This is a genomic window from Paenibacillus curdlanolyticus YK9, from assembly GCF_000179615.1.
GTDB classification, from domain to species: domain Bacteria; phylum Bacillota; class Bacilli; order Paenibacillales; family Paenibacillaceae; genus Paenibacillus_T; species Paenibacillus_T curdlanolyticus.
Map to the genome: position 1 here is coordinate 1 of NZ_AEDD01000004.1, position 202,013 is coordinate 202,013.

The window sequence follows — 202,013 nt, forward strand, 5'->3', positions numbered from 1 at the left end:
CGCGGGGCCCCGGCGGCGGGGCGGCGGGCGCATGGCCGCTGGCGCGCGGCGGGCTGCCGTTTATAGGCAAGCCCGTCGCCATTTGATGCGCAAAAAGCAGGCCATTTGCCATTGCCCCGCTGGCATCAGAGGGCTCCGCGCTCAATCCGCTAACGGACTCAGGAGCCGCTATTCGCGGGTTTTAGCCGTTTTTTCAAAGCTAACGGACTCAGATGCCGTTATTCGCTGAATTTGATGCCAATTCAATGCGATTTCTGCACAATAACGGCGCTGAGGTCCGTTACAGCTCAAACAAAGGCGTTTTCGGACCAATAACGTCTCCTGAGTCCGTTAGAAACCAGGCCCACCCGGAGCACCAGCAGCAAACGCTACTAGAATGCGACAGACCTCATTCCATAACCAACCAAAACAAAAGGCTGCACAGCATTCAACGCTGTGCAGCCTTTTTGCTCATGCCGATCTTTCAGCGTACGGCGCGGTACTCCGCCAACATTAGTTCCGGTTAGCAAGACCGCTCCGCTCTGCTCCGATACGATCAGGTATGGACATCGCCGGATATGTAATTGTAGGAACCGCCATCCGGGCGGTAATCGTCCTCATCCGGAGCATCGTCATCCCAATTGGAGAGCCCGTCCGGCTGATCCTCGTAGGCGCTGTTCCCGGCTGCATAAGCTTCGGTCCAATCTTCGTTAACGGTATGCGCCGGTATCGCAATCCCATCGATGCCATATGCCGAGCCCGTCAAGTTCGTGGAATCCATCGGCTGCTCCTCCACTAGCTCCCCGCCGTGCGAGAGCGCGATCTCCAATGCCGACGTAAGGTCGCTGCCTTCCAAATGAATATGCAGCCGCCCGCCCTCATGCGCGACCGGATCGTAGCCGAACTCTTGCAAGGTATCGCTCGCCGCAGCCGCGCTAGCGCTATCAGCAAACTGGAACAGCAAGGCGGAGTTATCTGTGCTGCTCATGCCTCATCCTCCTTCCGCGTGGACATCTGATTCGAATTTAGAATCCTTTACCAGATTACAATGCCCAGACGGAGCCGTTCCTAGTCACCATCGCTCGTCCTACTCAGCCCGCTGCTGCTTCTGGCGACGAATTTCACTTGCAAATAAAAGAAGCGGCACCAATACGATAGCTAGCCATACATAGCCGAATCCGATGCCAAGCACGGCGCCTGCGACGCCTGTCATTTTCCAGCCTGCCAGCCCGCCCAGCCAGAGTGCGAGCGGAACCAACAGGTACAGCAGCGCTTTTTCCATGCCTGCGCGAACCGCCCCGGCATCCCATGCGAAGCCTTTAATAAACGGCTCGTCCATCCACCCTTCAAACCGATCCCTCGCCCACACCGTTCCGATAATCGGGAGCACGAGCGCGCAAATTCCGGCGATCCAACCCGGAGCTATGAGTAAGGCGATTGTCGAGATCACGTAAAATAGGAGCAGCAGCCGCACATACTCCATTTTGCGCAGCAGCGATTTCATGAAGGAATCGGCAATAAGAGCCTGCTGTCCATTGCCGCGAATCAATCGACCTGAACCGCTGAACAGTACCGGCCTTGTGCGAGTCGGACGCGGGCGCTTCACAGGAGCTACCTGCCTTAATATTAAGGATGACAGCGTCAGACGCGATGCCCGTTCACTCTCAATATCGGCTTGCAGCGTGCCATAGAAGCGTAGTCGGAGCCAAAATCCCGCTATCGCTGCAACTACAGCAACGGCAGCCGCTGCCCCCAACCCAGCTGGATGAGCCTGCTCGCTTCCTGCTGCACTACCGTTGCCGCCCAGCATTTTGACCATTAGCCATGTGTACCCGATCGTTAGCAAGCTTGTTATCGCCAGCAGCAAAATCGTTCGCCGCCATCCTTGCAGATTCGCTTCTACGATGCTGCGCAGCGAGATCGCGCTTATAGCAATAGCTGCCGTTAATTCATACCACAACGCAATCTCTCCAACCGACAACAGCTTCACCTGCGTAGACCAAACAAGTGTCACCGCTATAGGCACAGCTGCGAACAACAGTCGCCAGACCACACTATAGATCGCGCCCCGAAGGCGCAGTCCGCCGAGCCACTTGGGCCTCTGCAGCAGCATGATTGCATCAGGCTCTTCTATAAAGGTACGCAGCCGACCCATGCTGAACAGCATAACGGCGAAGACCGCCGCTATTGTGCCTGTCCCCAGGTTGCTCATCCATTCAGGGGGAGTCTTCCACCAATGGCGATAGATGCTCCCGCCGTACAGCGCCGCCGGGATGAATACGTACACCCACACCGTCCAATCGATCACCGTCCGCCATACCATCCACTGCCAGCGCACATGCTGGCCAACGCGCCTTCTAAACAACGCCGCCGGCGTACGAATTGGTCGCGCAGCGGGTACCGGCTCCTTCCCAACAGCTGCTTCCTCTTGGCTTCCGCTCGTTAGCTCTGCCATCTAAGTCAACCTGCTGAAGCATGCGAATAAGGTATCCTCAGGACCGCCGCCCGATTGCATGCGAATGTCGGCCAAGGTGCCGCTTGCGACTACCGTGCCATTGTCGATAAGCACGAATCGCTCGCCGATTCTCTCTGCGGTATCGAGAACGTGAGTCGACATCAATATGCCTGCACCGCGCTGCCGCTCGGATTCCAGCAGCTCAAGAAACTCCATCGTCGCGCGAGGGTCCAGGCCTACAAAAGGCTCGTCCACAATGTATACGTCTGGCTGCAGCATAAAGCCGATGATGAGCATCGTCTTCTGCTGCATTCCTTTGGAGAAGGACGACGGCAGATTATGGCGCACCCCCGACATGCGAAACCGTTCCAGCAGCCGCTCTGCCCGCTCCTCAAACTCCGCCTCCGCCAAATGAAACACGGACGCTGCCAATCGTAGATGTTCCCACAGCGTCATGTAGTCGTACAGTACCGGCTGCTCAGGAACGTACGCATATCGCCCTTCGCCATTGCCGATTTTCACTTTGCCGGACATATGCCGCAGCATGCCGATTACGCCCTTTACGGTCGTGCTCTTCCCCGCGCCGTTAGGCCCGATTAATGCTACGAGCTCCCCTTGACGAACGTCGAACGCTACATCATGCACAATCGGCTTGCCTTCCTCATAACCTGCGTGTTGAATTTGCACGTTCAGCGCGATGTTACCTTCTGCGCGCTCTGCCCCCATTGTTTCCATACGAAACTCACCATTCCTAACAAAATAAATTAACTGATGTCAGGTTTTATGACATCATTTGTGCTACAATTCATTTACATGTATTTCAATCGGTTAATTCTAACATAACCTTGTGCAAAAGAGGTGCCAGCAGATGTACGATGTTTTCACGTTCTGTCCCGATCCCATCTTCATTGCGGATGCTTCCTCGGATCCCATTAGAATCATTGATATGAACGATGCCTTCAGCGAATGGAGCGGTTATCGCAAACACGAGCTGCTAGGCACCCGTCCGAATTCTCTATTTCCCGATGACGGAGCCGACCTGTTCCATCGATTAGCAGAGCTAGCCGATACGAAAGCAGCCTCCGCCAACTGCTCCTTTCGTTCCGTTCGAGGCATGACGCTGGACGTGCAGATCGAAGTTTATCGGATCGGCGCGAACGAACAGCCTCATTTGTACGCTATTGTACTCCATGATGTATCCGAGCAGCGGTGGATTGAATCCGTCATCCGCGAAGAACGCGCGATGGGTTCCATTATTCTTGATCCAGACCATACCATTCGCGCTATGATGAGTTACATTACACCTGTTCGCTATGATTCTGCACAATTCCTTCATCAGCCTGCGCTTCAATTCATTCATGAAAACGATTTGCGCATGGTGAAGCGTGCCATGGATTATGCCTCGGCAAACCAGACAGCGCAGCCGTGCACCTTCAGCATCGTGCTGGACAATCAGTCTTATGTAGCCCGCGCTGTCATCCTGACGTTCCACCATTGGCACGGCGCGCTCAAAAGCATTGCTGTTGTGCTCCAAAGCTTGGAGAGGCAGCAAGAGGAGGTCGATTCCTCCTTCAAGCTCCGCGTGCTCATGACCGCCAAGAACGTCTCTGTCACGGAGCTGGCGCGCTCAACGCATATTTCGTTAACGACGATCTCAAAAATCCGCAACGGCAAAATCAAAAAGCCGAAGCGGCTCACTGCCGAGCTAATCGCTGGCGAGCTTGGCGTTGTTCCCGAGGAGATATGGGGCAGCTACAGCTACAGTTACGGCGTGTGATAAACCTTATATTAGCTTAGCCATACGTGAACAAAGCCCGTTCCTTCCGACCTTAATGGGGTCTGGAAGGAACGGGCTTTTTGTTCTAGCGTACGTTACAAAAATTGCGCGTTACGAATCAGCATATCCGCAATTACTTCCGATAGGCCGCCAGCGCATCGTTCAAGCCTTTGGTCTGCGCGTACACTTGCTGATAAATGCGGAACAAGCCTGCGTATGTTTCAACCGCTTCGGCGTTCGGCGTGTAGGAAGCGCCTCGCTTCACGAACTGGTCGGCGCAAGCGTCCAAGCTCGCGAACCAGCCGCTGCCGTATGCGGCAAGCATCGCGGCGCCAAGCCCCGGACCTTGCTCGTTCTCCAGCGCAACGACCGTAGCGTTGAAGATGTCGGCTTGCATTTGGAGCCAGACCGGATTTTGCGCGCCGCCGCCGATGGAGATGATCGTCTCGACCTTCTTGCCTGCTTTGCGGAATAAATCCACGGACTCGTTCAACGAGAACGTGATGCCTTCCATCACTGCACGAGCGAAGTCAATCCGGCGATGAGAGCCGTCTACGCCGATGAAGCTTGCGCGAATGTTCGCATCCGCATGAGGCGTACGCTCGCCTACGAGATAAGGCGTGAATAGCAGGCCGCCAGCGCCCGGCTTCACTTCGCCGACGCCTTCAAGCAGCTGGTCGAACGATTCGCCTGCGGCAAAGGTGTTCTTAAACCAGCTAAGGCTATAGCCCGCTGCGAGCGTAACGCCCATCGCGTAGAACGCATTTTCTTTGCCATGGTTGAAGAAGTGAACTTTGCCTGCAAAATCGGCTTCCTTGTCGTTCTCGTAATTAAGAATGACGCCGGAGGTGCCGATGCTCGACAGCGTGAGACCTTCCTCTAAAATGCCAGAGCCGATCGCTCCGCATGCGTTGTCTGCGCCGCCGGCAAATACCTTCACCGTCACAGGCAAACCAGAGCGTTGAGCTACAGCCGGTAGAAGCGTGCCGACCAGCTCATGCGAGTTGACGAGCGCCGGGCAGAACGAGGCCGGCAATTCGAACGCTTGCAGCACCTCGGCGCTCCATTGATTGTTCGCTACATCAAGCAGCAGCGTGCCTGCGGCATCGGAATAATCCATATGCAGCTCGCCCGTTAACCGGTAACGCACATAATCCTTGGGCAGCAGGAACAGCTTCGACTGCTCGAATGCTTGCGGCTCGTATTGGCGAACCCACAAAATCTTCGGCAGCGTGAAGCCCTCAAGCGCCGGGTTGCGCGTAATGCCCAGCAGCTTGTCGCCAAGCGTACGCTCGATCTCGCGGCATTGCGCCGTCGTGCGCGTATCGTTCCACAGAATCGCTTTGCGGACAGGATTTCCCTCGCTGTTCAGCAATACGAGTCCATGCATTTGGCCCGAGAAGCTGATACCTTCAATCTCAGCGGAATTGATGCCTGCCGCTTCCGACAATTCCTTCAACGCTTCAATCGTCGCCTCTACCCAATCATCCGGCTTTTGCTCGCTCCAGCCCGTATGCTCGTGGAAAAGCGGATACGCACGCGACGCCTCGCCGCGAACTGCGCCCTCCCGATCGACGAGCAGCGCCTTCACCGCGCTAGTGCCTAAGTCAATGCCAATTACGTAACTCATCGTCCGCCAATTCTCCCCTGTATAGGTCAAAAAGCCAGCTTTGCAGCCGACTTTTTGAGCTTTATTTTATATGCATGCACTTGAATCTATGGTTTAAACGCTGAAAATAACTTCGCTAAGCAGCAGCTTGATACGCTCTTGGCGGCCCGACTTGTTCACGATCGGGTTGTTTTGCAGCGCGTATTGCTCCAGGGACGCAAGCGTCGCTTTGCCGGACACGATGTCGGCGCCGATGCCGCTCTTGAAGCTGCTGTAACGCTCTTCCACGACGCTGTCGAAGACGCGGTTTTCGATCAGCTTAGCCGCGGCTTTGAGGCCCCAAGCGAAGCTGTCCATGCCTGCGATGTGCGCAAGGAACAAATCCTCGTTCTCGAACGAAGCGCGGCGAACTTTCGCATCGAAGTTCACGCCGCCGCGGCCCAGGCCGCCAGCTTTGAGCACTTCGTACATCGTGAGCGTCGTCGAGTACAAGTCAGTCGGGAATTCATCCGTATCCCAGCCGAGGAGCAAGTCGCCTTGGTTCGCGTCGAGCGAGCCCAGCATGCCGTTGATAGCCGCTACGCGAATCTCGTGCTCGAACGTATGGCCAGCGAGCGTCGCATGGTTCGCTTCAAGATTCAGCTTGAAGTGGTCCTTCAGGCCGTAGCTTTGCAGGAACGAAATCGTCGTCGCGGCATCGAAATCGTATTGGTGTTTGGTCGGCTCTTTCGGCTTAGGCTCAATCAGGAATTGCGCGTCGAAGCCGATTTCTTTCGCATAAGCAATCGCCATGTGATACAGGCGAGCAAGGTTGTCGAGCTCAAGCTTCATATCCGTGTTCAGAAGCGTTTCGTAGCCTTCGCGGCCGCCCCAGAACACATAGTTTTCAGCGCCGAGCTCTTTGCCTGTTTCCAAGCCCTTCTTCAGCTGTGCCGCAGCATAGGCGTAAACGTCAGCGTTGCTCGTCGTACCTGCGCCGTGTACAAAGCGCGGGTTCGTGAACATGTTCGCCGTGTTCCACAGCAGCTTTTTGCCGGAAGCTTTCATGTTGTCTTTGAGCATAGCAACGATAACGTCGAGGTTTTTGTTCGTTTCTTGAAGCGTGCTGCCTTCTGGCGCGATATCGCGGTCATGGAAGCAATAGTAAGGAATATTCAGCTTCTCCATGAACTCGAAGTTTGCTTCGACGCGCGCTTTCGCTTTGTCGAGTCCGCTTAATTTATCCCAGTCGCGTACTGCCGTACCTGCGCCGAATGGATCTGTGCCGTCTGCTGTGTACGTATGCCAGTAAGCGACTGCATAACGGAGATGCTCCTCCATCGTTTTGCCAAGCACGACTTGGTTCGGATCATAATGTTTGAATGCCAGCGGATTGTCGGAGCCTTTGCCCTCGAATTTGATTGTGGGAATGTTAGCGAAGTATGCCATATTGCGAAATCCTCCTTTGGATTAACGAACGTTTTAGGCGAATATTGAAAGCGCTGTATCGATTGCTATACCGACAGCATACCATCAATAAACTTAGTTTGTCTATTAAACAAACAAAGTTTTTTCATCCAATTTTTTATTGCTCGCCTTTTCGTTCGCCTCTCGCCCCCACACTTCGTTTAATGACCAAACAAACCTTGACGAATGTGCTACAATAGAACGATCAAGCGACTACATGTCCAACAGAGGATGGCTCAACGATGGCAAAAGCAAAGCCTACTGGCGATCAAACGATGATCAAAAAAATAAATACGGCGATCGTGCTCGACGCGATTCTTAAAGGCGGCCTCATATCGCGCGCGCAAATATCCGAGCAAACCGGACTCAATAAAGCGACGGTATCTAGCCTCGTGTTGGATCTGATCGACTCTCGCCTCGTCGATGAAATCGGCCAAGGCGAGTCGAACGGCGGGCGTAAGCCTGTCATGCTCCTGTTCAATGCCAAAGCCGGCTATGCGGTGGGCATCGATCTCGGCGTCAACTACATTCGCGGCGTGTTGACCGACCTGCTCGGCAACGTAGTTGAAGACCGCGAATGGTCGATGAAGCGCCCCGACATGGCTTCCGGCTTGAAGCAGCTCTTCTCCTGTATGGAGGAGCTCATTGCACGCGCTCCGGAGAGCCCTTATGGCATCGTCGGCATCGGGATTGGCGTGCCGGGTATCGTGGATGACACGGGGACGATTCTGTTCGCCCCGAATCTGGCATGGGAGCGCGTTGAGCTGCAGCGACTCGTCGAGGAGCAGTTCGGCGTGCCGGTAACGATCGATAACGAAGCGAATGCGGGAGCACAAGGCGAGCAGAAATACGGCGCTGGCCGCGGCATTCCGCATCAAATTTACGTCAGCGTCGGCATCGGCATCGGGACGGGCATCATTTTGAACAAGGAGCTGTACAAGGGCGCCTCCGGCTTCTCCGGCGAGCTCGGCCATCTGTCGATCGAATATCAGGGCAAGCCCTGCCGCTGCGGCAATCGCGGATGCTGGGAACTGTACGCTTCGGAAAATGCACTGCTCGAGCGCGCGGCCGAGCTCGGCCTGCCGGACGAGCTTGACGGCGTGATCGCTTCAGCCGAAGCTGGCGACGCGCGCGCAATCGAGCTGTTTCGCTCCATCGGCGACTACCTTGGCGCAGGAATTGCGAACATCGTCAACGTGTTTAACCCGAACGTTGTCATTATTGGCAATCGCGTCAGCCGCGCCAGCCGCTGGCTGGAGGCAGCCGTGCAGGAAGCGGTCGACAGGCGGACGCTTCCTTATCATCGCGAGCGCATGCGCATTCTGTTCGCGGAGCTTCAGGATCGCTCGGCGGTGCGCGGCGCGGCGTATTACGCGATTGATGCATTTTTAGGCAAGGTTCGGAACGTGGGATAGGCTTAAAGAGTGGCTGGGGGGAGAGCGCAATTGCTCTCGCCCTTTTTCTGTCATTCTAGCGCTGCTCATTGCATTTCATACAATCCCCATTCCCCCTTGGAGCTCAAGCTGATGGTGCCATTGCAGTTGGTACAATGATGACTATGCTAAACCGGCCTCCTCGCCCCTTTATCTCCTTCGATGTGTTTTCTCATTGTACAGTTTGCAACGGCAATCAACTTCCCGCCTAATCACGATCATTCCCATTGCACAAACTGCACCGAACAATAGCATCCCCCCTGCATGCCCCCATGCCGCCAACGAACAAAAAAGCGATCAGCTACATAGGCCGACCGCTTCTGCAATCCATATCCAATTTTTCGCAACCCTTTACCTTCTCGCTGCCCATTCCACTGCCGCAATAAGCAGCTTCTGAACGGCTGGATGCTGCAGCGACTCCACCGTATGGCCAGGCATTACATTAATAACTCTACCTTGCCCGTATGTCTGGGTCCAAACTGCCGGATACAGCTCTCCTTCGTATTCGTAATCCAGCAGAACAGTGCGGTCGCCATTGGGCGCATCCGCAAATGCATATTGATAAGGCTCCTCTGCCAGAACGAACGGCTCAAGCGATGCTGCCAGCGACTGATCAACAGGCTGAACATCGCGGCCATCCGCATGGCTAGCACCCCCGACTCCCGCCGCCACCGAAAACGACAACGGCTGAAACTCGGGATGACCGACGAATTTAGCGCCAAATAACGGCAGCAGGCGCTCATGGTTTGCTAGCGAAATGCCGCAGTGCAGCGACACGAGCCCCCCGCCGCCTTGCACAAAAGCAAGCATGCCGTCCACTTGTCCTTCCGTCAGCGTGCTTGTCCACCGATCCGCGTACGAGATCAAGACATCCACTTGATTCGATAAGCCTGCAATTAATACAACCGAATCCTCGCAGGGATCGACGCGATAGGCATCGCCAAGCAGGTTGATCACTTCTTTATCCATGCCTTGAAGCGGATGATAGGGTGCCGACGTGTAGTCCCCGAATAAAATGACCCGTCGCGAACTAGCTGTATTCGATCGTTCTTTGTTCTCCCGACTCATTGCATTCCCCTCCTAATCAGTCGGACTTCAGCTCGCTTACCAAGGCAATCGCTGCCCATATTCCGTATCGATGTACGGCGGCTTGCCGTCCGCGTCCGGCCAATCCGATTCCTTCATGATGGCGCCAATTACGTTGTCCGCGGACTGCTCAATGGTTAGACGGGCGGATGTGTTCAGATCGCCGTGCATATAGCTTTGCACCCAGCCCGGATGCAGCACAAGCACGCGGCCGCCAAGCGGCTTCAGTTGGTTATGAACGAGAGCCGATTGCATGTTCAGCGCAGCCTTGGACATGCAGTAACCGTACCAGCCATCGCGATCGCAAATGCCGACGCTGCCTGCCTCCGACGATATATTGGCTACAATCGGTCGCTGCGAGCGAAGCAGCAGCTTGCCGAAGGCTTGGGTTACCCGCAGCGGGCCAAGCGTATTCACATTCATCACATGCAGCATTTCATCAAAATCGAGCTCATCCGGCAGCTGCTTATCAATATCGCCAAGCACGCCTGCGTTGTTCACGATGAGATCCAGCTGCTCCGTCCAGCTGCTCGCAGCGGCCGCAGCCGCCCTCACGCTATCAGTGTCGCCAATGTCGATGGTCACACATAGCAGCCGGTCGCCGGCCTGCTGTCCCAATTCCGCAAGCGCAGGCGTCGCTCCTCCGTGCGTAGCCGCGATTACGCGCCAGCCTTGCTCCAAAAGCTTTTGCACCAAACCAAATCCAAGTCCTCTGCCCGCCCCTGTTACGATTGCCGTTCGTCTCGTCTCCGCCACTCGAATCGCTCCTTATGTGTTCGTACATTACGATCTTCATGTTGTGTAATACGCCTACATACCCACATTGTAGCATACGCCTAACGAGAGCACCGTGGACAAACTTGATCAATAACAGCACGAAAAAGCTGTCCCGCATGCCATTATGCGGAACAGCCTGATCGTTCTTTAGACAATAGCGGGCGTTAATAGTTGCCTATTCTAGTAACTTTTTTAGAATAAGCGCATCTTGCTAGAAGAAGCAACCGCTGCGGGCGCAAACAAAAAGCTGCAGCACCGGATTATCCCGACACTGCAGCTTTCATGATCCTGCCATTACTAATCGTTGAACAGCTCGGCTCCCGCCTGCCGCTCCAGCTCAATGCACGTTTCCTCTAGCTTCGCCAAATCCTTCTTGTACTGCTTCGTGATGCTCCGCCGCTCATGCTCGGGCAGCAGCTGGTGATCCTTATAATCGTATTTGACGTCATCGCCCGTCTTAAGCAATTCAACGGTCTCATAGCGGAACGCTGCTTCGCCATCCAGCTTCCATGCCGCCTGCAGCCTTACACACGGGTGGTTCCCCATATTCAAGCCGAACCGCTGCAAATTCCACGCCGCATCGAGATTAATCGACGAGCCGATGAACGATCTGTTCGTTGTTACGTGGACGATCCGGTAGACGCCCATTTCCCGCTTCCGATCCTGGTATTGCTCGACGAGCGCTTTGCGCTGCTCTGTATTTTTCATGTTCCATTCACCAATCCTTTCTATCCTTTCACCCAATACGCACTGCCGTCATCCTTGCGGTCAAGAAATCCATATTCGATCAAATAACGCCGCAGCATTACATAATCATCCTCGCTGAACGTCTTCAGCCGCTCATTGACTTCCTTCTCGGTATACGTCTGGTTTCGTTCAAAATAACCCGCCATATGGCGCAGCAGCGCAAGCCGGCGCTTCTCCTTAACCGGGAACGATTCAAGCGGTCCCTCCGGGCCATCCGGCAAATAGCGCGCGATAAGCTGGCCATACTCCTCTTGCGTCACGGCATACCGTTCATCGACCTGCGTCGCGGTGCGATGAATCGGCACGAACTTCGGGCCGCTCGCGCCCTGCTCCTCCAGCAGCTCCATGATGGTCAGGAACAGCTTCGCTTGCTTCGCTTTTTCCTTCAGGGCAAACCGATGGTTCCGGATCGTTGATGTGCTGCCCCCGCCGGTGCGCTTCACGATCTCCGCATCCTGCAGCCCTTCAGCGAACATGCCGATCAATTCTTTCTGCAAATCGGTCAGCCCCGTCGTCTTCTTATCCAGCTTGAGCAAATAATCCAGCATCGAATCATGTGCCGCAGCGCCATGAATCGCTACCGCCTTACGCGCCTCATACAACCGACTATCAAACGAATAAATGGCGCCGTCCTCGAACGACTCCCCGCACATTAAGCATACATAAGCGCCTGCTGCTTCGTTCCATGTAAATCCGCGCTTCAGATCGGACAGGCTCGCCGACCAAAATTGCTCTGTCAACTCATGCATCCCAAACAACCCTCCACTTCGTCAGTTATTATATAGACATTATATGATTTTGTTTGGTTTTTATCAAGGGCAAGACGGCAAAAAAGCTGCCTCCCATCATCTTCCGATAATGGCGTGCAGCTTTATTGGAACCATTAGTAAGGTAAAACGAAGTTTGCAGATGAAACTGGCTTCCCATCGACGACGACAAATTGCGTACTCAAAACACGAACCTGTGAAGTATTTTCATAAGTCACCGTATACGTGCCGTCTGGCAGGCAAAAAAAGAGACCTCCACCAAGGGAGTTCTCTCGGTGAATAAACTTCTAAGTTTGCCCTTCTCCGGCCGAAGGCAATATGGACGAACCATTCACAGCAGCAGCAGTCCCAGATGCTCGCCCCGAACGCTCCTTCGCCGTCAGCCCTTGAACCAACGCATTCACATCTAACCCCGTCACACTCTTCAGCATCTCGGGTGCTGTTGCCATCAGCGAAGTCACATAGTTGCTCAGGCGAGCCGCCCCTTCGCCGTGGCCTGTGTCGACAACGGTGAGCTTGTCGATGCTGCCGATCGGAGACGCGACGTTCGCTGCAAGCTCCGGCAGCATGCGAACAATAATATCGAGCACGGCTGCCTCGCCGAACTTCTCGAACGCTTGCGCCAGCTTATCCTTCGCCTCGGCTTCCGCCAGACCGCGCAATCGGATAACCTCCGCCTCTGCCGTTCCTTTGGCTCGTTCGGCATCTGCGATGGCCAAGCCCTCCAGCCGCTTTTGCTCGGCATTTGCTTTCGCTTCTGCTTCAATCCGGTATTTCACCGCATCGGCTTCTCGAAGCCGCTTCGCCTTGTCCGCCTCGGCTGCCTGCTCAACCGCATACCGATCTGCATCGGCTTTCTTCTTCACTTCCGCGTCGTATTGCTTCTCGCGGCGCAAAATCTCCTTGCCCTCAAGGTCGATCTCTCGTTCCTTCCGAACAAGCTCGACCTTCATTTGCTCCTCGACAACGCTCTGCTTGGTCCGAGCCTCTTGAATCGAGTACGCCTGATCCGCCTCCGCCTTCGCCGTATCCTGATCGCGCTTGAAGGATGCGACTTTCATTTCCTTATCCTTCTCCGCTTCCGCAATATTGGTGTCTCTCAGCAGCTCCGCCTTCTGCCCTGCCTCCGCCGCCAGCGCCTTCTGAATTCTTGCATCCCGAACCGCTTCGGCTTCGGCGATCTCCGCATCCCGCTTCACTGCTGCGATGCGCGGCTTGCCTAGCGCATCCAAATACCCGTGCTTGTCGCGCAGGTCCTTGATCGTGAACGACACGATTTGCAGCCCCATTTTCTTCAAATCCTTAGCCGCAACTCCTTGCACCTCTTGCGCGAATTTATCTCGATTCTTATATACCTCTTCAACCGTCATCGTACCGAGAATTGCGCGCAGATGGCCTTCCAGCACCTCTTGCGCTTCGCTCTTCAACGCTTCCGTCGGCTTGCCGAGGAATTGCTCTGCAGCGGTTGCAACGTCCTCGACTGAGCCGCCGATTTTGATAATAGCAACGCCGTCAGCCATAACCGGAACGCCCTGTTCGGTATATACCTCCGGCGTGGATACATCCAGCTTGTGCGAGAGAAGGGATAGAAACTCCGCTTTTTGAAAAATAGGAAGGATAAATGCGCCGCCTCCGCGGATGATTTTGACCTTCCGGCCGGACTCATCGACCAGCGTGTTGCGCCCACCGAGAAAAGAGCCCGTTACAAGCATCGCTTCATCAGGGCTGACGGTTTTATACCGGGCCCAGAAAGCCAACCCAAGCACGATCAGTACGCCGACTACGACAACAGGAATAAGAAGATAATCTTGCAAAATTTACATTCCCCTTTCTGTTTCGTCACTTAGCAATGGTAAATCCACCTCAGAGACAAGCACCGCATCATTCGTCGCTTCAACGATCACGACACGCGCGCCTCCCGCAATGGGCCGGCCATCGTAGCTAGCCGCGATCTGATTCGTGAAGCCCGCACCGACCTTGACCAGCACTTCACCGCAGCCCACGGCTGGAATCGGCACCAGCACCTCTGCCACCTTGCCCACCAACGCTTTCATCGAGAAAGCCGTTGAATTCTCGCTCTGCTCCATCGGTCGAACGTACAAGAAGAACATTGCGATTGCCATAACGATAGCGATTAACAAGGCCACGATCAAAATCGAAACTGCACTTAGCATGGAATACCGCTTCAGCAGCAGCCCCGCGCCGCCGAACACCGTAATGCCGCCGACAATAGCCGTTGAGTGCAGCCACGGATGTCCGTCCGCTGACAGAAAGTCGAGCGCTCCATCCAGCACTTGGCCAAGCCAGTCTCCGATCAGGACGCTAACGATCGCATACAAAACGCCGCCAATGAGGCAGGCCAGAAACAACGTCTCCATCGCTTCCCCCCTTCATGGAAACTAACTGCTTATGAAAGGTATATGATGCAATTCGGTGAAACAGCCTATTTTCCAGTTAATCAATGTTTATAACAAAATTGGGTGAAGCAACAAAAAAAAGACCTCCAGCAACGGAGGTCTATCTCATGTATAATCGTACAAGCTCGCTTAAGCTTTCGTCGTTTGAGCGACGTTGTCTGCGCTTTGTCCTGTCTTCGGTTGATCGTGTTTAATTCTACGAACCATGAAGCTAAGCGGAAGCGCTACGGCTGCGATAATCGTCGCGATGAAATACACGTTGTTCACGCTCATCGTGAACGCCATCATGCCAATATGCAATTTATCCGTATCGCCCGCTGCCGCAAGATCCGCAGCATGGGAGGTCGTGAAGGAAGCAAGCAGCGTTGTGAAGATCGCGATCGCGAACGAGCCGAATACGTTCCGTGTCCAGTTCATAATCGACGAAGCATGGCCCGACAGCTGCGGCGGCACGGTCTCCATGCCCGCGTTGCTGGCCGGCATCATAATAAACGCGATACCGAGGTTACGTACGATCATCCATAACAGGATGTACGTATGCGACACGTCAATGCTGAGCCAGCTTTGCGTCAACGTACCTACGCATAGCAATACGATGCCGACAGCCATCAGAATGCCGGGACCAACTTTCGAATAAAGCTTGCCGACGATAGGCATCGTGAAGGCCATCACTAGCGATGCAGGCAGCAGAATCAATCCTGTGTCCATCGCCGAAACGTTCTGAATGCGCTGCAGGAATACAGGTGTCAGGAACGTGCCGGAGTATAAACTAATCGTGAGGATATTCGTAATAATCAAGTTGATCGTATAGCGGCCGTTCCGGAATACGCGAAGGTTCAGCAGCGGCGTCTCCGTCGTAAGCTCGCGCCAGACGAACGCGATGAGCGCGATCACGCCAACGATTAGAAGCCCGATGACTTTAGTTGATCCCCATCCCCAGTTATGCCCTTGGCCGAGTGCAACCAGCAGCGATGCGCTGCTCACAATAACGGTAACAAAGCCGATGCTGTCGAACCGTTTCGGCACGCTAAGCCGGTAGTAAGGAATATAAGCAACAACGAACAGAATGGCGATCAAGCCGATTGGAATGTTCATAATGAACAGCCATTCCCAAGCGAAGTTTTCGAGCATCCAGCCGCTCAGGGTTGGGCCGAACGCTGGAGCCAGCATCGAAGCAAGGCCCCACAGCGCGATTGCCATTGCTTGCTTTTCTTTTGGGAACACTTGATAAATAATAGACATTGTAGCTGGAATGATAAGTCCGCTGAAAGCGCCTTGCAATACGCGGAAGGCGATGAGTGAATATTCGTCCCATGCCATCGCGCACAGGCACGAAGCTAACGTAAATCCGATAAGCGAGAACAGATACAGTCGTTTGTAGCTGAACTTCTCGCCCAAATAGCCGACCAGCGGCGCCGTCGTTCCCATTGCCAGCATAAAGCCGGTTAGCGTCCACTGGATCGTGCTAAGGCTCGTATGGAAGTGGTCCTGCAAAATCGGCAGCGCAATATTAATGGTCGTCGACGCCAGTACGCACAAGAATGAGCCGATAAAAATAGCAACCAATACCGGCAACTCGCGTATTGGTTTCATAGTTTCCTTACTCAAGGTTGAATCCTCCTCTATGATCTCATACAATATGTCTATATTTACATATAAGTTGAAATAGACAAATTCGATCATACTATGGGAGCTCTCATATGTCAAAGTTTACTTATGGAAGGCGTGGCAATATTGAATACACTAGCCTACGGGCTGCTCAGCTTACTAACGAATGAAACCTATAGCGGCTACGATCTGACACAGCGCATCCAGCCATTCTGGCCAGCGAAGCATAGTCAAATCTATCCCCTGCTGTCTTGCTTGGAGCAGGAGGGCTACGTCCGTTATGAGTTGATCAAACAGAACGACAAACCCGACAAAAAAATGTACGCCATCACCGATGCCGGGAAAGAGAAGCTGCGGGAATGGCTCGCCGTCCCGCCTGCCGAGCCCGCGCTTCGCGATGAGCTCTTATTTAAAGCCTTCTGCCTTGGCTCCATCGTCAGTCCTCAGGAGGGACGGCAGCTATTCGAGGATCGTGCCGCCTATTGCCGAAGCAAGCTGGATTACTTGGACCAAAAGAAAAAAGCCATTCAGCAATCTGCAGAATGGCCCAGCACAACGCCCGTACTCAACTCGCCCATGTTCGGCATCTACATTCTGCTCGACAAAGGCTATCGCCGGTTTGAAGCCGAGCTTGAATGGTGCGAAGACGTGTTGGCGATGTTGGAGGGCTAGCGGCGCGGTAGCAGCGGACACTGATTGAGCCCGATACGAAACAGGGAGTGTCTCCAGCCATCATTGATGGCATCGGAGGCACTCCCTGTTTATCGTTATTTGGCGATCAGATACACGCCAACGAGAATCACCGCGCATCCGACGAGCTTCGTCGCGGATAGCGATTCATCGAAGATGAACCATGCGGCAAGCAATCCGAGCACATAGGCGGTGCTCTGCATCGGATAGGCTACGCTCAGCGGAAGCCGCGTCAGCACGGCGAACCAAAGCAATGTCGCCAGCCCGTATAACGTCAGGCCCGACCAAATCGACGGCGATAAGGCGATGCGCGCCCATTGCAGTCCGCCTGCTTTTTGCAAGCCCCATTTGAACAAAATCTGCCCCGCTACGAGCAGCAGGACGTTGCTGAACAGCAATAAATAGCTAATGGTCTTACTCAAGCTCGCTCTCCCTCTCCATCCGTTCGCTTCCCTTTCATAATCGCGAGCTCCTGCGTCAACCTCAGCACTTGGCTAGTCAGCTTGGACACAACGATCGTCAAGTGAAGGATGAAAGCAAAGCAGAACAGGAGGCCGAACAGGAAGAGCAGCGCAGGCGCATATTTGACATCGAGCCACTCGGCGACCCGCTCCAGGAATCGCACATTAATCGATACGACCAGCAGCAGCACGCCGAATAAGATCCAGAGCAAGGAATACTGCTCCTTCAGCCGTTGGCGCCGAACAAGCTCAAATATGATAACGAGAAACATAATCGAAAAGGCAATCGATAATACGTAAATGCTCATCCGCTCGTTTTCACCCCGCGCATGCGCGACGCGCTCATGAGAACCGACAGCGTAACCTTCACCATATAATAAATCGATCGAATCGGCGTAATCGAGGAACGGCCAGCCTCGCGGCTTCTCATCTCTGCGGGCACTTCGGCAATGCGGCAGCCTCTGCGCTTCAAATAAACGATCGACTCCACCTCTGGATAGTCGGCCGGATAATAACTCGCATACAGCGCAATAACCTTGCGGTTCGCCGCGCGGAACCCGCTGGTCGTATCCGTGAACCGTTGGCCGGTCACCATGCTGACGAGCCCGGAGAAGAACAGCATGCCGATTCGGCGCGATGCTGACGAACGATATGCTGTTTGCTCCACGTAACGCGAGCCGATGACAAGATCGCTCGACTTCGCTTGCTCCAGCAGCCTAGGCAAATCCTCCGCGCGATGCTGCCCGTCTGCATCCATTTGCACGGCAACATCATATTGATTGTGGAACGCATAGAGATAGCCCGTCTGCATCCCTCCGCCAATCCCGACATTGAACGGCATCGTAATGACATCCGCACCCGCTGCCCGCGCAACCTCTTCGGTACGATCCTTGGAGCCGTCGTTCACCACGACGACGTCCACATGCGGCGCATGCTCCCGGATATTCCGAATGACCTGCGCGATGCTGCCTTCTTCATTATAGGCTGGAATAATAATAAGCGTCTTCATGAGGCTGCCCCCTCTCTCTCATGCGTGCGCGTGGCGCCTTGTTTGCGATCGATTACGAACGAATAGCCCCGCTCGATTAGGAATGCAGCGAAGAACGTCAGCAGCACGACATTCGGGTAACCATAACGCGAGAATGCTACGAACGGCAAGTAAATGGCGGTAAAATACAGCAGCGTTAGCAGGACAGGCAGCTGCCGCGCCAATGGACGGCGAATCATTGCCCAAACGAGGCCGGCGATGCTCGCATAGACAATCAGCTGCTGCAAATACTTCATCGTTTCCCGACCAATCGGCCATACCGGACGCCAGTAGTACGGGTTGAGATACAGCTCAGCCATTTTGCCAAGCGTAAACCAGTAGCTGTACTTGAACGGCTGATGCGTAAAACCATATTTGATCACGTCCAGCCCTTTTTGAATCGCGGTGCTATCCGAGCCCTTAAAGAGCGTTGCGCCGGTGTATTCCGGATGCTGCGCGAAGAATCCTGGCGGCGGCAGCTGGCCCAGAATGCGCGTTCCGAGCAGGAACGGGCTGCCCGCCGAGTTCGTGAACAGCACGAACCGGTCGAATGTAATCATATTGCGAATCCACCATGGAAGCAGCAGCACAACGTAAGCAGCAGCAATTGCGAGCCCGAATTGAACCATTTGCTTAAACGAGTATTTGTTCTTCCACCAGAGGATGAAGAAAACCGCGGGATACAAGGAAGCATGCGGCTTGAAATAGGCTGCTGCGGCAACAAGCGCGCCAACTGCGGCGTACCAGCCCCAGCGCTTGCGCTGAACCGCCGTGATCGTAGCCGCAACCAGCAGGAGCAGAATTGTCTTAAAGCTGGTCTCCGTCAATATTTCGCCTGAAGAGAAGTAATCCGGCCAATAGAGCGCGCTTAGGAAGCACGCAATAATCGCTGCCCGCTGATTAAACATGTAGCGAACGATGAAAAACACAAGGTAAATCGACATCGCCTGCTGGAGGCACTGGAATAACCGGAACGCAATGACGCCGCCATCATGACCGAAAATCCACATGAATCCTGACAGAATGAGCACAATGCCAGGCATGATGAACAGCGTCGGATTCGTCCCGCTGTTGTAAGAAAGCGTCGATTGCTCAAGAAGCACTTTGGCGCTGCGTATGTACTTCACGTCATCGTTGTTTGGCTTTGCGATATCTCCCAATAAAAAATAATTGCCATACGCAAGAACGATAATGGCCGACACGAGCAGCACAACGGCGGCAATAATATGGACGGTACGCCGCATTGGAACGCTAACATCGGATAAAGTAAACAATTTCCCCCACTCCAATCTCTTTCTATCTACTACTAGCTACTATTGCCATTAACAATGTAACTCAGCCGCTTCACGGCATTTCAACATTATACCAGATGTTAGACGCTTCAAAACTGGGAATTGTTCCGATTTTCGTATAAAAATTTCGTAAGTCGGCAATCGTTAGGCGCAGCAAAACCCCTCTGCGAGGGGCAGAGGGGTTTTGTTAGGTGTGACCTAATTAAAATAGGATGGCACTTTTGTGCGCAGTCTATCTGGCTATGATCGGTCTATTGCCGCAAGCTCGAACCGTTCACCCGTCACATCGATATCGAACGTTTGGCCAAATCCGACTACATAACGCCCTTCCAGAGGTATCAGCTCAAATAAAGAAAAATCCAGCTCGCGCAGCATGCCGATCATTGGCTCGCCGAACGATTGCTCTAACAATGCAAATATCGGCTCGCAGCCTTCATTCCCAACATTAATAGCCGTACATGCAAATCGTGCCCGCTGCCGCGCGAACAGATTCGCCGAGCGCGACTCGTCCTCGATAAGCATCACGTCTGCCGAAGGGTTTGCTTCCAGATGACGATAGTGTTGCGCGATACGGCTTATATAGATGTACAGCTTGCCTTGATGCAGCGCGAACGGGGCGTAGGACAGGAACGGCTTGCCTTCCTCGTTGATCGTGCCGAGTGTCAGCGACTTCATGCTGCTAATAAAGCTGGAAAATTGCTGCTGCATCTTCGCGAGATCGGGCGATTTCATCGACGTTTGGCTCCCCTCCTTTTAGTGAACTGGGGAATAGGGCAGATATTTCTCCCCTATTCCATCGGTTTGCGCGTGCGCGTGACAATAGGGCAGATATTTCTCCCCTATTCCATCGGTTTGCGCGTGCGCGTGACAATAGGGCAGATATTTCTCCCCTATTCCATCGATTCGCGCGTGCGCGTGACAATAGGGCAGATATTTATTCCCTATTCCATCCGTTTGCGCGTGCGCGTGACAATAGGGCAGATATTTTATTCCCTATTCCATCCGTTTGCGCGTGCGCGTGACAATAGGACAGATATTTCTCCCCTATTCCATTGGTTTGCGCGTGCGCCCACAGCAACTATAGCTAAAGCTGCAGCTGCTTCAAATGATAAAACTCGCCTTTGCTCGCCATCAGCTCATCGAATGTGCCGACCTCTACGATACGCCCCTGCTTCATGACCGCGATGCGATCAGCATCACGGATCGTAGACAGCCGATGCGCAACGATAAACGTGGTGCGCCCCTTGATCAGCTCCTGCATCGCCTTCTGCACATGATGCTCGGACTGGTTGTCGAGCGCCGAGGTTGCTTCGTCGAGAATTATGACGCGCGGATCGCGAATCAGCGCGCGAGCGATCGCGATGCGTTGGCGCTGGCCGCCGGACAGCTTGCCGCCATGCTCGCCGACCATCGTATCAAGCCCCTGCGGCAGCCGTTCGATCATCTCGCTCAGGTTTGCCATTTCCACAACCCGGCGAACCTGCTCTTCGGTAATATTTTTGAGACCATACGTAATGTTGTCCCGAATCGAGCCCGAGAACAGAATCGTCGTCTGCGGCACCACGGACAGATGCTTCCGATAGCGCGACAAATCGACGTCAGCCAAATCGACGCCATCGACCAGCACTTGCCCCGCCGTCGGCATCAGGAAGCCAGTAACCAAATTCAACACAGTCGACTTCCCGGCGCCCGACTCGCCCACGAACGCTATGCATTCGCCTGCCCGAACATCCAGCGTAACGCCGTCGAGCACATGATGCTCATTGCCCGGATAAACGAGCTTAACATCCCGGAACGAAAATTCGCCGCTCACTTCCGTCAGCTTCAGCTTGCCCGTATTGTCCTCGATCTCTTGCGACCGAAGCACCTCGCGGATCGAATGAATCGATTCAAAGCCCTTAGCAATGTTCGGGTACACATTCAACAGGGAGGTGATCGAGCCGAGAATCATGCCGAAAAAGCCTTGGTACATCACGACATCCCCGACCGGAATTTTACCATGGTACGCCAAGTAAATCGTAAACAAAAGGCAGCATATCTGGAACAGCTGGAACAGCACCCAGTTAGACGAGCCGAAGAACGCTTCCGTTATATCCAGCCTATAGCCCTTGCCCTGCAAAGAGCGAAGCGTGTTGTCCATCCGGGCAATCTCGACCTTCTCAAGGCCATGCGCCCGCGTCACCGGAATCATCTCGACCATCTCCGATACGCGAGACGACATCTGCTCAATTTCCTTGCGGAATTCCTTATTCGTACGGCGGATGTTCCGGCGGAACAAGTATATGACCAGCACCGATGCCGGAATCGTCATCAGGAAGAACATCGAAACCGTTAGGCTATTGCGTGCCGTTAAAATACACGCGATGACGATATTAATAATAGAAGGGAGAAAAGACATCATCAGCTGCTTCGACAAGCCTTCGATGGACTCCGCATCGCGCAGCACCTTGGATTGCAGCATGCCCGCCTGCAGCTCGCGGTGATAGTTGATCGACAGCTGCTGCAGCTTTCGGACCAGCGCGCTGCGCAAACCCGCTTCAACGTGGCGAACCGCGCGGCTCATAAACGATACGTGAAAATGCTGCGTCGGAATATTTTGAATGATAGAGACGCCTAACACAATAAAATTAATCCATAATTCCCGGGTCGTATGCGCTGACGGATTGGTCGCGATGTTAATCATATTCGCCGTTACGATCGGGAGAATGAAAATCGGCGAGTGCTTGATCATAAAGAAAATAAGCGAGATAACGAGATTCATCCGATTGCCCTGATAAAGCGTAAACAAAAACCGGAGAGGACTTTGCGTTTTGTCCATCGCTGCGGCCTCAAACGTACGCTCGTAATCGACGACGGATGCCGCTGCAGCAGCTGTTTTGCTCATGATGCACCTACCCCTTCTTCTCTATACAATAGATGGTTAATCCGATTCAAACTGAACTAATCGTATGGGAAACCGCCCATGGTGTAAATGGTTCCAATTCGCCGTAAATCATCGTATTCCAGCATAAGCGCTTCCATTCGCTGATTTCCCGAGTATGGCCCTGTCTTTTGGCTGAAATGCTCTGCCGTTAAGCGAAATGCTTATCGGATCAAAAAAGTGCAGGGCGCTTTATCCACCAATCTCATTTATCTAGGTACAAAAAAGAAGCTCCGCAACTAAGCGGAGCCTCTTGATTATCTAGCGCTCCGCTCACGCGGCAGCAAGAAAGCGAGCAAGCCGAGCAGAGGCAGGAAGCTCGCGATGAACATCATATCCGCGCGGCCAAAGCTGTCCGAGATGTTGCCCAGCACGACTGCGCCGACGGCGCCCATGCCGAAGGCTAGCCCCGTCACGAGGCCCGATGCCATCCCGACGCTGCCCGGAAGCAGCTGCTGCGCATATACAACGCTAACCGAGAAGCCGGACTGCAGGATCAGGCCGATGATGAACATGACCGGATACACCCAAGGCAGCGAAACATGCGGCAGCAGCAGAGCGAACGGAGCAGCACCGGCGATGGAGAGCACGATCATTTTCTTGAGGCCGATGCGATCCGCCAGTACGCCTCCGAAGAATGTCCCGATGACGCCTGCCGTCATGTAGAGGAAAACAGGCACTTGCGCAGCTTTCTTGGACAAGCCGTATTGATCCTCTGCGAAAAACTGATAGAACGTCGAAATTCCGGCAAAATACCAAGAACGCGCGAACACGATGAGCACGAGCAGCGACAGCGCGAAGATGACCATCCGTTTGTTGCTGCGCGCCTCGGCCTCAGCGGCGGCAGTCGGGACGGCAGCTGAAACCCGTTTCTTAGGCGGCGTGCCATTAGCGAGCAGCTGCGCCTTATACCAAGGCGCGACGCGCAGCAGCAGCAGAATCGCAGTCGCAGCGATCAAAGTTCCCCACACCGCGCCGTGCTGGCCGAGCGGAAGAAAAATAAAGATAGCCATGAGCGGCGCCAATGCTTGGCCGAAGTTGCCGCCCACCTGATATATCGATTGCGACATCCCTTTGCGTCCGCCAGCAGCGAAATGGACGACGCGCGAGCCTTCGGGATGAAAGACGGCTGAACCGAGTCCGATCAGAATAACGCCGCCAAGCAACGTCCATAACGTAGGTGCGAAGGCAAGGATAACCATCCCCACCAAGCTTAACGCCATGCCGATGGGCAGCATGAACGGCATCGGCCTTTTATCCGAATACAGGCCAACGAGCGGCTGCATGACCGAAGACGTCATGTTCAGCGTAAACACGATCCAGCCCAGCTGGGTATTACTGAGCTCGAGCGAATCTTCGAGAACGGGGAAAAGTGCGGTAACGACGGACTGCATCGCATCATTGAGCAGATGAGACGCGCTGATTGCGAACAAAATCGAATAAATCGTAGCCGTACGAACAGTTGCCTGCATACGGCTATCTCCTGTGGTTGCAGCTGACATATGAGGTGCAGCATCTCCTTCCGATCGTAAGCTGACTATAGGTCGTGCTTAATTGATAAGGAACATACCATACGAGAGGGACGGCTAGCAACCATTTTGGCCTCGAAATCTCGTGTACACCGATCGCTATATAAGGGTATAATAATTGTAAAAAAACCGAGGTGAATCGACGTTGTCCATTACGTTATCCACGCCATTCGAGCTTAACGGACTGCAGCTGCGCAATCGCATCGTAATGCCGCCTATGTGCCAGTACTCAGCAGAAAATAATAACGGACAACCGACGGATTGGCATGATGTCCATTATGTATCCCGCGCTGTTGGCGGAGCCGGCTTGATCGTCATTGAAATGACGGATATCGAGCCGGATGGCCGCATTTCGGAGCAATGCCTTGGCCTCTGGTCAGACGTGCAAATCCCTGCGTTCGCGCGCATGATCGAGCGAATGAAACGGCATGGCGCCAAGGTCGGCATCCAGATCGCCCACGCAGGACGCAAGTCGAATTGCGCCCAAGTGCCTGTCAGCTCGTCGGATGTCGCATTCAGCCCGGCCTATAAGCAGCCCCGCGCCCTATCTACCGATGAGACGAAGCGAATGGTTGAGCTGTTCCGTGACGCCGTCGCCCGCGCGGTGCAAGCTGGCGTCGATACGGTGCAGCTGCATGGCGCGCATGGCTACCTCATTCATCAATTCCACTCGCCGAGCATTAACAAGCGCACGGATGAATACGGCTCGGATGATCCTACCCGCTTCGGCGTCGAAATCATTCAAGCAGCCAGAAGCGTCCTGCCCAGTCATATTCCGCTGCAAATGCGCGTATCCGCCGTCGATTACGGCGAAGGCGGATACGATCTTGCTTACGGCATCGAGCTATGCCGGAAGTATCAGTCTGCTGGCGTTGAGCTGCTGGACATCTCCACCGGCGGCGGCGTAGCGACAAGCCCCGTCATGCTGGACGTTTACCCGGGCTATCAGCTGCCGATGGCGCGCGCGGTCAAGGAAGCGACCGGCTTGCCGGTCATTGCCGTCGGGCTGCTCGACGAGCCTAAGCTCGCCCTTGCAGCAGTAGCGAACGGCGACTGCGACCTTGTCGCTGTCGGCCGCGGCATGCTGCGCGACCCGTATTGGGCGCTCCATGCCGAGCAAGCGACAGGCAGTGAGGCGAAGCCGCCAAAGCCATACCTGCGAGGCTACTAGAAGCGAAAAGCCCGTCCACGGATTCCGATGGACGGGCTTTTGCTTCGCCAGCCGTCGAGGAAAATGGACGAGCATGGCGAATCATTTGATTAGCAACATTTTACAGACGCACATATTTATATAGTACAGCATACAGATTCGACGTGAAGACGTGTCGTGACAGTAGCGCTGCTTAGGGAGAGTGAATTGGCAGACAGGAGTGAGGCTCAATGAAAGCGGATGCAGTATTCGAGGGCGGCGGCGTGCGAGGCATTGCGCTTGCGGGTGCAATACAGGTGTTCGAGGATGCAGGGTACACGTGGGAACGGGTGGCTGGCACTTCCGCTGGCGCGATCATTGCCGCATTGCTCGCCAGTGGTTTTACTGCTGCTGAATTAAAATCAATCATCGAATCGCTGCAATATCGGGAGCTGCTCGGCAGAGGCGTCCTCAATCGTATTCCACTCTTCGGCGGCGGGCTGTCTCTCTTGTTCAAGCTGGGCCTATACAGCAACGAGAAGCTGGAGCAATGGATGAGCGGGCTGCTGCTGCAGAAAAACATCCGCACGTTCAGCGATTTGCCGCCCGGCAAACTCACCATCATCGCGTCCGACATCTCCAATGGCAAAATGCTCGTGCTGCCCGACGACCTCCACGAATACGGCATCTCACCCGAGCAGTTTCCGATTGCGACCGCCGTTCGCATGAGCACCTCTATCCCGTTCTTCTTCCAGCCCTATCGCTGGCGCTCCCCGATTAGCGTTCGCCCGACTTTTGTCGTAGACGGCGGCATACTAAGCAACTATCCGATTTGGCTGTTCGATACAGCAGGCGAGCCGCGATGGCCGACCTTCGGCTTCAAGCTGTCCGAACGCCATACGGTTACGGACCCCGTCCGGATCAAAGGCCCCTTATCCATGTCTCGCGCTTTGTTCAAAACGATGCTGCAGGCTCATGATCAGCGGCATGTCGACGAGCATGGCAAGAGCCGGACTATTTTTATCCCGACGGGAGAGATTACGAGCACCCAGTTCTCGCTCGGGCCGGATGCCGTCGCTTTCCTTCGGTATTCGGGGGCAATGGCCGCGGAGAGCTTTTTGTCCAGTTGGGACTTCGCCGTGTATAAGAGCAAGTTCCGTTCATCTTAAATCATGAATATTCAATGCGATCAAGCACGTTCCTTAGATTAAAAAAGAAAGTCGCTTTTCCTCCGTCATTCAGTTGATAGACCAGAATATACACCCCGGACCCTACATCCTGAAATGGTCTCTCTACTTTATTGATGACTTCCTCATACGTCATGCCAGGCTTGATATCCTCAAAATACACCTTAGGTAACTGGCTGTCTTCTTGAGTGAAATACAAGATACCGCCAATCACGATAACAGCCAAGAAAAGTGGAATTTTGCTGCGCAAATCATATCACCTCACCATGTTGTCCTTAATCCGTTTTATAACAATCCGTTTCATTCCAAAACCAAAACCATCAACGATTTTTTTGCAAAAACCACATATAAAAAAGACGCGCCCGTCACGCTGGCACGCCTTTGTCGTCCTGCTTATCTCATTACTTAAAACTTATCATGGTCGCTGCCGCTGCGCTTCATCAGCAGGACGAGCAATCCGCCCAAAATCACGAAGCATGCCGTCAGCCCCTGCAAGCTGTTGAACGATGCGATAGCGCCAAGCGAGAGCAGGGAGAAGAAGATGATCGCGCAGCTGCCAAGCACGAACACGGGCAGCAACAGCCAGAAGAGGCGGAAGCCGAACAGGTAGAATTCTAGCAGCCCGAACGCGACGGCAAGCAAGAATCCCGGCCACATGGTTCCCCATGCATCGAACAGCATCGCAACTTGGCAGGTCAGGCCGGATACAACCAGTATGCCGCCAGGAATGAGCAGGCCTGCTGCCGCTCTCGACCGTTTGTACAGATACGCTACGTGGAAGAACACGCCAATCGGAAGCACGAACAGCATCGGCCAAAAATAAGCGAAAATGTTGCCCGGTTCTGTATAGGAACGTCCATCCGTTGACTGCGCTTGAATGAGCAGCCAGATCAGCCCTGCCACGATGGCAATTACACCATAATTACGCCGCATAGTCATTGGTTAACTCCTTTTTTCATCGTATCGTTATTGGTCATCTGAACCTTGATGCAGCTAGCGTACCACCATGTTTGGCCGATGTAAATGTCTCGGACGCAAAACCCGTCCCGGGGCGGAGAACGTATCAGCCTCTCGGTCAAATGCAATGGAACCGCCGCCCGAGGCGAGCGTTTTATACTGGCGCGACTGCGCCCAATAGGGCATATTTACATGCCCTATTCGCTCTCGCGGGCGCGGCTGCGGATGATGTAAAGTTGTTTGTGTACCAACATTTGGAGCCTTAACAGGCAGCAAAAAAGTAGGGTATTCTCGGGGTTACCACACGCACCAAGAAGGAGCCCTACTCGATGACTAATATACCCGAAAATTCTTTCAACAATCTACTTGAAAATGCTGTAACTAAACTGGTGCAGGAAAAGCTAGAACTGCTGCTTCGTGAAGAAATTAAACATTACATTAGCACGGAGCATCAAGGCCCTCGTACCAGCCTTAACGGGAACTACACGCGCACTTACCAAACACGCTATGGAACCATTAATGACTTGCAAGTGCCCAGAGATCGGAAAGGTTACTTCAAGACCCGTCTGTTCCAGCCGTATCAGCGCCGCGAGGGATGGTTAGAAGAGGCCATCATCCACATGTACAAAGGCGGCATGAGCACGTGAGAAGTCGCAAAATTCATCGAGAGTATGTTTGGTTCCCAGTACTCGCCAACGACGATCAGCAACATTACGCAAACCGTTATGGAAGACATTGAACAGTGGCAACAACGTCCGCTCGAGAAGCGTTACTCGGTGATCTACCTAGATGGTTTGTATGTGAAGCTAAAGCGTAACACCGTTAGCAGTGAGGCTGTTTATTTGGCTATGGGGATTGACGAAAAAGGCATCCGCCAAATCCTTGGCTTCTACGTAGGCGGGCATGAGAGCGCAAATGGCTGGAGAAAGGTCCTCAAAGACCTGAAAAATCGCGGAGCAACAGACGTGTTGCTTGGCGTCTTCGATGGCCTTCCAGGACTAGAAGAAGCCTTTAGAGAAATCTATCCAAAGGCCGATGTGCAACACTGCATCGTCCACAAAGTCCGTAGCACGTTTCCTAAAATCCGCGTATCCGACAAGACCGCGTTTCTCGACGATCTAAAGCTCGTTTATACTGCGGTGGATGGGGATGTCGCTTTAGCTGTATTTGATGGTTTCAAGGCCAAGTGGAGCAAACAATACCCGAAAGAAGTAAAGTCGTGGGAAGCACAGCTCCCCACCTTACTCGCTTTTTATAAGTTTCCTGTACTCACGTGGCCAGCCATCTACACCTCTAACCCGATCGAACGGATGAACAAAGAGCTTCGCAAACGACTTAAGCCAATGAATAGCTTGACCAATATTGAAGCTGCTGAAAAGATTATTTATTTGCAAGCACTCGACTACAACGAAAAATGGTGCGGTAGAGCGATACGGGGATTTGTCGACGTTGGTACGAAGGCGAAGCTTGAACAAATGTATCTGGAACGATACGCCGCGAATCACCCCAACCTAGAGCTTACACAAACTTCTTGACGCTACCCGGCTGCGCCCAATAGGGCATATTTACATGCCCTATTCGCTCTTGCGGGCGCGACTGCGCCCAATAGGGCATGTTTCCATGCCCTATTCGCTCTCGCGGGCGCGGCTGCGCCCAATAGGGCATATTTCCATGCCCTATTCGCTCTCGCGGGCGCGGCTGCGCCCAATAGGGCATATCTCCATGCCCTATTCGCTCTCGCTGGCGCGGCTGCGCCCAATAGGGCATACTTACATGCCCTATTCGCTCTCGCGGGCGCGGCTGCGCCCAACGCCCGCCCCCAAACATAAAAAAGCGGTGCAGGAATACGCTCCTGCACCGCTTGCCCTACCTATTTATGCTTGCGCCGGGTAAAATTTCACCAGCTCACTCACGATCGCAGCCGTTTCGCCGTCGACGATCGTCTGGCGCTGCGGCTTATCGAACAAGCTCGAAATCTGAGCCGGGAACTCTTGCTTGATGCCCGTTAACTGCACAGCCTCGTCGAACTTCGCCGGATGCGCCGTCGCTAGCGAGATCATAACGCTGCCCGATTGGCCGCGCTGCTCAGCTGCTTCTACTCCGCACGCGGAGTGCGGATCAAGCAGGTAGCCTGTCGAAGCCTCGTAACGCTTGATCGTCTCGAGGCACGCTTCGTTGTCGACGCCGTATGCGCCGAACTCGGCACGAACCTTCTCCAGTACGTCAGCGGAGACGGACAAGCTGCCGTTCGCACGGAACCCGTTCATCAGCGATTCGATCGCCTCAGCGTTCTCGCCAAGGACATAGTACAAATAACGCTCAAAGTTGCTCGCTACTTGAATATCCATCGACGGGCTGTACGTCATCCGGAAGTTGTCCGGCTTGTACTCGCCTGTTTCCACGAAACGCTCAAGAATGTTGTTCGCGTTCGTCGCGATGACGAGGCGATCAACCGGCAGCCCCATGCGCTTCGCCAGATAACCTGCGAAAATATCGCCGAAGTTGCCCGATGGCACGCTAAAGCTTACTTGGCTTGCTCCGCTCGCTTCTTGCACGCGGAAGTACGCGTAGAAGTAATAGACCGTCTGGGCGATAATCCGAACGATGTTGATCGAGTTAATCGCGCACAGATTATGCTTCGCTTTGAAATCAAGATCGGCAAACAGATCCTTAATCATCCGTTGGCAATCGTCGAAGTTGCCGTGCACGGACAAATTCAACACGTTGCTGTCCGTCACCGTCGTCATTTGCAGCTCCTGCACCTTGCTGACTTTGCCGTGCGGATGGAGAATGCAAATGTTGATGCCTTCTTTGCCGCGAACACCTTCAATGGAAGATGCTCCCGTATCGCCGGATGTCGCTCCCAAAATATTGATCGGCAGGTTCCGTTCACGCGCCACGTAGGTGTAAAGCTGCCCCATGAATTGAAGCGCGATATCCTTGAACGCAAAGGTCGGGCCGTGGAACAGCTCAAGCAGATACAGCTCGTCCTTCAGCTTCGTTACCGGCGTCACCTCCGGATGGCGGAACGTCGCGTAGCTGTCATTGACCATGCGTTTCAAATCATCTGCCGGAATTTCGTCATTCGTATATAAATCGAGGATCGCGAGCGTCAGCTCTTGATAAGACAGCTTCGACCAAGCGTTCAACGTCTCAGCCGATACGGTTGGAATTTGCTCGGGAACGAGCAATCCTCCATCATTGGCCAATCCCATCAAAAATGCATCAATAAACCCGATACCGCTAACCTTGCCCCTGGTGCTCTTGTACTGCATCCCTATTCCCTCCTACTATTGTCGGCATCCTGCCGATACAGCGCCGTCCTGCGCTATCCTATTAGCGTAATTATACGTGTCTCAAGCGCTTTTCTGCAAACAAAACCGCAAGAAAAGTTCCACCAATCGACACGCGAGCTAACGATAGCGGATCGTAAGCGTATAGGCACGGCCGGAGTAGGTGTACGAATAGCCGGACAAAACGCTGCTTGTTCCTAGCGCTGCCTTCATATCTGCGATTTCATCGCCTTCATAAGTCGCTTTGAAGCTGATTTCCGTCTCGCGCGCTGCGAGTGCCTTGGCAATGCGATCCTTCAGCTCCTTAGCGCTGTGCACCGCCCAGCCCTTATACTCAAAGTATTCATACGCAGTCGCAGTAGCAGCCGGCCACTTATGATCACTCGCCAGTACCGCATCCGTTACATTAAAATAGCTGTAAACCAGACGTCCCTGCTTATCCGGCACAGGATCATCCCACGTTACGTCTAAGTTGTAATATTCGCCATCGATTTTGACCTTATTCCAAGCATGCCCCACGCCGTTCGCTGTACCAAGGGAATAGCAGTTGACGGATTAGCGATTTTTTCCAAATAAAAAAAGACGGCGCTATGCGCGCCGCCCTCATCCTTGCTTCCAGGTAACCTAGTCTTCGAACTCTGCGTATCCTTTGTCCACCAGATAGTCCATCTCTGCGTCGAGAATCGTCTCCAGCGTAAGCTCGTCCAGCTTCACGTCACGCTGCTTCAAAATGTAATCGACCAGCTCATCGCTGTCGATGTCTACTTCCCCGCGCGCGTTAGGCTTCGCGTTGTCGATAAACTTTTGCTCATATTGAAGGACGAGACGCACCGTATTCGCAGGCACCTTCGTCTGTGCAGCCAAGTGCTCCACTAGCTCGTTCTCATCATATTCCAATTGTTCGTTGCTCATTATGCTGCCAACCCCTCTTGAATTAATATCGCCATTGTACCATTAAATCAACTGGATGAGCGAGAGCGCAATGCCGACGATGAAGCCGCAGATGGCGCCATTAACGCGAATCCACTGCAAATCTTGCCCCACTTTGTCCTCCAGCATGCTCACCAGCGCCGCATCGTCCATTTGGTCCAAATTGTCCTTCACCAACTGGCCGATCCGATAATGATTCGTTTCCACGAGATGAATCGCATAGGCCAGCAGCTTGTCCTCCCAGCGCGCGATCCGCTCCGAATCCCGATTCAGGCTGCGGACGATCGATGCATAGATCGCAAACAATGCAGGAGCGCCAGTCTCCCGCTGCTCCTCCAGCTTCTCAAGCGCGAGCGCACGCAGCTCTTCGAGCCGAGCCAGCATAAATAATGCGCCCTTATCGCTTGCAATCGCATCCAGCGCCCGCTGATGCAGCTTCCCGATCCGCTCGTCATCCTCAGCAAGCTGGAACAGCCTGACGCGAAGCTCGCGCATAATCGTATCGCGATAAGCGCTGTCGCGATCCTGAAGATTGCGAATGCCGGACACGAGCATGCCCTGCAGCATGCCGCCAATTTTTTCCTCGTCCATAAAGCCTGCGAATGCCTGTACGGCAAAGCCCATCAACCCGCCCATCTTCACTTCGGACAGCTTGTCGTTGGCCAGCTTGCCCAGCATCGCGCGCGTCGCAGGACGCTGCGACCATTGCAGCGCTTCACCCAGCGCATAGTCGAGCACTTTCTCGTCATAGCCCGCTTCCATTGTCTTGGTCAGCAGCTGATCCGCATGCAACTTGAAATCCATCCGCTCGACGACGGCGCCAACGCCAGACTGGGCAATCGCGGCGGCACGCTCCAGCGGCAGCTGCTGGATGATCGGAATCAGCTCTTCGATGACGCCTACCCGCACCTTGCGCCTTGCCGCGAGCTTGGTCAGCATGCTGCCGCCTAGCTGAAGCAGCTTCAGCTTGCGAATCCGATTCTCGATGCTCGTTTTGTTCAGCAGCTCATCCTCCAAAGCGGAAATGAGCGCCCGGACAATTTTGTCCCGATTGCGAAGCAGCAAGGACGTGTGGGGAATCGGTATGCCAAGCGGATGGCGGAACAACGCCGTCACCGCAAACCAGTCGGCAATGCCGCCGACAAGCCCTGCTTCGAAGCCGCTTTGCAGGATGAAAACCCACGTCGTCTCCTCTAGAAACAACGTAATAATAAAGCCCAATGCCATGACGGCAAGCGACATGACCGCCAAATAGCGAGAATTCATAAGGAGCCTCCTGATTGGAAAGAGTTACGTACAAATCATACCCTTGCCAGAACCCGCTGTAAACATGAATGCAAAACAAGAAAAGGCATTTGGGGACCATTTTCCCCAAAATGCCTTTTGCTCATGCAGATGCCGCCTCAATTCATGGTGTGGATACGGCCTTAGCCGCCTCCTTAATATCGAAGGCACGCTTCGCAGTTATGTGGTAATCCTGTTTACTAGCCTCTTGTCCGGTAAAGAAGTCCGCCCAGCCCGTAACTTCATAGTGCCCTACAGGAAATCCATTCTTCCACAGGTCCTTGATAAAGGCAACATAGTCCGTGTCATCCTTCTCCGAATACCCTCCGCCGCCTTTATACTGTTCACGCAGCGGCACACCCTTCTTGAGCTTCGTCGTAATTGCCGGCTCATTCATCATATAGCCGATGTCATAGCCTCGCGTCGTTTCTTTTAGGAAGAAAAAGAACGGGGATGCTGCATGATGAATATCGATCTCGTCCTTATCGCCGACATATTCCAGCTCGCCATACAGCTTCACATCACGCTTGGAAGCAGCGTCAGCCGGCTCAATGATCAAGCGATAGATAAAATCATCTTGTTTCGTTTCAGCGATCGTGCTCGTACCGAGCTGCTCCGTCCCCTGCTTCTCCGAGCTTGCATCCGAGCCGCAGCCTGCGAGCGCTGCGAGCCATATGACGGACAGCAGCCAAACGGCTATGCGCGACGCCTTCGATCGTTTCATTTGCCCTCACCTCACTAGCACAGACGAGGCACTTGACCGATAGGTTGCGCTCCCCTGCGGTACGAGCAGGTCAAGATTTCCTGCAATAAAAAGCCAACCCGATCAATGAATTGACCGGGCTGGCTGGGTCGGCGTTTAGCCGCTCTTCGTATTATTGCGCTACTTCGATTTTGTCGAAGTATTTCTCTTGCATCGTTTTAGCAGCTGCGTCGAGCATTGTTTTTGGATCGATGCCTTTCTTCGAGAATACTTGCTGGATAACGTTCGTCATCTCAGCATAGTACTCTTGCGTGTTGTATTGCGCTTCTGGTTGGCCATCAAGCAATGCGTTCGATTCTGCAGCGTATTTGTATACGTTGTCGTATTTGTCGAAGATCGCTTGCGCTTTTTTGCCATACTCGGAATCCGCGCTGAAGTAGTTCATTTGTGGCGGGATGTAGTATTTGTTTTCCGCTTTGCGCGCTTGGATGTCCTTCTCAATCGACGTCAGCCAATCGTTGGAGAAGTAGTCAAACGTGATGTAGCGGAACGCCATTTCTTGCTCTTCTTTCGTTGCGTTCGGGTTGATTACCAGATAGTCGCCGCCAAGGACGCCATAATGTTTGCCGCCTGCTTCCATAGCTGGCATCGGGAACGTCAAGACATTCTCCGGTTTCATGCCGCCTTGGTTCATTGCTTGATCAAGCGGACCTTCTGCGCCAGCGATAACCATCGCCGTGCGTCCTTGTGCGAATGCGCCTGTCGCATCGCCCCAGCCGAGTGCCCAGTCTTTCGGAATTGCGTTCGCTTCCCAACGCAGTTTGTCATACAGTTGAAGCGCTTTAACGCCAGCATCCGAGTTGAACGCAGCCGTTACTTTGCCGCCTTCTGTGTTAATGATTTGGCCGCCTGCTTCGAACAAGAAGTTCGTCCAGTTCCAGCCTGCTTCGTTGCCTTTGCCCATTGGCGCGATACCAGCGATACCTTTAGCCGGCTCCGCTACTGCCTTAGCCGTATTCACCATGTCATCCCAAGTCCAGTCGTAGGATGGGATAGCTACGCCTTTATCGTCCAGCATTTTTTTGTTGACCATTACGCTAGTCGAGTAGCCTTTTTGCACGACGCCGAACACTTTGCCGTCAACGATAAATTGGCTTTGAAGCGTTGGGTTGATTTGATCCTTGAATTCGTATTTGTTCCACAAATCCGTAATGTCGGCTGCCCAGCCGCGCTGGATCAGGAATTTCGCTTCCGTTGCGAACGTATTGAAGAACGTTGGCGCTTCGTTCGACGCCATTTTGATGCCGATTTCATTTACGTTATAATGCCAGTCGCTTTTTTCTACCGTTACGTTCGGGTACTTTTCAGTAAAGCGACGAATTTTGTCATCCTCAAGCTTACGGTCTTCCACTTTATCCTTAGAAGGATAGTAGATGCTGATCGTAATCTTTTTGCTTAACAAATCATCCTCTGGGCTCTTAGCTGTAGTACCTTGGTCGGTCGTCGGCTCTTTGGTCGGTTCTGTCGTTTTCTTGTCTGTGTCGCTGCCACACGCTGATAGCAATGCTCCAGTCAAAGTAAGGCAAGCAATGGTCGTTAACAACTTCCGCATGTATACTCCCCTTTTCTAAAATTAATCATTTTTGCTTACAGGCTAATCATATCTCGCTTGAGTCTTTCGTACGATGTGTGTCCCTATTGCGATTGTGTGTAGTTTTACGCTTATCCCTTAACGCCGCCCATCGTCAATCCGCCCATAATGTAACGTTGGAAAGCCAAGAATACGGCGATCGGCGGCAGCATAACCATGAACAGGATCGCGAAGCGGATGTTCACATCCAAACGAGTCGCTTGGAGCACGTATTTGTAAATTGCCGTCGCAAGCGGATAGGTGTCGTCGCCATGCATAACCATGGAAGGCCAGAACCAGTCATTCCAAGCCGTTGAGAAGACGAAGATCCCCAGCGTCGAAATAATCGGGAGCGACAATGGCACCGCGATTTGTGCAAAGCAGCGCAGCTCCGAAGCGCCGTCGATGCGTGCTGCTTCAAACATTTCATGATGAAGACCGTCGAAGAAATTTTTCAGCAGCAGCAGGTTGAATGCGCTCGCGCCCGCTGGCAGCCAGAATGCCGCATAGGAATTAAGCAGCCCCAGATCCTTCAGATTCAGGAAGTTCGGAATCAGGTACGTCGTCGGCGGAATGAACAACGTAATCAGGAAGAAGAGCGAGATTGCATTCGCCTTTGGTACGTTGAGCTTGGACAAGCTGAAGGCCGCAAGTCCTAGCACAATAACGGTTACGACCATATTGCCGGCAAAGATCAACATCGTATTGCGCAGGAACAATGGTAATTCGAGATACTCCCAGCCCGTCTTGAAGTTTTCCCAATGCCATCCATCCGACGGGAAAAATCGTGGCGGGAATGAGTTGACCTCTACATTCGTTTTTAACGAGTTGAAAAAAGAAACAAGTATCGGATAAATCATGGAGCACGCCATGAGAATGATCAAGATTACCATCAAGATATATGTGAATCGATTGCCTGGCTTCCTTAAATCATAACGGGAAAGGATGCCGCGTTCTGGAATTTTCATCGTTTAGTTCTCCCCCTTGCTTTGGAGACGGAATTGAATGATGGCTAACACGCTCATCACGAGGAACATAAGAACGCCCATCGCGGATGCAACGCCCATATCCAACCTTGCTGTTGCATATTTGACCACAAGCAGCGCGTAGGTCAAGGTCGCATTATTCGGACCGCCGTCTAGCATTGCCATCTGGGATTGGTAACCTTGCGAAGTACCGATTACCTGCAGCATGAGCATCAGTCCGATCAAACCTTTAATAGAAGGAAGCGTAATGTAACGCAGGCGAGCCCATACGCCCGCACCGTCAATCTCAGCCGCTTCGTACCAGTCGCGCGGAATGCTTATGACTGCTGCCAGATATAGAAGCATCGCGGAGCCGAATTGCTGCCATGTTTCCATGAAAACGAGCGAGATCATCGACCAGGCTGTATCCGTCATGAAGGCAATGCCCTCGCCGCCTGCCGTTGTCGTAATCGCAGCATTAATCGGACCAACCGGATCATAGAACCAACGCCACAGCCCGTACAATACGACAACCGGGATAACGTTCGGCAAGTAAGCCGCAATCCGTACAATGCCTTGGAATTTGCGCAGCTCCGAGATCATCACGGCGAACACGATCGGAACCCAGAAGCCTATTACCAACGCAAGTCCCATGTAATAGAGCGTATTTTTGATCGAAGTTCCTACATCAGGATCATGGAAAACGGTTTTGTAATTGTCCCAGCCAACAAACTCGTCGCCTTTAACGAAGTCGACATGAAAGAAGCTGTAATAGAAGCCTTTGACGATCGGTAACCATAAAAACATCGTAAAAATAAGAAAGGCGGGCAGCAAGAACAGATATCCCCAACGGTTCTTCTTGAGGATCTGCATGATACCCGTCTTTCTTGTTCCAGTCGATTCTTGTTGCTGAATCGGGAGAGCTGTTTGGCTCATCGAGTATCCCTCATTCCATATATGCGTTAGTTACCCTTTCATTTTAGGAAAAGGAGCCCCTTATGCACATGTGCGAATCTATTGGGATGATAGGCATTATTACTTCTTAAGCTCACTAGGGCTTACGCCATAGTATTTTTTGAATATCTTGCTAAAATGTTCCGGCGACTCATAGCCTACCCGCTCTGCTATCTCGTACCGGCGCATATCCGTTTCCAACAGCAATCGACGGCTTTCTTCCATCCGCAGCTTCATGACATACTCCCAAAGGTTCATGCCGATCGTCTTCTTGAACAAGTAGCTCAAATAGTTCGGGCTCACGTGGTTATGCTGGGCCACCTCATGAAGCGTAAGCCCCTTCTGGGCGAAATGCTCGTCAATATAAGCCTTCGAGCGCTCGGCAATCCGGTTATGCTGGGCGCGGAGCTCATCCTCGGACGGCTCCTCCTTCGTATAGAGGTCCTCATGGAAATCGCCGTAGTAAAACACATCATGATCGGGATGGCGCTCGCTCCAGCGCAATGCTTGAACGGCCTGCCCATTCAGCAAGGGAAGCTGCTCCAGGCCTTGAACGATTTGGCTGATGCCAACGATGGAAGCGAGCCCTAAGTATCGCTTCACGCTGCGATGCAGGCTGCGGCCGAACATATCAAGCCGATTCAGCTTGCTCTCCGCTGCCGGAGCGTTCTCATAAGCTTCCTCGTCCCACTGCATAATAATGCTCAGCTCGGCGTCGCCAGAATAAAACACAATCGAGCCTTGGTCTGATTCCAGCAGCTCCGCTGCAATGTTAAGCGCACCATAACGGAGCAGGCGGCTATCCCGATCGGTAATCGGCCGATCCGGGCTTTGCAGCTGCAGGCGAAGCTTAAGCACGGCAAAGTAAGGGCCTGCAAGCTGTACGCCAAGCTTATCCAGCTGTGCAGCCACCCCTGCACTGGCGTCATACGACTCCGCCAGCAATCGGTTCAGCAATTCCGTTCCATGGTCCGACGGCTCGGACATGCGGAACCGCTCATGCAGCGTTTCCATTCCCTCTTCCTGCGTCTTCAATCGCTTCTCCAGCTTCAGCAGCACATTGCGAACCGAATCGAGCAGCTGCGCGCCATCCAGCGGCTTGATCAAATAATCTTTGGCGCCGAGCCGCATCGCCAGCTGCGCATATTGGAACGTCTCATGCGCCGAAATGACAATCGTTTGAATCCACGGCCTCACGAGCTTCGCCTGATGCATCAGCTCAATGCCGCTCATGGCGCCCATTTGAATATCCGTAATTAACAGGTCGATCTCTTCCATGCGAATATAATCCAGCGCCTCATAACCATTATGCGCGACATAAAGCGCTTCAATCCCAATGCCCGAGGACGCGAGCAAGCTGCTGAGCCCTTGACCGATCAACGGCTCATCATCGACGATTAAAATGCGATGCATAGCGGCACCCTCCTTGATTTCCTTTACATCCTAATCCAATTCCTGCTCGGCTTCTCTCGGCGGAACGGTAACCATCGGCAGCGTAATGATAGCCACGGTTCCCCCGCCTTCTCGCGGACGGTAGCCGAGCCCGTATCTAGGCCCAAAATGAAGCTGGATCCGCTGCTGGATATTGCGAATGCCGTATCCAGACTGCTCATCGCTGGCCGTTCCGCTTAGTATGCGTTCAATTGCTTCGCAATCGGTCTCTTTATACCCATTGTCTTCGACCCGAATCGTTATCTTCTCCGCCTCGATATGAACGCGGATTGCGATTTCTCCGTCCTCGCCCATATGCTTGATGCCATGGATGATGCCGTTCTCGATGAGCGGCTGAAGCGTAATTTTGGGAATGAGGTACACCAGCGCATCCTCCGGCACTTCCCATACAACCGTGAACGAGAATGCGTAACGGTGCTGCTGCAGCTTAATATACGCAGAAGCATGCTCCAGCTCTTCGCCGATCGTAATCAGCTCGCGCCCGCGGCTAAGGCTGATCCGCATAAGCTTGGACAGATCCTTGATCATTTCCGCTGATTCCGAGCGCCCTTCGATCGTGCTTTTCCAATAAATGCTCTCCAACGTATTGTATAGCAAATGCGGATTGATCTGCTGATACAGCATTTGCAGCTGTGTTTCCTTTTGTTTGATTTCCATCTGATACTTGTCATGGATCAGCATGTTGAGCCGTCTAGCCATATCGTAGAGAGATGTCATAAGTATACCAACCTCATCCCGTCTGTCCTTTCCAGGCGTGCCAGGCACTAGCTTGCCCGGCTCGTATGTGCGGGAGAAGGACGCCATTTTTTGCAGCGGCTTCATCAACGAACGCCAGAAGTACGTCATCACGATACAACATAGCAGCAAATACGCAATCGACAATACCGAAATCACCCGTTTGATTTCGGTCTGCTGCTGCATGAGCGACTTTGTTGGAATTTGATAGACGAGCTTCTGTCCGACTCCGTTATTCGTCGCTACATAGATTACATCGCCGGCAATAACATGCGATACCTTGCCTGAACCATATTGCTTGGCTACATCCTGCGGCATTTCAAGCAACGTGCCCATTCTCGACATTTCACTCGATGCCAGTATGACGCCCGTAGCGTCTGTAAAGAAAAGGTTCCCGCCTTCCGGCAGGTCAACCGATTTCAACGAAGCGCCTATCTTTTCCTCCATGTTCGTTGCGACCAGCACGCCGATAACGCCCGTGCCCGCGCTCGTATCTCGCACCGCGCGAATATACGCAAGCGTTTTCTTGCCTGCCGACGTTTCGACCATGCTGTTCATCACCTTCATATAGCCATTGCCCTTGCGCGCAACCGCCTCGTCGTACCAGATCGGCTTGCTGTCCTTATCGAAGAAATAAACCCCCGTCGATGACATTTGGCGCTTGGGTGCAAACGCATACACATCATTCGGGTCGTAGACGTAAAACGCATACGAGATCGGGTCCGTGCCATCCGCTTCGGTCGAGTAATTAGACAGCAGCTTATCGACTGCCGTAAACCTGCGAACGCGCTCAATCACTTCGCTCGATGCAGCGTCCGCATCCGTGCGAAGCTGCTGCGTGATCGGGTTACCGATGACGGTGGACGTGATTTTGCTAACGGTGTCCGTATCCCTGCTTATTAAGGATAAATTCTGTTTGTTCAATTCTGCGTATGCGCTCGTCACGTTTCGTTTCATAATATCCTCTGCCTTCGCGCTGCCAAACACCTGCAGCACAAGGATCGGAATCACCATGACGAGCAGCAACAGCAAAAGCTGTCGGTTGACGCTCAAGCGCGTCAGCGGATTAAAGCCATATCTGCCCACTGTATTCTCTCCCTCCGCCGTTACTTGTACTATAACAAAAATCCTTTTTCCCGGAATGCCTATTGCTATTATAAAAAGGTGAATAATTACGCAAATCGTAGCAATCCCTATGATTGTTCGCTAAAACTGCGTGAGCTCCTCTTTTATCCGTTCACGCCATGCATCCGCTTGAACGCGTCCGGGCTCATGCCTGTCTGCTTGCGGAATACGGCGCAAAAATAACTCGCATTGTCGAAGCCGACCATGCGGGCGATTTCATACATTTTTTTGGCGGGCTCGTTAACCATAAGATGTTTTCCCCTATTAATGCGCTGCTGGTTCACGTAGACGGTAGGGCGAACATGCAGCACCTGCTGAAATAAGCGGCATACGTATTGCGGCGAAACGTTCGCAACCTCAGCCAGCTCGCTCAAAGGCAGCGGGCGATGCAGCTGCTCGTCGATATGCCGCAAAATCGGCTTCAGCCGCTCCCGCTCCTGTGCTTGGCTTGCCGGGGCGAGCAGCACCCGCTTCAAATCCAGCAGCAGCGCAAACAGCAGCTTCGCGCGTTCGTTGCTCGCCTCCAGCCCATCGTCTACCGCCAGCGTAATCATTTGCTCCAGCGGTTGAAGCAGGCCTCCTTCCCGCATGCGGACAGGACCCGATTCGACGATGCCTGCATACTGCAGCATCTGCCTCGCTTCCCGCCCGTCGAAGGAGACCCATGCAACTTCCCACGGCTCTGTGAGCGGCACATAGGCATGCGAAATGTCCGGGTACAGGAAAAAAACTTCGCCCGGCCCCACGATATGGCGCTCGCCAGCAATCGTAAGCTCGCCTTTGCCTGCGAGCACTTGGTGCATCTGATAGTCCGGAAAGCCGTCAGGACGAACCATCTCGCCTTGGTGCGCCCAATAGCCGACCGTCGTAACGTATACGGGCAATCGCCGCGCATCGTCCTCGGGGCAGAAAATATAGCTGCATTCCATACGTTATCCTCGTTTCATATTACGATATAAATAAGTAATATTGTTTTATTTTATTAGTATATCTCCACTTCTATAATATGAATATAACAATAACTATCAAGTACGAGGAGAGGTTACGGTGCGTGACAAATGGACCTATCAACCGCCCGCCAACGGCTACCCGGAATGGAACAATAACCCGGAAATTTTTCAATTAAATCGGTTGGATGCGCATGCCTCGCTCATGCCGTTCCCGTCGGTCCAGGACGCGCTGCGCGGCGAGCATGCCGCTTCGCCTTTTTATTATTCCCTGAATGGCATCTGGAAGTTCGCATTCGCCGAAACGCCGGACAAGCGGATTCGAGATTTTTACGAAACCGGCTTTGACAGCAGCGGCTGGGCGGATATGCCCGTCCCTTCCCACTGGCAATTCCAAGGCTACGATTATCCGCATTATACGAATGTCCGGTACCCTTGGGCGGAATCCGAGCCGGAGCTGCAGCCGCCTTTTGCCCCGACCCGATACAATCCTGTCGGCTCTTACGTTCGCACGTTCAACGTGCCGGACGCATGGCAAGGCCAGCCTGTATATATTAGCTTTCAGGGCGTTGAGTCCGCATTCTATGTGTGGCTTAACGGAGAGCTGGTCGGCTACAGCGAGGATACGTTCACGCCTGCGGAATTTGATCTGACGCCGTATTTGATTGCGGGCGATAACAAACTAGCTGTCGAAGTGTATCGCTGGTGCGATGCAAGCTGGCTGGAGGATCAGGACTTCTGGCGGCTGAGCGGCATTTTCCGTGACGTGTATCTGTACGCGACGCCCCCGCTGCATATCGCCGATTTCTTCGTACGTACGGTATTGGACGAGGCATACTGCGATGCCGAGCTGCAGCTGGATTTGAAGGTAGAAAACTACGTCAATCATGCCGGAGCGACATGCCGTGTCGAAGCTCAGCTTTATGATGGGCAAGGGAAGCCGGTTTGGAAAGAGGCGCTCGGAGACGATGTTTCTTTCCGGCATGGGGAACTCGCGCAGCTGTCATTCGCGGCAGCCGTTCGCAGCCCGCGACTATGGAGCGCCGAATCGCCGAATCTGTATACGCTCGTTCTCTCGCTCAAAGATGCATCAGGCGCCCTGCTGGAGACGGCTAGCTGCCGCGTCGGCTTCCGCAGCTTCGAGCTAAAGGACGGATTGATGCGAATCAACGGCAAACGTATCGTGTTCAAAGGCGTCAATCGCCATGAATTCAGCTGCGAGACCGGCCGTGCGCTCGGCAAAGAAGACATGATCCGCGACATCGTGCTCATGAAGCGCCATAACATCAATGCGGTACGCACCTCCCATTATCCGAATCAATCGATCTGGTACGAGCTGTGCGATGAATACGGCCTGTACGTCATTGACGAGACGAATCTGGAAACGCACGGCTCTTGGTCCTATGGGCAAAAGGATCTGCTTGCGCGAACGGTGCCGGCGAGCCATCCCGAATGGCGGGCGAACGTGCTGGATCGCTGCAACTCTATGTTCCAGCGCGACAAGAACCATCCGTCCATCGTAATTTGGTCGCTGGGCAACGAATCGTTCGGCGGCGACAATTTCCTTGCGATGTATGATTTCTTGAAAGCATGCGATCCGACCCGGCTCGTCCATTATGAGGGTATCTTCCACTATCGGCCGTCCGAGGCAGCCTCCGATATCGAGTCTACGATGTATATCAAACCGCATGAAGTTGAGGCCTATGCCTTGAGCGAACCGGCGAAGCCCTACATCCTCTGCGAATATGCGCATGCGATGGGCAATTCCTGCGGCGGGCTGCACAAGTATACCGAGTTGTTCGACAAGTATGATCGTTTGCAAGGCGGCTTTATATGGGATTGGGTCGACCAAGCGATTCGCACGACGACGGCAGATGGGGTAACGTACCTTGCCTATGGCGGCGATTTCGGCGAATCTCCGCATGACGGCAACTTCAGCGGCAACGGGCTGCTGTTCGGCGATCGCACGGTTACGCCCAAGCTGCATGAGGTCAACAAATGTTACCAGAGCATCGCAATAGAGGCCGTCAATCTGGCCGAAAAGCAAGTACGCGTTTCGAATAAGCTGCTGTTTACGGATCTAAGCACCTATGTGCTGCACTGGGAAGTCTTGCAAGACGGAGAAGTCGTCGAGCAGGGCATTAGGCAGCTGTCTCTCCCGGCAGGCGAACAGGACGTGGTTGAGCTCCCTTATCAGACTGCTTACGCTCCTGCCCATGAATATGTGCTGACCGTATCGTTCAAGCTGCGCTCGGACACCGCGTGGGCAGCAGCCGGGCACGAGATCGCTTGGGAGCAGTTTGTGCTTTCTCCGCGGCTTGTGCAAGCGGCCGCCGCTGCCGGGGCAACGAAAGCTCCGCTGCGCATTACCGAGCAGGGCGACCTGTTCACTGTTGCCGGCAATAAGCTGACCGTATCGTTCAGTCGTCGTTCGGGCGATCTCGTGTCCTACAAGGATGGCGGGCTTGAGCGCCTGCTTGAGCCCGTTCGCCCGAACTTCTGGCGCGCCGTAACCGATAACGATCTCGGCAATAAGCTGCAAGAGCGCTGCGGCGTATGGAAGGACGCAGGCGCGTATCGCAAGCTTGCCAGCTTCCGCTGGCAGATGGAGGGCGAACGATGCGTCGTCCAAGCCGCTTACATTTTGCCGACTGTCCCCGTATCCTCGGCCGTGACAGTTCGGTATGACATTACCGCTGACGGCAGAATGACTGTCCAGCAGGAGCTCATCCCGGGCAGCGACAGGCTGCCGGACATCCCGGAAATCGGCATGCTGTTCGTGCTGGATGGACAGCTCGATACGATCGAATGGTACGGACGAGGGCCGCATGAGAGTTACTGGGACCGGAAGTCCGGCGCTCGTCTGGGGCGTTATGTCGGCACCGTGCAGGGCCAATTCGTCCCTTATCTGCGCCCTCAGGAGTGTGGCAATAAGACGGACGTCCGATTCGCTAGCGTTTCCAATGGCATAGATGGCGCAGGCATGCGCTTTGAAAGCACAACGGCGATGGAGATTAACGCGCTGCCGTGGACGCCAAGCGAGCTGGAAGCATGCGACCACGCTTATAAGCTGCCGATTACGAATCGCACGGTCGTGCGCATCAACGATAAGCAAATGGGCGTCGGAGGCGACGACAGCTGGGGCGCGCGGACGCATCCCGAATATACGCTGCCTGCCAATCGGCCGTACAGCTTTCGCTTTACGATCACGCTCGTTTAAACCAGCAAAGCCCATTCCCCCCACTATCGCGGGTAGGAATGGGCTTTTCGGATTGTTGTTGCTTCAATGGCGATCTGACAGCATGCCCTCGATTTGCCCTGGGCGGAACATGCGATCCTCTTTCGGCGCGTTTTCCTTGGCGGTCATCGAATCGACCGTTAGCTTGAACACAATCGTTCGGCTGCCAAGCGAGGAGCGATATTTGTCCACATGCTGCGCGGCAAGCGGATGCCGATAGAAGCCTGGCACATATTTGTCCAGCAGCTTCTGCATGACTGCGGTTGCTTCATCCAGCTGCTCGACAACAGCGAGGCTGCCGAACAGCATCACGCTCATATAAGCCGTGTCCGTATGGGCAGGCACAGGATCGGTTATCGTGCCGTAGGATTCGCTTACCGTGAAGCAAGCTAGCGCATTCTGCCGCATATCGTCTACTTTCCGACCAGCCTCCGCCCCATGGAAGTAGACTGCGCCGTCCATCCAAACATAATTGAGCGGCACGACATACGGCCGGTTCTCGTTCGACAGTCCGAGAAACCCCGTCTCGGCGCGTTCCAGAAACGCGTGAATTTTCGTCTCGTCCGTGCAAGCGCGCAGCTGCAAACGAACTTGGGCAGCAAATGCATACATCGTTGATCGATCCCCTCTCTGCTTGCTTGAAAACTTACGTCTATCTTATCTGAAATTTGACCTTATCCAAATAGACAGTTATATTCAATTTAATAAGGTCAGACAAGAACGGAATGGAGTTGGGCAATCAAATGGAATTCACGCCCATATTGGATCGAAACAGCGAGCAGCCGCTATACTTACAGCTGTATCGTTATATCCGAACGCAAATGGAGGAGGGACGCATCGATGCCGGCTCACGCCTGCCGTCTATTCGGCAGCTGAGCGCCCATTTGCAGGTGAGCAAAGTAACGATCGAGACCGCCTATCAGCAGCTTATCGCCGAAGGCTATATCGAGAGCCGAGAGCGAAGCGGCCTGCGGGCGCTCCCTGTAGAGAAGGCGCCTGCCGCGATACGCCACGAGAGCGTCAGCAGGAACAGCAGCAGCGGCGATGCCGCCGCCGAAAGCACATCGCTTCACGCGAATCACAGCAAGCCAGACCGCCGCGAGGGTCGCGGTGATCTGGCTCTGTATGATTTTCAATATGGCGATATTGACGTGGAACGGTTCCCTATGAAAGCTTGGCGCGCTTGCCTGCATCAAGCGCTCGATTATGACCTGCGCGGGGTGCTCAATTACGGTCATCCGCAAGGCGATGCTGAGCTTCGCGCAGCGCTTGCCCGTTATTTGGGAGAGTCGCGGGGCGTCCATTGCACGGCGGAACAGATTGTGCTATCAGCAGGCACGCAGCAGTCGATGGCTCTGCTGTGCAGGCTCCTTCCGCTTGCCGGACAAGCCGTCGCGATAGAAGAGCCGGGGTATCATGGCGTACGAAGCGTTCTCGCCGACCATGACTGCGCGCTGCTTCCGATTCCGATCGAGCATGACGGCCTTTCGATTACCGCACTTAAGGCAAGCCATGCGGCAGCGGTCTATGTGACCCCTTCGCATCAGTTTCCGATTGGCAGCGTGCTGTCCGCCCAGAAGCGGCATCAGCTCATCCACTGGGCAAGCGAGCGCGGCGCATTCATCCTTGAGGATGATTACGATAGCGAATTCCGCTATCAGGGCCAGCCCATTCATGCGCTGCAAGCGCTTGATCAAGACGGGCGCGTCATCTATCTCGGTACGATGTCCAAGTCGTTCCTCCCATCGATCCGCATGAGCTATCTGGTGCTGCCGCCGCCGGTTGCCGCTGCCTCGCAAGCTCGTCTCGCCTCGTATAACACGGCGGTATCGCCGCTCCTGCAGCGCGCAGTTATGCTGTTTATGCGCGAAGGCCATATGGAGCGGCATGTTCGCCGCATGCGAAGGCTGTACCAAGCGAAGCATCGCCGTCTCATCCATGCGCTGCAGGCGCATATGCAGGATCGGATCTCGATCATCGGGCAAAAAGCAGGCCTGCACCTGCTAATAGACGTCCATGGCAGACAGCGCGATGAGCTGATTGCGCTTGCCGAGGCTGCCGGCGTGCGCGTCTACTCGCCAGCCCCGCAATGGAGCGCCCCCGCGCAATGCCCGCCGTCGCTCATCATGCTCGGCTTCGGCGGCGTTCCCGAGGAAGCGATCGAAGAAGGCATTCGCCGGCTTGCAGCCGCGTGGTTTAACTGAAGAATCAGGGAGCTGCGTCGTTCACGTGCGTGTTGGCGCTCTCCCTCCTACTCATTCCGGAATATCATTCAGGAAGCTTTTCGAAATAATCCCGTTGCTTTGAATCTTTGCTTTCACCGCGACCTTCACTTCCGCTTGGGCAAACTGCTGATCCCAATCGTTCTTGACTTTATTGAACATCCGATAATGGGTTCTCATCAACCGCTCGCCAAACCCGAAAATATCGACTCCGTACTCTTTCTGCACTTTCTGGATTGTGCCTTCCACGCTCTGCTTAATCATCCGTTCCGCGATGGCATCGGCTTTATTAAACCCGTTCATCTTATCCAGCCGAATCGACTGGCATTGATTTTCGGTGACATCTCCTTCTACGAATATCCGGATACGAACGATCGGGCGATGATTCGCATAATTCACGTTCACATCGCTAGTCGAATGTTTAATTTGAACCTGCATATATTGATCCGATTCACACGGAACGGTCAACGAAGTTAGCTTCAGCTTATTTTGCGCCCATAATAAATCGCGCGTCTCCTCCACCGACAGAAACCCGAGCAGCTTTGCCCGTTTCATGACCGCCGTGCCATCCACTAAAATCTGCGTCGGCTGTACGGTACTTTTAAGTACATCGGTATTGTACGCTTTCGGCGAGGGATGCTCAATCGTCACCGAAGAAAGCATTGGCTGTTTGCCTTCACTCGTAATATCGCGAATAAATTCTCTCAAATGCACGTTCGGCGTTCCACCCCAGTTTTTTTGAACGGAATCGAGCTCATATCTAATTTTTCCAGCGGAAACCGTCACGGACGGAGATACAATTTTGTTCAGATCAGATGCAGGGATTCGATGTGCCACAACCATTTGGATATCATTGCGAATATCCGCCATGCTTTCGAGAAAGTCAAAGAACAGCAGCCCTTTTTCATCCGAGAGCAGCTTTTCATCCAGCATGAGCAGCATCGTATGGCTTAATTCCAGCTTGCGGCCCGCTTTCTGCTCAATTTGAAAAAAAGCCTCATTCATCGTATTCCCTTCGCCGTCCAACACGTACGTCGTCGCGTCCCCCCTCCTCTTGCCGGCAACGAACTCCATCGTGTTTATGATCTGCAAGTAGACATGATAGTTTGATTTCTCGCCATTCATAACGGCTGCGCTGCTAACGATGACGTATTGGTTGGCCGTCCGTATATCCCAGCAGCCAGTTAGAGCGACACTTATCATACAGCCCAATATAGCGACGCGCATCAATCGGCTGATCATGGAGCATCCTCGTTTTTAAGCGGCGCACGAAAGACCATATCTTGATGTGCCCTTGGCCGCATTGGCGCAACAGGCGTAAGGTAGGGCACGCCAAATGACTGTAAGCTGACCAGATGAATAACCAACAGGGCAATGCCAATGAAAATGCCGTAGACGCCTAGTACCGCGCCGAGAAAAAGCAGCCCAAAACGGATTAAGCGAACGGTACTGCTAAAATCATAGTGGGGAACGACTAGCCCGCAGAGCTCGGTAGCCGCCACGACGATCAATAAAATACTCGATACAATGCCGGCTTCGACGGCTGCCTGTCCGAGCACGATTGCGCCTGCGATCGGAACGGCTTGTCCAAGCACGCTAGGGACGCGAGTGCCCGCTTCGCGCAGCAGCTCGAATAAAAGCGTCATCACCAGCAGCGCAACGCCGGTCGTAAACGGCGAGCCTTGCTCCTGCCCGCTGATGGAATAAAGAAGCAGCGTTGGCACCATTTCTGAATGGTAATAAATAACCGATATATAGAGCGCCGGCAAAAACAAGGACAGGATGAGACTCGCATGCCGCAATAGCCGCATAAATACGGCGAGGACAGGCATGACGTAATAATCGCCCGCCGATTGAAAGAAATTGCCGTACACGGCAGGACCGATGAGCACGAACGGGCTGCCATCGACAATGACCGCGCATTTTCCCTCAACGAGCTCGGAGGCTGCAGTATCCGGCCGTTCTGAACTAAGCAACGTAGGAAAAAACCAGGAACGGTTTTGGCTGATGATCTCCTCCACATTAGCCGAATCATAGATGGCCTTCACTCGCATTTTCGTTAGTCGCGAACGAAATTCGTTCACTATCGACTCGTCCGCAGCGTTAGCCAAATAAGCCAGGGAGATGCACGTCTTCGTCTCTTCCCCTGCCGTAAAGGATTCAAATCGAAGCAGCGGATTACGGATTCGCCGCCGGATTAACGAAATATTCGTATCCAACGACTCCGTGAACGATTCCTGCGTTCCTCGAATGACCTTTTGGTTTTTGGGCGCTTCAATCGATCGGCTTGGTATGCCTCCGATCCTCACGCACAGCACCTGCTCCACGCCGTCCATGATAAGAAGCGCGTCTCCGTTAAGAAGCTGATCCGTCGCCTCCTGGACATTCTTCGCATAGGCAAAGATAAGCAGGCCAAGCTTTTCCTGACGAAACTGCTCAAGCTGCTGCAAGGTGCCGACGGACAAAGCGGATGCGGCGCTGCCCGCCGTAAGCGGCTCAAGCAATTTCTCCACTAACGTTTGGGCTTCGGCCATCGTCGTTAATGCGCATAGAAACCCATGCGAAACGCCAATTTGAATCGGCGATGAATGAAAATCGGAGCTATTTCCAAAAAGCTCGCACAGCTGCTGCAGCGTATGGCTCGCATCCTTTTGCAGAGGCATGGTCATGCTGCTCTCCTGTTTTTTGACTTTCCAACTCACATTCATTTCGCTTCTCCTTCCTTGCCCTCCTTGGCGGCTTTGACCATTACAGCCAGCAGCATGAGGAATGGAATGACAAATTGCATAGGGATGTGAATATAGAGCGGCACGATCTTCAAACCCTCCGCCGCATGTTCGGCGAAGGAATCCGCGACATAGATGGAAAGCAGCGCGATGATACAAGAGATCGGAAACGCTCCTGTACGGTACGGAATCCGAAATAGATGCTCGATCCCTTTTAACGCGCCGAACAAATAAGCGGACACCTTAATGAGGATCGTCACAAACATCATAAAAATGACCAGCATCTCCAGCCGTTCAAACAAATAAGCAAAAGAAATATCTCGAACGGTAACCAGGAAAGGAAATAACGATCTTAGTTTAGGCTTCACATCAAGCGTTACCGTTTCCAGAATCGTTGTACAAGTGAGGATCAAGCCCGCTGTGCCGATCGCCCAGCTTGATACGGTCCCAACTTTACCGCCTGCTGACGTAAACTTCAGGAACATAACCAACACGATTAATTCTCCGAAGGGAAACGTGATAAGCGCAGGAAACACGGCGGACAGGACTGGCTTCACGCCATCTCCTAGCACAGGCTGCAAATAAGCGAAATGATACTCATGATCCCAAATCATAAGCACGATCAGCAAGAGAAACACGATGAGAATCATTAAAAAAAACAGCTCAGCCGTTCGAATAAACGCGCCAGCTCCATGCCAGAGCATATAGGCGATAACTGTGGTAAACGTAAACACAATGACCTCGATTGGCGTAGTCGCAAGCACGGCAGTCGAAATGATTTCAATAAAGTCCCGAAGCACTCGCGCGCCGAGGTACAAAAAATAAAGAATATATAAAAAGATGACACCGCTGCCTGCAATCGGCCCGAATGCATAACGAGCAATCTCAAACAGGTCAAAGCCAGGCCGTCGCGACTGCAGATATCGATAAAACGTAAAGATCCCGATGCCTATGACCGTTGCCGCCAAAATCGCAATCCACGAGTCGCGCTTAGCCTCTTGTCCAATATTCATGACGATCGCGCTTCCCAGCTCGAATAGGACGATCAGGGAGAATAACTGCCAATTCGAAATGGCAAGCTTATTATCGTTCATCTTCGCCTCCGCCTGTCGACCGTTTTTGTTTCTTTCGCATCTGCCTGTCGGCAATCAAGCTATAGATGAAGCCGCATGCAGCGATGCCCAGCTGAAGAGGGTATCCGGTGACTACTACTCCGCCCAGCCCTTTTACGCCAAAGCTCAAAGCATCAATGATATAAATACAAGCGAACGCAGCGCAGCCTACGCCTAGAAACACAGCCGTTACCATCGCAATAGCCCAACCTTTTTCCTATTCGTTTTTTCACTTATGGTTTACTGTTCCATAAATAATCCAAATTTATGTATTGAGCGCGCCGCTGCTGGCGATTAGAATAGATCGATAACGAAACGCAGCAACCGGAAGGAAGTGGAATGCTATGTACAACATTTTGGTCATTGAGGACGACGAGAAAATCGCGGATATGCTAAGCGCTGCGATTGCCAAATATGATTTTGCGGTGCAGGTGGTCGAGGACTTTAGGCTCGTGCTGGAGTGTTTTCTAGCGGTTAAGCCAGATCTGGTGCTGCTGGACGTCAACCTGCCCAAGTTCGACGGCTTCTATTGGTGCAGACAAATCCGTGCCCAATCGACTTGCCCCATCATCTTCATCTCGGCGCGCGACAGCCAAATGGATCAAGTTATGGCCCTAGAGAACGGTGCGGATGATTATATTACGAAGCCCTTCGATATCGAGATTGTCATTGCCAAAATCCGCAGCCAGCTCCGCCGGGCGTACGGCGCTTACGCCGCTGGCCAAGAGCAGGAGCGAACGGTGACGAGCGCAGGCATCGTTTTATACCCGGAGCGCTTCGTCGTATCCTGCCAAGGGAATTCGATCGAGCTTACGCAGAAGGAAGCGGCGCTGCTGGAGGTGCTCATGCTCAAGGAAGGGCGCGTCGTCAGCCGCGAGCGGCTGCTGGACCTGATGTGGGAGGACCAGCATTTTATCGATGACAATACGCTTAACGTATACATAACCCGCGTTCGCAGGAAGCTAAAGGATATCGGCATTGGCGATCGGATTGAAACCGTCAGGGGTGCAGGCTATCGCCTGATTCCTGAGCTTGAGGAGCTGCCATGAGGCTGTTCTGGCGCGCGCAGCTGCCGCTCATGCTGATGTTTATGATTCAGCTCGTCCTCGTTCCGCTGCTCTATGCGGTAACTGGCGAAGGACGCGCCGTCTCCGTCATGCTGTATGGCATGCTCATCAGCGCTTTCGTGCTGCTCGTCTATCTCGTCTACCACTATGTGATGAATCGGGACATGTACACGGAGCTGTCGCGATCGACGGATTCGGCGGACAACCCGACTGAGTCCCTTATGATCCCTCCCCTTGGCACCTCTCCGCTCCCCGAGGCGATTCATGAACGGATGACTTATTATGAATTTCAATACAGCGATCAGCTGCAGCGGCAGCAAAATGCCATGGAGCAGCATATCACCTTCATTAATCGGTGGGTCCACCAGATGAAAACGCCGCTATCCGTCATTCAGCTCACGCTTCCGGAGCTGGAGGATGCGCCTGCCGACCATATCCGCGATGAGCTGGATCGGCTTCGCAAAGGGCTCGAAATGGTGCTGTATACGGCACGGCTAGAGCGATTTGAGCAGGATTTTGCCGTCGAGGCGCTCAGCCTGCGCGATGAAGTGAACAAAGTAATCGTCGAGCGGCGGAAGCTCTTTATTCGCAAAGGCGTAACGCCTGAATTTCAGATCGACAGCAAGCTAACGGCTTATTCCGATAGCAAGTGGTTCCGATTCATGCTCGACCAGATCGTCACGAATGCCGTCAACTATTCGGGCGGTATGGGCAAGCGCGTCTACCTGACAGCTGAAGAGACAGGCGAGAATGTGGTGCTCCACATTCGTGACGAAGGAATCGGCATCGAGCCCGAAGATATCGGGCGGGTTTTCAACCCTTACTTTACAGGCGAACGAGGACGGCAGTATGCCGAATCGACTGGCATGGGGCTGTATCTCGTGCGCGAAATCGCCCACAAGCTCGGCCATAGCGTAGCGCTGCAATCCGCGCCTGGGCAAGGAACAACCGTAACGCTGACGCTTCGCAAAGCTGAACCTGCAGGCACACCTTCTTAGAGGTGTGTCTTTTATTCGATACGATGAGACGACCTTGCAATGCGAACAAAGACCGAACATAACCTTTCATCCGCGTAAGCAAAGCTTCATCTAATTCGATAGCAACAACCTGCTTAAGATTGGTACAGTGAGAACATCAATTGAACGCGCAGGAGCGAAAGGAGAATGAACGAAGCATGAACATTTTAGAAGTCAAAGGCATGAATAAAGTGTATACGGGCAGAGTCGCGACGCACGCCCTCACCGATATCCACCTCACGATCCAGAAGGGCGAATTCGTCGGTATTATGGGGCCTTCCGGCAGCGGCAAGACGACCTTGCTGAATATGGTATCTACCATCGATCGCCCGAGCACAGGGGAAGTGCTGATCGGCGGTTCCAACCCCCATCGGATGAAAAAAAGTGAGCTGGCGCTATTCCGGCGCAGGCAGCTCGGCTTCGTGTTCCAGGATTTTAATCTGCTCGATACGCTTACAGTAGCTGAAAACATCGTGCTGCCGCTTACGTTGGACCGGCGTCCGGTCAAAGAAATGGATTCGCTGCTGTTCCAAGCTGCCGAACGGCTGGGCATTACCGAAATATTAAACAAGCGAACGTATGAAATTTCCGGCGGACAGCGCCAGCGGACGGCTATTGCCAGAGCTACGATTACGTCCCCCGTCCTGCTGCTGGCGGATGAGCCGACGGGGGCGCTCGACTCCCATTCCTCCCGCGTCGTGATGGAATCGCTGACCCAAATCAACGAGAAGGACGGCACGACGATTATGCTCGTCACCCATGATCCGCTGGCCGCAAGCTACTGCAATCGCATCGTCTTCATTAAGGATGGCAAGCTTGCAGCAGAAATTCATCGCGGAGAGAGCAGGCAGTCGTTCTTCCAGAAGATTATCGATACGTTATCCTTCTGGGGAGGTAATGCAAGTGAACTTTCCTCGATTCGCGTTTAACAATGTTCGACGCAACGCGCGGGCTTACAGTTCCTTTATGCTGAGCAGCGCATTTATGGTCATGATCTTTTTCACTTATGCCGTCTTCATGTTCCACCCGGGCATCGACCGCACGGCCATGGGCCAAACGACGCGAATGGGGATGACTGTCGCATCGACCATCGTCTATGTATTTGCCTTCTTCTTCGTGCTGTATTCAATCAGCGTCTTTCTCAAATCGCGCAACCGCGAATTCGGCATACTGATGATACTCGGAGCGCAGTCCAGACAGATCAATCTGCTTATTTTGCTGGAAAATATGCTGATCGGCCTCATTTCCATCGCGAGCGGCATCGCCAGCGGCCTGCTGCTCTCCAAGCTGTTCCTGCTCGTCAGCACGCGATTAATGGATATGGAGGAGCTCCCCTTCTATTGGCCGGTGAAAGCGATAGCGATAACCGCTGGCGCTTTTATCCTGCTATTTCTGGTCATCTCTGTGTTCACGCTGTTCTTCATCAGAAGCAGCCAAGCAATGGAGCTATTAACTGGCGGCAGCAAGCCTAAGAAAGCGCCGCGCGTCAACCTCTTCTTCGCACTGCTCGGCATCGCTTTGCTGGCGACGGGATACGCAGCGCTGCATTTGAAGTTCGTCGGCTCCCTATTCATTCCGATCGCAGCCTCGACCGGGATCGCAGGCACGTACTTTTTCTACTCCCAGCTATCCGTATGGTTCGTCCGCCTCGTGCAGAAGCGACGCAGGTTTACGTGGAAAGGAACGAATCTGCTGTGGGTTTCGGAGATGAGCTACAAGCTCAAGGATAACGCCCGGATGCTCTTCCTCGTGACGGTCGTGACGTCGCTCGCGTGCATGAGCGTTGGCTTCGTCATCGCGACGCAGCAAACCATCCGTACGACTTTCGAGAGCAACCCGTTCGCTCTGTCCTATACGCCATACGAGAAAACGGATGACAAGACGGTTCAAACGGTTTTAAACGAAATCGACCACGAGCTGCAGGCGGTAAATCTGTCGTATCGAACAATTACCGTCCAAACGCTTAGCGTATCCATCGCGAATGGTCCATGGGGCAGTCTCGTAATGTCCGAGCAGCAATACAACAAGTTCGCAGCCGACATGCATGCGAAGCCGGCGCCTTCGTTAAAGGCTCAGGAAGCCTTGCTCGTTGTCAGCCCTGACTTTAATAAAGGAAGCGCCAACTGGAAAACAATCGATATCGAAGCTGCAAGCAAAGGGGACCATGCTGCCAATCTATCATTGACCTATGAGCTGCGCACGGAACCGCTCGCTGCAGTCAACGGCAGCAATAAGCTGCTCGTTGTTAATGACGAAACCTTCTCGCAGCTGGCCAAGTCGAATGCGGATCAACAACGGCGTGGGGTCAGAACCTCCCATTTGTATCAATTGACGAACGCTGCCGGGATTCCTGATCGCCATGATCCCGAAACGGTAGCTGGGATCAAGATCGTCGAACAGAATGAAACAATGAACAAGCAGGGCGAAGACAGAGGATTTATTCAAGCACGCGCAGACCTCTACTACATGCAGAAACAGACGTTCATGCTGCTAGACTTTATCGGCCTGTTCCTGGCGCTTATCTTCTCCCTCTCGTCAGCAAGCTTCCTCTACTTCAAGCTGTACAGCGAGCTCGCAACGGACGGCAAGATGTATCGCGCCTTGTCCAAAATCGGCCTTAGCAATCGTGAGATGAACCGATCCGCAACCCTTCAGATTGCGATCATCTTCTTCATTCCGATTGTCGTGTCCACCATTCAGACCTTCGTCGTGCTGAAGCCGATTTTATCGATGGTTCAAATCGCGCATGTGACCGCCCCTGTCCTGATCGCTTCAGCCGCTTTCCTCGTCATGCAGGCGATTTACTTTATCATTGCGAGATCGCGCTACATTCGCTCGATTAATCGCATGATGGTTTAACAATGAAGAGGGTGTCCCGATAGCGTAAGCTTGGGGACACCCTCTTCATTATTTTGACTCCGCGTATCTCTCCCAACCGCTTCCGATTATTGATAGAATGGGCGCGCATTCCAGCATCATTGAGCGGGGCTCCGCGGCGCTAACGGACTCAGGAGCCCTTATCTGACCGAAATCGGGCATAATGGCGCGCTAACGGACCTAGCTGCCTCTATTTGGCCCATTTCTCCCCACGGGGCAGCAAAATGGCGAACTAACGGCCGTGGGGTCCGTTACATTTGCAACTGGCGCGTTTGGAGCGTAATAGCGGCTTCTGTGGTCCGTTAAAAAAGGAAGATGTACCTATAAGCACAGTGAACCAAAAAAAGACCCTCCGAACAGACCGCACTTGCCTTGTCTGTTCGGAGGGTTCAATTTTTATCTCAGCTTATGGCGTGTAGCTCAGCAAACGGCTCAATACAACCGCTGCTTCCGCACGCGTCGTGTAGCTGCTTGGCTGCAGCTTGGAAGCTGCATCGCCGCGCAAAATTTTCGCCTGAAGGCTGTACAGCATGCCTTCCTTCGCCCATGCGCTGACGCTTGCGCTATCGCCATACTGCGCTAGAATCGCTGCATCTGCTGGCGCAGCAGGCAGTTTGCCCAGTTTATCCAATGCGCGAGCGATCATAACCGCCATCTCTTCACGCGTCACTTGCGCGTTCGGACGGAAATGCGTTGCATCTGCGCCGCTAACCAATCCCGCTTCATATGCCGCTGTAACCTCCGGTGCATACCATGCTCCGGCAAGCACGTCGCTGAATGGCGCTTTCGCTCCAGCCGATGCCTCCAAGCCGAGCGCACGCACCAGCAGCGCTGCGAATTCCGCACGCGTAACTTGGCCATTCGGGTTAAAGGTTGTAGCTGTGTTGCCGTTCACGATATGTTTTGCCGCCATTGCTTTAATGTCGTTCGCTGCCCAGAAGCTCGCGCTAACATCCGTGAAAGTTTTGTCGAACGTAAGAACCGCATACTTGCTGAAGTGATAAACATTCGCTGACAGCGAGCCGCTCAGGAACGTAATTTCTCCGTTGTCTGCGATGAAGTAAACGCCTTGCAGCTCGCTGCTCTTCTTCGCATCCACTGCGAAGGTCAACGCCACAGGATCCTTAAAGTGCGTCAGCACCTGTGCTTTTCCATCTGCGCCTACGTAGGATACCGTAAGCTCATACATCGAGCTGGACAAGCCAACTTTCGCTGCGCTCGAATTCGCCGCTTGCTTCAGAAGCTCATCCGCCTGCTTCGCAGGCACCAGCTTAATTGTAAGAACGATTTGGCCGCTCGTCGTCGAACTGCCTTTTGGCGCCAACGCCTGAAGATCAGCCAGAAGCGAAGATGGAAGCGTCACTTTCAGAGGTCCCGATGTGAATTCCAGAGCCGCGCTGCCCAGCAGCGTTGCCGCATTCGCTGGGAGAACGACACGAAGATTCGTTGCGTTCGTCGTGCTGCCTTGGTCACCCGAGAGGCTTGGAACGGTGATCGACACCTTGCCGTCTGCCGGTTTCCCTTTCAGCTCCTGCTCAGCAACCGTTACCGTAGCCGTATCGTCGGATCCCACGATCGGCACGCCGCCACCGCCGCCAACGACTGTCGAGCCGCCGCTGCCAGCTGTCAGCACGAATGTGCCGCCTTGATCGCGACCAGGAAGTGCTAACGTAACTTGTTTGTTGCTGGAAACCGTGTACTCCACGCCGCTGTAACGGTCCACAACGTTTTGGCCCGCTGCGAACGGTACATCGATTGTCACGCTCTTAGCCGTTGTTGTTGTGTTCAAACCAACAAGAACATGATCGCCCTGGTACGCTCTGTCGAATACGAGGTAACCGTCGCTATCTCCCCCGGCTACTTTCGTGCGCGTTCCTTTTGCGAATACTTTGGAATAAGCTGCCCGAACCTGCAACAGCTTCTGATAATGCGCGTGCAGCGCTTGTTCTTCTACAGCCGCAGGGTCCGTTAATTTGTCCCATGCCATGTCATAACGATTCTCGTTGTAAATGCCATTGTCAAAGTCGCCTTTTCTACCCGATTGGCCCAGCTCTTCTCCGTAGTAGATTACCGGTTGGCCTTTAGCCGTAATTTGCAGAGCTGCCGCTACCTTGAGCATGCCTTTGTCGCCGCCAACGTGTTCGCTGAGGAAGCCTTCCTCATCATGGCTGCCCAGGAATTGGCCCATCGTCGCCGTGTTATCCATCAGCTCGTTACGATGCTCCATGTAGCTCTCTACATCCTCAATGCCGCCCTTAACGAACTGCTCTGCACGATTATTGAAGTCGAAATCAAGCAGGGAATCCATCGAACCGGAACGAAGCGCTCCACCTTGGTTATCGATGCTCGCCCCGTAGTTTTCGGCAATCATCTTGAATTTCGGATTGATTTGCGTCAGTGCGTTTTTGAACGCCTTCCACGTCGTATCCTCAACATGCTTGTATGTGTCTATACGGAAGAAGTCAATTGTATCGCCGCGATCCGTCTTCGCACGCTCCAGCCATGAGGTTTGCCATTCAATAATTTTAGCACGCACAGCCGGATCCTCAGTCTTAAAGTCTGGAAGGCCCGCAAGCTCTCCCTTCACCTCGTCCATGCTGCCATCCGTACGAAGCATACCGTCGAAACGCGCTTTATCGTCTGCCGAAACGTTCGGATTCGTGTCGCCTGGCTTTAAGCCGTAGCCGGTATGGTTCAGTACAACGTCAACCATAATTTTAATGCCTTTGTCATGCGCCGTATCGATTAATTGTTTGAACGTATTCAAGTCGCCCAGATGCTCGTCGAGCGCCTCAAAGTTTTTAGCCCAATAGCCGTGGTACCCATACTGCTTAATCGTTGTGCTTTGGTTAAAGTCGTTGTTGTCTACGATTGGCGAAATCCAAACCGTATTAATGCCCAGATCTTTCAAGTAATCCAGCTTCTCGATAAGACCTTTGAAGTCGCCTCCGTGATAAGCTTCAAGCGCTGTCTTATCGACATTGAAGTTATTCGTGTCATCGCCATCATTGAATCGGTCTGTCAGCAAGAAATAGATTCGTGCTTCATCCCAGTCAAAGTCAAGCGCGCCAACGGATTGCCGTGCTTTCACGGTCACTGTAATCGTGCTCGCATGCTTGTTGCCGTACTGATCGATCGCAACGATCGGTACGATCTTGTCGCCTGCCGGAATGCTGTCCGCTACTGCGACCGTCCCCTGCATCAGCTCCTGATCAATCTGGAACTTCGCCGGTCCGCCCAGCGACGTCAGATCCAAGTAAACTTCGCGATACGAAACCGTCGCTTGGGACGCCAGATTTACCGTCACTACTGCATTCTCATTGGATGAGATTGCTTGCGGCGATGCAGCTCCGCTAACGGCAACTGCCGGATTGTAATATTCGAATGTCGATACGCCATTCGTCGTGTTTTTCGGATCGTTCACTTCAGTCGTTGCGCCGTTACGCGTAACTAAGAACGAATACGTATAAGAGCCATCTTGCAGGCCGGACAAAGTATAATCAAAATATTGTTTGTCCGCCCGATATGTCATGTCGTACGTTTGCGTTTGATTGCCGTGCGTCACTTTCACTTGTACGCCTGTAATCGTGTCCATCTGATTGTCGTTGTACAGCTGCTCGTCGCGATAGAAGAACGTCACTTTCCCGTCATTAAACAGCGGACCTGTTACGTTAGGGACAACATTGACTGCCAATTGGCCGCTTGTTACCGTTGCTTTCGTTATAATTTGATCCAATGGCGCTTCGACATAACGGTCCGTGTTCATGTCCGTCTCTACCCAATCGCCCTTCCTTACCTTGAAGCCCATACGGGACGTCGTGTCGCTAATTTCAATCCGGGCAACCGCAACACCATTTTCGATTTTGTCAAAATCGATGCGGTCATTCTTTGCGCCTGTTCCCCACACCCACAAGTTCCAGTCCGTATAGTCCTGATCCGCTCGTACGTAAGTCAATTCAATATAACGCTTAACAGGTGGATGAGCTTTAGCATCTAGTGCGGAAGCCCGGTCATAGTACACATCAGGCTTCTTCTCAAGCATCCATGCATCTACAGAAGTCTCGCCAGCGGGCACCGTGATCACATGCGTCAAGTCCTGCGAAGACCATTCGCCTGGGCGTTGAATCGCAGAAATCGAATCAAACGGCAGCTTGATCTGCACCGTTACGAAGCCATCTGCATCAGTCCCCGTAAAGTCATATTCCGTGCCGCCCATATAACCATTGAAAATCCAGTTGTCCCAGTTTGTCATGTTGCCATCATATCGATAGTAATGAAGATTGAACGTATACATCTTGTCTTGAATCGTAATTTGCTTCTTCGCTTGCTTGCCGCCTTCATCCGCGACCACCGTTACAGAATCATTCGTTTGCACCACATACGAAGGATCAACCGTTAACGTCGAGCCGGTAATCGAGACGCCCGGCTTGTTTTGCTCCAGCGACCATGTTGGCGTAATATCGCTTACATTGCCCGAAGGATCAACGAGCTGCGCGCTCAGCGCGACCGATCCGCCCTTCTCGATGTCGTTAGCGGAATTGATTCGGATGCCAGGTACATGCACCACCGAGTTGCCATTGCTGCTAAGTTGGTTCAGCGGGTCTGTGAACGCATTGTTCCAGCTGCCCGATACAGGCACGAACTTATATTCATACGTGCCTGGCGTAAGGTTTTGCGTAACGCTAAATACGCCGTTGGCATCTTTGGTCATCGGTATGCCGTGATTGTCCCATCCGTTCATACCGCCAACGAGATTTAGCGTTGGGCCTGTTTCCGTCTTGTTGTTGAAGGTAACGCTTCCATCCGGGTTGATAACAGGGCTTTGCAGCACTTGGCCAACGATGTTTACCGTCTTCGTAGCGGTAAAGCCGTTATACGTTGCCGTAATGTCCGCTGGACCTGTGGCTGCGTTGCCTGCAACGACCAACTTGCCGTTAGCGATGCTCAAGCCCGGCGCACTTACCGATAAAGTCGGCGCGAACTGCTCGTCTGCATTGCCTGTGAAATAAGTCGCCGTGATAGCGGTTTCAGTACCGAGCGCAAACTCGTCTGGCGTGTTGAATCTCACGCCGGGAACCGACAATCCCGCATTCGGGCCGTTCCTAACCTGGTTGGAATCGTCTCCCTTCCAAGTACCTCCGTCGATCGTGAATCCATAGCCGTACCATCCTGCAGGCACCTCTCGGGTTACCGACCAGACGTTGTTCGCACCGGAAGTAAGCGGAATGAGTTCTGCCCAGTTTTTATAAAATTCCCCTTTAACCTCAGCGGTTGATTCGTTGCCGTCGCCTTGGTAGTTAAACGTGACATTAGCGCCTGTGCCCGTCGCATTGGACGCGCCAATGACTAGGCTCTGAACGCCTGACGCCGCTTGTACGGCAAGACCGCCCCCGACCAACTGCCCGATCGTCATAACCAGTACGACGATTGCTGCGATGAATGCTCTACTCTTTCTTCTCAAGCGTATCCCTCTCTCCAACATGTAATGGTACTTGCAAACGTTTGCATAATTGCAAAACAGAAACCCACGACAAAGTAGCCTCTCGCCAACTCCAACCGCCACCAACGGGCAGAACACAAAACAACCCCGTTTCTCCTCTGAAGGAAAAACGGGGTTGTTTTTAAAACACCAAGTGTTCTAAAAAGCATAGCCCTCATATTGTCATAAACAATCTGTAGGTAGTTGTTACTATTATCATACCATTAATATGAATAAAGTCTAGTACCGGCGAATCGGTTTTAGCCAAATAATTGCCGCAATGCCGACCAGCAGCAAGCATAGGCCTTGCGCCCCTAGCACAACATGGGCGCCGAACACGTCAGCAAGGGCCGAGGATAGGAGAAGGCCAATCGACGGCGCGACGCCCGTAATCGAACCGAGCGTGCCATAAACTCTGCCTTGCATATCGTTAGGCACCTCTGAGCGCAGAATGATCTGCATCATCATCGAACAGAATGCGAAGAGCATGCCCCCTAGCAAAATGAGCGGTAGCGCCGACACAGCATTAGACAACATTGCGATAATAACGTATACGGGCCCTAGCGTAACTACGCCGGTAAACACCCACCAGCCCTTGCGGCCAAGCTTGGAGCCAAGCGCCATAATGATTCCCGCGCCGATTAGATAACCTAGCGGCACGCACATCTCGATCAGCCCGAACGCGATCGGGCCAGCCTTCCACTCCTTGATTGCAACGACCTGGATAAGCATAAGCGAGGACATGAACAACAGAATAATAAGCGGATTCAAAATGACAATGGAACGCGTAAGCGGATCCTTGCGGATATAAGCTAGCCCAAGCTTAAGCTCCGTCCATAACGATTTCTTCTCCTTTGCGCTGCCAGGCGCTTCTTCGGCGGATTGGAAAGGTCCTGCCGAGGTAGCCGGTTCATCCGGCGTCGATTGGAACGGCCCCGCCAAAATCACGCACAATGCGGAGAAGAAAAACGTAGCCGCATTAAACACCATCGCCCACACGCCGCCGAAGGTCGCGACCGCTACGCCAGCTAACGCAAGTCCCGAAATGCGGGCAATATTGTCGGTCAAGTATACGGCACTGGTCGCTTGCTCGATCCTCCCCTTACCCGCAAGCTTCGTAATGGAGGCATGGAACGACGGTCCTTGGAACAGGCCAGCGAATGCCGAAATGCATATTAACGCCAGTATCGCCGCGAACGGCAAATGGAACGCATACATGAACAGTGCCAATACGCAGGCCACAACCCCGCGAGACAGATCCGACAGCAGCATAAGCTTGCGGCGGCTCATCCTGTCTGCAACTGTTCCGGCAATAGAGCCGAACAAAACGCTAATCAGCGTGTAGGAAACTAGAATAAACGCCATCCGCTTCGCGCTTCCGGTCGTTTGCAGCACCCAAAGGCTTAATGCAATACCGCTAAAGCAGTCCCCGAATACGGCGACCAAATTTCCTGTCAAAATCGAAACGAATGGCCGATTGCGCCAAAGCGGCCGATCGCCTCCTGCCAGGACCGCATCTCGTCTCTCGAGCGCCTGCATCGTTTCCATGCCTCTCACCTCATCTGCATAATTAGATTAACCGGTAACTTAACCGGTTAAGTTACGTTCAGTATAGGTGATTGATTTTCTGTTGTCAACTATCCCCGCGCCCAAAATTGACACCATCTCGTCCCCCTTATATGATGAGAATACTTATGTCACGGAATTGGAGGACGCCGTTCATGTCTAAAAAACCGACGCTTCGAGATGTCGCCAAGGAAGCTGGCGTCTCCGTTGCTACCGCAAGCTATGTGCTCAACAAGGTCACCAATCAGACCATTCCCGAGGAAACCAGAAAACGCGTCTACGATGCGGTGGAGAAACTGAGCTACATTCAGAATCTGACCGCTCGCGCGCTCTCCGTCGGGAAAACGAATTTGCTCGGCATTTTGCTTATCGGCAAAGACTCTGATCTTATTACGAAGCACATCAGCTATGCTAAATTTATCGATCAGTTGGAACGGCTCAGCCTGGAGCGCCAGTACCGGCTCTTGGTCGCCCGGATCGATCCTGCGCAGCCGAACTTTGATCTCGTGCTCGAACGAAAGCTGGACGGGGTATTCGTCATCGACGCCAGCGCGAACTCCTTCCACGAAATAGCGAGCAAGTTCACCTTCGGCACCCCCATCGTGCTGGTGGACGGCTTGATCGATGACCCTTTATTCCGTCACGTCGTACACGATTACAAGCAGCTGTTCGACATTGTAAACGACATTTGCGATGGACAACCCTATTCGATCGTGCACGAGTGCTACCATAACCAAGCGCTTAACAATTGGCTGCAGCAAGAAAGCCGACTGCCTGCCGATCGCATCTGGCCCGCCGCTTCGGATGTTCAGTCGCTGCGCAGCTTCGCTTCCAGCCATCATGGCCAGCCGCTGCTCGTATTAAACGAATTTCTGGCCTTGCAGCTGGCGTCGTTTGTGAACCCCGCCGATATGATCGTCGTATGCACCTCGGATTGTCCGGAATACGTTCCTCGGGGCGCCCGGTCCATTCGACTTCAGCAGAACAAAGCGGAGCAGGCTTATGAGATGATGAAAGCCATACTAAATGATCCGTTCGCAACAGAGCAGAGCGTACTTCTCCCTTTTCATTATGAATCGTCAATTTGAAGGCCATGCTACCCACAAGGTACATCCTCGACGCCAAGCCGTCAGAGGATGTGCCTTTTTTATGTTCACATGATCATCAGATCTAAAGGAGAGAGCCATGAATGAAGATTGATACCGTCGGCGTCAACCATCACCCTAATTATCGCCACGCGCTCGTGTACAACAGCGCTGATGTCCTCGACTGGGATGAAGCTCATCACTCCCGTTACAAGCTTGTGCTCGTGCTTGATGGGACCGGTCTCATTTCCTGCGGCGCCCATGTCTATCCGCTCATTGCTCCAGCGTTTTATTGCCTGAACGAGCTAGATGAGCTGAAATGCATTTCCGGGGGGCACTTAACTGTCTGCTCTCTCTTTTTCCATCCCGGCCTCATTAACGCAAAATTCGAATTGGGCGGCGAATACCCTCCGTCGGAAGCGCTGCTTTCGCCTCCCGAATGGTCGTTATCCGACCAGCAGGATCAATGGTGCCTAGAGCCCTTCATCGAGCGGAGCGACGCATATTCAGGCTGCATACCAACTGATTCCGCAACCGCCCGCTATGCCCTTTCGATCATGGAGGCAATCGGCGAACAGCTCGCCTCACAGCCTGATTACCACTGGCCTTGCCGAAGCCGTACTTACTTGCTGGAGCTGCTTTATTTGACCAGCCGCAAATATCGGCAAGCAGATAGCTTTCCTGAGCAACTGCGTGCCGCAGAAATCCAGCTTGAGGGCTCTACGGAGGTCAAGGAGCGGATCGATGCCGTCATCCGCTATTTGCATACTCGTTATGCCGAGAAAATTCGAATCGACCAGCTGGCCCGTATTTTTCATACGAACAAAACGACGCTGAACCAGCAATTCAAGCGTTATACGGGCACAACCGTCATGGCATACCTAAATCAAGTGCGTATGCAGACTGCAGGCGCTATGCTGCGCAATACGCTGCTGCCCAAGGATGAGATCATGCTCCGGATCGGCATCCGCGATGCCGCTCATTTTCTGCGCCATTTTCGCAAATTCGCCGGTTATACGCCTACTGAATACCGTAACCGGTTTTGCTGGATGCTCCAAAGCTAGCGACTCGGACAACCCTGTCGATTTGCATCGTTTCCTTTTCCATTTGCAATATTCGCCGCCTCGTTTCTTTTCTATGATGATTGGTAGCCATACCATCACTCACGAATAGAAATGAGGTCGCCATATGAAACGCAAACAGCTAGCCGCCGTCTCAGCGGCTTTGCTCGCTTCCGCCCTCCTCCTGCAGGGGTGCGGCCCTTCGACGATTAGCAATAAAACGCCGGACGCTCCGCAGCAAACCGCAGCGAAGCCTGCTGCTCCCGCAACCGCCGAGTCCGCGTCCGCTGGGGCTCAGATCGCCGGACTGCCGGAGAACGCCAAGCTAATCGCCAAAACGACAAGCGTCTATCGCATCCAGTTCGACAGTCCCGCGCTCGGCAAAGAGGTTCGATTCAATCTCTATTTGCCTCCGGGCTATGATGCAACCAAACATTATCCGACGCTGTACATGCTTCATCCGCTCAATGGCTCCGAGAATTCTGTCCTGTCCTCGACTGGGCTGTCGGCTGCGGCTGATAAGCTCATTGGCGAAGGCAAAATCCAGCCCTTGCTTATCATTGCCCCTTTGTTGGAAAGCAGCTACGGGCTTAATTTGACAGAGGAAGATGCGAAAACCTGCTCCTCCTGCACGATCGGCAACTATGAGGATTATTTGATCAAGGATCTGATTCCTTATGTCGACAGCCATTTTGGCACCATTGCAAATAAGAGCGGTCGGTACATCGGCGGCTTCTCCGGCGGCGGCATTGCGGCACTGCACGCTGCCTTCACGCATACGGATCTGTTCAGCAAAGCAGGCGGGCACAGCGCTTCGCTGTATCTTGACGCTTGGCCGGACCTCTATTCCACGCCAGAGCTGCGGAGCCAGAGAGATCCGTTGGCTTTGGCGGCAAATGCAAGCCTGACCGAGCTCTCCGTATACTTGGACTGCGGTGATCAAGACCCGTACCGATTCTATGAGGGGGCGGAGAAGCTTTATGAGCTACTGCAAAAGAAACAAGTCAAATCCGAGTATCACCACGGGCCAGGCGCACATGACGAGGCCTATTGGGACCCGAACTCGGAAAACTATTTGATGTTCTACACTGGCATTACCTCATAAACGACCAAGAGGGCGGCCGCCATGTCATCAACGATGACACAGCGGCCGCCCTCTTTTCGCCTTGCTTGCTCGATTACAGGAGGAGCGGACTACCGAAATCGGATTAATTCGGCAGTTCCGACTCTTCCTTGTCCTCTGGAACGCTCTCCTCTTGCTTGGATCCGAATTGCGCCAGCACCTCAAGCAATTGCCCAGATAAGGAGTCCAACTCGTCCGACAACGTAACGAGCTTCACGCTAACGTCCATCTGGCCGGTCGTCAGCGTAGCAACCTCCTCCGAGGATGCCGCTGATTGCTGCGAAACTGCGCTTACGTTCTCGATCGATGCAATAAGCGTATTTTGCGATTCACCCAACGTCATAACCGAAGCAGTCGATTGCGTAAGCTCTTGCGCGAACAGCCCCATCTGCTCCTTCACTTCGCCAAACAGGTCTGCCGCTTCCTTCACCGCTGAATTCTGCTCTTCCAGCAGCGGAGAAATCGCTCCGAGTTCGACTACTGTCGCGTCGATTCCATGCTGAATTTCTTCTGTCATCTGCTGAACAACGCCGATCGAATCTTTGGACTGCTCAGCAAGCTTGCGAATTTCCTCCGCTACGACCGCGAAGCTCTTGCCGAACGCGCCGGCGCGCGCCGCTTCAATCGACGCATTCAAGGACAGGATATTCGTTCGCTTCGAGATGTCGTTCATCAAGGTCATAATAGTCCGAATTGAACCCGCGCTCTCTTTGAGGTTGCCGATTCGGTCAACCAACGACCGCGACAGCCGCTCCGTCTCATCCGTCATGTCAATAAGATCAACCATGTAGGTCGAGCCTTGCTCGCTAAACGTACGGACGCGCTCAGCCGTTGTGCCCAAACGAGTATTCGTTGCAGTCACAACGTTCATTTTATCGCCAATCGTTTGGGTCAGCAGAATGCCTCGCTCCGCTTCCTCCGCGAGATTCATCGCACCTTCGGCGATCATCCCCGTCACCTGCGCGATTTCACCAGCCGACGCCGCGGTTTCCGTGGATACCCGCTTCAGTTCTTTCGCGGATTGGACCAACTGCTGCGCCGACTCGTTCGACCGAGCTACCAGCAGGCCGATTTGCTCCATCATTCGGTTAAAATGCCGCGCGAGCCTCGCAATTTCGCTCGGCCCTCTCAAATCCATCCGTACGGATAGATCGCCATTCTCGCCTTTCTCCATAAGCCCGCATAGCTTCGCGAGCGGACGCCCGACTTTACGGGCGATCAAATAACCCATAATAAGCGCCGAGACCGCCGCCGCCGCAACCATCCACATCGTCAGCTGAAGAATGCGTCCGGAATCACGAACGAGATCATCAAGAGGCATCGTGCCCACCATATGCCATGGCGTAGCTTTCGACGGCTGCTCCAGTGTAAGCGTGTTTGCTTCGTCTATTGTCGGCGCCGCTTGCCCGATCAGTTCTGGCGCAGCTGCATAAACAACCTTGTTACTGTTGTCTATAACCATAAGCTGACCGTTATCGCCGATCTTGGAGCTTGCAAATACATCAGTCAACAGCTGCGCCTTCAGCTCGATGATCAACAGAAACTCCGCGTTCGGATTTTTCAAGTTTTTAAGCAAACGGCCGATCGTAATCGTTGGCTCTGACGAATAGCCGAACAACCCTTTTGCTAACGTTGGTACGAAAATAGGTTCTCCCTTGGCATCAATCATTTGTTGAAGCCACGGTTTATTGGCGTCGGTTATCTCGAGCGAATTAGCGCCGCTCGTTGCCAATGCTTTGGAATTATCCAGATTGCGCGGCACAAGCCGAAGCGCTACCAGATTCGGCTCCGATGAAAGAACGCTGTCCATCCGTTGGCGAATCGCATCCTGTACCGACTGCTGCTCGCCAACGGAAACCTCGCCTTTCATATGAGTGACTAGCTGTTCGCGCAGCTGCGTATCGACGAGAAACTGCCGAGACAGCCCTGTATAAGTTGACATTAGGAAGTCCAGCTTGTCCGTCGCCTGCACCAGCGTCTCCTGAGATGCCTGCGAAACCTTATCCTTCAAGATCGACTTGGACATCGCATACGAGGCGTAACCAAGAACAGAGACAAGAGCAACAATTCCTGCGAATGTAATGCCGAATAACTGCAGGCCTAACGATTTGCGCGAGCGGACTATCGATTGGCTTAACCGTCCGATCATATAGATATCCCCCTTCGTAAGTCAGTCGTAGGATGTGAAGAAAAAGGCCGGAATCCAAAGCTAGGGATCCGACCTTCTCCTTTATTGCAAAATAACAGTGCTGTACGGCGGCAGCTCCAGCTGCCCGCCTTGTAAGGCAATGCCTTCATCCACGCTTTGGAAACGCACCTTCGTGAACGGTACTTCCCCGTTCGCATTCAAATCCACCGCTTGCTTGGTTGCTGTCAGATTATGAACGACCAGCAAAGTCGTATCGCCGCTAACTCGCCCATACGCCAGCACGCCCTCATTGGCAATTTCGAATGGCGCGATGCCGCCGTCGCCTAGCGCAGGTTCCTCATAACGCCACGAGATTAGCTTCTTATAGAAGTTAAACATCGAATTCGGATCCTTTAGCTGCTCCGCGACGGACACTGTATTCCCATTGCTTGATGCCGCTTCCCATGTGGTTTGCCCATCAGACTTCCGATCAGCGGCCCAAATCATCGGCTCACGAAGCCGTTCATCCGGCTTCATGCCTTCCATGCCGACTTCCTCACCATAATAAAGGAATGGGTTGCCCGGCATCGTCAGCAGCATTGCAGCTGCCATGCGAGCATGATTCGGATCGCTGCCTACCTCGCTCATCACCCGATTCCCATCGTGATTCGACAGGAATGGAGCATCCACGAATGCCCCCGCCGATTGCTTGCTGAAGTATGTAAACATCCGATTGAGCGTTGATCCAACTTCATTTGCTCGTTCATTCTTGGCGGAATCAAGCAAAATTTTGCTCAGATCAAAATTAAAGCCGGAGTTCAGCGCATGATCGAGGAACGGTCCTACAACGGACATAGAGTCCCAAATTTCACCGATGAGATACGCATCCTTATTCACGGCGTCCATCCCTTGGCGGAACTCTTGCCACCAAGCTTTGTTCTTAACCGACGTCTGCGGATCATCGACCGATGATTGGAAATCCTCATAGATATGCTTGGCAGCATCCAGGCGCAAGCCGTCCATGCCGAATTTCAACCAGAACTGTCCGACCTTCACCATTTCTTGCCGAACCTCAGGGTTATCGAAATTCAGATCAGGCATGTCCTGTGAGAACATTCCCAAGTAGTGGGACTTGCCGGAAGCATGCAATACCGGCTGTCCGGAAGGTCCTAAGCTGCTTAAGCTAATTTCTTTGTCCTCGGCCCATGTGTACCAATCACGATGCTTGCTATCCTTGCCCTTCGCTGAGTCGAGGAACCATGGATGCTTGCTGCTCGTATGATTCACAACTAAATCCATTATGACTTTAATGCCCCGCTTGTGCGCCTCGTCGAGCAGCCGCTTCAGATCATCCAGCGTGCCGTAATCGGGGTTCACCGCGTATTGATCCGTAACATCATAGCCATGGTAAGACGGGGAAGGGTTGATTGGCATGAGCCAAATCCCTTTGATCCCCAGCTCTTGCAAATAGTCGAGCTTATTCGTAACGCCATTCAGGTCGCCGACCCCGTCGCCGTTCGAATCGTTGAACGAGCGAACGAAGAGCTCATACCAGACACCGCTGCTGTGGCCCATCGGAGCCATCGTATCGGTGAATGCAAAGCCTTCGGGTTCCTTAACCGCAGCCGCGTTGCCAGCTTCCGTCTTGGGAGCAACCGCTTGGTCCTGCTTGTCCTGCGCCCCACTGTCCGAACAAGCCGACAATAGGAGCGCAGATGCCAATAGCAGCGCGAGCGAGAGTCCAGCAAGACGTCCCGCCCGCTTCGAGGAGCGGCTCCTCATCCTTTTTCCGCCCCTGCCGTAAGTCCTTCTACTAACATCCGTTGGAAGAAGATGAACAAGAGAACGACTGGAATGGAAACCAATACCGAGCCTGCCGCGAACACCGTAAATTGCGTCGAGGTTTGCGTGTTAACCAAGTTATACAAGCCGACTGCAAGCGTCTGCTTGTCTTCGGTACGCAGAATCGTTTGGGCGAAAATAAACTCGCTGAACGTTCCCGCGAATGACGTAACGGCCATGTACACGATCAGCGGACGGGACAGCGGCAGCAGGATGCGGAAGAAAACGCCCCAGTTGCTCGCTCCATCGATAATCGCTGCTTCTTCCAAGCTTTTTGGAATCGTGTCAAAGTATCCTTTAACCAACAGGTAACCAACCGCTGCACCAGCCGAAGACACCATGATAAGCGCCGTATGCGTATTCAACAGCTTCATGTTGTTCAGGATAACGAATACAGCCATCAAACTAAGGAATGAAGGGAAAAGTCCGATAACGAACAGACCGCTCATTACGCTCTTCCGCGATTTGAACCGGAACCGTGAGAACGCATAGCCGGTTAACAGCTGGAAGATAACGCTAAGCACCATCGTAATGATGGAAATTTTAAGCGAGTTGATATACCAAGTGCCGAACGACAATGTCGTGAATAGCTCTCGGTAATGCTCCAATGTCCACTTCTGCGGAAGCAGCGTCTCGCTGAATAGCGAGCTTCCCTCCCGGAACGAGGAGAACACGATCCACAAAGCAGGGTAAATCGTAACGATAGCGATCAGAATCAGCAGGATATAGCTGATCGCCAACCACAATTTTTGACGAAGACGGTATGCATTCATCGCAGCATATCCTCCTCTCTGAACGAACGAGTACGCCGGAAGCTAAGATTCGCGAAGACCGCGATAATAATGAACAGGAAGATACTGACGACTGCTGCGAAGTTGTATCTGCCGTTTGTTATGGAAAGGCTGTACAGCCAAGTAATCAAAATATCGGTATGTCCCGCGAATTGGTATTCGCTATTAGCCGGTCCACCGCTGGTCAACAGGAAAATAACGTTGAAGTTATTGATATTGCCTGTGAATTGACCGATAAAGATCGGCGCAAGCGAGAACATAACGCTTGGGAACGTGATTTTTCTAAACTTGTAGGATGCCGAAGCTCCGTCAACCTCCGCTGCCTCATACAGATCGCGCGGAATTGTCGTCAGAATGCCAATGATAAGCAGCATGGAGAGCGGATAGCCCAACCAGATGTTAACCATTACGATCGTTGCTTTAGCCCAAGTCGGATCTGTTAACCATTCCGGGCCTACGATACCAAGCTTCAAAAGCATAGCATTGATTGGTCCAAACTGAGCGTTGAACAGGTTTCTCATGATCAAGAGCGACAAGAATGCAGGAATCGCGAATGGAATCATATAAATAGCACGGAAAACCGATTTAAAACGAATGCCCTTTTGCTGAACAAGCAGCGCTACAGCAAATCCGCCAAAGAAAGTCGTAAAGGTCGAAAGAACCGCCCATACCATCGTCCAAGTGAATACGCCTAAGAACGTATGCGCCCATTGGCTTAAGCCGAGCAAATCCTTGAATGCGCGGAACCCTTGCCAGTCCACGAGATTGCCTGGTGGTTCATGCGTATTGTTATAGTTCGTAAAAGCGATCAAGACCGAGAAAATAATCGGGAGTACGGTGAAGAAGAATACAAATACGAGTGGAATCGTAATGACCAACTGTGGAAACTTTTTGTCTACAATGAACAATAAGGTTTCACGGAAATTGTTGAGCTTCTTTCCTTCTTCGCGCAGCTTCCCTCCGAAGTACGCATCGCGCACGTTCATCACGAAGAGATAAATGATCAGCAACACGACGAAAATCGTAATCAACCCTTCGATCATTAAAAAGATGGAATGGTCACCCGGTACCCTTTGCGTAAGCTTTCCAACTTTTTCCCAGTGTTGCTTCGTTTCGCCGAGCGTTACAATGCCCCATAGCGCATGGCCAAGGTTGTTAATTGCATAATAAATTGCCGCAGCGTAAAGCACGATGAAAGAGATGCCCTTCGCGAATTGGCGGTTATAAAGTTGGCCAAGGCCCATAAATACAGCAGAAAGCACTGCTGCCGTCATCCGATGCTGACGCAAATTCAGACTCTCCTCTCATTAGAGAATCACCCGTAACCTCGATTACGGGTGATTGTCTATTAAACATTATCAGGGCGTTGCCGCCTCTTATTTGGCTTGGGAAATGAGCGTCTTCATGTCAGTTACTGCTTTGTCGAGCGTTGCTTTTACGTCTTTGTTATTATCCCAGATTGCAGGGTATACAGGGCCCATAGCTGTCCAGAACGAACCTGTTTCTGCGATCGAAGGCATTGGCTCAACGTTTTTGAATTGCTCCATGAACGCTTTAACCAAGTCGTTTTGGAACGCTGGGTCTGCATCCAGGCCTTTACGAGCGGATACAACACCCGTCATTTGGTACATTTTAACTGCTGCTTCTTGGCTCGATACATAGTGAGCGAACAAACGAGCAGCGTTCGGATATTGCGAGAATGCACTTACGAAGTACGACTGTACGCCAGCGAATGGCTTAGGCGATTTGCCGTTAGGCATTGGAGGCAGTGGAACCGCGCCTACGTCAAAGCCAAGCTTCTCTTTCGTGAACGATCCGAGCTGCCAGATGCCGTCGAGGTCGATTGCCAGTTTGCCTTTTTGGAACAGGTCCGTTTTTACGTCGCTTGTTGCGTCAGCAACTTTGAACGGCATAACTTCTTTCATGCTTTGCATGAATTTCATGCCTTCGACTGCGCCTTCGTTGTTCAGGCCGATATCTGCAGGGTCTGTATTGTTTTTACCGAATACATAACCGCCGCTGCCGCCGATGAACGCGTAGTTGAAGTACGAATCGTCAAGCTTCCACATGATGCCGAATTTTTTCTCAGCAGGATTGTTATATGCTTTGGAGAATGCCTTGATCGAATCCCAAGTCGCGAGATCTTCTGGCTTCACCAAGTTTTTGTTGTAGAAGAGAAGGTAAGTTTCAATGTTGCGCGGATAGCCGTAGAGAACGCCATCCGTGCCTGTTACTGCGTTTACAGCCGTATCAACGAAGTTTGCTTTCGTATCTTCAGCGTAGAAGTCATTCGGGAAAACAACGCCAGCTTGCGCTGCGCGGTTAACTTGGTCATGCGCGAGCATGAATACGTCTGCGCCTACGCCTGCAGGGCCGTCTTTTTGAATTTTGTTCAGCGCGTCAGCGGAGCTGACTTTTTGGTACTCGACTTTAATGCCATATTTCGCTTCGAAGTCTTTGCCCATCGCTTCGATGTAATCCTTCTGCTCTTGCGCAGCCCATACAACCAGCTTCGCTCCTGCTTCAGGCGTTACGTCCGCTGCTGGCTGCTCTTCTGTTGTACCCTCAGTAGTCTTCGTAGTTTCCGTCTGCTCAGTAGTCGTTTTTTCTGGCTCTTTTGGTTTATCCTCGGAACCACATGCCGCCAATGGTACTGTGAGCATTGCCATCGCAACCAACGTCATCAAAAGCTTCTTTTTCACTTGAAAGTCCCCTCTCTGTTAAACCAAGTAATGTGCTACGCAAACGTTTGTACAACAGGTTGGACTTTTCGTGTGAATGCAAGTTCAACCGCTCTTTTCACGTTTGGAAGCGCTTAATGACCGCTTCTTTACTATACACTTTTTCTAGGCGTTGTAAATACGTTTGCACAGTCCAATTTTCTGAACAATTAACATTATTACTCCCATTTTCGCAGAATTCCTCGAAATACCTCACTATTTCATGCAACATTGAAAAAATGTCATTTTTATCAATATGGCAGTATGGAATGTAGGATTGCACAAAACTTGTGAAAACTTGCACAGTTTTTCATAGGTTTTGCATGAGAAACCGCTAGAAATTATTGGTTTATCCACTGACCACATCGGTTTTTCGGTCATTTCATTTGTTCAAACGTTTGCACAAAAAGGACAGCCCAGAAGTTTCTCTGCTCTGTCCCTGCTTTTATTTCTCTAATCTCCAGTCCATTTTATGCGACACAAGCCATAGTGATGCGGAAATAAATCCAAGCAATACGAGCGCATCCACCGTAACGCCCATCGTCCAGCTCCCCTGAAAGAGCAGCCTAAGCCCGTCAGCCGCGTAGGTGGTCGGGAACAGATAGGATATGATCTGCAGCGGCGCCGGCAGTTGGTTGATGTCGATCATCACGGGCGTCAAGAAATTAAGGAACACCATCAGCAGATTCGTCAGCATGTTCGCTAAATCCTGATTTGGCGATAAAAAGCCGATCAGCGTGCCGAAGCCAGCCGAACCCGCAACCGATAGCAGCACCATCGGAATTAGTCCGAACGATAGGTGAATATGCACGTCAAACACAAGCTGCCCAACGATTGTCATAATGATCACCGAAGGGATGGTCATCAAAAAGCCGCGCAGCATGAAAGCGAACAAAAAATTAATTTTGGAAATCGGCAAAGAAGCGTAGTACGTAAAATGTCCCTGCTGCCTGCTCCAAGCGATATGGTTGCCTAGGCCGTTAATGCCCATTATGATAATCGGGAATATAATATTGCCGCTCACGATCCGCATCACGGCATCCTCGCTGGGCGATTCCAGGAAAAACTTCATGAACAGCAGCGTCGTGAACGGAAATACCGATGCCAGTACGATGACCCACATCCATGTTTCTCTCACTTCGGCATATTGAATGCGCAGCAAATAAGTCAATTCGGTCCAAAATGCCCCAAGCCGCCCCGCAATCGAAGATGGCTTCGCGGTCGTCCATGCAGATGGCGCGCTCATCGCTGCACGGCTATCCGGCGCTTCAGTTGGATTCATCGGCAACATGTCCTCCCAGCTTCAAATAAACGTCCTCCAGACTAGGCGGAACGATCGTATAAGCCGTGCATGCAAGCTCGTCGAGATGCTCCGTAATCTGCGTTACGATATGGCCCACCTCCGTGCGGCTGGCCAGCATCTGGAGCCGATTGTCGCCGATGGCTTGAACGTCGCCCCATTGCTGAAGAATAGCCTCAGCTCCTGCACGTGCACCTGTTTCCAACGTTAGCTCCACCTTCAGCCGCGGATCTACGCGGTTTTTCAAATTAGCGACAGAGTCAATGACCTGCAGCTTCCCTTGGTTAATAATTGCCACGCGATCAACGACCTGCTCCGCTTCAAGCACATTGTGGGTCACCAGAAGAACGGTTGTCCCGTTCTCCCGGTTCTTCTCATGCACAATATCCCACACCAGCCTGCGTTTTATCGGATCAAGCTCATTCGTCGGCTCATCGAGAATAAGGACAGGCGGATCGCCAACCATGACCGCCGCAAGGCCCGCGAGCCGCCGCTGACCGCCGGAAATCCGCTTAATCATGCGATCAGACAGGCTGCCCAGCTCCAGCCGCTCCAGCCATATTCCAGTAAGGCGCTCGGCCTCCTGCCTCGAAATCCCGCGCAGTCGCGCCGTGTAAAGGACAGCTTCGCGCACCGTCAAATTCGCGAGCGCCCAAGCCTCCTGCGCATAGTAGCCCACATGGCGGGCCACCTCACGCGAATGGCGGATAACGTCACGCTGAAACAACGTAATCGAGCCTGACGTCGGCTTCGCATGCGCCATCATTTGCTTGACAAGGGTCGACTTGCCCGCTCCGTTGGGGCCGAGCACCGACAAGATTTCACCTTCCTCCACCTCGAAGGAAATATCGTCATTCGCCAGCCGCTTCCCCTTCTTGTACACCTTCCGAACGTTTCGAATTTCGTAAACGCTGCTCACGCAATCCCTCCTCACATCGGCGGGCGGCTCTGGACAAGCTCTGCCCTGAAGCCGCTCGCCGTTCTTATATCGTTCTGCAGCGCAGCGAGAACGGCTGCCGTCTGCTCGTAGAGGAAAAAGTGCCCGCCTGCAAACTCGCGAAACTGGCAGCGGCCGGTCGTCACCTGCGCCCATTCCTCCATGCGTTCGCGCGTCAGCTCGTCCTTCTCGCCCGTCCAGACGAAAATATCGGAGGTCAGCGGCGGAACAATCTCGCTGTACGCATACGTTTCGATCAACCGGTAATCCGCCCGAATAATCGGCAAAAACATGGCCAATAGCTCAGCATGCTCGAATACCTCGGCAGGCGTTAAATCGAGTGCCCGGATTGCGTCTGCGAACTCCTGATCAGGCAGCAGATGCAACTGCTTGCGTTTCGTTGTCACATGGGGAGGCGTCCGGCCGGAGAAGAAGCTCGCGACCGGTTCGCGGAATCCCATGCTCTTAATATGCCTGCACATCTCATAGACGAGCAGCGTCCCCATGCTGTGGCCAAGCAGCGCATAAGGGCTGTCGCCTGCTTCCTTGACCAGCGCCGGATACAAATCCTGCACAGCGGCTTGGGCGCTCTCATAAAATGGCTGCCCTGTTTTGAGCCCGCGCCCGCGGAGCTCCAGCGGGCACAGCTCGATCCCGGGCGCAAGCAGCTTGCGCCACCTGCTGAACCCGGTCACGGAGCCTCCGGCATGCGAAAAACAAAATAATTTGATAACGGTCATCTTACGTCAACTCCTGTCACGGCATTATGCTCGTTCCCGCTGAGCGACAGCAGCGCAAAGGCTTGCTCACGCCATTCCGGCAGCATCGCGGCCATCCGGATTCGTATGAGCTCAACCTTCTGCGCAAGCTCCAGCGAGAACGTGCCATACTGGGAGTTTAGCAGATGTTGGCAGGTTTCGTAAGCATCCGACAGCGTCTCGACAATTTCTTGAACCGGCAGAGAAGCGCCTTGGAACCCGCTGAATTGCTGTCCAAGGTCGTCGAGCAAGTCCCGCAAGAACACAAAATTGTATTTCCAGTCAATTGACACAGCTTGCATGAGCGATAAGAAGGCTTCATCCGGCATGGAAGACGGCCCAACGCGAAGCACGCGAGCCCACTCGCCGATGGCGCTGATGCCCGTGAAGCGTGTATAAGCCCTTCCCTCCCATGCATAAGGCAGGCTTTCCAGCCCAAGGTAACCGTTCACCTGCTCGATGAAGATGCGAAGCGCCCAATCCGGGTCAGCCGTGCGGCCTTCAAGCGGCCGATCCGAGTGGAATACGCGGAAAGCATAGTTCGCCCACTCCGGCCGATCGTCCAAGCAAGCCATGCTCCAGTAGCCTGTGAACGAGTCATACAGGTCCTGACGCGGGATTTCCCCCATAAAGCCGAAGCTTGCATCATAGACGATGTACCCCCGCTCCGTCCGGTCGATAACGAGCAAGGAATGGTCAAACGCCATGCGGGACGTATTGGATGCCGCAATGCGCGACCTGCACTCCTCGTCTGGAAGGCGGTAGTCGGACGTGTAGTTCAAATAATACGAGATGCCTCCGATTGCCGCTACTTCGCCTTTCGCCAGACAGCGATCAATCGCCGCTACCCCTTCCTCCAGAGAAGGATAGGAGGTGAACTCGAATGTAATGCCCGCTTCCGCCAGCAGCTCCGCCAGCCCCATTGCCGGAACGAATGGAAGCTTGCGGCATTGAGATGCCTCGACCTCGGCTTCGGCGCCGGTTCCGGCACTCTCGAACTCTAGCGTTGGCAGGACCAGCCCGTCCACTGCAGGGAGGACAGATCTTGCGAGCGGGAAGCCGTATTGATAATGGATTTTTTCGTATAAGACCGCATTAAAGCATGGATAGTAGTACGGGTATTGATAGTTGACCGCAAACTGCGCATTATACGTCCGCTTCGGAGCTGCTGTCGTCACGACCGCTGAAGACGCAGCAGCCGGATTAACGGCCGTTTGCCGCTCCCTTAATAGGCGAATAGTAGGATAATCCCAAATGTCCTTGACGGACAGCCCCAGCTGAAGCGCGTTTGTTCTCGCAATCACTTGAATCGCATGCAAGGAGTGGCCGCCGAGCTCAAAGAAATTGTCATGCATGCCGACGCGGGCAACGCTTAACACCTCTTGCCAAATGGCCGCCAGCATCGACTCAAGCTCGTCCTTCGGCGCTTCATAAGCCGCTGAGGACGACGGGATGCCTGCAGGCACAGGAAGCGATTGGCGATCCAGCTTGCCATTAGGCGTAAGCGGCAAAGCGTCCATCTGCACGAAATGCGATGGAATCATATAGCTCGGCAGTTGCTGGCTGAGCGCTGCCCGCAGCTGCGACGCGCCCAGCTCCTCCTCTGCTGTGTAGTAAGCGCACAGCAGCTTGCCTCCCGCTTCGTCGTCCCTTGCGATGACCGCAATTTCCTGTACCGGCGCGAGCTTGCGCACTTGATTTTCGATTTCGCCAAGCTCGATCCGATAGCCGCGGATCTTAACCTGATGGTCGGCTCTGCCCAGACATGCCAACGTGCCGTCCGGCAGCCAACGGGCCATGTCGCCCGTTCGGTACATTCGCTTCCCTGGCTCGAATGGATTGTCTACGAATTTCTCCGCCGTAAGCGCCTCGCGATTGAGGTAGCCTCTTGCCAAACCATCGCCAGCAATGCACAGCTCGCCGACAGCGCCGATCGGCTGCATGCGTCCGCCGCTGTTCACGATGTAGATTTGGGTGTTCGCAATCGGCGATCCGATCGTGATGGCACCCTCGGCCGGAACTTCCGCCATCGATGACCAGACCGTCGTCTCCGTCGGTCCATACATGTTGAAAATTTTCGCGTGCGTCGCCTTGCTCAAATCATCCCGCAGCTTCGGCGGAAGAGGCTCGCCGCCGACCAGTACGTCGGTCAGCTGCTTCAATCCATGCTTATGGTCGGGATCGTTCATCCACAACCGCATGCGGGAAGGCGTCATTTGTACGATGTGCACGCCATGCTCGTTGACAAGGCGGCTAATGCGAACCGGATCGCGCTGATCCTCGTCGCTTCCTAGAATAACCGTGCATCCTTGCGTAAGCGGAACAAGCGATTCCAGCACGAAAATATCGAATGACACCGTCGTAAGCGACAGCAGCTTGCGGCCGGCTGACAGATCGATCCGCTCGGACATGCCGATGATCAGGTTGACCACGTTGCGGTGCTCGATCATGACGCCTTTAGGCAGGCCGGTCGAGCCCGACGTATAAATGACGTACGCAAGCGAATCCGATGTATGGCAAGGCTCCACATTAGGCGTATGTGCGTACGCTAGCCCTCCGGCAAGCTCAGCCTGTCCGTCGTTCGCAGGAACGGCTGAATCGATTCGTACGCCGTCGAAGAACGGCAGCTCCCGGTTCCCATCCGCGTACAGATGGCCCGCTCGGCTGTCCTCCAGCATGTATCGAATGCGATCCTGCGGGTATTCCGGATCAATCGGCAAGTACGCGCCGCCAGCTTTCAGAATAGCCAGCATGCCGATAACGAGCGCAGGCGACCGCTCAACGAGCAGGCCGACGATGCTGTCCGCGCCGACACCCTTGCCGCGCATGATGGCTGCAGCCTCATTCGCACGCGCGTTCAGCTCCCGATAGGTCAGTCGGGTATCCGCATAGGCCAATGCAATGGCATCCGGCGTACGGGCAGCTTGCTCCTCGAATAGGGACGTAATCGTATGCTTGCTGGAATAACCCCGCTCCGTGCGATTAAACGTATGCTGCACCTGCTCCGTTTCGGACGGCGTCATGATCGCAAGCGATCCAATCGGCGCTTCCGGCCGCTCCACGATTGAGCGAAGCAGCTGTACGAAGTGATCCGCCATGCGGCGCACCGTCTCTTCCTTGAACAGGGACGTGCTGTACTCCAGCGTAGCGTGCAGCATTTGATCCTGCTCGACGACGGAAAGCGTCACATCGAACTTGGCCACGGTTTGCTGAAGCTCGTAAGGCTGGAACATCAACGAATCGATGGCAAGCGCGCCCGCTTCGGCATTTTGCAAAATCAGCATCGTATCGAACAGCGGATTGCGGCTGAAATCGCGCGTCGCATGCAGCTTTGCCACCAGCTCCTCGAACGGGTACTCCTGATGCTCGAACGCCTTCAGCGCATTCGCTTTGACCTCTTCCGCGTACGCAAGAAACGGCTTGTCCTGCGACGGGTAATTGCGCAGCGCAAGCGTGTTGATGAACATGCCGAACATCGGCTCCAGCTCCGCTGCCACCCTGCCTGCGATCGGCGTGCCGACGACGATGTCCTCTTGGCCCGTGTAATGGTGCAGCATAGCCGTATAAGCTGCCAGCAGCAGCATGAACAACGTGCCGCCGGTCTGCGCCGCTACCTGACGCACTTGCTCCGTCAGCTCCCGCTCCACCGCAAACGTGACAGTCGATCCCTCGAAGCTCCGAACGGCCGGCCTGACGTAATCCGTTGGCAGCTCCAGCACCGGCAGCTCGCCTGCGAACGTATCGATCCAATAGCGCTCTTGCTCGCGATAGCGGCCATCCGCCATTCGCTGGCGCTGCCACACCGCATAATCGTTATACTGAACGCGCAGCGGAGGCAATGCCTCTCCCGCGTACAGCTGGGAAAACTCCCGCAGCAGAATGCCCATCGACGTGCCGTCCGTCACGATATGATGCATATCGAACAGCAGCAGGTGGCGATCTGGCGACAGCTCGCACAGCTCCATGCGGTAAAGCGGCGCCTGGCTCAAATCAAACGGGCGAACGAATGCGCGAACCTTGCGCTCGATATCGTTCTCATTCAGCTTGCTGTAAGCAAGGCTGAACGACGCTTTCGGATGAATGCGCTGAACAGGCTCCCCGTCGATCATCTCGAAACTTGTCCGCAAAGCGGCATGGCGTGCCGCCAATTCGCGGAACGTTGCCTCTAGTCGCAAGCGATCCACCGTTCCCTCGACCATGATCGCTGCCGGAACGTTATAGCCGGTGTCGTCGCCGACCATTTGATTGAGGATGAACAGCCGTTTTTGGGCAAAGGAGGTTGGATAGTACGCCTGCTCAGCCGCAATCGGAATCGACACATATTCAAGCTGCTGCATGCCGTCGATCGCTTCCGCCATCTGTTCAAGCGTCGGATATTCGAACACATGCCGCAGCGGGAAGCTGACGCCCATTGCCTTATGCACTTTCGTCGCCAAGGACGTTGCACGCAAGGAATGTCCGCCAATTTCAAAGAAATGGTCGTGAACGCCGACTTTGTCTACCCCGAGCACATCCGTCCAAATTTTGGCCAGCTGCCTCTCTGTTGCCGTTCGGGGCGCCGTGTAGGCGGTTCCCATATCCGCGCCATGCTCCGGCTCCGGCAGCGCCTTGCGGTCGATCTTGCCGTTCGACGTAAGCGGCAGCCGCTCCAGCTGGACGAACGCCGAAGGAATCATATAGCCCGGCAGCCTGCCTGACAAATGCTCGCGCAGCTGCTGCGCCGTGAGTGGCTCGCCTGCTGCGATATAAGCGCAAAGATAGGCGTTGCCCTGATCGTCCTGCTTCGCAAGCACGACGACCTCCCTTACATCCGGATGCTGCACGAGCTGGCTCTCGATCTCGCCGAGCTCGACGCGGAAGCCGCGGATTTTGACCTGATGGTCCTTCCTTCCGAGGAACTCCATCTGGCCGCTTGGCAGCATGCGCCCTAAGTCGCCGGTCCGGTACATCCGCTCCTGCGCCCCATTGCGGAACGGGTTAGGCACGAAGGCGGTGGCCGTCTTCGCTTCATCGTTCATATACCCGCGCGCCACGCCGACGCCGCCAATGTAGAGCTCGCCCGCTACGCCGAAAGGCACCGGCCTCTTGTCGTCGTTCAAAATATAAAAATAGTTGTTGTTCATCGGCTGGCCATAAGGAATGCTCGTCTGCGTCTTGGACACCGAGCCCGGTTGAACCGGATAATAGTTCGACCAGACCGTCGCCTCCGTCGCGCCGCCCAGCGCAATGACTTCCGCATTCGGGAAGAAATCGCGAATGGCATCCGGGAGCGGAACCGGAATCCAGTCTCCGCTCATGAACACGAGCCGCAGCTCATGCTGAAGGAAGTCCGGCTCTTCCTGTCTGATCATATTGACGAGATGGTTCATCGTCGAAGGCACGGAATCCCAGAACGTTATGCGCTCTTCTCGCATGAGGCGCATCAGCTCCTCATGGTTCTGCACCTGCTCCTGCCTTGCGATGACGATCTGGCCGCCGCAGGCAAGCGTACCGAATATGTCGTAGACCGACAGGTCAAAGCACATCGAGGTAATGAACAGCAGCGTATCCCGTTCCCCAACTTCAAACCGTTCATTCACCCACTGGACCAGATTGACCGCAGCATGATGCTCGATCATAACGCCCTTCGGCACGCCCGTCGATCCCGAGGTGTAGATAATATAAGCGAGGTCGTTCGCATCTTTGTCCAAGCTTAGGTTCGCGTCCTCATAAGCGGCATGCGCGCCGTCTGCCAGCACGATCGTGTTGTCCAAGCCAAGCCCATAATCGCGATCCGCAAGCAGCGCTGCGATTTCTGCATTGCTGGCGATGTACGCTTTGCGAGAATCCGGGTAAGCCGGATCAATCGGCACATAAGCCGCGCCAGCCTTGAGGATGGCGTACATGCCCGCTATCATGTCAAAGCCCCGCTCCGCAATTAGCCCGACGCGATCGCCGGATTGGACGCCTCGATCGACCAGCAGCCGCGCGATTTGATTCGCCCGCTGGTTCAGCTCAGCATACGTGAGGGTGCTGCCGTCCTGTTTCAGCGCGATATGACGCGGCGTCTTCGCCGTCTGCTCTTCCAGCAGCTGATGCAGCGTAGCTGTCCGGGCGTAGTCCGTTTCGGTATCGTTAAAATCATAAACGATCCGCTTCTGCTCCGACTCCGACAGCAGCGGCAAGTCCCGCAGGCTCATCGCCGGATCGGCGGCCAATTGGCGCAGCACGCGCACGTACAGCTCGAACGCCGTCTGAATCTCAGATTCGTCGAAGAACGCTTTGGCATATTTGATCTGAATGTGCATTTGAGACATCGCGCACGATACTTCCAAATCGAACAGGGTATTCGTCATTTCGCTGGATTCGAGCTGAAGCTGGCGACCTGATCCTCTAATGAACGCATTGTCCTCCAGCCCGTCCATGACGTGGAAATCGGTGAAGTTGAACAACGCGTCGAAGATCGGATTTTCCCGATCCCCTCTTCCGTCGCCAATCTCTTGCGCGATATCGACGAGGAACAGCTCATGCGCGAATGCGGCATGCATCGACCGCTTCACCTGCTCCAGCAGCTCCAGCCCCGTCCATGCGCGGTCAATCTCCAACCGGAACGGGAGCGTGTTCAAGAAGCAGCCCAGCATCGCGTCGCCGTCTTCGATCGGAGGTCGGTCATGGGTAACGATTCCCGTCACCAGATCCTGCTCGGTCGTCAGCGTGTGCATGACGAATACATAAGCGGCAAAACAGATGTCACGCGTCGAATACGCATGCTGCTGCGACAGCTTTGTCAGCGCCGCGCTCGTTTCAGCGTCTGCTTGCTTGCGGTAGATCGCGATGCCCGACGCTTCTGCAACGCGCTTGCCCGCCAGATTGAACGGCAGCTTATTGCGCGTGTACCCGCCGAGATAATCCTTCCAGAAGCGCTTCGTCTCCTCGGACGACTGGCGGGCCATTTGAATCGCGACATAATCCTTGTAGCTCGCCTTAAGAGCAGGGCTTTGGACAGCTTGCCCTTTCAACAGCGCGCTGTAAGCTTCCGTCAGCTCCTTGTTGAACGAAGCCACGCTCCAGCCGTCGAGAACCGCATGATGGAACGAGAGTACGACGCAGAAGTCGCGCGCGCCGAGCCGGAACAGGCGCAGCCGCCAGAGCAGCTCGCCGCCGCCGAAGCGGAACCGGTCCGACAGATCCTGCTCCATAACGGTCCGAATCGCCTGCTCCTGCGACGCCTCCTCCAGCTCGGACAGATCGGCCAGCTCCAACTGGGGCAGCCGCCCGCCGTGCACGATTTGAATCGGAGCGCTATAGCGGTCCAGCTCCATTGATGTACGCAAAATGGGATGCCGCAGCACAACCGTATGAATCGCTTGCTGGAACGCCGCCCAATCGAAATTCGGCATATCGAGCATGAAGTAGAACTGATCGTGATAGATCGGCTCCTCCGGCATCATCTGCGAGTAGAACACCATGCTCTGCTGAATGCTGCTCAGCGGATAATAGTCCTCGGCGTCCGCCGGGAGCGGACGCTCTGCCGTCTCGCCGGCAATCGCTGCCGTGAAGCCGGCCAGCAGCTGCTCACCGCTGGCATGGCTGCTTGCAGCGGAGGACCGTGCCGACAGCATGGCTGCCAGTCCAGCGATTGTCGGATCGCGGTAAAAGTCCGCAACAGCGACCGCAAGTCCAAGCTGGGACTGGATTTTGCTAATAATCCGGATGACCTTGATGGAATCGCCGCCAATGGCGAAGAAGGAATCGTCCAGTCCGACCTGCGGCAGCTTCAATACGTCCTGCCAGATCGCAGCCAACTGCTGCTCAACTTCGCTCTGCGGCTCTCGGTAAGCCGTGCCAGCGGATACGCCAACCTGCGGCTCCGGCAGCGAACGGCGGTCGATTTTGCCATTGGACGTCAGCGGCATCCGGTCAAGCTGAACGAAGTAAGCCGGAATCATGTAGCTCGGCAGCTCGCGCGCCAGCAGCTCTCTCAGCTCGCTCGTCGTATAAGGCTGGTCCGCTACAAAATAAGCGCACAGCTCCTTCTGTCCGTCTGCATCCTCCCGGGCGAGGACGATCGATTCGCGCACGCCCGCCTTCAGCAGCTGCGCCTCTATCTCGCCAAGCTCAATGCGGTAGCCGCGGATTTTGACCTGATGATCGATCCGCCCCAAATATTCCAGATTGCCGTCAGGCAGCCATCTCGCCAAGTCCCCGGACCGGTACATCCGCTCGCCCGGCGCGAACGGATGGTCGATGAACTTCTCCGCCGTCAGCTCGGGACGATTCAAGTAGCCTCTCGCCAGCCCGTCGCCGGAAACATGCAGCTCGCCGGGCACGCCGATCGGCTGAAGCCGGCCATGCTCGTCCAGCACATACGCGCGCAAAGTCGGAATCGCGGTGCCGATGTTGCTTTTCGCCTGCGCGATTTCGACCTCCGTAATTTCCTTGTACGTAACGTGAACGGTTGTCTCCGTGATGCCGTACATGTTGATGAGCTGCGTGCTCGGATATTTGGCTCTCCAGTTTCGAAGCGCGTAGGGGCTCAAAGCTTCCCCGCCGAAAATAACTTGCCGCAAGCTCAACCGGCCCTCGGCAGCCTCATCCTCTTGGATGATCTGATAGAACGAAGTCGGCGTCTGGTTCAAAATGGTCACCTGCTCCTCCAGCAGCAGCTGGCGGAACTGCTGCGGGCTTCTCGCCATCAAGGCAGGCACGATGACAAGCTTGCCGCCGTAGAGCAGCGCGCCGTACATCTCCCATACGGAGAAGTCGAAGCAGAACGAGTGGAACAGCGTCCACGTATCGTCCGGTCCGAAGTCGAACAGGTTACGGCTGTTGAATAGCAGCCGCACGACATTTCGATGCTCGATCAGGACGCCCTTCGGCCGCCCCGTCGAACCTGAAGTATAGATCACATAAGCAAGGTGATCCGGTCCGGATACGCTCGCCAGATTGGAGCCATCGGCTGCGTAAGAGACTTCCTCGTCGATCGCGATGATGCAGCCGCCGAACCCCGACAGATCCGCCGCAGAGCGCTGCGTCAGCAGCAGCTTGATGCCTGAATCGTCCATCATGTAGGCGATGCGCTCTTGCGGATAAGTCGGATCGATCGGGACGTAAGCGCCGCCCGCCTTGAGGATGGCGAGCATGCCTACCACCGTATGGATGGAGCGATCCGCGATTAGGCCGACCAATTGGTCGGCGCACACGCCTTGCTCGCGCAGCGTGCGGGCAAGCTGATTCGCCCGGCTGTTCAATTCCGCATAAGTGACGCGGCTGCCTTCGCAAACGAGGGCTACCCTCTCCGGCACGGCTGCAGCCTGCTCCTCAAACAGCTGGTGAATCGACTTCTCCCGCGGATAAGCGGCATCCGTATCGTTAAAGCCGACCGACAGCAGCCTTCTTTCTTCTGCATCCAGCAGGTCGATTTCGCTTAATGCCATGCCAGGAGAAGACATCACAGCCGTATAGAACCGAATAAGCTGCCCTGCGATGGCCTCCACCGTCGACGCATTGTACAGCCCCGCATCATAGTGGAGCGTTATCGTCAGCGCCTCTTCCGCCTTGACGAAGGAGAAGCGAAGGTCAGCGTCCCACGCCTCTTCTCCCGCCTGATCCTGTAAGCCTTCGAGCAGGACAGCGACGCCATAGCGGCTTCGCTCCTGCCCGTGAACGCCATCCTGCTCATGGGCGGCCATAACCGCCCGTTTGATTACAGAAAGCCAGTCCTTGTACGCCATACTGCTGCTTTGTTCAATCGCAATGCCCAATAAGCCGTTCGCTTCGGACGAATCGGAAACATCGGATGCATCGCTGCGGAACATCGGCGCTCCGATAACGACTTCGCCTTGGCGGGTATATTGGCTCAATAAATACGCAACGCCGGATACGAAGATGAGAAACAGGCCATGGCCGGAGCCTTTGCTCGTCGAGAGAAGCTGGGCAGTCAATTCGCCGGGAAGCGCGCGGCTCCAATTCGCCATCGTCCGCTCGCTGCGGTCGGAACGTGCCATATCGTAAGGAAAGGAGTAAAGTTCCGTCACCATAATTCCTCCATTCTAAAAGTTGAATTCCACGTCCTCGAATACGGTCCGTTTCGGCCTCGGGCGAGCGCCTTGCAGCTCCACATGCCGCGCCTCGGCGGTTGGATCAGCTGCAATTGCACGCAGGATGCGGACGTAATCGTCCAGCAGCACAGCCATCGTCTCGGGGCGGAATAGCTTGGAGGCATAATCCAGCGCTAGCATGAATCCGTCCTCCGATGCTGACGCCTCCAGCGTGAGGTCAAACTTCGCCGTCCTCGGACGGAACGATAGAAGCTCCGCTCGCAGCCCTTCGGCATGCAGCTCGGCTGTCTCTTGATTGTGCATGACGAATGCGGCGTCAAATAACGGGTTCCGGCTCACGTCACGCGGAAGGTTAAGCTGCGCGGTCAGTTCCTCCAGCGGGTAGTCTTGATGCTCGAACGCCGCAATTGTATCGGCCTTGACCGCTTGAAGGAATTGCTCGTAAGGCTGGTCGCCTGCAGGGCGGCAGCGAATGACGAGCATCTGAACGAACATGCCGATCAACGGCTGCAAATCAGGGTCGGCGCGTCCTGCGGACGGCGTGCCGATAATAAGATCGTCCTGATTGCTGTATCGTTGAAGCAGCAGCGCGTATGCCGCAAGCAGCGCCATGTACAGCGTCGCGCCATTGCTCGCTGCGACTGCCTGCAGCTGATCTTGCAGCTCCGGCTCCAGCAGCAGGCTCACGCGGCCGCCTTCGAAGCTTTGAACGCTTGGACGCGGGAAATCCGTCGGCAGCGCCAAGACTGGAAGCGGACCGCTCAGCGTGCGCTGCCAATATTCGGCGTGGCGACCCATCGTTCCGTTCTCTACCTGCCGCTGCTGCCATACCGCGTAATCCTTGAATTGAATCCGCAGCTCTGGCAGCTCTTCACCGTTGTATAGCTGGATAAAATCGCGAATGAGCACAGCCATTGACACGCCGTCCGACACGATATGATGCATATCGAAGAACAGCGCATAAGCGTCCGCTTCGGTCAGTTTGATAAGCGTTGCCCGCAATAGCGGCGCCTGTCCAAGATCAAACGGTTGAATCAGCGAAGCCGCCAATGCTTCCAGCCCCTCTTCCGCTGCCTCGCGGTAACCGAATTGGAACGGCGCCTCCTGCTGGATGAACTGCATGAATTGGCCGTCCTCGACCGCGAATGAAGTGCGGAGCGACTCGTGGCGGGCAATCAGCGCGCGCAGCGCCTGCTCCGCCCGTTCACGGTCCAGCGCGCCTTCCAGCCGGAACAGCCCCGGCAGGTTGTAGGCGGTGCTGTCCAACGCCAATTGCTGAATAACGTACAGCCGCAATTGCCCGGAGGACAACGGATAACAAAGCTGCGCTTCCGCTGGCGTTATGGCCAGCTCCGGCTCCGCTTGCGGCGAAGCTTGCGCAATCGCCTCGGCTTGCTGCCTGATCGTAGACAGGCGGAACAAGTCCGCGAGCGGCATATTGACGCCGTACGCTTGGAGGATGCGCGAGCGCAAACCGATCGCATGCAGCGAATGGCCGCCGATTTCGAAGAACGATTCGGTCATGCCGATCGGGCTTGCCCCGAGCAGCTCGGACCAAATAACGGCGAGCTCCGCTTCCAGCGGGTTGGCCGGCGGTTCGCCTGCCATATCCTGCGCTTGCAGCTCAGGCGCAGGCAGCGCTTTGAGATCGATCTTGCCGTTCGCATTCAGCGGCAGCGCCTCCAGCTGCTGGAAGCGCGCCGGGATCATATAGCCCGGCAGCTCTTGCGCCAGCGCTTCCCTGATCGCCGTCACGGTTATCGGACCTGCTGCCACGAAGTAACCGCAAAGGTAAAACTGCCCTGCCTCGTCGGCGCGGGCGGTTACGACCGCCTCTTGAATGCGCGGCACCTTGCGCAAATGCGCCTCGACCTCGCCGATCTCGATGCGATAGCCGCGGATTTTGACCTGATGATCGATCCGTCCGAGGTAGGCAATGTTTCCGTCCGGCTGCCAACGAACCCAGTCGCCTGTGCGGTACATAAGGCCGCCCGGCACATGCGGGTTGGCGACGAATTTATCCGCCGTCAAATCCAAGCGGTCCCAATACCCGCGCGCCAGCCCCTCGCCCGAAATGCATAGCTCGCCCGGCACGCCAATTGGCTGCAGCTGCAGCTCGCCGTTCACGATCCATGCCTGGACGTTCGGAAGCGGCCTGCCGATCGGTACATTTGCCCGCGACGGCTCATTCGCCCCCGTCGTATATCGGGTCGCATAAATCGTCGCTTCCGTTGGGCCGTACAAGTTTTCCAGCTGCGCAGGCAGCGCCGTGCGCTCGTATTGCTCCACCAGCCTGCGAGTCAACGCTTCGCCGGCTGCGAATATATAAGTCAGCGACTGCAAATGCGCCAGTTGGTCGACCGTCACGCTGTTCAATAGCGCCTGCAGCATCGATGGAACGAAGTTGATGTGCGTGATGCCATGGCGGCTGATCGCTTGAACGAGCGCATCCGGGTCCTTCTCATCGCCCTGCGGCAAAATGATCAGCTGCCCATTGCCAACAAACCAGCCGAACAGCTCGGCCACCGATACGTCAAACGCATACGTCGTTTTGAGCAAATAACGATCATCCGCCTGCAGCGGATACAGCCGCTCTAACTGGCTGAGCATATGCACGATCGAACGCTGCTCGACCATAACGCCTTTGGGCTTGCCCGTCGATCCCGAGGTAAAGATGACATAAGCCAGATTGGCTGGCGACGATATCGGCTCAAGGTTGCGCCCGTCCGTTTCGTACGCTTGCGGATCATCCAGATCGATGGCTTTCCCCGCCGCGAAGCCGCCTCCCGGCAATCGTTCGAGGAGCCGCCCTTGAAGCAGAAGCAGCTTGGCCCCAGATTCTTGCAAAATCGAAGCGATCCGATCCGCCGGATGCGCCGGGTCAATCGGCACGTACGCGCCGCCAGCCTTCATGATGGCAAGAATGCCGATGACCATCTCGAAGGAGCGCTCCGTCATGATGCCGATCAATTGATCCGGTGCAACGCCCTCGTTTCTTAGCGTACGCGCCAACTGGTTCGCTCTTGTATTCAGCTCGCGATACGTCATCCAGCGGCCTTCATAGAAGACTGCTTCCTGTTCCGGCGTTTGCTTCGCGCGCTGCTCGAACATGCCGTGAATCGTCTGATCGCCTGCTTCGTATGCCGCGTAGGTCGCGTTGAAGCCGAACATGATTTGCGACCGTTCCTTCGCGTCCAGCATTTCCACCTGCCCGATCGCCCGATCCGGCGCTTGGACTGCTGCTTTCAGCAATTGAACGAAATGACGGGAAAGCTGCGCGATCGTGCCTGGCTCGAACAGCTCGGTCGCATATTCCATATGGGCGCGGAGGCCCTCGCCGGACTCGGACAGCTCCAACGTCAGATCGAATCGGCTTTGCTTCGTATCGTACTTGTAAGGCCGGAATTGCAGCCCCTCTACCTGCTGGGTCGCCCAATCCATGTTCTGGTACACGAACATCGTGTCAAACAGCGGATTGCGGCTCAAATCACGCGGCACGTTCAGCCGCTCTACCAGCATTTCGAACGGATACGCCTGATGCTCCATCGCGCTCATCGCATTGTCCTTCACTTCGCGCAGAAACTGCCGGAACGGCTTCTTGCCTTCCGGCTGGCTGCGCAGCGCCAGCGTCTGGACGAACATGCCGACCATCGTTTGCAAATCCGAATGCTCCCTGCCAGCGACCGGCGTACCGACCACGACATCCTCTTGCCCGGCGTATTTGGCAAGCAGCATTTGGAACACGGCCAAATAGATCATGAACGGTGTAGCGCCAGCCTCGGACGCCAGCCGCTTGACGCCTGCTTGCAGCTCAGTCGGCAGCTCAAATGCATACCGCCGTCCCGCGAAGCCGCGGACAGACGGGCGAGGCGCATCAAGCGGCAGATTCAAGACGGGCACGCCGTCCGCGAATACATTGAGCCAATAGTCGGCTAAATGATCAAGCTTGTGCTGCTGAAGCAGCTCGCTTTGCCAGAAGGCAAAATCGCGATACTGCACGCGCAGCTCCGGCAGCGCTTCGCCGCTATACAGCTGCATGAACTCCTTCATGAGCAGGCTGATCGACACGCCGTCTGCTGCAATATGATGCATATCGAATAAGAGCAAGTGCTTGGACGCTTCCATTCGGATCGCCCCGGCACGGAATAATGGCGATTGCTTCAGGTCAAATGGACGGATGAAGGATGCGATCGCTTCCTCTAGGTCGCCTTCGCCCAGCTCGATATAGTCAATAGTTGGCTCTGCCTTCGAGCCATCAGCGATGCTGCCGACAAAGCCTTCCTCCTCCACCCAGCGATATGCGGTAGATAGAATCGCATGTCTGCGTACAAGCGCTTGGCATGCTGCACGGAACTTCCCTACATCCAGATCACCCTCAACAACGAACAGGATTGGCTGGTTGTAGGCCAAGCTCGGCACATCCATTTGCTCCAGCACAAGCAATCGTTTTTGAGCGGAAGTGACCGGATAAGCTCCGCTTCCTGCCGCAGGCTCAATAGCCTGATGCCGCATGCGGTCGGCGCCGTCGATCCGTCTGGACAGCTCGCGAACCGTCGGCGCGGCGAACAAATCGCGCAGCGAAACCGTCACGCTGAACTGCTGATGGATGCGTGAAGCAAGCGAAACCGCCTGCAGCGAATTGCCGCCAATGGCGAAGAAATGGTCCAGCGCGCCGATCGGCCGCCTGCCGAGAATATCCTCCACGATTGCGGCGAGCGCCGTTTCCGTTGCCCCAACCGGTTGGTCGAAGGGGCCGGCATGCGACGCAGCAGCCGTTGTCGGCTTCGGCTTATGAAGCGCGAGCAATTGGTCGCCCCTGTGATGCTGCAGCGGAAGCAGCTGATGGCGATGCTTCAGCTCCGCCGCGTCAGCGCCGGGAACCTCCCAATGCCGCAGCTCGGCTGTTGCGAGCGCTAATGCCAGTGGCTGCTTCGCAGCTTCATCGCGATTGCGCTCATCGGCATTGCTCGACAATCCAGCGGCAACCTGCTGCTCGGAGGCGAATGATTCTGCTTCGTCCTCCCACTGCGCGACAAACTCGGCTTCATCCGGAATGCTCGTTAACGGCAGCACATAACGCTCTGGGCTTTGACGGGAGCTTGGGCTAGAGCGTTGGCCGGAGCCTTGTCCTGCCCCATCGGCCGCATTTGCTCCATCAGCTGTCTCGCCCGAAACTGTCCAGCCTGCTTCCTGAAGGAACAGACGGAACGGCTCGTTCTTGTCCGTCGCAACATAATTGGCTGCCAGAGCGACAGCCCCTTGGCCTGCTGCAAATCGCTTCAGCTCGCATAAAATCGCATGTTCGACGCGCCGGCCAAGGACGCGGCAGCTCAGCAGGAACGTATCCAACGCGAGAAGATCATCCTCCACAGCGCCGATGACCAAGCCGACAAAGCCGTAATCGCCGAAGCGATCCGCAACCTCGATCCCCCAGCACGCTATTGCCGAATCGGCTGCGAGCCTGCGCAGCTCATCCTCGGTACGGCGAATCGTGCTGAGATTAAACTGGTTCGTTCGCTGCGTCAGCTGCGAAGCCCGAGCGATCTGGTCCGGCCCGATTAGGCGCATCTTCATCCGCAGGTTCAGCCCTGCGAGGAAAGCGTCCATTGCCGCTGGCGCCGCGCTTCCGCTTTCATCAGAGGCCGCGCGCGCTTCCGGCTGCGCCGCCTGCTGGGCACTGCGCCGCTGCGACTCCGCGCGGTAATAGTCGGACCTTCTGCGGTCCTCCTCCGTCACCGTCAGCTTGTCAAACGCCCAAACATGCTGGAGATAATGCGGAATAAGCGCCGCGTCCTCCGGCACTTGAAGCGAAAGGACGGAAGGACAGCCCGCCATCATCTCGCTGATCTCCTTCGGATTGTCGTCGACGAAAATAAAGCTGTCCAAGCCAAGGTTCAACTGCTCAGCGAGCAGGCGAAGATTGTCCGCCTTAGGCTCCCAATTGAGCTGCGCCGCTACGAAATGCTCCCGCTTCAGCAGCATGCCCGGGTTGCGGTCGAACACTTCCCACACGTCGGCTTCGTTGTTTTTGCTGCTTAACACAAGCAGCATGCCGTCGCTCAAGCGGTCCAGCATAAATTGCTGCAGCGCGGCGTAAGGTCCTTCAACGGAAACGCCGAGCGGGCCGTCTTCTCCGCAGATGCCTTTCCATAACGTGTTGTCGCAATCCAGCGCAATGACCTTGAACGGGCTCGCTGCATGCAGACCGATAACCGTACGGGCAACCGTCGTCCCGATCGCGGCATAATACGCTTCCGTAAACGGCATATGCCCTTCATGGTCCATGACCGGATCGTAGATAACTGGCACTTGATATAGGGCAGCAAGCGATTCATCGAAAGCTGCCATACGAACGTTGTCCATCGCAGCAAGCGTTGCGCGCCATTGTTCGTTCAATTGCTCCAAATGAGCGATGACTTCCGCGCTGTATGGCAGCCCCGGCGTTACCGGGAATGTGCCGACCACATACGTGCCGCGCGCGCTTCGATTGCGCATCGCCTGCTCCAGCTCGCCATAAATGCGATCCAGCTTCGCTTTTAATACAGCCGCAGGTGAATCATCCTCGCGAATCCAGTCCTCGAACCGCGCAAGCAGCACATTGATTCCGTCATTGGTCGAAATCATGCTCGACGGGTCCAGCAGCTGCTGGAACACTTGATGGTACGGGGCAAAAGCAACGGTTACGTCCCGTTGGAACTGCTGGCACCACCATGCAATCGGCTCGGCAATTGGCTCAGCCGTAAACGTCGCGCTAACCGCGACCGTTAGCTCGGCGGTTGACGCCGCGCCTAATCCGTCATTCACCGCCGCGTCCTGCGCGCTGTCCATTCTTGGCAAGCCCATCAGGCTTACCGACGGCTGCTCTGCTACTGCACCTGCCATCGCTACGAAGGTTTCCAGCCATTGCCGAACCGTCTCTTCTTTGAACAACGCCGTATCGTATTGCATGACAAGCGTCAGACTGTCCGAATCGGACACGCCGTTCCACACATCCAGCTTGAAGTCTAACGGCGCAGCAGCATGTTCCAGCGGATATTCCTCGAACCGCAAGCCCGCCTCTTCCATTCGCAGCTGGTCGGTCGGGTTCATGGCAAACTCGTTATGGTACACGAACATCGTGTCGTAGAGCGGATTGCGGGAGCGATCCGCCGTAGCCTGCAGATCCGATACCATCCAGTCGAACGGGTAATCGTGGGCATAAGCCTCGAGAACGTTCCGATGCACCTCATTGGCAAAATCGGCGAAGGCTTGCTCCGCTGGCACGTTCAGCCGCACCGGCAGGAAGTTAATAAACATGCCGATGACCTGCTCCAGCTCGGGATGATTGCGGCCTGCAACGAGCGTACCGACAACCAGATCCTCCTGATTCGAAAACTGGCGCAGCATCCATCCATAAACCGCGAATAGCAAGGAGTTCATCGTCCAGCCGCTCCGCTGAGCGAGCTTCTCCAGCTTCCGCTTCAATTCGGCAGGAAGCTGCGTTTTCAACGACCGACCTTGCAGCGACTTCTGTCCCCCGCGTTCAAAATCAGCCGGCATGCTCAGCAGCGGAAGGCTGCCGGACAACCGGCTGCGCCAGTATTGCTGCTCCCGCATAAAGCCGCCGCGATCGAGCGTATCCTGCTGCCATACGACAAAGTCGACGTATTGGAGCGGCAGCTCCGCAAGCGTTCCGCCTTTATAAAGCTCGCAAAACTCCTTGATCAAAATGCTCGTCGATACGCCATCGGACGCGATATGATGCAGATCGATCAGAATCAAATGGCGGCTGCTCTGGTTATCCTGCTCACCCTGATCGCCTGATTGGCTTACAAGCCGCACCAGCCCGACGCGAAGCATCGGAGGCGCCGCTAGGTCAAACGGGCGAATAAAGTCGTCCAGCACCGACTGAACGCCTTCCTCCGAGCACCGATATTGCTGCACATGGAATTCCGTTTCGGCTGCGATGCGCTGAATGACTTGACCATCCTCGAAAACGAAGGAGGCGCGCAGCGATGCGTGCCGCTGGAGCAATTGGCGGAAAACCGCTTCTAGCCGGCTTGCATCAAGCTCTCCATGCGCCATGATTCCGAACGGCGTATTGTTGCCCGTGCCGATTGAAGCGAACTGCTCCTGAATATAAACGCGATATTGGGACGGCGTCAGCGGATAATGCAGACGTTCCGCGGCTTTCGCCAGCGGCTCCCTGCGGTATCCTGATTGCGCAGCCTCTGGCTCCAGCTCAACTAGCCCTTCCACATATGCGGCGAGCTCGCTAATCGTTGCATGCTTCAGCAGATCAGCAACTTCGACGCGAATCGCCAGCAGGCTGCTGGCCCGGTTCACGATCTTGAGCGCGAGGATGGAATCCCCGCCTGCTTCGTAATAATTGTCGCGTAAGTCCACGCTGCGAAGGCCAAGCGTCTCGCCCCAAGCTTGGGCAATGCCGAGCTCAGCCTTCGTGTAGCTGCCATCCGGCTTCCCTGTCAAGGTAACGGCATGCGATGTGCCAACCGCCGCAGCGGCAGCCATCGCTCCGCGATTTGACGCATCGTTTGCGGACGCCAATGAAGCCGGCGCTTCAAGCCAGCAGCGGCTCGGTTCAAACGGATACGTTGGCAGCGGCAGCCGCGCATGTCTTCGCCCTGCGTACTGGCGTCCCCAGTCGATGTCGGCTCCCGCTGCATAGCTGGCGGCTAATGCGGCTGTGCCGCCGCTCTCGCCGCCAGTTATTTCCCCGTAATAAATACCGCGCGACGGCTCGCCTATTAAACCCTGATCGACGATCGATGCCAGCTGCCCGGCTAGCTCCTCCGCCGATTCAAATACGAATGCGAGCCGATGCTCATAATGATCCCGGCCCGTATTGGCCGAGTAGCACAGATCCGCTAGCCGACTCTGCCCCAGCTCTGGCATGCACTCGCTGTATTGCAGCACCAACCGTTGCAGTGCCGATTCGCTCTTGGCGGATAAGGCAAGCAGGTTGGCTGTCGAATCGCCAGCCTCCCATCGCTCGTCGCTCTCCCGTTCCATGGCTTCAGGCGCTTCCTCCAGCACGACATGGGCGTTCGTGCCGCTCATGCCGAAGGCGCTGACGCCGCAGCGGCGAGGGGCGTCGCCCCGCTCCCAGTCCATCAGCCGATCCGCCACATAAACGGGCGATTCGATGAAATGAATAGCTCTGTTCGGCCTTGCAAAATGCGCCAGCGGCGGAATTTGGCGATGCTTCATCGCCAAAACCGCCTTCAGCAGGCCAGCCATGCCTGCTGCGTGATCCAAATGTCCGATGTTCGCTTTCACAGAGCCGACGGCGACGAACTGCTTCCGGTCGGTGAATCGCCGGAAAGCGCGGGTCAAGCCGTCGATCTCAATCGGATCGCCGAGCTTCGTGCCCGTTCCGTGCGCTTCAATGTAGCCGATCGTTTCCGGATCGATGCCCGCATGCTGCCATGCGCGGGCAATGACCTCTTCCTGAGACGCCACATTCGGCGCGGTCAGGCCGACGGAGCTGCCGTCCTGATTGACTGCGCTGCCTTTAATGACCGCATGGATGTGGTCGCCATCCTGCTGCGCTTTATGCAGCGGCTTCAGCACGAACGCAATCGCGCCTTCGCCCGCTCCCGTGCCGTCGGATGAATCGTCGAACGTATGGGCGCGCCAGTCGGAGGCTTCGATCCCGATCTTGACCTCATTGCTGAGCGGAAGCAGGTTGACCTTCACGCTGCCAGCCAGCGCCGTCTCGCATTCTCCGTTTCGGATCGCTTGGCAGGCGAGATGCACCGCCACCAAGGAAGAGGAGCATGCCGTATCCACGTTAAGACTCGGCCCTTTCAGATCGAGCAAATAGGACAGCCTGCCGGCAATGATCGAGCTCAGATTGCCTGGTATCGCGAGCGAAAGCGCATCCGGCTCGGATTCCGATACCATTCGTTTATAATCGTAAAGCGTATCCGCGTTATATCCGACGTAGACGCCCGTCTTGCTGCCAGCCAACCTGCTGCGCCCGTAGCCGGCGTCCTCGAACGCCTTCCATGCGGTCTCAAGAAAAAGCCGCTGGTTCGGATTCATCAGGCTCGCTTCCTTCGGCGACAAGCGGAAGAACGCATAATCGAACTGATCAATCGCGTCCAGATAAGCGCCGTCAAAATAATCAGGCGGCCGCCCGTCTGACACTCTGCCTTTGGCGTAAGCCTCGACATCCTTGCGCCTTGACTCCGGGAAAGGGGAGATAAAATCGGCGCCCTTGCTCACTAGCGTCCAAAACTCCTCTACGCTGCCGACAAGCGGCAGCTTCGCCGATATCCCGATGATTGCAATATCCTTGGCCGACAATTCCTCCATCGTTTCCGCTTCGGCCTGTTCAGACTCCGCTTCCTCCCAATCCAGCAGATCAAAGTTCAGCATGGAGCTCGCCCCCTACGCGATCGCTTTGACCGGTTGGGAGGGATTGCTCGTTCTCGCGGCCAGTCTCGCGGTTTTTCCACAAGTACACCATGAGGCCGATGACGACCACCGAGCTAATGCCCAGCGCCCACACAACTCCGGGGCCATATGCGACATTCAGCTTCCGAATGCCGTAGTACGCCGCGAACACGAAAAACTCGTTAATGATCGGCGCCCAGATCGACTTGTACCATTCGAACATGAAGCTGAAAATAAGCGCGCCAAGCGTCGCATAGATCGTCAGGGCGATGTCCCAGTTGAAGAACAAGCCGCCGTAAACGATGCCTGTCCCGATGACAGATACCCACACTGGCATAGCGGTGCGGAATACGTTGTAGATCATCGCGCGGAAATAAATTTCTTTATACATGGAGTGAACGATCAGGAACGCGAAATAAACAAGGAAAAGTGCATCGGTCAAATAAACGGTTAACTGGTCGAATTGCGGGTAGTTCTTCTCGAAGTAAGGGATTTTGAAAAACATTTGGACCCATACGCCCATCGCAATGCCCAATATGGAGATCAATACGGCATTTTTCAGGGAGATGCGCGAGAAATTGCTCACTTGAATGAGATCCTTCTTATTGACCCACTTCATGATGTAGTAATAGATGACGAAGGCCAAGATATCGTAAGGAATGAAGCCGATAACATTGTTCCGTCCAAGCCACGGCGAGATGGCGTCGATGCCCATCACATATTGATTCCATACGATGAAGATGAACGGATAATAGAATGCGGAATAAACAAACGTCCATAGGAGCAGGTTGCCGATCATCCGGAGATCGACCGATTTGTTGTCGCCTTTCCACACTGCACGAACCAGCACGATCATGAAGAACAGGGAAACGCCGGCGATTAGCATCAAAATATGGTCCGGACAGTCCGAGAGGAAGTCCAGCACGCCATATTGCTTCGCCACGAAGATGACCGTGTTCATGAAGCCTGCCGCAAGCAGCGTCGACCAGATCGACTTCAGGCGGTAGTAGAGAATGCCGTACATGATGGCAAGGAAGAACGAAATGAACTGAACGCTCAGATTAGGCTGGCAGTACGCATAGAAGACAGCTTGTACGACCAGCGCGAAGATGAATGGCATTTTGCGGCGCATAATGTTGAACAGAATGCCGCGGAACAGTACCTCTTCGAACAAGGGCCCGATAATCGACAAGCCGATAATCGTAACGATGAAGGACTGGGAGTTCATAAACATGTTGATGTAGTTGTCGAAGTCGGGCGTCGCCTCTTCAATGAACGACAACTTAATGAAACAAATAAAGAATATGCCGGTGAAAATGCCGACGAGGGTTGTAATTGTCGCGTCGAGCTTGCTTATTTTGGAGAAGTTGCTCATCTGAACGATGCTTTCGTAACGTTCCTTCACGATCCGCTTCTTCACTTGGAAGATGATTGCTATAAGCGCTGACGTAATCGCAAACATCACGGTAATCCAGATCGGCAGGTTCTTGCCTACAAACTCGCCGTAAGCGCCCGAATTCGGCACAATGATATCGTTATGAACAATGGAAACCCCAAGGAAAGTACCCAGCAGCAGTACCAGTTCCCCTATCATCGTCAAATATTTTTTCATTCTTTTCCATCCTCTCAAATGGCAAATATTGAATCTATTTCATCGCAATGCTACACACGTTCCGCAATCGAGGCCGCTTCGTGCAGGAGTGATTCCCGCTCCGCTTCTACCGTCCCTTTGGCCGTCAAAATCGTACGAAGGCTAGCCAGCGCCGCGTCAACCTCAGCAGCGGAAGGCAGACGGCCGGATTGCTCAAGCTCCTGCTGCATGCGGCTAATCACCCGATAGGGCGCGATGACGCCTGCCTCATACGCAGCAGGATCTCCGTTCGTATTGCGCGTCGTTACGGCGATTGCCAAGCAGCGGTCGATAAAGCTCGGCTGCCGCCTGCCCAGCTCCAGCATGCGGGCATGGCCATCCGCATCATCCCATGCATAGGCCTGCATATTGCGGGCCGTTCTGCGCACCAGCTTGGTCAGCACCGTGTTCGGACCTAGCTCAATGGCATGCGACACGCCTTGCCGCTGCATATAACGAATCGATTCCGCCCAGCGCACGGGAAGAACAAGCTGACGGGCCAAGCCATCAATCATCGCCTGCTTGCCTGCCTCAGTATCCATGGCAAAAGGCTCGGCGGTTACGTTGGACACGACAGGGCAGCTTGGACGCATCAGCTCATACTGCGCCAGCTGCTCCCGCAGCCGCTCCGCCGCAGGCGCCATAAGCGGCGTGTGGAACGGGACGCGAGACAGCAGGGGCACGACGCGCCCTCCCATTTGAACCAGCGCTTCCGAAGCCGCGCTGACTGCCTCTTGGTGTCCCGCGATGACCGTCTGGTCCGCTGCATTGCGGCAAGCAATCCAGACGGCCTGCTCCGCGCCGCCAAGATTAAGCCGCTCGCATTGCGCCGCTACGATCGCAGCGTCCAGCCCATTGACCGCTGCAAGCGCCCCTCCGCCGACAGGCGTCGCCGCCTCCATTGCCTCGCCCCGAAACCGGACGAGCTCCGCCGCGTCCCGCAGCCGTAGCACGCCTGCGCAGGTTAGCGCCGACAGCTCGCCCAAGCTATGGCCAGCCATGAAGGCCGGCTTCACGCCGACCTGCTGCACGTACACTCGGTACGCGGCTACGCTGCTAATGAGCATCGCTTGTTGGGCGTACGCGATGCTCTCTTGCTCTCGGAAGCCTTCCTTGAAGCACATGGCCGCCATCGGGATGCCCAGCGTATCCGCCGCTTCCTCGAAGGTTTCGCGAACGGCGGCATACCGTTCATGCCACTCGCGCATCATTCCGATGTACTGCGCCCCCGTTCCCGGGAACAATAAAGCCGTTTTTCCAATCATTGCGCTCCTCCTCCCGATACGGCTGATACGCTCTCTTCCAGCTGCGCGAACCAGCGAATCAGCTTCGTATAGCCCTGCATAAGCAATTTCACTTTGCCTTTGCGAAGCCGTTCGGCGGCATGCTCGCAATACAGCACGACACGGCGGCTTTCGATCCGGTAGGACACAGCCAAATCGAAGATGTCCGTCAGTCGATCCCGCGATTGGAAATGGTCTTGATGGTAGAACAATGCTGCAATCCCGTTAGCCGGCTTTTGCAGCGGCTGCTTGACAGCCATTTTCCAATCGAAGCCTTCCTCATGTGCAGAAGCCTGTCGAATCGCGGATGCAATCGTGTGCACGATTGGCGAAAAATGTTCCGCTTGCCGCAAGTCGACGTCTACCGGCAATATCCGGTCTCCCGCATGGCCGTAATGGACGGCCTGCTCGGCATTTTTCGTCACTTGGGCGAATAAGTAGCCATAGAGCGCAAGCAGGATTGGACCTACCCCATCGCCGCTTGCTGCTCCGGCCCGGATCAACTGCTCGGATAAATCGGCTTCGAGCTGAATTCGGAGCGTCGTCCCCGCTTCTTCTCCCTCCGAGCGGTTCGTGAAGAAATCTTCCGGCAGCTCGATGCAGCGCATGGAGACCGAAGACGACGCGCTGCCCGTCCGATCCGCAATAACGGCGGCAAGCTTCTCAATCGTCGGATAAGCGAACAGATCCGTAACCGTCAGCATGCCTGGGAAGCTCTCCTCCAGCTTCGCGTGCATGCGGAGCAGCAGCAGAGAATGTCCGCCGAGCTCGAAGAACTGGTCATGAATGCCCACCCGTTCCACGTTCAGCAATTCGCTCCACACCTGCGCAAGCTGCTCCTCTACCGCATTGCTTGGCGCCGCGTACTGCTGCTGAGCGGAGAGATTCGACTCCAGCTTGGCGAGCATGCCGCGGTTCGCCTTGCCGCTCGCGGTTAACGGCATCGTCTCCAGCATCGTGTAGGAGGCTGGAATCATGTAGTCTGGCAGCATCGTGCCTAGATGGCGCCGAATATCGGCCACGCTAACGTCCTGCTTGGCTACGATATAAGCGCATAGCCGGCTGTCGCCTTGCGGCGCCTGCTTCACCAGCACAGCCGATTCGGCGATGCTCTCATGCTTCAGAAGAGCGGCTTCGATTTCCCCAAGCTCGATCCGGTATCCCCGCAGCTTCACTTGATGGTCTAAGCGGCCCAAATATTCGATGTTCCCGTCAGGCAGCCATCTCGCCAAATCGCCCGTGCGATACATGCGCGTCCCGGGTACGAACGGATTGCTGACGAACTTCTCGGCCGTCAGCTCCTCCCGATTGCGGTACCCCCGCGCTAGCCCGATACCGGCAATGCACAGCTCTCCTTGCAGCCCTTCCGGCTGCAGGCGATCATGCTCATTGACGATGTACAGCTGGATGTTGTCGATCGGCCTTCCGATCGGCACCGAATCCAGCTCCCCGTTCGGCAAACAATCGTAGAAGGAAACGTCGATCGCCGCCTCGGTCGGGCCATACAGGTTGATCAGTCTGGTCGAGCGGTCCATGCGGTTAAGGAGCAATGCATAGAACCGTTCCATGACAGGAACCGGCAATGCTTCTCCGCTGGCGAATACGCGGTTCAGGCTGGCAAGCTTGTCCGATAAGGATGCAGCAGCGCCCGTGCGCTCAGGCTCAATTTCAAGCTGCCGGTCCACATAGTCGAGGAATAAGTGCAGCATCGACGGGACAAAATGCATCGTCGTAACCCGGCGGCGGCCAATCGTCGAGACGATCGCTTCCGGGTCCTTCTCCTGTCCCGGCTCCAGCAAACAGACTGCAGCGCCTGCGAAGCTCCACCAGAACAGCTCCCATACCGACACATCGAACGTATAAGGCGTCTTTTGCAAAATGACATCATCGGAACCAAGCGGATACCGCTGCTGCATCCAACAAATTCGGTTGACGACCGCCCGGTGCTCGATCATTACGCCCTTCGGATTGCCCGTGGAGCCTGACGTGTAGATGATGTAGGCAAGATCGTCGGCGCGCACATCCGTGTGCAAATTGGACTCGTCTCCTTGCAGCTGGTCGAGACGTTCAAGGCTGATCGCCGCAATTCCCCTCGACTGCGCCAACGGCAGCCATCGCTCTCTCGCAAGCAGCAGCATCGCGCCGCTGTCCTCAAGCAAGTAAGCGATCCGCTCTTCCGGATCGTCTGGCGATATCGGCAAATAGGCGCCGCCCGCCTTCACAATCGCAAGGATAGCGATTATCATCTCCGGCGAACGGGCAGTCAGGACGGCAGCTACGCGGTTTGGCCCAAGGCCGTCCTTCGCCAGCTCGCGCGCCAGCCGATTCGCCCGGGCATTGAGCTCCCCATACGTCAGCTCGATGTCGCCAAACCAGAGCGCCGGGCGGTCAGGCTGCTGAAGCGCCTGCTCTTCGAACCAGCTGTGGAGAGGGCGTTCAACCGGATAGTCGCGGGTCGTATCGTTAAACGTATGCAGCACCCGCTCCCGCTCTCTTGCGGACAGTATTTCGATTTCGCCGATTCGCTGCTCCGGCCTCGCTGAAACTTCCGCAATGATCGCCCGGAAATGGCGAATAAGGCGGCCGATCGTTTTGGGCATAAATAGCGCAGTCGCGTATTCAAACTTGCAAGCGAGCCCGCCCTCATGCTCGGAAACCTCCAGCGTCAGGTCAAATTTCGCGCTGCGATGCGGCAGGTCGATCCGCATCATGCTTGCGCCGCCGAGCGCCAACTCGGGAATGTCCATGTTCTGCATGACAAACATGACGTCGAACAGCGGATTACGACTCGTATCCCGGCTGAGCGGCAAGCTGCCGACCAACTCCTCGAACGGGTATTCCGCATGCTCGAATGCCGCCAAAACGTTGCCCTTTACTTCCTCAAGGAAGTGAAGGAATGTTTTGCCTGCGGCAGGATAATGGCGAAGCGGCAAGGTTTGGACGAACATCCCGATCGAATCTCGGAGATCCGCATGCGGACGCCCCGCAACCGGCGAGCCGACCACAACATCCGACTGGCCCGAATAACGAGACAACAGCACATTAAACATCGCCAAGATGACCATGTATAACGTCGTTTGCGATTGAAGCGCCAGCTGCTTCAGGGCGAGCGTTTCTCCGTCGCTTAAGCGGAATAACGATACATCCCCTTCATACGATTGCATCGCTGGACGCTTGAAGTCGGTCGGCAGCTGCAGCACAGGCGCGCCGTCCTCAAATTGGCTTAGCCAATATTGCCGCTGGCTCTGAATGGAAGGGCTGGCTAAGCGATCAAGCTGCCATGCCGCAAAATCGGTATATTGAACGGGCAGCGCCGCCAGCTCGCGCCCCTCGTAGAGGGCAGTAAAGTCTTGGACCAGCACCGCCATCGATACGCCGTCAGAGACGATATGATGCATGTCGAACAACAGGATTTCGCTGCTCGCCGTTTCATCCGGCAGCTCCAGCAAGCCGACGCGCAGCAGCGGAGCCTTCGCAAGGTCGAATGGCCGTACGAACGTGCGGAAAACATCTGCAACAGTGGCTTCATCCCCTGCAACATACGTTTCCAGCTGCACGGAGGCATGCGCATGAACCTTTTGCACGGGGACGCCATCGATCTGCTCGAACGCTGTTCGCAAGCTTTCATGCCTCGCGATTAGCGATGCGACAGCCCGTCTCAAGCGCTCCCGATCAATCAGGCCTTCCGCCTGCAAGGCTACTGGCAGATGATAAGCCGTTCCGATCTCTTGGAATTGCTGCAAAATATAAAGCCGGCTCTGTGCGGACGACAGCGGATAATGCTCGCGCTTCTCCACTCGCGGAATCGGTTCGAATGCCATTGGCGCGCGATGGTCGATCACCTCGGCCATTGCCTGCACCGTCGGCGTGTGGAAAATCTCGCGCAGCTCAAGCTGCACATGGAACGCGCGGTGCACCGCTTCGATGAGGTGAACGGCTTTGAGGGAATGCCCGCCCAGCTCGAAGAAATTGTCCGTGATGCCGACGCGCTCGACGTGAAGAATGTCCCGCCACAGCGCGGCAAGCTTCGCTTGCGTCTCCGTGCTTGGCTCCACGTATGTTTTCCCGAGCAGCAGCGTCGCCTCCATCGCGGCCAACGCGTGTCGATCGGCTTTGCCGCTTGCGGAAAGCGGCATTCGCTCGATCTGGGAGAAGTACGCCGGAACCATGTATTCCGGCAGCCTTCGAGCCAAATAAGCGCGCAGCGCAGAAGCATCGAGCGGCTGCACGGCTACCAAGTAAGCATGCAGCGCCAGCTCTCCGTCAGCATCCGGCTCCGCCAGCACGACGGCTTCCCGCACTTCCTCCATTTGCAGCAAGTGATGCTCGATCTCGCCTAGCTCCATTCGGAAACCGCGAATTTTGACCTGATGATCCAGCCGGCCCATATAGATAACTTGTCCGTCTGGTCGCAGCTTCGCCAAGTCGCCTGTCCGGTACATGCGCGTTCCCGCTTCGAACGGATTCGGTACGAACCGCTCGGCCGTCAGCTCAAGGCGTTCCCAATACCCACGCGCCAGTCCCGCGCCGCCTATGCACAGCTCGCCCGGTACGCCCGGCGGGCAGAGACGCAATGCCGCATCAACCACGTATAGCTGCGTGTTGGCGATGGGCTTGCCGATTGGAACGGCATGCAGCTTACCAGCTGTCGAGCAGTCAAAATGGGAGACGTCGACGGTCGCTTCGGTCGGCCCATATAAATTGATCAGACGCGTGCCATGCTGCGCATGCAGGCGGGCATTGAACCGCTCCGCCTGCCGAAGCGGCAATGCTTCGCCGCTGGCGAATACGAGCCGCAAGCTGGCGAGCGCTGCCGCTTGCTCGGGGCGAGCCTCGAGATAGGCCAGCATCAGCTGCAGCATCGACGGCACGAAGTGCATGGTCGTAATGCCGCGCTGCGCGATGGCTTGTACGATCGCTTCAGGCTCTTTTTCGCCGCCAGGCGCGAGGAAATGAACGGATGCCCCCGCCTGCGCCCACCAGAACAGCTCCCACACCGAAACGTCGAACGTGAAGGCCGTTTTTTGCAAAATAACATCGCTGTCGCCGATCGGATAAGCGCTCTGCATCCACTCGATCCGGTTAATGACCGAACGATGCTCGATCATGACACCCTTCGGATTGCCAGTCGAGCCGGATGTGTAGATCACGTATGCCAAACTGTCGGGCTTCGCTGCAGCTGGCAGATTGCCGGCTTCTCCTTCGTAGAGGCTCTCGTCATCCAGCTCCAGCCTTGTTCCTGCGAATGGGATCGACCCAAAGCGCCCATCCTGCACAAGCAGCAGCTCGGCCCCCGCATCCTCCAGCATGTAGCGGATACGTTCCTCCGGCAGCTCCGGCGCAATCGGCAGATACGCGCCGCCCGCCTTCAGAATAGCCAGGATGCCGGCAATCATTTGCGGAGAACGCTCGGTCATAATCGGAACGATGCGGTCCCGCTTAACGCCGCGCCGCCGCAGCTCGCGCGCCAGCTGGTTCGCTCGCGCATTCAGCTCACCATACGTGAGCGCAGCCGCATGATCGAATGTTGCTGCGACCCGATCGGGATGTGCCTCCGCCTGCATCTCCACCCACTCATGCAGCAATCGCGATTCCGAGAATGGCGTCGCTGTCGGATTATAGGCGAGCAATTGCTGCTGCTGCTCTTCTTCTGATAGCAGCCCAAGATCGGCAAGCCGCGTATGCGGCGAAGCAACCGCCTGCTCAAGCAGGCGCAGGAATTCATTGCCCAGACGCGCGACGGTCTCTTCCGCGAACAAGTCTGTGTTGTATTCCCAAGCCAGCTCCCATTGCGCGCTGCCATGCAAGTACACGTCCAGCTTCAGGTCCAGCTTCGCAGTGCCACCGGGAAGCGCATAATGCGCAGCCGTAACCTCGTTGGAGGCCAGCTTGCTCGCAAAATCCGATTGGTTATGCAGCACAACCATCGTATCGAACAGCGGATTGCGCGAAGGATGCGCCTGATGGCGCGTCAGCGCTGCTATTTCCTCATAAGGAAGCTGCTGATGGGCAAAATCCTGCTCAATCTCCTGCTCCGCATGCTGTACGTATTGCGCCCAGCTCGTGCTTGCATCGATTCGGAACCGAATCGGCATATATTCGATGAAAGCGCCAACGATTTTGGACAGGTCCGCATCGTTGCGGCCCGCAACCAATGCCCCGATGATCAGGTCTTCTTGGCGGGCGTACTTGTGCAAAATAAAGGAAAAGGCGGACAGCAGCACCGTATGGAGCGAGATTTGCTCCCGCTTCATCCATGCTTGCAATTGGGAAGAGAGCAGCTCCGGCACTTGCACGCGGATCAGGTCCCCGTTATAGGTGCGGCGCTCTGGCCTTTCGTAATCCGTCGGCAAATCCAATACCGGAATCTCGCCCTGCAGCCGCTCGGACCAATAGCTGGCGGCGGCTTGCCGGCGCTGCTGCTCCCGTTGTTGTTGATGCATAGCCTCGATGCTGTCGCCGCCATAGCTGTCATGGCTGCCAGCGTCGGCGAGGGCTTTGCTCTTGTTATGCAGCCAGACCGCGTAATCGCGGTACTGCAGCTCTGGGACTGGAAGCGTCTCCCCTTGGTACAATTGGAACCATTCGACTAGCATAATGTTTGCCGAGATGCCGTCGCAGGCAATGTGATGTATGTCTAGGTGTAAAATATGGTAGGGCTGTTTAGACTGAACATAGATGAGGGTAGATCGTAGTAGAGGTAAGCTATGCAAATCAAAAGGTTGAATCAATTGCGCCAGAAACTTAGGCAATTGCGCCTCGTCCAGTGATTGCTTGTTTAACGTCAAGCTTGCATTCGAATGCACCGTTTGGCGAACTTCGCCATCGATCATCCCATAGGTGGTGCGCAGCGCTTCATGCCGGTTAACCAGCTGCTGCAGCGCTCGTTCGAGCCGCTCCGCATCGATCGGTCCGGTCAGCTTCACCGCGAACGGCATATTGTAGGCCGTTCCCGTATCCCCGAGCAGCTGCTGCACGTACATGCGCTTCTGCGTAGGCGTAACGGGATCATGGCCTCCCGGGCCAGCCTGCTCTGCTTTGTTGATCAGTACGGCCGCAGGTCCCGCCTCCGACTGAAGGATCTTCCGCGCCAGCGCGCGGATGCTTGCATTGGCTGCGAGCTGCTTAGGCGAAATTTCGACATGAAACTGCTGGTGAACACGCGATAGCAGCCACGAGGCTTTCAGCGAATCGATGCCATAGTCGTGGAAGGAGGCCGCCAACGAAATCGGGCGCTCCATTACATCCAGCCATATCTCTCTTAGAAGCTGCTCTGTTTCATTCCATGGCTCTTCCTGCTCTCCTTCCATGCTTGCGCGGCTGGCGATCAAGCGGCTATACAGCTCCTCCTGCTCGCGGAATTCTCCGCTTACATACTGCTCCACCAGCTTATAACGCTGCGGCTTGCCGCTTGTCGTCTTCGGAATTTGCCGGACGGCAATGACGCAGCCAAGCTGCAGCCCGATACTTAAGCTAATATGGCTCGTCAATGACAACACGAGTGCGGCGAAAGCCTCTTCCTTCCCTCTGAACTGGACGAAAGCGACAAGCTCCTCCGTGCCCGAGGCTGTGTTTGCTACGCCGCAGACCGCGATTTTGCCCAGCTCGATGCCGTCGATCTCAAGCGCCAGCTGCTCCAGATCATGCGGGAAATAGTTGCGGCCCCCGATGAAAATAATGTCCTTCTTCCGTCCGGTAATGACCAGCCTGCCGCTTCGCATCAGCCCGATATCGCCGGTATCCAGCCATCCATCTTCGGTAATTAACGCCTGCGTAGCCGCTTCATTGCGATAATAGCCTTTCGTTACGTTGCCGCCCTTGATCTGAATATGTCCGATCCGATGCTCGCCAAGCGGGCTTCCGCTCTCATCGCAAATGCGAACCTCGCAATGGCTGACGGGAAAGCCTACATCGGCGAATGTGACGGTCGTATCGCTGCTCTCGCTGCTGAACTGTACGGCCGAGCCTACGCTGATCGACTGCCGCTCCACATGCACGCTCAGCAGTTCCTCCTCCACCGGAGGGAAGGTGATCGCCAAACTCGCTTCGGCCATGCCATAGACCGGGAACATCGCTTCGCGCCGCAATCCGTACGGCGCCATTCGCGTGAGAAACTCATCTGCCAGCGGAGCGGATATCGGCTCTGCCCCGTTGAACAACAGCTTCACGCTGGACAAATCCCAGTCGATCTCGCTATCGCTCCCCAGATGATTCAGCACATGCTTGTACCCGAAGTTCGGCGAAGCTAGCTGGGTAATCCGGTAGTCTGACGCTTTCTGCAGCCATAAGCGCGGGCGCAGCAGGAACAGCGCGGGCTGCATAATCCATTGGCTCATCCCATTCGCCAGCGGGGTCAAATGAAAGCCGATCAACCCCATGTCATGCGTGAGCGGCATCCAGCTGAGCGCCCTGTCGTCAGCATTCGCCTTTGATCCTTCGACAATTGCCGCAATATTCGTCAATAAATTCCGATGCGTGAGCATCACGCCTTTGGGATCGCCGGTCGAGCCCGAGGAATATTGGATAAATGCCAAGTCGTCGGAATGTGCGTCGTGGATAATGCCCGGTGAATGATCCGCTTCTTCCGCCGTGAAGGCACCGGTGTCCCACAGCTGCTCCTGAAAACCGCATTCCGCAAGCGTCGGATACACCTTCGATGAAGCGATTACGAAAGGCCGCTCTGTAAGCTCCCAGATCCGAGCGACCTTGGCACGCTGCTCTGGCGTTGCGCCTACGGTGACCGGTACTGGAACGATGCCGCCCAGCAAGCTGGCCCAGAAGAACGGGAGAAAGAGCTCCGGCTCTTCGATCTGAAACAAAAGAAGATCGCCCGCTTTCATCCCCCTGCCTTGCAGTTGGCCTAGCAGCGAACGAGCTTCCTCGTACAGCCTCCGATATGGCAGATAAACATCCTCGCGTTTATCGATAAAGGTAATTCCATGCTCCGATTGTGCAGCTCTTGCTAAAGCCTCGTTCATCGTCGCGCACACCATGGTCATGAACGTCCTCCCTTGAATAAAAATCATGATTGTTCAAACGTTTGCACGTAAAATAAAAATAAAATGTGTTCAATCGCTTAAACACATTTTTTCAATCGGAATAACATTCGTATAATTTTTTACATTCCTAGCTTCGATGATATTCTATCACCTAAATTTGCAAATTGACAAGCATATGTTGCGTATAACAGCATAAGCATTGCTGCCGAAGGATCGCCTCTCATTTTGGATGAAATTGATTTCAGTTCCAAGTAAATTGTTGGTTGTTAGGTTATTTAACGCAAACGTTTTCTATTACATTGCAAATGCGTGTTTACCTCCCTTTCCCCAAGGCATGCGAAAAGGCAGCCGGTTCAATGAACCGACTGCCTGATGTAAGTTGCGAAAACGATTTCCTCTATTGTATTTTCTTTAATCGAACCGTCAAAAGCGTGTATACAAACCCGACCACACCGATGCCCACCATCGCGCTCTGGATAAGATCATTCATGTTCATAGGTAGGACTCCTTTACGGTTAATATCTGTTATATTCATGATACCATCTCATAAAGTCCTATTGCGCATCAGAATTTGAACACTCTTAGACAATCTTGCCGCGCCGCTCTAGTTCCCCGTACTCGAGAATGCTCGAAGGCCTCTGTTCCAGAGCATGTAAGCGACGGTTAAGCTGACAGCTGCCACGATAGGAGACAGCACCGCGAAGTGCTTAAACCCTTGCGGATCAAGGAAAACAGCTGCTGGATAAAAAGCGGTAAAGCCATAAGGAATAATCCAGGTCAGAACGAACCGAATGCCTTTATTGTAAATACTGAGCGGATAGCGCGCGAAATCGCTAGTCCCGTGAACAGCCATCATGATCGGCAGGCTGTCTACCATCCAGAACGAGAACGAAGCGAAGAACAAGTTAACCGCCAGAAACACTGCAGAGCTGGAAACGATCATGACGATCAGCAGCAAAATGTCGGCCAAGCCCCAGTCGATGCCTAAATGGGGTGAAGAGGTAACCAACACGATTAACCCGATGAGCAGATTGCCGACGCCGTCCTGCTGTACGCGATCCGCGATTATATGGAACAGCACATTAACCGGCCGAATCATCAGCCGATCAAAATTGCCGGGGCGGATGTAGTTAAAGCCGATCGTCCATAAATTATCGAAAAAAATATGCTCGATCGAACGGCCCAGCAGCGCGATCGCATAAATAAACATGATTTGATGATAAGTCCAGCCATGCAAGGCATCAATCTGATTAAATACGATGTTGACGAACAGAATAGACGTGCCTTGAATAAAAAATACGGAGAAGACGCCGATCAGGAAGTCCACTCGATATTCCATCATCACCTTCAAACGCGCTTTGAAAAACTGCCAATACAGCTTGCTATAACGCTTCACGCATACTCCCCCTCCCGCTTCCTCAGCCGCCGAATATGGTCACCCTGCGGATCGCAACGGACCATGCCAATCGAATGGCAATATAAATGGCTGCGAGCCATAACACTTGCCCCAGCACCGCATAGAGCGCATCGCTTCCGGCCAACTGACCCGTATAGATCGACGTCGGCACGTAAACCATAGACTGGAACGGAAGAAACCGGCTGACCGTCTGAAGCCATTCCGGAAACATCGAAATCGGCAGCAGCGCCCCCGAGAAGAACAAGAAAATCGCGTTGCGCAGCACGCGAAGCCCCCACACGTACAATAACCAGAAAGCCGCAATGCCGATCACGAGATCAAGCTGCGTCCCGATTAGAATCCCAAGAATGGCGCTAAACAAAAATAACAAAAAGCTGCTCCAGCTAGCCGGCCCGTTAATGCCAATGAACAGATAAGCGACCAGCAGCATCGGAAGCGCTTCACGGAGCGTCCCCGTCACCTTATTGCCTAGATCCAACGCGACCAGCTTATCAAGCAGGTTATAAGGCCGCATAAGCTCGATAGCAACGCTCCCATCGCGAACGTTGCTTGCCAGCTGAGTGCCGACGCCTGCGACATAATTGTTGATCGTCATCGCGATAATGACATAGGTAATCATCGTGCTGAGCGGCATCCCGTCGATCGTCGTCTTGTTCTCGTACACCGCATGCCAAAATGCGTAGATGATCAGCAAACGAAAAATGGACGAAGCGGTTCCCGCCCAATACCATACGTTATATGCGGTATCGACTTTGATCTGAGACTTCATAAGCTCCCAATATTTTCTCGCTTTTCTCACCGTTAGACCCCCCGCTCGTAAATTTCCTGTACGATGGTCTCGATCTTCGGGTCGGCGATCGTTAAGTCGCGAATCCGGTATTGCTGCATCACTTCCGTGATCACTTCAGCTGCGGTGATATCTTGACTGCTGAAGGATACGCTAACGATGCCTTCCTCATCGACGCTGAAGTCTGCCCGACGCGAGAGCGAATCGGGAAGCTGGAAGCTGCGCTCCACATCCAGCTCAAAATGAATGACCCGTTTGTGCCCAAATTGGTCTTTGATCGATTGCAGGCTGCCATCGTAGAGCACTTTGCCTTCGTCAATAATGATGATGCGATTGCAAATCTCCTCGATATCCTGCATATCATGCGTTGTCAAAATGACCGTCGTGCCCTTTAGCTGGTTCATTTGTTTGATAAACTCGCGTATTCTCGCTTTGACTGCCACGTCGAGGCCGATCGTAGGCTCATCGAGGAACACGATAGACGGGTTATGCAGGAAGGCCGCCGCAAGCTCGCAGCGCATCTTCTGTCCGAGCGACAGCTGCCTCACCGGCACGCCGAGAAGCGGTTCAAGCTGCAGCACCTCGGTGAACATCGCGATGGTCTCCTGATATTCCTTTTCTGGAATTTCGTAAATATGCTTCAGCAGGTCATAGGATTCCCGAACTGCAATATCCCAAAATAACTGCGTCCGCTGGCCGAAAACGGCGCCGATGTTATGGGCGTTCTTCTGTCTGTCCTTGCTGGGAACGATGCCGTTGACGAGCACCTCGCCGCTGCTTGGCGTAAGAATGCCGCACAGCATCTTGATCGTAGTGGACTTGCCTGCGCCGTTAGCGCCGATATAGCCGACCATCTCGCCTGGGCGAATCTGAAAGCTAATGTCATCCACTGCTTTCTTGACTTGATACTCCCGCGAGAACAGCCCTTTAATCGCTCCTGACAGTCCCGGCTTCTTCTGGGCAATACGGTAATGCTTCGATAATCCGCTCACTTGAATCATAGATGCCGCCCCTTTATATAAACAAAAATAACCCCGACTTCTCTGTAACAGAGAGATCGGGGTTGATAATAAACCGGATACTTGCATACTTGCCCGGTTTAACATGCATTGCCCTTAGCTTGTCTAGCCAATAAATATCACAGTCAATAAAAAGATAAATAGATTGTAAATGTAAAAGTTTACCTCGTCAATAAAAAACCGCCAGCTTCCTTCATGGGAAGAAAACTGGCGGTCAAACGCAAATCGAACGACTGGTCTTGTTCTAGAACTTCTTCAACAGATTATAGACAGCTTGCGCGCTTTCGGCACGCGACATCGTTCCCTTAGGCAGGAAGGTCCCATTTGCATTGCCTTGAACAAGGCCAAGCTCCGCTGCGATCGCAACGGCTGGAGCCGCCCATGCGCTAATTTGACTGTTGTCCGAGTATGCAGCTGATGGTGAAGACGCAGCTGCTTCCTTCCCTGTCTTCGTCTCATATGCCCGAACGAGCATAGCAGCCATTTCCTCGCGGGTTACCGTATCGTTCGGCGCAAACGTCTTGTCGGCGCGTCCTTGGACGATGCCGAGCTTGCTTGCTGCCGCCACGTATGGCGCATACCATTTGTCTGCTGCAACGTCAGTGAAAGCAGCTGTGCCTTCTGCCTTCACGCCGAGCGCGCGGACGAGAAGTGCTGCGAATTCAGCGCGCGTCACATTTGCTTTCGGCGCAAATTGCTGATCGTTGATGCCCGTTACAATATGCTTAGCGGCCAACGCCTTGATCGCTTGCGAAGCCCAATGGCTAGCTGCGACATCGGTGAAGGACTTATCGTATTCCAGCACCGCGTACTTGCTGAAATGCGAGACTTGCGCTGTCGCAATATTGCCAGCCAAGCTACCGCCGATGTACGTAAGCTCTCCGTTATCGCTTACATGGTAGATGCCTGCAAGCTCTTTGTCCGTGTTCGCATTCATGCTGATTGCCAGCGTGATTGGCGAATCGAAGGTGCTGACCGTCGTCGTCTTGCCATCCTTCGCAATGATGCTCAAGCGGAATTCATAAACCAACGAAGCGGCATCCGCTTTCGTTTGGCTGTCGCCTGCTTGCCCCAGCAGCGCCTTGGCTGCTTCTGGCTTGAGCGGTCTTGCTTCCAGCACGATGCGCGCACCGGATGCTTCGCCCGCTGAAACGCGCGATTGCAAGGAAGCCAGTAATTTATTCGGTACGGTAACCGTTACGCCGTTCGCGATGATCACAAGATCATTGGTTGCCAGCAAAGACGCGGCATCAACTGGCAGGCTGACCGCATTGTAGCCATCCTTCAATTGAATCGAAACTTTGCCGTCCGTTCCTTTGACAGCAAGGCTGCTTGCATCAACCAACTGAACGTCAGACGCAGCTGGCGTCGTTGGTACCGTTGGCGTTGTCGGCGTTGTTGGTGTCGTCGGGGTTGTTGGCGTCGTCGACACGCCGTCTTTGACTTGAATAATAACAGCCGTCAGCGGATCGATCGTAATCGATTGGCTCGAGAGCGTGAAGCCCGATGGTGCAGACACAGCTTGCACGCCAGCCTCGTCATTATCGACAAGCACTGTGCCTACCGTCAGGTCTTCCGACAGTGCGAGCGTTCTGGACGCGCTGTCGCCATTGACGAATACGTAATAGGTGCCCGTTCCGTCCGTCGCTTTGTTTTTGTAGCCGATGACAAGGTCCTGCTCTTTGATATCTTTGGAGTCGATCAACGTTACGTTGGAGTTAACGAGATCTCTTTCGCCTAAGCGGAATGCATTCGTGTGCTTGCGAAGCGCCAATAAGCCGGATGTAAACGCTTGTGTAACATGGTTAACCGGGTATTGCACCGCGTTCGTAGCCTTCTGCCAATCGAATTTGTTAATCGCATCGGTCGAATCATACGAATCATGGACCAAGTAGCCGACCGTATTGTTGTTCTCATCCTTGAGCTCATGATACTTCTGCTCCGGTACGCCTGCCCCGAACCATTGCTTCGTTCTGCCGTACTCTTGACCGGCATGCAGGAACGCCGTGCCCTGTGACGTCATCATGAGTAGGTTGCCCAACCGGACGCGCTTGTGGATTTCCAGATTGTTAGCCGGGATAGTCGGGTCCTTCTTGATCGATTGCGCGATAATATCGTACAGCGGCAGGTTGTCATGCGCCTCGATATACGGCACCATATCGCCCGGATCATCAGCCGGCGTGTTGCTTGGCTGCGCCTTAATATTGCTCAGAATCGTTTGGATGTTTCTAGCGCCGCCCGTCAGGAAGCGCGGTTCGCCCTCCGAGCCGTAGCCGGACTTCAGTTCATTGCGGATTTCATCGGAGAATACGCCGACATTATCCGTTTTGTCCATCCAGTCCTGCGTCGCGCCTTTGCCAGCCAATGAAGGATCAGCAATGTCGCCTTTGAACGTTCTCCAGCCTTCGCCGATGAACAAAGCCTTCGGATTAATCGCTGCTGCTGCATTGTAAGCATCCTGCACAGCGCCATACGTAGCGTCGCCCATCATATCCCAGCGCATGCCATCGATTTTGTACTCGTTGAACCAGTATTTCACGGAATCGACCATCAGCTTCTCAGCCATCTTGTGCGTCGTTGCCAAGTTGTTGCCGAAATCGCCAAGGTTATTGCCGTTCGCATCCTGGAACGCGTAATAGTTAGGCACGATGTCGTTGAGGAAGCTTGCTTTTGCCATATGCGTGTACACAACGTCAAGGATAACGCCCATGCCCTCGTCGTGAACGGCATCAATTAAGCCTTTAAGCTCCTTGATCCGAAGCTGCGGATCCTTGGCATTCTCCGAATATGCGCCATCCGGCGAGAAGTAGCTGTGCGGGTCGTAGCCCCAGTTGTATTCGTTGTTAAGCGTCGAATACTGGTCTTCCCGTTCGCCCATGCGCGATTCATCGCCATAGTACCAAGCCATAACCGGCATTAATTGAATATGCGTGATGCCGAGCGATTTGAGATAAGACAGCTTATCCTTAAATGCGGTAAATGTGCCGAATCTCGCGTTCAAATCGCCTGCGATCGTAGGATCTGAGGTAAAGTCACGGACATGCACCTCGTACACAATCGCATCTTCTCGCTTCTGATAACCGTCAATGTTAGCAAAGCCATAGTTTGGCGAAGGGTTCGTTCCGCTGAGGTCAACGATTGCCGCTTTACCGACATTATCGCCGTCAGGTCCAGTCTCCCCTTTGGTATTCACCATGAACTCCGCCATCGATTTCGCATAAGGGTCAAGCACCGGCTTCGTTACGCCATCATTCGTTACCTGATATTGATAATAATAGCCAACCAAATCAGTGATGGCAGGGTTCCCAAGGTCTGCAGGCGCGATTGCAGCCGACCATACGCCTTTATCGCCCTTCACCAGATTAACGCTGCCTACGAGCTGAGTGGCGTCGTTGCGGTCGTATACGTTGGCCGTAACCGAGCTTGCTTTTGGCGCCCACAGCTTTAATGTAACGCTGCCCGCATCGTAAGTCGCTCCCAGATCATTGCCCTCGTAGTCGTACATTTGGTCCAGCATCCGCCAGCCCGTGGAAGCCGTTACCGTCGTGCCCATGTAAGTGACGCTGAGTGGCGCATTATCCAGCACGATGTTAGCCGTTACGCGCGCAGTCTTCTTGTCATCATTAAGCGTTACGGCTTGAATGTCGACGTTAGCGCCATTCTTATCCGCGATCGTGATTGCGGATTTCAAGTCATCTGCTGTAACGCCGTCCGTTAACGTAAATCCGAGCAGCAGCTCTTGATCGGACAATAGCTCAGCGGACAGAAGCCCCGTAGCCTGCTCCCAGTATGGGGAGATATATACGGTATTGTCGTTTTGTTTAATCCATACTTGATTGTATCGATCGAGCAGCGAGAATACGCGGTCCGCTCCGTCCTTATCGCCTGTTGTGCGATTGACGACGACGAAGCCTATTTTCTTCGCCTGATCTAGCAGCGGAACGTCGATATAGCTGCCATAACGGTCTGTGTTCTGGAAGGCGGATGCGCCCGACGGCCAATTCGCCGATGGCGCGGCAACATCGTTAAACAGCCACAGGCCGAAGTCGCCTTGCGCTTGGTCATCCCGCACGTAGTGAACGCGAACCGTATTCGCCGGTAGGCTTACGGGCTCGTAGTAAGAGATTTGATCGCTTCCTTGCTTGATCCAAACTTCGTTCACTTCCGGCTTGCTGATCGTGACCAATTTGTCTCCGCCATCCTTGGAGCCGTCGTTGCGGTTCACGACAACCATCCCCACTTTTTTGGCATTCGCTGCAAGCGGGATATCCATGTAAACGCCATAAGCATCTTGCTCTACGAAAGCTGTTGCGCCCGATGGCCAGTTCGCAGAAGGTGAAGCAACATCGTTAAAAGACCAGATCCCTAAATTCGTATACGTAGCGTCCGTACGGTTATAGTGAACACGAAGATGCTGATCCGGCACGGGACTTGCACCGCTATTTGCTAGAGCTGGAATCGCCCCAAATATGGACCACAGCATCGATGCAATAAGCAAAAATGATAGCGTTTTCTTTTGTTTTAACGCGATATTCATGTCAGGCCCTCCCCAATATAAAAATGAACTTCAAATCTCTTAAAAATGTGCAATCGTTTGCAGTAATGACGAAAGAGTCGTACCTCCCCCTCGATTCATAAAATGAAAGCGGTTACCGACTCTCATCTTAATGCAGAAACGGGCAGTCGTCAAACTATTTTCGCTGATTTCTACCCATTAACTTACAAATATCTGTTCATATTTCATATTGCGACAACGTTTGCACAAATGGGCCGACGAATTCAGTCTATGGACACTTGGTTTCTTCCCCTAGATTTGGCTCGATATAAATGCTCATCCGCCAGTTGAACCATTTGTTTAACTCCCTTCTCTGCTTCCAAAGCCGCTGTCGCCGCGCCGATGCTAATCGTAAGGAACGGTGCAGCCTCCGAACCGGTATGCGGAATACGAAGCTGCCGAACCGAATCGCACATCTCATCCGCAATCCGCTTCGCCCGCTCTTTGCCGCAGCGCGGCAGGATGACTGCGAATTCCTCTCCGCCATAACGCGCGACCAGACCGCCGCTGTCTGGGTCCAGACAAGCTTGAATCGCATTCACAACAATCTGCAAAATCGAATCCCCTTGAATATGTCCGTAATGGTCATTGTAACGTTTGAAAAAATCTATATCGATCATAAGCAGCGTGAACGGCGTTCCCTCTTCTGCACTCAACACAAGCTGGCTGCTCAAATATTCATCAAAATGGCGGCGGTTAGAGACGCCAGTCAGCCCGTCCACCATCGACCATTCCTGCAGCTGGCGATTCAGCTCCTCCAGCTTTGCATTGGATGCCGCAATGGCGGCGGTACGCTCGCGCACCTTCCTGTCCAAGCCTTCATTAAGCTCCGCTAGCTCGATCGCTAATTGCTGCGCCATTTTGAACGAGCTGGCCAGCTTCTTCGATAGAACGAAAGCGAAGCATGCAATGAAGGTAGCCACACCCACGGAGTAAATGACTTGCCCCGTAGAGGAGAAGATGAAAGCAAACAGGTCGACTGCTGCAGTCAGCGTGAAAAACGAAAAGCCGACCAAAGCGTAGACCGCCCCTTCCTTCTTCCGGAGCGAAGCCCATATAAACACGAATAAAGCATAGACGAGCGTCATCGCGACAAACAGCTGGTAATAAACCAAGAGACGGTAATAGATCTCGGCATTCGCGATCAACGTAACGAGCGTGTACGCAGCTGCCATGGCAACCGTAAGAAGCGTGACTCTCCGAGAAGACTCCTCGAGGAACAGCTTGCGTATAAACAGCGCCATTAAAGGAACCATCACATACAGCGTGATGTACTCCAGCTTCATCTGGATTTCCCATGGAAAATTAGGAATGGCTCTGGTCAGGAGCACTTCTCCGGTTAACGTATTGCGAAACGCGGCCGTCAAACAAAACAAACCGAAAAGCAGAAGCGAAGCGTCCTTCCTATAAAACATCCCTAATCCAATATGATAAATGCCGGACAAAAGGATAATGCCGAGCAGAATACACTGTTCCGCCAGCTTCCAATTATGCTCGCTCTGGATGGCTTCGGCGGAGCCATAACCGATCGGCTCCCACATTCCGCCTTCGTAATTGTGGAAGTTCGATATTTGCATCACGATTTGCACTTGCTCCGACCGAGGGGAAAAATAGACGACGTTCGTCCTTTTCTGCGGGATGCTGCTCGCTTGATCTGTCCCAACCTGCCCGCTCGTACTAATCAGCTGATTGTCTATCCATATTTTATAATTCGAGTACATGACAGGCAGAGCGAGCCCTTTGACTTGCTCCGGGTCAGAGATGTTCAATCGCAATACGAATGTGGCATAACCGGTGCGAGGCAGGTTATCCGCTCCGCGTTTAAACTGATTCCAATTGTTTGGCATATCCAGATAGCCCGTCAGCTGCCCTGCTCCGACTTGCAAATCTTCAGGCTCCAGCAATTGATTCCAATAAAACGACCATTCTCCATTCAACTCGATCGGCTTGCTCGACGCCGCTTCAGCTTGCGCAGCATCCATCGCGCCCTTCGTCGCCCTAGGAGCCTCCTTCGCATTCGTTATCGATCCCGAGCATCCCGTAAGCAAAGCTATAGCAACAACAAGAACCAGAAGCAGTCTATGCCGTCCCATCTTGTCCCCTCCCCCTCTCGCGCTCCCGTGTTGAAGATTCGACAATTTTCTCCAAATTCCTCTCTGTCTCTTTCATTCAAAAAAACAAGCAGCCTGCCCGGATAACCGGACAAGCTGCTTGTTCACTTTCATCTTCCATGATAACGAGCGATCGTAATTACCAGTTGTTGCCTGCGCCCTTCGTAATAACGAAGTTCGGGCAACGGTCAGCGCCGTAAACGGCTTGAACGCCTGGGTTGTTGATTTTGACATTCGTGAAGCTTGCTGCGCCAACGACAGGTCCTTGGCCGGACTCTGCGCTAACGACGAATTTGATGCCGTAACGCGTTGCGTTGTTAATGTTGATGTTCTCGAAGCGGATGTTGGACATTGCCAGGTTTTCTGGCGATTTCGTTTGGAACATCAAGCCGTAGTATACGGAGTTGTTGATGTCCACGTTTTTCACCAAAATGTTTTTAAGCGCACGGTCTCCGCCGAAGATCCATACCGCGCCGAAGTTTTGGTAGTCGTTGATTTTGTCGTCTGCACCGTTGCTGGTCCAGAAGTCGCCGCCCGTACGGTCGAGCGTGATGCCGTCGAATACGGAGTCTTTGTCGCCAAAGCCAAGCGTGTTGTAGCCGAAGCTCAAGCTGCTGATCGTCAGGCCTGGGTACGTGAGCGTATCAGCTGCATACAGGTTTTGGTACAGGTTATCCGAACCGCCGTAAGCTGCGAATGCCGCTGCGCGACGTACGCAAGTAGCCGTCAGGTTCGTGTACTTGTTGCCTACGTTGTATGAACCGCCAGCATCTACTGCACTGAACAGCGCGAAGGAGTCATCGCCCGTAGCACGTGCGTAGTTGTTGTCGATCACGTTGTAAGACGAGCCGTTCGTCATGTTGATGCCGTCTGCGAACGTGTTTTTGATACGGTTGTCTTTGAACGTGTTGTACGAGGAGTTAACGCCCCAGTACAAGCAAATGAAGTGCTCTGCCCACACGTTTTGGATCGTTACGTTTTGCATGCCGTTGCCGTCGATGAATTTGCCCGGTCCGTCTGTTCTGTACACATAGTTGCCCCATGCGGACAGGTCTTTAATCGTCGTGCCGTTCGCCGTCGAAGCGATGTTGAAGCCAACATCGGTGTTCGATTGGTCTTGCGGCGCTACCAGTTTCGTATGCCATGGACCTGCACCGATAATTTCCGTTGCACGGCCATAGAGGAAGATTTTCGAGTTGATCGTCCACTCGCCTGCTGGAATGAAGATACCTTTTTTCGTTGGATCTTGTCTGAACTCGTTCAATGCAGTCTCGATCGATTTCGTAGCCGAAACTTGAACGTATTTCGTTGGATCCGGGTTCGTTGCTGCTGGAGCAACATTTTCCGTTTCAATCATGTCCACATAAATCCATGATACGTCACCCGCATCTTTTTGGATTTTGATTTTCGTACCTGCTGGGTAAACCGTGTCGAGCATCAGTTGCGAATCTTCGTACAGCCAGTATGCTTTCGTACCCGAGTTGTCATAGCCCAGACGGCCAAGCGTGCTTGGCGTTGCGTACAGGTAGGAGAACTTGGACGATACGTTGAATTTGCCTTTGCTTACGCCGTTAGCATAGATGCTAACCGTGCCGTTCGTGTTCTCCGCAACAGCGTTGCGAAGCACGAATGCGTTCGCAGGAGCCGTCAGCGTGAACTCGACATACTCGCCAGTTGCATCCAATTGGACAGCCGAACGGCCGGATGCTTCACCTGCGAAGTCGCCAGGCGTGAAGTTAGGTACAAGGCGCGTGCCGTTGGTTGCGTTGGAAGCTGCTTCAGCTTCCAGGATTGTGAAAGGCATGTTAGCGCCACGGCCGACATACAGGCTCGTCGAGCTCGTATTGTTCGCTTGTTTTGCCGCAATTTCGTTTGCGTCATTGGCAACTGTTGCCGTAACCGAGTAGCTGCCGTTAGCCGCAGTCCACGTGCCAACGTTAACGTTGACGGAATCGCCAGCTGCCAGAGCGCCGCTGTACGAGCCGTTCATCGTCGAGATCGTCGTGCCTGCCGAGTTTTTCAGCACAACCGTGATCGCATGTGCGCCACCAGCGGAAGCAACATTGCCTTGGTTTTTCAGGTTAACGACGAACGTAGCCGTGCTGCCCGCGCTTGGGTTGCTCGGAGTCGTAGAAGCCGAAACGATCAAGTCGGAGCTTGCTACCGGCGAAACCGTCAGCGACGTCGCGCTCGTGAAGCTATTGTTGTTCTCATTTTGCTCCACGATTGCATTGCTTTCGTCTACTTTCGCAACAACCGTATACGTGCCCGCGATTTTCGCGCCCGCGTTCAGCGATACTGTCGTCGAAGCGCCTACTGCCAACGCGCCAACCGGAGCGGAGCCAACAAGCGTGTTGTTCAGGTAGAAGTTAACCGAAGTAGCTGCCGAAGCGAGCGTACCGTTGTTTTTAACCGTTGCATTCAACGTGATGTCGTTCGTTTCGATCGGGGAAGCTGGCGTCCAGTTCAAGCCCGTAACCGTCAGGTCAGGGTTTGCGCCCGGCGTACCGTATACTTCAAACTCAGCAATTTGGCCAGCGCCAGAGCCGGAGTTCGACGTAATGTTCAGTTGCAAGCGCTTAACTGTTGCTGTAACCGGAATCGTAACTTTGTTGCCCGAAGCCGGGTTGAACGTGTACGATTGCGCGGAAACGAGGTTGCCGAACGTCGTCGTGCTTTGGTCATGACCAAGCACTTGGATCGTTTGCGTACGCGTGCTCCATGCGGAGGACGGGTTCAGCTTCAGTACAACCGCTGTTACGTTGTGGTTCGTACCGAGGTCAAGCGTCAGCATGCTCGGATTGCTGCCGCCTTCCCAGTACGTGTTCACGTCGTTGTCGTTAGCGTTCGTTGCTACGAACGTGAATGTGCTGGAGGAAGCCGTGATCGATTTGCCTACCGCTACGTTCGTGCCCGTTGGATCCGGGTTCGGATTCGGGTTTGGATCTGGATTCGGATTAGCGGTCGTCGCTTCAACCAGGATTTGGTCCAGGTTCACATTGCCGGAATCCGTCGTATCGTATTTGTAAGCGATCGTGTTGTTGCCGGCGTTCAGCGCAACAACTTCCGCTTGCGTTCCCCAAGTGTCCCAGTTCGCCAGGTTGGCCAGCGTCGTCGTTTTCACTTTCGTGCCGTTGACGAATACGCTCAGCGTTTTGCTGCCGCCCGAAGCGTTCGCATATTTCAACGTCGAGTTGTAGTTGCCCGCCGTTGCAACGTTCACCGTGAAGGTTGTCGTTGCGCCTTGCGTCCAGTAGCCGTCAACGAAGCCCGTGCCAGCGAAGCCAGCATGGTCCGTGTTTACTTTCGCTCCGCCGGAAAGCGCAGCGGATTCCGCTTGGTACGAGCCAGCAGGTGCCGGATTCGTCGTTCCGCCGCCCGCGCCATAAATTTCGAATTCAGAGAACTGCGCTGCAGGCCAAGCCGTGTTAGCGGTTACATTTAATCGAACGTAACGCGTGCTAGCCGCTGTAAAGTTAATCGTTACCGTATTGTTCGATACTGCAGGATTGAACACATAGCCAGCGGAGCCGACGATGTTCGTGAAGTTGGAGCCGTCCGTGCTTCCTTGCACAGCCAGCGTTTGCGTACGCGTTTCCCAGCCGGCAGGCAGCTTCAGCACGATTTGGTCAATGCTCGTCGCAGCGCCCAGATCGACTTGAACCCATTGCGGGAATGTGAAGTTCGCGCTCTCCCAATACGTCGCTTGATTGCTGTCTCTTACATTGCTAGGCGCATACGTCTGTGATTGGCCGCTCGCCGTTACCGTTTTACCTAGAGCCAAATTCGTTCCGCCGGCCGCCGAAGCGGATTGAGCAGGACCTACAACAAACAAACTCGAAATCAACATGGTTAAGACCAGTGACCATGCTACATACCTGTTACTACGCATTAGAACCCTCCTTAGAAATGTGGTAATCCAGAAAACGAATGAACCTTGAGTAATGCAAAGTTGGCATCAGGTTAAAAGTCATAACGTCTCTAAGATGTAAGCGTTTACGAAAATACACTGTTCGTTATCACCCTCCTTGCCGATGAAGAAAAATGCAGCAATCCTCCTTTCGTTTGGCGGTACATCACCATTATAGTGATTCGCCAACTTTCCAATAAGAAGCAATTCTACGGAAGTTAGGAGTGATGTTATGCAGGTGGTGGGGAGGCATAAAAAAAACACCTCCTAGTTGTCCATGGGCAGCCTGGGGGCTGGTGGCCATGTTCGTTTAGGAGGCGTGTGCAGATCAGATGCGACAAGGTAGAGATATGGCAGCTTACTTTTTAATCCCGACCACTTTACCTAAAACATTCCCTGTATCTAATGGGCCAAAGTCCATGCTTCCGAGCCCCCGTAATGGGTTATCCGCAATAATAAAAACAGACCCAGTTGGAACCTTAACCTCTAATTTCGTATCGAAAAATTGTTTGCGCGTTTGCAGGCAATCTGCTGCGCATCCAGGATCCTTTTCAATAATAGAAAACTCTTTTATACGCAGCCCATCGACCATGAGCATCCCATAAAAAGTGTCTAGTCTCTTGTTATTGATATAGATCTGGCCTTTTTTCAAGGACACTGTTTCTCCTTCTAAACCAATTACTCTTGATACGTCGGATTCTAATGTAGTTGGTATGGTGTTGGAATCGGGAATTCTGAATTGTATGATGTCGCCACGCTGCATTTCATGCGTTTTATAGTAATCGGGGCTGACAACAAGTTTCTTATCGTACAGCTCGGCTAGTTTTCTGACCATGCTATCATTTCGAAATGTGATTACTTCATCATCTTCACCTGCAGCTACAAATGGAATGTCTTCAGGAGTAGCGTTGTCTACGATAACCTCCTCTTTTGTGCACGCAGCAGTGATCAGCAGTAGTGTAATTACGATAATGAATGTTTTTAAGTTCATAGGGCTCCTCTCTCTACTTAAGCCTGTATATATGTAGTTATCCTTTATTCCCCTTTTATTATAGCATCTTACTCTTAAAAACCTCATTACCACATCAAAAAAGCCTGCTGAGAATTTCTCAACAGGCCATAACTTATTATCGCTTAACAAACTGAGTTCATTGAATAGTATTCTTTCTAAGTTTCGTCTTCGCCAACCCATACACGCAGCCAACGACTCCAACTCCAGTTACGATCCCATGAACAAAATCATTCAGCTCCACGCCGAACCGGGAAATTACAGGCGTTGACATAATGAGCACCATGCCAATGAAAAGTGCTGCTTTACTCATCGCAACAATCACAACCTTCTATTGGACTTTTTAAAACTTATAAGCCTTCATCGCTTTACGCAATTCCTTCAGCGTCGGGCGCTTGCCGTACATCAGCACGCCTGTGCGATAGATCTTCGCCGACAGCCAGCCTGCGACACCCGTCGTAATAACGAGAACAACCAAAGATATAATGATCTGCCACGTAGGCGGCTCTACCATGCCGACGCGGAGGAACATAATGTACGGCGTGAAGAACGGAATGAACGAGGCAACCTTAATCAGCATGCTGTCTGGTGCATTCAGGCCGAAGATGCCGATATAGAATCCGCCTAACGATGTAAACATCAGCGGCATGACCGCTTGGCCAAGCTCCTCCGTCCGGCTGACGAGCGAGCCGACGCCCGCGTACAGCGTTGCGTAGAGGAAGAAGCCGATGAGGTAGAACAACAGCGCATAGATGTAGAGCGAGACCGGAATATCGCTCATATGAATGCCCATGTCGCTCAACGGATTTTCGTTATAAGGAAGCGACAGATTCACGGCAATGACAGCCACATAGAATAGGATCTGCGATAGTCCGACGAGGAAAATACCGAGAATCTTGCCGAACATCTGCTTAAGCGGCGACACGCTTGTAATGAGCACTTCCATAACGCGCGAGCTCTTCTCCGCCGTTATTTCTGTCGCGATTAGCTGGCCTGTCGTCATGATGGACATGAAGAGCAGGAATAAGATGATATAGACGACGCCATACATCGATGCGGGACGTTCTTCGCTTTCCTCTACGGTTGAAGCGCCATCCGCATTCACGTTGAGCTTCACGCTATCCACGACAGCTGGCGCGAACAAGGCTTGCTTCTGTGCATCATCCAGCCCTAGCCCTTGCAAGGAAACCTCCATCTTAATGGCTTGCAGCGCGGTTTGAAGCGTTGACGCTTCGGAAGTGTTGTATTCATTTTCCGATTTAATGATCATTTGCGGGAATCCGCTTGGCTGATCCTCTTGGTTGAACGTAATGTATGCATCAAGCTCGCCAGCCGCGAGCTTGTCGACGAGCGCTTTCTCATTCGCTTCAGGCGAGCCTTGGTCAGCCACTTTCACAAACTCGTAGCCTGGCTCATCCTGCTTCTTGAAGTACGTCTCTAACTGTTCGCCAATGGTAGCGATCGACACGCTGCTTGCTGCTGCTTGCTCCGTCGAACCGATATATCCAACCTTATCCGGCGTATTGGAGCTGAATTGGCTGATCAGGTACGGTAAATTCACAACAACACTAAGAATGATTGCAATAATAATGCTCGAAATGAGGAACGCTTTCGTTCTCACCTTATTCCGTATCGTAAACCCGACGACTGTCCAGAAATTACTCATGGCGATCACCTACCGTCTTAATGAATATTTCGTTCAAGGTCGGCTCCATAATTTCGAACCGTTCGATATCCGACTGGCTGATGGCATGGTTCAAAATGCGCTTCGCCGCCGCCTCCGACGCAATCCCGATCTCCGTCACATTCTCATGCTGCTTCACGTAACGAACGCCTTCGATCGAGTCCAGCCCCACCACTTCCTTACTTGTCGCCAGCATAACACGCTCTCGCGGATACTCCTTCTTAATGTCCTTCACGCTGCCCTGCACGATCGGATTGGACCGGTGCATGATCGTGATGTTGCGGCACAGCTCCTCGACATGCTCCATCCGGTGCGTGGAGAACAGGATCGTTTTGCCGGAATCACGCAGCCCCTTCACCGCTGTCTTCAGCAGCTCTACATTAACGGGATCGAGGCCGCTGAACGCTTCATCGAGAATGAGAATTTGCGGATCGTGAATGACGGCCGCGATGAACTGGATTTTCTGCTGATTGCCTTTAGACAGCTCCTCGACTCGCTTGTCGTAATACTCCATCACTTCGAATTGCTCCAGCCACTTGCGCAAGCTGCCTTCTGCCGCCTTCTTGTTCATCCCCCGCAGTCTTGCGAGGTAGATGAGCTGATCGGACACCTTCACCTTCGGGTACAGTCCGCGCTCCTCTGGCAAATAGCCGAGGTTATGCAGCTGCTCCTTGCTATATGGCTGCCCGTTATATTGAATCGATCCTTCATCGGGATAAATAAGGCCGAGCACCATGCGCATCGTTGTCGTTTTGCCCGCACCGTTGGCGCCCAGCAGACCGTAAATCTCGCCTTCGCTTATATTGAAGCTCAACCGATTAACCGCCGTTTTCTCTCCGTACTGCTTATAAATTCTATCGATTACTAATGGATTCATGACCATGCTCCCCTTCGCATCAATAATTCGAGAATATCGTCAAGCTGCAGCGACTGCCGTGAGGTTATCGTATGCCCTGCCTCTTGCAGCGCCTGCTCGGTTGCGGCGGATTGCTCGGTGACTATCCGGTAAATGCCACTGCCTGCTTCCGTGCATTCTACGATCCCTGGCACAGCCGCAAGCTGAGCTGCTGCTCCGCCCGTTTGTACGAATAGTACCTGCCATCGCTGGAATAGCTCATCCTTCTCATAGGTGCCCAGCACCTGACCTCTTGCCATGAAGACAATATAGTCGGCCAGCCGCTTTACTTCATCTACGATATGCGAGGACATGACGATCGTCCGGTCTCCCGGCTCCATGTAGCGATGGAGCACCTTGATCATCGTCTTCCAAGCGATTGGATCAAGACCCGATGAGGGCTCGTCGAGCAGCAGCAGCTTCGGCTTATGCGCCATGACGAGCGCAAGCTCGAATTTGCGCCGCATGCCTTTTGACATTTTGCCGAGCTTAAGCGAATCGTCCACCTCGAACAGCTGCAGCATTTCGCGATAGAAATTGACATCCCATTGCGGATACCAGCGGCGTACGAACGCCACTTTCTCTGATCCTCGCATGCTGTCGTCCTCGCTATTCGATTGTTCCGCCAAGTAGCCCAGCTGCTGCTTCAAGACACGATCATCGCCTTCGCCAACCTTTTGCCCCAGCACTTGGATCTGTCCCGCAGTCGGCTTGATCAGATCTAGCAGCAATCGAAACGTAGTGCTTTTCCCCGAGCCGTTCGGTCCGACGATCGCCGTCACGAAGCCTTCCGCTATATTCAGGTCAATCGGTCCCAGTCGAAAATGCGTCTGATGCTGCTCCACGCCGCGCATCGTAATCGCTGTAGTCTCCATGCTTAGCTCTCCTTCCATCTGTCGTTCATCACTTGCTCGAAAATCCGTTCCATCTCGCTCCGCGCCAGCTGCACCCGCAAACCGGCATCGATTGCCGCCTCCATCGCTTCCACGACTGCTGCCGTACGGTGGCGGTCACGCTCCTCTTCCTGCACGCTCGCAACGAAGGTGCCTGTACCTTGACGGGTTCGCAGCAGTCCCTCTGCCTCCAAATCCTGATACACGCGGCGTACCGTAATGACGCTGCACTTCAGCATTTGCGCCAGCTCGCGAATCGATGGCAGCAGCGTTCCATTCGCCAATTGCCCGCTTATAATCAAAGCCCGCAGCTGCACCTCAATTTGATGGTACATCGGTTCGGCACTATTCTCGTTTAAGTTAATCGGCAGCCACACAGCCACACCTTCTTCGTTGTAAAATAACTCGTTCTAGCGATTGTAAACTCTAACACTTAATCGCCTTACCGATCCCCAATAACTGACTGCACAGAGGATCGCCGCTAGCAGCAACGCACCTACCGTGTACCACCAGTTGCCCGATTCCAGCGCTGTCAGTATTCTGATTGAGATCGATTCCTCATTGCTGTTCATCAATGTCGGTATCAGGAAGTAAATCACGACATACCCAAACGATGCGATCGTGTATAGCTTGCCGCTAAAACCTTGCTCCCAGAACGTATACGTAGCGCCAATGCCCATCGCGTAACCAAACCAGCACAAGCTGTAGCCGATATAATGCACGATCCCGACATGTTCCTGCAAGGTGGGCGAAATCGCATATTGCACTGCAAAATAAATGAACAATGCCGCTGATAAAATACCGAACAATTGAATCTGGCGAGCCGCCACGATCTGCCGAACCGAGATCGGCAAGATGCGCCAATGCATGATTTTGTTCGTGAAGCTGTCTTCCCGCCAAGCCCTGAATAGGGTACGATTCATCGGAAAACCGAGCACCGGCAAAATCGCAATTTGCAGGAAGTCTACTGCCCACCCGAAGGGAAAAGATTGGGAGGGATCGAACGCATTCCGAAAGAATGGAAGCGTCATGGTTAACATATATCCGATGAACACCAATATGAAAAGCAAACCGATCCAATCCTTCTTCCACTCATGCTTCGCGATATGCCAAGCACCCTGTAAGTCATTCATCTGATCGTCTCCCTGCCTTGATGTGCTTACTGTATATATCTTTATACACAGTATAATCACACCTCCCCCTATTGTCAACCCTATCCATTCTAATCAATTGTTAAAATAAAAAATCCCCTTCCGGCGCACCTGCATGCGCTCCGAAAGAGGATTCCTATTCCTTAACCAAATATAGCATCCAGTACAGGCTTCGTATGGCCGCCTGGATACATGACGTACAACAGCACATACACCGCTACGCCCGTAATCGCTGTTACGAACCAAATGAGCGATGTGATCCGGCCCCATTTGCGATGCTTCGCGTACTTTTCCTTATATCCAAGCGTCAACGTCGAGATGCCGAAAACGGCTGCAACTGTTGCCAATGTAATATGGAAGATAAGGAATACAAAATAGTACGGCTTCAGGCTGTCCGGCCCGCCCCATTCCGTATTGCCGACGAAAATCGTACGGCTCACATATACGATGAAAAAGGCAGTGGCAGCGATCGCTGCCCACAGCATCACTTTCTTGTGCTGCTCCAGCTTGCGCACGATCGCTAACCGCCAGCCAATCGCGACGAGAATCGCGCTGATAACGATAAACGATGTACTGATCGTCGGAAAAATATTGTATAGGGACATGTTGTTCCACCTCACTCAATTATGTAACGCAACAGCCTTTCATGTAGCGATATTCAGGCTGCCGCACAATGCTCGTTAGCCGGATAAACAGCAAATCAGTTTGCTGGCTGCGTCTCTGCGTTCGGCACGTCTTGCTTATCATCGTCCGCATGCTCGCGTCTGTACCAATGGAAGAAGATATAGGCAAGAATAAAGCCGTACATCACTTCCTGCAGCAGCTTCATGATGATGCCGCCAGTCTGCTGATCCTCAAGCGGCGAAAGCAGATTGAAGAAAGCAGGTCCATTGTATTTCTCCAGCAGTACCGATGGGTCGCCTGACATGCAATATCCCATCGCCTTCACCCATACAGCAGGATCGCTATAAACCGCGTACAATGGCGAACCTGCGAATATAATGAGCGCACATGCTGGCGTCAGCAGCGCTCCGTTCGCGAACACGTAAGCCATTTTACGAAGATCCGTTAGGCGGTTCCACTCTGGCACTGGACATGTGACATGGAACCACATCATGAAGGATGTAATCGTCAATACAACGTAGAACAGCCGATGGACGGTATAGTGCGTCATGACGTAATCATGCACATCCGGGATGTGATAAATCGAGAACACCATATTAAACAACACAAGGCAAAGAATCGGGTGCATCAGGCTCCTAAACCGCTTCCAGATCGAAGCTTGAAACAGCAAACGCCACATATAAGAGGTTGAACCCAGCAGTACCAGCGGCGGGACAAGCAAATACGAGAACGACATATTCAACATATGAAACGAAAACATCATGTGTCCTAACAGACTGAGCGGTCCGCCCTGCGACAAATAAAACAAAATAGCTCCTGTCAGAAACGACGTTTTCTGCCATGCGCTCGTCGACTGTTCAGCCGGCGCATGCTTGCGCCGATATGGCCCATCGACATAAAAATATAGAATGACAATCGCTGCCATCCCGAATGCGAACAATGGGCTCCATTGTTCTCTGAAGGTGAAATATTGCAAGCCAAGCATTGGATAAAACACCTCTCAATCGCTTATCTACAACGGCATCATACGCCGAGACAAGCCTAGTATAGCATAAGCCTTTGCCATCTCCTACCCGGACATCCGTCCCATTGACGTGTTTCTGAGCCGTGTTCATTAATTTGTCATTGTCACAAAAAAAAGAAGGGCCTGATTGCTCAGACCCTTCCTTGCGTTCATTACCACCAAGCCCAATATTCAGCCATGATAACCATCGTAAATACAACAACTACTCCGGTTAAAATACCGATGATCGGGTATAGATGTCCGCGATCCTTCATATGCATCCAGAAACCCATCTGAACGAAAACTTGAAGTCCCGCCATCATAAGAAGAATGAAGATAATGAACGAAGTGTTCACTTCACCAGCCATAACTGCTGCGAACGCGATAAGCGTTAGCAGCAGCGAGAAGATGTAAGCGACAATGTGCTTTTGGGGACCTTCGTGCTTATGGCGCTTCTTGGTCTCTTCCGTAGCGGAATGATTGCTTGCAGCCATTGACTTAGCCCACCTTTCCCATCAAATAAACGACCGTGAAGATGAACACCCACACGACGTCGATAAAGTGCCAGTACATGCCGGCTACATAAAGCTTCGGAGCCGTAACGACGTTCAAGCCCTTTTTCATAACTTGACCGATCAAGAGGCTGATCCAGATAACGCCGAATGCAACGTGGGCGCCGTGGAAGCCGACCAAGGTGTAGAACGAAGAGCTAAATGCGCTCGTCGTAAAGCCATGGCCTTCGTGAACGTACTCATAGAATTCATAAATCTCAAGACCTAGGAATCCTAATCCAAAGAGAACCGTAATCGCGAGCCATCCAAGCATAGCGTTTTTCTTGCCGCTATGCATCGCTTGGATTGCAAACACGCTTGTTAAGCTCGAAGTCAACAGGATGAAAGTCGCAATCGCGACAGTCGACAGGTTAAACAGCTCATTCGCTGTCGGGTTGCCTTCGCCTACTTTATCGCGAAGTGCCAAGAACGCGGAGAACAGCGTACCGAACAATACCGTCTCCCCGCCGAGGAACAACCAGAAGCCGAGCACTTTATTGCGGCCTTCTAATGTTGCCTTCTCAGGCTCATGCGGTAATTGGCCGTCTACATGTGAATGTGCGCTCATGCTTTAACCCCCTTCTCTTGAATCTCGTCCGGCTCGATATGGAAGCCGTGATCATCCTTGAGCGAGCGGAGCAGCATACACAGGAACGTTAAGCCCAAACCAGCGCCGCCAACTACATAGTTGTGGTACATGAAACCAAAGCCTGCGATGAACAAGCCGATGGACATAAACAGCGGAAGAATCGATGGCGATGGCATATGGATCGAGCCAAGCGGTTCTGCTGGCGTCATCTCTTTTTTGCCTTCCATTTTTTCTTTCCAGAATGCATCATAGCCACGTACAAGCGGCGTTTGAGCGAAGTTGTACTCTGGTGCTGGGGATGGAATCGTCCACTCTAGCGTACGGCCATCTTCCCACGGGTCTGCTGCAGCTTTCTTGCCGCTGATCGACGTAATCACGATGTTGATCAGGAAGAAGATTGTGCCGAAGCCCATCAGGAATGCGCCGATCGTACTAATCAAGTTCATCTCGTTGAAGCCCAAACCGTCCAGATACGTGTAGATCCGGCGCGGCATGCCGAGCAAACCGAGGAAGTGCTGAATCAAGAACGTCATGTGGAAGCCAATGAAGAACGTCCAGAACGTCAATTTGCCAAGCGTTTCGTTAAGCATGCGACCGAACATCTTCGGCCACCAGTAGTGAAGACCGGAGAAGATACCCAGAATCAGACCGCCGACGATTACGTAGTGGAAATGCGCTACCACGAAGTACGAGTCATGATACTGGAAGTCAGCAGGTGCTGCTGCGAGCATAACGCCCGTAACGCCACCCATAACGAACGTAGGGATAAAGCCGACTGCGAACAGGTTCGCTGTCGTGAATCGAATCGAGCCGCCCCACATCGTGAACAGCCAGTTGAATATTTTGATACCTGTTGGTACAGCGATAAGCATCGTAGCGATGGAGAACAACGCATTCGCAACCGGGCCAAGGCCCGCTGTGAACATGTGATGCGCCCATACCATGAAGCCGAGGAAGCCGATCAGTACAGTCGCGAATACCATCGAGCTGTAACCGAACAGGCGTTTACGCGAGAACGTACTGATTACCTCGGAAATAACGCCGAACGCTGGCAGGATCAGAATGTATACCTCAGGGTGTCCGAATATCCAGAAGATATGCTCCCAGAGTACCGCGTTGCCCCCGTTGCTTACTTCAAAGAAATTAGCTTGGAACAATCGGTCAAACATCAGTGCGACGAGACCTACCGTCAGAGCAGGGAATGCGAACAGGATCAGTGCCGACGTAATGAAGATTGCCCATGTAAACATTGGCATCCGCATGAACGTCATGCCTGGTGCACGCATGTTAATGATTGTTACCAAGAAGTTGATACCGCCGATCAGCGTACCGATACCGGCGATCTGTAGACCGATGACATAATAGTCGACGCCATAGTCTGGACTTGCCGTAGGTCCTGCTAACGGAACATAAGATGTCCAGCCTGCATCAGGAGCGCCGCCCGTGAACCAGCTCACATTCAGCAGCACGCCGCCGAAGAAGAAGGTCCAGAAGCCGAGCGAGTTCAGGAACGGGAATGCTACGTCGCGCGCGCCGATCTGAAGCGGAATAACCGCATTCATGAGCGCGAACAGCATAGGCATTGCCGCGAGGAAGATCATTGTCGTGCCGTGCATCGTGAGCAGCTCATTATATGTATCCGCGCTTACAAAATCATTCAGCGGCTTCCAAAGCTGAATCCGGATAAGAATGGCCTCGAGTCCGCCGACGAGGAAGAATAATCCGCCGGCGAGCAAATAGAGAATACCGATTTTCTTGTGGTCAACCGTTGTTAGCCAGTCCATAAGGCCCCGGTAACGCTTGACCGAATGCGCATGTGCCAAGGTTAATGCCCCCCTTAAAGTCCCCCGATGATTATTTCTCGTAGTCGATTTTCAATCCTGCTAAATATTTTGCAATGCCGTCGAGCTCTTGCTCAGACAGATCAACTTTAGGCATCTGTGCACCGGGTTTAACCGCTTCCGGATCTTTGATCCAGCGTTTCAGGTTTTCTTCGGTCGTGCCTTCGTTCTCGTATTCCGCTTTATCCGTGTTGACGAGAATACCAGCGACCGTCAACCTGCTGCCGATATCCGTCAGGTTCGGGTACGACAATCCGCCTTGATCGCCAACCGCATGGCAGGAGAGGCAGTTCTTAACGAGCGAATCTTTAATCGCTGGGTCGCTAGGGAGCGCTACTGGCGCTTTTTGGGCGGTTGTCCAACGTTCGAATGAAGCGCTATCCACTGCTTTTACTTTGAAGTCCATCAAGGCATGGGACGGTCCGCAAAGCTCTGCGCACTTCCCGAGATACACGCCAGCCTTAGGCGCTTCAAAGTACATAATGTTCGTATTCGCCGTGCCGTCTGCATCAGCCGCGCCTGCATTCGTATCGATCTTGCCTGCGAGGGATGGGATCCAGAATGCATGCGTTACGTCGCCGGATTTCGCTTTGATCGAAATCTTCTTGCCTGTAGGAATAACCAGCTCTTGCGCCGTATGAATGTCATACTCCGGATAATAGAACTCCCACCAGAATTGGTGCGATGTTACTTCAACTTGTACGGCTTCTTTATCTTTGGTATAGTCCTTCGCCAAGCCAAATACCGAGTTAACTGTTGGAACACCAAGAATAACGAGCATGATCAAAGGAATTACTGTCCAGATAATCTCCAGCTTGTGATTACCCTCTACCTGTACCGGAATCTTGTTGTCTCCCGGACGTCTGCGGAAACGGACAATGACATACAAGGAAATCGCAAATACAACGATCACCACGATAATCATGATTGCGATCGCCAGTTTCATCAGATTGAATTGCTCTTGCGCTACCGGCCCTTGCGGGTTCAGTGTCGAAAGGTCTGCTCGCCCGCATGCCGAAAGCAATAATACCATCCCGGCAAAGAGCGGCAGAAGGCGCTTTCCTACGTTCCACCGTTTCATCATTCATCAACCCCACTTTTTACGTTTTCGCAGTCGCTTTGATGGCGAGGAAAGGCTGCAAACTGCGTGTTCTAGAGATGTTTTACAACTTCTGCATTAAATCACTTTATTAAATATAAAGTTGAAGGTTGTTTTTGTCAATGTTTCCGAAAGAGTTCACAAATTGTTCTCAAAACCGTCAAAAACGTGATTGCAGCAGGCTTTTTGAGCCTTTTGTTAATCGTTATGCAAGCGTGTCCAATCGCCTCGCCGGCGCTCGTCCAGCTCGCTTGGAATGCCGGCCGCCCCCTCTTCCGGAAGTTCGCTTACATACATTGTGCACCTAATGGCTGGTCAATTATGTATCATCCCGAGCACGTATATTTACGCTTCCCCGACGAACCCTAATGGTACAGTCGGTACTGAGGGAGGTCCATCATATGCGTTACGATAACCGGATGCTGGCCCGCGGGCTTGTCCTGCTTTTAGGTCTTATGGTCGTATCCAGCGGCTGCGGCAAGTACAAGTATGAGCCGCACGGCTACAAATCCAATACGTATGGCACAAGCAGCGACAGCAAGTCATTAGTCATTCATGAGCACAATCGTCAGTTCGGCGCGCTATCGGCGAGTCCGACGCAGCATGACAATCAATTTTTTGAATACAGCTCGAAGCTATCCAGAGGCATCAGCCGAATGGACGGCATTTCATCCGCAATCGTCATGCTGACGGACCGCAATGCGTATGTCGCTATCGTCTTCAACCAGACAGGTATCCGTACCAAAACAGGCGGTCGCGCAAGGCGCGAGCAAGCCTTAGGCGCCAACGAAGGCGTGTACAATCATACGACCGGCAGCCCGTACTGGGATAATCGGCAGCTGGCTACCCCTTACGGCTCAGCGCTGACCGTCAACGATCACAATGAAATACCGGATGGCCTTAAGCAGTCCATTGCCTTGAAAATTCGCAAAATGGCGCCGCTCGTGCAGGAGGTGCACATCTCCGCCAACCGGCAGTTCGTTAATCGATTCCTCGACTATGCGAAGAAATCGTGGTTGAATGAATCGCTTACGCCATATTTGGACGATTTCAATACGCTTGTTGCGAATCAGTTTGCCGGCGGCAACAAGATGCCAGCCCGTATCGATAAGATCGATCCGACGACTCATGGCGCTGATCGAAACAACGGCACGAAGAACGGAATCAAAACAGAAGTGCGCAGCGGCGCAACAACCGGTCCGTCCCGATAATCGTCTGAAAATTTTTTCTACTATTATATATGCATATGAGAATGATCCTCAAAGAGCATGTAGAAAGGGCGCAGCCGAAATGATCTGCGCCTCTTTCTTATGGTATTGAACGTTCTCCGGTCTGAATCGTAACATCGCCTGCGTCATCGACCTGCGCCAAATACACTTCCTCCAGCTTTACCCCCTTCTCGGACAACTGCTGATTCAGCCATTTGCGATCAAATCCGCTTCTGCGGAGCGCATCATCGATGACGATACCGTCCATGATGACGCTTTGCGGCTCCCGCTCGCGAGGCGTCTGCCAGCCAAGCGCTTGCGCGGTTAAAGGCTGAAGCTCTTTTTTGACCATGAAGGTAATATCGCCGTTCGATTCCATCACTGCGAACTCGACATCGGCAACCCGATGAATGCTCTTGCTCCGCATCTTCTCCATAAATTCATCGAGCGTGATGCGCTCCTTGAACATGTTTTTCTCGATCAATGTCCCTTTTTCGATCAGAATCGTGCCTTTGCCATCCACAAAATCGCGAATGCGTTTGCTCTTCATCGTAACGAATTCCATCCCGACGGAAACCGCCACCCAGACGGACAATGCCAGTAATCCTAGATACCACTTACTATCGGTATCGAGCGATATGTATGCGGCAATATTGCCAATCGAGATACCCGTGATGTATTCAAACAAGGACAGCTGTGAAATTTGGCGTTTGCCCAGCAGCTTCGTCATAACAAACAAGATGAACACCGCTGACAACGTTCGTAACGCTACTTCCAGCCATGTAGGCATAGCAGCACTCCCCCTCTCGGGTAGGATGCCGCAGGTCGTGTTTATTTATTCCATTGTCCCGTTATTTAGCCTACAAAGGAAGCAGCGCTACCGTTTCACGGCTCTCCAGCGATTGGACCATCGCTTCCCATGCAGAAGGTTTATTCGCCAAGACTGCATAATAACGGCGCAAAAATGCTGCAGCCAATGCGGCATCGAGCGTATCTCGGCCATCATAAGGCAGGAAGCCCAGATCCAGCTCTTCGACGGCTTCGCCGTCATTTTGCCATGAAGGATGCACGTACGAAAGATCCAGCCGCTTATAGCCCATATGAGACAACACTTCTCTGCGAACATACGGATTCATCGTCATCAAACCGCCGAAGGCATGCTCCTCCGCCCGATATGGATCATAAATTTCAGCGAACATACCGTCCAGCTTCTTGCCCGCCGCCGCTGCCAAGCGATCCAGATCGCGCTGGCGCTCACGCCATAGAAACGCGCCAATGCCTAGCCCTGGCTCGCCAATAATCGTAAAATCCGTCATCGCAACATTAAAATCCTCATAATAACGGTATTCGGTCGTTCCGACGACCTTGCCCTCATGCACCGCAACGAAAACGCGAATGCCCGGGTCCTCCAGCGGCTCCTTCCACAGCTCGAACGTCAACACTTCCTCTCTCGGAAAGACGCGCTGCATCAATTGATGCATCTGGGAAAATAACGGATCTTCAATATTCGTAATGCGGATATACTCCATCGCCGAAAAACATCTCCTTCTATTATATAGTCGGTTAACGCAGGAACGGATTTTGCCATTCCATCAATGCGGCACAATTGCAGGATTCCTCATCATCCAAATAGTTGTGCGCGACGCCGATCGGCGTTCGGCCCACCCGCAGCATAAAGCTGATGACGGGATCATTGAGCTCTCCGCGCACGACCGCGTCCAAATATTGCTCTGGCGTCATGTCAGCCGCTACCTGGCGATAGCCTGACAATCGTCCACCTCCCAGCAGTCTCGCCAGCCGATGGTGAACGACGACTTCATACATGGAAAACATAAGCCATTGCCCAAGCCGCAGCTTCCGATATTGGGGGCGAACGCACAGATCAACAACGTACAGCGTATCGCCAGCTGCGTTATGGTTGCGAATATAGCCGCCATCGGTCATCTCTTCCCATGAGTGGTCAGGCGCTGATGGATCATACTGCACGATGAGGCCCGTCATCGAGCCAGCAAGCTTGCCGTCTATTTCGATACAAAGCGCTCCGTCCGCAAACAATCGAATATGGTTCGCCAGCTGCTCGCGGTTCCACCACAGCTCCGGCGGATAAGGCGGCGGAAAACATTCGGCTTGGATGGCGATCAGCTCATCAAAATCCTGCTCCGTATAGCTCCTGATCGTCGCTGGCACAGGCCTGCCTTCACTCATGACATACAGCGACTTCTGATACATTTGCTCACGTCCAATCGGTGTATAAGTCTGTCCGGCGATCGCGCCAAGTCATAACCGAGCCTCGTTCACGAACTTCATACAGCAACGATAGATCAAGATCTGCCGTGACGATCATATCGTTGTTAATTTCACCCTCCACCATAATGCCGCGCGGCGGGAACGGGATATCATTGGGCGTCAGCACTGCAGCTTGCCCATAGTTCAGCCGCATAAAATCGACGGTAGGCAGCGAGCCAACCGTCCCTGTCGTGACGATATACAGCTGATTTTCGATCGTACGGGCATGTGCGCAGTAACGAACACGGTAAAACCCTTGGCGATCATCGGTGCAGGATGGACAAAAGATGATGTCCGCGCCTTGAGCCCGCGCCATGCGGACGATTTCCGGAAATTCAATATCATAGCAGGTCAGCATCGCAATGCGTCCTTTGGGCGTATCGAAAACAGCCAGCCCGTCGCCAGCCGCCATATTCCATTCCGTTACTTCCGTGGGGGTAATATGGAGCTTGGGCTGCACGCCAACCGTACCGTCCGGCGCGAATAAATGCGCAGCGTTGAGCAGCTTGTCGCCGCTGCGGATGACATGCGTGCCTCCGATTATATGCATGCCATATTGCGCTGCCAGCCCCTGAAACAATGCAATATATTGATCTGTAAAATCAGGCAGCGACTCGATTCCTCGCGCTTTGCCGTTCTCATCTGGAATCGACATGAGCTGTGTCGTCAGAAACTCCGGGAACAGGACGTATTCGGAGCCGAATTCATCAGCAGTCCGAACATAGTGCTCCACCTGCGCGGCGAAGGCTTCAAAGGAATCTATCGTGTGCAAATGATACTGCACAGCGGATACTCTCAGCTTCATAAAGTCGGTCCCTCCAGCTACTAAAATGGTTCTCTTCTTATTGTGCAGCAAATCATACCGATCAACAAGGATATTTACCTGAAATGTGGGACCTATTGGAAAAAGGGGTGTGGCATAATAGAGGAAGGGCTGCGGCCCGGAGGAGGCGGTTATTTGGATCAAAAGAAAGAGAAGAACGATTACCGAGCAGTCATCATGCCGTCAGTATGGGAGGCCATGGCGAATGATGATTTGGCCACGATTCGCACTTGCTTCAACCCCCTGATTCAAGCTTACAAGCAGGTTAGCGCAAACCCGCAGCAGATTTTTGCGCTGTATAGCGAATTTAATAACGGACAGCAAGCGTTGTTCGCCGTCTGGACCTACCTGGCGCATGCCATACATGGAACAGACGAATTCCACTGGCGCACCCTGTACACGCAACACATGGCCGGGCGATACGGTGCGATGCAGCAAGCTTGCGTTTATATGCGTTTACCGGTATTAGGCGCCCTTCTGCATGAGCTGGCAGAAGCGACTCGGCCTGTCCTGCGTAATGAATCGGCTATTGCGATGAATGAGGCGAAGGCGCTGCTGGCGGGCGATCCCGCCTATTCGGCGACCATTACAGCGCTCGAACGCCGATTGCTCGGCGCGATGCCCGAGACTTACGATCGAATCGCCGCGTTTATTCGAAGCGAGCCGGACGATTTCGTATCGATGATTTAATAAGACGGCCGCCGATAGGGCAGATTTTTGTGTCCTATTCGGCGCGATGGGCCGCTGGCTGCCGATAGGGAACATTTTTGTGCCCTATTCGGCGCGATGGGCCGCTGGCCTGCCGATAGGGAACATTTTTGTGCCCTATTCGACGCGATAGGCCGCTGGCCTGCCGATGGGGAACATTTTTGTGCCCTATTCGACGCGATGGGCCGCTGGCTGCCGATAGGGAGCATTTTTGTGCCCTATTCGGCGCGATGGGCCGCTGGCTGCCGATAGGGAACATTTTTGTGCCCTATTCGGCGCGATGGGCCGCTGGCTGCCGATAGGGAACATTTTTGTGCCCTATTCGGCGCTAAGTGCCGCTGATCCGCTGATAGGGAACATTTTTGTGCCCTATTCGGCGCGATGTGCCGCTGGCGAGCCGATAGGGCACATTTTTGTGCCCTATTTGGCTGGGCTTACCGCTGGCTGGCTAGCGGCGCCCCTCCTATCTATTTTACTTGCCGCCGCGCTCGATCAGCGCCATCTTATGCTCCCAAACGTCGACGCTCAAATCAACCGGATACGACTGCGGATTCACCTTGCGCAGCACCTCCGGCCAAAACAATGCCAGTTGCTGCTGATGGTAGGCTCGTATCGCATCCAATAATGGAAGCTCGAACGCCAGCTCGCCCTTCACAATGACAGGCTGCAGCAGCTGAACCGCCTCATAATCGTCTACCCATTTGTGACGGTACGGATGAATGGGATCGAACAGCTTAATTCGCTCGCCATTGCGGATATGCGCCTCTTCATTCGGAAAAGCGAGATAGTCTGCTTCGGCTTTGCCCGTCTGCCGATTCACGATCCGATAGGCATCCTTTTTCCCCGGCGTAGATACCTTCTCCGGATTGTTGGACAGCTTAATGACAGGCTCAAGCTCCTCGCCTGCCGCTCGCTCATGTGCGACCAGCTTATACACGCCCCCAAGCGACGGCTGATCCGCGGCCGTAATCAACTGCGTGCCGACGCCCCATATATCGATTCGCGCCCCTTGCGCCTTCAAGTTCACGATGATCGACTCGTCCAAGTCGTTTGACGCCACAATCTTCACATCGAGAAAGCCTGCCGCGTCAAGCTGCTGCCTCGCTTCCTTGGACAAATAAGCCAAATCGCCGCTATCGATCCGAATCGCGCTCATCCGCTTCCCCCTGGCAGCAAGCCTGTGCGCGGTTTCAATCGCATGCGGCACGCCGCTTCCCAGCGTATCGTACGTATCGACGAGCAACGTCACATCGTCCGGCAGCGCGGCTGCGTAGCGGTCGAATGCCTCTTGCTCGCTTGCATGCGCCTGCACCCAAGCGTGAGCATGCGTCCCCTTCGCCGGAATGCCGAATAGCATAGCCGCCCGCATGTTTGACGTCGCATCAAAGCCGGCGATAAATGCGGCGCGCGCTCCCCACACCGCCGCTTCTGCCTCCTGCGCTCGGCGCGTGCCGAATTCCAGCAGCACATCCTGCTCGGCCGCACGGCGGACACGCGCCGCCTTCGTCGCAATAAGCGTCTGGTAATTCATGAAGTTCAGCAGTGCTGTCTCGATGAGCTGCGCCTCGAATACGCGCGCCTCCACGCGCACGAGCGGCTCGTTCGGAAATACGAGCGTCCCTTCCGGTACAGCAAGAATATCGCCGTTAAACCGAAATTGCCGCAGCTCCTGCAAAAAAGCCTCCTCGTATCGCTCCTCCTGCTCCCGAAGAAACATAATCTCGTGCTCGTGAAACCGCAGCGTTTGAATATAGTCGACGATCCGCTCCAATCCAGCGAACACGGCATAGCCATTTCCGAACGGGAGTTTGCGGAAATACGCCTCGAATACGGCAATCCGGTCGTGGGTGCCATTTTTCCAATGCGCGTACATCATATTGATCTGATACTTGTCTGTATGCAAAGCCAGATGCCCGTATTCGCGGCCGCCAGCCCCGTCAAAATGCGTTTGTGTCGTCATGCAAACCTGTCCCTTCCCCTAGCGTCCGTTGCGTGCCAATTCTTCTTCCGGCATAGCTTGTGTAATTGCCAGCTTGGCAATGCCTCCGTTTGAAATAAACCGTTTAGCCACCACTGCCGGTAAGCATCCCCGCGCCTAGCACAAAGGATCACTTTCTAACGCAAACAAACCATTCCCATTCACCGTACCCGATGCAACGATCCAGCGTGTCACCAGTCCCTCTTGCAATTTGTGCAACGAAAAAACAACATTCGTCTAAAAATACTCGGCTTTGTTGCATTTCGTGCAATGACAACTAGTCAACTTCGCCCGTTACGCCTTCAAACGGCAGCAGGCCCACTTACTCCTTGCACCAGTTGCAATGACACCAACGACTGCAGGCAAAAACGTCGCTGCCATTGCATGAAATGCAACGGCCAACTGTAACGTTTGCGCTTTGCCAGCTTGTGCTGTGCCTTATGCTTTGTGCCTTGTGCGCGTATGCCCAATAAAAAGCAAAGGCCGCCCCCCAGCCTCAACGGCAGGGGGACAGCCTTTCGAACCTCCACAAACGATTACTTGCTCGAATCGCCCTTGCCCTCGAGCGCCGCTTTCAGCGCGTCCGCAAGGCCGCCGGACAGCGTCACTTTATCGCTGAATTGCTCGACCATGCGCGATTGCTGATGCTTGTTTATGCGACCGCCGCGTCCTCCGCCACCGCCGCCTGCCTTGTCCTCCAGCATCTCGATGACGTTGCATTTGCGGCACTGCGCGTATTTGCCAGCTTTGCCCGTATGAATCTCCATCTTCTTGCGGCATTGCGGGCAACGCTTGTTCGACAACGCCGGCTCCGCCGAGCGGCGGTAGCCGCATTCCCGATCCTGACAGACGAGCGATTTGCCCCGCTTGCCGTTGATTTCGATCATTGGTTTGCTGCATTCCGGGCACCTTGCATGCGACAGGTTATGCGGCTTATATTCCTTCGTCTCCTGCTTCACTTCGTTCACCCATGCGGACGCCTTCTGGCGAATGTCCGCCATGAACCGCTTCGCATCGCCCTGGCCCTTCGCAATCCGCTCCAGCTCGCGCTCCCAAGCTGCGGTCAGCTCCGGGCTGCGCAAATCATCGGCGACCAGCTCAATGAGCTGTTTGCCTTTGCCAGTGGGCACCAGTCGATTGCCCTGCCGGTCGATCGTCTGGGAAGAAAGCAGCTTCTCGATAATATCTGCGCGGGTCGCTGGCGTACCAAGCCCGTACTTCTCCATCTTCGTCAGCAGTCCCGCCTCATTATAACGAGCCGGCGGCTGCGTCTGCTGCTCGCGGAATCGGCTCATCTTAACCGGCAGCTTCTGCCCTTTCGCCAGCGGAGGGAGCAGCTGCCCCGCACCGCGCGAGCCGCCACCCGTGCCTGCAGCCGATCCATTAGACGAATCCTCATCAGCCCCGTCATCCTCGCCGCCTGAGAAATCGGCCGCCTGCACGCCGCCATAGGCTTCCTTCCAGCCTGCATCCTTCAGCACATTGCCGCGCGCGTAGAAGCGGTCATCTCCAACCCGCAGCACAACGCTCGTCTCATCATAGCGGCACGGAGGCGCGAACAGCGCGAGGAAGCGGCGTACAATTAGCTCATGCAGCTTTCTCTCCTCCGGACTAAGCGCAGACAAATTCACATATTGCTCCGTCGGGATAATCGCATGGTGATCGCTTACTTTGCTGTCGTCGACGATCCGCTTCGTCACGGGAAGCGGCGAACGCAGCAGCTTCCGCGCCAGCGGCGCATAAGGCCCGACCGCAACGCTCTCCAGCCGCCCCTTGAGCGTCGGCACCATATCCGAGGACAAATACCGCGAATCCGTCCGCGGATACGTCACCAGCTTATGCTGCTCATAAAGCCGCTGCAGCACATTCGACGTCTGCTTCGCCGAGAAGCCGAGCCGCTTATTTGCGTCCCGCTGCAGCTCGGTCAAATCATACGCCTGCGGATGCAGCTCGCTTCGCTCCGTTGTGCGCAGCTGCTCTACGCTCGCCTGTTTGCCCGGGCCGCTCGTCCGCGCAATGATAGCTTCCGCCTCGGCGCGCTCCCACAGCCGGCCGTCATGTCCATCGCCGCTGCGCCATGCGGCTTGAAACTCGCCAAAATCAGCCGACACCGTCCAATACGGCTTCGGCTGAAAACCGTTGATTTCCCGCTCGCGGTCCATCATCATCGCCAAGGTCGGCGTCTGCACGCGCCCCGCCGACAGCTGCGCATTGTACTTGCTCGTCAACGCTCTCGTCACGTTCAGCCCGACGAGCCAGTCCGCCTCGGCGCGGCACACGGCGGACGCATACAGCCGATCATAGTCTCGCCCCGGCTTAAGCGAGGCGAAGCCGTCCTTGATCGCCTTGTCCGTCTGCGACGAAATCCATAGGCGCTTGAACGGCTTTTTCCAATGCGCCAGCTCCATAATCCAGCGCGCGACAAGCTCGCCTTCGCGCCCTGAGTCTGTCGCGATGATCAGCTCGCTGATATCGCTTCGTCGGCATAGCTGCAGCACCGCGCGGAATTGGCCGGCCGTTTCCTTGAGCGGCTTGAGCGTCATTTTGCCCGGCATGATCGGCAGATCCTCAAGGTTCCATGTCTTGTACTTCGGATCGTAATCCTCCGGCTCCGACAGTCCGACCAGATGGCCGAGCGCCCACGAGACGACATATTTGGGCCCTTCAATATAGCTTTTATTTTTATTCGTACAGCCTAGCACACGCGCGATCTCTCTTGCGACGCTCGGCTTTTCCGCCAATACGAGCGATTTCATCGGATGTTCTCCCCCTGCATGCTTGATCTCTCCATTATCGGCTATCGCATCAAATCATGTCAAAAGCCCATTCCCAGCATTTACAGCTTCACAAGCTACCGCTATAGCACGTTTAATAGATGTAAAGGCTTACATAGCATTTTATTCGGCTTATTCCAATTTCACTAAAGCGAGGGATCATCATGCGAATGAAAAAATGGCGTACATACCTCCTCGGAACGGCTTTGCTCGGCCTTCTTGCGACTGCCGCTCCCATGGCTGCCTCAGCCGCTTCCTATACCGTTGGGCCAAGCGACTCGCTCTGGTCGATCTCCGTCAAGTTCGATACCACGATCGCGAAGCTCAAGCAGATAAACGGCCTGACGTCCGACATGCTGCTCACCGGACAAGTGCTTCAGGTGCCGCCGCCGTCCTACATGACCGCCTATAAAGCGGAGGCTGGCGACACGATGTGGATCATCGCGAACCGATTCAGCATTCCGCTGAATAAGCTGATGGCTGCGAACAAACAGCTTGCGGACCCGAACATCATCTGGCAGGGCCTCGACCTGAATGTGCCCAAGCGTCCCGCGGGCTTCCGAGATGGCTTCTTTCCACTAAAAAAGGGTACCTACTCGCCATACGGCAATACGTACGCGGATTCCCGCACATGGTCGTCCGACGGCGCCGCCGTCCGCTCGCATGAAGGCGTCGACATCATGGCGGCCGAAGGCACGCCGATCTACAGCACGCTCGGCGGCACCGTCGTGCAAGCCGGCTGGTCCGAGCTTGGCGGCTGGCGGCTGACGATTCGCGTCGACAGCAGCACCGAATTTTATTATGCGCACATGTCCCGCTATGCGGCTGGCATGGCCAAGGGCGCTGTCATCAGCAAAGGCCAGCTGATCGGCTACGTCGGCAGCACCGGCTATGGCCCTGAGGGCACCAAAGGAAAGTTCGATCCGCATTTGCATTTTGGCATCTACAAAACAAGCCCTTACGCTCCTGTCGACCCGTTCCTGTTCCTCAAATGGTGGGAGCTCGGCTAAGCCGGGCGCTCGCTCCAGCTCGAAGAAGCCCGCCATCGCACCGATGGCGGGCTTCTCTTTTTTTACAATAAAATCTATACCCCTGACCCCCGCAATGAAGTATAATGTCGAACGGGACAACCTTACGTTCTCGTTACTTGATCTTATTCCAGAAGGAGCTTCTTTCCTATGATTCAATCGATCAAATCCGCTTGGCTCGGCAACGCGCGCGCGGACGTGCTGTCCGGCATGACCGTCGCTCTGGCGCTCATCCCCGAAGCCATTGCATTCTCCATTATCGCAGGCGTTAATCCGATGGTCGGGCTTTACGCCTCGTTCACGATCGCGATCGTCATCGCCTTCACTGGCGGCAGGTCAGGCATGATATCCGCAGCTACCGGCGCGATGGCATTGCTCATGGTGACCCTCGTCAAAGACCACGGACTGGAGTATCTATTCGCTACGACGATTCTAACCGGCATCATCCAGTTTACGCTCGGACTGCTGAAGTTCGGGCGGCTCGTCACGTTCATTCCCCAGCCCGTCATGACCGGCTTTGTGAATGCGCTCGCCATTCTCGTCTTCACCGCCCAGCTTGTGCACTTCACGGGCGCAGGATGGATGATGTACGCGTTGGTCGGCGCCGCGCTTGTGATCATTTACGGCATGCCGCGATTGACGACCATCATTCCCTCTACGCTGGCTGCCATCATTATCATTACGATCATTGCCGTCGTATTCGGCATTGATGTGCGCACAGTCGGCGATATGGGCCACATCGTGAGCACGCTCCCTTCCTTCCATCTACCGGATGTCGCCATATCGTGGGACATGCTGAAGGTCATTTTCCCTTATGCCCTGTCGCTTGCCATCGTCGGCTTGACCGAATCGCTGTTGACCGCCTCGGTGCTCGATGAAATGACGGGCACGACAAGCGACAAAAACCGCGAGGTGCGCGGACAAGGCATCGCCAACGTCGTCACCGGCTTCTTCGGCGGCATGGCAGGCTGTGCCATGATCGGCCAATCCGTCATTAACACCCGCTCGGGCGGACGCAAAAGGCTGTCAACGCTCGTCGCAGGCGTCTTCCTCATCGTGCTCATTATGGTATTCCGCGGCGTAGTCGAGCAGATTCCGATGGCTGCGCTTGTCGCCGTCATGTTCATGGTGTGCTTCGACACGTTCGACTGGCGCGCGCTGCGCAATCTGCACCGCGTCCCGCGTTCGGACGCGCTCGTTATGCTCATCACCGTCGGCGTCGTCGTTGCCACGCATGACTTGTCCAAAGGCGTGCTTGCGGGCGTCGTCATCAGCGCCGTCGTCTTCGCTTGGCGCGCGGCGCGCATTCGCGCTGAACGGTCCGTCAACCCGCAGACCGAAGCCGTTTCCTACGTCATTCAAGGTCCGCTCTTCTTCGGGACGACGATGGCGTTCGCCAGCTTGTTCCAATACGAGCGCGACACCGCGCCTGTTCGCGTCGACTTTGCCCGATCCCATGTGTGGGATCAATCCGCGGTTGAAGCGATTGGCAAAATGATCGCCAAATACAGCGAGCGCGGCATCGCGGTTGAAGTGTACGGCCTGAACGCCGAAAGCAAAGCGCTCGTCGAGCGCATCGGCCTCGGAGCGGCGGGCGGGCATTAGCCTGCCTTCCCTCCCCGGGCCTGTCTTAAGCCGCACTGGCTAACGCGCTCGACGCACCAGGCATCGGCGCTTGGCACTTGCATTTTTGCCTAACCTGATGTATACTACAATGTATTGTCTATATTTAACCCCGTAGGATTCCTCTTTAGAAACTATTTTTCCTGGCAAATAGCTTCTCGTTCATGCCCGTTTCCGACGCTCTGGCGAAGGTTGGTGGTTCACTCGCCTAACACCATTCGCTGATTCACACTGGCGCGGTCTTCGGAGCCGCAAGGACGAAAGAGAGGTAGGGCTTTCGTTGTTTTAGTTATAGCTTTGCTGAAGCATAGCGAAACAGGCACGACTACATGTTTAACATCATAGAAACCGGGGAATCATTGCGCATCGTCTGCGCACCGGTTAAATATAGCTACACTAAACGGCACCCGAGAGGGTGCCGTTGTCCATTTTAGGAAAACCAGGAGGTTCGATCACTATGGAGACCGCATTAACGCGCATGCTTGACCTGCAATACCCGATTATTCAAGCCCCAATGGCAGGCGGACCTACAACGCCAGAGCTAATTGCGGCCGTTTCGAACGCTGGCGGATTAGGCAGCCTCGGTGCAGGCTACTTAACGCCCGATCAAACACGAGAAGCGATTAAAGCGATTAAGCAGCTGACCGAACGGCCATTTTGCGTCAACTTATTCGTGCCTGAGCAGCCGAATGGATCAAGCAGCGCAATCGCTGAAATGAACGGCCGCCTTAATCGATATCGTGCGGAGCTCGGTATTGATCCGAATCCCCCGACTCCCGCGTCCATTGAAACATTCGAGGAACAAGTGCAAGTGCTGCTGGATGAGCGCGTCCCGATCGTTAGCTTCACCTTCGGCATCCCTTCGCTGGACATCCTACATGCCATGCAGCAGCGCGGGGTCATCGTGATCGGCACAGCAACAACCGTCGAGGAAGGCATGCAGCTGGAAGCGGCCGGCGTCGATGCAATCGTGGCACAGGGAAGCGAAGCAGGCGGACATCGAGGGACGTTTCTAACCCCTGCCAACGACGCGCTGATTGGTACGATGGCGCTCATTCCGCAAATGGTTGATCGGGTAACCGTGCCGGTTATCGCAGCGGGAGGCATTATGGATGGGCGCGGGCTTGTCGCAAGCCTCGCATTAGGAGCTTCTGCCGTGCAGATGGGAACTGCTTTTCTAGCGTGCCCCGAGAGCGGAGCCCATGCAGCGTACAAAAGCAAAATCCTATCGTCCCGCGAGGATTCTACGGACATTACTTACGCCTTCTCGGGCAAAGCCGCCCGGGGCATCCGCAATCATTTCATGAACAGCATGCGCTCCTATCCGGGAACCATTCCCGCTTATCCGGTACAGAACACGATGACAAGAGACATTCGCCAAGCAGCCGCCAAAGCGAATAACCCCGCCTACATGTCGCTCTGGGCAGGCCAAGGGACCCGGCTAGCGACAGAACGCGGCGCGGCCGATGTCGTGAAGCAAACGATCGAGCAGGCTTCCGCCCTGATCAGCAGCATGAAAAAAGCTATCCCCAAGCCTTAATGGCTCGGGGATAGCCTCTCTCTTGCTTACACCAACGCGTTATTGCTGCTGCTCGCTTGGCTCTGGCTTCAGCACTTTGCTGCTGCGGCCGTCTACGCCGATCGGCACATCGCCTGCAAGCGTTACGCGGCGTACAACGCGATGCTGTTGGCCGTAATCGTTCACCGCGTAGTGCTGCGTTGCGCGGTTATCCCAGATCGCAACGTCGCCTTCCGCCCAGCGCCAGCGCACCGTATTTTCCAAACGCGTTACGTGCTCCTGCAGGATGTGGAACAAGCGCTCGGAGTCCGGCGAACGGAAGCCGACGAACCTTTTCACGAAGTGGCCAAGGAGCAGATGACGCTCGCCTGTCTCCGGATGAACGCGTACGACTGGATGCTCCGTCTCGTACACCGTCGATTCGAAAATCGCTTTGCTTTTCTTCGCATCCTCTTCCGACACTTCCTTGCGGATCGCCGTTGCATAATCGTATGCATTGGTATGAACCGCTCGCAGATTGTCGGCCAGATCGCGAAGCTCCTGCGGCAGATCCTCGTAAGCCGCTGCCGTATTCGCCCACACCGTGTCGCCGCCTGCGGCTGGAATGACAACACCACGTAAAATCGACGCTTTCGGGTAAGCGTCCACGAACGTTACGTCCGTGTGCCACGAGTTGGCGCGGCCGCCATGATAGGAGTTTAATTCGAGGATGGAGCTGGAGCCTTCCTTAACCGGCACTGTCGGATGCGCATACAGCTCGCCTAACAGCTTGGCGAAGCGCTCCTGCTCTTCGTCGTCAAGATGCTGTTGACCGCGGAAGAACAACACTTTATGCTGCAGCAGCGCTCGCTGAATCGCTTCGACATCTTCACGATCCAGGTCGCCTGACAACCGTAGACCTTTTACCTCTGCACCGATTCGTCCTGCTACCGGCACTACTTCCAATTGGACCTGTTGGTTCTGCGTCAATTCACTCATCTTGATTCCTCCTAATGGGTTGGTTTAGTGATGTTGCGATTTATTTCAAAGCTTCCGTGACGAACGAATCGTTCACAGCGTCTTTGAATACAAAGGAATGCTTGATGTACTTGCTCTCCAAGAGAATATCAACCGTCGCTTGCTGTGCGTCGAGCGCAGCTTGCGTATATGTCGACAGAATCGGCTCGCTGCGATCAAGAATTTGCTTGATGACAGCAGCTGGAATCTTGGTTTGCTCTTCAAAAATTTTAGCCGCCTCATCCTTATGCGCGAGCTCATAATCCGAAGCCTGCTTATACACCTTCAGAAACTCGACGACGAGCTCAGGATGCTTCTTGGCAAAATCCGTTTGGGCAATGAGGGAGCCCGGCGAAAGCACTTCCGTTTCTACCGGAATCGCACGCGCAGCCCCTTTGTTCAGGTTGAGCGTCACGTAAGGGTCCCAAACGATCCAAGCATCGAGCTGGCCGCTCTCGAATGCCGCTTGCGCATCATCCGCTTGCAGATTGATCAGGTTCACGTCCGACTGCTTCAAGCCGATGTCCTTCAGCACCTTGATCAAGTACACGTTGGCTACCGTGCCCTTCGCCAGCCCCACCTTCTTGCCTTTCAGATCCGCCAGCTTCTGGATCGAGGAATCCTTCGGCACGAGAATCGTGCTGTTCGATTTCCCTAACGAGTTAAGGCCGATCACTTGAAACGGCAGCTTATTGGACAATCCCGTGATTGCCGCGCCATCGCCAAGGAACGATAGATCGACGCGTCCCGCTACAAGCGCTTCGAGCAGCGGCGGGCCGCTCGGGAATTTGCTCCATACGACTTCCGCATTCAGCTTTTTGAACGCTTCCTCATACAGCTTCTTCTCTCTTGCCACCGTCAGCGGATTAATGCCGCCGTTGATCGCAATGTTCACTTTAATCGTGTCGCCGCTAGGCGCATTCGCCGACGCGGTCGTCGAGCTGCTTTCTTTGCTTTTGTCCCCGCAGCCCGCCAGCACCGTTGCGACGAGCGATATGAGTAAGAGCGTAAATCCGGCTTTTTTCTTCCAGTTGATGTTGGCCATTGCGAAAACCCCCTTTTTTATATAAAACGAAGATTGATTAGTAAGGACGATCACCCACGATGGAGATGCGCTCCGCTACGCGGCGATGCGGGAAGTAGTCCGACACGGCGTAATGCTGCGTTGCGCGATTATCCCAGAATGCGATCGAGTTCTTCTCCCAATGGAAGCGAACCTGATACTCCGGCGTTTTCGCTTGGTCGAACAGGTATTGCAGCAGCTCTTCGCTTTCCTGCGGCTCAAGTCCCACGATGCGAATCGTGAACGCGCCATTGACGAACAGCGTTTTGCGTCCCGTCTCCGGGTGAATGCGCACGATTGGATGCTCAGCAGCCGGAAATTCAACCTGCTTCACTGCTAATTGCTCTGGCGAGAGCGCTCGCCCGAAACTCGGCGTAAAGTCGTGAATAGCCGTCAAGCCATCGATCCGCTCCTTCACAGCTTCTGGCAAGTTGTCATAAGCCGCCGCCATATCCGACCAGAGTGTATCGCCGCCGAATGGCGGAACCTCCGTCAAGCGAAGCACCGAACCGAGCGCCGGATTAAGTCGCCATGTCACGTCGGTATGCCAGATGTTCTCCATGCCCGTCACCTTCTCGTCCTTCGCGAAGCGCGTCACTTCCTCTGCGCTGCCCTGCGGCAGGAACGGATGCTTCTCAAGCTCGCCCCACAGCTTCGCGAATGCCAGCTGCTGCTCGCTCGTAATGTCCTGATTGCGGAAGAACAACACTTTATACTCGAGGAACGCGCGGTGCAGCTCTTGTTTCAGCTCCGCTCCTACCGGCTGGCTTAGATCAACGCCTTCGATTTCTGCGCCGATGATCGGCCCAAGCGGTTTTACTGTGAACAGCGTGTACGGCTGTCCCGCTTCGCCTTCCACCCATTTCGTCAGGGTGCGTGCTCCGCTATGAAAGGCCCGTTTGGGCGAGTAGCTCCGAGAAAGATAATCGGTTGTTTGGGTTTGCGTCGTCTGTGTTTGATAGCTCATTGGTCAACACTCCTCATGAATTAATTAACTTAACACACCTGTTTAGTCGGAATTAAAGGTTAAAAAAAAGATTTACGGCATTCAGCGCGCTGACAGTCCGTCGTCGGAACGCTGTTTATCGTAAATCTCTGGTGATCCAGTCGATTTGAAATATTCGGTTACGCAAGCTTCGCATTGACTCATTTCGTCGTGCCGTTGCTTGATGTGCTACATCGTACCAGCTGAGTCTACTACCTGTCAACCCTTATTTTCCAAATGATTTTCTCTACCAATTATAGTTGTGTATGATTTGTGAAATTAATCACAAGCCCTTGTCAAACCTGCTCCAATTGCATATGATAAGAGCAACAAGAGATTGTGAATTAAATCACATAACAGATTGTGAAAATAATCACACCTTCTCGAACTCGACATTATCAGGAGGAATCCCCTATGAAAATCGCTGTTATCGGATGCACACATGCAGGCACGGCTGCCGTAACCCAGATGGCTCAGCTTTACCCGGAAGCGCAAATTAGCGTCTATGAACGCAACGACAACGTATCGTTCCTATCGTGCGGCATCGCCCTTCATGTCGGAGGCGTCGTACAGGATGTCCAGAAGCTTTTCTACGCATCGCCTCAGCAGCTAACCGATTTGGGCGTACAGATGAACATGCGGCATGACGTGCTCGAGGTCAATGCCGATGCGCATATGATCCGCGTTCGGAATCTGGAGACGGGCATCACCAGAGTTGAAACGTACGATAAGCTGGTCGTGACGACTGGCTCGTGGCCGATCATTCCCAAACTCGGTGGCATGGAACTCGACAACATTTTGTTATGCAAAAACTACGGGCATGCACAAACAATAATCGACAAAGCTCGACACGCAGAGCGCGTGACCGTTATCGGTGCTGGATACATCGGCATTGAGCTTGTGGAAGCATTCGAGGAGCTTGGCAAACAAGTCACGCTCATCGACAATATGGATCGCATTCTGTTCAAATATCTCGACCGCACGTTCACCGACGGCATTGAAAACGAGCTGGAAGCCCGCCACATCAGGCTTCAGCTTGGTCAAACCGTCACTGGCTTTGAAGGCGAGAACGGCAAAGTCAACAAGGTCATCACGACCGCAGGCGAATATGAAACCGACCTCGTCGTACTCTGCATCGGCTTCCGCCCGAACACGGAGCTCCTTAAAGACCAAGTCGAGATGTTGTTGAATGGCGCGATTATTGTCGACGAATATATGCGAACGAGCCACCCGGATGTGCTAGCCGCAGGCGACAGCTGCGCAGTGATGTATAACCCGACACACAAGCATGCTTACATCCCGCTGGCGACGAATGCCGTACGGATGGGCACGCTCGTGGCGCGCAACCTGCTCAAGCCGACCGTTCGCTATCTCGGTACGCAAGGCACATCGGGCATCAAAATTTATGACCTCAACATCGCTTCGACCGGCATGACCGAGCAAGCGGCAATTGATGCGGGCATGATTGTGAAAAATGTCACAATAGAAGAAAACTATCGTCCGGAGTTTATGCCAACCTATGAAAAAGCGCTGCTGAAGGTCGTCTATGAAGCCGATACCGGCCGCATTGTAGGGGCGCAGGTCATGTCGAAGGCCGACCTTACGCAAGCCATCAATACGATGTCGGTATGCATTCAGAACGGCATGACGATGGATGAGCTCAGCTTCGTCGACTTCTTCTTCCAGCCGCATTACAACAAGCCTTGGAATCTGCTGAATCAGGCAGGTTTGCAGGCGATGTAGGACCGGGACGGCATGCATCTCCTTACGGCTGCTGACGCTCCTACAGGAGATCCCCCTCCCCTTCGGATAACAAAAAAGCAGCACTGGAGCGAAGCATTTGGCTTCCGCTCCAGTGCTGCTTTTTTCAGTCGGGGAGCGTCCTCCCTCTCAGATCCATTACCCTTCCCTCCACCCTCGCTGTCACGCGACCAATTTTGCTCAAATATTCACTCAGCACCTCATAGTCCAGCAGCTCCAGCTTATATCGCCGTCCGGCGTCGCTCGCCCGCTCCATCGCTGCGTAAAAATCTCCTCCGCCAGCCATGAATGTATTCGTTGCAACGACATACATCGCATCCGGCTTTATGGCCGAATAGGAGCCGTCCTCGCGGAGAAGCTGAACTTTCATCATCCGATGCCCCGCTTCTCTTATATGGGACACTGCGTCCACACGCTCCCCTTGCTTCGTCGAATCGTAATAGAATCGCATGCCCGCTACCTGCGGGAATCTCCCTTCTCGCTGCTCCACGCCGCTTACGCCATTCTCAAGTGCGGCCATGATCTCTTCGCCTGTCATACGGATAGCCGTAATCTTATTGCCGAAGGGCATCACCGTCAACAAATCGCCAAGCGTAATCGGTCCGCGGCGGATCGAAGCTCGGATGTTTCCGCTGTTTTGGATGGCTACATAGCCTTCGACATCTGGGGCGTGAACGATACTTTTTATCTTATCCAACATGCTGTCTGCAATCAGGTTTCCTAGATTCGTCTCCCGCGTTCGCACATGTGCATGCTCGCCGTCGAGCGTAACCTTCGTATAACCGACGACCGTCCTTTGGATCTGATTCAGCACCATCGCGAAAGCGCTCAGCTTGGCCGCCGCCTCCGCATCCTCGGCCCACATCGGCTTGCCGTCCGACTTCATTGCATCGAGCGCCAGCAGCCTTCCGCTCCATTGCGTAATCACCCCCGAGGCATTAAATTGGGCGTCCAGCTGCCCGAGATTTTTGCCATGCTCGCCTGCCTGCACGATAAGCGTAGGCTCACGATCCGCATGACGAACTGCTGGAGCGACCAGCCGCGAATGGGAGTGTCCGCCTACGATAATATCGATTCCCGGGACCGCATCCGCGAGCTTCTGATCCTCCGTCAACCCCTGATGAGTCAAGGCAATAATCTTGGTGACTCCCTTTGCTTGCAGCGACGAAACGGCAGCACGGGCAGACGCGACTGCTTCTTCGAACACAAGATGCTGTCCCGGGGAAGAGAGCGCTGACGCTTCAGCCGTTGTAAGCCCGAAAATGCCCACCGCCTCGCCACTAACCTCTCGGATGATCGAGGGATAGATTTGTCCAGCTTCCCCTCGCACGCCTGCTCGATCTGCAAACAAAGGGCCGAGATTCGGATCATCGCCGTACGTCACATTCGCGCTAACGAAAGGGAACGACGCTCCTCGAATAAACGACCGCAGCGTCGCCGTCCCCCGGTCGAATTCGTGGTTGCCGAACGTCATCGCATCATACTTAGCTGCATTCATGAACCATAGATCAGCCAATCCTTCATACTGCGTAAAATACGGCGTCCCCGCGAACACATCGCCTGCATCGAGCAGCAGCGTATTCGGCGTCCGCAGCTGCTTTATCGCCGTCATGCGCCTGGCAACGAGGTCCAAATGCGCATGCGTATCGTTCGTGTGCAGGAGGCGGAGATGGAAGCCATCCTTTGCATTTCCTGCAGCCGGGGATGCTGCCTCCTCGGCTTTGACGGCGGCATGCATTATTGGTGTGGCCACCATTCCCGCAAGCAGCGGCACAGTAAGGCTCAACCGTATAAGCAGCTTAGTTATGCGGCGGCGATTTCCCGATTCAGCTTCCAACTCATGCTCCCCTTCCGATCGCGTAATCCTTACAGTTTTCCCCAAAACCAAGGGCGCCATTAGCAAAAATAAAAGCAGACCATGAAGGAGCTAGCCTCCTAACGGTCTGCTTTCTTTACCTGCCACAATTACTTCTTATCCATTCCGCCATAGAAGGTCAGGTAGCTAGCCATCTGTCCGCTCCAATAAGCGTCGTCATGCTTGCCGCCTGGGATAAGGTGGAACTCGTAGTGCTTTAATTTGCGGCCGCTCAAAATTTCGTTGAGCTTGCCCGTTGCAATCTTAAATTCGTCCAGATCGCCGCAGTCCAAGTAAACGCTCGTCTGGTTCAGCTTTGCGGTAGCCGCCAATCGAAGCGGATCTTTGGCATTGCGATCGGCTTCGGTCGGATACATCCAGTCAAACAGCGGCTTCCACAGTTCGTCTTGGAAGACGGCCGGCGCGTGCCCGCCAACTTTGCTGAACAGCTGCGTGTTGCGGAAACCGATATGCAGCGCGGCATACCCGCCCATCGAGGTGCCGCCGATATAACGGCTATTGCGCGATTTATCGGACTTGAAATGGCCATCGATATAACCGACGACGTCTTTCGTGACGTAATCCTCATAGCGCCCTTCGTACCATGCACCCGGATCCGTTGGATCGCCTAGCCATATTTTTTTCTCATCCGCTGAGTTCATGCCCCAACTGTTATCAATCTCTGGCGCAACGATGATCATCGGCTCGATCTTGCCAGCAGCGATCAGCGTATCCGCCTGCTCGGTAATATGAAGCGCTTGGAACCAATGGTCCTCATTCAGCTTATACGCATGGAGCACATACAGTACGGGGTACTTCTCCTTCGCTTCATAGTCAGGCGGCAGATAGACGTTCATCCGCATATTTTGGCCGAGCGCCTCGCTGTAGAACGAAACCTTCATCGTCGACGATGCCGAATGCTTCCCCTTTTCTTGCTTCGCCTCTGCGAATACGCTTTGCTGCAGGAGCAGGAACAACGACACGACAACAAAAAGCAGCTTTCTAACCTTCATCTTCAATCCCTCCAATGGATAGGTGCTTTCAACACGTTCAGCTTATCGCAATGGAGGGGCCTGCTTTAATGGCGAATCGGCAGCGAGTTCCTGCAAATCTACAATTTCATCAACGATTAAATCGGCATTTCACCGACATATTCGGATTGCGGACGATAAATTCTATTGTTTTGGGACTGTTCAAGAATATGAGCGGTCCATCCTACTAAGCGGCTGGAAGTGAATGTTGGCGTAAACAAAGTTGATGGCATTTCGACCGATCGTAATACTGCCGCTGCAAAAAATTCTACATTCGTATACAATCGTCTTCCTGGTTTGTACTCCTCCAGTATCTTTATCGCAAGCTCTTCTACATAAACGGCCAAATCCAGCCACGGGTCTTCCGAAGCAAGTCTGCCGGTTACCGTTTTCAGCGCTTCCGCTCTAGGATCTCTGGTCTTATAAATACGATGACCAAAGCCCATTAAACGATTTCCCTTCTCAAGATGCTCCCTCATCCATTGTTCAGCATTTTCCTTTGAACCAATTCCATTAAGCATGGTCATGACTTCAGAAGGCGCTCCGCCGTGAAGCGGCCCTTTCATCGCTCCAATTGCAGCACAAATCGCTGAAACGATATCGCTTTGCGTTGAGACAACGACTCTTGAAGAGAATGTCGAAGCATTCATGCCATGCTCCATAGTTAATATAGCGTAGGCATTCATTGCCGCCACATGCGCTTTCTGAGGGATTTCGCCTTTGAGCATATATAAATAATTCGCAACATGATTCAAATCAGGATGAGGCTCTACAAATTCCACCCCCTCGTTCCTGCGGTTAAGGTTTGCTATTATGGTTGGGGCCATTGCCGTTATTCGGATTGCGTCATCTACTGTCGGAGGCCATGCCGTGAAAGTATGGCTCATGCTCGAAATCACCGTTCGTAATGCACTCATCACATCCAACTGTAACGGAAGACTCTCCAATACTTTTTTCTCCTCTACTCCAAGCACCCGATATTTTTTGAATTTCGTTATAAACGCCTCATATTCGTTGGCGCTCGGAAATTTTCCGTACCAAAGCAAATATGCTACTTCTTCAAAGGAGTTGTATACAGCCAAATCCTTCGCCCAATGCCCTCTATAGATCAACATCCCCTGCTGCCCATCCACTAAGCTAATTGCGGTCTCTGCAGCCACAACGCCTTCTAATCCAGGAAACTGAACCATGTCAACACCTCCGCCTCTCAATGTATATATATCCAAAATCATACACATATGTATCAACGATAACCAATAGAATATAATTGTTACACCTATTGATTAATGTGATAGCCGATATCGATCGTTAGAAACATAAAAAACATTTATCGATGCGATAATATTATTTATGGTATATGTGTTTATTTTCTAAAATGTAATATTTTAATAGATGTGAAATTGAAATAGGCCGCCGAACTCATGCTCGGCAGCCTACCTGATCTTCTATCATTTCAATTTTTCTTAATAATCTGATCAATAATCCCGTACTGAAGCGCTTCTTCAGCCGACATATACGTATCGCGGTCCATATCCTGCTCGACGCGTTCCAGCGGCTGCCCCGTCCGCTCCACCGTAATCCGGTTCAGCTTCTCCCGTATGCCGATAATCCGCTTCGCGGTAATGGCAATGTCGCTCGCCTGACCTTGCGCGCCGCCATGCGGCTGATGGATCATCACTTCGCTGTTTGGCAGCGCGTACCGTTTTCCTTTGGTGCCCGACAGCAGCAAAATCGCTGCAAACGACGCTGCCATCCCTGCGCAGATCGTCTGCACATCCGGCTTAATGTAGTGCATCGTATCCAAAATCGCGAACCCCGCCGACGTCGATCCGCCCGGGCTGTTGATATAGAAATGAATGTCCTTGTCTGGGTCCTCCGCCGCCAAGAACAACAGCTGCGCGGTGATCACGTTAGCGACCTGATCGTCAATCGCTGAGCCCAAGAACACAATTCGGTCCTTCAGCAACCGAGAATAAATATCGTACGAGCGCTCTCCGCGATTCGTCTGCTCGACTACATAAGGAACGATAGAAGACATAGAATCCCCTCACTTTTGCTCAAAATTAGGTTACGAAGCCATTCGCATGTCCGCGCTGCTCCAGCCTTCAATCGCCCAACCGCTTGCAGCATAAACGGTTCCGCCCGCCACATGGAACTCGCCCATTCCGCAAATCGCTTGCGCAGCGCCGTAGACGTCAAGCGCAGCATACAAGCTGCTTTCAACAGCAGCTCCTGCTCCTGTTTCCACTTGCGAAGCGCCCGCTTCCGCGCGAACGGGCGGCGCCAGTCGAATGCCCTGCACAGCCGGCAATACATCCTGCGATTCCCCTGCATTAAGCAGGAGCAGCAGCCCATGTATGTTTCGGCTGCGGAACGCATCCAAGTAGGCATAGACGAGCTGCTCGTCAACCTCGCGCCTGCCGGCGAGTTTGCTTGCCGCCCTACGCTTAAGCAAATTCGCTCTGGCCCGGTGAAGGCCGGCTTTGGCTGCGCCCTCTGTTATATCGAGCAGCGCCGCCGTCTCGGCAGCAGTGAACTGCAAAGCGGACATGAGCAGCATAATCGTTCGCTGGAGGGGCGTCAGCTCCGCGACGATTCGCTCCATTGCATCAAGAAGCGCACTGGCCTGAGGCGCTGAAAGCTCCTCCGCCCTTATTCGTTCGATAAGCTGACCAGTCAGCTCCTGGCATGCGATGCTTTTTCGGCGGCAGCGATCCGTCCAGGCATTCGCGGCAATCCGGTACAGGTACGAGCTGGACACAGTGCTGCCATTCCCTGACGCACGCTGTTCAAGCAGTGTCCAAACCTTCATCCACGTGATCTGCGCCAGATCCTCGGCATCCCACGACGAACCTGCCAGCTTGCGGCAAAACCGCTTGAGCTGTTGATGATGTTTCGCATAGAGCGACGCCATCCAATCCTGCCCTTCTCCTATCCTTGCCGCATGCCGAACGTCTCCGCTCATGCTGCACCTCCTGCTTGCTTGATGTTTCTCTCCCACCTGTATAACGAAATTTAAGGTGCGAAAAGATACGGCCTTACCTTACTTTTATGAGAAATTACGTTATAATAAATTCATTCAGTGAAACTAAGTTCTGTATAGTGAAACAAAGGAGGCGTTTTGATATGCCATACCATTACTTTGGCCTTGATCATGTTCAGCTGGCAGCTCCTGAGGGGGGCGAAGATCAAGCTCGCCATTTTTTCCATACCGTCCTGGGATGGACAGAGGTGCCAAAGCCAGAGCCGTTACAAAAGCGCGGCGGCGTCTGGTTTCAATGCGGCGCGCATCAAGTCCACATCGGCATTCAGCAGTCATTCGTCCCCGCGACCAAGGCACACCCTGCCTTCCATGTCCAAAATCTTGCACAATTGCGAAGTCACCTGCTTCAGCATCATATTCCAATTATAGATGATGAAGCACGGGCTGACGAAGGCGTTATTCGATTTTATGTCAATGACCCGTTCGGCAATCGGCTGGAGTTTCTAGAGTGGACGACTGTTGGGTGATCCCGGTCAGCCCCAATAGGGTAGAGAAACCTTCCCTATTGCCTGCCTACTCGCCCCTTCCCCGCTTTAGCGTACCTTTTTCTGCCCTATTGGCCCACCGTCCGCGGTTCAGCCCCAATAGCGCAGATTAACCTTCTCTATTGCCTGCTCGCCCACCGCTGTCCCGCTTTAGCGTACCTTTTTCTGCCCTAACGGACCGAGGAGCCGTTATTTGCTCGAAATCAGCTCTACAATCAATGTAACGGACCCAGCGGCCGCTATTTGGTGTAAATGCGCCACAAAACTATACTATTCCGTGGAATAGCGGCGCTCAGGTCCGTTACAATTTCGAAAGCCCGCAAATTCGCCATATAGCGGCTATACGGTCCGTTAGCGTTCCATTAGCAGCGCGAATCCCCCCTTATGCCTATTCCCCCGCCGCTTCCCCGCTTTAGCGCACATCCCCCGCTCTATTCGCTCAATGTCAAAGGTTCAGCCCTCCCGTCTCTCCATCTCCAGCCGAGTGACAATATTTCTGTCTCCGACTCTGCGCCCAAACCTGCTATAATAGATACCGCGTGTCGAATTGGCACGAAATCCGAGCCCTCCATCCATCGAGCTGGCAGCGGCAAGGTAGAGGTTCGCAAACTTCCCTCTCTAAAAAACTAAGCATAAAGGAGAATGACATTATGGCAGGAAGACAACATGAGGAATTGGGCGATCTAACGCTCCTCGGCAACCAAGGAACCAAATACCCGTTCGAATACGCGCCAGGCGTACTGGAGACGTTCGACAACAAGCATCCGTATCGCGATTATATGGTCAAATTCAACTGTCCAGAGTTCACAAGCCTATGCCCGATCACGGGCCAGCCGGACTTCGCGACGATCTATATCAGCTACATTCCCGATATCAAAATGGTAGAGAGCAAGTCGCTCAAGCTGTACCTGTTCAGCTTCCGCAACCATGGCGATTTTCACGAGGATTGCATGAATATCATCATGAACGATCTCATCGCCCTCATGGACCCTCGCTACATCGAGGTGTGGGGCAAATTCACGCCACGCGGCGGCATCTCGATCGACCCGTACTGCAACTACGGCAAGCCGGGCACCAAATACGAGCAAGTGGCAGAGCAGCGCTTGTTCCAGCATGATATGTACCCGGAGAAAGTCGATAATCGTTAACGCTTAATGACGAATACAGGTTTTACAAACAACAAACCCAGTACCTTGTCGGTACTGGGTTTGTTGTTTGCTGTAAAAAGGAAAATAGAGTTGAACGTCATTGCTTCATACTGCCAAAACTACTCCAGCTTTCAAAATGTGAAAGACATGCCCGACTTTCGTCTTTTTGGAATTGCTCTAATTTTACTGGGATTTTTATCCGATAAAATGTTGTTGTGAACTATATTTAGAGGAGAGAATTGAGTTGAGAAGTTTAATAAAAAACAGAGGCTTAAATAAGATTTTACTTAGTTTCCTGAGCGTATTGGTAGTTTTAAGTGTAATTACATGTATTCCGCGAGTAAATGCTGCAGTTAATCCAACAGTAACGTCGTTGTCTCCAAATAACAGCATTTTAGCCGGCGGAATACCCGTTTATGTCAACGGTAGTAATTTTACTTCCGGATCCAAAGTTTATTTCGGATCGGTTCAGTCAACAAGCGTAACTTACGAATCAAATACCAGACTCACAGCAACTGTTCCACCGGGTACCGCACTTGGATCCGTGGACATTACGGTTGTTAAGACGGATGGGACACAAGGCACGCTGGTCAATGGCTTTTCCTATGTGACTCCGCCGCCACCACCTCCTCCCGTTGTAACATCGTTGTCTTCGAATAGCGATAATCTTACAGGCGGAAAATCCATTTATGTCAACGGCAGTAATTTCGCTTCCGGATCCAAAGTTTTCTTTGGTGCCAATGAAGCGACCAATGTATCTTTTGTCTCCAACGCCAGGCTCCAGGTAACCGTACCTGCCAGCGGATCGGCGGGGACAGTTGATGTTACCGTTCGTAAACCCGATGGAACTTCAGGAACCCTTCCTAATGGCTTCACCTATGCTGTTCCGGTTCCGGCGCCTCCCGTTGTAACATCGTTGTCTCCGAACAGCGATAGCCTTACAGGCGGAAAAGTCATTTATGTCAACGGTAGTAATTTCACTTCCGGATCTAAAGTTTTCTTTGGCGCCAATGAAGCAACGAATGTATCTTTTGAATCCAACATCAGGCTCCAGGCAACCGTACCTCCCAGCGGATCGGCGGGGACAGTTGATGTTACCGTTCGTAAACCCGATGGAACTTCAGGAACCCTTCCTAATGGCTTCACCTATATTGTTCCGGTACCAGTACCTCCCGTTGTAACGTCGGTGAATGAGAATAACTGTATTTTAACTGGCGGAAAAGCCGTTTATGTCAACGGTAGTAACTTCACTTCCGGATCAAGAGTTTTCTTTGGCCCCAATGAAGCGACCAATGTGTCTTTTGAATCCAACATCAGGCTTCAGGCAACCGTACCTGCCGGAGTATCGCTAGGCGCAGTTGATGTTACCGTTCGTAAACCCGATGGAACAACAGGAACGCTTCCCAATGGCTTCACCTATATTGCTCCACCACCGCCACCTTCTCCCGTTGTAACGTCGGTGAGTGAGAATAACGGTTATTTAACTGGTGGAACATCCGTTTATGTCAACGGTAGTAATTTCACTTCCGGATCAAGAGTTTTCTTTGGCCCCAATGAAGCGACCAATGTGTCTTTGGAATCCAGCACCAAGCTTCAGGCAACCGTACCTGCTAGCGGATCGGCGGGCGCAGTCAACGTAACCGTCATAAGTGCTAGCGGAACGCAAGGGCTGCTCGCGAATGGCTATACGTATAAGTTGTATCCAACCCCTGTCATTGATCAGGTAACTCCGAATAGCGGACTAGTGACGGGCGGAGAAACGATTACGATTCAAGGCAGCAACTTCTTCATCGGATTAAAAGTGTACTTCGGTACGACAGAAGCTGTTGTTAGCAGCATTACGAGTACACAACTGAACGTCGTCTCGCCAGCAAGCAGTACGATTGGCCCTGTCGATCTTAAAATTGTAAACACCGATGGAACACAAGGAAGTAAGTCCAATGGCTACACTTATCTCGCGTTGCCATCACCTGTTATCAGTCAGGTAACTCCGAATAACGGTCTAACAGCTGGCGGCGAGCATGTCTTTATTAGGGGCAGCAACTTCCAAAATGGTGTAAAAGTATTCTTCGGCGCCAATGAAGCCTCGATTGTTACTTATTATGCCGACGGTTATTTAGAGGTTGTAGCTCCTGCAACGTTAACTGCTGGCGCGGTTGATGTCCAACTGACGAATCCTGATAATCAATCTGCAACACTGCCGGCTGCCTATACTTACAACAGCTCGCCTGATCCTAACGAAAGAATAGATACGCTTAATGATGTGGGAGAAGTAATCATTACTGGCATTACTTATCCTTCCATGACGGATGCCCGCGTAAATTATGGTGCCGGTGAAAAGTGGCGCGTCACCAGCGGGGCTACAACGACCATTCAAGGAACCGTATATGATAATGGTGGAAACCCTCTTGCAAACGAGAAGCTAAGCTTCCTATTCCTTGGCCATGTTGGTCCGCTTACAGTGAAACAAGTGGAGTTTGTTACCGATGCTAATGGGCATTTCAGCTTTCAAATAATTATTCCACCTGCAGTAGGTGAAAATTGGTATGACCTTCCACTGTCTACCCATTATTTTGACATCGTCGATATTTTGTTCTTTGAAGGAACCTACTCCTCATCGAGCCTTTCTACTTCGAGACAAGTAGACAATACTAGCGACAGCACTATTTATCACCTTGATCATTCGTATTACCACGGTTAATTGAGATAATCGACATGCCATAAACTGCGACCCTCTTACGAGGATCCTGCAAACGAATACCGTACAGTAAACAACAGCCCCAGTACCACATCGGTACTGGGGCTGTTGTTTACTGTACAAATGTAAGAACGAGTTGAACGTCGTACTTGTAAATGAGCCAACTGGGAACCTATCATCATTTGTGCGATAATGGGAGAACTAGCTTGAGGCAGCCGGTTGAGCCGCTTCTAGGAGGAGCCAAGACGATGAAATGGATGAACAAACGACTATTTCGCTGGGCGATCGCCATCATAGCCTTATATGCGATCTTGTTTTTGATGCCGATGCCCTACTACTTATATCAGCCTGGCACGGTGGAGCCGCTGTCCGCTGCGGTAAGCGTAGCCGATGGCAAGAAGGACAGCAAAGGCAGCTTCAACCTCACGACCGTGCTGTCCGTACGAGCTAACAACGTCGCGATGGTCATCTACGGCTTGTTCGCCAAGGATACGGAGCTTCGCAAAGCTTCCGACGTGAAGGGCAATCTTAGCGATGCGGAGTACATGCGGGTGCTCGATCATATGTGGTCCTCCTCCCAGCGAACTTCCGTCGCCGCGGCGATGAAGGAGGCTGGCTTGCCCGTAACGCCGACCGTTACCGGCCAGTTTCTGCGGATGCTTCAGCCAGGTTCCAAGGCCAAGGGCGTGCTGGAGGTCGGAGATGTGCTGCTCAAGGTGGATGAGCGCACCGTGAAGGAGCTTCCGGAGGTTATTCACTATTTGGGCAGCAGCAAAAAGGTCGGAGACACCGTAACGCTCACCTACCTGCGCGATGGCGAGCAGCATACCGGACAAGTGAAGCTGATCGGGATCGACGGAGCGAATCAGCCCGGCCTGGGAGCCGTGTTCGAGCCCGAGTATGCCGTATCTTCCACCCGTAACGTCACATTTGCCGAGTCGGAGATCGGCGGGCCGTCCGCTGGACTTATGTTTTCGCTGGAAATTCTCGACCAACTGCTGCCGGAGGATTTGACGCATGGCCTCAAAGTAGCCGGAACCGGCACGATTGACCTTAACGGAAAAGTAGGGCAAATCGGGGGCATGCGGGATAAGATCGTCGCCGCGCATAAGGCGGGCGTCGAGCTGTTCTTCTGTCCGAAGGACACGGACACATCAAGCACGAACGCACAGGATGCAATCGATGAAGCGAAGAAACGCGGCTACAACCTCCGCATCGTGCCTGTCGCGACGCTTCAGGAAGCCGTCGATTACTTGCACAACTGGAAAGCCTAGGGGGAAAACGCAATGCCGCAGCCGTCTGGCGATACGAGGCACGAGCATGATTTTATGAAGCTGGCGATTAATCCATCCCCTAGCGGAAGCGAGCTCGCCGTGCTGTTCAGCGGGGAAGGACGTCCGCATCCGCTGCATACGATCGGGCCCGCTATTCACGATTACGTGCTCGTCCACACCGTGCTCGCCGGACGCGGCGTCTATGAAGTGCGCGGGCATGCCTACCCTTGCCGGGCGGGCGACTCGTTCATCATCTTCCCCGGCGAGCTGTTCTCCTACCAAGCCGACGAGCATGAGCCTTGGCATTACGTCTGGGTCAGCTTCGTCGGGCCCGCTAGCAGGCAGCTGCTAGCGAACGTCGGCGTAACGCCGGATTGCCCGATCGTCTCGGGCAGCAGCCTCCCCGACATCCGCATGCTCTACCGTTCCTTGCAGGACAGCCTGTCTCCCGCAGGAGACGCGCCGCTCGCCGATCTCGAATCGGCAGGCTGGCTTCGCCTGCTGCTCGGCAGCTTTGGCCGCGCGAACGGAGCCGGACGGCTGGCGAAGCCGGACGATACGACCGCCATCGATCGCCAGATCGAGCAAGCGATTCGGTTCATGTCGCTCCACTATACGCAGCAGGTATCAATTGACCAGCTGTCCCGAACGCTTGGCTATCATCGCACGCACCTAAGCCGCATGTTCAAGCGAACGACGGGCCTGTCGCCTAAGCAATATTTGATGACGATCCGGCTCGAACGCGCCCAAACGCTGCTCGCCAGCACAGCGATGCCGATCGACCAAGTCGCCTCGGCGGTCGGGTTCAACGACCCGCTGTATTTTTCCAAGAAGTTCAAAAGCGCTACTGGCTTCGCGCCTTCGGATTATCGGAAGACGGCGCTTAGCGTGAAGCACGAGGAATAATACGAAGGGGTGTCCCAAAGCCTTGACGGCTGAGGGGCATCCCCTATTTTTGCGCTGCAATGGTTGGCGTTATGTTTGTGTACGGACATTGCTGCAGCGTATGTGTGTCGTATTTAAGGTAACGTTGGTGCGCACAACCGGCTGCTCATTGCAGTTCATACAATCGAATCAAATGCGCGCGCAGCAGTTAGACGGTGTCATTGCAAATCGTGCAACGGGACAAGGCTGCTTTCTATGTTTTGGGCACAACGCGCCTCTTCCCGACCTATCTCGTTGTATGAACTGCAATGGGAGTCTCTGGAGCAAGCCATCTCCCCCTTTCCCAATGTACAAAGTGCAACGGCACGGCAATAAGCTAAGTAGCTACCTTGAAACCTACAAAATGCCACAACCCCTTCTTCCATTGAAAAACCAAAACAAGCCCACAGCTCCAACCCCTACTGGGGCGGGCTGCAGGCCTGCTCAGTTCTATATTGATCTTAGATCTATCTCTATCTCGGTCTCTCCAGCTCCGCCTCGCTTAATGCTCTCTATCCGTTACCTCTTTCTTCTTACTACAAATGTTACCCTACCTTCACCGCGCCCACCAATGTCTGCAAATGCTCAAGGTCCAAATCCGTCCAAGCCTCGAATTTGCCTGCGCCGCCTACCTCGACGACCGGCACGTACCGGATGCCGTATTTGACCTCCAGCACGTCGCGCAGCGCATCGTTGTTATCGACGCTAACGTTCTCGTACGCGATGTTGTTCGCCTCCAGCAGCGACTTTACTTGCGCGCAATGGTGACAGCCTGTTTTGCTCCACAAAACTACTTTTTGATTCGATGACATCTCAAAATTCCTCCCGCTATTCAAATGGTTAAGCGTTGACAGGCTCCGCGCCGTTCCCCGCTTCACGCGCTTGCGTGTAGCGGTTTGCAGGCTCCGGCAAGCCAAGATTGCCCCGCAGCGTCGTCGACTCGTACTCGGTGCGGAACAAGCCGCGCGCCTGAAGAATCGGAACGACGAGGCTCGTAAAATCACCCAACCCCGCCGGCGTGCCCGGCATGATAATAAATCCGTCCGCCCCGCCGCCCTCGAACCATTGCTGGATGCGATCCGCAACCTGCTCCGGCGTTCCGAGAAACGCCGTTCGAGGCGTTGTCGCCTGCAAGGCGACCTGGCGCAGCGTCAGCCCTTGCTCCTTCGCATTGCGCTTGATCAGGTCCGTACCGCTGCGAAAGCTGTTGCTGCCGAAATCGCCAAGCTCAGGGAATGGCTCATCCAGCGGATACTGCGAGAAATCATGATGCTCGAAGAAGCGTCCGAGATAATCGAGCGCGTTCTCAATCGAGACCAGGCTCGCCACCTCCTGATACTTGGCTTCCGCTGCTTCCTCCGTCTCCGCCACGATGACCGTGATGCCCGGCAGGATGAGAATCTCATCTGCGGAGCGGCCATAAGCAACCGCTCGATCCTTCACATCGGTATAAAACTGTTGCGCCTGCTCCAGCGTATCGGAATGCGTGAACACGGCATCTGCGGAGCGCGCCGCCAGATTCTTCCCATCCTCAGACGATCCCGCTTGGAATACGACCGGCTGCCCCTGCGGGGATCGGCCGATGTTAAGCGGACCTTGCACAGAGAAAGCTGGCCCCACGTGATCCAGCCGATGCAGCTTCTCCGGATCGAAGAACACGCCCGATTCCTTATCGCGCACGAACGCGTCCGCTTCCCAGGAGTCCCATAGCCCGCGCGCAACCTCCAAATATTCAGCCGCAATCTTATACCGCTCCGGGTGGGACGGATGCTGCGCTTTGCTGAAGTTGCGGGCAGAGCCCTCAAGCGGAGAAGTTACCAAATTCCAGCCGCCGCGACCGCGCGTAATGTGATCGAGCGACAGCAGCTGGCGCGCCACCGTGAACGGCTCGCTATACGACGTGGATACCGTACCGACGAAGCCGATGCGGGATGTCACAGCCCCAAGAGCGGACAAAATCGTCAGCGGCTCGAACCGATTCAAGAAATGCGGGAGCGATTTCTCCGTAATGTACAAACCGTCCGCAATAAATACAAAATCAAACTTGGCAGCCTCTGCATCCCATGCCTGCTGCTTGTAGAAGTCGATATTCACGCTGGCATCCGCCACCGCATCGGGATGGCGCCATGCCGACATGTTGCCCGGCACACCATGGATAATGGTGCCTAGCCGCAGCTGTTTCCGTTTGCCCATTATAACGCCTCCTGTCTGATGCTCGACTCGCCGCCGCCGAAGAGCAGCGCGCTCTTCGGCAAGTACAGCCGATAGCTTTTCACCAGATGCTCGCCGTTGTTGAACTCCTTGTCATAGGCCCGCTCAAAGCCAAGGCGCTCATAAAGCTTAACCGCCGAAGCCATCATATCCGACGTGTGCAAATGCAGCACATTGTAGCCTCGCGCCAGCGAGCGAGCCGCCGTTTCCTTGAGCAGCGCCGTCGCTATGCCGCGGCCTCTCGCCTTCGGCAAGACCGATACATATCGAATGATCGGGCCGAAAATCGCAAGCTCGGCGCGGCCATACGCACTCTCCGAACCGTCGAACACCTGCGCGGCACCGACGATTTCGCCATCCCACAACGCAACCAATCGATCGCTCGGGCCATCGCCCTCGACGGAAGCCGAGATTGCGGCGCGATACGGCTCCCACATCGACTCTGGAATAAATGGCGCATACTGCTCGTATGCCCCCAGCATGACCTGACGCACGATATCACTCTCGCTGCTCGCTGCGTCCCGAACGATAATCCCGTTAGGCTGGCTCATCATAATCGCTCCTCTCAACTCCAAATCTCGATATCTTGAATGGCTCCAGATCGTACGACGAAGATCCCGTCAACGCCAGATTAGCCAACACCTCTCCGACCGCGCTTGCGAATTTAAAGCCATGCCCGGAAAAGCCTCCTGCCAGCAGCACGTTGCGATAGGCAGGATGCCGATCGATAATAAATCCGTCATCTGGCGTCAGCTCATATTTGCATACGGCTCCGCGCAGCAGTCTTCCAGCAGCCGAAGGCAAATGGGCTGTTAAGACTCGCCGCAGGTCGCCCTCATCCTCACGCAGGCTGCCGAACGGCGCCAACGGTTTGCCCGGCTTCCAGTCGGCGCCGCCATCATGGCGACCCAGCTTCACGCCTGACCCGTCGATGCTCGGGAAGCCATAGTATCCGCCATCGCGAGTGCCTATCGTAAATCCGGGAAAATGCCCGGCATCGAAGCGGCGGTCCGAAGCGAGCGGCTGGAACCAGCCGACAGTCTTGCGGACGGCACGAATCGGCAGCGCGATGAATGGCGCGAAGGTGCTGAACCACGCCCCCGCGCTCACAATAACGCGATCGGCATGGAACCTCCCTTTGGTCGTCCGAACCGTAACACTGCCGCCCGGCGCCGCCTCGATGCCGATCGCTTCCGCTCCCGTTACCAGCTCTGCACCAGCTTGCAATGCAGCATGCCGATAAGCTGCTACGCAGCGCTCGCTGCGCAAATACCCGGCATTCGGCTCATACATCCCCTCGAACCATGCGGGCAGCGTCCAGCCCGGCCAGCGATAGCGGATCTCTTCCGCAGTCAACTTCTCGGCAGCAATGCCGTGCCGTACCGCGTCATCGATCCGTCCGCCGTATCGATAGACGTCCGGATCCGCCACGTTCAGCACGCCGGATCGATACAGCAGCTGCTCGCCGGATTGCTCCTCCAGCTCACGCCAAAGCGCATCCGCGCGCAGCGCCAGCTTGATATACGCTTCGCCGCCGCTATACGCATGCCGGATCAGGCGAGGCTCGCCATGATGGCTGCCTTCCGTATGCGGCGGATCGAAGCGATCGATTAGCAGCGTTCGCGCGCCGCGGGATGCCAGATGGTAGCCCGCGCTCATGCCCATCGAGCCGGTGCCAACGACGATCACATCATAAGCGGCGCCCGCGCTCATACTGACACGCCGTCCGCTGCGGCTGCCGCTTGGCTCTCGCCGTCTGCATGCAGCTGCTGCAGCGCTGACGCTGCCAGCTCTGCCAAATAGGTCGCGGTCGGCAGCAGCGCCGACTCATCCACGTCGAACGCCGGATGATGCCACTCCTGCGGCCCCGATGTCCCGACGAAGACGAATACCCCCGGCACATGCCGCTGGTAGAAAGCAAAATCTTCACCCGCAAGCGATGGCTTCGGCGCGACAGCCGTCAAGCCGGCGCGCTCTGCAACCGAACGTGCAAGCGACGCAAACTCTGCATCGTTGCGGACAGCTGGCGGCCCTAGAATCCAGCGCACGCTTGCTTTGGCCCCAAGGGCGGCAGCGACGCCATGCACGACCTCCTGCAGCCGCTCTTTCACCCGCACGCGCACCTCTTCCTCGTACGTGCGCAGCGTGCCGTCGAAGATGGCTTTGTCAGGAATGACGTTCCACGACGTGCCCGTATTGAGCCGCGTCACGCTAATGACCGCGCTGTCGAGCGGGCTAACGTTGCGGCTGACGATGGTTTGCAGCGCCGTAATGATATGCGCGGAGGCTATAACCGGATCGATGCCCGCTTCCGGTACGGCAGCATGGGTGCCCAAGCCCGTTACTTCGACGAGGAAGCCATCCGCCGCCGCCATCAGCGGGCCCTCCTTAATGCCGACCGTGCCGACCGGCAGGTCCGGCTTGTTATGGAGGCCGAATATCGCCTGCACATCGTTCAGCGCGCCGCTCTCGATCACTTGCCTTGCGCCCGTGGCCTTCTCCTCAGCCGGCTGGAAAATGATCCGAACCGCGCCCGGAAGCGAAGCCTCCCGCTCCTTTAGCAGCAGCGCCGCGCCGATCGCCGATACGGTGTGAAAATCATGCCCGCAAGCGTGCATCTTGCCATCGACCGTCGAAGCGTACGGCAGACCCGTCGCCTCCTGGATCGGCAGCGCATCAATATCGGCGCGCAGCGCCACGATCGGCCCGCCGTTCGCACCGCCAATCTCGGCGATGAGCCCCGTCTGCAAGCCATACTCGCCAATGCGAATGCCCGCTGCTTCAAGCTGGCTGCGAATGTAAGCCGTCGTCTCGAATTCCTCGTTCGACAGCTCGGGATGCTGATGCAGATGACGCCGGCTCTCGATTAATTGCTGCTCTAGTTCCAAATGCTTCGACTGCTGCGCTGTCATTCGGCCGCCACCTCCGTGAACGCTTCACTTAGCAGCTCGAACGACCGCAGCCTTTTGCCAAAATCGCGTACCGCCGTCGTGACGACGAACTCCTCCACGCCAAACCGCTCCTTCGCCTCAAGCAGCTGCCGGCGCACGGATTCCTTCGTCCCGCGAATGATTTCCGCCGGCTTCTCCTCGACCGTGAACTTCTCATTCGTCTGGCGCCCGAATTCCTCCGCCTGCTCCAGCGTGCCGACCGTCAGCGTGCGCCCGCTCGCCAAGTGAAGCTTGACGATCTTGTACTCGCCAGCCAATACGTTCGCCTCTTCCTCCGTATCCGCAACGATAAGCGACAACGCCAAAATCGGCTCCGGCGCCTTGCCCCCCGACCGATCAAAGCTCGCCCGATACGTATCGAGCGCTTCCTTCGCCACCGCTTCATCGCTGTTGATGAACAGGGAGAAAACGTAAGGGTAAGCCAAGTCAGCCGCGATCTGCGCACTGGCTACGCTAGCTCCCAGCAAATACAGCTCTGCCGGGTTCGCAACGGACGGCGCGGCACGAAGACCTGCCAGCGGATGATCCGCTTCGAGCGCATTGTTCAGAAACTTTGCCAGCTCCTTCACCTTGTCGCCAAGGTCGCGAGGGCCGGAGTCCCCGCCGCCCGACTGCTGGAGCGCGCGCGTTGAACGCGGCAGTCCGCCCGGTGCGCGGCCGATGCCCAGATCGACGCGGCCTGGCGCAAGCGAAGCGAGCACGTTAAAATTTTCCGCTACTTTATAAGGGCTATAGTGCTGCAGCATAACGCCGCCTGATCCGATGCGAATCGTCGACGTGCGCGCCAGCAAATAGGAAATTAACACCTCAGGGGACGAGCCCGCGACTTGATTGGAATCATGATGCTCCGATACCCAAAACCGCGTGTAACCAAGCTTCTCGGCATATTGCGCCAGCTCCACTGTACGCTGCAGCGCCTCCACCCCTGTCTCTCCTTCGTAGATTGGACTTTGGTCAAGAATACTTAATCGAACAGTCGTCATCGCTGTCGCTCCTTTCATTGTCTTGCAATTAAATGGAATAGCTCCACTCCTGCGAATACCGCTTCAGAAATTGGCGGGTCCGCTCTTCCTTCGGCGATCCGAACAGCTCCTCCGGCTTGCCCTCCTCGACAACGACGCCGCCATCCATGAACACAACGTGGTTCGCAACATCGCGGGCGAAGCCCATCTCATGCGTGACGACGATCATCGTAATGCCTTCCTTCGCGATGCGGCGGATGACTTCGAGCACCTCGCCCACCAGCTCGGGATCAAGCGCTGATGTCGGCTCGTCGAACAGCAGCACCTCGGGATTGAGCGCCAACGCGCGCGCGATGCCGACCCGCTGCTGCTGACCACCCGATAGACTGCTCGGATAAGCATCCAGCTTGCTGGCGAGCCCTACCTTCTCTAGCACTTCGAGACTAATGCGGCGCGCCTCGTCCTTCGGCAGCTTGCGTACGATGACAAGCCCCTCCATCACGTTCTCTAGCACCGTCTTATGCTTAAACAAGTTATAGTTCTGAAACACCATCGCCGTTCGCAGGCGCAAGGCGTGAATATCCTTTTTCGTCGCTTTCTTCGCATCGAGCTGATATTCGCCAATGGCGATCTGCCCCTCCGCCGGGCGCTCGAGATAGTTGATGCAGCGCAGCAGCGTCGTCTTGCCAGAGCCGCTCGGGCCGAGAATGGCAACAACCTCGCCCTTCTCTACCGTCAGATCGATTCCTCGGAGCACCTCTTGTTTGCCGAACGATTTGCGTATCGCGGATAATCGAATCATGCTACGCCTCCTCTGTTATAAAGTGAAATCCGCTTCTCCAGCACGCTCGTCGATTTCTCGATAAGCAGCGTAAGCGCCCAATAAATAATCGCCGCGGCGATGAATGCCTCAAAATACTTCCAGTTCGTCATCGCCACGATGTTCGCTTGCCCGAACACCTCGATGACCGGCACGGTAAACGCCACCGTCGAGCCATGCAGCATGCCGATCAAAGCGTTCGACAGGTTCGGCAAGCTAACAGCCAGCGCCTGCGGAAATACAATGCGGCGGATCGCCTGCGTACGCGTCATGCCTACGGACAGCGCTGCTTCGAGCTGCCCCCGGTCAACCGCCAGCATGCCGGAGCGGACAATCTCGGACATGTATGCGCCCGCCGTAATCGAGAAGGCAATAAGAACAAAGACGAGAATCGGGATTTGCACCGATGTGAACGACCATCCGAAGGAAGCCGATAGCCAATCAATAAGCTTGGGAAGTCCAAAATAGATCAGGAACAAATGCATCAGCATCGGCGTTCCTCGGATGAATTTGACGTAGAACGACGCGATCGGATGCAGCACCGGCACGCGATAGACGCGCAGAAGCGCGGTTACCGCTCCGATAAGAAAGCCCAAGAGCACCGAAACGACGGTAATAAGCAGCGTCGTCGGAAGCGCGGATAACAGCTTCCAGAACGCTTCTGCAATAAACGCGGGATCAAGCGTCATCTTCCTTCACCGCCCTCTGATAATGGGATGCGCTCGTTCCGCAGCCGATCTGATTTTCCGAGCGGAATGCCGTATTCATCCAAGCTTGGAGCTGCGCCAGCCAGCGCAGGGCCTTCCTCGCCAATTGGCTGCCGATAGCCCGGAAACCGCTGAACGAGTCCGCCCGCGGAATCCCACCATCGAGACAAGAAGGCCGGCTTGGACGGCTCGCCCCAGCTGTTCGATTGCCGCGCCTCATGGCGCAGCAGCCGCCGCTCCGCGAGCTTGAACAAGCTTTCGAGCACCATGCTCACCGCGAAGTAGATCGCCGACAGAGCAATGTATACCTCGATAAAATGCTGCGTTGCCTGCCCGAGCGTCTGCGACTTGCCCGTCATCTCCATGACGCCGAGCGAGAAGGCAAGCGACGTATCTTTTAAGTTCGCGATCACAAGATTGGCAACGACCGGCATCGAGACAGCCACAGCCTGCGGCAGCACAATGCGAAGAAACGACTGATAGCCCGTCATGCCGATCGCAAGCGCCGCCTCCGTCTGCCCGCGATCGACAGCCCCAACGCCTGCGCGGATCGTCTCCGAAATAAACGCCCCTGTATGCAAGCCATAGGTCAGAATAACGAATACGAGCACAGGAAGCTTGGAGACGTCGACTCCAACGCCCTTAAGCAGCTCCGGCAAGCCGTAATAGATCAGAAACAGCTGAATCAGAATCGGCGTTCCTCGGAAAAAGGAGACGTAGACCCGCGACACCGTCCGCAATATCGGAACGTTATACATGCGAGGCAGCGCGATGAGAAAGCCGACGAGGAAGCCGAGCAGCATGGAGGCCGCCACGATAAACAACGTAATCTCCAAGTAGCCAAGCAGCTTCGGAATGAATTGCCACAAATAATGAATGTCGAACCTTCTGCCCATCGCGCTTCCCTTCTTTCCTCGTTAACCTTGTTAACGTATGCGTCTATTTGCTCTCAGCCAGTCCTTTGGTGTAATCCGCGCCCAGCCATTGCAGGCTCAGCTTCGACAGTGTACCGTCCGCCTTTACTTCACGAATCGCTTCGTCCAATTGATCCGCCAGCTCTTGGCTGTCTTTGCGGAGCACGAACAATACGTCGGATTGAATGAGCGGCTCGCCTACCGTTTTGAGCGCTTCCTTGCCATCTGCGTCCGTATAGAACCGCAGGGCGAAGTCCGTTGATAGCGTCGCATCAATCCGGCCGCTTTCGATTTGCTGCACGAGATCGTTCGAGCCGTTGCTGCTGAATATCAAATCATAGGCATCTTTATGTTCTTCCTTATACTTCTTTAGGAAGTAAGCCTGATTGCTCGTTGGGCTCACTTGGATTTTCTTGCCCTTCAGATCCTCGATCGATTTCACATCGTTGTTCTTAGCACTGACCGCTACCTTCGAGAGGAAGATGCTATAAGGTTCTTTGTTGAACAGGAACTTCGCTTCCCGCTCCGGATTTTTTTCCATTTGATGCGCGATGACATCAATCTTGTTCGTCTCGAGGCTGAGCAGCAGATTCGAGAAGTCCATCGTCTTGAATTCGAACTCGTAGCCATCCAGCCGTTTATCCAGTTCACGGACAAGCTCGACATCGAAGCCCGTCAGCTTGCCATTTTCATCAATGAAGCAGACGCCAGGGAACTGCGTCCCTGTACCGATAATAATTTTTTTCACTTCCTTCGCCCCGCCCGCATCAGCAGATGCGCTTGCTTCGCCTGACGCTGGCTTGCTCTCCGAGCCGCAAGCGGTAAAGATAAGCGTAAATACGAGTAGTGCTGCGATTACTAGTGAATGTTTCCGTTTCATTGTGAACCCCTCCGTCGTGGATATGACCACATGTCTATGACTTAATTCATACAATTCACACTGTTTAAGTATGATTTATATTTGCAGTGTACCATCGCCCATTGCCTCGTGGTTATCGATCGCTTCTATACATGGATTGATTGTTTCGATAAGGAGCTCCCGCGCCCGATATCAAGCAGCTGTCTGGCCAGCTCCACGCTTTCGCCTTTGCGCGTAAGCACGCAGGTGCGAAGCGTCAGAATACCGAGCGAGCGGATCGCAACCGGCACGAGCTTCCCGGCCTCCACCTCCGAGCGTACGCTCAGCTCCGGCAGAAACCCGATGCCGAGCCCAGAAGCGATAAGCTTTTTGGCCGTCTCCATATTGTCGATCTCATACGCGATAACCGGGGGGCGCTCTAACGAATCGAACAGGCGGTGAATTTTCATCCAATCGAGTGAGCCGCATTCGAAAAAGATAAACGGCTCAAGCGCCGCTTCCTCCATCGTCACCTCCTGCTGCTTCGCGAAAGGATGACCCGGCTCAACGAATAACCGGATACGGTCTTCGTAGAACAGGTTCGAATCCATCAGCGGATGCGTCGTGCCGCGGACCAAGCCGATATCAAGCTCGCGATTTTCCAAATGCTGAATGATCGCATCGGTCGATGCCGTAATCAGCTTCACATGCAGCTCGGGGTAAGCCTGCTTAAGCTGGGGAAGCACGCCTGGAAGCAAATAATTGGCCGCCGTCACCGTACAGCCGATCCGAAGCTCCCGAACATCGGCTGTCTTGCGCTGATGCAGATGCTGCTTGCCTTTTTTGTACGATTGCATAATTTGCTGGGCGAATGGGAGAAACTGCTTGCCCTGCTCTGTTAACGAAAACTGCTTGCCTTCCCGATCGAACAGCTTCGCATCCAGCTCCCGTTCCAACGATTGGATGCGCGCCGTCACCGAGGGCTGGGATAGGAACAGTGCATCCGCCGCCTTGTTGAAGCTATTGAAATGAATGACATAGACGAATGCCTCAATGTTTTCAATATTCATTGCGATCCCCTCTCCTTGTACAAACTCATTTTCTACCTTTTGGCTATAAAAAAAAGCACGACAAAGTCCGCTTGCGCAGAGTTGTCGGCTTCCGGTTATCCGGTCAGTCGGATTATAGGCTCGAGATTAATTCATACCTTTTCGCTTGGAATACTAGGTAATTAGATTATACATCTTTCTTTTCGAATGTCTATTCCTTTTTTCTGACCGAAAGGAATTAGGCGGATTTTGTCGAAACTAAGTAGGTACCAACGAATACGAAATTCATGCTCGAGCAGGTGATATCGATTATTTATGCTTCTGTAACAAGGCGCAAATATAAGCTGACGCTTCCTATGCTGCTGTCCGCGCTGACAGCATTGGCCGTACTGCTGACGCTTGTCGTTACCTTGACAGCCTCTTATCATTCCCAGCGACAATCGCTGTACGATACGACGCTGCAACTCAATAATACCAGCGCAACCCGAATGAGCTTGACGATGGATTCACTGTTCCAATCCATGCATGCCAGCTTGCAAACAGCGTCCGCCTTCTTGCGCGACAACCCTTCGCTATCCGAAGCCGGGGTGCTGGACCATCTGGAATATTCGCGCAAGACGAGCAGCTATTTCAACTCGATCTTCTGGGTGAATAACAAAGGCATCGTGAAGAGCATCTCGCCCCCTGCCATCGCGCTTAAGGGAAAGAAGCTGACGACTCAAGCCTCGCAAGAGGCGCTCGCCGCTAAAGCGCCTTACGTCTCCACGCCGTATATTAGCGCGACTGGACGATTGATCGTCTTAATTACCGAGCCGGTGTTCGACAAGCAAGGCAGCTACCAGGGCTATATTGGCGGAACGATTTATTTGCATGAGAAAAATATTTTGAGCACGATCTTCGGCAGCAACCTGATCGACAGCGCCGGCTCCTATTTCTATGTCGTCGACACGACAGGCAAGCTGGTCTTCCATCCCGACCCGGATCTCCTTGGCGATGACGTATCAGCGAACGACGTCGTCCGCAAGCTGATGAAGGGCTTTAACGGCGAAGAAAAGGTCATCAATACGCAAGGTGAAACCTTTCTCGCCGGCTTCTCCAACGTAACGAGCAACGGGTGGGGCATCGTCGTGCAATCGCCTGTCGAAACGATCTATGAACAGTTGAACCGGCAAATTCGTTCGACTGCCATCTATATGGGATTGCCGTTTCTGATTATTATGCTGCTTGCGATGTTCATAGCCCGCAGGCTCGCAATGCCGTTCGCGGCCTTGGCGGATTATATTGGACACGCTGCTGACGGGCAATCCTTCTCCCCGCCCATCAAGCGAAACCATTGGAACCGCGAAGCCTTTGTGCTGACCCAGACCGTACTCGGCGCTGTCGAATCGATGCGCAAGCAATCTGAGGAACTGACCCACGCGGCATTGGTCGATCCGCTGACAGGGCTGCTCAACCGGAGAGCGTTGGAAGAAGAGATGAGCAAGCGAGCAGAGAATGAAGAGCCGTTCAGCCTCGTCGTGCTCGACATCGATCGATTCAAATGCGTCAATGATACGCTGGGCCATCAGGTCGGAGACGAGGTTTTGAAGAGCTTGGCGGACGTGCTTAATCATTCCGTGCGCGCCCATGATATGTGCTGCCGCTTCGGCGGCGAAGAGTTTGTCATCCTGCTGCCGGGCAGCGGCGTCGAGGAAGCATTCCACCTTGCCGAACGCATTCGCTTAACCATCGAGAAGACGGCTACGCCAGCAAATCGGGTCATTACCGTTTCGCTTGGCATCGCCGCGTATCCGCAGCATGCTGCCGACACGAACACGTTGTTTAAGCTGGCGGATGAAGCGCTCTATGCTGCGAAAGAGGCTGGCCGCAACCGGACGATGCTTGCCGGCCAGGCATCGTCGAGCGATTTGCAATCGAAGCTGCCGTTCAGCAGATGATGGACATGAGCTTATGAACAAATGGAAGAGGGTGTCCCCAAAGCGTAAGCTTGGGGGACACCCTCTTCCATTTGTAAAAACCGTCTGTTCGAGATTTTAACGGACCGAGCAGCCGCTATTTGATCATAATCCGGCACATCTGTGTTCTTACGGACCGAGCAGCCGCTATTGGGCCAATATCGCCCTCACTAGGCAGCAAAATGACTAAATAACGGCTGTGGGGTCCGTTACGTTTTGCCGCAGGCACTTTTAGAGGGTGATAGCGGCTGTGGAGTCCGTTAGAATTTTCTTGTATAACCTTTCCATACGATCTATAATAATGACCGCAGTCATAATTTGACTCAGGTCATTATTATTAGGAAAGCGAGGAACCCACCTCATGCTAAGAGCATCTCGCAAACAAGCGCTTAAGGACCAGATTTACGAAGAAGCGCTCAACTTGTTTAGGATCAAAGGCTTCAATCAGGTGACGGTAGAAGAAATTACGCAAGCTTGCGGCATTGCCAAAGGCACCTTTTATAACTATTTCCCCCGCAAGGAATCGATTCTGCTGTACTTAAGCGAGCTGCAAATGGCAGCAGCGGGCGAACAACTGACAGCAAGCCGCTCAAGCGAAGATCCAAAGACGGCCTTGCTCGGCTTATTCGATGTCCTGATGAGCCGATATACGAGCGACCGCGAGCTTGTCCGGATCATGATGATGGAGATGATTCGCTCAGAGCCGGCGATGGCCGAGGAGCTCCGCGTTATGGATCGGTTTCAAGGCATGATCGCGCAGCAGCTGGAAGCTGCCCGCACGGGAGGAAAGCTCCTCTCTTCACTGGATTGCGCGAACGCTGCCGCCGTCATCTCAGGCGTCTACTTCCAAACGTTGATGGCATGGGCATCTTCGACTCATGACGCCTTCGATATGCGGAAACGGTTCAAAGACCGATTCGAATTAGTTTGGCATGGCATTCATCCCACAGAACAGCAAGGAGGTTAATCGCTCATGCTTACGATCATTCTCCTGCTCGCAACTTTCATTCTCGCACTGCTCGGCATCATTCATCTATATTGGGCGTTCGGAGGATCATGGGGAGGCCGTGTTGCCGTCCCATCGACAACTGCGGGCAGCCCGACCTTCCGCCCCGGCCGACTTGCGACCATCGTGGTTGCGGCGGCGCTCTTCGCAGCAGCTGAATTGTTGGCTATGCAGGCCGATCTACTCCCGCAACGATTCGACGAAACATGGACGATCTGGGGCTGCCGCATGTGCGCGATCGTCTTCGGCGTGCGCACGATCGGGGATTTCCGTTATGTCGGCTTGTTCCGATCCGTTCGAGGAACGGCATTCGCCAAGTATGACGCTCGCCTCTTCACTCCTTTATGCTTCCTGCTTTGTCTTGCCTATATAGCGGCGTTGATCGCTTCTTAGAAGGAGGAATACGCGATGAACGAACATCCGCCAGATCCGTCCGCCGTCCGAACCATCGGCACAATCACGCGTTCGAAGCATGGCAACAACGGCCAGCACGCTCCCCTGCTCATTGCTGGGGGCGGCATCGCTGGGCTGACATCCGCAATTGCGCTGCAGCAAGCCGGCTTCGATGCCGTAGTCTATGAGCGTTCCGAAGAGGTCCAGACCGCGGGTACCGGCATTATTCTGGCGCCCAATGCGATGCGCGCGCTGGAGACGATCGGTCTCGCCGATGACATTCGCCGAGCAGGCTACCGCTGCGTAGAAGGTCTCGCTATTACGAATGAGAAGGGTCATGTCCTGACGAAGCATACGTCAACGCTGCATGAGCCGCTCCTTGCCATTCATCGTGCCGAGCTGCATAGGCTGCTGCTAGGCGCCATGCAGCCAGGAACGTATCGCCCTGGTCATGGGCTCGTCTCATTCGAGCAGCGGCATGACGGCGCAGCGATCACGTTCGAGAACGGGCAACAAACAGAGGGAAGCGGACTGATCAGCGCAGAAGGATTAAACTCGCTTGTTCGCAGCCAGTTGCTTCCGAGCACCCGCTTGCGTTACGCAGGCTATACTTGCTGGCGAGGAACTGCTCCGCTTCAGCCGCAGGCCATGTGCACGGAATCATGGGGTACCGGCACTCGCTTCGGCATCGTGCCGCTGCCAGAAGGGGCGACTTATTGGTACGCGCTGATCAACGCGCCAGCACGCGAAGCTGAGCTTGCTCAGTTGACGCGCAGCGAGATCGCAGCGCGATTCCGCCGCTATCATGAGCCAGTCGCCACCTTAATCGAATCGACGCCAAAAGATGCGATCATTCATCGCGACATCGTCGATTTCGCGCCGCTTCCGCGGTTCGCGTACGATCGCGTGCTCCTGATCGGCGATGCGGCACACGCCATGACGCCGAATCTTGGGCAAGGCGCCTGCCAGGCGATCGAGGACGCCATCTGCCTAGCCGATTGCATGAAGCGCCTCGAATTCGCTGAGCCCGCCGAAGCGTTTCGCACCTTCGAAGTGCTCCGCAAAGACCGCACCGCATCGATCGTGAATCGTTCCCAAGCGGTAGGCCGGATTGCACAGCTGGGCAACCCGCTGCTATGCCGATTGCGCGATGCCGCCCTGCGGTTAACGCCTGCCAGCGCCACGCGCAAGCAGCTGCAGTTTTTGTACGATCCGCGTTAGCAGCAGCATGCGCCACATCTCTCTCTTTACGAGCAACTCAAAGACGCTCAGCTGCGGCCGATTCGGTCCGCTGCTGAGCGTCTTGTGCTGCACTCTGCATATGCGCGCTTTATCGCTTCATCGCTTCCTTGCTCGCATACCATCATGCCATTACTTCCGATGCATCTTAAACTCCAGGAACAGCTCGTTGTAATGCGCAAGCATCCGCTTGCCAAGGTTGCGGTAAACCTCCAGCTTCTCCGTTAACTCGGGCGACGGATAAAACCGCTCATCTCCGGCGATCTCCTCTGGCAGCAGCGCAAGCGCATCCTTATTCGGCGTCGAATAGCCCACGTATTCCGCATTGCGCGCCGCATGCTCAGGATCGAGCATGAAGTTCATGAAGGCGTACGCACCCTCGATATTGCGTGCCGTCTTCGGAATGACCATATTATCGAACCACAGGTTCGAGCCTTCCTCCGGCACGACGTAGTCAAGCTTATCGTTCTCGTCCATAATTTCCGAGGCATCGCCTGACCACACTACGCCGACAGCCGCTTCCTCGTTGGCGATCAGCATCTTGATCTCGTCGCCGACGATCGCTTTCACATTCGGGGTCAGCGTCTGCAGCTTGCGTTTGGCCTCCTGCAAGTGATCCTCGTTCGTGTCGTTCAATGAGAAATGCAGGCTGTTCAGCCCGAAGCCCATGACCTCGCGAGCCCCATCCACCAGCAGAATCTGGTTGCGCAGCCGCGGGTCCCACAAATCGTTCCAGCTTGTGATCTGCCAGCCATCTAGCAAATCCGGGTTGTAAATAATGCCGACCGTTCCCCAGAAGTACGGAATCGAATAGGCGTTGCCGGGATCGAATGACAGGTCGAGAAACCGCGAGTCGATATGTTTCAGGTTAGGCAGCTTGCTGTGGTCGATCGGGAGCAGCAGCCCTTCCTCTTTCATTTTGCTAATCGCATATTCCGAAGGGACGCTCACGTCAAACGTTGTGCCGCCCTGCTCGATCTTCGTCATCATCGCTTCGTTGGAATCGAACGTCTGGTAGATGACCTTCAGGCCACTCTCCTTCTCAAATTCCGCAATCAAGTCCGGATCGATATAATCGCCCCAGTTATAAATCGTCAGCGTATTGCTGCCGCCATAGCCCTCCGAGGAATTCAGTGCATGCACGCCGTACATCAATCCGAAGGCGACGACGAATACGACGACGAACATTCTTGCCAGCTGCTTCATCGCTGCACCTCCGTTCCCGGCGGCCGGTTGCCCCGCTTATTAATGAAGTAGTATCCGATGACCAGCACAATCGTGAATAAGAAAATAAGCGTGGACAGCGCATTGATCGACAACGAGATGCCCTGTCTCGCACGCGAGTAGATCTCCACGGCCAGCGTCGAGTACCCATTGCCCGTCACGAAGAACGTTACCGCAAAGTCATCGAGCGAATACGTTAGCGCCATGAAAAATCCCGCGAAGATGCCCGGCCGAATATACGGCAGCACGACCTTCGTCAGCACGTCGAGACGGCTTGCCCCGAGATCCCGCGCCGCATCGATCCATGTCGGACTCATCTCCTCCAGCTTCGGCAGCACCATAATGACGACGATCGGCACGCTGAACGCCAGATGCGCAAGCAGCACCGACACGAAGCCCAGCTTAATGCCGATCATCGTGAACAAAATGAGGAACGAGGCCCCGATGATCACATCCGGGCTGACGATCAGCACGTTGTTCAACGCAAGCAGCGCGTTCCGATGCCGATGCCTACGCACCTGCTGGATCGCTAGCGCGCCGAACACGCCTAGAATCGTCGACAACGCCGAAGACAGCAGCGCAATGACGAGCGTATTCAATACGATAATGAACAGCCGCGTATCCGCGAACACTTCCTTGTACCACTCCAGCGTGAAGCCTTGGAAATCATGCATCGACCCGCCGCTATTGAACGAATACAGCATTAAGTAGAAGATCGGCGCGTACAGGATAGCAAACACGACGATCAGATACACGTTCGATCCTCTCCATCGGCTTCCTTCGCGAGCTTGCATTGCTTTCGCCATTACCCCTGCACCTCCCGCTTCTTCCGGTTACCGGTCAGCACCATAATCAACGCCATGACGACGACGAGGAACACCGCGATCGTCGCGCCCATTCCCCAATCCTGCGTAACGAGAAAATGCTGCTCAATCGCCGTTCCAAGCGTAATGACACGATTGCCTGCGATAAGCCTCGTAATCATGAACAGCGACAGCGCCGGAATGAATACCGCTTGGCAGCCCGCTTTCACCCCGCTGATCGTAAGCGGGAAGATGACGCGCCGGAACGTCGTCCACGACGAGGCGCCGAGATCGCGCGCGGCGTCGATGAGCGACGGATTCATTTTTTCCAACGCATTGAACACAGGCAGGATCATGAACGGGATAAAAATATATACCGATACGAACACGAAGCTGAAGTCGGTGAACAAAATTTGCTGCTTGCCGATGCCGACCGTCTCCAGCACCGCATTCACAAAGCCATACGTGCCGAAGATGCCGAGGAAGGCGTAGGTTTTGAGCAGCAGATTGATCCAGCTTGGCAAAATAATAAGCAGCAGCCACAGCTGCTTATGCTTGGTGCGCGTCAACAGATACGCCGCCGGATAGGCCACCAGCAGCGAAAACGCTGTAATGAGAAACGCGTACCAGAAAGAGCTGAGCGTCATGCGCAAGTAGACGGGCGTGAAGAAATGCGCATAGTTTGAGAACGTGAACTTCCCTTCAATATCGAACAGCGAATAATAAACCACGAGCGCGATAGGCGCGACGACGAACAGCACGATCCACGCAGTGTAAGGAATGAGGTACCAGTTGCGCGACTTATCGGACATGCGCAGCCTCGTCCGACTCGGCATAGGCCTCCAGCCTCCGGTCGAACTCCTCCTCGGTTTCGTTGAACCGCATAACATGAATCGCCTCCGGGTCAAAATCAAGCCCGATCCACTCGCCGACCGTCGCCTTCTTGGTCGAGTGGACTAGCCATTCATTATCCGCCTCATCGTATGCGATTATCTCGTAATGGACGCCGCGGAACAGCTGCGTGTCTACCCGCACCTTCAGCTTGCCTTGATCCGGCGCCGTCATCTCCAAATCCTCCGGCCGGATGACGACCTCAATCGGCTCATTCGGATGGAAGCCGCCGTCGACGCACTCGAACGTTTGCCCCGCGAACTCGACGACATAATCCTCCCGCATCCGTCCCGGCACGATGTTCGACTCTCCGATGAAATCCGCGACGAACCGATTGATCGGCTCATCGTAAATATCGATTGGCGAGCCGCTCTGCTGAATCGTCCCTTGGTTAAGCACGAAGATCTCGTCCGACATCGCGAGCGCTTCCTCCTGATCATGCGTGACAAAAATAAACGTAATGCCCAGCCGGCGCTGCAGCTCGCGCAGCTCGTATTGCATCTCGGTGCGCAGCTTAAGGTCCAGCGCAGATAACGGCTCATCGAGCAGGAGAATTTCCGGCTCGTTCACGATTGCCCGGGCGATTGCCACGCGCTGCCGCTGGCCGCCCGACATCTCCGTAATCTCGCGATGCTCATAGCCCGCGAGATTGACAAACCGCAGCGCTTCGCGCACCTTGGCGTCGATAGCGTCATTTTTAAGCTTTTTGATCCGCAGGCCGAATGCCACATTCTCGAACACGTTGAGATGCGGGAACAGCGCGTAGTCCTGGAATACCGTATTCACCTGGCGGCGGTTTGCAGGCACCTCATTAATCCGCTTGCCATTAAAATAAATAACGCCCTCCGAAGGCTCCATGAAGCCCGCGATTAGGCGCAGTACCGTCGTTTTGCCGCAGCCGGACGGGCCCAGCAGCGTATAGAACTTGCCTCGTTCAATTTCGAAGCTCACATCGCTTAGAACGGGCGAGCCATTATCGTAACGCTTCGTGACACGCTCGAAGCGGATGATCGAATTCGTATCGCTCACAATTCATTTCCCCTCTACTATGTAACGACTAGAATAAATAGCGTTGTCAGTTCCTGTCGAAACCTTCGCCCTTCATTATATAGCATGGGAAAGAATGTGCAACCGTATAACCTTTCCCCGCTATTCCGCCTCGTCGCACCTTAAGAATTGATAAAGGTTGAAGTTCACCCCTAATTTCGACAGCATGCGACAGCTTTGGGTTGGTATGATAGGCGTACATACAGAGATAGAAGCAACAGGGCTAAGGGGGAGTTCATGTGCTGCAAGCACGAAACGTATTTATGCTCATCATCAGCATCGTCTCAGGGGTACTCATTTACAAGCTGGCATGGGCTTTTCTATTCACCCTGCCCTCGCGCGGCGCCGGCTGGTACGCCTCTGGCGATACCGAGCTTAGCTCCCTATATGGCTTGCTGCTCACGGGAGGCTTGATTGGCTATATCTATCTGGTTGCCAAGTTCAAAACCAAAGGCTCTGCCTCGACGATCATCAGCTTATCGACGTTTATGGCCGCGTTCTTCAGCTCGTTCGTCATTAGCCAGATTTAGCGTGACCTTGGTTCGCATATAACAAAATAAGCTGCAAAAGCTAAAAAACCTTGACCGGCTGAGCCGAGCAAGGTTTTCTTCATTTATTGAATCATAAGCCTGCTAACGCCCGAACACAAGATACCCGCCGTCATATGTTTGCGTTTTGGATCGGAACGGTCCGATCCGAAGCACCATTTTGCCCATCAGCCGCGCCCCCCCGATCTCGCTGCCGTTCCTATACCCTCTCAGACTCGTGCTGGGCAACGTAAACTCATCCGTGGAACCGTAGGTGGATTGCACCGATAGGACGACCGAATCTCCTCGGCCTCGCCGCATGGAAGTTATCGCGTAGCGGTTATTGAATCGGGTAACATCGCCGAGCTCCCGTTTGTATTCGAACCTCGTGTACTGGCTGTCTTCTACCCACGACAGCAGCTGGGATAGATCGATGTCCTGCCAATTCCGATCCTTCTTGCGATGCAGCAGCCTCGGCACGACAATCCCTGCCACCACCCATAAGAGCGCCCCTATCCAGCCCTGTCCCGTGAGTAAAGCCGTGATCGGCATGAGGACGAAGAAGAAAACGATATACGCAGCGCCTATTCCCGGGCCACCGTTCCGATTGTTGAAGAAGCGACTGAGCATGGTGCGAACCTCCAGCTGAATAATTATAATTATATAATCGCTGCCTATCTTAAGATAATAAAAAAGACACTGTCCAAAATCAATTGAACGGTGTCTCTTTTCCACCTTATACAGCTGATGAACATAGACTATTTTTTTACGATTAAAAGGCCTGAAACATATCTGCTTACATTATTCGATAACTTATACAAATAAACCGATATCACTAAGATCACAATACAAGTGAAAATAAACAGGCAATACGATTCTGAAGTAGTCAGCGTCGCACCATTAAACCTTACTAACAATTGGTCAATGATGACATGATGCGCAAGAAAAATCGGGTATGAAAGTTTGCTAATAAGAATAAAAGGAGCTTTTATTTTATCAATTGTAATATACTGTCCAATATAAACTAACACTACAAATACGGCAATGCCCGTACTTGTTATGATATACATAGGGTTAATGCTAACCCCTTTGAATAACATAAGTGCAATCACACCTATCGCACCAATAACATAAAATATATTTACCTTCTTGATGTATTGAATGAAATACATACCTAACAAAAACTCGGGTATTCTTGTAAGGAAATTTCGATCTACAGGCATTTCAAAGCTGTAATTCGCTACAAGTACAAAATAAAGGCCAAAAACGCCAATCAACAGCAATTTAGGATACTTCGTCATTAAGAATCTTAATATCGGGAAACACACGTAAAGCATGATTATGCATCCCAAAAACCATTCACCAAGTATATAGAAATTAGGAGTCCGATATAATAAGTAGCCATCAAAACCTAAAACCGTTAAAATAAACGTCCACTTGGGCACCGAATGATTAATTGAAAGATTGACATAAAATAAAAACAAAAATGCGATTGCATACGCTATCCAAAACATGGGATATAGTGCTATCAATCTCTTCTTAAAGAAATTCATAATCGAAAAATTATTCTTATAAGAATGTATCAGGGCGGCCCCTGAAATCATAAAAAATAAGGATACCCCGATATGCCCAAGATTACCGTTTGGGATAAGACGCATAGAAATTTCTTTGCCTATAATTCCGTGTCCCCCTAAGGAAACATTAAAATGAAAAACAACAATGAATATCATCGATATTGCTCTAACAAAATCTAAATAAAATATACGGTCTGGTTTATGATTAGTTGAAATATGAACTCCCCCTACACTTCGACAAACACTTCCGTCATTGTAACTGAAAAAAACCTATTTTTCTACTATTTAAGGCCGAAGAACCGTAATGTAGATCGGTGGAACCTGGTCAGCCAACCAGATCGAATGATTGCCTCGATAGAACCTGATTCCATCCTGCCATGCCTTCTGTGCATCAACGGCTAACAACGCGGGCTCGGAATCCTTGCGCTTGCCAACCGTTATTGCTGTTTCTTGATCTACCGCAAGATGGACGTACTGTCTACCCATCGGCTTCAGGCCCGCAGCCAGAATCGTCTCCAGCAGATGTCTCGCCGTTCCATGATAGACGACAGCAGGCGGACGCTCGATGTTTTTAATAATTTTAGCCGGAACCGAATGGCCATACAAGGCACGAATCTTCCCGTCTGCCAGCTCATGCCGCTTCTTCTCGGATTGGTCGATCATCGTCGCCAGATCCGCTTCGCTTATCGATGTCCATTGCGCTTGATGGCGCAGGCTATGCAGCAGCTGCTCCACGGCAACCCAGCCCTCTGCGTCCAGCTCGAGCTCGAATTCCCATGGTGCGTGCCGCAGAGCGTAGGAGACTTCTTTGCTTAGTTGGGGGTAGTTGAGTGAATTCATTTTGTTCCCACATCTCCTGATTAATCTTGTCCGGACGAAAATCTTCTACTCTAACTATCATATCATCATATAGGCCGTATGCGCGAAGGCATTCGAAGCCCATATTCAAATAAAGAAAAACCTTGAGGATTGCCATCCCCAATTAAAATAATCTCTAATCCCGTTCCACACATCTTCGGTAACAAAATAACTTTCCACTGCAGAAAGAACTTCACCGGTTAAAAATGTTTGTATTTTCTAAATACGTTATCTGACCATAATGCTCCTATTCAGATGTAACGTCAAAGGTTACTTAGACTATAAAATTCAAGCATTTATATGAGAGGGGATATCATACGGAAGTGATAAGAATTAAGCTTTTTTGAAACTCGCCGCCCTATTAATTCGGCACTTGGTTAGGGAAAAGAAAGACCTCGAGGATTTTAGCCCCAAGGTCAATATTAAATATGCTACAAAATACTACAATTTATCTTTAAGTACCTTCAAATATTCCTTATAAGCATCTTGTATTTTCTCCCTGCATATGCTTTCCCACAACTCTTTTAGTCTTTTTTCCTCTTTTTCGTCAATGTTAGGCGGTAACATGTCACCTCCAAATCCTATCCATGCTTCGGAGTCGGGAACAACGCCAAACTCCCCAGAATAAGCCAATTCATGAGGAGCATATGTGTAACTGACATTTGGACATTACACTCCGTATTATGCACCCAAATCCCAGTATCCGTTACATAATACGTATGGAAGTCAGCAACCGCAAAGTTATAAACTGTAACAGGCTCATCCAGTTTAACGGACTTAACTTTATCAATCGTCAGGTTGCTTCCATCAGCCTTTTGAAGTTTATCGCCCACTTGAAGTTCATCTGCGAAGACCCACCCTTTACCTTGCACCCAAAACGGATGGTTATCGGTCGTCTCAATGACTTGCTCTCCAACATGCAATTTAAGTTATTCTCATCCTTGGCGAGAACCCTATCTCCAACCTCAATGTCTTCGATATTCTTCTCCCCTTCGTCTGTAAGCACCTTAGTTCCCGCAGTGAAACAATTGCACCCATTTTTAGCTGCGCTTTTCCCAGCGCTTTTCGCAGCTTTTCGAGCTTTTTTCGACGCCTTAACCACTTTCACCGCTACTTTAACAACAACAATAGCTATTCCTAGCAATATGCAGCCAACGTCCTTCTGGATCGTTATAACGCTGCGCTATCAGATGATGTGAATGAAGAAATATTGCCTAACGCATCATAAGCATAAATCCCTCGTCCCGGTCGGTAGCTGCTCCTTTTAAATGCGATTTAAACCATCGTACTGGAATGCCGAATTAATGCCATTCTCGACAATTTGCTGAATGTTGCCCATCCTAAACGTAGCGTTCAATGCATTTGGCACTGAAGAGATTAAAAAGAAAACCTTAAAGGGTTATCCTTCAAGGCTAAGGTGAACTATAAGAGTTTGGATTTCTGTTCCCGTCATCTTTCCAAAAACATACTGGACAAATATCACATACCCTTGTGATTGGACGCTCACACATCTTCAGTTACAAAATAACTTTCTACTGCAGCAGGTACTCCACCTGAGAATGTTTGTAATTTATCATTTTGAATACGTCATCACTTACATCCTTATCAAAGCAAACAACATACTCGACAACATCCACCTTCCAATTCAAGGGGATTTTATTCTATCTAAATTTTTTCTTCTTCATCGTGCATAAATTTCGCTAAAAATCCTTCAATAACGATCCCCTTGCTTTCACATTAGTCATTATTTTTGCCATAAAGTAGTTCTTTTACATGCAAAACGCATTCTCGCATTAAGAACTCTAGCTCAGATAAGTTCGAAGTTCTTCTTTCCCATATAGGATAAGACCAGTCCAACTGTTTAATTAACAATAACGCATATTCACTACCATACCAGCCCAAATCAATCACATATCTATCTTCATCAAATGAAACTTGAAAAAGATCCTCTTCATGTAGATAATTGCTATCATTTGTTTCATTATAAGTAATTTGACCTGGACTAAAATTAATATGTTCAAACACAGTATTCCCCCTCTATGATTGTTTTAAATATGCTAATGCCTCTTTTTCGCTAATAGGATGCCCATGTATGGTACCACCGCTCTCTTTTACTACCACATATTTAGTCTCTTCACCTAGATAAGCACCTACGGTATCGTCGAATTTCAAAATTTTCCAAACCGATCCATCAGTGTTCTTTACAACGGTCCCTTGATCCCACGCAATTCTTTCCAACATTTCATTATCAATGCCCGGTTTATACTTTGCTGGTCCTGTCTTCGTGCTGGCAATAGTCTTTTTATCCCATTTCACTTTGCTACCAAGAGTATGTTTGTTTTTATGAGAACTCCAAGTAATATTTTGAGTCTTCTTTAATTTATTATAATACGCTGTTGCTTCTCCGCCACTTTTAAAAGTCAACTTCCCTACTTTTACTACATACGAACCTGGAGCAAACGGGACAATAGCAGCCGCAATATCCCAAGCTAAAAATCCTGCATTGCTCCAACTAGGATCATTCCAAAAATCAACTGCACTCCAACCTACACTCAGTACGTCTGCAATAGTTTCCCAGAAATGTCCCGACGGGTCTATATATCTTAAAGGATTATTCCCCACATACGTATACAAATTCAATGTCTGCGGATTATTCAATTCCCCTTCATACGTATCCTCGGTAATAAACCGTTTGTCATTCGGATCGTAGTATCGAGCCCTTAAATAAATCAGCCCGGACTCGTCATCATAGATTTCCCCGGTATATTGGAACGGATTGGACATCTGTTCCGTTTGAGTAATGATTTTCCCCCAGATGTCATAGTCATACGAATTCAGTACCGCGCCTGAGCTGTCTCGAATGGCAACGACGTCGCCATGACCGTTATACATATAATAGCCGGCTTTATTCTGAACCGTATCCTGGCGATATAGCAATTCATTGCCCCAAATGTTGCGTCCGATCGTATTGCCGTTCGCATCCAGCTCTTCGATAACTCGCCCATCCAGATAAATATAGCGTGTCTTCGCGCCATTGACGGTTTTTGTTGCCCGAAGGCCATCCCCATAATACGTGTAGCTCGCAGTCGTGTTACCCTTAGACAATCTGGACAACTGATCCATCGCATTGAACGTATAAGAGTTCCGGCTTGGAGCTCCATCATCTGTCGGGTCCGATGAAAGGATTGAAGAAATATTGCCAAATGCATCATAGGCATAGTCCTTTGTCTTAGCCGGAAGCTTCTCCTGTTTAACGCGGTTCAAGCCATCGTACTGGAATTCCGAATTGACGCCATTCTCGACAATTTGCTGAATGTTCCCCATTCCGTCATACCCGAACGTTTCCGTCCATAGAGTTGCTCCAGTGCCGTCGTTGTGCGCCGTACTGGTTAATTCGCCAAATGCATCTGTCGTTTTAACCTGCTTCAAGCCAAATGGTGTCGTTAGCGTATACTTGTTTGCATCACTACTAGTTTCATACGTATATGACACGGTGCCCATCTCTGGATAATTAACAGATTTCAACCGACTCAAATTATCGTAAGTATACGTCACCGATTTGTTATCAGGATAAAGCAGCGAAATCTTTCGATCATAGCTGTCATAGCCCGTTGTGTACGTTTTTCCTGCGACAATTTGCTTCGTCTGCCGCCCCCATTGATCATACGTATACGATTGGCTTTCGTTCTCGCTTGTCGATATTCCCGTTATTAGTCTTGTTGCGGGATCATATACCTGTTCTTTCCAGTAAACTTCCGTCCCTGATGCATCTTTGACGCTTTCCCTTTCCACTTCATTGTAAGGGGTATAAGTGAAAGTATGCGTTAGCCCTGTCTTATCAATGCTCTGATTTAGCAACCCATTAGGGTTATAGCGATAGGATGTCGAAAGCCCCTCTGCATTGGTCTTTTGAATTCTTTGTCCGATTTCATTAAATACGTTGGTAGTATAAGCTGTAGCGTTAATTTTAATTGACGTTACTTGATTAGCGCTGTTATACGCATAATCATACTTCTGGCCGAGGTTATCTTTAACTTGAATCAGGTGACCATCTGCGTCATAAGCATAACTCGTCGTTTGCGATTTGCCATTGCTCGAAACGTTGGCAGACGTCACAAACCCGAATGGCGTGTAAGCATAGGTCATAACCCTTAATTTCGACGGACTCTTATCCTCGGCTCGAATCGTACGACCCGATTTATCATTATAAGTCCACGTCTCTTTGCCGTCAGGCTCTACAACCTTGACCGACTGTTGCAAATTTCCTTCAGAACCATTTGCCGCATAGGCGACATTACTATAATAAAAGAATGTCTTCTGTCCTAGCGGATTCGTTGCTTCACTAATTTCTCCATTTGCCCCGTACAAGTAAGAAGTTTTCTGAGCAATGTCGTTGTATGGCAATGCCGCTTTTAATAGTGCGCCACTGCTGTCCGTCTCGATTTTCAGAAGGATTTTGCTTTCGGTCCCTACTGTTCGGGTTTGCTTGTCAATCTCGCCATATGGCGTGAATTGGGATGTAACCCGCTCACCATCCGGTGTAATCATCTCAATCGTGCGATTCGCATCGTTATAGACGTAGCTGGTCGTTCGCGGAGAAGCAGTCGCTACACCAGGTAGATATTTGTCGGTAAGAATCCGGTCTTTATAGTCATACGTATACTCCGCTTTGCTATTATCCGGGTAAGTTACACGAATCAGACGATCCAACGCATCATAAGCATATTGCACGGAGACTGGAGACTTGCTTTGTCCGCTGCCGAGCTTCACGCTATACGTTTCCTTCGTGACGTTCATCAGCTTAGCGTCGTACTCCAAGGTCGTTTCTTTCACCGCAGCATTCGTCGAATACTGCGCCCCTGTACTAGTTTCAACGATTTGCGTCGGAAGCCTGCTGGCCGTATAGGACAGATAGTCCGTCGTAATCGTATCCTGAAGCACTTGGTTGACATTGTTAGGATCTCGGTAGCTGCTTACTTTGGTCAATTTATTGACCGTGCCGTTTGCATTATAAGCATAGCTCGCTTCAACTATTGATAAACCATCACTAGCCGTTCGCTTCTCATAACTTAAACTACGGTACGGCCCTGCAAATTGGCGCTCTACTTTATTGCCGAGCTCGTCTTCTTCATAGATCGGGTTGCCGTACTGGTCATGTTCAGACTTCGCCAACGTGCCGTAATTCCCAAGGTTGCTTGGCAAAGTCCGCGAATTTCCACTTCGTAAAAACGATTTAATCGAAGCTGGCGTTATATCCCCAGGTGCCCCATCTCCGAACGTTTTCGTTAGATACGGCTGCGTTTTTCCTTCATCGTATTGATAACTCACAGTCTGCTTTGGCGCATAGGAATAATTAAATCCGTTCGCCAAAAAGCCCTGTCCAGGCCCATTCGTTAATGGCTGCGTTTCATTCGTCTGGGAATCTAATTGGAATTGTCCCAGCTTCGTTGCGGAATAAGAATAGCTAGTTTTCTTTATATAATCCCCAAAGTAATACGTAAACGAATTGCTCATCTTATCCCCGGAACGATAAGCCCCTGCATTCTCTAACCTGTGAATAGGCAAGTAGTTCTTATAGGGCGTCTCGGTAATGCGTTGTTTAGGCCTAAACCAAACCTCGTCGTACTTAGCGGCATTATCTCTCGTTACGCTCATTTGCAACGTCTTGGTTGTTGCATCGCTGTTCTTATAGCTGTAGAAAACGTTCACGACCGGCAAGTAACCCGAATACTTGAGCAAGAACGTGTCCAAGTAAAGCCGCACTGTGCCTCGGCGTACGTTTCGTTCTTTAAAGGATGGATAGGATTCCCAGTTCTTATCATAGGAAGCGTACTGAACCGTCGTGGTAAACCCGGTATCATCCGTTACTTCCTTAAGCAATAAAGCCAAAGCTTCGCCGTTCTTCTGCCGATCGCTCTGATCGACAAATTGCGATTCGATGCCGGAGCCGTCGCTATCTGTCTCTTCCAATACGACGCCGTCAGTGCTGCTGTTATAAGGCATTGCCCAGTCATCTTCAAAATTGAAATCGACGACGGTCTTCGCGGATGGTTCATAATACGTGTACGTTTTTAACGTTTTATTGTTCAGCGCATCGCTGACAGACGACAACCGGTAATACGTAATTACATATTGGGTATTGCCGTAAGCCCGTCCATTCAAAACGAGTGGCTCGCTGCTGCTTACATACTCGGTGTTATAAGCAACTCTTTTGATTAATGTACCGCTGCTATCCGTAACGGAAATTCCGGTAATTCGATTGTCAGAGCTTCCTCGTTCAATAACGATTTTCCGATTTAACGAATCGGTGATCGTCACATCGTCGTTGATCGGATCGTCTCCGTATGTATAGGTTACTTTATCGCCGAACGCGTTAGTCTTCTCTATCAATTGTCCGGATGTATTAAAAACATATTTAATCTTGTCATTGCTCAGATATAAAAGGTTTTCGCTTCTTTTCTTCTCGCTATTGTATACAAACAGCTGCATCCTCGCATCTTCATACGGATGGCTAATCGATTTATTCGGCATCGAGGTTAGAAACTTGTAAGTCGTCCCATCTTCCAGCGTAAAGGAAGCGATGTCAGAGGAATAACCTTGCCTTCCTGTTGTGTACAATACCGTTCCCACGGGCGGCGCATACGGATATCGGTTGTTAATAGTCATATCGAAGTCCAGATTGCTCCTCGTCGACATCGAAGGAAGGTTAAGCGACCAGCCGCTCGCAATAAAGTTAATGTCCGAACTCGACCCCACGTTAGTAATCATATTCACCAGATTATCGGAAAGGCTACCAATATCGCTGGTGCTGCAGGGTGTCGAAGACATTCCTTCGCAGCCATAATAAGGATCCCATGTGTAAGAGCTGTTGGAATCGTAGCTGCGCACGAGGGAGACGTCCAGCCCTTCGCGGCCCGGCAAGTAAAGGTCAACATCGCGTTGATGAAAAGCTCTCAGGTTTGGGTCGACATCTCCTTCGAAGCTATGCTTGTAGGTAAAGGTCGCATCCTTGGGCGAGTAAGCCAGATTATTTGCCGCTGCCCCCGAAGCCAGTAAGCCGTTTGAGTTCGGAGTTAATTTGCCCGGTTTACCATAAACCGAATCCGATACTGACGGTAATGATAGATCCTCTCCGTATACACCCTCCGTTACTGTAAGGTCTGCTTCGCTATTGTATTGAATTACAAGCGGCGTAAGGCTTTGTAACTGTTTAATCTGGGCGTCATCCATCTGATCTACCCATGTGCGAACTTGGTTATCATCCAGGTTCAATACTTTCTGAATAGCGGATTGATCCAACAAATGCATTAGCTCCGGATAATAGTATGCCGCGGCCATTACCATCGTCGGCGTGAACTGTTGCTTAATGTGAGCCACTTGGACCGCATCAAAATGCCCATACTTATTAATGATGGACTCATCCTGCATCGCATTTTGAGTACCGTCAGACGCTTCTTTCTCATCCGGGCCAGCACTGAAATTACTTTGTGCTTCAGCCTCATTAGGTGGGAATGAAGTAGATGTTGCGACCAAACAAAGCACAAGTAACATGAACAATAGTTTTCTCATTGGTACCCTCTTCCCTTGAACCGTGTATTCTTCTATCGATAAACCAAACCATGTCTAGAAACATTTTAATGATTTATTAATTAAAATTCAGTAAGATATTTTGTCGATTGAATAAGATTATTGTTGAAAAATGTCGAAAATCTGTTAGTAAAACCTTCCAATATATTTTATTTCCTTTCAATTTAAAGTTATAAGGATATAAATTACAATATATAAAACCATTACATCTTGACATTGTTGTTCGAAACACTAAAAAGATCCCTTTCAATTCGATTAGGAAAGGCATGCCTATCTTTAATCCATTGAAAAGAATCTCACATAATAAGCCATTGCATCGCTTGCGTTAAGAAAAATCTTTATCATATTTTCCGGTGATCGGCCCATCATAGAGATCTAATTTCTTCAACGCCTCTTGCATACGCTTGATGTCCGCTGCATCAACTTCCTTATTATACTGCTCCACACGGTACTTCTGCTCTTTCGCCCACGCTTTCGCCGCCCAGTTGATCGTGTCCAGATTCGGTACCATCTGACGAATATTGAGTGTCGCGCCATCACTAAGCGGCTTCAACCGTTGATTGAAATAATACGCTGCTGCTTCGCGATTAGCATCCTCAATGGCGAGCCAAACGTTCGTTTTGGCATTCACGACAAGCTCATTCTGAACATCGATATTAAACTTCGGAAGGACATGCTCGCCTAAAGTCGCTTTCGTATACTTATCTAATTGATTATAAGCTTCCGTAAGCTGATTCAATTAGCTTTGTGTCGCTTCTCTCACTACCCGCTGCACGGTATCGATGTCAGGGTTGATCTGCCAGCTCCAGATCTCCTTCTTGTTATCGTAAATCTTCTCGGCCAACTGCATCAACGGATTGTCATTTACATTGAGCGTTGTAAGCTTGGCCGCTCTTGCTCGTTGGATATCATCCAATATCGCGTCTTTTCTGGCGTCTATTGCTGCCTCTTGATCCTGATTTCCTTTGTAAACGACGCTTGCCACTGAGATACGAATGATCTCGTCGTTAAGTTGATCGAGCTTCGTACTGAACTCTGTTGATAACGTAGCAAATTCGTTTTTGCTCATGCTCTTCAGCTTATCCGCGGCCAGCTTCATAATCTGATCGTCCATCGTGACAGCTGCCGCCCAAAAATCTGATTTTGCTTTCAGTATGACTTCATTTGCTTCATCTAGCTTCACAATCCGATCCGCAAGCCCATTCGCACCCAGCACATTCTACCTTATACTTCTCCAAGCTAGCGTCGGGAGCCAGCAGATTCTCCTTGCGCGCCCACTCCCTGCTTTTCAATTCATAGAGGAAGTCGTCGACCTTGGATTGCGCGAGCGTGCTATTGCGTCGGATGTTGAGCGTTGCGCGCGTTATTTACGGGATAACAAAAACAGGCCAATTATGGAGGCAACTAACCATAATCGACCTGCTCAATGTAATAACTAATATTAGTTAAGTGGAGGTTACAATAGTCTGTCCTTATACGACTCTTTATACCACTCATAATTATCAAGAATACGTTTTCTATCAGAATCGCTCAACTCTAAATATCGGTCTATTATAGACTGTAGAAACTCAGACGAAAGCGACGCTCCGAATGGCTGTAAACTATCAGTCGATAAATTGTCCATTATTGCCCCTAGCAATGCTACAGGAATACTGGATAATTTTGGGTTAAATATTCCCATTGCTATTCCATTATCACTTTCATACAGCAAGTTAAAAGCTACAGCTTGGAGGAATTCATCCCCTAAGTTCCCCTCTAGTATTTTCAAACAATACGGTAATACTAAACCCGTATTCCTTATTGAAAGCTCTGTTAGTGCAATAGATACTTCTTCCAAGTTCTCAAGACCGTCTATTATCATAATTAATTCGTCTGTCTTTAAACCAGTAATATACGTTTCAGAATTAACAATTCTGTCTAAAGCTCTTACTTTTTCATCATTGTTCTTCATAGTGCCTCCCATAATTCAGGGCTTTCTAACACGTTAGGAAAGTTATTACGATTAGGTTTGAAAACAGTACGAAAACAATGATAATAAAAAAGCAGGTCAATTATGGTTATATCTGACCATAATCGACCTGTTTAAAGTATCGCAAACCATTGGTTCACTCAGCACTGAACAAGCCTACTGAATTCTGTAAAATAGATAATATCTTTCTCTATTTTACCGTTCTTTCGGGTCGTACATAATTTCCACTTGTGACAACTGTCCTTTTAATTTATTTGCTAATTGGATAACGTTCTCTTTCTCTTCACCACTTAAATCGAACTCTACCTCTCCGCTCAGTGCTTGTTCTATCACATAAGTAACCAGTTTATACTGGCCTACGTAGATTCTGTTATCTGCCTCTAGCATTGAGTCTACGATGTATAAGGTGAAGACAATCTTTTCGGTAATCCCATCACTCATTATAGGTTCATATTCATAAAAACATCTCGTTGCTGCTTCAATTGAGCTACCATTGTAATCTCTTATCCGTACTTTTTTAAAGAATTCACCGACAAACTCGGATACTTCTATTACTGAAAAATCTTTCATATTATCCCTCCACATACTGTTTTATGGCAATATTCTCTGGTGGTTATTATGCACAACTTCAACGGTAATGTTTTTGTATCTGGCCATAAACTCTTCAATCACATTACTACAACTTGCGCATGGTGGTTTTTCTGTGAATAAGGTCAACTTCCCTTTCTGATCAAATTTATTCCCCAACTGACTAGCCACATCATTCAATATTTTATATTCCGTATCGATATCTCTAAGTAAATCCCTACCATCAATCGTTGAATCTGTTGAGGCTTTAAATATTGGGTTAGTTGGTTTCAATGAAATATCTGATACAGCACTCGCTGCTGACCTAGCATCCGATAAAACATCTATACCACTATGAGCATAGAATTCTTTCTTTAATCCTGGTATTTCCACTTCAGCCAACCCAACATTCCCACTTCGTTTTAGATCACTTGGCAGGCTATTTCTTATGTTTTTAACTCTACTGATTAGCGTGGCATCGACTGCCTCGTCAAGAACTCTAGTTGAAAGTTTACCCACCCCCGCCCCGCCAAGTCTCTTCTGCAACGCACCTTTTACCTTCTCAGCAGCCTCTCTAGTGATGCCTCTCAACCAGCCCAACCCATCGATTGCCGCTCGTCCAGAAACTTTAGCCAGTTCTCCAACTATTAGGCCTAACTTGCCAGCCAATTGTGCCGCTTTCTCCGGTATTCCGATTCCAATCACGACGGATACGGCTTCCATCGCGGTCATCACGTCGCGTCCGAATTCTCTTGCTTCTTCGTAACTCGCAGTACCGTTTACTATTTTTTGATAGTTATTTTTTATATCTTGGAAAGGCGTAACGAACTGTTCCCGCATGCTTCCCGTAAATGAGTCTTTAATATCTTCCCATGTAATATCGCCTTTGACAATGGCTTTGGCGAACGAATAGATCGCTGGAATCGTCTCCGTATAATACTTTGGTGAAGTGACATTAATGCTCGATATGAAATTCGCTGTGTCTATCCCATCTTTTATTAGCTGACCTACTGCACCATCTAATACGCCAACGGTCAAATATGCTGTTTTAAAACCCCATGGCGTGGCCCCTTCTGGACTATCTGCCCACTCTACCTTCGCGCCCTTATCAACATCTGATGCTGCTATATGCAGCCACTCTTTCGTTATAGACCCATCGACTTGCAAATCCCGTCCAAACATCGGCAGGTTATATAGACTGTTATTCACAATGATATACTGATACATGCCGTAATCGGTTAGAAACTCTTTATCGTAAACACCTGTTTGCTCACCATCATAAAATCCTATTTTCTTCATGTACTTTTGCATTAGCTTGATGTCTTCTGTCGACGTTTCTCGATTCAAGCGGTCAATCGTTTCACGGAACATCTTATCAATTCGGATTTGTCCCCAATCTGTCCTTGCCAGATTAGGCTCCAGATCGTGGATGTCGAGTGTTGCGCCTTCATACAACAAATCTTCAGCTTGATTGAACAATGCCCATGCTTTATCAGGGTCAGCATCGGTCACCGCACTATGAAGTTGCTGGCGCAGCGCCAACACTCTATTGTTCGCTGCATCCATGCTGAATGCTGGCAGTACGAATTGTTCCCCGCCTGGACGTGATTGCAAGGAGGCGTAGAGGTTCTTAACAGCAGCCAAATGACTGTTTTTCGACGCTTCAAGCGAAGCCATCATGGATGCAGGCACCCCGCTCGCTTCCATATCCCAAATGCTTTTCTTCTCTTCGTACAACGAATTCATCGTACTTGCTAGCTTGCTTTGCTCCACATTAGCGATGATTGAACTACCCATGCCAGCTTTTTTGGCGCTTTGGATCTCTTGATCGAGCTGCTCATACTCAGCTTCTTGTTCATATTCGGCCTGCTCATCGCCTTTGTACACCGTGTCATTGACAATTAGACGTATAATATCTTGGTTTATTCGATCCAGCTTGGTTGTCAACGTATTCGTTAGCGAGGAGTATTTTTTCATATCTGCGCTATTAAGCGCAGCCGCTGCTGTATGCATCGCATTCAGATCCATATTAGCCGCGCCGCGCCAATAGTCCGACTTTGCCTTCAAATTAAGCTCATTCCACTTATCCAAATTCACAATCCGATCAACAAGCCCATTCGCACACAGCACGTTCTTCGCAATGACCTTATACTTATCCAAGCTAGCGTCGGGAGCCAGCAGATTCTCCTTGCGCGCCCACTCCCGGCTTTTCAATTCATAGAGGAATTCATCGACCTTGGATTGCGCGAGCGTGCTGTTGCGTCGGATATTGAGCGTTGCGCCCTGATTCTTCAGCTCCTGCATATAGTCTAGCGCGTTCATGGCTTTATCGAACTGGGCATTTTTCAAATAACCGTTCAGGGCATTACGCGCCGTCAGGAAATTGGTATTCAAGGTGTCCACTGCCGTCGTCTTGATAATGCCTTCCACGCCTGCTGCATCTTTCTGAAGCCCCAAGTAGATAGCCTGCTGGGAAGCAGCAAGCTTGTTATAATCGTTCGTGCTTGCCGCATCTGCGGTCGTATTCGCCAAGTCAGTGTAGGCCCAATAATTTTTCTTGGCTTCCATGATCTGCGTGTTTACCGTGTTCACATAGGTGTTTCGCGCATCTACGTCCAGCTTCATCGCTTTGAACTGATCATATAGAATGTAAAAAAACAGACTAATCATAGCGGCATCTAACCGTCATGATTGGCCTGTTTCTAATAAGAATAGCCACGTTCAATTCTGTTTCTTTAGCATTTATGAATGTTTGCGACCTAGTTATTCTATATATATAATTTGTCTAAACAAATTTTATTGAAATCACGCTTCCTCCAACTTCTCTCTCTAATCGCTCATTAATATATTGAAAGCTATAGTCTTCCACTAAAGCATCCCGAAAAGAAGTTGCCACTTTACTACTGTTTGCATATATGCAAAATTGCATAATTTTAAAGTTATCATTATTTAAACAAAATTCTATCTCTCGTATATCTTCGTTTTGGCGAATAACCTTTCTCAATTTACATACAGTCGTGTCACCTCTATTATCCTCCATGAGACCTGATCCATATAAGCCAAATAATTTTCGGAAATCTGGGCTCCCTTCTTCAAATATGGTTACGGTCTCATTAACCAATTCCTTTAATGAACTATAAGTCATTTTATATTTCAATTGTTCACGAGAATCATCCAGAAACCAAGAATCAATATCTTCCGGGGTGTCATCGATGTAACCGACAACTGTAGGTACTGTATACAAAAAATTTCTATTCATATTGTCACTCTACTTTCTCAGAGCTGTATATTCTCCGCCAATTTTCCTTGCTACTTCACGCATCAATATATCATTAATTTCATCCATCTTCCCTGCTTTGTATAGCTCTTGTATTTCAGGATCATTTCTAAATATAGATTGAGTATCTTTTAGCACATCAAATGCGGATCTTGAATCAATTGTCCATCCCTTCGCTCCCCTCTTCATACTAATTGTAGCACCATTAGGTGATACTGCCCTTATTTCAGCCATATCAAATTCGATTGCAGTCTCAAGATCTTGCCAACTAAATGTTCTATTTTTAGGATGATTATGCGTAAATACCGCATTTTTACCCAATTTTCTGTATGGACTAAGATCTATTGAATTTTCAGTTCCAATGATCATAACTCCATTTGAGTTACCATCGCTATCAAAAAACTGCCCATGTTCTTTTGATTCATACCGAATACTATTTTCTAAATCTACTACCTTAGTGTAGTTATATCTACTTGCACCCGCACCTTCGTAAATCTCCGAATCATCAAACTCATCAATCGGAGTATTTACACCTGGCCCACCCTTAACTACTTCTTCTTCCGCTTTTCTCTTCACAATCGCCTTACCCGCATCTGCCAAACCTTCAACTAACTTCGGCGCCACCTTAGCCAGTGCGGCACCCACGCCCTCCGTCAAGCAAGCAATCGCGATGCCTTCCAACACTTTTTCTAGATTCCGACCAAATTGCTTCGCTTCTCCGTAAGTTGCTTTTCCTGTAGCCACGTGCACGGCAAAGTCATACATCTGCTTCATCGGTTCAACGTAATCTTTCATCAGCGTGTTGGCCATGGCTTTGTTTAGCTCGGCCTGCAAAGTCGAATTTCTAGAAATCTCGGTTAGCACCTTCGCCATTCCCGGCAGCGTCTCTGTATATAATCTACTGCTGAATGGGTTCAAGCGGCTAGCCAGTTCCGCATATTCGTCTACGTTTGCCTCAATTTGCTCCACTCGGCCCTTATGAATAGCTTGCATCATTTCTCTTCCAAACCCAGGGATGACACGGTCTGGATTTACGATGGTAGCGTTTTGCGCCAAATTCAGTAGCGACTTTGTAATCTTGCCATCCGTTGCAATATCGTCTAGTGAAGCCTTAACAGATCCCTCAACGGCTCCCATCACGACGAGCTGCTGGAAGAACACCACATCCATCAGAAAATCTTTATCATATTTTCCGGTGATCGGCCCATCATAGAGATCTAATTTCTTCAACGCTTCCTGCATACGCTTGATGTCCGCTGCATCAACTTCTTTATTATACTGCTCAACTCGTAGCTTCTGCTCTTTCGCCCATGCCTTCGCAGCCCAGTTGATCGTGTCCAGATTCGGTACCATCTGACGAATATTGAGTGTCGCGCCATCACTAAGCGGCTTCAACCCTTGATTGAAATAATACGCTGCTGCTTCGCGATTGGCATCCTCAATGGCGAGCCAAACGTTCGTTTTGGCATTCACGACAAGCTCATTCTGAACATCGATATTAAACTTCGGAAGGACATGCTCACCTTGCGTCGCTTTCGTGTATTTATCTAATTGATTGTAAGCTTCCGTAAGCTGATTCAATTG

142 protein-coding genes, 2 pseudogenes and 1 riboswitch are annotated in these 202,013 nt (G+C 53.1%); of the genes and pseudogenes, 31 read left to right on the forward strand and 113 right to left on the reverse strand.

Annotated elements, in window-relative coordinates; genetic code table 11:
• Positions 1-535: 535 nt before the first annotated feature.
• The 3 genes from PAECUDRAFT_RS08045 to PAECUDRAFT_RS08055 form a co-directional block, all read right to left on the reverse strand.
• A complete protein-coding gene (locus PAECUDRAFT_RS08045) occupies positions 536-967 on the reverse strand; it encodes a hypothetical protein (RefSeq protein WP_006037623.1) in 432 nt (143 codons plus the stop codon).
• A gap of 99 nt (positions 968-1,066) precedes the next feature.
• On the reverse strand, positions 1,067-2,434 hold the full coding sequence (locus PAECUDRAFT_RS08050) for an ABC transporter permease (RefSeq protein ID WP_006037624.1): 1,368 nt from the start codon (positions 2,432-2,434) through the stop codon (positions 1,067-1,069).
• The gene (locus PAECUDRAFT_RS08055; protein WP_006037625.1) at positions 2,435-3,169 is read right to left on the reverse strand and encodes an ABC transporter ATP-binding protein; all 735 of its coding nucleotides are present in this window, start codon (positions 3,167-3,169) and stop codon (positions 2,435-2,437) included.
• A 133-nt stretch (positions 3,170-3,302) separates the two neighbouring features.
• Between PAECUDRAFT_RS08055 and PAECUDRAFT_RS08060 the strand changes: the two genes are divergently transcribed.
• Positions 3,303-4,211: a helix-turn-helix domain-containing protein gene (locus PAECUDRAFT_RS08060; protein WP_006037626.1), complete on the forward strand. Its 909-nt coding sequence runs from the start codon at positions 3,303-3,305 to the stop codon at positions 4,209-4,211.
• A gap of 133 nt (positions 4,212-4,344) precedes the next feature.
• Here the strand turns inward: PAECUDRAFT_RS08060 and xylB are convergent, their stop codons facing one another.
• Entirely contained in the window at positions 4,345-5,841 is a 1,497-nt protein-coding gene (gene xylB, locus PAECUDRAFT_RS08065) for a xylulokinase (protein ID WP_006037627.1), read from the reverse strand.
• A gap of 93 nt (positions 5,842-5,934) precedes the next feature.
• Positions 5,935-7,248, reverse strand: a complete 1,314-nt coding sequence (gene xylA / locus PAECUDRAFT_RS08070) for a xylose isomerase (protein WP_006037628.1) — start codon at positions 7,246-7,248, stop codon at positions 5,935-5,937.
• Between the two features lie 260 nt (positions 7,249-7,508).
• Here xylA and PAECUDRAFT_RS08075 point away from each other — a divergent pair, with 260 nt between their 5' ends.
• Positions 7,509-8,681 carry an ROK family transcriptional regulator gene (locus tag PAECUDRAFT_RS08075; RefSeq protein ID WP_006037629.1) on the forward strand — a complete coding sequence of 391 codons (1,173 nt, stop codon included), beginning with the start codon at positions 7,509-7,511 and terminating at the stop codon, positions 8,679-8,681.
• 369 nt (positions 8,682-9,050) lie between these two features.
• On the opposite strand, the gene PAECUDRAFT_RS08080 is transcribed toward PAECUDRAFT_RS08075, so the two are convergent.
• The 7 genes from PAECUDRAFT_RS08080 to PAECUDRAFT_RS08110 all read right to left on the reverse strand — a co-directional run bounded on the left by PAECUDRAFT_RS08080 (position 9,051) and on the right by PAECUDRAFT_RS08110 (position 16,086).
• Positions 9,051-9,767: a ThuA domain-containing protein gene (locus PAECUDRAFT_RS08080; RefSeq protein ID WP_006037630.1), complete on the reverse strand. Its 717-nt coding sequence runs from the start codon at positions 9,765-9,767 to the stop codon at positions 9,051-9,053.
• A 36-nt stretch (positions 9,768-9,803) separates the two neighbouring features.
• Positions 9,804-10,541 carry an SDR family NAD(P)-dependent oxidoreductase gene (locus tag PAECUDRAFT_RS08085; RefSeq protein ID WP_006037631.1) on the reverse strand — a complete coding sequence of 246 codons (738 nt, stop codon included), beginning with the start codon at positions 10,539-10,541 and terminating at the stop codon, positions 9,804-9,806.
• A gap of 318 nt (positions 10,542-10,859) precedes the next feature.
• Positions 10,860-11,270 carry a GIY-YIG nuclease family protein gene (locus PAECUDRAFT_RS08090; protein WP_006037632.1) on the reverse strand — a complete coding sequence of 137 codons (411 nt, stop codon included), beginning with the start codon at positions 11,268-11,270 and terminating at the stop codon, positions 10,860-10,862.
• A gap of 20 nt (positions 11,271-11,290) precedes the next feature.
• Positions 11,291-12,058 carry a DUF2087 domain-containing protein gene (locus PAECUDRAFT_RS08095; protein WP_006037633.1) on the reverse strand — a complete coding sequence of 256 codons (768 nt, stop codon included), beginning with the start codon at positions 12,056-12,058 and terminating at the stop codon, positions 11,291-11,293.
• A gap of 305 nt (positions 12,059-12,363) precedes the next feature.
• On the reverse strand, positions 12,364-13,890 hold the full coding sequence (locus tag PAECUDRAFT_RS08100; RefSeq protein ID WP_006037634.1) for a flotillin family protein: 1,527 nt from the start codon (positions 13,888-13,890) through the stop codon (positions 12,364-12,366).
• Positions 13,891-13,893: 3 nt separating this feature from the next.
• Positions 13,894-14,454 carry a hypothetical protein gene (locus PAECUDRAFT_RS08105; RefSeq protein ID WP_006037635.1) on the reverse strand — a complete coding sequence of 187 codons (561 nt, stop codon included), beginning with the start codon at positions 14,452-14,454 and terminating at the stop codon, positions 13,894-13,896.
• 168 nt (positions 14,455-14,622) lie between these two features.
• On the reverse strand, positions 14,623-16,086 hold the full coding sequence (locus PAECUDRAFT_RS08110; protein ID WP_199558744.1) for a DHA2 family efflux MFS transporter permease subunit: 1,464 nt from the start codon (positions 16,084-16,086) through the stop codon (positions 14,623-14,625).
• Positions 16,087-16,218: 132 nt separating this feature from the next.
• Here PAECUDRAFT_RS08110 and PAECUDRAFT_RS08115 point away from each other — a divergent pair, with 132 nt between their 5' ends.
• Entirely contained in the window at positions 16,219-16,773 is a 555-nt protein-coding gene (locus PAECUDRAFT_RS08115) for a PadR family transcriptional regulator (protein ID WP_233516741.1), read from the forward strand.
• Positions 16,774-16,868: 95 nt separating this feature from the next.
• Here PAECUDRAFT_RS08115 and PAECUDRAFT_RS08120 read toward each other — a convergent pair whose 3' ends face one another.
• The 7 genes from PAECUDRAFT_RS08120 to PAECUDRAFT_RS08150 form a co-directional block, all read right to left on the reverse strand.
• A complete protein-coding gene (locus PAECUDRAFT_RS08120; RefSeq protein ID WP_006037638.1) occupies positions 16,869-17,213 on the reverse strand; it encodes an EamA family transporter in 345 nt (114 codons plus the stop codon).
• Complete coding sequence (locus PAECUDRAFT_RS08125) at positions 17,210-17,560, reverse strand: DUF2304 domain-containing protein (protein WP_006037639.1); 351 nt, start codon at positions 17,558-17,560, stop codon at positions 17,210-17,212. The genes PAECUDRAFT_RS08120 and PAECUDRAFT_RS08125 overlap by 4 nt, the downstream gene beginning before the upstream one ends.
• Positions 17,557-18,261 (reverse strand): glycosyltransferase family 2 protein, encoded by a 705-nt coding sequence (locus PAECUDRAFT_RS08130; protein ID WP_006037640.1) that lies wholly within the window; start codon positions 18,259-18,261, stop codon positions 17,557-17,559. Before PAECUDRAFT_RS08130 ends, PAECUDRAFT_RS08125 begins: the two co-directional genes overlap by 4 nt.
• Positions 18,258-19,553: a glycosyltransferase family 39 protein gene (locus PAECUDRAFT_RS08135; protein WP_006037641.1), complete on the reverse strand. Its 1,296-nt coding sequence runs from the start codon at positions 19,551-19,553 to the stop codon at positions 18,258-18,260. The genes PAECUDRAFT_RS08130 and PAECUDRAFT_RS08135 overlap by 4 nt, the downstream gene beginning before the upstream one ends.
• Positions 19,554-19,811: 258 nt before the next feature.
• Positions 19,812-20,303, reverse strand: coding sequence for a HugZ family pyridoxamine 5'-phosphate oxidase (locus tag PAECUDRAFT_RS08140; RefSeq protein ID WP_006037642.1), 492 nt, complete (start codon positions 20,301-20,303; stop codon positions 19,812-19,814).
• A gap of 352 nt (positions 20,304-20,655) precedes the next feature.
• Positions 20,656-22,455 carry an ABC transporter ATP-binding protein gene (locus PAECUDRAFT_RS08145; RefSeq protein WP_006037643.1) on the reverse strand — a complete coding sequence of 600 codons (1,800 nt, stop codon included), beginning with the start codon at positions 22,453-22,455 and terminating at the stop codon, positions 20,656-20,658.
• A gap of 293 nt (positions 22,456-22,748) precedes the next feature.
• Positions 22,749-23,963 (reverse strand): MFS transporter, encoded by a 1,215-nt coding sequence (locus PAECUDRAFT_RS08150; protein WP_006037644.1) that lies wholly within the window; start codon positions 23,961-23,963, stop codon positions 22,749-22,751.
• 202 nt (positions 23,964-24,165) lie between these two features.
• Between PAECUDRAFT_RS08150 and PAECUDRAFT_RS08155 the strand changes: the two genes are divergently transcribed.
• Positions 24,166-25,191 carry an NADH:flavin oxidoreductase/NADH oxidase gene (locus PAECUDRAFT_RS08155; RefSeq protein ID WP_006037645.1) on the forward strand — a complete coding sequence of 342 codons (1,026 nt, stop codon included), beginning with the start codon at positions 24,166-24,168 and terminating at the stop codon, positions 25,189-25,191.
• A 209-nt stretch (positions 25,192-25,400) separates the two neighbouring features.
• The gene (locus PAECUDRAFT_RS08160; RefSeq protein WP_006037646.1) at positions 25,401-26,318 is read left to right on the forward strand and encodes a patatin-like phospholipase family protein; all 918 of its coding nucleotides are present in this window, start codon (positions 25,401-25,403) and stop codon (positions 26,316-26,318) included.
• 1 nt (position 26,319) lies between these two features.
• Here the strand turns inward: PAECUDRAFT_RS08160 and PAECUDRAFT_RS08165 are convergent, their stop codons facing one another.
• Together PAECUDRAFT_RS08165 and PAECUDRAFT_RS08170 are read right to left on the reverse strand one after the other, a co-directional pair.
• Entirely contained in the window at positions 26,320-26,586 is a 267-nt protein-coding gene (locus PAECUDRAFT_RS08165) for a hypothetical protein (protein ID WP_006037647.1), read from the reverse strand.
• Positions 26,587-26,741: 155 nt separating this feature from the next.
• Positions 26,742-27,275 carry a hypothetical protein gene (locus PAECUDRAFT_RS08170; RefSeq protein ID WP_006037648.1) on the reverse strand — a complete coding sequence of 178 codons (534 nt, stop codon included), beginning with the start codon at positions 27,273-27,275 and terminating at the stop codon, positions 26,742-26,744.
• A 347-nt stretch (positions 27,276-27,622) separates the two neighbouring features.
• On the opposite strand from PAECUDRAFT_RS08170, the pseudogene PAECUDRAFT_RS08175 reads away from it, so the two are divergent.
• Positions 27,623-28,828 (forward strand): annotated as a pseudogene (locus tag PAECUDRAFT_RS08175) (IS256 family transposase).
• A gap of 339 nt (positions 28,829-29,167) precedes the next feature.
• Here the strand turns inward: PAECUDRAFT_RS08175 and thrC are convergent.
• From thrC to PAECUDRAFT_RS08235, 11 genes are all read right to left on the reverse strand, one after another.
• Positions 29,168-30,568 (reverse strand): threonine synthase, encoded by a 1,401-nt coding sequence (gene thrC, locus PAECUDRAFT_RS08185; RefSeq protein ID WP_006037651.1) that lies wholly within the window; start codon positions 30,566-30,568, stop codon positions 29,168-29,170.
• A gap of 138 nt (positions 30,569-30,706) precedes the next feature.
• Positions 30,707-31,105 carry a hypothetical protein gene (locus tag PAECUDRAFT_RS26690; protein WP_006037652.1) on the reverse strand — a complete coding sequence of 133 codons (399 nt, stop codon included), beginning with the start codon at positions 31,103-31,105 and terminating at the stop codon, positions 30,707-30,709.
• 105 nt (positions 31,106-31,210) lie between these two features.
• Positions 31,211-31,498 carry a hypothetical protein gene (locus PAECUDRAFT_RS08195; protein WP_006037653.1) on the reverse strand — a complete coding sequence of 96 codons (288 nt, stop codon included), beginning with the start codon at positions 31,496-31,498 and terminating at the stop codon, positions 31,211-31,213.
• Between the two features lie 42 nt (positions 31,499-31,540).
• The gene (locus PAECUDRAFT_RS08200) at positions 31,541-32,782 is read right to left on the reverse strand and encodes a DUF445 domain-containing protein (protein WP_006037654.1); all 1,242 of its coding nucleotides are present in this window, start codon (positions 32,780-32,782) and stop codon (positions 31,541-31,543) included.
• A 142-nt stretch (positions 32,783-32,924) separates the two neighbouring features.
• On the reverse strand, positions 32,925-33,524 hold the full coding sequence (locus PAECUDRAFT_RS08205) for a hypothetical protein (protein ID WP_006037655.1): 600 nt from the start codon (positions 33,522-33,524) through the stop codon (positions 32,925-32,927).
• A gap of 151 nt (positions 33,525-33,675) precedes the next feature.
• Positions 33,676-35,115 (reverse strand): ABC transporter substrate-binding protein, encoded by a 1,440-nt coding sequence (locus PAECUDRAFT_RS08210; RefSeq protein ID WP_006037656.1) that lies wholly within the window; start codon positions 35,113-35,115, stop codon positions 33,676-33,678.
• Positions 35,116-35,225: 110 nt separating this feature from the next.
• The gene (locus PAECUDRAFT_RS08215; protein ID WP_006037657.1) at positions 35,226-36,101 is read right to left on the reverse strand and encodes a carbohydrate ABC transporter permease; all 876 of its coding nucleotides are present in this window, start codon (positions 36,099-36,101) and stop codon (positions 35,226-35,228) included.
• A gap of 3 nt (positions 36,102-36,104) precedes the next feature.
• Positions 36,105-36,971, reverse strand: a complete 867-nt coding sequence (locus tag PAECUDRAFT_RS08220) for a carbohydrate ABC transporter permease (RefSeq protein WP_233516748.1) — start codon at positions 36,969-36,971, stop codon at positions 36,105-36,107.
• Positions 36,972-37,133: 162 nt separating this feature from the next.
• Positions 37,134-38,465, reverse strand: a complete 1,332-nt coding sequence (locus PAECUDRAFT_RS08225; protein WP_006037659.1) for a response regulator transcription factor — start codon at positions 38,463-38,465, stop codon at positions 37,134-37,136.
• Between the two features lie 30 nt (positions 38,466-38,495).
• The gene (locus PAECUDRAFT_RS08230) at positions 38,496-40,325 is read right to left on the reverse strand and encodes a cache domain-containing sensor histidine kinase (RefSeq protein WP_006037660.1); all 1,830 of its coding nucleotides are present in this window, start codon (positions 40,323-40,325) and stop codon (positions 38,496-38,498) included.
• A 143-nt stretch (positions 40,326-40,468) separates the two neighbouring features.
• Positions 40,469-41,293 (reverse strand): AraC family transcriptional regulator, encoded by an 825-nt coding sequence (locus PAECUDRAFT_RS08235; RefSeq protein ID WP_006037661.1) that lies wholly within the window; start codon positions 41,291-41,293, stop codon positions 40,469-40,471.
• Between the two features lie 118 nt (positions 41,294-41,411).
• On the opposite strand from PAECUDRAFT_RS08235, the gene PAECUDRAFT_RS08240 reads away from it, so the two are divergent.
• Positions 41,412-44,531 (forward strand): glycoside hydrolase family 2 TIM barrel-domain containing protein, encoded by a 3,120-nt coding sequence (locus tag PAECUDRAFT_RS08240; RefSeq protein ID WP_006037662.1) that lies wholly within the window; start codon positions 41,412-41,414, stop codon positions 44,529-44,531.
• Between the two features lie 63 nt (positions 44,532-44,594).
• Here the strand turns inward: PAECUDRAFT_RS08240 and PAECUDRAFT_RS08245 are convergent, their stop codons facing one another.
• Positions 44,595-45,161, reverse strand: coding sequence for a pyridoxamine 5'-phosphate oxidase family protein (locus PAECUDRAFT_RS08245; RefSeq protein ID WP_006037663.1), 567 nt, complete (start codon positions 45,159-45,161; stop codon positions 44,595-44,597).
• Positions 45,162-45,292: 131 nt separating this feature from the next.
• On the opposite strand from PAECUDRAFT_RS08245, the gene pdxR reads away from it, so the two are divergent.
• Positions 45,293-46,753, forward strand: a complete 1,461-nt coding sequence (gene pdxR / locus PAECUDRAFT_RS08250; RefSeq protein ID WP_006037664.1) for a MocR-like pyridoxine biosynthesis transcription factor PdxR — start codon at positions 45,293-45,295, stop codon at positions 46,751-46,753.
• A gap of 51 nt (positions 46,754-46,804) precedes the next feature.
• Here pdxR and PAECUDRAFT_RS08255 read toward each other — a convergent pair whose 3' ends face one another.
• The 4 genes from PAECUDRAFT_RS08255 to PAECUDRAFT_RS08270 are packed head-to-tail and all read right to left on the reverse strand — an operon-like array spanning position 46,805 to position 50,805.
• Positions 46,805-48,013 carry a Ger(x)C family spore germination protein gene (locus PAECUDRAFT_RS08255; protein WP_006037665.1) on the reverse strand — a complete coding sequence of 403 codons (1,209 nt, stop codon included), beginning with the start codon at positions 48,011-48,013 and terminating at the stop codon, positions 46,805-46,807.
• Positions 48,010-49,479: a spore germination protein gene (locus tag PAECUDRAFT_RS08260; RefSeq protein WP_006037666.1), complete on the reverse strand. Its 1,470-nt coding sequence runs from the start codon at positions 49,477-49,479 to the stop codon at positions 48,010-48,012. Before PAECUDRAFT_RS08260 ends, PAECUDRAFT_RS08255 begins: the two co-directional genes overlap by 4 nt.
• Complete coding sequence (locus PAECUDRAFT_RS08265; RefSeq protein ID WP_006037667.1) at positions 49,476-50,591, reverse strand: GerAB/ArcD/ProY family transporter; 1,116 nt, start codon at positions 50,589-50,591, stop codon at positions 49,476-49,478. Before PAECUDRAFT_RS08265 ends, PAECUDRAFT_RS08260 begins: the two co-directional genes overlap by 4 nt.
• Entirely contained in the window at positions 50,581-50,805 is a 225-nt protein-coding gene (locus tag PAECUDRAFT_RS08270) for a hypothetical protein (RefSeq protein WP_006037668.1), read from the reverse strand. The genes PAECUDRAFT_RS08265 and PAECUDRAFT_RS08270 overlap by 11 nt, the downstream gene beginning before the upstream one ends.
• A 148-nt stretch (positions 50,806-50,953) precedes the next feature.
• Between PAECUDRAFT_RS08270 and PAECUDRAFT_RS08275 the strand changes: the two genes are divergently transcribed.
• The 4 genes from PAECUDRAFT_RS08275 (at position 50,954) to PAECUDRAFT_RS08290 (ending at position 55,551) form a co-directional block, all read left to right on the forward strand.
• A complete protein-coding gene (locus PAECUDRAFT_RS08275) occupies positions 50,954-51,658 on the forward strand; it encodes a response regulator transcription factor (RefSeq protein WP_006037669.1) in 705 nt (234 codons plus the stop codon).
• Positions 51,655-52,674 (forward strand): sensor histidine kinase, encoded by a 1,020-nt coding sequence (locus PAECUDRAFT_RS08280; RefSeq protein WP_006037670.1) that lies wholly within the window; start codon positions 51,655-51,657, stop codon positions 52,672-52,674. Before PAECUDRAFT_RS08275 ends, PAECUDRAFT_RS08280 begins: the two co-directional genes overlap by 4 nt.
• A 176-nt stretch (positions 52,675-52,850) precedes the next feature.
• Complete coding sequence (locus tag PAECUDRAFT_RS08285) at positions 52,851-53,621, forward strand: ABC transporter ATP-binding protein (protein ID WP_006037671.1); 771 nt, start codon at positions 52,851-52,853, stop codon at positions 53,619-53,621.
• Positions 53,590-55,551, forward strand: a complete 1,962-nt coding sequence (locus tag PAECUDRAFT_RS08290; protein WP_233516742.1) for an FtsX-like permease family protein — start codon at positions 53,590-53,592, stop codon at positions 55,549-55,551. Before PAECUDRAFT_RS08285 ends, PAECUDRAFT_RS08290 begins: the two co-directional genes overlap by 32 nt.
• Before the next feature lie 424 nt (positions 55,552-55,975).
• Here PAECUDRAFT_RS08290 and PAECUDRAFT_RS24520 read toward each other — a convergent pair whose 3' ends face one another.
• Together PAECUDRAFT_RS24520 and PAECUDRAFT_RS08300 are read right to left on the reverse strand one after the other, a co-directional pair.
• A complete protein-coding gene (locus tag PAECUDRAFT_RS24520; protein WP_050794307.1) occupies positions 55,976-61,030 on the reverse strand; it encodes an alpha-amylase family glycosyl hydrolase in 5,055 nt (1,684 codons plus the stop codon).
• A gap of 258 nt (positions 61,031-61,288) precedes the next feature.
• A complete protein-coding gene (locus PAECUDRAFT_RS08300) occupies positions 61,289-62,596 on the reverse strand; it encodes an MFS transporter (protein WP_006037674.1) in 1,308 nt (435 codons plus the stop codon).
• Between the two features lie 173 nt (positions 62,597-62,769).
• Here PAECUDRAFT_RS08300 and PAECUDRAFT_RS08305 point away from each other — a divergent pair, with 173 nt between their 5' ends.
• The 3 genes from PAECUDRAFT_RS08305 (at position 62,770) to PAECUDRAFT_RS08315 (ending at position 65,865) form a co-directional block, all read left to right on the forward strand.
• On the forward strand, positions 62,770-63,702 hold the full coding sequence (locus tag PAECUDRAFT_RS08305) for a LacI family DNA-binding transcriptional regulator (protein ID WP_006037675.1): 933 nt from the start codon (positions 62,770-62,772) through the stop codon (positions 63,700-63,702).
• Positions 63,703-63,803: 101 nt separating this feature from the next.
• Entirely contained in the window at positions 63,804-64,763 is a 960-nt protein-coding gene (locus PAECUDRAFT_RS24525; RefSeq protein WP_006037676.1) for a helix-turn-helix domain-containing protein, read from the forward strand.
• 124 nt (positions 64,764-64,887) lie between these two features.
• Entirely contained in the window at positions 64,888-65,865 is a 978-nt protein-coding gene (locus tag PAECUDRAFT_RS08315) for an alpha/beta hydrolase (RefSeq protein WP_006037677.1), read from the forward strand.
• A gap of 103 nt (positions 65,866-65,968) precedes the next feature.
• Here PAECUDRAFT_RS08315 and PAECUDRAFT_RS08320 read toward each other — a convergent pair whose 3' ends face one another.
• From PAECUDRAFT_RS08320 to coxB, 31 genes are all read right to left on the reverse strand, one after another.
• Complete coding sequence (locus tag PAECUDRAFT_RS08320; protein ID WP_006037678.1) at positions 65,969-68,032, reverse strand: methyl-accepting chemotaxis protein; 2,064 nt, start codon at positions 68,030-68,032, stop codon at positions 65,969-65,971.
• An 81-nt stretch (positions 68,033-68,113) separates the two neighbouring features.
• Positions 68,114-69,793 carry an alpha-amylase family glycosyl hydrolase gene (locus tag PAECUDRAFT_RS08325; RefSeq protein ID WP_006037679.1) on the reverse strand — a complete coding sequence of 560 codons (1,680 nt, stop codon included), beginning with the start codon at positions 69,791-69,793 and terminating at the stop codon, positions 68,114-68,116.
• Positions 69,790-70,626, reverse strand: coding sequence for a sugar ABC transporter permease (locus tag PAECUDRAFT_RS08330; RefSeq protein ID WP_006037680.1), 837 nt, complete (start codon positions 70,624-70,626; stop codon positions 69,790-69,792). Before PAECUDRAFT_RS08330 ends, PAECUDRAFT_RS08325 begins: the two co-directional genes overlap by 4 nt.
• Complete coding sequence (locus PAECUDRAFT_RS08335) at positions 70,623-71,933, reverse strand: carbohydrate ABC transporter permease (RefSeq protein WP_006037681.1); 1,311 nt, start codon at positions 71,931-71,933, stop codon at positions 70,623-70,625. Before PAECUDRAFT_RS08335 ends, PAECUDRAFT_RS08330 begins: the two co-directional genes overlap by 4 nt.
• Positions 71,934-72,020: 87 nt before the next feature.
• Positions 72,021-73,346, reverse strand: coding sequence for a sugar ABC transporter substrate-binding protein (locus PAECUDRAFT_RS08340; RefSeq protein ID WP_006037682.1), 1,326 nt, complete (start codon positions 73,344-73,346; stop codon positions 72,021-72,023).
• Between the two features lie 463 nt (positions 73,347-73,809).
• Complete coding sequence (locus PAECUDRAFT_RS08345; RefSeq protein ID WP_006037683.1) at positions 73,810-74,646, reverse strand: ABC transporter permease; 837 nt, start codon at positions 74,644-74,646, stop codon at positions 73,810-73,812.
• Positions 74,633-75,583 (reverse strand): ABC transporter ATP-binding protein, encoded by a 951-nt coding sequence (locus PAECUDRAFT_RS08350; protein WP_006037684.1) that lies wholly within the window; start codon positions 75,581-75,583, stop codon positions 74,633-74,635. The genes PAECUDRAFT_RS08345 and PAECUDRAFT_RS08350 overlap by 14 nt, the downstream gene beginning before the upstream one ends.
• 11 nt (positions 75,584-75,594) lie before the next feature.
• Positions 75,595-76,341 carry a thioesterase II family protein gene (locus PAECUDRAFT_RS26330; protein ID WP_006037685.1) on the reverse strand — a complete coding sequence of 249 codons (747 nt, stop codon included), beginning with the start codon at positions 76,339-76,341 and terminating at the stop codon, positions 75,595-75,597.
• Entirely contained in the window at positions 76,338-86,378 is a 10,041-nt protein-coding gene (locus PAECUDRAFT_RS08360; RefSeq protein ID WP_006037686.1) for a non-ribosomal peptide synthetase, read from the reverse strand. Before PAECUDRAFT_RS08360 ends, PAECUDRAFT_RS26330 begins: the two co-directional genes overlap by 4 nt.
• Positions 86,379-86,390: 12 nt before the next feature.
• Positions 86,391-96,782 (reverse strand): non-ribosomal peptide synthetase, encoded by a 10,392-nt coding sequence (locus PAECUDRAFT_RS08365; RefSeq protein WP_006037687.1) that lies wholly within the window; start codon positions 96,780-96,782, stop codon positions 86,391-86,393.
• Positions 96,769-98,412 (reverse strand): type II CAAX endopeptidase family protein, encoded by a 1,644-nt coding sequence (locus tag PAECUDRAFT_RS08370; RefSeq protein ID WP_006037688.1) that lies wholly within the window; start codon positions 98,410-98,412, stop codon positions 96,769-96,771. Before PAECUDRAFT_RS08370 ends, PAECUDRAFT_RS08365 begins: the two co-directional genes overlap by 14 nt.
• 50 nt (positions 98,413-98,462) lie before the next feature.
• Positions 98,463-99,695 (reverse strand): ACP S-malonyltransferase, encoded by a 1,233-nt coding sequence (gene fabD / locus PAECUDRAFT_RS08375; RefSeq protein WP_006037689.1) that lies wholly within the window; start codon positions 99,693-99,695, stop codon positions 98,463-98,465.
• The gene (locus PAECUDRAFT_RS08380; RefSeq protein WP_006037690.1) at positions 99,692-108,712 is read right to left on the reverse strand and encodes a non-ribosomal peptide synthetase; all 9,021 of its coding nucleotides are present in this window, start codon (positions 108,710-108,712) and stop codon (positions 99,692-99,694) included. Before PAECUDRAFT_RS08380 ends, fabD begins: the two co-directional genes overlap by 4 nt.
• A gap of 604 nt (positions 108,713-109,316) precedes the next feature.
• On the reverse strand, positions 109,317-110,108 hold the full coding sequence (locus PAECUDRAFT_RS08385) for an ABC transporter permease (protein ID WP_006037692.1): 792 nt from the start codon (positions 110,106-110,108) through the stop codon (positions 109,317-109,319).
• Positions 110,109-110,130: 22 nt separating this feature from the next.
• Positions 110,131-110,928, reverse strand: a complete 798-nt coding sequence (locus PAECUDRAFT_RS08390) for an ABC transporter permease (protein ID WP_006037693.1) — start codon at positions 110,926-110,928, stop codon at positions 110,131-110,133.
• Between the two features lie 2 nt (positions 110,929-110,930).
• The gene (locus PAECUDRAFT_RS08395; RefSeq protein ID WP_006037694.1) at positions 110,931-111,917 is read right to left on the reverse strand and encodes an ABC transporter ATP-binding protein; all 987 of its coding nucleotides are present in this window, start codon (positions 111,915-111,917) and stop codon (positions 110,931-110,933) included.
• A 262-nt stretch (positions 111,918-112,179) separates the two neighbouring features.
• Positions 112,180-116,472, reverse strand: a complete 4,293-nt coding sequence (locus tag PAECUDRAFT_RS08400) for a pullulanase (RefSeq protein ID WP_006037695.1) — start codon at positions 116,470-116,472, stop codon at positions 112,180-112,182.
• A gap of 242 nt (positions 116,473-116,714) precedes the next feature.
• On the reverse strand, positions 116,715-118,583 hold the full coding sequence (locus tag PAECUDRAFT_RS08405) for a sensor domain-containing diguanylate cyclase (protein WP_006037696.1): 1,869 nt from the start codon (positions 118,581-118,583) through the stop codon (positions 116,715-116,717).
• A 157-nt stretch (positions 118,584-118,740) separates the two neighbouring features.
• Positions 118,741-122,493 carry a discoidin domain-containing protein gene (locus tag PAECUDRAFT_RS08410; protein WP_006037697.1) on the reverse strand — a complete coding sequence of 1,251 codons (3,753 nt, stop codon included), beginning with the start codon at positions 122,491-122,493 and terminating at the stop codon, positions 118,741-118,743.
• 376 nt (positions 122,494-122,869) lie between these two features.
• Positions 122,870-123,502, reverse strand: coding sequence for a signal peptidase I (lepB, locus tag PAECUDRAFT_RS08415; protein WP_006037698.1), 633 nt, complete (start codon positions 123,500-123,502; stop codon positions 122,870-122,872).
• A 361-nt stretch (positions 123,503-123,863) separates the two neighbouring features.
• Positions 123,864-125,186: an ABC transporter permease gene (locus tag PAECUDRAFT_RS08420; protein WP_006037700.1), complete on the reverse strand. Its 1,323-nt coding sequence runs from the start codon at positions 125,184-125,186 to the stop codon at positions 123,864-123,866.
• Positions 125,179-126,081 carry an ABC transporter ATP-binding protein gene (locus PAECUDRAFT_RS08425; protein ID WP_006037701.1) on the reverse strand — a complete coding sequence of 301 codons (903 nt, stop codon included), beginning with the start codon at positions 126,079-126,081 and terminating at the stop codon, positions 125,179-125,181. The genes PAECUDRAFT_RS08420 and PAECUDRAFT_RS08425 overlap by 8 nt, the downstream gene beginning before the upstream one ends.
• Entirely contained in the window at positions 126,078-126,974 is an 897-nt protein-coding gene (locus PAECUDRAFT_RS08430; protein WP_006037702.1) for an ABC transporter ATP-binding protein, read from the reverse strand. Before PAECUDRAFT_RS08430 ends, PAECUDRAFT_RS08425 begins: the two co-directional genes overlap by 4 nt.
• A gap of 2 nt (positions 126,975-126,976) precedes the next feature.
• Positions 126,977-127,369, reverse strand: coding sequence for a GntR family transcriptional regulator (locus PAECUDRAFT_RS08435; protein ID WP_006037703.1), 393 nt, complete (start codon positions 127,367-127,369; stop codon positions 126,977-126,979).
• A gap of 33 nt (positions 127,370-127,402) precedes the next feature.
• Positions 127,403-128,125, reverse strand: a complete 723-nt coding sequence (locus tag PAECUDRAFT_RS08440) for a hypothetical protein (protein WP_006037704.1) — start codon at positions 128,123-128,125, stop codon at positions 127,403-127,405.
• 161 nt (positions 128,126-128,286) lie between these two features.
• Entirely contained in the window at positions 128,287-128,748 is a 462-nt protein-coding gene (locus PAECUDRAFT_RS08445; RefSeq protein ID WP_006037705.1) for a DUF420 domain-containing protein, read from the reverse strand.
• Positions 128,749-128,843: 95 nt separating this feature from the next.
• Complete coding sequence (ctaG, locus tag PAECUDRAFT_RS08450) at positions 128,844-129,752, reverse strand: cytochrome c oxidase assembly factor CtaG (RefSeq protein ID WP_006037706.1); 909 nt, start codon at positions 129,750-129,752, stop codon at positions 128,844-128,846.
• Positions 129,753-129,943: 191 nt separating this feature from the next.
• On the reverse strand, positions 129,944-130,264 hold the full coding sequence (locus PAECUDRAFT_RS08455; protein WP_006037707.1) for a cytochrome C oxidase subunit IV family protein: 321 nt from the start codon (positions 130,262-130,264) through the stop codon (positions 129,944-129,946).
• A gap of 4 nt (positions 130,265-130,268) precedes the next feature.
• The gene (locus PAECUDRAFT_RS08460) at positions 130,269-130,889 is read right to left on the reverse strand and encodes a cytochrome (ubi)quinol oxidase subunit III (RefSeq protein ID WP_006037708.1); all 621 of its coding nucleotides are present in this window, start codon (positions 130,887-130,889) and stop codon (positions 130,269-130,271) included.
• A complete protein-coding gene (ctaD, locus tag PAECUDRAFT_RS08465) occupies positions 130,886-132,733 on the reverse strand; it encodes a cytochrome c oxidase subunit I (RefSeq protein WP_006037709.1) in 1,848 nt (615 codons plus the stop codon). Before ctaD ends, PAECUDRAFT_RS08460 begins: the two co-directional genes overlap by 4 nt.
• A 31-nt stretch (positions 132,734-132,764) precedes the next feature.
• On the reverse strand, positions 132,765-133,835 hold the full coding sequence (gene coxB, locus PAECUDRAFT_RS08470; protein WP_006037710.1) for a cytochrome c oxidase subunit II: 1,071 nt from the start codon (positions 133,833-133,835) through the stop codon (positions 132,765-132,767).
• A gap of 416 nt (positions 133,836-134,251) precedes the next feature.
• Here coxB and PAECUDRAFT_RS08475 point away from each other — a divergent pair, with 416 nt between their 5' ends.
• The gene (locus PAECUDRAFT_RS08475) at positions 134,252-135,061 is read left to right on the forward strand and encodes a hypothetical protein (protein ID WP_006037711.1); all 810 of its coding nucleotides are present in this window, start codon (positions 134,252-134,254) and stop codon (positions 135,059-135,061) included.
• 97 nt (positions 135,062-135,158) lie between these two features.
• On the opposite strand, the gene PAECUDRAFT_RS08480 is transcribed toward PAECUDRAFT_RS08475, so the two are convergent.
• From PAECUDRAFT_RS08480 to PAECUDRAFT_RS08495, 4 genes are all read right to left on the reverse strand, one after another.
• A complete protein-coding gene (locus tag PAECUDRAFT_RS08480) occupies positions 135,159-135,848 on the reverse strand; it encodes a DUF421 domain-containing protein (RefSeq protein ID WP_006037712.1) in 690 nt (229 codons plus the stop codon).
• Positions 135,849-135,918: 70 nt separating this feature from the next.
• Positions 135,919-136,587: a hypothetical protein gene (locus PAECUDRAFT_RS08485; RefSeq protein ID WP_006037713.1), complete on the reverse strand. Its 669-nt coding sequence runs from the start codon at positions 136,585-136,587 to the stop codon at positions 135,919-135,921.
• Positions 136,588-136,621: 34 nt separating this feature from the next.
• Entirely contained in the window at positions 136,622-137,287 is a 666-nt protein-coding gene (locus PAECUDRAFT_RS08490) for a GNAT family N-acetyltransferase (RefSeq protein WP_006037714.1), read from the reverse strand.
• Positions 137,288-137,291: 4 nt separating this feature from the next.
• On the reverse strand, positions 137,292-138,149 hold the full coding sequence (locus PAECUDRAFT_RS08495) for a carbon-nitrogen hydrolase family protein (RefSeq protein WP_006037715.1): 858 nt from the start codon (positions 138,147-138,149) through the stop codon (positions 137,292-137,294).
• 153 nt (positions 138,150-138,302) lie between these two features.
• Between PAECUDRAFT_RS08495 and PAECUDRAFT_RS24530 the strand changes: the two genes are divergently transcribed.
• Complete coding sequence (locus PAECUDRAFT_RS24530) at positions 138,303-138,857, forward strand: hypothetical protein (RefSeq protein WP_006037716.1); 555 nt, start codon at positions 138,303-138,305, stop codon at positions 138,855-138,857.
• Between the two features lie 490 nt (positions 138,858-139,347).
• Here the strand turns inward: PAECUDRAFT_RS24530 and PAECUDRAFT_RS08505 are convergent, their stop codons facing one another.
• Positions 139,348-140,835, reverse strand: coding sequence for a nicotinate phosphoribosyltransferase (locus PAECUDRAFT_RS08505; protein ID WP_006037717.1), 1,488 nt, complete (start codon positions 140,833-140,835; stop codon positions 139,348-139,350).
• A 554-nt stretch (positions 140,836-141,389) separates the two neighbouring features.
• Positions 141,390-143,609 (reverse strand): DNA topoisomerase III, encoded by a 2,220-nt coding sequence (locus PAECUDRAFT_RS08510; RefSeq protein ID WP_006037718.1) that lies wholly within the window; start codon positions 143,607-143,609, stop codon positions 141,390-141,392.
• Between the two features lie 182 nt (positions 143,610-143,791).
• On the opposite strand from PAECUDRAFT_RS08510, the gene PAECUDRAFT_RS24535 reads away from it, so the two are divergent.
• The 3 genes from PAECUDRAFT_RS24535 to PAECUDRAFT_RS08530 all read left to right on the forward strand — a co-directional run bounded on the left by PAECUDRAFT_RS24535 (position 143,792) and on the right by PAECUDRAFT_RS08530 (position 147,818).
• Complete coding sequence (locus PAECUDRAFT_RS24535; protein WP_006037719.1) at positions 143,792-144,637, forward strand: M23 family metallopeptidase; 846 nt, start codon at positions 143,792-143,794, stop codon at positions 144,635-144,637.
• Positions 144,638-144,805: 168 nt separating this feature from the next.
• Complete coding sequence (locus PAECUDRAFT_RS08525) at positions 144,806-146,260, forward strand: SulP family inorganic anion transporter (RefSeq protein ID WP_006037720.1); 1,455 nt, start codon at positions 144,806-144,808, stop codon at positions 146,258-146,260.
• A 475-nt stretch (positions 146,261-146,735) separates the two neighbouring features.
• Positions 146,736-147,818 (forward strand): NAD(P)H-dependent flavin oxidoreductase, encoded by a 1,083-nt coding sequence (locus PAECUDRAFT_RS08530; protein ID WP_006037721.1) that lies wholly within the window; start codon positions 146,736-146,738, stop codon positions 147,816-147,818.
• A 39-nt stretch (positions 147,819-147,857) separates the two neighbouring features.
• On the opposite strand, the gene PAECUDRAFT_RS08535 is transcribed toward PAECUDRAFT_RS08530, so the two are convergent.
• Genes PAECUDRAFT_RS08535 through PAECUDRAFT_RS08545 form a run of 3 tightly spaced genes read right to left on the reverse strand, consistent with a single transcriptional unit; the run spans position 147,858 to position 150,823 of the window.
• Positions 147,858-148,775 (reverse strand): TauD/TfdA dioxygenase family protein, encoded by a 918-nt coding sequence (locus PAECUDRAFT_RS08535; protein WP_006037722.1) that lies wholly within the window; start codon positions 148,773-148,775, stop codon positions 147,858-147,860.
• 40 nt (positions 148,776-148,815) lie between these two features.
• Positions 148,816-149,838, reverse strand: coding sequence for an aliphatic sulfonate ABC transporter substrate-binding protein (locus tag PAECUDRAFT_RS08540; protein ID WP_006037723.1), 1,023 nt, complete (start codon positions 149,836-149,838; stop codon positions 148,816-148,818).
• Positions 149,839-149,875: 37 nt separating this feature from the next.
• On the reverse strand, positions 149,876-150,823 hold the full coding sequence (locus PAECUDRAFT_RS08545; RefSeq protein ID WP_006037724.1) for a TauD/TfdA dioxygenase family protein: 948 nt from the start codon (positions 150,821-150,823) through the stop codon (positions 149,876-149,878).
• 432 nt (positions 150,824-151,255) lie between these two features.
• On the opposite strand from PAECUDRAFT_RS08545, the gene PAECUDRAFT_RS08550 reads away from it, so the two are divergent.
• The gene (locus tag PAECUDRAFT_RS08550; RefSeq protein WP_006037725.1) at positions 151,256-152,584 is read left to right on the forward strand and encodes an FAD-dependent oxidoreductase; all 1,329 of its coding nucleotides are present in this window, start codon (positions 151,256-151,258) and stop codon (positions 152,582-152,584) included.
• Positions 152,585-152,708: 124 nt separating this feature from the next.
• Here PAECUDRAFT_RS08550 and PAECUDRAFT_RS08555 read toward each other — a convergent pair whose 3' ends face one another.
• From PAECUDRAFT_RS08555 to PAECUDRAFT_RS24540, 5 genes are all read right to left on the reverse strand, one after another.
• Complete coding sequence (locus PAECUDRAFT_RS08555) at positions 152,709-154,439, reverse strand: bifunctional metallophosphatase/5'-nucleotidase (RefSeq protein WP_006037726.1); 1,731 nt, start codon at positions 154,437-154,439, stop codon at positions 152,709-152,711.
• 128 nt (positions 154,440-154,567) lie between these two features.
• Positions 154,568-155,470 carry an alpha/beta hydrolase gene (locus PAECUDRAFT_RS08560; protein WP_006037727.1) on the reverse strand — a complete coding sequence of 301 codons (903 nt, stop codon included), beginning with the start codon at positions 155,468-155,470 and terminating at the stop codon, positions 154,568-154,570.
• A gap of 116 nt (positions 155,471-155,586) precedes the next feature.
• Positions 155,587-156,678, reverse strand: a complete 1,092-nt coding sequence (locus PAECUDRAFT_RS08565; protein WP_006037728.1) for a citrate synthase/methylcitrate synthase — start codon at positions 156,676-156,678, stop codon at positions 155,587-155,589.
• A gap of 263 nt (positions 156,679-156,941) precedes the next feature.
• Entirely contained in the window at positions 156,942-157,526 is a 585-nt protein-coding gene (clpP, locus tag PAECUDRAFT_RS08570; RefSeq protein ID WP_006037729.1) for an ATP-dependent Clp endopeptidase proteolytic subunit ClpP, read from the reverse strand.
• A 30-nt stretch (positions 157,527-157,556) separates the two neighbouring features.
• Positions 157,557-158,453 (reverse strand): RNA polymerase sigma factor, encoded by an 897-nt coding sequence (locus PAECUDRAFT_RS24540; protein ID WP_006037730.1) that lies wholly within the window; start codon positions 158,451-158,453, stop codon positions 157,557-157,559.
• Positions 158,454-158,614: 161 nt separating this feature from the next.
• Between PAECUDRAFT_RS24540 and PAECUDRAFT_RS08580 the strand changes: the two genes are divergently transcribed.
• The 5 genes from PAECUDRAFT_RS08580 (at position 158,615) to PAECUDRAFT_RS08600 (ending at position 165,042) form a co-directional block, all read left to right on the forward strand.
• Positions 158,615-158,998, forward strand: coding sequence for a VOC family protein (locus PAECUDRAFT_RS08580; RefSeq protein WP_006037731.1), 384 nt, complete (start codon positions 158,615-158,617; stop codon positions 158,996-158,998).
• 609 nt (positions 158,999-159,607) lie between these two features.
• A riboswitch (PreQ1 riboswitch) is annotated at positions 159,608-159,652 on the forward strand.
• Between the two features lie 14 nt (positions 159,653-159,666).
• A complete protein-coding gene (gene queF / locus PAECUDRAFT_RS08585; RefSeq protein ID WP_006037732.1) occupies positions 159,667-160,164 on the forward strand; it encodes a preQ(1) synthase in 498 nt (165 codons plus the stop codon).
• Between the two features lie 244 nt (positions 160,165-160,408).
• Positions 160,409-162,865: an IPT/TIG domain-containing protein gene (locus PAECUDRAFT_RS25210; RefSeq protein WP_006037733.1), complete on the forward strand. Its 2,457-nt coding sequence runs from the start codon at positions 160,409-160,411 to the stop codon at positions 162,863-162,865.
• Between the two features lie 245 nt (positions 162,866-163,110).
• Positions 163,111-164,136 carry a SepM family pheromone-processing serine protease gene (locus PAECUDRAFT_RS08595; protein WP_006037734.1) on the forward strand — a complete coding sequence of 342 codons (1,026 nt, stop codon included), beginning with the start codon at positions 163,111-163,113 and terminating at the stop codon, positions 164,134-164,136.
• A 12-nt stretch (positions 164,137-164,148) separates the two neighbouring features.
• Positions 164,149-165,042 (forward strand): AraC family transcriptional regulator, encoded by an 894-nt coding sequence (locus tag PAECUDRAFT_RS08600; RefSeq protein ID WP_006037735.1) that lies wholly within the window; start codon positions 164,149-164,151, stop codon positions 165,040-165,042.
• A 563-nt stretch (positions 165,043-165,605) separates the two neighbouring features.
• On the opposite strand, the gene PAECUDRAFT_RS08605 is transcribed toward PAECUDRAFT_RS08600, so the two are convergent.
• The 11 genes from PAECUDRAFT_RS08605 to PAECUDRAFT_RS08655 all read right to left on the reverse strand — a co-directional run bounded on the left by PAECUDRAFT_RS08605 (position 165,606) and on the right by PAECUDRAFT_RS08655 (position 175,533).
• Positions 165,606-165,872 carry a glutaredoxin family protein gene (locus PAECUDRAFT_RS08605; RefSeq protein ID WP_006037737.1) on the reverse strand — a complete coding sequence of 89 codons (267 nt, stop codon included), beginning with the start codon at positions 165,870-165,872 and terminating at the stop codon, positions 165,606-165,608.
• A 28-nt stretch (positions 165,873-165,900) separates the two neighbouring features.
• Positions 165,901-167,253 carry an LLM class flavin-dependent oxidoreductase gene (locus PAECUDRAFT_RS08610; RefSeq protein WP_006037738.1) on the reverse strand — a complete coding sequence of 451 codons (1,353 nt, stop codon included), beginning with the start codon at positions 167,251-167,253 and terminating at the stop codon, positions 165,901-165,903.
• A complete protein-coding gene (locus PAECUDRAFT_RS08615) occupies positions 167,253-167,822 on the reverse strand; it encodes a GNAT family N-acetyltransferase (protein WP_006037739.1) in 570 nt (189 codons plus the stop codon). Before PAECUDRAFT_RS08615 ends, PAECUDRAFT_RS08610 begins: the two co-directional genes overlap by 1 nt.
• Positions 167,809-168,984 carry an N-methyl-L-tryptophan oxidase gene (gene solA / locus PAECUDRAFT_RS08620; RefSeq protein WP_006037740.1) on the reverse strand — a complete coding sequence of 392 codons (1,176 nt, stop codon included), beginning with the start codon at positions 168,982-168,984 and terminating at the stop codon, positions 167,809-167,811. Before solA ends, PAECUDRAFT_RS08615 begins: the two co-directional genes overlap by 14 nt.
• Entirely contained in the window at positions 168,981-170,183 is a 1,203-nt protein-coding gene (locus PAECUDRAFT_RS08625) for an amidohydrolase (RefSeq protein ID WP_006037741.1), read from the reverse strand. Before PAECUDRAFT_RS08625 ends, solA begins: the two co-directional genes overlap by 4 nt.
• Positions 170,180-171,205 (reverse strand): LLM class flavin-dependent oxidoreductase, encoded by a 1,026-nt coding sequence (locus PAECUDRAFT_RS08630; RefSeq protein WP_006037742.1) that lies wholly within the window; start codon positions 171,203-171,205, stop codon positions 170,180-170,182. The genes PAECUDRAFT_RS08625 and PAECUDRAFT_RS08630 overlap by 4 nt, the downstream gene beginning before the upstream one ends.
• Positions 171,206-171,233: 28 nt before the next feature.
• Positions 171,234-171,986 carry an amino acid ABC transporter ATP-binding protein gene (locus PAECUDRAFT_RS08635; protein WP_006037743.1) on the reverse strand — a complete coding sequence of 251 codons (753 nt, stop codon included), beginning with the start codon at positions 171,984-171,986 and terminating at the stop codon, positions 171,234-171,236.
• Positions 171,983-172,693: an amino acid ABC transporter permease gene (locus tag PAECUDRAFT_RS08640; RefSeq protein ID WP_006037744.1), complete on the reverse strand. Its 711-nt coding sequence runs from the start codon at positions 172,691-172,693 to the stop codon at positions 171,983-171,985. The genes PAECUDRAFT_RS08635 and PAECUDRAFT_RS08640 overlap by 4 nt, the downstream gene beginning before the upstream one ends.
• Positions 172,690-173,607, reverse strand: coding sequence for an amino acid ABC transporter permease (locus PAECUDRAFT_RS08645; RefSeq protein ID WP_006037745.1), 918 nt, complete (start codon positions 173,605-173,607; stop codon positions 172,690-172,692). The genes PAECUDRAFT_RS08640 and PAECUDRAFT_RS08645 overlap by 4 nt, the downstream gene beginning before the upstream one ends.
• Before the next feature lie 43 nt (positions 173,608-173,650).
• Complete coding sequence (locus PAECUDRAFT_RS08650; RefSeq protein ID WP_006037746.1) at positions 173,651-174,505, reverse strand: transporter substrate-binding domain-containing protein; 855 nt, start codon at positions 174,503-174,505, stop codon at positions 173,651-173,653.
• A gap of 125 nt (positions 174,506-174,630) precedes the next feature.
• On the reverse strand, positions 174,631-175,533 hold the full coding sequence (locus PAECUDRAFT_RS08655; protein ID WP_006037747.1) for a LysR family transcriptional regulator: 903 nt from the start codon (positions 175,531-175,533) through the stop codon (positions 174,631-174,633).
• Positions 175,534-175,799: 266 nt separating this feature from the next.
• Between PAECUDRAFT_RS08655 and PAECUDRAFT_RS08660 the strand changes: the two genes are divergently transcribed.
• From PAECUDRAFT_RS08660 to PAECUDRAFT_RS08675, 4 genes are all read left to right on the forward strand, one after another.
• Complete coding sequence (locus PAECUDRAFT_RS08660; RefSeq protein ID WP_006037748.1) at positions 175,800-177,449, forward strand: sensor domain-containing diguanylate cyclase; 1,650 nt, start codon at positions 175,800-175,802, stop codon at positions 177,447-177,449.
• A gap of 379 nt (positions 177,450-177,828) precedes the next feature.
• Positions 177,829-178,434 (forward strand): TetR/AcrR family transcriptional regulator, encoded by a 606-nt coding sequence (locus PAECUDRAFT_RS08665; protein WP_006037749.1) that lies wholly within the window; start codon positions 177,829-177,831, stop codon positions 178,432-178,434.
• A gap of 6 nt (positions 178,435-178,440) precedes the next feature.
• Entirely contained in the window at positions 178,441-178,866 is a 426-nt protein-coding gene (locus tag PAECUDRAFT_RS08670; protein WP_006037750.1) for a DUF3995 domain-containing protein, read from the forward strand.
• 15 nt (positions 178,867-178,881) lie between these two features.
• The gene (locus tag PAECUDRAFT_RS08675; protein WP_006037751.1) at positions 178,882-180,087 is read left to right on the forward strand and encodes an FAD-dependent monooxygenase; all 1,206 of its coding nucleotides are present in this window, start codon (positions 178,882-178,884) and stop codon (positions 180,085-180,087) included.
• Between the two features lie 150 nt (positions 180,088-180,237).
• On the opposite strand, the gene PAECUDRAFT_RS08680 is transcribed toward PAECUDRAFT_RS08675, so the two are convergent.
• Genes PAECUDRAFT_RS08680 through PAECUDRAFT_RS08695 form a run of 4 tightly spaced genes read right to left on the reverse strand, consistent with a single transcriptional unit; the run spans position 180,238 to position 184,052 of the window.
• The gene (locus PAECUDRAFT_RS08680; RefSeq protein ID WP_006037752.1) at positions 180,238-181,311 is read right to left on the reverse strand and encodes an ABC transporter substrate-binding protein; all 1,074 of its coding nucleotides are present in this window, start codon (positions 181,309-181,311) and stop codon (positions 180,238-180,240) included.
• The gene (locus PAECUDRAFT_RS08685) at positions 181,308-182,135 is read right to left on the reverse strand and encodes an ABC transporter permease (RefSeq protein ID WP_006037753.1); all 828 of its coding nucleotides are present in this window, start codon (positions 182,133-182,135) and stop codon (positions 181,308-181,310) included. Before PAECUDRAFT_RS08685 ends, PAECUDRAFT_RS08680 begins: the two co-directional genes overlap by 4 nt.
• Complete coding sequence (locus PAECUDRAFT_RS08690; RefSeq protein WP_040711959.1) at positions 182,135-182,944, reverse strand: ABC transporter permease; 810 nt, start codon at positions 182,942-182,944, stop codon at positions 182,135-182,137. The genes PAECUDRAFT_RS08685 and PAECUDRAFT_RS08690 overlap by 1 nt, the downstream gene beginning before the upstream one ends.
• Positions 182,934-184,052 (reverse strand): ABC transporter ATP-binding protein, encoded by a 1,119-nt coding sequence (locus PAECUDRAFT_RS08695; protein WP_006037755.1) that lies wholly within the window; start codon positions 184,050-184,052, stop codon positions 182,934-182,936. Before PAECUDRAFT_RS08695 ends, PAECUDRAFT_RS08690 begins: the two co-directional genes overlap by 11 nt.
• Positions 184,053-184,309: 257 nt before the next feature.
• On the opposite strand from PAECUDRAFT_RS08695, the gene PAECUDRAFT_RS08700 reads away from it, so the two are divergent.
• Positions 184,310-184,600: a hypothetical protein gene (locus PAECUDRAFT_RS08700; RefSeq protein ID WP_006037756.1), complete on the forward strand. Its 291-nt coding sequence runs from the start codon at positions 184,310-184,312 to the stop codon at positions 184,598-184,600.
• Between the two features lie 102 nt (positions 184,601-184,702).
• Here the strand turns inward: PAECUDRAFT_RS08700 and PAECUDRAFT_RS08705 are convergent, their stop codons facing one another.
• From PAECUDRAFT_RS08705 to PAECUDRAFT_RS24545, 14 genes and pseudogenes are all read right to left on the reverse strand, one after another.
• Positions 184,703-185,227: a hypothetical protein gene (locus PAECUDRAFT_RS08705; RefSeq protein ID WP_006037757.1), complete on the reverse strand. Its 525-nt coding sequence runs from the start codon at positions 185,225-185,227 to the stop codon at positions 184,703-184,705.
• A 128-nt stretch (positions 185,228-185,355) separates the two neighbouring features.
• Positions 185,356-186,387, reverse strand: a complete 1,032-nt coding sequence (locus PAECUDRAFT_RS08710; protein WP_324603666.1) for an acyltransferase family protein — start codon at positions 186,385-186,387, stop codon at positions 185,356-185,358.
• Between the two features lie 69 nt (positions 186,388-186,456).
• Positions 186,457-187,011 (reverse strand): RNA 2'-phosphotransferase, encoded by a 555-nt coding sequence (locus PAECUDRAFT_RS08715; RefSeq protein WP_006037759.1) that lies wholly within the window; start codon positions 187,009-187,011, stop codon positions 186,457-186,459.
• A 599-nt stretch (positions 187,012-187,610) separates the two neighbouring features.
• Positions 187,611-187,901 carry a polymorphic toxin-type HINT domain-containing protein gene (locus PAECUDRAFT_RS26335; protein ID WP_233516743.1) on the reverse strand — a complete coding sequence of 97 codons (291 nt, stop codon included), beginning with the start codon at positions 187,899-187,901 and terminating at the stop codon, positions 187,611-187,613.
• Positions 187,823-188,173: a Hint domain-containing protein gene (locus PAECUDRAFT_RS25645; RefSeq protein ID WP_040711960.1), complete on the reverse strand. Its 351-nt coding sequence runs from the start codon at positions 188,171-188,173 to the stop codon at positions 187,823-187,825. Before PAECUDRAFT_RS25645 ends, PAECUDRAFT_RS26335 begins: the two co-directional genes overlap by 79 nt.
• A gap of 593 nt (positions 188,174-188,766) precedes the next feature.
• Positions 188,767-189,054, reverse strand: coding sequence for a hypothetical protein (locus PAECUDRAFT_RS25655; RefSeq protein ID WP_006037762.1), 288 nt, complete (start codon positions 189,052-189,054; stop codon positions 188,767-188,769).
• 12 nt (positions 189,055-189,066) lie between these two features.
• Positions 189,067-194,598: an RHS repeat domain-containing protein gene (locus tag PAECUDRAFT_RS08725; RefSeq protein WP_006037763.1), complete on the reverse strand. Its 5,532-nt coding sequence runs from the start codon at positions 194,596-194,598 to the stop codon at positions 189,067-189,069.
• Between the two features lie 343 nt (positions 194,599-194,941).
• Positions 194,942-195,355, reverse strand: coding sequence for a hypothetical protein (locus PAECUDRAFT_RS08730; protein WP_006037764.1), 414 nt, complete (start codon positions 195,353-195,355; stop codon positions 194,942-194,944).
• Positions 195,356-195,832, reverse strand: a complete 477-nt coding sequence (locus PAECUDRAFT_RS08735; protein WP_006037765.1) for a hypothetical protein — start codon at positions 195,830-195,832, stop codon at positions 195,356-195,358.
• A gap of 240 nt (positions 195,833-196,072) precedes the next feature.
• Positions 196,073-196,567: a hypothetical protein gene (locus PAECUDRAFT_RS08740; protein WP_006037766.1), complete on the reverse strand. Its 495-nt coding sequence runs from the start codon at positions 196,565-196,567 to the stop codon at positions 196,073-196,075.
• Positions 196,568-196,780: 213 nt separating this feature from the next.
• Complete coding sequence (locus PAECUDRAFT_RS08745; RefSeq protein ID WP_006037767.1) at positions 196,781-197,155, reverse strand: hypothetical protein; 375 nt, start codon at positions 197,153-197,155, stop codon at positions 196,781-196,783.
• A gap of 21 nt (positions 197,156-197,176) precedes the next feature.
• Positions 197,177-199,777: a deaminase domain-containing protein gene (locus PAECUDRAFT_RS26340; protein ID WP_233516744.1), complete on the reverse strand. Its 2,601-nt coding sequence runs from the start codon at positions 199,775-199,777 to the stop codon at positions 197,177-197,179.
• 160 nt (positions 199,778-199,937) lie between these two features.
• The gene (locus PAECUDRAFT_RS08755) at positions 199,938-200,411 is read right to left on the reverse strand and encodes a hypothetical protein (RefSeq protein WP_006037769.1); all 474 of its coding nucleotides are present in this window, start codon (positions 200,409-200,411) and stop codon (positions 199,938-199,940) included.
• Between the two features lie 9 nt (positions 200,412-200,420).
• Positions 200,421-202,013 (reverse strand): annotated as a pseudogene (locus PAECUDRAFT_RS24545) (hypothetical protein); the annotation flags it as partial.

Bases quoted from the DNA above. Each gene is read 5' to 3' on its own strand.
- PAECUDRAFT_RS08045 (WP_006037623.1), bottom strand. From the start codon at position 967: ATGAGCAGCACAGATAACTCCGCCTTGCTGTTCCAGTTTGCTGATAGC.
- PAECUDRAFT_RS08050 (WP_006037624.1), bottom strand. From the start codon at position 2,434: ATGGCAGAGCTAACGAGCGGAAGCCAAGAGGAAGCAGCTGTTGGGAAG.
- PAECUDRAFT_RS08055 (WP_006037625.1), bottom strand. From the start codon at position 3,169: ATGGAAACAATGGGGGCAGAGCGCGCAGAAGGTAACATCGCGCTGAAC.
- PAECUDRAFT_RS08060 (WP_006037626.1), top strand. From the start codon at position 3,303: ATGTACGATGTTTTCACGTTCTGTCCCGATCCCATCTTCATTGCGGAT.
- xylB (WP_006037627.1), bottom strand. From the start codon at position 5,841: ATGAGTTACGTAATTGGCATTGACTTAGGCACTAGCGCGGTGAAGGCG.
- xylA (WP_006037628.1), bottom strand. From the start codon at position 7,248: ATGGCATACTTCGCTAACATTCCCACAATCAAATTCGAGGGCAAAGGC.
- PAECUDRAFT_RS08075 (WP_006037629.1), top strand. From the start codon at position 7,509: ATGGCAAAAGCAAAGCCTACTGGCGATCAAACGATGATCAAAAAAATA.
- PAECUDRAFT_RS08080 (WP_006037630.1), bottom strand. From the start codon at position 9,767: ATGAGTCGGGAGAACAAAGAACGATCGAATACAGCTAGTTCGCGACGG.
- PAECUDRAFT_RS08090 (WP_006037632.1), bottom strand. From the start codon at position 11,270: ATGAAAAATACAGAGCAGCGCAAAGCGCTCGTCGAGCAATACCAGGAT.
- PAECUDRAFT_RS08095 (WP_006037633.1), bottom strand. From the start codon at position 12,058: ATGCATGAGTTGACAGAGCAATTTTGGTCGGCGAGCCTGTCCGATCTG.
- PAECUDRAFT_RS08105 (WP_006037635.1), bottom strand. From the start codon at position 14,454: ATGGAGACGTTGTTTCTGGCCTGCCTCATTGGCGGCGTTTTGTATGCG.
- PAECUDRAFT_RS08110 (WP_199558744.1), bottom strand. From the start codon at position 16,086: ATGAAACCAATACGCGAGTTGCCGGTATTGGTTGCTATTTTTATCGGC.
- PAECUDRAFT_RS08125 (WP_006037639.1), bottom strand. From the start codon at position 17,560: ATGAGCATTTACGTATTATCGATTGCCTTTTCGATTATGTTTCTCGTT.
- PAECUDRAFT_RS08130 (WP_006037640.1), bottom strand. From the start codon at position 18,261: ATGAAGACGCTTATTATTATTCCAGCCTATAATGAAGAAGGCAGCATC.
- PAECUDRAFT_RS08140 (WP_006037642.1), bottom strand. From the start codon at position 20,303: ATGAAATCGCCCGATCTCGCGAAGATGCAGCAGCAATTTTCCAGCTTT.
- PAECUDRAFT_RS08145 (WP_006037643.1), bottom strand. From the start codon at position 22,455: ATGAGCAAAACAGCTGCTGCAGCGGCATCCGTCGTCGATTACGAGCGT.
- PAECUDRAFT_RS08150 (WP_006037644.1), bottom strand. From the start codon at position 23,963: ATGCAGGCAACTGTTCGTACGGCTACGATTTATTCGATTTTGTTCGCA.
- PAECUDRAFT_RS08160 (WP_006037646.1), top strand. From the start codon at position 25,401: ATGAAAGCGGATGCAGTATTCGAGGGCGGCGGCGTGCGAGGCATTGCG.
- PAECUDRAFT_RS08170 (WP_006037648.1), bottom strand. From the start codon at position 27,275: ATGACTATGCGGCGTAATTATGGTGTAATTGCCATCGTGGCAGGGCTG.
- thrC (WP_006037651.1), bottom strand. From the start codon at position 30,568: ATGCAGTACAAGAGCACCAGGGGCAAGGTTAGCGGTATCGGGTTTATT.
- PAECUDRAFT_RS08195 (WP_006037653.1), bottom strand. From the start codon at position 31,498: ATGAGCAACGAACAATTGGAATATGATGAGAACGAGCTAGTGGAGCAC.
- PAECUDRAFT_RS08200 (WP_006037654.1), bottom strand. From the start codon at position 32,782: ATGAATTCTCGCTATTTGGCGGTCATGTCGCTTGCCGTCATGGCATTG.
- PAECUDRAFT_RS08205 (WP_006037655.1), bottom strand. From the start codon at position 33,524: ATGAAACGATCGAAGGCGTCGCGCATAGCCGTTTGGCTGCTGTCCGTC.
- PAECUDRAFT_RS08210 (WP_006037656.1), bottom strand. From the start codon at position 35,115: ATGCGGAAGTTGTTAACGACCATTGCTTGCCTTACTTTGACTGGAGCA.
- PAECUDRAFT_RS08215 (WP_006037657.1), bottom strand. From the start codon at position 36,101: ATGAAAATTCCAGAACGCGGCATCCTTTCCCGTTATGATTTAAGGAAG.
- PAECUDRAFT_RS08220 (WP_233516748.1), bottom strand. From the start codon at position 36,971: ATGCAGATCCTCAAGAAGAACCGTTGGGGATATCTGTTCTTGCTGCCC.
- PAECUDRAFT_RS08225 (WP_006037659.1), bottom strand. From the start codon at position 38,465: ATGCATCGCATTTTAATCGTCGATGATGAGCCGTTGATCGGTCAAGGG.
- PAECUDRAFT_RS08235 (WP_006037661.1), bottom strand. From the start codon at position 41,293: ATGGAATGCAGCTATATTTTCTGCCCCGAGGACGATGCGCGGCGATTG.
- PAECUDRAFT_RS08245 (WP_006037663.1), bottom strand. From the start codon at position 45,161: ATGTATGCATTTGCTGCCCAAGTTCGTTTGCAGCTGCGCGCTTGCACG.
- pdxR (WP_006037664.1), top strand. From the start codon at position 45,293: ATGGAATTCACGCCCATATTGGATCGAAACAGCGAGCAGCCGCTATAC.
- PAECUDRAFT_RS08255 (WP_006037665.1), bottom strand. From the start codon at position 48,013: ATGATCAGCCGATTGATGCGCGTCGCTATATTGGGCTGTATGATAAGT.
- PAECUDRAFT_RS08260 (WP_006037666.1), bottom strand. From the start codon at position 49,479: ATGAATGTGAGTTGGAAAGTCAAAAAACAGGAGAGCAGCATGACCATG.
- PAECUDRAFT_RS08265 (WP_006037667.1), bottom strand. From the start codon at position 50,591: ATGAACGATAATAAGCTTGCCATTTCGAATTGGCAGTTATTCTCCCTG.
- PAECUDRAFT_RS08270 (WP_006037668.1), bottom strand. From the start codon at position 50,805: ATGGTAACGGCTGTGTTTCTAGGCGTAGGCTGCGCTGCGTTCGCTTGT.
- PAECUDRAFT_RS08275 (WP_006037669.1), top strand. From the start codon at position 50,954: ATGTACAACATTTTGGTCATTGAGGACGACGAGAAAATCGCGGATATG.
- PAECUDRAFT_RS08280 (WP_006037670.1), top strand. From the start codon at position 51,655: ATGAGGCTGTTCTGGCGCGCGCAGCTGCCGCTCATGCTGATGTTTATG.
- PAECUDRAFT_RS08285 (WP_006037671.1), top strand. From the start codon at position 52,851: ATGAACATTTTAGAAGTCAAAGGCATGAATAAAGTGTATACGGGCAGA.
- PAECUDRAFT_RS08290 (WP_233516742.1), top strand. From the start codon at position 53,590: ATGCAAGTGAACTTTCCTCGATTCGCGTTTAACAATGTTCGACGCAAC.
- PAECUDRAFT_RS08300 (WP_006037674.1), bottom strand. From the start codon at position 62,596: ATGGAAACGATGCAGGCGCTCGAGAGACGAGATGCGGTCCTGGCAGGA.
- PAECUDRAFT_RS08305 (WP_006037675.1), top strand. From the start codon at position 62,770: ATGTCTAAAAAACCGACGCTTCGAGATGTCGCCAAGGAAGCTGGCGTC.
- PAECUDRAFT_RS24525 (WP_006037676.1), top strand. From the start codon at position 63,804: ATGAAGATTGATACCGTCGGCGTCAACCATCACCCTAATTATCGCCAC.
- PAECUDRAFT_RS08315 (WP_006037677.1), top strand. From the start codon at position 64,888: ATGAAACGCAAACAGCTAGCCGCCGTCTCAGCGGCTTTGCTCGCTTCC.
- PAECUDRAFT_RS08320 (WP_006037678.1), bottom strand. From the start codon at position 68,032: ATGATCGGACGGTTAAGCCAATCGATAGTCCGCTCGCGCAAATCGTTA.
- PAECUDRAFT_RS08325 (WP_006037679.1), bottom strand. From the start codon at position 69,793: ATGAGGAGCCGCTCCTCGAAGCGGGCGGGACGTCTTGCTGGACTCTCG.
- PAECUDRAFT_RS08330 (WP_006037680.1), bottom strand. From the start codon at position 70,626: ATGAATGCATACCGTCTTCGTCAAAAATTGTGGTTGGCGATCAGCTAT.
- PAECUDRAFT_RS08345 (WP_006037683.1), bottom strand. From the start codon at position 74,646: ATGAATCCAACTGAAGCGCCGGATAGCCGTGCAGCGATGAGCGCGCCA.
- PAECUDRAFT_RS26330 (WP_006037685.1), bottom strand. From the start codon at position 76,341: ATGACCGTTATCAAATTATTTTGTTTTTCGCATGCCGGAGGCTCCGTG.
- PAECUDRAFT_RS08360 (WP_006037686.1), bottom strand. From the start codon at position 86,378: ATGGTGACGGAACTTTACTCCTTTCCTTACGATATGGCACGTTCCGAC.
- PAECUDRAFT_RS08365 (WP_006037687.1), bottom strand. From the start codon at position 96,782: ATGCTGAACTTTGATCTGCTGGATTGGGAGGAAGCGGAGTCTGAACAG.
- PAECUDRAFT_RS08370 (WP_006037688.1), bottom strand. From the start codon at position 98,412: ATGAAAAAATATTTGACGATGATAGGGGAACTGGTACTGCTGCTGGGT.
- fabD (WP_006037689.1), bottom strand. From the start codon at position 99,695: ATGATTGGAAAAACGGCTTTATTGTTCCCGGGAACGGGGGCGCAGTAC.
- PAECUDRAFT_RS08380 (WP_006037690.1), bottom strand. From the start codon at position 108,712: ATGACCATGGTGTGCGCGACGATGAACGAGGCTTTAGCAAGAGCTGCA.
- PAECUDRAFT_RS08395 (WP_006037694.1), bottom strand. From the start codon at position 111,917: ATGATTCAAGTGAGCGGATTATCGAAGCATTACCGTATTGCCCAGAAG.
- PAECUDRAFT_RS08400 (WP_006037695.1), bottom strand. From the start codon at position 116,472: ATGAATATCGCGTTAAAACAAAAGAAAACGCTATCATTTTTGCTTATT.
- PAECUDRAFT_RS08405 (WP_006037696.1), bottom strand. From the start codon at position 118,583: ATGGGACGGCATAGACTGCTTCTGGTTCTTGTTGTTGCTATAGCTTTG.
- PAECUDRAFT_RS08410 (WP_006037697.1), bottom strand. From the start codon at position 122,493: ATGCGTAGTAACAGGTATGTAGCATGGTCACTGGTCTTAACCATGTTG.
- lepB (WP_006037698.1), bottom strand. From the start codon at position 123,502: ATGAACTTAAAAACATTCATTATCGTAATTACACTACTGCTGATCACT.
- PAECUDRAFT_RS08420 (WP_006037700.1), bottom strand. From the start codon at position 125,186: ATGAGTAATTTCTGGACAGTCGTCGGGTTTACGATACGGAATAAGGTG.
- PAECUDRAFT_RS08425 (WP_006037701.1), bottom strand. From the start codon at position 126,081: ATGAATCCATTAGTAATCGATAGAATTTATAAGCAGTACGGAGAGAAA.
- PAECUDRAFT_RS08430 (WP_006037702.1), bottom strand. From the start codon at position 126,974: ATGGAGACTACAGCGATTACGATGCGCGGCGTGGAGCAGCATCAGACG.
- PAECUDRAFT_RS08440 (WP_006037704.1), bottom strand. From the start codon at position 128,125: ATGAATGACTTACAGGGTGCTTGGCATATCGCGAAGCATGAGTGGAAG.
- PAECUDRAFT_RS08445 (WP_006037705.1), bottom strand. From the start codon at position 128,748: ATGTCCCTATACAATATTTTTCCGACGATCAGTACATCGTTTATCGTT.
- ctaG (WP_006037706.1), bottom strand. From the start codon at position 129,752: ATGCTTGGCTTGCAATATTTCACCTTCAGAGAACAATGGAGCCCATTG.
- PAECUDRAFT_RS08455 (WP_006037707.1), bottom strand. From the start codon at position 130,264: ATGGCTGCAAGCAATCATTCCGCTACGGAAGAGACCAAGAAGCGCCAT.
- PAECUDRAFT_RS08460 (WP_006037708.1), bottom strand. From the start codon at position 130,889: ATGAGCGCACATTCACATGTAGACGGCCAATTACCGCATGAGCCTGAG.
- coxB (WP_006037710.1), bottom strand. From the start codon at position 133,835: ATGATGAAACGGTGGAACGTAGGAAAGCGCCTTCTGCCGCTCTTTGCC.
- PAECUDRAFT_RS08475 (WP_006037711.1), top strand. From the start codon at position 134,252: ATGCGTTACGATAACCGGATGCTGGCCCGCGGGCTTGTCCTGCTTTTA.
- PAECUDRAFT_RS08480 (WP_006037712.1), bottom strand. From the start codon at position 135,848: ATGCCTACATGGCTGGAAGTAGCGTTACGAACGTTGTCAGCGGTGTTC.
- PAECUDRAFT_RS08485 (WP_006037713.1), bottom strand. From the start codon at position 136,587: ATGGAGTATATCCGCATTACGAATATTGAAGATCCGTTATTTTCCCAG.
- PAECUDRAFT_RS08490 (WP_006037714.1), bottom strand. From the start codon at position 137,287: ATGTATCAGAAGTCGCTGTATGTCATGAGTGAAGGCAGGCCTGTGCCA.
- PAECUDRAFT_RS08495 (WP_006037715.1), bottom strand. From the start codon at position 138,149: ATGAAGCTGAGAGTATCCGCTGTGCAGTATCATTTGCACACGATAGAT.
- PAECUDRAFT_RS08505 (WP_006037717.1), bottom strand. From the start codon at position 140,835: ATGACGACACAAACGCATTTTGACGGGGCTGGCGGCCGCGAATACGGG.
- PAECUDRAFT_RS08510 (WP_006037718.1), bottom strand. From the start codon at position 143,609: ATGAAATCGCTCGTATTGGCGGAAAAGCCGAGCGTCGCAAGAGAGATC.
- PAECUDRAFT_RS24535 (WP_006037719.1), top strand. From the start codon at position 143,792: ATGCGAATGAAAAAATGGCGTACATACCTCCTCGGAACGGCTTTGCTC.
- PAECUDRAFT_RS08525 (WP_006037720.1), top strand. From the start codon at position 144,806: ATGATTCAATCGATCAAATCCGCTTGGCTCGGCAACGCGCGCGCGGAC.
- PAECUDRAFT_RS08530 (WP_006037721.1), top strand. From the start codon at position 146,736: ATGGAGACCGCATTAACGCGCATGCTTGACCTGCAATACCCGATTATT.
- PAECUDRAFT_RS08535 (WP_006037722.1), bottom strand. From the start codon at position 148,775: ATGAGTGAATTGACGCAGAACCAACAGGTCCAATTGGAAGTAGTGCCG.
- PAECUDRAFT_RS08540 (WP_006037723.1), bottom strand. From the start codon at position 149,838: ATGGCCAACATCAACTGGAAGAAAAAAGCCGGATTTACGCTCTTACTC.
- PAECUDRAFT_RS08545 (WP_006037724.1), bottom strand. From the start codon at position 150,823: ATGAGCTATCAAACACAGACGACGCAAACCCAAACAACCGATTATCTT.
- PAECUDRAFT_RS08550 (WP_006037725.1), top strand. From the start codon at position 151,256: ATGAAAATCGCTGTTATCGGATGCACACATGCAGGCACGGCTGCCGTA.
- PAECUDRAFT_RS08560 (WP_006037727.1), bottom strand. From the start codon at position 155,470: ATGAAGGTTAGAAAGCTGCTTTTTGTTGTCGTGTCGTTGTTCCTGCTC.
- PAECUDRAFT_RS08565 (WP_006037728.1), bottom strand. From the start codon at position 156,678: ATGGTTCAGTTTCCTGGATTAGAAGGCGTTGTGGCTGCAGAGACCGCA.
- clpP (WP_006037729.1), bottom strand. From the start codon at position 157,526: ATGTCTTCTATCGTTCCTTATGTAGTCGAGCAGACGAATCGCGGAGAG.
- PAECUDRAFT_RS24540 (WP_006037730.1), bottom strand. From the start codon at position 158,453: ATGAGCGGAGACGTTCGGCATGCGGCAAGGATAGGAGAAGGGCAGGAT.
- PAECUDRAFT_RS08580 (WP_006037731.1), top strand. From the start codon at position 158,615: ATGCCATACCATTACTTTGGCCTTGATCATGTTCAGCTGGCAGCTCCT.
- queF (WP_006037732.1), top strand. From the start codon at position 159,667: ATGGCAGGAAGACAACATGAGGAATTGGGCGATCTAACGCTCCTCGGC.
- PAECUDRAFT_RS08595 (WP_006037734.1), top strand. From the start codon at position 163,111: ATGAAATGGATGAACAAACGACTATTTCGCTGGGCGATCGCCATCATA.
- PAECUDRAFT_RS08600 (WP_006037735.1), top strand. From the start codon at position 164,149: ATGCCGCAGCCGTCTGGCGATACGAGGCACGAGCATGATTTTATGAAG.
- PAECUDRAFT_RS08605 (WP_006037737.1), bottom strand. From the start codon at position 165,872: ATGTCATCGAATCAAAAAGTAGTTTTGTGGAGCAAAACAGGCTGTCAC.
- PAECUDRAFT_RS08610 (WP_006037738.1), bottom strand. From the start codon at position 167,253: ATGGGCAAACGGAAACAGCTGCGGCTAGGCACCATTATCCATGGTGTG.
- PAECUDRAFT_RS08615 (WP_006037739.1), bottom strand. From the start codon at position 167,822: ATGAGCCAGCCTAACGGGATTATCGTTCGGGACGCAGCGAGCAGCGAG.
- solA (WP_006037740.1), bottom strand. From the start codon at position 168,984: ATGAGCGCGGGCGCCGCTTATGATGTGATCGTCGTTGGCACCGGCTCG.
- PAECUDRAFT_RS08625 (WP_006037741.1), bottom strand. From the start codon at position 170,183: ATGACAGCGCAGCAGTCGAAGCATTTGGAACTAGAGCAGCAATTAATC.
- PAECUDRAFT_RS08630 (WP_006037742.1), bottom strand. From the start codon at position 171,205: ATGACGACTGTTCGATTAAGTATTCTTGACCAAAGTCCAATCTACGAA.
- PAECUDRAFT_RS08635 (WP_006037743.1), bottom strand. From the start codon at position 171,986: ATGATTCGATTATCCGCGATACGCAAATCGTTCGGCAAACAAGAGGTG.
- PAECUDRAFT_RS08640 (WP_006037744.1), bottom strand. From the start codon at position 172,693: ATGACGCTTGATCCCGCGTTTATTGCAGAAGCGTTCTGGAAGCTGTTA.
- PAECUDRAFT_RS08645 (WP_006037745.1), bottom strand. From the start codon at position 173,607: ATGGGCAGAAGGTTCGACATTCATTATTTGTGGCAATTCATTCCGAAG.
- PAECUDRAFT_RS08650 (WP_006037746.1), bottom strand. From the start codon at position 174,505: ATGAAACGGAAACATTCACTAGTAATCGCAGCACTACTCGTATTTACG.
- PAECUDRAFT_RS08655 (WP_006037747.1), bottom strand. From the start codon at position 175,533: ATGAATATTGAAAACATTGAGGCATTCGTCTATGTCATTCATTTCAAT.
- PAECUDRAFT_RS08660 (WP_006037748.1), top strand. From the start codon at position 175,800: ATGCTCGAGCAGGTGATATCGATTATTTATGCTTCTGTAACAAGGCGC.
- PAECUDRAFT_RS08665 (WP_006037749.1), top strand. From the start codon at position 177,829: ATGCTAAGAGCATCTCGCAAACAAGCGCTTAAGGACCAGATTTACGAA.
- PAECUDRAFT_RS08670 (WP_006037750.1), top strand. From the start codon at position 178,441: ATGCTTACGATCATTCTCCTGCTCGCAACTTTCATTCTCGCACTGCTC.
- PAECUDRAFT_RS08675 (WP_006037751.1), top strand. From the start codon at position 178,882: ATGAACGAACATCCGCCAGATCCGTCCGCCGTCCGAACCATCGGCACA.
- PAECUDRAFT_RS08680 (WP_006037752.1), bottom strand. From the start codon at position 181,311: ATGAAGCAGCTGGCAAGAATGTTCGTCGTCGTATTCGTCGTCGCCTTC.
- PAECUDRAFT_RS08685 (WP_006037753.1), bottom strand. From the start codon at position 182,135: ATGGCGAAAGCAATGCAAGCTCGCGAAGGAAGCCGATGGAGAGGATCG.
- PAECUDRAFT_RS08690 (WP_040711959.1), bottom strand. From the start codon at position 182,944: ATGTCCGATAAGTCGCGCAACTGGTACCTCATTCCTTACACTGCGTGG.
- PAECUDRAFT_RS08705 (WP_006037757.1), bottom strand. From the start codon at position 185,227: ATGCTCAGTCGCTTCTTCAACAATCGGAACGGTGGCCCGGGAATAGGC.
- PAECUDRAFT_RS08715 (WP_006037759.1), bottom strand. From the start codon at position 187,011: ATGAATTCACTCAACTACCCCCAACTAAGCAAAGAAGTCTCCTACGCT.
- PAECUDRAFT_RS08725 (WP_006037763.1), bottom strand. From the start codon at position 194,598: ATGAGAAAACTATTGTTCATGTTACTTGTGCTTTGTTTGGTCGCAACA.
- PAECUDRAFT_RS08740 (WP_006037766.1), bottom strand. From the start codon at position 196,567: ATGAAGAACAATGATGAAAAAGTAAGAGCTTTAGACAGAATTGTTAAT.
- PAECUDRAFT_RS08745 (WP_006037767.1), bottom strand. From the start codon at position 197,155: ATGAAAGATTTTTCAGTAATAGAAGTATCCGAGTTTGTCGGTGAATTC.
- PAECUDRAFT_RS26340 (WP_233516744.1), bottom strand. From the start codon at position 199,777: ATGAAGCTGGACGTAGATGCGCGAAACACCTATGTGAACACGGTAAAC.
- PAECUDRAFT_RS08755 (WP_006037769.1), bottom strand. From the start codon at position 200,411: ATGAATAGAAATTTTTTGTATACAGTACCTACAGTTGTCGGTTACATC.